The organism is Pseudomonas sp. Irchel s3a12, from assembly GCF_900187485.1.
GTDB classification, from domain to species: Bacteria; Pseudomonadota; Gammaproteobacteria; order Pseudomonadales; family Pseudomonadaceae; genus Aquipseudomonas; species Aquipseudomonas neuropathica.
Map to the genome: position 1 here is coordinate 1 of NZ_FYDN01000016.1, position 193,577 is coordinate 193,577.

Annotated in this window: 161 protein-coding genes and 3 pseudogenes; 66 read left to right on the plus strand and 98 right to left on the minus strand. The window is 59.4% G+C overall.

Annotated elements, in window-relative coordinates; translation table 11 throughout:
• From CKW14_RS30580 to ccoN, 3 genes are all read right to left on the minus strand, one after another.
• Positions 1–129 (minus strand): transposase (locus CKW14_RS30580; protein WP_371857757.1); only part of this gene is annotated, 129 nt, incomplete at its 3' end.
• A 331-nt stretch (positions 130–460) separates the two neighbouring features.
• Positions 461–679, minus strand: a complete 219-nt coding sequence (locus CKW14_RS24170) for a CcoQ/FixQ family Cbb3-type cytochrome c oxidase assembly chaperone (protein ID WP_095050707.1) — start codon at positions 677–679, stop codon at positions 461–463.
• Between the two features lie 18 nt (positions 680–697).
• On the minus strand, positions 698–2,125 hold the full coding sequence (gene ccoN / locus CKW14_RS24175) for a cytochrome-c oxidase, cbb3-type subunit I (RefSeq protein ID WP_095050758.1): 1,428 nt from the start codon (positions 2,123–2,125) through the stop codon (positions 698–700).
• A gap of 339 nt (positions 2,126–2,464) precedes the next feature.
• Here ccoN and CKW14_RS24185 point away from each other — a divergent pair, with 339 nt between their 5' ends.
• The 4 genes from CKW14_RS24185 to CKW14_RS24200 all read left to right on the plus strand — a co-directional run bounded on the left by CKW14_RS24185 (position 2,465) and on the right by CKW14_RS24200 (position 7,115).
• Positions 2,465–4,135 (plus strand): nitrite/sulfite reductase, encoded by a 1,671-nt coding sequence (locus CKW14_RS24185; protein ID WP_095126248.1) that lies wholly within the window; start codon positions 2,465–2,467, stop codon positions 4,133–4,135.
• Entirely contained in the window at positions 4,132–4,611 is a 480-nt protein-coding gene (locus tag CKW14_RS24190) for a DUF934 domain-containing protein (protein ID WP_095126249.1), read from the plus strand. The genes CKW14_RS24185 and CKW14_RS24190 overlap by 4 nt, the downstream gene beginning before the upstream one ends.
• Before the next feature lie 219 nt (positions 4,612–4,830).
• Positions 4,831–5,805 (plus strand): hypothetical protein, encoded by a 975-nt coding sequence (locus tag CKW14_RS24195; protein WP_095126250.1) that lies wholly within the window; start codon positions 4,831–4,833, stop codon positions 5,803–5,805.
• Positions 5,806–6,440: 635 nt separating this feature from the next.
• Positions 6,441–7,115 (plus strand): DUF3313 domain-containing protein, encoded by a 675-nt coding sequence (locus CKW14_RS24200; protein WP_093433003.1) that lies wholly within the window; start codon positions 6,441–6,443, stop codon positions 7,113–7,115.
• A 49-nt stretch (positions 7,116–7,164) separates the two neighbouring features.
• Here CKW14_RS24200 and CKW14_RS24205 read toward each other — a convergent pair whose 3' ends face one another.
• Positions 7,165–8,160, minus strand: a complete 996-nt coding sequence (locus CKW14_RS24205; protein ID WP_095126251.1) for a DUF3829 domain-containing protein — start codon at positions 8,158–8,160, stop codon at positions 7,165–7,167.
• Positions 8,157–9,785, minus strand: a complete 1,629-nt coding sequence (locus CKW14_RS24210) for a J domain-containing protein (protein ID WP_095126252.1) — start codon at positions 9,783–9,785, stop codon at positions 8,157–8,159. The genes CKW14_RS24205 and CKW14_RS24210 overlap by 4 nt, the downstream gene beginning before the upstream one ends.
• A gap of 641 nt (positions 9,786–10,426) precedes the next feature.
• Between CKW14_RS24210 and CKW14_RS24215 the strand changes: the two genes are divergently transcribed.
• Complete coding sequence (locus CKW14_RS24215; RefSeq protein ID WP_095050713.1) at positions 10,427–10,795, plus strand: DUF6124 family protein; 369 nt, start codon at positions 10,427–10,429, stop codon at positions 10,793–10,795.
• Positions 10,796–11,236: 441 nt separating this feature from the next.
• Here CKW14_RS24215 and CKW14_RS24220 read toward each other — a convergent pair whose 3' ends face one another.
• On the minus strand, positions 11,237–11,662 hold the full coding sequence (locus tag CKW14_RS24220) for a YciI family protein (protein WP_095126253.1): 426 nt from the start codon (positions 11,660–11,662) through the stop codon (positions 11,237–11,239).
• 343 nt (positions 11,663–12,005) lie between these two features.
• On the opposite strand from CKW14_RS24220, the gene tpx reads away from it, so the two are divergent.
• The 7 genes from tpx to CKW14_RS24255 all read left to right on the plus strand — a co-directional run bounded on the left by tpx (position 12,006) and on the right by CKW14_RS24255 (position 25,158).
• The gene (gene tpx / locus CKW14_RS24225; RefSeq protein WP_007914372.1) at positions 12,006–12,506 is read left to right on the plus strand and encodes a thiol peroxidase; all 501 of its coding nucleotides are present in this window, start codon (positions 12,006–12,008) and stop codon (positions 12,504–12,506) included.
• A 175-nt stretch (positions 12,507–12,681) separates the two neighbouring features.
• Entirely contained in the window at positions 12,682–13,989 is a 1,308-nt protein-coding gene (locus CKW14_RS24230) for an MdtA/MuxA family multidrug efflux RND transporter periplasmic adaptor subunit (RefSeq protein ID WP_095126254.1), read from the plus strand.
• Positions 13,986–17,087, plus strand: coding sequence for an MdtB/MuxB family multidrug efflux RND transporter permease subunit (locus CKW14_RS24235; protein ID WP_095050716.1), 3,102 nt, complete (start codon positions 13,986–13,988; stop codon positions 17,085–17,087). The genes CKW14_RS24230 and CKW14_RS24235 overlap by 4 nt, the downstream gene beginning before the upstream one ends.
• 142 nt (positions 17,088–17,229) lie before the next feature.
• Positions 17,230–20,337: an efflux RND transporter permease subunit gene (locus CKW14_RS24240; RefSeq protein ID WP_095050717.1), complete on the plus strand. Its 3,108-nt coding sequence runs from the start codon at positions 17,230–17,232 to the stop codon at positions 20,335–20,337.
• A complete protein-coding gene (locus tag CKW14_RS24245; RefSeq protein ID WP_095126255.1) occupies positions 20,334–21,806 on the plus strand; it encodes an efflux transporter outer membrane subunit in 1,473 nt (490 codons plus the stop codon). Before CKW14_RS24240 ends, CKW14_RS24245 begins: the two co-directional genes overlap by 4 nt.
• Positions 21,807–22,149: 343 nt before the next feature.
• Positions 22,150–24,231 (plus strand): bifunctional diguanylate cyclase/phosphodiesterase, encoded by a 2,082-nt coding sequence (locus CKW14_RS24250; RefSeq protein WP_095050719.1) that lies wholly within the window; start codon positions 22,150–22,152, stop codon positions 24,229–24,231.
• Between the two features lie 180 nt (positions 24,232–24,411).
• Positions 24,412–25,158, plus strand: coding sequence for an SDR family oxidoreductase (locus CKW14_RS24255; protein ID WP_064587387.1), 747 nt, complete (start codon positions 24,412–24,414; stop codon positions 25,156–25,158).
• 149 nt (positions 25,159–25,307) lie between these two features.
• On the opposite strand, the gene mapR is transcribed toward CKW14_RS24255, so the two are convergent.
• From mapR to CKW14_RS24270, 3 genes are all read right to left on the minus strand, one after another.
• Positions 25,308–26,717: a GntR family transcriptional regulator MpaR gene (gene mapR / locus CKW14_RS24260; protein ID WP_007919188.1), complete on the minus strand. Its 1,410-nt coding sequence runs from the start codon at positions 26,715–26,717 to the stop codon at positions 25,308–25,310.
• 314 nt (positions 26,718–27,031) lie between these two features.
• Positions 27,032–28,462, minus strand: coding sequence for a cytochrome c oxidase accessory protein CcoG (gene ccoG, locus CKW14_RS24265; RefSeq protein ID WP_095050720.1), 1,431 nt, complete (start codon positions 28,460–28,462; stop codon positions 27,032–27,034).
• Positions 28,463–28,657: 195 nt separating this feature from the next.
• Positions 28,658–28,906 (minus strand): DUF3203 family protein, encoded by a 249-nt coding sequence (locus CKW14_RS24270; RefSeq protein WP_095126256.1) that lies wholly within the window; start codon positions 28,904–28,906, stop codon positions 28,658–28,660.
• 124 nt (positions 28,907–29,030) lie between these two features.
• Here CKW14_RS24270 and CKW14_RS24275 point away from each other — a divergent pair, with 124 nt between their 5' ends.
• Entirely contained in the window at positions 29,031–29,543 is a 513-nt protein-coding gene (locus tag CKW14_RS24275) for an MgtC/SapB family protein (protein ID WP_095050722.1), read from the plus strand.
• 125 nt (positions 29,544–29,668) lie between these two features.
• Here the strand turns inward: CKW14_RS24275 and CKW14_RS30030 are convergent, their stop codons facing one another.
• A complete protein-coding gene (locus tag CKW14_RS30030) occupies positions 29,669–29,827 on the minus strand; it encodes a hypothetical protein (RefSeq protein WP_003224520.1) in 159 nt (52 codons plus the stop codon).
• 217 nt (positions 29,828–30,044) lie between these two features.
• Here CKW14_RS30030 and CKW14_RS24280 point away from each other — a divergent pair, with 217 nt between their 5' ends.
• The 3 genes from CKW14_RS24280 (at position 30,045) to glgB (ending at position 37,765) form a co-directional block, all read left to right on the plus strand.
• Positions 30,045–32,042 (plus strand): alpha-1,4-glucan--maltose-1-phosphate maltosyltransferase, encoded by a 1,998-nt coding sequence (locus tag CKW14_RS24280; RefSeq protein ID WP_095050723.1) that lies wholly within the window; start codon positions 30,045–30,047, stop codon positions 32,040–32,042.
• A gap of 147 nt (positions 32,043–32,189) precedes the next feature.
• Positions 32,190–35,531 (plus strand): maltose alpha-D-glucosyltransferase, encoded by a 3,342-nt coding sequence (gene treS / locus CKW14_RS24285; protein ID WP_095126257.1) that lies wholly within the window; start codon positions 32,190–32,192, stop codon positions 35,529–35,531.
• Positions 35,532–35,533: 2 nt separating this feature from the next.
• Positions 35,534–37,765 carry a 1,4-alpha-glucan branching protein GlgB gene (gene glgB, locus CKW14_RS24290; protein WP_095050725.1) on the plus strand — a complete coding sequence of 744 codons (2,232 nt, stop codon included), beginning with the start codon at positions 35,534–35,536 and terminating at the stop codon, positions 37,763–37,765.
• Between the two features lie 124 nt (positions 37,766–37,889).
• Here glgB and CKW14_RS24295 read toward each other — a convergent pair whose 3' ends face one another.
• The 4 genes and pseudogenes from CKW14_RS24295 to CKW14_RS24310 all read right to left on the minus strand — a co-directional run bounded on the left by CKW14_RS24295 (position 37,890) and on the right by CKW14_RS24310 (position 43,716).
• Positions 37,890–38,957: an autotransporter outer membrane beta-barrel domain-containing protein gene (locus tag CKW14_RS24295; protein ID WP_095126258.1), complete on the minus strand. Its 1,068-nt coding sequence runs from the start codon at positions 38,955–38,957 to the stop codon at positions 37,890–37,892.
• 321 nt (positions 38,958–39,278) lie between these two features.
• Positions 39,279–41,787 (minus strand): annotated as a pseudogene (locus CKW14_RS24300) (autotransporter outer membrane beta-barrel domain-containing protein).
• Between the two features lie 193 nt (positions 41,788–41,980).
• On the minus strand, positions 41,981–42,763 hold the full coding sequence (locus CKW14_RS24305; protein WP_095126259.1) for an endonuclease/exonuclease/phosphatase family protein: 783 nt from the start codon (positions 42,761–42,763) through the stop codon (positions 41,981–41,983).
• Positions 42,764–42,957: 194 nt separating this feature from the next.
• Positions 42,958–43,716 (minus strand): PIG-L deacetylase family protein, encoded by a 759-nt coding sequence (locus CKW14_RS24310; protein WP_095050759.1) that lies wholly within the window; start codon positions 43,714–43,716, stop codon positions 42,958–42,960.
• Between the two features lie 3 nt (positions 43,717–43,719).
• Here CKW14_RS24310 and CKW14_RS30035 point away from each other — a divergent pair, with 3 nt between their 5' ends.
• Complete coding sequence (locus CKW14_RS30035) at positions 43,720–43,863, plus strand: hypothetical protein (protein ID WP_156685515.1); 144 nt, start codon at positions 43,720–43,722, stop codon at positions 43,861–43,863.
• Between the two features lie 9 nt (positions 43,864–43,872).
• Here the strand turns inward: CKW14_RS30035 and CKW14_RS24315 are convergent, their stop codons facing one another.
• From CKW14_RS24315 to CKW14_RS30590, 16 genes and pseudogenes are all read right to left on the minus strand, one after another.
• Positions 43,873–44,559, minus strand: a complete 687-nt coding sequence (locus tag CKW14_RS24315) for a glycosyltransferase family 2 protein (RefSeq protein ID WP_095126260.1) — start codon at positions 44,557–44,559, stop codon at positions 43,873–43,875.
• Entirely contained in the window at positions 44,556–45,155 is a 600-nt protein-coding gene (locus CKW14_RS24320; protein WP_095050729.1) for an SAM-dependent methyltransferase, read from the minus strand. The genes CKW14_RS24315 and CKW14_RS24320 overlap by 4 nt, the downstream gene beginning before the upstream one ends.
• Positions 45,152–45,910: a PIG-L deacetylase family protein gene (locus tag CKW14_RS24325; RefSeq protein ID WP_095050730.1), complete on the minus strand. Its 759-nt coding sequence runs from the start codon at positions 45,908–45,910 to the stop codon at positions 45,152–45,154. Before CKW14_RS24325 ends, CKW14_RS24320 begins: the two co-directional genes overlap by 4 nt.
• Complete coding sequence (locus CKW14_RS24330) at positions 45,907–46,905, minus strand: acyl-CoA dehydrogenase family protein (RefSeq protein WP_095050731.1); 999 nt, start codon at positions 46,903–46,905, stop codon at positions 45,907–45,909. Before CKW14_RS24330 ends, CKW14_RS24325 begins: the two co-directional genes overlap by 4 nt.
• Before the next feature lies 1 nt (position 46,906).
• On the minus strand, positions 46,907–49,066 hold the full coding sequence (gene glgX, locus CKW14_RS24335) for a glycogen debranching protein GlgX (RefSeq protein WP_095126261.1): 2,160 nt from the start codon (positions 49,064–49,066) through the stop codon (positions 46,907–46,909).
• 224 nt (positions 49,067–49,290) lie between these two features.
• The gene (locus CKW14_RS24340; protein WP_095126262.1) at positions 49,291–49,605 is read right to left on the minus strand and encodes a DUF2934 domain-containing protein; all 315 of its coding nucleotides are present in this window, start codon (positions 49,603–49,605) and stop codon (positions 49,291–49,293) included.
• Between the two features lie 27 nt (positions 49,606–49,632).
• On the minus strand, positions 49,633–52,401 hold the full coding sequence (locus tag CKW14_RS24345; protein ID WP_095126263.1) for a malto-oligosyltrehalose synthase: 2,769 nt from the start codon (positions 52,399–52,401) through the stop codon (positions 49,633–49,635).
• Positions 52,398–54,476 carry a 4-alpha-glucanotransferase gene (gene malQ, locus CKW14_RS24350; RefSeq protein ID WP_095050735.1) on the minus strand — a complete coding sequence of 693 codons (2,079 nt, stop codon included), beginning with the start codon at positions 54,474–54,476 and terminating at the stop codon, positions 52,398–52,400. The genes CKW14_RS24345 and malQ overlap by 4 nt, the downstream gene beginning before the upstream one ends.
• Positions 54,473–56,275, minus strand: a complete 1,803-nt coding sequence (gene treZ / locus CKW14_RS24355; RefSeq protein ID WP_095126264.1) for a malto-oligosyltrehalose trehalohydrolase — start codon at positions 56,273–56,275, stop codon at positions 54,473–54,475. The genes malQ and treZ overlap by 4 nt, the downstream gene beginning before the upstream one ends.
• A gap of 18 nt (positions 56,276–56,293) precedes the next feature.
• On the minus strand, positions 56,294–57,880 hold the full coding sequence (gene glgA, locus CKW14_RS24360) for a glycogen synthase GlgA (protein ID WP_095050737.1): 1,587 nt from the start codon (positions 57,878–57,880) through the stop codon (positions 56,294–56,296).
• Between the two features lie 583 nt (positions 57,881–58,463).
• Positions 58,464–59,417 carry a D-2-hydroxyacid dehydrogenase family protein gene (locus tag CKW14_RS24365; protein WP_095050738.1) on the minus strand — a complete coding sequence of 318 codons (954 nt, stop codon included), beginning with the start codon at positions 59,415–59,417 and terminating at the stop codon, positions 58,464–58,466.
• Positions 59,418–59,430: 13 nt separating this feature from the next.
• On the minus strand, positions 59,431–60,480 hold the full coding sequence (locus CKW14_RS24370; RefSeq protein ID WP_095050739.1) for an alpha/beta fold hydrolase: 1,050 nt from the start codon (positions 60,478–60,480) through the stop codon (positions 59,431–59,433).
• An 87-nt stretch (positions 60,481–60,567) separates the two neighbouring features.
• On the minus strand, positions 60,568–61,002 hold the full coding sequence (locus tag CKW14_RS24375) for a YqaA family protein (protein WP_095050760.1): 435 nt from the start codon (positions 61,000–61,002) through the stop codon (positions 60,568–60,570).
• Complete coding sequence (locus CKW14_RS24380) at positions 61,002–61,448, minus strand: DUF411 domain-containing protein (RefSeq protein ID WP_095050740.1); 447 nt, start codon at positions 61,446–61,448, stop codon at positions 61,002–61,004. Before CKW14_RS24380 ends, CKW14_RS24375 begins: the two co-directional genes overlap by 1 nt.
• A gap of 237 nt (positions 61,449–61,685) precedes the next feature.
• Positions 61,686–62,213: pseudogene (locus tag CKW14_RS30585) on the minus strand (methyl-accepting chemotaxis protein); the annotation flags it as partial.
• A 333-nt stretch (positions 62,214–62,546) separates the two neighbouring features.
• Positions 62,547–63,677, minus strand: a pseudogene (locus CKW14_RS30590) (cache domain-containing protein); the annotation flags it as partial.
• 383 nt (positions 63,678–64,060) lie between these two features.
• Between CKW14_RS30590 and CKW14_RS24390 the strand changes: the two are divergent.
• The gene (locus CKW14_RS24390) at positions 64,061–64,588 is read left to right on the plus strand and encodes a hypothetical protein (RefSeq protein ID WP_007918129.1); all 528 of its coding nucleotides are present in this window, start codon (positions 64,061–64,063) and stop codon (positions 64,586–64,588) included.
• Between the two features lie 70 nt (positions 64,589–64,658).
• Here the strand turns inward: CKW14_RS24390 and CKW14_RS24395 are convergent, their stop codons facing one another.
• From CKW14_RS24395 to CKW14_RS30040, 6 genes are all read right to left on the minus strand, one after another.
• Entirely contained in the window at positions 64,659–65,573 is a 915-nt protein-coding gene (locus CKW14_RS24395) for a GNAT family N-acetyltransferase (RefSeq protein WP_095126265.1), read from the minus strand.
• Positions 65,561–66,862, minus strand: a complete 1,302-nt coding sequence (locus CKW14_RS24400; RefSeq protein ID WP_095126266.1) for a phenylacetate--CoA ligase family protein — start codon at positions 66,860–66,862, stop codon at positions 65,561–65,563. The genes CKW14_RS24395 and CKW14_RS24400 overlap by 13 nt, the downstream gene beginning before the upstream one ends.
• Before the next feature lie 42 nt (positions 66,863–66,904).
• A complete protein-coding gene (locus CKW14_RS24405) occupies positions 66,905–69,301 on the minus strand; it encodes an acyl-CoA reductase (protein WP_095126267.1) in 2,397 nt (798 codons plus the stop codon).
• A 1-nt stretch (position 69,302) separates the two neighbouring features.
• Entirely contained in the window at positions 69,303–70,433 is a 1,131-nt protein-coding gene (locus CKW14_RS24410; RefSeq protein ID WP_095126268.1) for an acyl-protein synthase, read from the minus strand.
• 11 nt (positions 70,434–70,444) lie between these two features.
• Positions 70,445–71,692, minus strand: coding sequence for an MdfA family multidrug efflux MFS transporter (locus tag CKW14_RS24415; protein ID WP_095050746.1), 1,248 nt, complete (start codon positions 71,690–71,692; stop codon positions 70,445–70,447).
• A gap of 274 nt (positions 71,693–71,966) precedes the next feature.
• Complete coding sequence (locus tag CKW14_RS30040) at positions 71,967–72,107, minus strand: hypothetical protein (protein WP_176471331.1); 141 nt, start codon at positions 72,105–72,107, stop codon at positions 71,967–71,969.
• 158 nt (positions 72,108–72,265) lie between these two features.
• Here CKW14_RS30040 and CKW14_RS24420 point away from each other — a divergent pair, with 158 nt between their 5' ends.
• On the plus strand, positions 72,266–72,454 hold the full coding sequence (locus CKW14_RS24420; RefSeq protein WP_038363103.1) for a hypothetical protein: 189 nt from the start codon (positions 72,266–72,268) through the stop codon (positions 72,452–72,454).
• Between the two features lie 18 nt (positions 72,455–72,472).
• On the opposite strand, the gene CKW14_RS24425 is transcribed toward CKW14_RS24420, so the two are convergent.
• The gene (locus CKW14_RS24425) at positions 72,473–72,850 is read right to left on the minus strand and encodes a fe2+ zn2+ uptake regulation protein (protein WP_095126269.1); all 378 of its coding nucleotides are present in this window, start codon (positions 72,848–72,850) and stop codon (positions 72,473–72,475) included.
• A gap of 958 nt (positions 72,851–73,808) precedes the next feature.
• Between CKW14_RS24425 and CKW14_RS24430 the strand changes: the two genes are divergently transcribed.
• A complete protein-coding gene (locus tag CKW14_RS24430; protein WP_095126270.1) occupies positions 73,809–76,154 on the plus strand; it encodes an acylase in 2,346 nt (781 codons plus the stop codon).
• Positions 76,155–76,210: 56 nt separating this feature from the next.
• Here CKW14_RS24430 and CKW14_RS24435 read toward each other — a convergent pair whose 3' ends face one another.
• Positions 76,211–77,212 carry a FecR family protein gene (locus CKW14_RS24435; RefSeq protein WP_095126271.1) on the minus strand — a complete coding sequence of 334 codons (1,002 nt, stop codon included), beginning with the start codon at positions 77,210–77,212 and terminating at the stop codon, positions 76,211–76,213.
• A 152-nt stretch (positions 77,213–77,364) separates the two neighbouring features.
• On the opposite strand from CKW14_RS24435, the gene CKW14_RS24440 reads away from it, so the two are divergent.
• Positions 77,365–77,634: a PepSY domain-containing protein gene (locus CKW14_RS24440; RefSeq protein ID WP_093432877.1), complete on the plus strand. Its 270-nt coding sequence runs from the start codon at positions 77,365–77,367 to the stop codon at positions 77,632–77,634.
• A gap of 74 nt (positions 77,635–77,708) precedes the next feature.
• Here CKW14_RS24440 and CKW14_RS24445 read toward each other — a convergent pair whose 3' ends face one another.
• Complete coding sequence (locus tag CKW14_RS24445; protein ID WP_095126315.1) at positions 77,709–82,574, minus strand: dermonecrotic toxin domain-containing protein; 4,866 nt, start codon at positions 82,572–82,574, stop codon at positions 77,709–77,711.
• Between the two features lie 228 nt (positions 82,575–82,802).
• Between CKW14_RS24445 and CKW14_RS24450 the strand changes: the two genes are divergently transcribed.
• Positions 82,803–83,843, plus strand: coding sequence for an Ldh family oxidoreductase (locus tag CKW14_RS24450; RefSeq protein ID WP_095126272.1), 1,041 nt, complete (start codon positions 82,803–82,805; stop codon positions 83,841–83,843).
• A 198-nt stretch (positions 83,844–84,041) separates the two neighbouring features.
• On the opposite strand, the gene CKW14_RS24455 is transcribed toward CKW14_RS24450, so the two are convergent.
• A complete protein-coding gene (locus CKW14_RS24455; RefSeq protein WP_007917413.1) occupies positions 84,042–84,359 on the minus strand; it encodes a YqjD family protein in 318 nt (105 codons plus the stop codon).
• Between the two features lie 154 nt (positions 84,360–84,513).
• Between CKW14_RS24455 and CKW14_RS24460 the strand changes: the two genes are divergently transcribed.
• A complete protein-coding gene (locus tag CKW14_RS24460; RefSeq protein ID WP_007917411.1) occupies positions 84,514–84,768 on the plus strand; it encodes a hypothetical protein in 255 nt (84 codons plus the stop codon).
• 4 nt (positions 84,769–84,772) lie between these two features.
• Here the strand turns inward: CKW14_RS24460 and CKW14_RS24465 are convergent, their stop codons facing one another.
• Positions 84,773–85,681 carry a LysR family transcriptional regulator gene (locus CKW14_RS24465; protein ID WP_095126273.1) on the minus strand — a complete coding sequence of 303 codons (909 nt, stop codon included), beginning with the start codon at positions 85,679–85,681 and terminating at the stop codon, positions 84,773–84,775.
• 84 nt (positions 85,682–85,765) lie between these two features.
• Here CKW14_RS24465 and CKW14_RS24470 point away from each other — a divergent pair, with 84 nt between their 5' ends.
• Positions 85,766–86,689, plus strand: a complete 924-nt coding sequence (locus tag CKW14_RS24470; protein WP_095050752.1) for a carbon-nitrogen hydrolase family protein — start codon at positions 85,766–85,768, stop codon at positions 86,687–86,689.
• A 136-nt stretch (positions 86,690–86,825) separates the two neighbouring features.
• Here the strand turns inward: CKW14_RS24470 and CKW14_RS24475 are convergent, their stop codons facing one another.
• From CKW14_RS24475 to CKW14_RS24490, 4 genes are all read right to left on the minus strand, one after another.
• Complete coding sequence (locus tag CKW14_RS24475) at positions 86,826–87,371, minus strand: GNAT family N-acetyltransferase (RefSeq protein ID WP_095126274.1); 546 nt, start codon at positions 87,369–87,371, stop codon at positions 86,826–86,828.
• Positions 87,372–87,424: 53 nt separating this feature from the next.
• The gene (locus tag CKW14_RS24480) at positions 87,425–87,898 is read right to left on the minus strand and encodes an LEA type 2 family protein (protein ID WP_093432857.1); all 474 of its coding nucleotides are present in this window, start codon (positions 87,896–87,898) and stop codon (positions 87,425–87,427) included.
• A gap of 67 nt (positions 87,899–87,965) precedes the next feature.
• Complete coding sequence (locus CKW14_RS24485) at positions 87,966–89,432, minus strand: nucleobase:cation symporter-2 family protein (protein ID WP_034156004.1); 1,467 nt, start codon at positions 89,430–89,432, stop codon at positions 87,966–87,968.
• 216 nt (positions 89,433–89,648) lie between these two features.
• The gene (locus CKW14_RS24490; RefSeq protein ID WP_095126275.1) at positions 89,649–90,548 is read right to left on the minus strand and encodes a LysR family transcriptional regulator; all 900 of its coding nucleotides are present in this window, start codon (positions 90,546–90,548) and stop codon (positions 89,649–89,651) included.
• 99 nt (positions 90,549–90,647) lie between these two features.
• Here CKW14_RS24490 and CKW14_RS24495 point away from each other — a divergent pair, with 99 nt between their 5' ends.
• From CKW14_RS24495 to CKW14_RS24525, 7 genes are all read left to right on the plus strand, one after another.
• Entirely contained in the window at positions 90,648–91,739 is a 1,092-nt protein-coding gene (locus tag CKW14_RS24495) for a polyamine ABC transporter substrate-binding protein (RefSeq protein WP_095126276.1), read from the plus strand.
• A 16-nt stretch (positions 91,740–91,755) separates the two neighbouring features.
• A complete protein-coding gene (gene speB / locus CKW14_RS24500; RefSeq protein ID WP_095126277.1) occupies positions 91,756–92,715 on the plus strand; it encodes an agmatinase in 960 nt (319 codons plus the stop codon).
• Between the two features lie 250 nt (positions 92,716–92,965).
• The gene (locus tag CKW14_RS24505) at positions 92,966–93,682 is read left to right on the plus strand and encodes a YafY family protein (protein WP_095126278.1); all 717 of its coding nucleotides are present in this window, start codon (positions 92,966–92,968) and stop codon (positions 93,680–93,682) included.
• A gap of 52 nt (positions 93,683–93,734) precedes the next feature.
• Positions 93,735–94,076 (plus strand): nuclear transport factor 2 family protein, encoded by a 342-nt coding sequence (locus CKW14_RS24510; protein WP_095126279.1) that lies wholly within the window; start codon positions 93,735–93,737, stop codon positions 94,074–94,076.
• A 22-nt stretch (positions 94,077–94,098) separates the two neighbouring features.
• Positions 94,099–95,214: a cell division protein ZapE gene (zapE, locus tag CKW14_RS24515; protein ID WP_095048850.1), complete on the plus strand. Its 1,116-nt coding sequence runs from the start codon at positions 94,099–94,101 to the stop codon at positions 95,212–95,214.
• Positions 95,215–95,232: 18 nt separating this feature from the next.
• Positions 95,233–95,814 carry a DinB family protein gene (locus tag CKW14_RS24520; protein ID WP_095049087.1) on the plus strand — a complete coding sequence of 194 codons (582 nt, stop codon included), beginning with the start codon at positions 95,233–95,235 and terminating at the stop codon, positions 95,812–95,814.
• 124 nt (positions 95,815–95,938) lie between these two features.
• Positions 95,939–96,436: a GNAT family N-acetyltransferase gene (locus CKW14_RS24525; RefSeq protein ID WP_093432839.1), complete on the plus strand. Its 498-nt coding sequence runs from the start codon at positions 95,939–95,941 to the stop codon at positions 96,434–96,436.
• A gap of 333 nt (positions 96,437–96,769) precedes the next feature.
• Here the strand turns inward: CKW14_RS24525 and CKW14_RS24530 are convergent, their stop codons facing one another.
• From CKW14_RS24530 to CKW14_RS24540, 3 genes are all read right to left on the minus strand, one after another.
• On the minus strand, positions 96,770–96,979 hold the full coding sequence (locus CKW14_RS24530; protein WP_093432836.1) for a hypothetical protein: 210 nt from the start codon (positions 96,977–96,979) through the stop codon (positions 96,770–96,772).
• Between the two features lie 273 nt (positions 96,980–97,252).
• Complete coding sequence (locus CKW14_RS24535) at positions 97,253–99,001, minus strand: phosphoethanolamine transferase CptA (protein ID WP_095048852.1); 1,749 nt, start codon at positions 98,999–99,001, stop codon at positions 97,253–97,255.
• Between the two features lie 209 nt (positions 99,002–99,210).
• Positions 99,211–99,393: a DUF6026 family protein gene (locus CKW14_RS24540; protein ID WP_007914840.1), complete on the minus strand. Its 183-nt coding sequence runs from the start codon at positions 99,391–99,393 to the stop codon at positions 99,211–99,213.
• A gap of 273 nt (positions 99,394–99,666) precedes the next feature.
• On the opposite strand from CKW14_RS24540, the gene gnd reads away from it, so the two are divergent.
• From gnd to CKW14_RS24555, 3 genes are read left to right on the plus strand one after another with little or no spacing between them, the layout of a single operon-like run.
• Complete coding sequence (gnd, locus tag CKW14_RS24545; protein ID WP_095048853.1) at positions 99,667–100,647, plus strand: phosphogluconate dehydrogenase (NAD(+)-dependent, decarboxylating); 981 nt, start codon at positions 99,667–99,669, stop codon at positions 100,645–100,647.
• The gene (gene zwf / locus CKW14_RS24550) at positions 100,644–102,167 is read left to right on the plus strand and encodes a glucose-6-phosphate dehydrogenase (protein WP_093432830.1); all 1,524 of its coding nucleotides are present in this window, start codon (positions 100,644–100,646) and stop codon (positions 102,165–102,167) included. Before gnd ends, zwf begins: the two co-directional genes overlap by 4 nt.
• Complete coding sequence (locus CKW14_RS24555; RefSeq protein WP_095126280.1) at positions 102,164–102,985, plus strand: HAD family hydrolase; 822 nt, start codon at positions 102,164–102,166, stop codon at positions 102,983–102,985. The genes zwf and CKW14_RS24555 overlap by 4 nt, the downstream gene beginning before the upstream one ends.
• Before the next feature lie 124 nt (positions 102,986–103,109).
• Here CKW14_RS24555 and nhaB read toward each other — a convergent pair whose 3' ends face one another.
• From nhaB to CKW14_RS24570, 3 genes are all read right to left on the minus strand, one after another.
• The gene (gene nhaB, locus CKW14_RS24560) at positions 103,110–104,612 is read right to left on the minus strand and encodes a sodium/proton antiporter NhaB (RefSeq protein WP_093432826.1); all 1,503 of its coding nucleotides are present in this window, start codon (positions 104,610–104,612) and stop codon (positions 103,110–103,112) included.
• A 73-nt stretch (positions 104,613–104,685) separates the two neighbouring features.
• Positions 104,686–105,987, minus strand: a complete 1,302-nt coding sequence (locus CKW14_RS24565; protein WP_095126281.1) for a hypothetical protein — start codon at positions 105,985–105,987, stop codon at positions 104,686–104,688.
• A 280-nt stretch (positions 105,988–106,267) separates the two neighbouring features.
• On the minus strand, positions 106,268–106,534 hold the full coding sequence (locus tag CKW14_RS24570; protein WP_095048857.1) for a hypothetical protein: 267 nt from the start codon (positions 106,532–106,534) through the stop codon (positions 106,268–106,270).
• A 355-nt stretch (positions 106,535–106,889) separates the two neighbouring features.
• On the opposite strand from CKW14_RS24570, the gene CKW14_RS24575 reads away from it, so the two are divergent.
• Positions 106,890–108,215 carry a sigma-54 dependent transcriptional regulator gene (locus CKW14_RS24575; protein ID WP_016983762.1) on the plus strand — a complete coding sequence of 442 codons (1,326 nt, stop codon included), beginning with the start codon at positions 106,890–106,892 and terminating at the stop codon, positions 108,213–108,215.
• Between the two features lie 99 nt (positions 108,216–108,314).
• Here CKW14_RS24575 and CKW14_RS24580 read toward each other — a convergent pair whose 3' ends face one another.
• From CKW14_RS24580 to CKW14_RS24620, 9 genes are all read right to left on the minus strand, one after another.
• Entirely contained in the window at positions 108,315–109,619 is a 1,305-nt protein-coding gene (locus CKW14_RS24580) for a hypothetical protein (RefSeq protein ID WP_095048858.1), read from the minus strand.
• Between the two features lie 45 nt (positions 109,620–109,664).
• The gene (locus tag CKW14_RS24585; protein WP_095048859.1) at positions 109,665–110,411 is read right to left on the minus strand and encodes a hypothetical protein; all 747 of its coding nucleotides are present in this window, start codon (positions 110,409–110,411) and stop codon (positions 109,665–109,667) included.
• A 44-nt stretch (positions 110,412–110,455) separates the two neighbouring features.
• Positions 110,456–111,136: a C39 family peptidase gene (locus CKW14_RS24590; protein ID WP_095048860.1), complete on the minus strand. Its 681-nt coding sequence runs from the start codon at positions 111,134–111,136 to the stop codon at positions 110,456–110,458.
• A gap of 63 nt (positions 111,137–111,199) precedes the next feature.
• A complete protein-coding gene (locus CKW14_RS24595) occupies positions 111,200–112,192 on the minus strand; it encodes a heme utilization protein (RefSeq protein ID WP_095048861.1) in 993 nt (330 codons plus the stop codon).
• A 73-nt stretch (positions 112,193–112,265) separates the two neighbouring features.
• On the minus strand, positions 112,266–112,841 hold the full coding sequence (locus CKW14_RS24600) for an adhesin (RefSeq protein ID WP_095048862.1): 576 nt from the start codon (positions 112,839–112,841) through the stop codon (positions 112,266–112,268).
• A gap of 1 nt (position 112,842) precedes the next feature.
• Complete coding sequence (locus CKW14_RS24605; RefSeq protein WP_038361181.1) at positions 112,843–113,295, minus strand: hypothetical protein; 453 nt, start codon at positions 113,293–113,295, stop codon at positions 112,843–112,845.
• 357 nt (positions 113,296–113,652) lie between these two features.
• On the minus strand, positions 113,653–114,177 hold the full coding sequence (locus tag CKW14_RS24610; RefSeq protein ID WP_095048864.1) for an AAA family ATPase: 525 nt from the start codon (positions 114,175–114,177) through the stop codon (positions 113,653–113,655).
• Entirely contained in the window at positions 114,174–114,737 is a 564-nt protein-coding gene (pnuC, locus tag CKW14_RS24615) for a nicotinamide riboside transporter PnuC (protein WP_095048865.1), read from the minus strand. The genes CKW14_RS24610 and pnuC overlap by 4 nt, the downstream gene beginning before the upstream one ends.
• Before the next feature lie 296 nt (positions 114,738–115,033).
• Positions 115,034–116,668, minus strand: coding sequence for a methyl-accepting chemotaxis protein (locus CKW14_RS24620; protein ID WP_095048866.1), 1,635 nt, complete (start codon positions 116,666–116,668; stop codon positions 115,034–115,036).
• Between the two features lie 305 nt (positions 116,669–116,973).
• Here CKW14_RS24620 and CKW14_RS24625 point away from each other — a divergent pair, with 305 nt between their 5' ends.
• Entirely contained in the window at positions 116,974–117,804 is an 831-nt protein-coding gene (locus CKW14_RS24625; protein ID WP_095048867.1) for an undecaprenyl-diphosphate phosphatase, read from the plus strand.
• On the plus strand, positions 117,801–118,232 hold the full coding sequence (locus CKW14_RS24630; protein ID WP_095126282.1) for a DUF1294 domain-containing protein: 432 nt from the start codon (positions 117,801–117,803) through the stop codon (positions 118,230–118,232). Before CKW14_RS24625 ends, CKW14_RS24630 begins: the two co-directional genes overlap by 4 nt.
• Before the next feature lie 119 nt (positions 118,233–118,351).
• Here the strand turns inward: CKW14_RS24630 and CKW14_RS24635 are convergent, their stop codons facing one another.
• Together CKW14_RS24635 and CKW14_RS24640 are read right to left on the minus strand one after the other, a co-directional pair.
• Positions 118,352–118,711, minus strand: coding sequence for an MmcQ/YjbR family DNA-binding protein (locus tag CKW14_RS24635; protein WP_095048869.1), 360 nt, complete (start codon positions 118,709–118,711; stop codon positions 118,352–118,354).
• Positions 118,708–119,616 (minus strand): LysR substrate-binding domain-containing protein, encoded by a 909-nt coding sequence (locus CKW14_RS24640; protein ID WP_093432790.1) that lies wholly within the window; start codon positions 119,614–119,616, stop codon positions 118,708–118,710. The genes CKW14_RS24635 and CKW14_RS24640 overlap by 4 nt, the downstream gene beginning before the upstream one ends.
• Positions 119,617–119,744: 128 nt before the next feature.
• Here CKW14_RS24640 and CKW14_RS24645 point away from each other — a divergent pair, with 128 nt between their 5' ends.
• Together CKW14_RS24645 and CKW14_RS24650 are read left to right on the plus strand one after the other, a co-directional pair.
• A complete protein-coding gene (locus CKW14_RS24645; protein WP_095048870.1) occupies positions 119,745–120,356 on the plus strand; it encodes an FMN-dependent NADH-azoreductase in 612 nt (203 codons plus the stop codon).
• Positions 120,357–120,592: 236 nt separating this feature from the next.
• On the plus strand, positions 120,593–121,630 hold the full coding sequence (locus tag CKW14_RS24650) for a dienelactone hydrolase (RefSeq protein ID WP_095048871.1): 1,038 nt from the start codon (positions 120,593–120,595) through the stop codon (positions 121,628–121,630).
• Between the two features lie 123 nt (positions 121,631–121,753).
• Here CKW14_RS24650 and CKW14_RS24655 read toward each other — a convergent pair whose 3' ends face one another.
• Positions 121,754–122,950 (minus strand): MFS transporter, encoded by a 1,197-nt coding sequence (locus CKW14_RS24655; protein WP_095126283.1) that lies wholly within the window; start codon positions 122,948–122,950, stop codon positions 121,754–121,756.
• A gap of 258 nt (positions 122,951–123,208) precedes the next feature.
• A complete protein-coding gene (locus tag CKW14_RS24660; RefSeq protein ID WP_095048873.1) occupies positions 123,209–124,795 on the minus strand; it encodes an ABC-F family ATPase in 1,587 nt (528 codons plus the stop codon).
• Between the two features lie 222 nt (positions 124,796–125,017).
• Here CKW14_RS24660 and CKW14_RS24665 point away from each other — a divergent pair, with 222 nt between their 5' ends.
• The 3 genes from CKW14_RS24665 to lpxO all read left to right on the plus strand — a co-directional run bounded on the left by CKW14_RS24665 (position 125,018) and on the right by lpxO (position 128,571).
• Entirely contained in the window at positions 125,018–125,560 is a 543-nt protein-coding gene (locus CKW14_RS24665) for a hypothetical protein (RefSeq protein ID WP_095048874.1), read from the plus strand.
• Between the two features lie 34 nt (positions 125,561–125,594).
• On the plus strand, positions 125,595–127,346 hold the full coding sequence (locus CKW14_RS24670; protein WP_095126284.1) for a hypothetical protein: 1,752 nt from the start codon (positions 125,595–125,597) through the stop codon (positions 127,344–127,346).
• A gap of 325 nt (positions 127,347–127,671) precedes the next feature.
• Positions 127,672–128,571, plus strand: coding sequence for a lipid A hydroxylase LpxO (gene lpxO / locus CKW14_RS24675; RefSeq protein WP_095049089.1), 900 nt, complete (start codon positions 127,672–127,674; stop codon positions 128,569–128,571).
• Positions 128,572–128,688: 117 nt separating this feature from the next.
• On the opposite strand, the gene CKW14_RS24680 is transcribed toward lpxO, so the two are convergent.
• The gene (locus tag CKW14_RS24680) at positions 128,689–129,555 is read right to left on the minus strand and encodes a Ku protein (protein ID WP_095048876.1); all 867 of its coding nucleotides are present in this window, start codon (positions 129,553–129,555) and stop codon (positions 128,689–128,691) included.
• A gap of 189 nt (positions 129,556–129,744) precedes the next feature.
• Here CKW14_RS24680 and CKW14_RS24685 point away from each other — a divergent pair, with 189 nt between their 5' ends.
• Both CKW14_RS24685 and CKW14_RS24690 read left to right on the plus strand, forming a co-directional pair.
• On the plus strand, positions 129,745–130,065 hold the full coding sequence (locus CKW14_RS24685) for a hypothetical protein (protein WP_095048877.1): 321 nt from the start codon (positions 129,745–129,747) through the stop codon (positions 130,063–130,065).
• A 51-nt stretch (positions 130,066–130,116) separates the two neighbouring features.
• Complete coding sequence (locus CKW14_RS24690) at positions 130,117–131,271, plus strand: PQQ-dependent sugar dehydrogenase (RefSeq protein WP_095126285.1); 1,155 nt, start codon at positions 130,117–130,119, stop codon at positions 131,269–131,271.
• 106 nt (positions 131,272–131,377) lie between these two features.
• On the opposite strand, the gene CKW14_RS24695 is transcribed toward CKW14_RS24690, so the two are convergent.
• Complete coding sequence (locus tag CKW14_RS24695; protein ID WP_095048879.1) at positions 131,378–132,478, minus strand: GNAT family N-acetyltransferase/peptidase C39 family protein; 1,101 nt, start codon at positions 132,476–132,478, stop codon at positions 131,378–131,380.
• Positions 132,479–132,570: 92 nt separating this feature from the next.
• Between CKW14_RS24695 and CKW14_RS24700 the strand changes: the two genes are divergently transcribed.
• From CKW14_RS24700 to nudC, 4 genes are all read left to right on the plus strand, one after another.
• Entirely contained in the window at positions 132,571–134,145 is a 1,575-nt protein-coding gene (locus CKW14_RS24700) for a RimK family protein (protein WP_095048880.1), read from the plus strand.
• Between the two features lie 7 nt (positions 134,146–134,152).
• Positions 134,153–135,076 (plus strand): magnesium transporter CorA family protein, encoded by a 924-nt coding sequence (locus CKW14_RS24705; protein WP_095048881.1) that lies wholly within the window; start codon positions 134,153–134,155, stop codon positions 135,074–135,076.
• Positions 135,077–135,271: 195 nt separating this feature from the next.
• A complete protein-coding gene (locus CKW14_RS24710; RefSeq protein ID WP_095048882.1) occupies positions 135,272–136,084 on the plus strand; it encodes a crotonase/enoyl-CoA hydratase family protein in 813 nt (270 codons plus the stop codon).
• Between the two features lie 6 nt (positions 136,085–136,090).
• Entirely contained in the window at positions 136,091–136,921 is an 831-nt protein-coding gene (nudC, locus tag CKW14_RS24715; protein ID WP_095048883.1) for an NAD(+) diphosphatase, read from the plus strand.
• Here nudC and CKW14_RS24720 read toward each other — a convergent pair.
• A complete protein-coding gene (locus CKW14_RS24720) occupies positions 136,889–137,668 on the minus strand; it encodes a TSUP family transporter (RefSeq protein ID WP_095048884.1) in 780 nt (259 codons plus the stop codon). The two genes, nudC and CKW14_RS24720, sit on opposite strands and share 33 nt — an antisense overlap.
• Before the next feature lie 359 nt (positions 137,669–138,027).
• On the opposite strand from CKW14_RS24720, the gene sfnG reads away from it, so the two are divergent.
• Positions 138,028–139,110, plus strand: coding sequence for a dimethylsulfone monooxygenase SfnG (gene sfnG, locus CKW14_RS24725; RefSeq protein ID WP_093432753.1), 1,083 nt, complete (start codon positions 138,028–138,030; stop codon positions 139,108–139,110).
• A gap of 110 nt (positions 139,111–139,220) precedes the next feature.
• On the opposite strand, the gene CKW14_RS24730 is transcribed toward sfnG, so the two are convergent.
• Both CKW14_RS24730 and CKW14_RS24735 read right to left on the minus strand, forming a co-directional pair.
• A complete protein-coding gene (locus tag CKW14_RS24730) occupies positions 139,221–139,700 on the minus strand; it encodes a nuclear transport factor 2 family protein (protein WP_095048885.1) in 480 nt (159 codons plus the stop codon).
• Positions 139,701–139,754: 54 nt separating this feature from the next.
• Positions 139,755–140,318, minus strand: coding sequence for a TetR/AcrR family transcriptional regulator (locus tag CKW14_RS24735; RefSeq protein WP_095126286.1), 564 nt, complete (start codon positions 140,316–140,318; stop codon positions 139,755–139,757).
• 204 nt (positions 140,319–140,522) lie between these two features.
• Between CKW14_RS24735 and pssA the strand changes: the two genes are divergently transcribed.
• Positions 140,523–141,866: a CDP-diacylglycerol--serine O-phosphatidyltransferase gene (gene pssA, locus CKW14_RS24740; RefSeq protein ID WP_095048886.1), complete on the plus strand. Its 1,344-nt coding sequence runs from the start codon at positions 140,523–140,525 to the stop codon at positions 141,864–141,866.
• 131 nt (positions 141,867–141,997) lie between these two features.
• Here pssA and efeO (CKW14_RS24745) read toward each other — a convergent pair whose 3' ends face one another.
• From efeO (CKW14_RS24745) to efeU, 4 genes are read right to left on the minus strand one after another with little or no spacing between them, the layout of a single operon-like run.
• On the minus strand, positions 141,998–142,822 hold the full coding sequence (efeO, locus tag CKW14_RS24745) for an iron uptake system protein EfeO (RefSeq protein ID WP_095126287.1): 825 nt from the start codon (positions 142,820–142,822) through the stop codon (positions 141,998–142,000).
• A gap of 28 nt (positions 142,823–142,850) precedes the next feature.
• Positions 142,851–144,149, minus strand: a complete 1,299-nt coding sequence (gene efeB, locus CKW14_RS24750) for an iron uptake transporter deferrochelatase/peroxidase subunit (RefSeq protein WP_093432742.1) — start codon at positions 144,147–144,149, stop codon at positions 142,851–142,853.
• Positions 144,150–144,167: 18 nt separating this feature from the next.
• Positions 144,168–145,367: an iron uptake system protein EfeO gene (efeO, locus tag CKW14_RS24755; RefSeq protein ID WP_095126288.1), complete on the minus strand. Its 1,200-nt coding sequence runs from the start codon at positions 145,365–145,367 to the stop codon at positions 144,168–144,170.
• Positions 145,368–145,375: 8 nt separating this feature from the next.
• Positions 145,376–146,215 carry an iron uptake transporter permease EfeU gene (gene efeU / locus CKW14_RS24760; RefSeq protein ID WP_095048889.1) on the minus strand — a complete coding sequence of 280 codons (840 nt, stop codon included), beginning with the start codon at positions 146,213–146,215 and terminating at the stop codon, positions 145,376–145,378.
• A gap of 286 nt (positions 146,216–146,501) precedes the next feature.
• Between efeU and CKW14_RS24765 the strand changes: the two genes are divergently transcribed.
• The 6 genes from CKW14_RS24765 to CKW14_RS24790 all read left to right on the plus strand — a co-directional run bounded on the left by CKW14_RS24765 (position 146,502) and on the right by CKW14_RS24790 (position 153,494).
• Positions 146,502–147,518, plus strand: a complete 1,017-nt coding sequence (locus CKW14_RS24765; protein ID WP_095048890.1) for an AraC family transcriptional regulator — start codon at positions 146,502–146,504, stop codon at positions 147,516–147,518.
• Positions 147,519–147,785: 267 nt separating this feature from the next.
• On the plus strand, positions 147,786–149,450 hold the full coding sequence (locus CKW14_RS24770; RefSeq protein WP_095126289.1) for an AMP-binding protein: 1,665 nt from the start codon (positions 147,786–147,788) through the stop codon (positions 149,448–149,450).
• A gap of 16 nt (positions 149,451–149,466) precedes the next feature.
• A complete protein-coding gene (locus CKW14_RS24775; protein ID WP_095126290.1) occupies positions 149,467–150,228 on the plus strand; it encodes an SDR family NAD(P)-dependent oxidoreductase in 762 nt (253 codons plus the stop codon).
• 12 nt (positions 150,229–150,240) lie between these two features.
• Positions 150,241–151,434, plus strand: a complete 1,194-nt coding sequence (locus tag CKW14_RS24780; RefSeq protein WP_095126291.1) for an acetyl-CoA C-acyltransferase — start codon at positions 150,241–150,243, stop codon at positions 151,432–151,434.
• A 142-nt stretch (positions 151,435–151,576) separates the two neighbouring features.
• Positions 151,577–152,704 carry an acyl-CoA dehydrogenase gene (locus tag CKW14_RS24785; protein WP_095126292.1) on the plus strand — a complete coding sequence of 376 codons (1,128 nt, stop codon included), beginning with the start codon at positions 151,577–151,579 and terminating at the stop codon, positions 152,702–152,704.
• Between the two features lie 16 nt (positions 152,705–152,720).
• Positions 152,721–153,494 (plus strand): enoyl-CoA hydratase, encoded by a 774-nt coding sequence (locus tag CKW14_RS24790; protein WP_095126293.1) that lies wholly within the window; start codon positions 152,721–152,723, stop codon positions 153,492–153,494.
• 197 nt (positions 153,495–153,691) lie between these two features.
• Here CKW14_RS24790 and CKW14_RS24795 read toward each other — a convergent pair whose 3' ends face one another.
• The 14 genes from CKW14_RS24795 to arnB all read right to left on the minus strand — a co-directional run bounded on the left by CKW14_RS24795 (position 153,692) and on the right by arnB (position 169,375).
• Positions 153,692–154,843: an acyl-CoA dehydrogenase family protein gene (locus CKW14_RS24795; RefSeq protein ID WP_095048896.1), complete on the minus strand. Its 1,152-nt coding sequence runs from the start codon at positions 154,841–154,843 to the stop codon at positions 153,692–153,694.
• Positions 154,844–154,846: 3 nt separating this feature from the next.
• A complete protein-coding gene (locus tag CKW14_RS24800; RefSeq protein ID WP_095126294.1) occupies positions 154,847–155,953 on the minus strand; it encodes an enoyl-CoA hydratase/isomerase family protein in 1,107 nt (368 codons plus the stop codon).
• A 245-nt stretch (positions 155,954–156,198) separates the two neighbouring features.
• Positions 156,199–156,885, minus strand: coding sequence for an HPP family protein (locus CKW14_RS24805; protein ID WP_095048898.1), 687 nt, complete (start codon positions 156,883–156,885; stop codon positions 156,199–156,201).
• 157 nt (positions 156,886–157,042) lie between these two features.
• Positions 157,043–158,221 carry an MFS transporter gene (locus tag CKW14_RS24810; RefSeq protein WP_095126295.1) on the minus strand — a complete coding sequence of 393 codons (1,179 nt, stop codon included), beginning with the start codon at positions 158,219–158,221 and terminating at the stop codon, positions 157,043–157,045.
• A gap of 200 nt (positions 158,222–158,421) precedes the next feature.
• The gene (locus CKW14_RS24815) at positions 158,422–158,940 is read right to left on the minus strand and encodes a GNAT family N-acetyltransferase (RefSeq protein ID WP_095126296.1); all 519 of its coding nucleotides are present in this window, start codon (positions 158,938–158,940) and stop codon (positions 158,422–158,424) included.
• A gap of 36 nt (positions 158,941–158,976) precedes the next feature.
• On the minus strand, positions 158,977–160,596 hold the full coding sequence (locus CKW14_RS24820) for a glycosyltransferase family 39 protein (RefSeq protein ID WP_176471332.1): 1,620 nt from the start codon (positions 160,594–160,596) through the stop codon (positions 158,977–158,979).
• Positions 160,569–161,948, minus strand: coding sequence for a UDP-glucose/GDP-mannose dehydrogenase family protein (locus CKW14_RS24825; protein ID WP_095048908.1), 1,380 nt, complete (start codon positions 161,946–161,948; stop codon positions 160,569–160,571). The genes CKW14_RS24820 and CKW14_RS24825 overlap by 28 nt, the downstream gene beginning before the upstream one ends.
• Positions 161,945–162,349 (minus strand): 4-amino-4-deoxy-L-arabinose-phosphoundecaprenol flippase subunit ArnF, encoded by a 405-nt coding sequence (arnF, locus tag CKW14_RS24830; protein ID WP_095126298.1) that lies wholly within the window; start codon positions 162,347–162,349, stop codon positions 161,945–161,947. Before arnF ends, CKW14_RS24825 begins: the two co-directional genes overlap by 4 nt.
• Positions 162,346–162,690: a 4-amino-4-deoxy-L-arabinose-phosphoundecaprenol flippase subunit ArnE gene (arnE, locus tag CKW14_RS24835; RefSeq protein ID WP_095126299.1), complete on the minus strand. Its 345-nt coding sequence runs from the start codon at positions 162,688–162,690 to the stop codon at positions 162,346–162,348. The genes arnF and arnE overlap by 4 nt, the downstream gene beginning before the upstream one ends.
• Positions 162,687–164,339 carry a lipid IV(A) 4-amino-4-deoxy-L-arabinosyltransferase gene (arnT, locus tag CKW14_RS24840; protein WP_095126300.1) on the minus strand — a complete coding sequence of 551 codons (1,653 nt, stop codon included), beginning with the start codon at positions 164,337–164,339 and terminating at the stop codon, positions 162,687–162,689. The genes arnE and arnT overlap by 4 nt, the downstream gene beginning before the upstream one ends.
• Positions 164,336–165,220: a 4-deoxy-4-formamido-L-arabinose-phosphoundecaprenol deformylase gene (arnD, locus tag CKW14_RS24845; RefSeq protein WP_095126301.1), complete on the minus strand. Its 885-nt coding sequence runs from the start codon at positions 165,218–165,220 to the stop codon at positions 164,336–164,338. The genes arnT and arnD overlap by 4 nt, the downstream gene beginning before the upstream one ends.
• Complete coding sequence (gene arnA, locus CKW14_RS24850; protein ID WP_095126302.1) at positions 165,220–167,211, minus strand: bifunctional UDP-4-amino-4-deoxy-L-arabinose formyltransferase/UDP-glucuronic acid oxidase ArnA; 1,992 nt, start codon at positions 167,209–167,211, stop codon at positions 165,220–165,222. Before arnA ends, arnD begins: the two co-directional genes overlap by 1 nt.
• Entirely contained in the window at positions 167,208–168,230 is a 1,023-nt protein-coding gene (gene arnC, locus CKW14_RS24855; protein WP_095048914.1) for an undecaprenyl-phosphate 4-deoxy-4-formamido-L-arabinose transferase, read from the minus strand. Before arnC ends, arnA begins: the two co-directional genes overlap by 4 nt.
• Positions 168,227–169,375, minus strand: a complete 1,149-nt coding sequence (gene arnB, locus CKW14_RS24860; protein WP_095048915.1) for a UDP-4-amino-4-deoxy-L-arabinose aminotransferase — start codon at positions 169,373–169,375, stop codon at positions 168,227–168,229. Before arnB ends, arnC begins: the two co-directional genes overlap by 4 nt.
• Before the next feature lie 447 nt (positions 169,376–169,822).
• Here arnB and xerC point away from each other — a divergent pair, with 447 nt between their 5' ends.
• Positions 169,823–170,668 (plus strand): tyrosine recombinase XerC, encoded by an 846-nt coding sequence (gene xerC, locus CKW14_RS24865; protein WP_245398056.1) that lies wholly within the window; start codon positions 169,823–169,825, stop codon positions 170,666–170,668.
• A 5-nt stretch (positions 170,669–170,673) separates the two neighbouring features.
• Here xerC and CKW14_RS24870 read toward each other — a convergent pair whose 3' ends face one another.
• The 5 genes from CKW14_RS24870 to CKW14_RS24890 all read right to left on the minus strand — a co-directional run bounded on the left by CKW14_RS24870 (position 170,674) and on the right by CKW14_RS24890 (position 177,036).
• Positions 170,674–171,228: a membrane integrity-associated transporter subunit PqiC gene (locus tag CKW14_RS24870; RefSeq protein WP_095048916.1), complete on the minus strand. Its 555-nt coding sequence runs from the start codon at positions 171,226–171,228 to the stop codon at positions 170,674–170,676.
• 17 nt (positions 171,229–171,245) lie between these two features.
• Positions 171,246–172,901 (minus strand): intermembrane transport protein PqiB, encoded by a 1,656-nt coding sequence (locus tag CKW14_RS24875; protein WP_095048917.1) that lies wholly within the window; start codon positions 172,899–172,901, stop codon positions 171,246–171,248.
• 232 nt (positions 172,902–173,133) lie between these two features.
• Entirely contained in the window at positions 173,134–174,435 is a 1,302-nt protein-coding gene (locus tag CKW14_RS24880; protein WP_095126303.1) for an FAD-binding oxidoreductase, read from the minus strand.
• Entirely contained in the window at positions 174,432–175,520 is a 1,089-nt protein-coding gene (locus CKW14_RS24885) for a polyamine ABC transporter substrate-binding protein (protein WP_095048919.1), read from the minus strand. Before CKW14_RS24885 ends, CKW14_RS24880 begins: the two co-directional genes overlap by 4 nt.
• 157 nt (positions 175,521–175,677) lie before the next feature.
• Complete coding sequence (locus CKW14_RS24890; RefSeq protein WP_095048920.1) at positions 175,678–177,036, minus strand: glutamine synthetase family protein; 1,359 nt, start codon at positions 177,034–177,036, stop codon at positions 175,678–175,680.
• Positions 177,037–177,198: 162 nt separating this feature from the next.
• Between CKW14_RS24890 and CKW14_RS24895 the strand changes: the two genes are divergently transcribed.
• From CKW14_RS24895 to CKW14_RS24910, 4 genes are all read left to right on the plus strand, one after another.
• Entirely contained in the window at positions 177,199–178,098 is a 900-nt protein-coding gene (locus CKW14_RS24895) for a helix-turn-helix domain-containing protein (protein ID WP_095126304.1), read from the plus strand.
• Between the two features lie 90 nt (positions 178,099–178,188).
• A complete protein-coding gene (locus CKW14_RS24900; RefSeq protein WP_095126305.1) occupies positions 178,189–178,698 on the plus strand; it encodes a sigma-70 family RNA polymerase sigma factor in 510 nt (169 codons plus the stop codon).
• The gene (locus CKW14_RS24905) at positions 178,698–179,645 is read left to right on the plus strand and encodes a FecR domain-containing protein (RefSeq protein ID WP_095126306.1); all 948 of its coding nucleotides are present in this window, start codon (positions 178,698–178,700) and stop codon (positions 179,643–179,645) included. The genes CKW14_RS24900 and CKW14_RS24905 overlap by 1 nt, the downstream gene beginning before the upstream one ends.
• A gap of 67 nt (positions 179,646–179,712) precedes the next feature.
• Complete coding sequence (locus CKW14_RS24910) at positions 179,713–182,115, plus strand: TonB-dependent siderophore receptor (protein ID WP_095126307.1); 2,403 nt, start codon at positions 179,713–179,715, stop codon at positions 182,113–182,115.
• 47 nt (positions 182,116–182,162) lie between these two features.
• Here CKW14_RS24910 and CKW14_RS24915 read toward each other — a convergent pair whose 3' ends face one another.
• The 6 genes from CKW14_RS24915 to CKW14_RS24940 form a co-directional block, all read right to left on the minus strand.
• A complete protein-coding gene (locus tag CKW14_RS24915) occupies positions 182,163–183,155 on the minus strand; it encodes a LacI family DNA-binding transcriptional regulator (RefSeq protein ID WP_095126308.1) in 993 nt (330 codons plus the stop codon).
• 75 nt (positions 183,156–183,230) lie between these two features.
• A complete protein-coding gene (locus tag CKW14_RS24920; protein WP_095126309.1) occupies positions 183,231–184,700 on the minus strand; it encodes a glycoside hydrolase family 32 protein in 1,470 nt (489 codons plus the stop codon).
• Positions 184,701–184,729: 29 nt separating this feature from the next.
• Positions 184,730–185,875: an ABC transporter ATP-binding protein gene (locus CKW14_RS24925; protein ID WP_256587290.1), complete on the minus strand. Its 1,146-nt coding sequence runs from the start codon at positions 185,873–185,875 to the stop codon at positions 184,730–184,732.
• Between the two features lie 27 nt (positions 185,876–185,902).
• On the minus strand, positions 185,903–186,745 hold the full coding sequence (locus CKW14_RS24930; RefSeq protein ID WP_095048928.1) for a carbohydrate ABC transporter permease: 843 nt from the start codon (positions 186,743–186,745) through the stop codon (positions 185,903–185,905).
• Positions 186,742–187,704: a carbohydrate ABC transporter permease gene (locus tag CKW14_RS24935; RefSeq protein ID WP_095048929.1), complete on the minus strand. Its 963-nt coding sequence runs from the start codon at positions 187,702–187,704 to the stop codon at positions 186,742–186,744. The genes CKW14_RS24930 and CKW14_RS24935 overlap by 4 nt, the downstream gene beginning before the upstream one ends.
• Before the next feature lie 21 nt (positions 187,705–187,725).
• Entirely contained in the window at positions 187,726–189,000 is a 1,275-nt protein-coding gene (locus CKW14_RS24940) for an ABC transporter substrate-binding protein (protein WP_095126311.1), read from the minus strand.
• 166 nt (positions 189,001–189,166) lie between these two features.
• On the opposite strand from CKW14_RS24940, the gene CKW14_RS24945 reads away from it, so the two are divergent.
• The 5 genes from CKW14_RS24945 (at position 189,167) to CKW14_RS24965 (ending at position 193,453) form a co-directional block, all read left to right on the plus strand.
• Positions 189,167–190,732 carry a carbohydrate porin gene (locus CKW14_RS24945; RefSeq protein ID WP_095126312.1) on the plus strand — a complete coding sequence of 522 codons (1,566 nt, stop codon included), beginning with the start codon at positions 189,167–189,169 and terminating at the stop codon, positions 190,730–190,732.
• 93 nt (positions 190,733–190,825) lie between these two features.
• The gene (locus tag CKW14_RS24950; protein WP_095126317.1) at positions 190,826–191,575 is read left to right on the plus strand and encodes a hydroxypyruvate isomerase family protein; all 750 of its coding nucleotides are present in this window, start codon (positions 190,826–190,828) and stop codon (positions 191,573–191,575) included.
• Positions 191,576–191,703: 128 nt separating this feature from the next.
• Positions 191,704–192,108 (plus strand): thioesterase family protein, encoded by a 405-nt coding sequence (locus CKW14_RS24955; protein ID WP_095126313.1) that lies wholly within the window; start codon positions 191,704–191,706, stop codon positions 192,106–192,108.
• A gap of 371 nt (positions 192,109–192,479) precedes the next feature.
• Positions 192,480–192,788 (plus strand): hypothetical protein, encoded by a 309-nt coding sequence (locus CKW14_RS29780; protein ID WP_141231826.1) that lies wholly within the window; start codon positions 192,480–192,482, stop codon positions 192,786–192,788.
• Between the two features lie 389 nt (positions 192,789–193,177).
• On the plus strand, positions 193,178–193,453 hold the full coding sequence (locus CKW14_RS24965) for a hypothetical protein (protein WP_256587291.1): 276 nt from the start codon (positions 193,178–193,180) through the stop codon (positions 193,451–193,453).
• The last annotated feature ends 124 nt before the right edge of the window (positions 193,454–193,577 follow it).

Consider the following 193,577-nt stretch of genomic DNA (forward strand, 5'->3'; position numbering starts at 1 on the left):
CAGAGCTGTAGGGCCCACGCCCATTGCTTCGCAGGCTTCACTCACCGAATAGTCTTTATCCAAAACCAGGCAAGCCGCATCCCGTTTGAAATCTGTCGAAAAATATCGTCTGGTCAAATCACACCTCATCGTTGGGCGTAGATTAACGCCCTTTAGGGGTGTCCAGAATCATTAAGCCAGATCAGTCAGTTCCCTCTACCTCAGGGGGTGAGGGGGAAAGGGAGCCGATCTTCGTTGTTTTTGAGATTGCATTCACCTTAGATATTTCAAGTCGGCGTAACCCGAACAAACAACTCGGTCAGTTCCCTCTCCCCCAGGGGGAGAGGGAGCCGATCTTCATTGTTTGTGAGATTGCATTCACCTTAGATATTGCAGGTCGACGTGCCCTGAACAAACAACTCGGTCAGTTCCCTCTCCCTCTGGGAGAGGGCTAGGGTGAGGGCTGCCCGACTGACACCCCTCACATATCAAGATTCACCCACCCCGGCTTCGCCACCTCCGGCGCCACCGCTTTCACGGTTTTCCCGGTAGCCAGCTCCACCCGCCGCGCCACCTCCGGATCATCGGCAAACGGCACCATACTCGCTTCATCCAGGCTGTCCGCCGTCTCCCGTCGCAAGCAGTACTCAACCGCCAGCCAAAGAAACATCACGCCCAACACATCAAAGAAAATCTCCATCACGAGCGGCTCCCAGCCTCAGGCGATCTGCGCTTCACTGCGCGCCAGTGCAACGTCGGCCACCCGCACCGTACGCCACACGTTGTAGGCCATCAGCAACATCCCGGTAAGGAAGAACACCCCGCCAGCAAAGCGCACGATGAACCCCGGATGACTGGCCTGCAGCGCCTCGACGAATGAATAGGTCAGCGTGCCGTCCTCGTTGATCGCCCGCCACATCAGGCCCTGGGTGATGCCGTTGACCCACATCGAGGCGATGTACAACACCGTGCCGATGGTCGCCAGCCAGAAGTGCAGGTTGATCAGCGGCGTGCTGTACATCTGCTCGCGGCCAAACACTTTGGGCACCATGTGATAAGTCGCACCGAAGGTGATCATCGCCACCCAGCCCAACGCGCCGGCGTGAACGTGGCCGATTGTCCAGTCGGTGTAGTGGGAGAGGGCGTTGACGGTTTTGATCGCCATCATCGGCCCTTCGAAGGTCGACATGCCGTAGAACGCCAGCGACAGCACGAGGAAGCGCAGGATCGGGTCGGTGCGCAACTTATGCCAGGCGCCGGACAAGGTCATCATGCCGTTGATCATCCCGCCCCAGCTCGGCGCCAGCAGGATCAGTGACATGGCCATGCCCAGCGACTGCGCCCAGTCCGGCAGCGCGGTGTAATGCAAATGGTGCGGCCCGGCCCAGATGTACAGGGTGATCAGCGCCCAGAAATGCACAATCGACAACCGGTACGAATACACCGGCCGATTGACCTGTTTCGGCACGAAGTAATACATCATGCCGAGGAACCCGGTGGTCAGGAAGAAACCCACCGCGTTGTGCCCGTACCACCACTGCACCATCGCATCGGTGGCGCCGGAATACACCGGATACGACTTGAACCAGTCCACCGGAATCGACAGGTGATTGACCACGTGCAACATGGCGATCACCAGGATGAACGCACCAAAAAACCAGTTGCCGACGTAGATGTGTTTGGTCTTGCGCTGCACCACGGTGGTGAAAAACACAATGGCGTAAGCGACCCAGACGACAGCCATCCACACCGCGCCGGAGAATTCGATCTCGGCGTATTCCTTGGTGGTGGTGTAGCCCAGCGGCAGGGTGATCAGCATGACCACAATCACCGATTGCCAGCCCCAGAAGGTGAACGCGGCGAGTTTGTCTGAATACAGCCGCACCTGGCAGGTGCGCTGCACTGCGTAGTAGCTGGCGGCGAATTGCGCGCTGCCGGCGAAACCGAAAATCACCAGGCTGGTGTGCAGCGGTCGCAGTCGGCCGAAGGTGGTCCACGGCAGGTCCAGATTCATCTCTGGCCACACCAGTTGCGAGGCGATCAACACGCCCATCGCCATGCCCACCACACCCCAGAAAATTGTGGCAATGACGAATTGGCGGACGACCTTGTAGTTATAAGCCTGTCCGATTGTTGCTGTGCTCATGGTCAGTTCATCCACGGTTGCAAAGTCTTGCCAGGCCACCCGGTCTGGCATGAGTTGCACTGTAGAAACCCCGTCAGAAACAAAACAGGCTCAGGAATCTTTGATTTATGCGGATCAGATTAAAGGGCTGACTGCGGCGTTCTGCCGCGCCCTGATATGGTTTTTATGAGTTCAGGTGAATCTGTAACGCGCTGCGCTGCTTCGTCATAGTGCTCTGAAGAAAACTGTGGGAGCGAGCCTGCTCGCGAATGCGGTGTGTCAGCCAACAATGCAGTTGCCTGACACACCGCATTCGCGAGCAGGCTCGCTCCCACAGGAATAACTGATGAGGTGGCAGGCATGTATCAATACGATGATTACGACCGGGCGCTGGTGTTCGAGCGTGTTGCGCAGTTTCGCGATCAGGTCGAGCGCTTCATGGCCGGGGAATTGAGCGAAGAGGAGTTTTTGCCGCTGCGTCTGCAGAACGGCCTGTACATGCAGAAGCACGCCTACATGCTGCGCGTGGCGATTCCCTACGGCACCTTGAGCGCCGAACAGATGCGCACGCTGGCCAGCATCGCCAGCGATTACGATCGTGGTTACGGTCACTTCACTACGCGGCAGAACATGCAGTTCAACTGGATCGAACTGAGCGACGTGCCGGACATCCTCGAACGTCTGGCGCAGGTCAACATGCATGCGATCCAGACCTCCGGCAACTGCGTGCGCAACATCACCACCGAGGCGTTCGCCGGGGTCGCGGCGGACGAGTTGATCGACCCGCGCCCATTGGCCGAGATTCTGCGGCAGTGGTCGACGATCAACCCGGAATTCCTGTTTCTGCCACGCAAATTCAAGATCGCCATTTGCTCGGCGAAGCAGGATCGCGCGGCAATCATGATGCACGACATCGGTCTGTACCTTTACCCCGGCCGCGATGGGCAGATGCTTCTGCGAGTGATCGTCGGCGGTGGTCTGGGGCGCACGCCGATTCTCGGTTTGCAGATCCGCGAAGGCTTGCCGTGGCAGCATTTGCTGTCTTACGTCGAAGCGGTTTTGCGCGTGTACAACCGTCACGGTCGGCGCGATAACAAGTACAAGGCGCGGATCAAGATTCTGGTCAAGGCGCTAGGCATCGAGGCGTTCGCCAAGGAAGTCGAAGAGGAATGGCAACACCTCAAGGACGGCCCGGCGCAGTTGACCGAAGCCGAATATCAGCGGGTCGCCAGCGCCTTCGTGCCGCCGGTTTATCACACCCTGGCCGACACCGATCTGGACTTCGGCACGCGCTTGGCCGAAAGCCCGGCGTTTGCCCGTTGGGTCGCGCGCAACGTGCAGCCGCACAAGGTGCCGGGCTACACCAGCGTGGTGCTGTCGACCAAACCGGGCATGGCGGCGCCGCCGGGGGATGTCACCGCTGTGCAGATGCTGGCGGTGGCCGACTGGTCGCAGCGTTTCGGTTTTGGCGAGATTCGCATCGCCCATGAGCAGAACATCGTCTTGCCCGATGTGCCGAAAACCGACCTCTATGCGTTGTGGCAACTGGCGTGCAAACACGACCTGGGCAGCGCCAACGTCGGCCTGCTCACCGACATCATTGCCTGCCCCGGTGGCGATTTCTGTGCGTTGGCCAACGCCAAATCGATCCCGATTGCCCAGGCGATTCAGGCACGCTTCGACAACCTCGATTACCTGCATGATCTGGGCGATATCAGCCTGAACATCTCTGGCTGCATGAACGCCTGCGGTCACCACCACATCGGCAATATCGGCATCCTCGGCGTCGATAAGAACGGCAGCGAGTGGTATCAGATCACCCTCGGCGGCGCCCAGGGCAAAAACAGCGCATTGGGCAAAGTCATCGGCCCGTCGTTCAGTGCTGCGGAAGTGCCGCAGGTGATCGAGCGGATCATCGGTACGTTTGTGCGCTATCGCGAGCACGAGGAACTGTTTGTCGACACCGTCGCGCGGATTGGCCTGGAGCCGTTCAAAGAGCGGGTTTATCCGAAAACGCTGGAGGCGGTATGAATAATTTGTTGCGGCTGGAGCAGGGCGTAGCGCGAATAGTGACGGACGATCCGTGGACGCTAGTGCGTGAGCCATCGACGCCAAGGCCTGCAGGTTTGCTGATGTTGCCGCTGACGCACTGGTTGGAATCACCGTCGACTCATGCGGTGTGGCTTGGCCCGGATGATGAGGTTGAAAGTCTGGTGCCGTGGCTGGCCTCGTTACCGCTGATTGCACTGGATTTTCCGAGTTTTCGCGACGGGCGTGCTTACAGCCAGGCTTATCTGCTGCGCAGCCGGTTCGGCTGGGCAGGGGAGTTGCGCGCGATTGGCGATGTCTTGCGTGATCAGCTCAGCCATATGCGCCAGTGCGGGTTCGACAGTTTCGCGGTGCGTGAGGACAAATCGGCTGAGGATGCGCTGAAAGGATTGGCCGGAATGAGCGTGCTCTACGGCCGCTCAGTCATCGAACCACGCCCGCTGTTCCGGCGGCGCTGACGCTTGAAAAGATCGCAGCCTGCGGCAGCCCCTACAGTGGATCCCGTGTAGGAGCTGCCGCAGGCTGCGATCTTTTGTTCTTCGAAGTACACCGGGGAAACCCCTAGAAACCTCCTGAATCGGGCATTTTCCCTTGGGTGAGTGGTGGCCTTTTGGTAGAGTCGCCGTCGCCAGCGGGTTTTCGGCTGGACGATGGAACCGAAGAAGGGAGTCTGATCAGTGAGTCCGGGCAAAAAAATCCTCGGCCTCACAGCGTTGCTGTTAATGGTGACGCTGTGGGCCAGTTACTTTTATGTATTCAAGGAAAACCGCGACGGCCAACTCGGCGGTGTCGGCGAAAGCACCGCGTGGTGCGGCACGCCGCCATCCACGGAAGCGGCGTTGCTGGGCAAGGACCAACTGACCTTGCGCGTCACCAACAACCTGCGCGGCGAGTTCATGCTCAGCGGTTCCCTGGTGGTTTCGGAACGCACCTTCAACCGTTACGACCTCAGCCGCAACGAACTGCGTCTGCGTCTGGAACCGTTGCAATGGTCCTACGGCGTCACGCCGATCTTCCTTGAGCAGGTCAAGGTGCAGCCGCTGAGCCGCAACCTTTCCGCCACCAATAAAAGTGCCTACGCCGAACTTGAACCACGGCCGATCGGTGTCCAGGGTCAGGTCACCGAATTCCCTTTCGACAGCTATCGCTACGGCTATAAGCCGGTGCTTTATTACCTCAAGGGTAGCGAGCGCATCGACCTGCGCTTCAAGAACATCACCACGTTGATGGAGATGTCCAACACCTTCACGCCGATCCAGAAGTACAACCGCATCGACTACATCAACGAGAAAACCTCGATGATCCGCGACGAGGATTACAAGGCGTACGGGCCGCACGAATGTGCCTTCAGCGTCGAGCGCAAAGGTTCGTTCAAGGTGGTGGTGTTGTTGCTGCTGTTGGTGTTGTGCCTGCCGTTACTGCTGGTGTTTTACCGCAATGAACCGGGGATCGACTTCCTTGCCACGCTGTTGGGCGCCGCGATCGTGCGGGTGCTGCTGATCGGGCCGGTGCAGGACTTCCAGCTGTACAACATCGACTTCCTGTTGGGGGCGGCGATTTTGCTGGTGGGCACGGTGTCCTTGATCAAGGCGATGCACATCAACAGTCGGCGGGAGATGGCGTTGCGCAGTGGTGAGACTTCGTCCTGGTAACGGGGTGAACCCCTGAAAAGCCCCTCACCCTAACCCTCTCCCGGAGGGAGAGGGGACTGACCGAGGTGTCTGGCGTCCTGCACCGACGTGGAAGACCGAGTCGATTATGGATTCAAAGCCAACCGGTCACGTCGGTGTATCTCTCGAATCATCCCGAATCGGTCCCCTCTATTTACCTCTGAAAGAGGGGACTGACCGAGTTGTCTGGCGTCCTGCACCGACGTGAAAGACCGAGTCGATTATGGATTCAAAGGCACTCGCTCAAGTCGGCGGAACTCTTGAATATCCCCCAATCGGTCCCCTCTCCCTCTGGGAGAGGGCTAGGGTGAGGGAAGACAATTTCCAGCCCGTCACTTAAGCGCCGGATCGCCCATGTTCATCTTCTTCCACCCCTGCAACAGCACTTGCGGGCGTTCTAGCTCAGCTTGTTCCAGTGCAGCGGATTCTTGAAGCTCACCAATGGCCAAGAGCTCGATGCAGCGCTGCCGGATGCTCGACGTCTTTCAAATGACGCTTGTGATCCTCCGCGCAGCCTTGCGTGAATATTGTGCTGTGCAATCGCAATTACTGAAGTTTTAGCTATACCTGTAATTCCCCCGGGCAAAGTTTTTCGGCCTTCTGACAGGAGTTACAGCATGAAGCTAGCAGTGATGATGGGCACTCTGTGCATTGCCACCGTCGCAATGGTGGGTTGTTCCAGCAAAACCGTCGACCCGAAAGAGTACTCAGGATTCCTCAAAGACTACAGCCAGCTCAAGGAGGCCAAATCCCCGTCCGGTGCCGAGGTGATGCGCTGGATCGATCCGAAGGTCGACGTCAGGAAATTCACCAGTGTGTACATCGAGCCGACTCAGCTCTACCCGAAACCGCAACCGACCGCGAAAATCTCCCAGCAAACCCTCAATGGCATCACTTCCTACTACGATCAGGCGCTCAAGCGTGAGATCGGCAAAGACTTGCCGTTGGCCACCGGTCCTGGCCCGGGCGTGATTGTGGTGCGTGCGGCAATCACCGCCGTGAGCAGCTCCACCGAAGGCCTGCATGCTTACGAGGTAATTCCGATTGCGTTGGTCGCCGCTGCGGTCAGCACCGCCAGCGGTATTCGTGATCAGGAAACTACGTTGGCCACCGAAGCGGTGTTCCTCGATGGCGCGAATAATAAGGTCGTCGCGCAAGTGGTGCGCAAAGGCACCGGCAAGCCACTGGAAAATGATTCGCAGGCAATGAGCACCAATGACGTCAAACCCGTCATTGATGGCTGGGCCTCGGACCTGCGTCAGTCGTATCTTAAGCTCAAGAAAGCCAAGTAAGCGTACGAGGCCGGATTGTCCGCGAGGACCGTCCGGCCTGTGCACACCCTCAGAAATTGGCGCGTGCCTGGCGGTTGTATTGGCTGAGTAGGGCGTCGTAGCCATGGGTGACGGCGTAGTAATCGTCGCTCAAGCGTTGCGGTTCGGCGTGGTTCTGCCAGTCCTTATGCAGGGTGTTCAGCGCGTCGAGATAGCTTTGCGCTGGCGCACTGATGTGCCGCCACAGCTCCCGCGCGTCATCGTCCTTGTTTCGAAATCCACCCTCGCGAAGAGCGATGAAGGGCGCGCGACGATTCCACGCCTGTTGCAGATCGGCGGTGGTATCGGCCACGGCTTGCGGGGTCAGGGTGCGGTGTTTCATCCCGTCTTCGAGCAGCTCCAATGTCTCCCGGGCTTGCATCATGTACGCCAGCAGAGACCAATGAATCTCCCTGCCCACCCGCGCTTCCAGCAGCTTGAGCTGCTCGGAGCGCTGTGCCACATCAAGTGGCAGCAGTTCCTCTCGCAAGGCTGTCGATGCGTTGATGTAGGCATTGCTGGCGGCCTGGATTTGCCCCGAGCCCTGTGACAACCGGGCGAGCGGCGTGGCATAAAAGTTCGCACTTCTGTCGAGTCGCTCCGGCGTAAAGATCACCGCCGCGCCCTGCAGTGCTTGCGCGTAGTCACGGACTTTTTGCGAAAGCACTGGCTGATAGGCCAAGAGTTCGAGTTTTTCGTTGATATGACTGAGGCAGAGATCCTTTTGGATGTCATGCACGGTGTACGCATCCGTGTTGTCGAAATCCCGAGCCTCAGCAAGATAACTATCGAATGCATTACCTGCTGGTCGCGGACGCTCGAATTTGTCGTAGGCGTTGCGCCAGTGCACATCGACACGGTTGACGCATGCAATGATCGGACTCAACGCATTGGCCTGTGCGGTCACCACTGAGTCGCGCTGATCAAGCCACAGATCGAGCTTCAGGAACGGCCGGGTCGCGCTCGACAGCCCCATCACCACCAGAACGACCACTACGCCGCTGACAAACATGAATCTCGACGTCATGGCCGTGCCTCCGCGGGATACCACTGTTCACGGGTGGCGGGAGCGCCGCAATCGAAAGAACTCGCCGGCAACCGGCTACACAAACGCTCCGCCCAGGGTTGCAGGCCCTGATTGCGATTGACCGTGCCTTGACTGGCGGCCACTTTGAACACGCCCAGCACCAGCACCAGGGCGACAACCCCAAGTAGCGTCAGGCCGATTTTCACCGGCAGGTTGGTCTTTTCCCAGGACGTGTGTGGTTTGACCTGACGGCGACGGATCAAACCCACGCAGGCCAGTGTCGCGGCATAGACGACGCCAGCGATGGGGCCGAAAAACCAGGTGAGCCCGGCCACCATCAATGCGCAGGGAATCAGATCGCGCAGTACGCCGAACGGCGCAGCGTCCTTGGCAAAACCCGGCCACAACCGCGCGCTGAGGCGGTCATCCAGCAGCCAATGGGTGTGCGCCAGTTCGTGCGTCAGCCAGTTGATGCCCGCAGCGATCACGCCAAACACGATTGTTGAGGTCATGACGATATTGATCAGCCCGGTGACGCGCAGCCCCAGCGGGATGAAATGAGTAAATGCACCGATCAGGCAGGCCAGCACCACGCCAACGTAGGTCGGCCATTCGCCGCGTTTCAGTTCCCAGTCGCGCCAGAAAAACGCGGTGCCACCGGGCAATTCCGCGCAGACCTTCGGATGATTGGCATACAGCGCCGAACTCAAATGTCGGCAATGCTCCCAATCTTTCTCACGCAGGCGCCGGGCCAATGCTCGACGCTGGCTGAACGGGCCAGTACCGAGCAGCAGGCGGGCGGCGCGGTGTTCGGCGGTGGCGGGCGGCTCTTCGGCGAGTTGACGCTGTTGCGCGATAAAAATCGGAGCTTCATGGCGCGCGACCAGACGTTTCCATTCATCTTTCGGGCAACGGTTGGCCGGGCCAGAATGCCAGCCCTGGCCCGCACAAACCTGCTCGAAAATAGCGGAAGACCAGTATTCGCAGTCCAGTAGCAATCGACTGAGGAACAGGTTGAACCACTGCCGGTGCACTTCAGCGTCGAGCCAGAGGTATTGCGCGCACTGTGCATAGGCCTGCAAAAAGGCCGCACTGTCCTCACGTTCGAGGGCATCACGCAGCGGTCGAGTCATGCGTTCCCGCTGGTGATCGAGCAAATGTTCGATGGATTCCTCGTCCAGTTCCAGCCGCTGCCAGGCACTGAACCAGTGATACGTCTGCACCGCCCAATCGACCATCGGCGCCGATGTATCCGGGTGCTCGATGCAATGCTGCAGCAGGGTCTCTTCGAGGATATGCGCGCAACCCTGCTCAACGGCGAGGGCATGGCGCTGTTGCAATTGTGCAAGGCTGGTGTCGGCCAGCGAGCGCGTCGCCTGCTGCAAGGCATCGACTTCGACTACGGTCAGACCGGTCAAATCCCAGGCGTCTTCATCAGCCCCGTGGTCCTCGCTGGCCTGCGCCCATTCCTTGTAATTCAGGGCTTGCTCATAGGCGTCACGCAGGCGCTGGAAGCCCTCGGCGTCTTCGTCCGGGCGGGTCTGTTTGAGCAGGGCAGCGTATTGGCGTTTGATACTGCGCGTATCGGCGTCGGCCGTAAGGCCAAGGACGGTCCAGCAACTCATTGCGTGTACAACTCCATGAAAACCTGCGACGCGGCCCAGTGATGGCACTTTGATTTTGCGCACCCTACCTGTTTCGCGTGAAAAAGTCCTCAGCTGTTGCTTATTGGCCGACAAACCAGCGGCAGTACGGGTTGCCGCCGTTGCCGGGCATCACCCGCCAACTACCCTGCAAGCGGACGGCGCACTGGCAACAAGAGCTGGCGAGTGACACGAGGTTGCGATCTTTTGATCGTGTTTTTTAAATGCAAAATCAAAGGTTCGTCCGATCGCGGCTCTAGCCTTCGGCTGCTCCTACATATGCGTATTTCAATTCGGGATGTTTAAACGTTGTTTGGAATTTGCGGAACGTTCCCACAAGGTTTTCAGGTTGTCCGTCGGACGTCGGGTCTCTAGCCTGTGTTCGTCGCTGCCAAATCAGCGACCGGGACTGGAAACCCCGACGGGTATTAGTGGCGCGTACACGCCTTTCATAACGTATCCTTGCGCACTTCGAATGTGTGCACTCCGTTATGGCGGCTGTGCGCGGGGGACCTTCGGGTCGTCCGGGTCGCCGCTGCCCGGGTTTCCAACCTGCGTACAGCTGCCACCTCTTCGTCCGGAAACCGAATGGGGCAGCTCCAATTTTCCAGTGGAGTTACACCATGAAAAAGCCAACACCCAATCCCCCAGAATCAGACGCCGACACCACATCCCCCTACGCCTCAGTCGACAGTAAAAAACTCCACGAAGCCGCCGACCGCGCGCTCGATTTCTACCTCAACCCCAGCGCCCATATCATGTCCAGCGCCAACGAGCCGGAACCCATGTACCTCGCCAATCCCAGGTACAACACTGAATCCCTGCTCGCCAACGCCAGCGAAACCCTCGGCTCGGCCAGCGAAATGCTGATGAACTTCGCCGCCTCGCTGGAAACCTCGCAGCGCAAGACTGCATTGGGGATCGCACAGGTCGTCATGTTGGGGGAACTCGCGGTGAATCAAGCCTTGGATCACGTCGAACTCAAGAACTGATCTCCCTTGAATGATCGTTCCCACGCTCTGTACTGGAATGCAGCCCTTGACGCCCTGCGTCAAATTCGCAAGCTGGAACGCAGAGCGTCCCTTGAGGCATTCCCACTGCACTGGGTATCGCACAGGTCGTCATGCTGGGTGAACTCGCGGTGAATCAAGCCCAGGATCACGTCGAGCTCAATAACTGATCTCTGTTGAATGATCGTTCCCACGCTCTGCGTGGGAATGCAGCCCTTGACGCTCTGCGTCAAATTCGCAAGCTGGAACGCAGAGCGTCCCTTGAGGCATTCCCACGCAGAGCGTGGGAACCATCAAGATCCGCTCTATGCCCGAGTGATCGATTCTGTAGCTGTCGAATGAAATGAGGCTGTGATCTTTTGACTTTGCTTTTTGAGGTCAAAAGATCGCAGCCTTCGGCAGCTCCTACATAGGATCTCCGGTTTAGCCGTTTTTCTTGGCCTGTTCGCGAACGCGTTCTTCTTGCTCACGCGCTTCAGGGGTGAACTCAGCGCCGAAGTCTTCTGCAGAAAATATCTGGCGGATTTCAATATCAGAATCGCCTGACATTGGGTTGGGGCAGCGCTTGACCCATTCGATGGCTTCTTCTTTTGATTTCACTTCCCAGATCCAGTAGCCGGCCACCAGTTCTTTGGTTTCGATGAACGGCCCGTCGATGACCGTGCGTTTGTCACCGGAGAAATGCACGCGAGCACCTTTGCTACTCGGGTGCAGGCCATCGCAATCGATCAGGATGCCGGCCTTGACCAGTTCTTCGTTGAAGTTGCCCATCGCGGTGATCAGCTCTTCGCTGGGCATGATGCCGGCTTCCGAATCGGCGCTGGCTTTGACAAGGATCATGAAGCGCATGGCGGTTACTCCGTGAGTTTGGTGGGATTCATTGCTTAGTCGAACGGGCCACACTTGAATCGACAGGGTCTCTGGTAAAAGTGCGGAGAATTTTTCACACCGCAGATCTAATTGTAGGAGTGAGCCTGCTCGCGATAGCGATGTGTCATTCAACATTTGCGTATATGACACACCGCTATCGCGAGCAGGCTCACTCCTACAGGGGGATGGTTGTGGTTTTGTATACAATTTTTCGCGCAGGCACCCAACAATTTCCAAACAGGGCATAGGTCGTCGGACCATTTCGTGGTTAACTTCGGCCTCTTGCATGCTTTCCAATCAAAACATCAGAAGGACTCAAGTCATGGCTCAAGTCACCCTTAAAGGCAATCCGGTTCAAGTCAACGGCCAGTTGCCACAAGCCGGTTCCAAGGCGCCAGCCTTTTCTCTGGTTGCCGGCAATCTGTCCGACGTCACCCTGAAAGACTTCGCCGGCAAGCGCAAAGTGCTGAACATCTTCCCAAGCGTCGACACCCCGACCTGCGCCACTTCCGTGCGCAAGTTCAACGCTCAGGCCAACGACATCGCCAACACCGTGGTGCTGTGCATCTCGGCTGACCTGCCGTTCGCCCAAGCGCGTTTCTGCGGCGCCGAAGGTCTGGAAAACGTCCAAAACCTGTCGACCCTGCGCGGTGCCGAGTTCATCGAGAACTACGGCGTAGCCATCGCCGACGGCCCGCTGAAAGGCCTGACCGCTCGCGCCGTTGTGGTGCTGGACGAAAACGACAACGTCCTGCACAGCGAACTGGTCAAGGAAATCGCTGAAGAGCCTAACTACGAAGCGGCACTGTCCGTTCTCAAGTAAGCGCTTTTACAATTGTTAACGGCCTGGCCCTGTCCAGGCCGTTTTCATTTGTGTATCAGTGTTTTGCCTCACACCTTGAAACGTAAGGTGTAAGTAAATTGCCGGTAAAGCTGCTTTGCTAATTCCCCACCAGTGCTTATCGTTCAGCCTCCCGTAAAAGAAGCCCACGCGCCCAATGGTTAATGACTCCATGCAATCGTCCCCTCGTAACTCCCGTCGCTGGCTGATCAGCCTGCTGGTCTTGTTGGTGATCGCCGTCCTGTGCTGGAAATTCTGGCCCGCCGGTTCAGCCCACAAAGAGGGCGCTGACAAGGCGGCGGCCGGGCACACCGGGCGTTCGGGGATGATGCGGCCGGGCTTCGGAGGCGGCACCGGGCCGATTCCGGTGCGCGTGGCGCCGGCGGTTACTGGCGACTTCCCGCTGTACTACAAGGCGCTGGGCACGGTGACCGCGCTCAACACCATCAATGTGCGCAGCCGGGTGGGCGGCGAGCTGGTCAAGATCAATTTCGAAGAAGGGCAGATGGTCAAGGCCGGTGACCTGTTGGCCGAGATCGACCCACGCCCGTACCAGAACGCCTTGCTGCAAGCCGAAGGCACTCTGCTGCAGAATCAGGCACAACTGAAAAACGCTCAGGTCGACGTCGAGCGTTATCGCGGTTTGTACAAAGAGGACAGCATCGCCAAACAGACGCTGGACACCGCCGAAGCGCTGGTCGGTCAGTATCTGGGCACGGTCAAGACCAACCAGGCCGCAGTCAACGACGCCAAGCTCAATCTCGAATTCACCAAGATCCGCGCGCCGATTGCCGGTCGTGTCGGCCTGCGCCAGGTCGACGTCGGCAACCTGGTGACCGCCAACGACACCACGTCCCTCGCGGTGATCACCCAGACGCAACCGATCAGTGTGGCTTTCACCTTGCCGGAAAACAGCCTGGAAACCGTGCTCGCCCGCTATCGCAGCGGCGCCAAGCTGCCGGCGGAGGCGTGGGACCGCGGCGACAGCAAACTGCAAGCCACCGGCGTTCTGCAAAGCCTCGACAACCAGATCGACGTTGCCACCGGCACCTTGAAGTTCAAGGCCCGCTACGATAACCGTGATCAGGCGCTGTTCCCCAACCAGTTCGTCAACGTTCACTTGCTCGCTGACACGCTGAAAGGCGTGGTGCTGGCACCGTCGGCGGCCATCCAGTTCGGCACCAACGGCACCTTCGTCTATGCACTGGATGGCGACAAGAAAGTCACCATTCGCCAATTGAAGATCGGCGCCAGTGATGGCGAAAACACCGTGGTCACCGAAGGCCTGGCTGCCGGCGACCGCGTGGTGCTGGAAGGTACTGACCGTCTGAAGGAGGGCAGTGAAGTGGAAGTGGTCAACGACAGCAATCAAGTGCCGACCACCCCGACCGAACACCTGCAAGGCAAATCTGCCGCCACCCCGACTGACGCTGCTGTCACCGACAAGGCCAAGAAGGGCGCATGAACATTTCGCGGCTGTTCATCCTCCGACCGGTAGCCACCACCCTGAGCATGCTGGCCATTGTTCTGGCCGGCCTGATCGCTTATCGCTTGCTGCCGGTATCGGCGCTGCCACAGGTTGATTACCCGACCATCCGTGTCATGACCTTGTATCCCGGCGCCAGCCCGGACGTGATGACCAGTGCCGTGACTGCACCGCTCGAGCGGCAGTTCGGGCAGATGCCGGGCTTGACGCAAATGGCCTCGACCAGTTCCGGCGGTGCGTCGGTGCTGACCCTGCGTTTCAGCCTCGACATCAACATGGACGTCGCCGAACAGCAGGTGCAAGCCGCGATCAACGCCGCGACAAATCTGCTGCCCACCGATTTGCCGGCACCGCCGGTGTACAACAAGGTCAACCCGGCGGACACCCCGGTCCTGACCCTGGCGATTACCTCGAAAACCATGCTGCTGCCCAAGCTCAATGACCTGGTCGATACGCGCATGGCGCAGAAAATCGCCCAGATCAGCGGCGTCGGCATGGTCAGCATTGCCGGCGGCCAGCGTCAGGCCGTGCGCATCAAGGTCAACCCGGAAGCGTTGGCGGCCAACAGCTTGAACCTGGCGGACGTGCGCACCTTGATCAGTGCTTCCAACGTCAACCAGCCGAAGGGCAACTTTGACGGCCCGACGCGGGTGTCGATGCTCGACGCCAACGACCAACTGACCTCGCCCAAGGATTACGCCAACCTGATCCTCGCCTACAAGAACGGCGCGCCGTTGCGGCTCAAGGACGTGGCGGAAATTGTCGATGGCGCCGAGAACGAACGTCTCGCTGCGTGGGCCAACCAGAATCAGGCGGTATTGCTGAACATCCAGCGTCAGCCGGGTGCCAACGTCATTGAAGTGGTCGACCGCATCAAGGCGCTGCTGCCGAGCATCACCGACAACCTGCCGGCCGGCCTCGAAGTGACGGTGCTGACGGATCGCACGCAGACCATCCGCGCCTCGGTCACTGACGTGCAACACGAATTGCTGATCGCCATCGCCCTGGTGGTGATGGTGACGTTTCTGTTCCTGCGGCGCGCCAGTGCCACGATCATTCCGTCGGTGGCCGTGCCTCTGTCGCTGATCGGCACTTTCGGCGTGATGTATCTGGCCGGCTTCTCGGTCAACAACCTGACCTTGATGGCGCTGACCATTGCCACCGGTTTTGTGGTCGACGACGCCATCGTCATGCTCGAGAACATTGCGCGTTTCATCGAAGAGGGCGACAGCCCGATGCAGGCCGCGCTCAAAGGTGCCAAGCAAATTGGTTTCACCCTGATTTCCCTGACCCTATCGCTGATCGCAGTATTGATTCCGCTGTTGTTCATGGCCGACGTGGTCGGGCGGCTGTTCCGCGAGTTCGCCATCACCCTGGCCGTGGCGATCCTGATTTCGCTGGTGGTCTCGCTGACCCTGACGCCGATGATGTGCGCGCGTCTGCTCAAGCGTGAACCTGAAGAACACGAGCAAGGCCGTTTCTACCGTGCCAGCGGCGCTGTCATCGACTGGATGATCGCCGAGTACGGTCGGATGCTGCGCTGGGTGCTCAAGCATCAGCCGCTGACCTTGCTGGTGGCTATCGGCACACTGGCGTTGACCGTGTTTCTTTACATGGTGGTGCCGAAGGGCTTCTTCCCGGTGCAGGACACCGGGGTGATTCAGGGCATTTCCGAAGCGCCGCAATCGATTTCCTTCGCGGCGATGGGCGAGCGTCAGCAGCAACTGGCGAAAATCATTCTTGAAGATCCGGCGGTGCAGAGCCTGTCGTCCTACATCGGTGTCGACGGCGATAACGCCACGCTCAACAGCGGCCGCTTGCTGATCAACCTCAAGCCCCATGGCGATCGCGATCTAAGCGCCACTGAAGTGATTGCGCGCCTGCAACCGCAATTGGACAAACTGGTCGGCATCCGCCTGTTCATGCAGCCGGTGCAGGACCTGACCATCGAAGACCGTGTCAGCCGGACCCAGTATCAGTTCAGCATGTCCTCGCCGGATTCCGAACTGCTCAGCCAGTGGAGCGGGCGACTGGTCGAAGCGCTGGCACAACGTCCGGAATTGACCGACGTTGCCAGTGATTTGCAGGACAAGGGCCTGCAGGTTTATCTGGTGATCGATCGCGATGCCGCCTCACGCCTTGGTGTTTCGGTGGCGAACATCACCGATGCGCTCTATGACGCTTTCGGCCAGCGGCAGATCTCGACTATTTACACCCAGGCGAGCCAGTACCGCGTGGTGCTGCAAGCCCAGGCCGGAGAGAAGATCGGCCCGCAGGCGCTGGACCAGATTCACGTCAAGACCACCGATGACGCGCAGGTACGCCTGTCGAGTCTGGCTCATATCGAGGAGCGTCAGGCGCAACTGGCGATCACCCATATTGGCCAGTTCCCGGCGGTAATGATGTCGTTCAACCTCGCGCCCGGTGTGGCGCTGGGGCATGCGGTCGACATCATTGAACAGGTGCAGAAGGACATCGGCATGCCGGTCGGCGTGCAGACCCAGTTCCAGGGCGCGGCCGAAGCGTTCCAGGCTTCGCTGTCGAGCACCTTGCTGCTGATTCTGGCGGCGGTGGTGACCATGTACATCGTGCTGGGCGTGCTGTACGAGAGCTACATTCACCCGATCACCATTCTCTCGACCTTGCCGTCGGCGGCCGTCGGTGCTTTGCTGGCGTTGCTGCTCAGCGGCAATGATCTGGGCATGATCGCGATCATCGGCATCATCTTGCTGATCGGTATCGTCAAGAAAAACGCGATCATGATGATCGACTTCGCCCTCGATGCTGAGCGCACGCAAGGCATGGCGCCGGAACAGGCGATCTATCAGGCGGCGCTGTTGCGCTTCCGGCCGATTCTGATGACCACGCTGGCGGCGCTGTTTGGTGCGGTGCCGTTGATGCTCGCCACGGGCTCAGGTGCTGAATTGCGTCAGCCGCTGGGTCTGGTGATGGTCGGCGGTTTGCTGGTCAGCCAGGTGCTGACGCTGTTCACCACGCCAGTGATCTACCTGTATTTCGACCGCCTCGGCCGGCGCTTTGGCAAGACTAATGCGGATGCCGAAGAGGTGTCGGTATGACTGTCCGAACACATAACCCCTGTAGGAGTGAGCCTGCTCGCGATGAGGCCGGCACCTGCAACATCAATGTAAACAGACACACCGCTATCGCAAGCAGGCTCACTCCTACAGGGGATTGGTGTGACGTTGGGGATCGCGGTCAATGAACCTCTCCGGTCCTTTCATCAAGCGCCCGGTCGCGACGATGCTGCTGAGCCTGGCGATCATGCTGCTCGGCGGTGTCAGCTTCGGCCTGCTGCCGGTTTCGCCACTGCCGCAAATGGATTTCCCGGTGATCGTCGTGCAGGCGAGCCTTCCCGGCGCGAGCCCGGAGGTCATGGCGTCCACCGTGGCCACACCGCTGGAGCGTTCCTTCGGCGCAATCGCCGGCGTCAACACCATGAGCAGCCGCTCCAGTCAGGGTTCGACCCGGGTCATTCTGCAATTTGATCTCGACCGCGACATCAACGGTGCCGCGCGGGAAGTGCAGGCGGCGATCAACGCTTCGCGCAATCTGTTGCCAAGCGGCATGCGCAGTATGCCGACCTACAAGAAGGTCAACCCGTCGCAGGCACCGATCATGGTGCTGTCGCTGACCTCCGATGTGCTGGAAAAAGGCCAGCTCTACGATCTGGCCTCGACCATTCTGTCCCAGAGCCTGTCGCAAGTGCAGGGCGTCGGTGAAGTGCAGATCGGCGGCAGTTCGCTGCCGGCGGTGCGCATCGAGCTCGAACCGCAGGCGCTGAACCAGTACGGTGTAGCGCTCGACGATGTGCGCAAGACCATCGCCGATGCCAACGTACGCCGGCCGAAGGGTTCGGTCGAGGACGGTCAACGCCTGTGGCAGATCCAGGCCAATGACCAGTTGGAGAAAGCCAAGGATTACGAGTCACTGATCATCCACTACGCCGACGGCGCCGCGCTGCGCCTCAAGGACGTGGCCAAGGTCAGCGACGGCGTTGAAGACCGCTACAACAGCGGCTTCTTCAACGATGACGCGGCGGTGCTGCTGGTGATCAACCGCCAGGCTGGCGCCAACATCATCGAGACGGTCAACGAGATCAAGGCGCAACTGCCGGCCTTGCAAGCGGTGTTGCCGGCCAGCGTAAAGCTGAATCTGGCCATGGACCGCTCGCCGGTGATCAAGGCGACGCTGCATGAAGCCGAGATGACCTTGCTGATTGCCGTGGCGCTGGTGATTCTGGTGGTATTCCTGTTCCTCGGTAATTTCCGCGCCTCGCTGATTCCGACATTGGCCGTGCCGGTGTCGCTGGTTGGCACCTTTGCGGTGATGTACCTCTACGGTTTCTCGCTGAACAACCTCTCGCTCATGGCGCTGATCCTCGCTACAGGATTGGTGGTGGACGACGCCATCGTGGTGCTGGAGAACATCTCGCGGCACATCGACGAAGGCGTCAAACCGATGCAGGCCGCGTACCTCGGGGCCAAGGAAGTCGGTTTTACCTTGCTGTCGATGAACGTTTCGCTGGTCGCAGTGTTCCTCTCGATCCTGTTTATGGGCGGGATTGTCGAGAGTCTGTTTCGCGAATTTTCCATCACCCTGGCGGCGGCCATCGTCGTATCGCTGGTGGTTTCGCTGACGTTGACGCCGATGCTTTGCGCCCGTTGGCTCAAGCCGCACACGCCGGGGCAGGAAAATCGCCTGCAACGCTGGAGCCGCCGCACCAACGACTGGATGGTCGGCAAGTACGCCACCAGCCTCGATTGGGTGTTGCGTCACCGGCGCTTGACGTTGCTCAGCCTGCTGATCACCGTCGGCGTCAACGTCGCGCTGTACGTGGTGGTGCCGAAAACATTCATGCCGCAGCAGGACACCGGCCAGTTGATCGGTTTTGTGCGCGGCGACGACGGCCTGTCGTTCAGCGTGATGCAGCCGAAAATGGAAATCTTCCGCCGCGCGGTGCTCAAGGACGAAGCAGTGGAAAGCGTCGCCGGGTTCATTGGCGGCAGCAACGGCACCAACAACGCGTTCATGATTGTGCGTCTAAAACCGATCAAGGAGCGGCAACTGTCGGCACAGAAAGTCATCGAGCGTCTGCGTAAGGAAATGCCCAAAGTGCCCGGTGCGCAGTTGATGCTGATGGCCGACCAGGATCTGCAATTTGGCGGCGGTCGCGAGCAGACCAGTTCGCAATACAGCTACATCCTGCAAAGCGCCGACCTCGGCGAGTTGCGTAAATGGTTCCCGAAAGTGGTCGCGGCATTGCGAGCCCTGCCCGAACTGACCGCCATTGATGCCCGAGAAGGCGCCGGGGCGCAACAAGTGACGCTGATTGTCGACCGCGACCAGGCCAAACGCCTCGGTGTCGACATGAACATGGTCACGGCGGTGCTGAACAACGCCTACAGCCAGCGGCAGATCTCGACGATCTACGACAGCCTCAACCAGTATCAGGTGGTGATGGAGGTCAATCCGAAATACGCCCAGGATCCGGTGACGCTCAAGCAAGTGCAGGTGATCACCGCTGACGGTGCGCGGGTGCCGCTGTCGACGTTCGCTCATTACGAAAACAGCCTGGAAGACGACCGCGTCAGCCACGAAGGCCAGTTCGCCTCCGAAGACATTTCCTTCGACATGGCCGAAGGCGTGACGGTGGAGCAGGGCAGTGCCGCGATCGAGCGGGCGATTGCCAAGCTCGGCCTGCCGGAAGACGTCATCGCGAAAATGGCCGGCACTGCCGACGCCTTCGCCGCGACGCAGAAGAGCCAGCCGTTCATGATTCTCGGCGCGTTGCTGGCGGTGTATCTGGTGCTGGGCGTGCTGTATGAAAGCTACATCCATCCGCTGACGATTCTGTCGACCCTGCCGTCGGCCGGTGTCGGTGCGTTGCTGTCGATCTATGCGCTGGGCGGCGAGTTCAGCCTGATCTCGCTGCTCGGGCTGTTCCTGCTGATTGGCGTGGTGAAGAAAAACGCCATTCTGATGATCGACCTTGCGCTGCAACTGGAACGGCATCAGGGCCTTACCCCGCTGGAATCGATCCGCAGCGCCTGTCTGCAACGGCTACGACCGATCCTGATGACTACGCTGGCGGCGATTCTCGGTGCCTTGCCATTGCTGCTCGGCCGGGCCGAGGGCGCGGAAATGCGCCAGCCGCTGGGCCTCACCATCATCGGCGGGCTGATCTTCAGTCAGGTGCTGACGCTTTACACCACGCCTGTGGTTTACCTCTATCTCGACAAGCTGCGCCATCGTTTCAACAAATGGCGTGGCGTGCGTACTGACGCCGCTCTGGAAACTCCGCTATGACTGACCGTTCGCTTATCAATCTGGCCACTGTTCGGGGCTCGCGCTTGCTGAGTCTGTCACTGTGCGTGGCGATGCTCAGTGCCTGCGCCGTCGGCCCGGACTATCAACGTCCGCAAACCGCTGAAATCACCCAGTACAAGGAAGCCGCTGGCTGGACCCAGGCCAACCCGAGCGACTCGCTGGCCCGTGGTGCGTGGTGGGAGTTGTATGGCGATCAGCAGCTAAACGGGCTGATCGAAAAACTCAACAATTCCAACCAGACCGTCGCGCAGTCGGAAGCCCAGTACCGCCAGGCTCAGGCCTTGGTGCGCAGTGCCCGTGGCGCGTTTTATCCCAAAGTAGACTTGAGCCTGGGCAAGACCCGCTCCAGTCAGGGCACCGGCAGCAGCAGTTCGAGCCTGAGCAGTTCCTCCAGTGGCATCCGCGACACCTATAACGCCGAACTTGGCGTCAGTTGGGAAGCCGATGTCTGGGGCAAATTGCGCCGTGGTCTGGAAGCCGATGAGGCCAGTGCTCAGGCCAGTTTTGCCGATCTGGCCGCCATGCGCCTGAGCCAGCAGTCGGAGTTGGTGCAGAACTACCTGCAACTGCGCGTGATCGATCAGCAAAAACGCCTGCTCGAAGCCACGGTTGCCGCTTACGAACGTTCGCTGAAAATGACCCAGAATCAGTACCGCGCCGGGGTTTCCGGGCGTGATGCAGTGGCGCAGGCGCAGACGCAACTGAAAAGCACCCAGGCTGATCTGGTCGACCTGATCTGGCAGCGCGCGCAGTTCGAAAACGCCATTGCCGTGCTGACCGGGCAGGCGCCGGCGGACTTCAACATTGCCGAAGTACAGACCATTCCAAAGCTGCCGCAGGTGCCGTTGAGCCTGCCCTCGCAGTTGCTTGAGCGGCGTCCGGACATCGCTTCGGCGGAGCGTTCGGTGATTGCCGCCAACGCCAATATCGGCGTGGCCAAAGCGGCGTATTACCCGGACCTGAGCCTGAGCCTGAGCGGCGGTTACAGCAGCAGTACCTCGCAGAACCTGGTCAGCCTGCCGAACCGCTTCTGGTCGGTGGGGCCAAAACTGGCGCTGCCGCTGTTTGACGGTGGCATTCGTTCGGCAGAAGTCGACCGCACCGAAGCGGTGTACGACCAGACCGTGGCCAAGTACCGCCAGACTGTGCTCGACGGTTTCCGCGAGGTGGAAAACTACCTGGTGCAACTCAAGGTGTACGAAGACGAAGCGGCGGTGCGCCAGGAAGCCCTCGATGCGGCCCGCGACTCCCTGCGCCTGACGGAAAACCAGTATAAGGCCGGGTTGATTGCCTATATCGATGTGGTGGTGGTGCAAGCGACAGCGTTGAGCAATGAGCGCAATGTGCTGAACATTCTGCAAAGCCGCTTGATTGCCAGCGTGCAACTCATCGCAGCGCTGGGCGGCGGTTGGGATGGGCAACTGGATGTAAGTGATAACACCCGCTGAAGGCTGGCTTCACTGATCGTTCCCACGCTCTGCGTGGGAATGCCTCAACGGACGCTCCGCGTTTGGCTTTGAAGGGACGCGGAGCGTCCCGGGCTGCATTCCCACGCGGAGCGTGGGAACGATCAACGCGCCTATTCGCGAGCAGGCTCGCTCCCACAGTGAGTTGCGCAAGCTGCAGAAAGGCCCACTCCAGAGCCTTACCGAACAATCAAGCAAGCGTTTCATCGGCTTGATGGCCAATTGCTCACTTTGTCAGTGCGTTCTTCTGTGCAATCAGTACAATCGCCGCATTTGCCCGACCGAGAATGGACGCAGTCCGCGTTGGGTGGCCACGAGAAATCCCATGCTCATCGGTAGTTATTCCTCCACCCTGGTTTTTATTTCGTTGTGCGTGGCGATTCTTGCTTCCTACACTGCGCTCGACCTCACCGGTCGCATTGCCACGGCCAAGGGCCGCGCGGTGCATTTCTGGACTGCCGGCGGTGCGTTTGCCATGGGCATCGGCGTCTGGTCGATGCATTTCATTGGCATGCTTGCCTTTAAACTGCCGATCGACCTTGGCTACGACATCACCCTGACCGCGCTCTCACTGTTGATTGCCGTGTTGTCCTGCGGGTTCGCCTTGTGGCTGGTCAGCCAGCCGAAACTGCCGGTTCTGCAACTGGCCTTCGGTGCGCTGATCATGGGCGCCGGGATCAGTGCCATGCATTACACCGGCATGGCGGCGATGCGCATGACGCCGGGGATCGACTACGACCCGACGCTGTTCGGCGCTTCGTTGCTGATTGCGGTCGGCGCGTCGGCAGCGGCGCTGTGGATTGCCTTTCGCCTGCGTAAGCACTCGCCGTATGTGCGCCTGATTCGCGGCGGCGCAGCGGTCATCATGGGTATCGCCATTGTCGGTATGCACTACACCGGCATGGCCGCCGCGCAATTTCCAGACGGCAGTTTCTGCGGTGCCACCGTCAGCGGTTTGAAGGGCAACGGCCTCGACAGCCTGGTGCTGATCACCACGCTGGCGGTGCTGTCGATTGCCTTGCTCACCTCGATCCTCGACGCACGGCTTGAAGCGCGCACTGCCGATCTGGCGCATTCGTTGACCGTCGCCAACCGTGAACTCACGCAGTTGGCCTTGCACGACACCCTGACCGGCCTGCCGAATCGCATGTTGCTCGACGACCGGATCAATCAGGCGATGAAAAAGGTCAACGAGCAGGGCGGCTGCTTTGCCTTGATGTTCATCGATCTGGACGGCTTCAAACCGGTTAATGATGCGTTCGGTCATCACATGGGTGATCAGTTGTTGCGCGAAGTCGGCGTGCGTCTGCGTGAAGACTTGCGCAGCCTCGACACGCTGGCGCGGATCGGTGGCGATGAATTCGTGTTACTGGTGCGCCTCAGCGAACCCAATGATGCGCTGGGACTGGCGGCGCGTCAGGTCGGTCTGATCGCACAATCATTCCGCGTTGCCGAGCATGACTTGCAGATCTCCGCTAGCGTCGGCATCGCCCTGTACCCGGGCAATGGCCAGACCGCGCAGGAATTGCTAATGAACGCCGACGCGGCGATGTACCACGCCAAGGGCGGCGGCAAAAACGGTTACAGCTTTTTCGATGCGTCGATGAACAACAACGCGCGCAAGCAGTTGCAGTTGTTGCAGGACCTGCGCGCGGCGCTGGAACACAGCCAGTTCAGCTTGCATTACCAACCCAAGTTCGACGCCGCCAACGGCCGCCCGGTCGGGGCTGAAGCGCTGTTGCGCTGGCAACACCCGATTCACGGCATGCTGATGCCGGACAAGTTCATTGACCTGGCCGAAAAATCCGGGCTGATCATCCCGATCGGCGACTGGGTGCTCAACGAAGCCTGCCGCCAGATGCGCGAATGGTACGTGCTCGGTTACACCGATTGGCGTATCGCGGTGAATCTGTCGGCGTTGCAGTTCTGCCACACGGGACTGGTGCGCAGCGTGGCCAAGGCGTTGGCTACTCACCACTTGCCGGCCAACAGCCTGACCCTGGAAATCACCGAAACCACAGCGATGAGCGATGCCGATGCGAGCATGATGGTGTTGCAGGAACTGTCGGACATGGGCGTCGACCTGTCGATCGATGACTTCGGCACCGGTTATTCCAGCCTGATGTACCTCAAGCGGTTGCCGGCCAATGAGCTGAAGATTGATCGCGGTTTTGTGCGCGATCTGGAGCATGACAGCGATGATGCGGCGATTGTCTCGGCGATTGTCGCGTTGGGGCAGGCACTGGGTTTGCGCATTGTCGCTGAAGGTGTCGAGACCGGTGTGCAGCAGGCGTTTCTGACTGAACTGGGCTGTGATTCGTTGCAGGGTTATCTGCTCGGGCATCCGATGCCGGCGGAAAAATTCATGCAGGATATTGCGCGCAGTGAGCAGTCAGCGGCGGTCTGATCGACCGCGTTATCGTTCTTCGCGAGCAAGCTCACTCCCACATTTGGAATGCACACCCCTGTGGGAGCGAGCCTGCTCGCGAAGGCGTCCGGCCCGACACAACAGACCTCATGCAAAACCCGCCAATGGCGGTTATTCTTCCCCCCGACTGTTACGTGTGCATTTGGGGGAAAGGCCAGCATGGATAAAGTCATTGTGATCACCGGTGGCGGGCGCGGGATTGGCGCCGCTACGGCGCTGTTGGCTGCCGAGCAAGGTTATCGGATCTGCATCAACTATCAGTCGGATGAGCAAGCTGCGCAAAGCGTGCTCGAGCAAGTTCGCGCATTGGGCGCCCAGGCCATCGCCGTGCGTGCCGACGTCAGCATCGAAGACGAAGTGATCGCATTGTTCCATCGGGTCGACACCGAGTTGGGCCGGGTCACCGCGCTGGTGAACAACGCCGGCACTGTCGGACACAAATCGCGGGTCGACGAAATGTCCGAATTCCGCATCCTCAAAATCATGAAAACCAATGTCCTGGCGCCGATTCTCTGCGCCAAACACGCGATCCTGCGCATGTCGCCCAAGCACGGCGGGCAGGGTGGCAGCATCGTCAACGTGTCGTCGGTGGCCGCGCGTCTCGGTTCGCCCAACGAATACGTCGATTACGCGGCCTCCAAAGGTGCGCTCGACACCTTCACCATTGGCTTGTCCAAAGAAGTGGCGGGCGAGGGGATTCGCGTCAACGCGGTGCGCCCGGGTTACATCTATACCGATTTCCACGCCTTGAGCGGCGATCCGGATCGGGTCAGCAAGCTCGAGTCGGCGATTCCGATGGCCCGTGGCGGGCGCCCGGATGAAGTGGCGGAGGCGATTGTCTGGTTGTTGTCGGATAAGGCTTCTTATGCGACCGGGACATTTGTTGATTTGGGTGGCGGGCGCTGATCGTTGGGATTTGTGTTGCCTGATCCGGCCCCATCGCTGGCAAGCCAGCTCCCACAGGTTTCTGTGTCGTACACAACATACGCGGTGACATAGAACACTGTGGGAGCTGGCTTGCCAGCGATGGGGCCAGTGCAGTCAGCAACAATCTTTCAGAACGACCGCACAATCCGCCCCAATGTCTCCATGGCCTTTTCCGAATCCTCGGTCCAAGGGCTGCCATAGTTCAACCGAATACAATTCCTGAAGCGCTGCGTCGGCGAAAAGATCGGCCCCGGCGCAATGCTGATCCCCTGCGCCAGTGCCATCTGAAACAACTTCAGCGAATCCATTTGCGGTGGCAGTTCCAGCCACAAAAAGTAACCGCCCGCCGGTTGGCTGACCCGCGTCTGCGCCGGGAAGTAGCGGGCAATCGCCGCGAGCATCGCGCTCTGCTGTTCTTCCAGTGCGTAACGCAGTTTGCGCAGGTGCCGGTCATAACCGCCGTGTTGCAGGTAGTCGGCAATCGCCGCTTGCGCTGGCATCGACGCACACAGTGAGGTCATCAGTTTCAGTCGTTCGATCTTCTGCGCGTAGCGCCCGGCAGCGACCCAGCCGATGCGGTAGCCGGGGGCGAGGCTTTTGGCGAATGAACCGCAGTGCATCACCAGACCTTCCGTGTCGAACGCCTTGGCCGGTTTCGGTGCTTGTTGGCCGTAATAGAGTTCGGCGTACACGTCGTCTTCGATCAGCGGCACCTGATGACGGCGCAGCAGTTCGACCAGTTCCTGTTTCTTCGCCTCGGGCATGGTTGCGCCCATCGGGTTCTGGAAACTGGTCATGCACCAGCAGGCCTTGATCGGATGGCGTTCGAGGGTTTGCGCAAGTACGCCGAGGTCAATGCCATCGCGCGGGTGCACGGGAATTTCCACGGCTTTGAGTTTCAGCCGTTCGAGCACTTGCAGGCTGGCGTAGAACGCCGGGGCTTCGATGGCCACCAGATCGCCCGGTTCGGTGACGGCTTGCAGGCACAGGTTCAACGCTTCAAGGGCGCCGTTGGTGATCAGCAGCTCTTCCATCGGCAGCATCAGGCCGCCGACCATGTAGCGCAGGGCTATCTGCCGGCGCAGTTGCGGATTGCCCGGCGACATGTCGGTGACGACCATGCGCGGGTCCATCTCGCGGGCCGCGCTGGCCAGCGAACGCGACAGGCGCTGCAACGGGAACAGGGTCGGGCTGGGGAACGCCGAACCGAACGGCACGGTACTCGGGTCCTTGATCGAATCGAGGACCGAGAACACCAGTTCGCTGACGTCGACTTCGGTGGAATCGTTGACGTGGCTGCTGATCACCGGCTCCGAGAACGGGCTCGGTGCATGGGTGTTGACGAAATAGCCGGAGCGCGGCCGGGCGCGGATCAGGCCTCGACGTTCGAGCAGGTAATAGGCCTGGAACACCGTGGACGGGCTGACCCCGTAGGTCTGGCTGGCGTAACGCACCGAGGGCACGCGCTGGCCGGGGCCAAGGACGCCGGAGCGGATCAGTTCAGCGATGTCGTCGGCGAATTTTTCGTAGCGTTTCATCGAGGAGCCTTGGTGCTGGTTGTTGATGAGGTGTGTCAGGGGAACTGCCCCTCACCCTAGCCCTCTCCCAGAGGGAAAGGGGACTGATTGGGGGATGCTTGCGAACTACACCGACCTGAAAGTGCTTTGCTGAATCCACAATCGACTCAGCCTGAAAAGTGCTTTGCTAAATCCGTAATCGACTCGGCCTGAAAGTGCTTTGCTGAATCCATAGTCGATTCGGTCTGTCAGGTCGATGTATAGCGACAGACACCTCGGTCGGCTCCCTCTCCCTCCGGGAGAGGGCTGGGGTGAGGGAAAAAGATTCTAACGGCTCAGCGATTCATCGGCGCAACAAACCTGCTCTTCGCCACGCTGTAAACCTCAGGCTCATCGCTGTCGACAATCTTGAAACTCAAGGTCTGCGAGCTGCTGGCCGGGCGTTCCGTGGTCATCGCCACCGACACCGGCACATCGACAATTTCCCCCGGGGCCAGGCTCAGTTCAGTCTTGCCCTGCAACTGGAAGCCGTCGCCATCCACCAGGCTCAGGTTGTAGTCCTGGCGCTGCTGGGTCTTGTTGATGACTTTGAGGGTGTAGATGTTTTCGATCTGGCCCTGACCATTCTCGCGGAACAACCCGCGATCCTTGGTCACGTCCAGCGAGACCATTGGCCGCTCGACCAGCGCCAATGCCAATGCGCCGATCATCGCCACCAGCACCACGGTGTAACCGATCAAACGCGGCCGCAGCAGGTGGGTTTTGCCACCCTGCAGTTCGCGCTCGGAACTGTAGCGGATCAAGCCGCGCGGGTAGTTCATCTTGTCCATGATCGAGTCACAAGCGTCGATGCACGCCGCGCAGCCGATGCATTCCATCTGCAGGCCATCGCGAATGTCGATGCCGGTCGGGCAGACCTGCACGCACAACTGGCAGTCGATGCAATCACCCAAGCCAGCCTCAAGCGGTTTCACGTCGCGTTTGCGCGGGCCACGGTTTTCGCCACGGGCGACGTCATAGGAAATCGCCAGGGTGTCCTTGTCGAACATCACGCTCTGGAACCGCGCATACGGGCACATGTGCATGCACACCGCCTCACGCAGCCAACCGGCGTTGATGTAGGTGGCGGCGGTGAAAAACAGCACCCAGAACAGACTGACGCCGCCAATTTGCAGGGTCAGCAGTTCTTCGGCCAGTGGCCGGATCGGGGTGAAGTAACCGACGAAGGTCAGGCCGGTCAGCACGCTGATCGCCAGCCACAAGGTGTGCTTGGCTGCACGCCGTGCCAGTTTGTTCAGGCTCCACGGTGCGGCTTGCAATTTGATGCGCTGGTTGCGCTCGCCTTCGGTGATCTTCTCGCACCACATGAAAATCCACGTCCACGAACTCTGCGGGCAGGTGTAGCCGCACCAGACCCGGCCGGCGAACACGGTGATGGCGAACAGGCCGAATGCGGCGATGATCAACAGCGCCGAGAGCAGGATGAAATCCTGCGGCCAGAACGTCGCGCCGAAGATGTGGAATTTGCTTTCGGAAAGGTCCCAGAGCACCGCCTGACGTCCGCCCCAATTCAGCCACACGGTGCCGAAAAACAGCACGAACAGAAATCCCGCGCCACTCATGCGCAGGGTGCGGAACAGACCGGTGAAGCTGCGGGTGTGGATCTGGTTGTCGCTGGATTTGGCCGTCGCCTTCATTGGACGTGCGGGCACACTTTTGATAGTTGGAGATGCTTCTACGGTTCGGACGGGGATTTGTTCGCTCATGGTAATTCGCTCATCAGCCTCCATCAGGCCAGAGCACTATGAGCGTCGATCTGTTTGCATAACAGACTCAGGTATTTCAATAAAAAGCGGATCAGATGGCTTTTTGCGCAGCGCCTGCGACAACTTGAAGCAGCCCGCAGACAAAGGCGCAAACGCCTATCGCAGACGTTTGCGCGGGGTGTTGATCAGGGTCAGTCAAATCACCGAATCACTGTCGTCGGCTTTCAGGTGTTTGCGACCGTCCTTGGCACCGGCAACGGTCAAGGCATCGGCTTCTTTTTCGCTGATGTAAACGCGCCGGCCTTCTATTTCCACGAATGACATGGATTTTTCGCTATCCGTCATGACTTCCAGGGTGTCGCAAATGCGAATTTCCTCGCCATGTTCAACGGTGAAAAAACACACTTTCTGTTCGGGGTTGGATTGATCGACTCGAACGGGCATGAGGGCAGTCCTTTTTTCAGGGGTGTCTGAAATGTTAGGGCGCACGCTGCGCTGATCGTTCTGCGCAACTGATTAATGGTCGTCGCTGTCCATCCTCTATAGACCCAATAACAAGGACTGCACGATGAACGCGTGGTGGCATGAAGTGTGGCAAACCCTGCAGGCGGAATTCGCCGACGTCGCGGATGCGTCGCAATTGACGCGCATCACCGTGCGCCTGCTGATGGCCGCCATTCTGGGCGGCATTCTCGGTTTTGAACGCGAGCACAAGGGCAAGGCTGCCGGGGTGCGCACGCATATGTTGGTGGCGCTCGGGGCCGCGCTGTTTGTGCTGGTGCCGCAGACGTCGGGGGCGGAATCGGATGCGATGAGTCGCGTGGTGCAAGGGGTGATTGCCGGGATCGGCTTTCTCGGTGCCGGGACTATTCTGAAAAACAAGGAAGGCGATGAAGGCCATGTCAAAGGCCTGACCACCGCTGCCGGGCTGTGGATGACGGCGGCCATTGGTGTGGCGACCGGGTTGGGCCGGGAAGCGACGGCGCTGCTCAGTACCTTTTTGGCGCTGGGGATTTTCAGCGTGATGCCGCGCATCGTAAAACTCTTCGAAAAAGAAGAGGAGAAGACTGATGATCACTGACTGATCGTTGCCACGTTGATCGTTCCCACGCTCTGCGTGGGAATGCCTCAATGGACGCTCCGCGTCCGCTTTGGGACGCGGAGCGTCCGGGGCTGCATTCCCACGCGGAGCGTGGGAATGATCAGTTAGACGATGACTGGTGGCATCGTCGTTGGTGGTTCTTCTTTCGGCGGTGGCGTGGTGCCGGGTGGTTCCTGCTCGGGAATTGGCTGCGGCTCGGTCTCGGGCAGCGTGGGTTTGTCGATGTTCGGATCAGGCGTTTCGGCCGGGATCGGGATATTCATCTGATGACCTCCGTGTGGCACATGGCGTGAGAAGTGCTTAAGTGGATTGACCACCCTGCACGCAATTCGATCCGCTTTTCTGACACGGCAATTTCATCTGAACTTTTCCCGGCGCCGGTCGCTCGGAACCTAAGTGAGTTCATTTCGGGGCAGGCGCTTCGTTGTGAACACTGATCCGGCACAAGAGCGTCCTTGGGGCGTTAAGGAGAGATGCTCAATGACTGCTGAAAGACCTTCTGAACTGAGCTACAACCCGCACATGCCGCTGTCGCAGGCGTTGCTGCTGCCGCGCATTGCCATCGAAAACACCATGCCGACCCTCGATGGCGGGCAGTTCGCCGTGAAGTCGATTGCCGGCCGTGAGGTGGTGGTCACCAGCAAGGTGTTTGCCGACGGTCACGACAAACTCGCGGTGCGTATCCGCTGGCGCGAGGAAGGCGAAGACACCTGGCAAAGCGAGGTCATGACCGATCAGGGCAATAACGGCTGGCAAGGCCAGTTCCGCCCTGAACACCAAGGGCGCTTCCTCTATTGCATCGAGGCGTGGATCGACCAATTCGCCAGTTTTCAGTATGAACTGGAGAAGAAACACAATGCTGCTGTACCGGTGTCGCTGGAGTTGCAGGAAGGCCGGAGCATGGTGCAACAGGCCGCCGAGCGCAGCGAAGGTCAGCTCAGCGAACAGCTCGCCGCGTTGCACCATGAATTGTCCGGGCTGCTCGAAACCGAGCAAGTCGCGCTGTTCCTGCACTCGCGCAGTGCGCAGTTGATGGCTGAGGCCGATCACCGTGCCTACCTGAGCGTCAGTCCGGAATTCCCGGTAGACGTTGAACGCGAACTGGCCGAATTTGCCAGTTGGTACGAACTGTTTCCGCGCTCGATCACCGACGATCCCCACCGTCATGGCACTTTTAACGATGTGCACGCGCGTTTGCCAATGATTCAGGACATGGGCTTCGACGTGCTCTATTTCACGCCGATCCACCCGATTGGCCGCGCCCATCGCAAGGGGCGCAACAATTCCCTGACCGCCGGCCCCGATGATCCCGGCAGCCCTTATGCCATCGGTAGCGAGGAGGGCGGCCACGAAGCCATTCACTCGCAACTCGGCACTCGCGAGGACTTCCGTCGACTGGTCGCTGCCGCCGCCGATCACGGTCTGGAAATCGCCCTCGACTTCGCCATTCAGTGTTCCCAGGATCACCCGTGGCTCAAGCAGCATCCGGGCTGGTTCAACTGGCGCCCGGACGGCACGATCAAATACGCGGAGAATCCGCCGAAGAAATATCAGGACATCGTCAACGTCGACTTCTATGCGCCGGACGCCATTCCGAGCCTGTGGGTCGAGTTGCGCGACATCGTTATTGGCTGGGTCGAAGAGGGCGTGAAGATCTTTCGCGTCGACAATCCGCACACCAAACCACTGCCGTTCTGGCAATGGTTGATCGCCGATGTTCGCGCGTTGTACCCGGAAGTGATCTTCCTCGCCGAAGCGTTCACCACGCCGGCGATGATGGCGCGGCTGGGCAAGGTCGGTTACACGCAGAGCTACACCTATTTCACCTGGCGCAACAGCAAGGCTGAGCTGGCGACGTATTTCACTGAGCTGAATGAATCGCCGTGGCGCGAATGCTACCGGCCGAATTTCTTTGTTAACACGCCGGACATCAACCCGGCATTCCTGCACGAATCCGGGCGCGCGGGTTTTCTGATCCGTGCGGCGCTGGCGACCATGGGTTCAGGCTTGTGGGGCATGTATTCGGGGTTCGAGTTGTGCGAGTCGGCACCGGTGCCGGGCAAAGAGGAATACCTCGACTCGGAGAAGTACGAGATCCGCGTCCGCGACTTCACCGCGCCGGGCAACATCATTGCCGAGATCGCCCAGCTAAACCGCATCCGCCGGCAGAACCCGGCGCTGCACACGCATTTGGGTCTGAAGGTCTACAACGCCTGGAACGACAACATTCTGTATTTCGGCAAGCGCAGCTTTGACGGCAGCAACTTCATTCTGGTCGCGGTCAGCCTTGATCCGCACAACGTGCAGGAGGCGAATTTCGAACTGCCGCTGTGGGAAATGGGCCTGCCCGACGATGCGACGACCCATGGCGAAGACTTGATGAACGGGCATCGCTGGGACTGGCACGGCAAGTATCAGTTCATGCGCATCGACCCGGCGTACCAGCCATTCGGCATCTGGCGAATTACCGCTACGTAATGATCGTTCCCACGCTCTGCGTGGGAACGCATCCCGGGACGCTCCGCGTCCCAGAAACTGACGCAGAGCGTCCATGGCGGCATTCCCACGCGGAGCGGGGGAACGATCATCGTGGGGCGCTTTTAAAGCATTCAGCAGGAGTTTCACATGGCGAAGAAACCCAAGGCAGCCACCTTTATCAAAGACCCGCTCTGGTACAAGGACGCGGTGATCTATCAAGTTCACGTCAAATCGTTTTTCGACTCCAACAATGACGGGATCGGCGACTTTCCCGGCCTGATCGCCAAACTCGATTACATCGCTGACCTCGGCGTAAACACCATCTGGCTGTTGCCGTTCTATCCCTCGCCACGTCGCGACGATGGCTATGACATTGCCGAATACCGTGGCGTGCACAGCGATTACGGGACCATGGCCGACGCCAAGCGCTTTATCGCCGAGGCGCACAAGCGTGGCTTGCGGGTGATCACCGAACTGGTCATCAACCACACCTCCGACCAGCACCCGTGGTTCCAGCGTGCGCGCAAGGCCAAGCCCGGCTCGGCGGCGCGGGACTTTTACGTGTGGTCGGATGACGATCAGAAATACGACGGCACGCGGATCATTTTCCTCGATACGGAAAAATCCAACTGGACCTGGGACCCGGTCGCCGGCCAGTACTTCTGGCACCGTTTCTATTCGCACCAACCGGATCTGAATTTCGACAATCCGCAAGTGATGAAAGCCGTGCTCTCGGTGATGCGCTACTGGTTGGACATGGGCATCGACGGCCTGCGCCTCGACGCGATTCCGTACCTGATCGAGCGTGACGGCACCAATAACGAAAACCTGCCGGAAACCCACGACGTCCTCAAGCAGATCCGCGCCGAGATCGACGCCAATTACCCCGATCGCATGCTACTCGCCGAGGCCAACCAATGGCCTGAAGACACTCAGCTGTACTTCGGTGATACCGATGCGGCGGGCCTCAATGGCGACGAATGCCACATGGCGTTTCACTTCCCGCTGATGCCGCGCATGTACATGGCGCTGGCTCAGGAAGATCGTTTCCCGATCACCGATATTCTGCGCCAGACCCCGGAAATTCCTGCCAACTGCCAGTGGGCGATTTTCCTGCGCAACCACGATGAGCTGACCCTGGAAATGGTCACCGATAAAGAACGCGACTATCTGTGGAATTACTACGCTGCTGACCGTCGCGCGCGGATCAACCTCGGCATTCGCCGTCGCCTGGCGCCGTTGATGGAGCGTGATCGCCGCCGCATCGAATTGCTCAACAGCCTGCTGCTGTCGATGCCGGGCACGCCGACCCTGTATTACGGCGACGAGATCGGCATGGGCGACAACATCTACCTTGGCGACCGCGATGGTGTGCGTACGCCGATGCAGTGGTCGATCGACCGCAACGGCGGCTTCTCCCGTGCCGATCCGGCCAGCCTGGTGCTACCGCCGATCATGGACCCGCAATACGGCTATCTGTCGGTCAACGTCGAAACCCAGTCCGGCGATCCGCATTCGCTGCTCAACTGGACCCGACGCTTGCTCGCTGTGCGCAAACAGTCCAAGGCGTTCGGCCGTGGCACGTTGAAAATGCTCTCGCCGAACAACCGTCGCGTGTTGGCCTACACCCGTGAATTCACCGATGCCGATGGCAAACACGAAATCATTCTCTGCGTGGCCAACGTTTCGCGCAGTGCGCAAGCAGTGGAGCTGGACCTGTCGGCCTACGTCGGCATGGTGCCGGTGGAGATGCTCGGCGGTAACGCCTTCCCGCCGATCGGCCAGTTGAATTTTCTTCTGACGTTAGCGCCGTACGGTTTCTACTGGTTTGCACTGGCGGCGGAAAATCAGATGCCGAGCTGGCACGTGGAACCGGCGCAAAGCCTGCCGGACTTCACCACCCTAGTGCTGAAAAAACGCATGGAAGAACTGCTCGAAGCGCCGTCGCGCACGACGCTGGAGCAAAGCATCCTGCCGAGCTGGCTGCAGAATCGCCGCTGGTTCGCCGGCAAGGACGCGGCCATCGACAAGGTGCATCTGGCCTACGGCGTGCGTTTCGGCGATGCGCAGCATCCGGTGCTGCTCAGCGAAATCGAAGTCACCAGTGGCGGGCAGACCAGTCGTTATCAGTTGCCGTTCGGCTTTATTTCCGAAGATCAGGTCGGCCCGGCGTTGCCGCAGCAATTGGCCTTGTCCCGTGTACGCCGAGTGCGACAGGTCGGCTTGATTACTGACGCGTTCAGCCTTGAAACGTTTATTCGTGCGGTGCTGCAAGGCATGCAGAACAACGCCGTGCTGGAGTCGAGCGAAGGCGAAATCCGCTTTGCACCGACGCCGCATCTGGAAACGCTTGGCCTCAGTGCCGAGTCGGAAGTGCGTTATCTGTCTGCCGAGCAATCAAACAGTTCGGTGGTGATCGGCAATAGCCTGGTACTTAAGCTGATACGCAAAGTCGCTTCTGGCGTACACCCGGAACTGGAGATGAGCGCTTACCTGACCGAGGCCGGATTTGCCAATATCTCTCCGCTGCTCGGCTCGGTGATTCGCCGCGATGCCAAGGGCGAAGACAATCTGCTGATGATCGCCCAAGGCTATCTGAGCAATCAGGGCGACGCCTGGGAATGGACGCAGAACAACCTTGAACGGGCGCTGCGCGATGAGCTGGCCGATGCCATGTCCGAACAGGAACAGCATTACAACGCCCTCAGTGAGCTGAAGGATTTTGCTGGCATGCTCGGTCAGCGTCTGGGCGAGATGCACAAGGTGCTCGCCGCGCCCACCGACAATGCCGACTTCGCCCCACAGGTGTCGACGGCCAAGGACATGCAGGCCACCGGCAAGGATGTTGTGGCGCAGGTCGAACACGCGCTGAAACTGCTCAAGCAGCATCAGGGCGAACTCAATGCGGCGGATCAGAAACTGGTCAAACGCCTGATCGACGAGAAGAAAACCATCCTCACGCACGTGCAGGATCTGGCGAAAAAAGCTGTCGGCGGTTTGCGCATTCGCGTCCACGGCGATCTGCATTTGGGCCAGGTGCTGGTGATCAAGGGCGATGCCTACCTGATCGACTTCGAGGGTGAACCGGCGCGGCCACTGGGCGAGCGTCGTGGCAAACACAGTCCGTACAAGGATGTCAGCGGCGTGCTGCGCTCCTTCGATTATGCGGCCGCAATGACCATCAACGTGCACAACGTTGACCACAGCGCCGAGTCTGAAACGGCGCGGCGTCTAGTCGCCGAGCGCTATCTGCGTGAGGCCCGCGAGGCATTTGTTCAGGCATATCGCCGCGCGGCAGCTAGTCTTGATCATGCCTGGCAAGATCCCGAAGGTGCCGACGCCGCGCTGGCGTTGTTCGGCCTGGAGAAGGCGGCCTATGAAGTGGCCTATGAAGCCGAAAATCGCCCCACGTGGCTGCCCGTGCCGTTGCACGGTTTGTATGGGTTATTGACGGGGCTTAAACCCTTTTCCGATCTTGGTGGAGAGTAGTCATGAGTTTCTCGAACAAGGAACAGGGTGCGGTTAAAGAAACATTGCTGCCCTCGGCGAAAGATATTGATGCCTTGGTCCGCGCTGAACATCACGACCCTTTTTCCATTCTCGGCCCGCACGGCGATGGCGCTGGCGGGCAGTTCATTCGTGCTTATCTGCCCGGAGCGCTGAGTGTCGTGGTGCTGGACAAGGACAGCGGTGAAGAACGCGGTCCGCTGGAGCAAACCGAAACGCCGGGGCTGTTTGTCGGCCATTTCGATCAGGCGCGGCCGTATCAGTTGCGCACGCGCTGGGCCGGCGGCGAACAGGTTGCAGAGGATCCTTATAGCTTTGGCCAGCTACTCGGTGAAATGGATTTGTATCTGTTCGCCGAAGGCAATCACCGTGATCTCAGCGCCTGTCTCGGCGCGCAATTGAAAACCGTTGATGGCGTCGACGGTGTGCGTTTTGCCGTGTGGGCGCCGAATGCCCGGCGCGTGTCCGTAGTGGGGGATTTCAACGTCTGGGACGGCCGCCGCCATCCGATGCGCTTGCGGCATCCGTCCGGGGTCTGGGAATTGTTCATCCCGCGCCTGCAAGCAGGCGAGCTGTACAAATATGAAATTCTTGGCGCTCACGGGATCCTGCCGCTCAAGGCTGACCCGATGGCGCTGGCCACCAGTCTGCCGCCGGACACCGCCTCGAAAGTCGCTGAGCCACTGCAGATCGATTGGCAGGATCAGGAGTGGATGAGCAGCCGCCGTGACCGCCAGAAGCATTCCGCGCCGCTGTCGATTTACGAACTGCACGCCGGTTCGTGGCAGTGCGAACTGGATGATCTCGGTGAAGTCGCCCGCCAGTACACCTGGCCGGAACTCGCCGAACGCTTGATTCCCTACGTCAAGGAACTGGGTTTCACTCACATCGAACTGATGCCGATCATGGAGCACCCGTTTGGTGGGTCCTGGGGTTATCAACTGCTCTCGCAATTCGCCCCGAGTGCGCGGTACGGCTCGCCGGCGCAGTTCGCTGAATTCGTCGACGCCTGCCACCGGGCCGAGATCGGCGTGATTCTCGACTGGGTGCCGGCGCATTTCCCAACCGATACTCATGGTCTCGCCCAGTTCGACGGCACCGCGCTGTACGAATACGGCAACCCGCTGGAAGGTTTTCATCAGGATTGGGACACGCTGATCTACAACCTCGGCCGCACCGAAGTACATGGCTACATGCTCGCTTCGGGGTTGCACTGGTTGAAGCATTTCCATGTCGACGGCCTGCGCGTCGATGCGGTGGCCTCGATGCTCTATCGCGACTATTCGCGCAAGGCTGGCGAATGGGTGCCGAACCGCCATGGCGGCCGGGAAAATCTGGAGGCCATCGACTTCTTGCGGCATTTGAACGACGTGGTCGAACTGGAAGCGCCGGGCGCACTGGTGATCGCTGAAGAATCAACCGCGTGGCCGGGTGTCAGCCAAAGTACGCAGCAGGGCGGTCTCGGTTTTGCCTACAAATGGAACATGGGTTGGATGCACGATTCGCTGCATTACATTCAGCAGGATCCGGTGTACCGCGCGCATCATCACAATGAGTTGAGTTTTGGTCTGGTCTACGCCTGGTCCGAGCGTTTCATCCTGCCGATTTCCCACGATGAAGTGGTGCACGGCAAGCACTCGCTGATCGACAAGATGCCCGGCGATCGCTGGCAAAAATTCGCCAACCTGCGCGCGTATCTGAGTTTTATGTGGACGCACCCGGGCAAGAAGCTGTTGTTCATGGGCTGCGAGTTTGGCCAGTGGCGCGAGTGGAATCACGATCAGCAACTGGATTGGTATCTGCTGCAGTATTCTGAGCACAAGGGCGTGCAGAAACTGGTCGGCGATCTCAATCGGCTGTATCGCGAAGAGCCGGCGCTGCACGATCAGGACGACGCGCCGCAGGGTTTCCAGTGGTTGATCGGTGACGATGCGATCAACAGCGTTTATGCCTGGCTGCGTTGGAGCAAGGAGGGTAAACCGGTGCTGGTGGTGGCCAACTTCACGCCGGTGCCGCGTCAGGCGTATCGCGTGGGTGTGCCGTTTGCCGGGCGCTGGACTGAATTGCTCAATAGCGATGCCGACACCTATGCCGGTTCCAATTACGGCAATGGCGGCGGGGCGTTTACCGAGGAAGTGCCGAGTCATGGCCAGTCGTTGTCGCTGGAGCTGAATCTGCCGCCGTTGGCGGTGTTGATCCTCAAGCCAGAGGGCTGATCCGAGACCGCGTCGCTGCCATCGCGAGCAGGCTCGCTCCCACAGGGGAAATACATTCCAAATGTGGGAGCGAGCCTGCTCGCGAAGGCGCCAGTTCAGACACCTCCAAAATCCGGCTCAACGCTCACCAGCGCATCCGCACCCCAAGGCTGCCAATGATCCCGTTCAAATCATTGTCATCGACATCACTGCTGTAATCGGCACTGACATACAGACTCACCACAGGCGTTACCCGCGCCACCAGCCCCAGTCCCAACTCAACGGTGGATGACTTGCGGCTGCTGCTGATCTTGTCGACCTGATCCAGCGTCACCGTGCTGCCGGTATAAACGGTGTGCCACAGGTTGGTGCGCACATAGGGTTCGAGCGGCAGACCATTCAAATCGTAACTGCCTTTCAAACGGGCGCCGACGCGGCCGCTCCAGGCGGTCAGATCGGTGGAGGACGCATTGCCCGAGCCGGCGTACGGCGTGTCGAGGGTGATGCGTTGATTGATCAATTGCGCCTGCGGTTCGACCACCCAGTTGTCGCTCAAGCCAATCGGAAAACCGCCTTCGACCGAGAAGGTCATGGCGCTGCCTTCGGTGGCTTGCCGGGCGCCTTGGCCGTTGCGACTGAAACCGCTGACCCGGCCACCGCTGGCCGACAGATCAACGTGCCAGCCTTGCGCACCAGTGAGGCTGTAGTAGGCCCCGAGGCTCTGGCCTTGTAGATTGAGGGTGTCAGTGTTCGGATCGGCCAAGGCGCGACTAGTGAGCACCCCGTTGCCATTGGCTTGAATCTGATTGACGCCGCCGATCAAGCCGATGGTCTGGGTATGCCCGCCACCTTGTACGGTCAACACGGCTGGCCCTTTGAAGTCGCCGCTGCCGGGCATTGCGTAGCCTGACGACAGCACATCGGTTTGCGCCTGACGGGCGCTTCTACCGTACAACTCGTCCCAGGCCGACGGTGCGAGGTCTTCGGTAATCAAGCGTGTGCCCTGCAGATCGGGCCGTGGGCTGAAGCGTTGCGGGCCGGGGGTGATGACGGTGGCGGGCAACGTCATCACGGGCACATCCGCGCGGTACCACGGGGTCGTTTCATCCGCCGCAGGACCGGCCTGCGCCTCCATGGATGAGCACAGCAAGATAGAACTCGACACTGTGCAGAAAGTGATTTTGATCTCGTGTGGGGTGATTGAAGTTCTCATGGAGGTCTACCTTGCAGGCGCATGCGGCATCTCGATGTGGCGTCTCTCCTACCCCGAACGAGGGGCGACCGAATGGAGCGGGGCGAACCGTGGCCGCTCGATTTCGCGAGTGTCCGAAGGCTCGTCCCGGTAGTGATTCCGGGGGTAGTAAGGTAGAGATAAGAAGAGTCGCGCGCCGCCGTCAAGAAATTGAACGATGAGCGGTAGTGGCAAAACAGGCTTTGCAAGCGTTTGTTTTTCTGCACATAACTAAGTGGTTGTTTGTATGGAAGAACGCATTGAGAGCCGCAAGGTAGAGAGTTTAAATTGTCGACGGAAGGTCTACCAACTGAGGCGAATGCTAGGTTGCCCACCACGCCGCGCACGTCATTGCTGTCAATATTGCTGGTGTAATCGGTACTGGCGTACACACTGACCGCGCGATCAAGGGTCAACACTACGCCCAGGCCGATGTCCGCTGTCGAGGATTTCCGTTCGCTGGAAATCACATCGTTGTCGCCAAACGTGACCGAGTCAGTAGCGGAAAACGTATGCCACACATTGGCGCGCAGGTACGGTTCGACAGGAAGGCCGCTGACCTGATATCGACCTTTGAGGCGTGCGCCGAGGCGAGCGGTCCAGGCGCCGTCGGAATCAAACGAGACGCGTGAAATACCGTCGTTCTGGCTGTCGAGGGAGATTTTCTGATGGATGAGCTGCGCCTGCGGCTCGATCACCCAGGTGTCATTGATCGGCAACGGGTAACCGGCCTCGGTGGACAACGTCAGGGCGTGCCCGCGATTGTCCAGTTTTACCCCGCGATCGGAATGGTTGTCTCCGTCGAAGCGAGTGCCCATTACCACGGTATCGAGGTACCCGCCGGTGGGCGCCATCAGCGTCCAGTACAGGCCATAGCTGTCGCCCTCGAGTTTGATCTTGCCGGCGCTGTTGTGCTGAAAGCCTTCGTTGAAACCGTCGACATCACCTTGCAAGCGGCTGTGACCGACAAAGAAACCCAAGCGCTGATTCAGGCTGCCGGACGTCTGCGAGCTGTACAGATCGTTGCCGACCTGAAAGCCATTGAGCGAGCCATCCAGTCGCGGCGTGACCGTGCCGGCCCAGGTCTGCTCGAGTTTTTACCATAGACACGGCCCCATCCGGCGCCGAATGCACCGGTTTCCGCGAGCAGGCGTTGATCGCCCTGACGGTCATGAAAGGTGCCCAGGGCGTTAAGCGTCAGTTGCGCGGCAGCGGGCGGCAACACCGACCAAGTCGGGACTTCCTGGCGATACAAAGGGATCGGTTCGGCTCCCGCAACGGCTGCGGGCAATACCGGCAACGGCGGGCTCCCGGCCGGCGTCGCCGCCGCTACGGGGGTAGCGACCACCGGCACCAGGATGGGCGGCTGCGTTGGATCGGGGTTGGGAGCGCTCACCAGCTGCGGCGCAACGATGGCGGAGCGCAGATACCAGCTGTTTTCCGTGCCGGCAGTGACACCTCCTTTGAACAGATAGTAATCGTAAGCTCCGGCCGACACCGGGCCATTGAGGGTGAAGGCGTTATTGCTGCTCAGCGTGCTGCCTTGCGCCTGCACCAGTTGGATGCCGTTCACCTCGGTAAGGCCGCCTAGTCCGCCGAGGTTGCTGACCGTGATCACCGTGCCGCCGCTTAAGCTGCCATCGTTGACCACCAGTTTGTCACTCGGTGAATCATCGCCACCGACCACGCTTTGCAAGCGTAACTGGCCGCTGTTACCGACGTAGTTGCCCTGTACGGTCAGCGTATCGTCAGTGCGGCTGTTATTGCGGGTCAAATCGATGATCCCCGCGTTATTCAGCGTCACTGGCTGACCCGCCACCGCCGATGCCACCGTACCTTGTGTGGCAAACAATGTGCTGCGGGTATCGATGTTCAACACGCCACTGCCGGTGCCGGCGTCCCCCAGCACCAGTCCTGACGACCCCAGATCGAGTTGCGAGCCATTAACCAGGCTCACCGCTTCCCAATTGATGAAGCTCGCGGGCAGGGCCGTGCGGGTGTTATCCAGTGACAGGGTATCGCTACCGACGCCGCCATTAACGCTGGGCGTCAGCGCAAGAATATTATCGTCGAGATTGCGCAGGGTGACGGTGTCATTGCCGACGTCCATGAGGATCGTCGAACGGATAATGCCGCCGCCATCCCACAGCAAACGGTCATCACCCACGCTGGCGCGAACCTCGCCGACGATTTCCCCACCGCTCACCGTGATGCTGTCGTTGCCGCCGCTGACACTAATGTTGCCGCCGATGCGGCCACCGGAAACGATAATGGTGTCAGTGCCGAAACCGGTGACCAGATTGCCAATAATCTGCCCGCCCGACAGGTCAAAAATATTGTTATCGAGTTTCATGTCCACGCGGCCGATGGTGCCGCCCGTCATGCGCGCGACGTCGCCATCCTCAAAGGCGCCGACGATGATGCCCCCGTTCATCAAGAACGTATCGCGGCTGTCGCCTTGAGCCAACGAGCCAATTGAGCCGCCCGTCATGACAAAGTCATCGATACCGTTGCCCTGATTGACCGCGCCGGTAATCACGCCGGAGTTGATTTCGACCCGGTCGGCTCCAGCGCCGAAGGTCACGCTGCCATTGATCTGACCGCTGCCGTTAGCGGCGAATGTCAGGCTGTTGTTGCCGGCGAGATCCGTCAGCGAACCGCTGGTACCGCTGTCACAGGTGAAATTGTCATTGCCCGGCCCGGGCACGAGCGTGCAGGCCGCTGAAACGGGGTGGCTGGTCAAAATCAGCAAGGAAGCAGGCAGGAGCAAGGCGTGCGGTAATGTCAGCAAGTGCGTGGAGTAGCGCGGCATGGTCATTCCCTAGGGCAAATTCGGGGAATTCATCCCTGAGCGTGTCATGGTCTAGGCATCGTTTACAGTTGATGCCTTACATCAAGTCCATGATCTAACGGATTGAATGCGCTACTCCTTGAGCTTTTTTAGGTGTAGATGAATTTCCTCGCGGTTCAAGCATGGCTGACGGACGGTCTTGTCAGAAATGCGCTTACAGATGCACCTCTACCGCGAGCGGCAGGTGATCGGACAGATGCGTCCACGGCTTGTTGCCGAGGATCTGCGGGTCATGACTACTGGCATTGCGCAGGTAGATCCGGTCCAGTCGCAGCAATGGAAACCGCGCCGGGTAGGTCTTGGCCGGGCGCCCATGGTGGCGCTCGAACGCTTCGTGCAGGTAGTCACGACGGGCGAGGGCGGCGTTGCCCTGTAACTGCCAGTCGTTGAAGTCGCCGGCGATGATCACCGGGGCATCGTCGGGCAGCGATTCGAGCAATTGACAGAGCAGTTGCAGCTGTAATTGCCGGTGGCTTTCGAGCAGACTCAGGTGCACGCAGATTGCGTGGACCTCGGTGTGACCCGGGACGTCGAGCACACAGTGCAACAGTCCACGGCGCTCGGGGCCGGTGATCGACACGTCGAGGTTGCGGTATTCACGGATCGGGTATTTCGACAGCAGGGCATTGCCATGGTGGCCGTCGGGGTAAACGGCATTGCGCCCGTAGGCGAAATCGCTCCACATGCTGTCGGCGAGAAATTCGTATTGCGAGGTTTGTGGCCATTCGTTGTAACGGTTCGAATGCCGTTCGTGTTCACCCACCACTTCTTGCAGAAACACCAGATCGGCCGAGGTGCTGCGCACCGCTTCGCGCAGCTCCGGCAGGATGAAGCGCCTGTTAAGCGCGGTGAAGCCTTTGTGGGTGTTGACCGTCAGCACCCTAAGACGATGAATGACAGGCGCGTCGACAACATGACGCTTGGGTTCGCTGGACACGTTCACTCCTCTGGATTGCGGGCCGCTTATTCATGCGACTGATGGCGAGGGGCGGCAGTTCCTTGCAAATCATGGTTGATGACAACCCAATTCCTGTGGGAGCGAGCCTGCTCGCGAAGGCGTCGGTAAATCCAATACATAAGTTGGTAGAACCACCGCTTTCGCGAGCAGGCTCGCTCCCACCCGAAACGGCGTCAGACAAACACGATTTCGTAGGGCAGGCGCATTCTTTCGAGAATCACCGGCGGCAGCATCGGTGCAATACCAATCGCCGGTTCACCCTTGAGCTGACTGGCGTAAGCATGGGTGGCGTGGCTCTTGCGCGCGACGGTCCAGGTGTCGAGGCGCAGTTTGCGCGCGCGTTCCCAAGGGATCAGTTGCTGGTCGCGCTCGGGCCAGTGCCAGGCCCAGACTGGTACATCGTGGAAGGTCGCCCCGGCTTGTTCCGCTGCATGCGCGCTGGCCCGACCCACCGCTTCATGGTCGTCGTTGCCATCGCCGCGCCAGGTGCTGAACACCACATCGCCTGGGCGCAGGTAGCGGCTGATGAATTCGGTCACTTGCGCTTGCTGTTCGCACAGAGCGTTGTCAGTGAAACCACCGCGCACCCATTTCAGGCTGTGCATTGGCAAGCCGAGACGGCGCAGGGCCTCGACGCTTTCCTGCGGGCGGAACACGCTCAGGCGTTTTTCCGACCATTGCCGCGAACCCGGGTGGCTGGCGCTGCCATCGGTGATCGAGAGCAATTGCAACGGATGACCGAGGCTGGAGAGTAATTGCAGCAGACCGCCACAGGTGACCACTTCATCGCCCGGATGCGGCGCGATGACCACGGCGCGGGCGCCGGCGGGTACCAGACTTAAAGTATTGATGACCGGAATGTTGTCCAGTTGCGGGGCGCTGTTCCAGATTTGCGCCGACGAACTGCTGTCGCTGAGGGTTAACGGTTTCATGGTGTGACGTCCTTGTGTTGTTTCGCCCTCAGTCGTGCGTTTGGCGGTGATTGCCAGACGCCGCCGACCCGTGAAGGCTGGTTGATTGCCCAGCGACGCTCCGAACCCTGGATTGCCGCGCAGCAGAGTATTGCTCATGAAGCGTAGTTCGTCGCGTCACAGATCAATCTGATCCGCTTTTTTTTGCTCCATCTGTGCCAGGTTTCGCAGATAGTCACCAAAGCCACCGCGCGCACGGCTGTCGAACCGCGCGCTGGTGAGCACTTGCGGGCGATGGCTCCAGGCGATGTTCGCGCCGTCGAGTTCCAGCTCCCGCACCAATTGCACATCTTCGTCGCAGGCCAGCGGTTTAAAGCCCCCGGCCCAGCGATAGGCGTCGGCGCTGATGCCCAGATTGGCGCCGTGGATATGCCGATGGCCATCGCTGGCATGGTAATGCCGGTGATAGCGGATTTGCGCCGCTTCATCGAACGACTCGTGCCAGCGTTCGACCGTGACGGTACCGCATACCGCGTCCGCGCCCAACCCCAGTTGCGCTACCAGCCAGTCGTCGGCCACGCGGCTGTCGGCGTCCGAGCAAGAGATCCAGCGCGCGCCGCGCTCCAGCAATAGCTGCGCGCCGGCCGCCCGGGCCTGGCCAACATTGCGTGCGTCGATGTGCAGGCTCAGCACCGGATAGCGACTGACAATCTGCGCCGAGCGGTCGGTGCAGCTGTCGAGCACCACCAACACTTCAACCTTTTCACCGGCCAGCAAACCGTGGCGGCTGGCGCGCATGGCCGCGCTCAGGCAGTCGTCGAGCAAGTCTTCCTCATTGTGCGCCGGGATCAGAATGCCGATCATCGCAAGCCCTCCAGTGCCGCCACCGAGCGCGGTTCGCGGCTCCACACCTCAAGGATGAAGTCCGCTTCCTGATGCAAGACCAGACGGGGCAGATGCAGTTTTTCGTGAATCAGGTCGTGAACCTGCCGCGCATTCAGCGGGCAGCCGTCAATGGGCGGACGCCAGTGACAGGCGAGGAACTGGCCGTCGGCAGTCAGGCAATCACTGGCTCGACGGATCACTTCTGTCAGATCCTGACTATCCAGGTAGTAGCCGATCTCGCTAAATACGATCAGGTCGAATTTTTCCTCCGGCCAGTCGCCCGGAAGACGGTTTTGCCGCACTTCGGCGTGGTCGAACACGCTCAACCGCGTGCGCGCCAGAGTCACTGCCGCACTGGCCGTGTCACAGCACAACAACCGATCGCAACGCGCGGCCAGTTCGGCGCTCAACTCGCCGTTGGCGCAACCCGGTTCGAAGATTGCCCGGTAGTGCGGACGCGGCAGGGCGGCGAGGGTGATCGCGCGTTTGCGCTGCTCGTACCAGCGCTCACGGAACGCCCATGGGTCATCGTTGCCGGCGAACAAACCGTCGAAATAGCGATCCTCGACACTCATAGAAACACCACTTCGAAGGGCTGTAAGAGGCGATCGAGCACATACGGTGCGAGCACCGGACCGAGTCCGGCGTCAGGATCGCCTTCCAGTTGACTGGCGAAAGCGTGCACCGCGTGGCGTTTGCGCGCGACTTGCGCCGGCGTCAGAAGAATCTTGCGTGCGCGTTGCCACGGTACGAAGGCGTCTTCCGGAGTTGCCCAGTGCCAAGTCCACACCGGCAGTTCATGGCAAGTCGCACCGACGCGACGGGCAGCCTCGACACTGGCGCGGCCGACGGCTTCGTGGTCGCAATGTCCGTCCTCGCTCCACGTGGTAAAGAGCACGTCGTCGGGACGCAGATGACGTTCGATGAAATCGACCAGCTCCGCTTCCTGAGCCGCCACCTGGGTGTCGCTGAAGCCACCGCGCAGCCACTTCACGCGGTGCATCGGCAGTCCGAGACGACGCAGCGCTTCGGCCGATTCCTGCGGCCGCACCACGCTCAGACGTTCCACCGGCCAGCGACTTGAACCGGGATGACTGGCGCTGCCGTCGGTGACCGACATCAGTTGCAAAGGCCGACCGGCCTCAGCGAGCAATTGCAGCAAACCGCCACAACCGAGCACTTCGTCGTCCGGGTGCGGCGCGACAATCACCGCCCGCGCGCCCGGAGGCACCAGACTGAGGATGTCGATGCTATCCAGTTCCGCCAGATGCCGCGAAGCCTGCCATTGGTGCAGGCTGGTGCCCTGGCCGACAATCGGATTGGTTTTCATAGCGCCCATGCCTCCGCGGAGTGCCCGGCCACCATTTGCCCGAGCGCGGCCAGATCCCGTTCGGCATGACTCTGGCGCAGGAACACCGGCAGATCAGCGCTGAGCCGGGCAAAGTGGCGATCCTTGCAAAACGGCCCGGCACCGAGGGCGCGCCCGACCTCACGCATCACCTGTTCAGCCGACTGCTCGACCACCGCGCGGGCACGACGGGCGAGTAATTCGGCGTTGTCTTCCGGGTGCGCATCGATGTGCAAGGCGCTGAAGCGCAGCACATCCGCCGCGGCCTGCAAGGCGCTATCGACCGCGCCGAGATGGGCGAGGGCGTGCGGTTCCGGGCGTTGCTCACACTGGATGCGCAACGCGTCGGCGATTTGCCGTGCGGCGCCGTACCAGCACGCGGCAATTCCGATCCCGCCCTGCCAGAAACCCGGGCGTTGCAGATAGTCGCCGGGATTGCCAATGGCCTGCGCTTCGGCACCGTCGAACAGCACCTCGACGCTGCCAGTAGCCGCCATGCCCACCGCTTGCCAGCCTTGCTCGGTGACGGTGACGCCCGGTTGGTCGAGGGCGACGGCGACCAGTTGCTGCTGATCGTCGCCATCCCAGGCGGTGAGCAAGGCGTGGCTGAGCACGGCGGCGCCGGAGCACCATGCCTTGCGTCCATGCAGCGCGACCATGTGCCCGACTGGGCTGACTTTGACTCGTGCTTGCGGTGGCTCCGCTGCCCACATGCCCCAAGTGCTGCCCGGCGTAGGTGAGCCGCCGAGTTGTTCAATGATCGCCAGCGCGTCGGTGTGGCCTTCAAACAGTTTGCACAGACCCAGGTCATGTCCGCCGACTTCCGCCAACTGCTGAAAGCGCTCCAGCGTGCGGCCACTGCCCGGTAACGGCAGACGATCCAGCCCGGCCTCGACCAGCGCCCGCAGGCACCCGCCGAGGGCTGCGGTGTGCGGATAATCCGTTGGTCGTCGGCTCAGATAACGGTGCAGGTCCATATCAGTCTTCTTCATCACGTTGCAGTTCGAACAGCAGCAGCGAGCGCCCGGTGACCGAGTATTCGTGGCCGAAATCGAAGCGTTCCTGACCACGGATCGACGGCTGATTGGTGTCGATCATGCAGGTCCAGAAACTGCCTTCCGGTACTTCCGGCAGGGTGAAGTTGACGATGTCATGATGGGCGTTGACCACCAGCAGCAGCGTCGCATCCGCACCCTTGCGGCGAATCCCGGTTTCCTGCGCGCGGCCGTCGAGCAACATGCCCAGGCAGCGGTTGTGCGCATCGTGCCAATGCTCGGTGGTCATCTCGGTGGCATCCGGCGCCAGCCAGGTGATGTCCTTGACGCCGATGTCCTCGTTGTATTCGCCAACCAGGAAGCGGCCGCGACGCAGAATCGGATAAGCCAGACGCAACTTGATCAGGCGCTTGACGAATTTCAGCAACGCCTTGCCGTCCTCGCTCAGGTCCCAGTTGACCCAACCGATCTCGCTGTCCTGGCAATAGGCGTTGTTGTTGCCGTCCTGGGTACGGGCGAACTCATCACCGGCGACGATCATCGGCGTGCCTTGGGCGAGCAGCAGGGTGGCGAAGAAATTGCGCATCTGCCGATGGCGCAGGGCATTGATTTCAGGATCGTCGGTCGGGCCTTCGACGCCATGGTTCCACGACAGATTGTTGTTGCTGCCGTCCTGATTGTTTTCGTCGTTGGCTTCGTTGTGCTTGTCGTTGTAAGAGACCAGGTCGTTGAGAGTGAAACCGTCGTGGGCGGTGATGAAGTTCACCGAGGAGTACGGCCGCCGCCCGCGCTGGTTGAACATCTCACCGGAGGCAGTCATGCGGCTGGCGAAATCGGCAACCTGGCCGTCGTCGCCTTTCCAGAACGCGCGCACGGTGTCGCGGAACTTGTCGTTCCACTCGACCCAGCCCGGCGGGAAGTTGCCGACCTGATAACCACCGGGGCCACAGTCCCATGGCTCGGCGATCATCTTCACCTGACGCAGCACCGGGTCCTGACGGCAAGCAACGAGGAAGCTGTGACGCTCGTCGAAACCGTCGTGGTAGCGGCCGAGAATCGTTGCCAGGTCGAAGCGGAAACCGTCGACGTGCATCTCGCTGGCCCAGTAACGCAGCGAGTCGGTGACCATTTGCAGCACGCACGGGTGGCTCAGGTCGAGGGTGTTGCCGGTGCCGGAATCATTGATGTAGTAGCGCTTGTCGTCGGGCATCAAGCGATAGTACGAGGCGTTGTCGATGCCGCGCATCGACAGGGTCGGGCCTTGCTCGTTGCCCTCGGCGGTGTGGTTATAGACCACGTCGAGGATCACTTCGAGGTTGGCTTCGTGCAGGTGCGCGACCATCTCCTTGAATTCGGCAATCTTGCCGCTGGCCAGGTAGCGCGGGTCCGGGGCGAAGAACGCGATGCTGTTGTAACCCCAGTAATTGGTCATGCCTTTGTGCAGCAGATGCTGGTCATTGACGAAGGCATGAATCGGCAGCAACTCGACGGTAGACACGCCGAGCTTGCGAATGTGTTCGAGCACGTCGTCGACCATCAGCCCGGCAAAGGTGCCGCGTACGTTCTCCGGTACCGAAGGGTGACGCATGCTGATGCCGCGCACGTGGGTTTCATAAATGATGGTTTTGTCCCACGGCACGCTGACGCGGTGGTCGTTGCCCCAGGTGTGCGCCGGGTCGATGACTTTACATTTGGGCACGAAGGGCGCGCTGTCACGTTCATCGAAACTGAGGTCGGCGTCGGGGTGGCCGATGGTGTAGCCGAACAACGCTTCCGACCATTTCAGTTGACCGACCAGTTGCTTGGCGTACGGATCGATGAGTAATTTGTTGTGGTTGAAGCGGTGGCCGTTGGCCGGGTCATACGGGCCGTAGACGCGGTAACCGTAGATCAGCCCCGGGTGCGCATCAGGCAGGTAGCCGTGGTAGATCTCGTCGGTGTATTCCGGCAGTTCGATGCGTTCGAGTTCAACTTCGCCGGCATCGTCGAAGATGCACAGTTCGACCTTGGTGGCGTTGGCGGAAAACAGAGCAAAGTTCACCCCCAGACCATCCCAGGTCGCACCGAGCGGGAAGGGCAGGCCTTCACGGATTCTCGACGGCTCGGCGTGCGCGGTGGGTTCGGCATTCTTTGGACGGGTCATGATTGCTCCTGCAAAAATCGGGATGGTTCGGTTCACACTGTTTCCCCTGTGGGAGCGAGCCTGCTCGCGAAAGCGGTGGGTCAGCTGACACAGATGTCGGATGTGCCGACGTCTTCGCGAGCTGGCTCGCTCCCACAGGGTTTATGTGTTTCTTCAGGGCGAGTGAGCCCTCGGTGGCGAGCGAACCCGCCACACGGTCATTCAGTTCAATCGTCGTTAAAGCGTCAGATCGCCGAAGGCTTTCGCGGCGCCCGAGGCTTTTTCTCGGCAGGCTTTTCGCCCGGGGGAATCACTTTGGCGGCGCTGGCCGGTTTGGCTTTGGCCGGTGGTTTCGGCTTAGCGGCCGGGGCCTTGGCCTCGGCTGTCTTGCCAGCCGGTTTGCTGCCGGTGGCTTTCGGCGGTTTCTTCGGTGCCAGCGCTTCCGCTTCGGCGAGCTTGCGCGCCATTTCCCAGTGGCGTTCTTCATGCCCCTCGGGCTTACCTTCCGATTCCCAGATTTGATAGGCGAATTCGCGGATGCGTTTATCGTCGGTACTCATCGCAATGCTCCTGAACTGAACTCATGCTTACGTTAAGTGTTGGATAAAGAGATTGACCGGGACATCCCCCAGCGCGTCGCTGATATTCAGCTCCCTGTTTTTTGTGACTGCGCTGCTTGAAAAAAGTCCCTTCAGGTTTGTCGCAGAGGCGGCGAACGGTAAAACCACTCGCGTATCGCCCCAGCGCAGCGCATCGACCTGAGGTACAGCACCGTTTTCCAGCAGGGTCGCGCAACGGACCGGCACGATCACGATGGCCTGCTTGCCCGCGTGCTCACGGGCAAACGCGAGCACGTTGTGCGCCTGACTGCCGAGCACCTCCAGGGCCTGGTAGCTGCCCCGGCGGAACAGCTCGGCATACTCCACGCGCAGGTTCAGCACTTGGGCAATCAAGGCTTGCTTGATACGCCCGTCACGCCAGTTCGCCAGCAACTCCACAGGTGGCAATGGCTCCTGCAAAGCGTGTTCGCGAGCGGCGTAATCCACCGGCCGGCGGTTGTCCGGATCGACCAGGCTGAAGTCCCAGAACTCATTGCCCTGATACAAATCGGGCACACCCGGCACGGTCATGCGCAGCAAGGTTTGCGCCAAGCCATTGAGCGCGCCGGCGGCGGCGATGCTGTTGACGGTCTTGCTCAGCGCGGCGCGCAGCAGTTCGCCTTCCTCACCGGTGAGGAGTTTTTCGGTGAACGCATGCGCGGCGTTTTCGTAGCTTTCGCTCGGTGCGCTCCAACTGCTTTGCAGCTTGGCTTCACGCAGGGCTTTCTGTTGCCATTGCCAGATGCGCTTGGCGTAATCGGCGAAACCCGCCTGGTCGTCGTCACGCAGTTGCAGCGGCCAACTGCCCAGCAACGCTTGATAGAGAATCAGCTCATCGCCGCTCGATGGCATCTGATCATCCACCCGCACCGGACGGGCGAGGGCGCGCCACAGCTCGATCTGCTCGGCGTACCAATGGCTGCGTTCACTGAGTACGGCCAGACGTGCGCGGGTGTCTTCACCACGTTTGTGATCGTGGGTCGCGGTGGCCAGCAAGTTGTCGGGGAATTCACTCAGCCGTTGTTGATTGACCGCATGAAAGTCGCTGAGCGGAGCGCTGAACTGTTCGGTGTTGTAGCCGACGTCATTGCGCGACAGCAGCACGGCGGAACGATACAGCGCGGTGTCTTCCACGGCTTTGGCCGCTGCCGGTGAGGTCAGTTGCTGAAAGCGTACGCAGGCATGCTTGAGAATCTTGCGCGAACGCCCGCGCGGTTTACGCCGCCATGGCGTACCGCCAAGCCAGGCGGCAACGCAGTCGAGCACCGGCCAGTCGCCTTCACCGAGGCTCTGTCGCGCGCCGTCCATGGCCTGCTGGAAGAACTTTTCATCCTGCGCGGAGCGGCCCATGGCGCTGATGTACGTGCGATACACCGGGAAGTGCACGATCAACGCTTGCAGCACTCGGCGGATCGCCCCGAGGGTCAGGTCGCGGGTCATCAGGTCATCGCGGGCGACTTGCAGCAGCGCCTGGGCGACGCTTTCGCAATCGCTGGCGAGTGAGCCGTTGAGGATCTGCTGGCGCGCCAGTTGCGCTTCCTCGATGAACGCGGCCGGACGTTCGGTACGCCGTTGCCAGAGGTCACCGAGCACAAATTCGCCGTCCGGGTCGTGTTGCAGCAGCGACAGCTGATTCATGAATTCATAACCGGTGGTGCCATCCACCGCCCAGTCGCGGTGCAGGGTTTCGCCGGCGCCGAGGATCTTCTCGACGTAGATCGGCAGATGCCTGCCCGGCGCCAGCAGATCAACCCGGCGGCGCAGTTTTCGGCAGTAACCGCGCGGGTCGGCGAGACCGTCGATGTGGTCGATGCGCAAACCGTCGACCAGCCCTTCGGCAATCAACTGGAAGATCTTGCCGTGGGTGGCTTCGAACACTGCCGGGCGCTCAACGCGCAGCCCGCCGAGTTCGTTGATGTCGAAAAAGCGCCGCCAGTTGATGTCGTCAGCCGCCGTGCGCCAACTCGCCAGGCGATAGCTTTGACGTTCGAGCAACTCATGCAGTTTGTGGAAGCCGTCTTCGGTGGTCGAGTCGTAGTGCTGCAGGTTGTTCTGGATCGCTTCGAGGATCTGCGGGTCTGTCGCCTGTTGCCGCAGTTGTTCTTTCAGCGGCATCGCCAGTGAATGGGCATCGGTCTGATAGCTGAGGGCGCCGAAGCGATCGGCCAACGGCTTCAGTGCATCCGTGGATTTCAGCAGCTCAGGGTAATCATTCGGGCACACCGGGAAGTGATGGTCGTAGTGCTCGACATGGAAACTGCCGGTCTGCGCATTGAAGTGCAGTTTCAGCGTGCCTTCCTGCAAGGCTACGCCGTAATCGCTGCCGAGGAACGGCAGCAGCAACTGGCCTTCCATCAGTGGGTCCGGCGAATGCCATTGAATGTCGAAGAACTCGCCATAAGGACTCAGCCGTCCCCATTCCAGCAGATCAAGCCACCACGGGTTGTCGTTGCCACCGACCGCCATGTGGTTGGAGACGATGTCGAGGATCAGGCCCATGTTGTGTTCGCGCAACGTGCTGACCAAGCGCCGTAACGCCGGCTCGCCGCCAAGTTCCGGGTTGACCTGGGTCGGGTCCACCACGTCGTAGCCGTGCATCGAACCGGCCCGTGCTGCGAGCAGCGGCGAGGCATAAATATGGCTGATGCCGAGCCGGGCGAAGTACGGCACCAATGGCACCGCGTGTTCGAGGGTAAAACCTTTATGAAATTGCAGGCGCAATGTCGCACGCAGGGGCTGGATGAGCGTTTGATTCATTGGTCACGCTCGGCAGCCTGGAGCCTTGCGCAGGCGAGTAATTCCAGGCGTCGCGCCGCATCCGCGCCATCGAGCAGCGCCTCACTGGTGCCGGGCAAGCGCCGTGACCAGTTCGGATGGGTGTCGATCGTGCCGGGCAGATTCGCCTGTTCATTGATGCCCAGCGCATCTTCCAGCGGCAACAGCACCAACGGCGCGCGGGTGTGGCCGAGGAAACGCACAGCGGCATCGACCACTTGATCGGCCTCGTGGGATTCCTCGCGAAAGTTTTGCGGGTCCTGGCTCAACGCGTTGCGCAGGCCTTCGCGCTCACGCTGGCGGTGATGCCGCCATTCGATTTCACCGTTGGCATCGACGAAACCCAAGCGTGCGTTCCAGTCGATATCACGGCCATGCCACCAGCCGTTGAGCGTCGGCAGATCGTGGGTGCTGGTGGTTGCCAAGGCGTTGTCCGGCCAGTCGAGAATCGGTTTGAAAAAGGTGTTGTCCTGCTCGAACAGCAGCACGCGCATGCCGAGCATGGAACGGGCGATGAGCTTTTCACGCAGGCCATCGGGCACCGTGCCGAGGTCTTCACCGAGGACGATGGCCTGGTGGCGATGGGATTCGAGGGTCAGCAATCGCAGCAAGTCATCGACCGGGTAATACAGGTACGCGCCATCGGCCGGCGCCGCGCCGTTGGGGATCACCCACAAGCGTTGCAGGCCCATCACATGGTCAATGCGCAAGCCGCCGGCATGGGCGAAGTTGGCGCGCAGCATGTCGATGAAGGCACGAAAGCCATTGCGAATCAGGCCTTCCGGCGAGAATGCGGAAATGCCCCAGCCCTGGCCCGAGCGATTGAGAATGTCCGGCGGCGCACCCACGGTCAGCGACGCGAGCAATTCATCCTGGAAACTCCAGGCCTGGCTACCGGCGCCGTCGGCACCCACCGCCAGATCGGCGATCAGGCCAATGCCCATGCCGGCGCTGCGTGCAGCGGTTTGCGCGCGCTCCAGGCAACGGTGGATCAGCCATTGGCAAAAAGCGAAGTAGCCGATGCGTTCGGCATATTCCTCGGCAAACGCTTCGAGCGCTGCGCCGCGTGGGTCGTGCCAGTGTTCCGGCCATTGCCGCCAGTCGAGGTTTTCACCACGGGCGGCGCGCATTTCCTGAATCGCTTCGAAACGGCAGTGGTTTTCCAGTGCTTCGCCACCGGCATGGCGGAAACTGCCGAAGTCCGGGTGCAGTGGGTGGTCACCGGCGATGAAACCTTCGTACAACGCTTGCAAGAGTTTTTGCTTGGCGTCGGCGGCGCTTGGCCAGTCGATCAGGGTCAGGTCTTCCAGTTGCGCAAACTGCTCGGCCAGGCCGGTTGCGTCGATCGCATCGCGCAAAGCGCGCTCACCGAGAATCGCGCCGGGGGCGGCGTACAGGGGATTGAGGAACAGACGACTGGACGGCGAATAAGGACTGTAGCGCCCGGTATCGGCGCTGAACATGGCGTGCAATGGGCTGATCGCCAGCGCATCGGCGCCGCGTTCACCGGCCACGCGGACCAGATCTTCCAACGCTTGGGTGTCACCGAAACCGCCATCGCCGGGGCGGCGCAGCGAATACAGTTGCGCACTCAGACCCCAAACACGGGGAATCGGATTATCCACCGCATCGCCGACACTGAAGCAACGCTCAGGCGCCACGGCCAAGGTGAAGTATTGATCGCCGATGTGCACCTGTTGATAGCCGACCGGAATCAGTCCCGGCAGTACCGCTTCAGAGTCCAGTTTCAGGTCCAGCCGCGAGCCGTCTTCAAGGTGGATTTCGCACGGGGTTTGCGGGGCGAAATACCGACCCAGATCAAGGCCGACGCCAACATCGCTGGTCAGCAGCGGCGGCAAGTGCCGGTCTTGTTGGGCAGCTTGCAGTTCCAGCAGGCTGGCGTCGATTTCCTGCGCGGTGCTGGCGGGGTGGCCGAGTCCGATCAGAACATTGCGCAGCACCGCCGGGGCGACTTTTTGCGGGCGGCCGTTGGCGTCGATCCAGTCGACGGCAAGGCCGGCGCGGCTTGCAAGTATTTCCAGTTGCGCATCGCTCATAGGCGCTCTCCATCCAGAGGTTGCAAAGGGATTGCGGCCGTGAGGCTGACAAGCGCGCAATACGCGGGCAGTTCACCCGATTCCGATAGATCGACGCTGGATGGCTGTTGAAACAACCACACGGCCTCGGTCTGTGGAGGGTTGACCACTGGCGTGTCGCTGAGGTTCAGGTCAATTCGCAGCTCGCTGCCATTGCCCAGACGCCAGCGCGCACTGACCGCGCCATAACCGAGCATATGGGCGCCGAGCGCTTGCGTGCCGGACAGATGTGGAATGATGTATTGATGGCGAAATTGCAGCAGCTTCTGGTACAGCGTGAGGGTTTCCTGCTGTTTCACGCTGCCATTGCCGATCAACCTGGGCTGTGAGGCGTGAAAGGTTTTTTCGGCGTTCGGGTCGGGAATCTGCTCGCGTTTGTGCGGATCGGTGAAGGCACTGAACGCGGCGAATTCATTGCGGCGGCCCTCGCGCACCAACTTGGCCAGTTCACCGTGATGACTGGTGAAAAACAGGAACGGCTGCTCGGCGGCGAACTCATCGCCCATGAACATCAGCGGAATCATCGGCGACAGCAGTAACAACACGGTCGCTGCCTGCACGGCACGCGGATCGGCCAGGTGATGCAGGCGCTCGCCGAACGCACGGTTGCCGATCTGATCGTGGTTTTGCAGGAACAGCACGAACGCCGTGGAGGGCAGGTGTTCGCTGGGTTCGCCGCGTGGTTCGCCATGGCGGGTGATGTGGCCCTGGAAAACAAAACCCTGACTGAGGCAGCGCACCAATTGTTCGGTGGGTTGTGCGGCGTAGTCGGCGTAATACGCATCGGTTTCGCCAGTGAGCAGGACGTGCAGGGCGTTATGGCCGTCGTCGTTCCACTGCGCGTCGTAGTCGTATTCCAGCAGGCTCGACTGGTTGAGTTCGTTTTCCACGGTCAGCCAGACATGCCGACTGGGATCGATCTGCGCGCGGATACGTCGGGCCATTTCGCTGAGAAAATCCGGATCCTCAATGGCATGCACGGCGTCGAGGCGCAGGCCGTCGAAACGGTATTCGAGCAGCCACATCAGCGCGTTTTCGATGAAGAACTCGCGCACTTCGCTGCGACGAAAATCGATCGCCGCGCCCCACGGCGTGTGCTTGTCTTCGCGAAAAAAGCCTTTGGCGTAACGGTGCAGGTAATTGCCGTCCGGCCCGAAGTGGTTGTAGACCACGTCGAGAATTACTGCCAGACCATGGCCGTGGGCGCTGTCGATCAGGTGTTTGAGTTGTTCCGGCGTACCGTAGGAGGCTTGCGGGGCGAAGGGCAAAACACCGTCGTAGCCCCAATTGCGCTCGCCGGGAAACTGCGCCAGCGGCATCAGTTCGATGGCGGTGACGCCCAGGCCTGCAAGGCGCGCCAGATGTTGTTCGACTTCCGCGAAACCACCGAGCGCACCGACGTGCAACTCGTAGATCACTGCTTCGCTCCATGGCCGACCGTGCCAGGCCGTGTGTCGCCATTGATAAGCCAGAGGATCGACCACCACACTCTGGCGGTCGAGGTCGCCATCCTGGGCTCTGGAGGCCGGGTCAGGCACCTCCAGTTCGCCGTCGATGTTGTAGCGGTAGCGGGTGCCCGCCGGACAGCGGGCCTTGATCACAAACCAGCCCTCTGCCTGAGGCAGCATCGGCAGCGACTGGCCGTTTTCAAGTTCGACACTCACGTAAAACGCATCCGGCGCCCATAGCGCAAATTGCGTGTGTTCGGCGTCTAGCATGATCGCGCCGTGGGGCCAGGTTTCAGTAGACCGTAACGGCATCGTGGTGAACCTCCCTGGTTATTTGTGGTGAGCTTTACCCAGCGCCTTGGCGACCAGTTGTTCGTAGAGTTCGGCGTACGGTTCAACCGCTTTGCACCAGTTGAACGGCGCAGCCATTGCGCGGCAACGCATGGCGTTGAGCAGTTCGGGGAAGGCGAATACCTTGAACGCGCGGCTCAGGGCCTCTTGATAGCTTTCAGCGGTGGACTCATCGAAGAGGAAACCGGTGACGCCGTTTTCAATGGTGTCGGCCAGACCGCCGGTATTGCGCGCCACCGGCAGCGAGCCGAAGCGCTGGGCGTACATCTGACTCAAACCGCAAGGCTCGTAACGCGAAGGCATCAGCAGGAAATCGCTGCCGGCGAACATGCGCCGGGCGTCGGTTTCATTGAAGCCGATGCGCACACCGATCTGCCCAGGAAAGCGCAGCGCCAGTTCTCGCATGGCTTGTTCTTCTTCCGGTTCGCCGCGACCGATGATTGCGATCTGGCCTCCGTTCTGCACGATGTATTCGGATACCGCTATCGTCAGGTCCAGACCTTTCTGGTAGACCAGTCGCGACACCACAGCGAACAGCGGTCCGGTGGAATCGTTGAGGCCGAACAGCTCACGCACGTGCGCGGCGTTGATCGCTTTGCCTTCCCAGTCGCCAATTGCAAACGGTGCAAACAGGTGCGGATCGGTCGCAGCGTCCCAGCTCTCATCGATGCCGTTGGGGATGCCGCTGAGCAAACCTTGCTGGGTCTTGGCGGCGAGAAAGCCGTCGAGGCCACAGCCGAAATCCGGGGTGGTGATTTCCTGCGCATAAGTGGCGCTGACCGTGGTGATATGGCTTGAATACGCCATGCCGGCCTTGAGGAACGACATTTTGCCGTAGAACTCCATGCCTTCCTGTTGCAGGGCATGGGCTGGAATCCCCAGCTCCGGGCAGGAGCCGAGGCTGGTCACGCCTTGATAGGCGAGGTTGTGAATGGTGAACAGGGTGGGCGTACGCTGCCCGCGCCAGTGCATATAGGCAGGCGCGAGACCGGCCGGCCAGTCATGGGCGTGCACCAGATCCGGGCACCAGTGAATTTGCGCGAGGTTGGCGGCGATGTCGGCGGCGGCCAGACCGAGGCGGGCGAAACGAATGTGGTTATCCGGCCAGTCGCGGCCGTTGTTGGCGCCGTAGGGCGAACCTTCGCGCTCGTAGAGTTCGGGGCAGATCAGTACGTAGATGACCAGACCGTCCGGCATGTCCATGCGCCCGATCTTGCATGGTGGCAGCGCTGCGTGGCCACCCAGTTCGCCGATGATATGGATCGGGTTTTCGCTGTGCATCACCTGCGGGTAACCGGGGATCAACACGCGCACGTCGTGCAGATGGGCCATGGCCCGGGGCAGTGCAGCGGAGACGTCACCCAGACCACCGGTCTTGACCAGATCGGCGATTTCCGAGGTGACGAACAACACTTTTTTCTTGTTGGGATTCTGGCTCGCTACCGGAGTCAGCGTTTTTGTGCCGGGGATGTTGATCTGTCGGCTGCCAGGAACACTGATGGTGCTCGATTCACCAACCGCCTGCTGAGCACGCTCTCCCTGAATTTCCAATGCCGCACTGATCATATGAATCTCCCGTCTCGTTGATCTGATTCTTGTCTTGAACAAGCGATGTCCATGGCCAAGTCCTGTGGCCGGGCGCAAACGCGCCACGCATCGGTGAGCAAACGCTACCCAACACGCGCAAGCAGAATGGGTGAACGGGCCGTTGCAAGGATTGCACCAGTCGCTATGGCCCTGTCTTTCAGATGACCAGCCGCCGCGCGCAAAAGTTTCGACTTTTTTTCCGCGATGTGACCGGTCGGTTTTACCCCGCGAAAGTCAGTCTAGGCCAGATCCTAGAGCGGGGCGGAGCAAATGGGTAAATTGTTCGACAATCGGTTGGCAGGCCACGCCCACCGTGCTTTTGAGGGGGGAACGCACCGACGAAGTGCAGGTTTTTCTGCGAGGGAGGGCTAAAACGGTGACTGATCGGTCACGATTCTGTGCTAGCGGAAAGTGCGGTTGCACTGTTGTGGTGCGGGCAGTTAGTTGATCGGCTGACCACAGACAACACCTGTAGGAGCTGCCGAAGGCTGCGATCTTTTGATTTTGCATTTAAAAGCGAAGATCAAAAGATCGCAGCCTTCGGCAGCTCCTACAGTGGGGGTTAATTTAACGCACGGATTGGATGACCAGCCACCCAAGCCTGAATATCCTCGATCATCTGCGAAAAGAACTGCTCATAGTTCTGCCGGCTGACATACCCGACATGCGGCGTCGCCAGTACATTGTCCAGCGTTCGAAACGGGTGCATCGCGGGCAGCGGTTCCTGTTCGAACACGTCCAGCGCCGCCCCGGCGATCTGCTGTTTCTGCAACGCCTTGATCAGCGCCGCCTCATCGACAATCGGCCCGCGGGCGGTGTTGACCAGCAGGGCCGTCGGCTTCATCCAGCCCAGTGCCTGCGCATCGACCAGCCCGCGACTGCGCTCGCTGAGCACCAGATGCACCGATAACACATCGGACTGTTCGAACAATGCCTGTTTGCTCACGTACGTCACGCCAGCCTGTTCAGCGCGTTCGGCGGTGAGGTTTTCGCTCCAGGCAATCACCCGCATGCCGAACACCTGGCCAAACTGCGCGACGCGCTGGCCGATGCTGCCAAGACCCAAAATCCCGAGGGTCTTGCCATGCAGATCGCCGCCCAGCCCTTGCTGCCAGTGACCGTCGCGCAGGGCATTGGCTTCGTTCACCAGATTGCGCGTGGCCGCCATGATCAGCGCCCAGGTCAATTCCGGCGCGGCATGCTTGTAACTGTCGGTGCCGCAAACCTTGATCCCCAGCCTGGCGGCCGCTTGCATATCCAGCGCTGCGTTGCGCATGCCGCCGGTGACCAGCAACTTCAGATGAGGCAAACGCTTGAGCAAATCCTCATCGAAGCGCGTGCGCTCGCGCATCACGCAGATCACCTGATAGCGGCCCAGTCGCTCGGCCAGTGTGGCATTGTCCGCCGGGTAATCGTGCTCGAACGTCACCTCACCGAGGCTATCGAGCACCGACCAGTCGACCACGTCGCGGGCCACGTCCTGCCAGTCATCGATTACTGCAATCTGCACCGCCATCAGCCTTACCTCATCAACGAACGGGATTGGTTGTATTCAGCCAGCCGAGCAAGGCCTTGTGGAACTGTGCCGGTTCTTCCATTTGTGGCGCGTGGCCCATGCCGGGAAACTCCACCAGCGTCGACTGCGGGATCAGCTTGGCCACTTGTTTGCCGAGTACGTCGTAATGGCCGATTTTCGCTTTCACCTCAGGCGGCGCGAGGTCTTTGCCGATGGCCGTGGTGTCGGAGGTGCCGATCAGCAGCAGGGTCGGCATCTTCAGGTCCTTGAACTCGTAATACACCGGCTGGGTGAAAATCATGTCGTAGATCAGCGCTGAGTTCCACGCGACCTGAGTCTTGCCCGGGCCTTTGCTCAGGCCGGCGAGCATGTCTACCCAACGGTCGAATTCCGGTTTCCAGCGGCCGTCGTAGTAAGTGGTGCGTTCGTAATCACGGATGCCTTGGGCAGTGACTTTCAGCTCACGCTGATACCACTGATCCACGGTGCGATAGGGCACGCCGAGGGCTTTCCAGTCTTCCAGTCCGATCGGGTTGACCAGCGCCAGTTGCTCGACCTGCTCGGGGAACAGCAAGGCATAACGCGTGGCGAGCATGCCGCCGGTGGAATGACCGAGCAGCGTGGCTTTTTGAATGCCCAGCGCTTTGAGCAACTGCTGAGTGTTGGTCGCCAGTTGCTGAAAGCTGTATTGATAGTTGTCGGGTTTGCTGGAGGTGCAAAAGCCGATCTGGTCCGGTGCGACCACCCGGTAACCGGCCTCGCTCAAGGCCTTGATCGAACTGTCCCAGGTGGCTGCGCAAAAGTTCTTGCCGTGCATCAGCACCACAGTGCGGCCGTTGGCCTTGCCGTGAGCGGCGACGTCCATGTAACCCATCTGCAGGGATTCGCCCTGTGACTGAAAGGCAAAGTGTTTAAGGGTGTAGGGATAATCGAAGCCTTGCAGTTCCGGGCCATAGGCCGGGCCTTCCGGCGTCGCTTCGCTTGACGTCGCAGCCTGCGCCGACAGGGGCAGGGCGGCGCAGAGGAGCAGGGAGGGAAGCCAACGGGAAAACATGACAGACATAAGGTCAAACTCCGTTTGAAATCGGCCGATGCTGGAACGAGCGGATTACGCCGACGTTAAACACAGGCAATGCCCGCGCCCGAACGTTCAACCCAGCCACCCCAGCGTCAGCAGGGCCAGCACGCCGTAACGTGCACCTTTGGCCAGGGTGACGATCAACAGAAAGCGCCCGAGTGGTTCGCGCATGACACCGGCAATCAGTGTCAGGGGGTCGCCAATGATCGGCAACCAGCTCAGCAGCAACGACCAGTGACCGTAGCGCTCATAGTGTTTGCGCGCTTTGGCCATGTGCGCGGGGCTGACCGGAAACCACCGCCGATCCTGAAAGCGCTCGATCCCGCGCCCCAGCCACCAGTTGACCAGCGAGCCGAGTACATTGCCCAGTGTCGCCACCGCCAGCAGCCCCCACAGCCAGTAACGCTCGCTGACGATCAGGCCGACCAGTAACGCCTCGGATTGCAGCGGCAACAAGGTCGCCGCGCCGAAAGCGGCGAGAAACAGGCCGCCGTACGCCGCGATGATCAATGGGCCGGGTAATCCGCCACGACCACGTCAGCCCCGTCTTTCTTCAGGCCGATAATCTGATAAGCATCACTCATGCCGTCCATTTCCATGCCCGGCGAGCCCATTGGCATGCCCGGTGCGGCGACGCCGAGCAGATCGTCACGCTTGCTCAGGGCCAGAACCTGTTCCGCGGGCACATGGCCTTCGACGAATTTGCCGTTGATGATCGCGGTGTGGCACGAGGCCAGACGCGGCGGTACGCCATGTTGCTGCTTGAAGCTGCTCATGTCGTTTTCGACGTGATCTTCGACTTTGAAGCCATTGGCTTCGAGGTGGCTGATCCATTTTTTGCAGCAGCCGCAATTGGCGTCGCGGTGGACTTCGATCGGTATCAGGTCGGCGGCCTGGGCCATTGCGGAGATGAACAGGGCGCTCAGGGCGAGCAGACGCAGGTGGGTTCGCATAACGGATTCTCGGCTCGGGTGACAATCGGAAAGCACGCATTTTGACCGGTTTTTGCCGCCGGGCATCAACGCAATGTTTCCAGTTGTTGCAAAACGCAGCACCAACCTGTGGGAGCGAGCCTGCTCGCGAATGCGGTAGTTCAAACACTGAAGCGGGGACTGAGAGATCGCTTTCGCGAGCAGGCTCGCTCCCACAAGGGTTATCTGTTGGGCAGAGAACCCTTATGGGAGCTTCGATCAGCGCACTTTGAAACGCCCCATGATCGCACTCACCCGGCTGTTGGCTTCAAGCAACTGGTGAGTGTTGAGTTCGCTGGCTTTGCCACTCTGCACCAGCTCATCGACCATGTGGCGGATCTGCACCATGCTGCGGTTGATTTCTTCGGTCACGGCGCTTTGCTGCTCGGCGGCGGTGGCGATCTGGGTGCTGAGGCTGTTGATGTGGCTGACCGAACCGGCCATTTCATCCAGACCGGAGTTGACCCGTGCGGTCGCGTCGGCGGCGGACTGACAACTGGCCTGGGTGTTTTCCATGGCGCTGACCGACGAGCTCACGCCCTGAGTCAGACGCGTCAACATCTCGTTGATTTCCGAGGTGCTGGCCTGGGTGCGCGCGGCGAGGGCACGCACTTCATCGGCAACCACGGCAAAACCACGGCCCTGTTCACCGGCGCGTGCCGCTTCGATGGCCGCGTTGAGCGCCAACAGGTTGGTCTGCCCGGCAATCGCGCCGATCACCCCGAGAATTTCGGTGATGCGCTGGGCGTCCTGCTGCATGTTTTCAACTTTGTGTGTCGCACTGGCCACTTCATCGATCAACGCGACCACGCTGTTGGTCGCTTCGCCCACCACCACCCGCGAACGGTCGGCGTTTTCATTGGCGCGCTGGGTAAACGCGGCGGTTTCGGCGGCGTTCTGCGCAACGCTTTCTGCCGTCGAACTCATTTCGGTGATGGCGGTAACGGTCTGATCAGTTTCCGAAGCATGACGCAACAGAATCTGGCTGGTGTGTGCCGAGGTGCGTTGCAGGTTATCCAGGCTGGAGGCCATGGCGCCGGTAGCCTGGGTGACTTCACCGATCATGTTTTGCAGGTAGGCAATAAAGGTGTTCACCGAGTGACCGATGGCGCCAAGTTCATCTTCGGCGCGAATGGTGATGCGCCGGGTCAGGTCAGCATCGCCGCTGGACAGCAAATCGATGTTGGCTTTCAAGGCTTTCATGCGTTGCACCAACTGACGAATCGCGTAGACCTGCAACAGCACCAGCAGGATCACCAGTGGAATCTGCAACAGGCTCAAGGTGCTGAGGACGTCATCACGCTGGGCGGTGAGCATTTTCGTCGGCAGCGCCGTGGCGAGGAACCACGGCGTGCCTTCAATCGGCCGCATGAAGAACGTGCTGGCTTCGCCGTTGTTATCGAACTCGATGCGCTGCGCCTGATCGCGGCTTTGCAGCCCGGCTTTGACTTGGCTGGCGAAAGTCGACGTGCCGGCCAGTTCGCTGATGTTCTTCAGCACGATCGGGCCACTGATGCGCGAGCTGTTACTGATGATCTTGCCGTCGGCTTCAACGATCAGCATCTCGGCGTTGAGGTCTTTTTCCTTGCGCGCCACCAGATCGTTGAAGAAGCCGAGGGTGACGTCAATCGTCGACACGCCCCACGCGTTGCCGTTTTTCTGGATGGCCATGGCGCAGTTGGTGCGCGGCTCGGCGCTGGCGTCGTCTTTATACGCCGCCGCCCAGGCGCATTGACCGCGTGGTGTGGCCATGCCGCCTTTGTACCAGCTCTGGTCGTAATAGTTGGGCGCCGCGTCGCTGTTCCAGAACGTGTTGACGGCGAGTTTGCCCGAGGCATCGCGGTGCCAGAACGTACTGAATTTGTTGCGCCCGGCTTCACGTTGCCCCGGCAGAGGCCAGATCCCGCCGCCGAATACTTTGAGCTCGCCGTATTGATCGACCAGACCTGGCAGCACCGCGTCGATGGCGGTGCTGTCGAGCAGCGGGATGGTCTGGGTGATGCTGCGCTGTTGCGCCTGCACTTTGTTCAACTCGCCCTGAATCTGCTCGGCGACTTCGGCGATGCGGTTGAGTACCACCTGTTCTTCGGTGTGACGCAACTTGGGGGCGACCAGTTGGCTGATGCCGACCACGGTCAACACCGACAACAGCAGGATGAACAGAACCAGAAACAGCGTGTAGCGAGCCTGAATAGTGCGGAATGCGGGCATGGAGACCGGTCCTTGAGCAGCGTTTCTTATTAGGGGGCGGGGATAGAACAGTGCGGGTATCTACAGCGTATCGTCGTGGTGCCTGGAAGCTTTAGGTACTCGCGTCCTAAAAAATGCGCGTGCCGATGACTGGTCAGTACCATGGCTGATACATAGCGGCTGATCAGTGCCTATTAGCGCTCGAAAAAGCAAATTTCATTGCATTGCCATGACAGCTTCGGGGCAGTCGTTACGGGCTAATTGGCTTTTGTATCGAGAATGTACAAGAATTGTAAAAATGTGCATAAATAGGTTGGTGCCATCAATTCGCCCGCCGATACTCGCGTCCATTATTGCCGTTCAATACGGATACTTTTTATGTTCATTTCACAGGGAGTCTTTTCATGACGATCGGTATTGTCGGCGGCTGGGAGAGCAAGGCAGGCGTTATGGTTCGTAACACCGGCGCGAAAAAACAAGTGGCCCAGAGCATCAAAGTGCAGCAGATGCTGACCAAGGTCGGTACCAATCCCACCGCGCTGAATACCGCTGAAATGGACAAGCAGGGCATGCGCAAGGCCATCAAGGGCTTTGATCCTGCGAATGTTTCGGTAAAGCAATTGGGAAATCTGAGCGAGATGCTGCGCAGCCGCGGCCTGATCTCCGAGATCACGTCGTTTACCTTGAAGAACGCCGGTGACAAGTTCGACCGTTTTGGCGTGACCAAAGATATCGATGCCAAATTCAACGCCCTGGAGTATTTCGCGACCCAGCTCGACGCCATTCAGAATAATGGCCTCAATGGCAACGCTTACGGCCAGAGTCTGATTCCCGAGTTCAAGAAAGCGATCTATGTCCTGCAGAACCTCAAGACCTACGGTGAAGGCAACGCCGCGAAACCGGTCGATGAAGGTGTCAAAGCTAAAGCTTGAGGCTGACCGTTTAGCCCGCTCAACGCTTGAACGGGCTGGTTGATGTGCAAGAACCCGGCAACGCCTCGCTTCAGCGTGCTGCGACGCGTTGTTGAGCCTGATCATGCAGTCGTTGCAGGTGTGGGCAGCGCAGCTCCAGCGATCGCGCGCGATAGCCTCGATGAAACAAAGCCAACCATCCAGCGCCCCGTTCATTCGGGGCAATCCCGGTGAAGACGAAGCCCATTGCCGACAGGCTATCCACGGCATTGGCGAAGCCTGTTGCCAGCCTTAGCCTGATCGAGATCATCCAGTGTTCGGGCAGTCGTCGTAGCTGTTGAAGCAAGCCGGCGTCGAGTTTTTTCAGCACCACGTCATAACGTCCTGAGCATTGTTCAACCTGCATCGGCTCTCCCACCCAACGCGCTTCTTTGTCGTGTGTTCCGTATACGCCGCACAAATGCGCCATGAAATCGTGACAGCTTTGCGGCCAGGACAATGCCGGGAGCGGGCGGCGATAGCCTTCCACAAGGGTGTAGCCGATGACGATGGACTCCGGCAGTGGCTCGCCAAACGGTGAGGGTACGTAGTCAAGCAACAACCCGGTGCTGCAAAAACCGAGTCGGTCAGCCATGCGTTGGGTGTAGAGATGCTGCGTCACCTGTTTGATGGTCACGCCGTGGCAACCAAGTGCCTGGGCATGGATCAACAGCCGCATGCCCAACTGCGTCGCGATGTTCTGCCCGCGTGTTGACGGATGGACCACGCTCAACGCCAGTTCCGCCGTAGGCGATCCCGCGTTTCTGCACAACGTGGCGTGGCCGAGGATTTTTTTCCCGGATTCCGCCACCAGCGAATGCCAGCGACCCTCGCCATGGTTCTGATTGATCATCAACGGCAAATACACGTGCGGCTGCACGTAGTGGTCGCCATAGATTTCCCGAAACAGATGGCTGATCGCCCTGGCGTCGGATCGGCGATAACTGCGCAGCGTCAAGTTGTCCATGGACGTTGCTCCGGTCCGGGCGTGGCGTAGACACGCAGATCGACGACGCGTTGGCGCTTGCCGGAACGCGGATGGCGAGCGAGTTCATCGGGTGTGCAATGGGTAATCTGCAACTCGATCAAGCGCTCAGCGCAGAGTTGCATGATCAGCGGGTATTGCTCGATCAGTGCACGCTGCAAGGTCGTGTTGGCGTCAGCGGTCTCGGCCGTCAGCGTGTCGGGTAGCCATTTCAGGCATACGATATCGACGTTGGCCGATTGGCTGATGACCAGTTGCCAGTCGTCGCTGGCGGTGATGCGTGCGACGATTGCGGCAATGTCTTCGATCAACAGAGTCAGGCTGCTCACGCGCACCCGCTGACTGCTGGCGCTGCGGCCCATCAAGGCGAACTTGCGCATCGACGCGGTAGCCGGCTCTCGCCAGCAAGCGAGATCACCCACGGGGTAGCGGATCAGCGGCATCAGTCGGCGGGTGAGGTTGGTGATCAGCAGTCGCCCGGTTCGGTCGCATTCTTCGATCACTTCACCGGTGTGTTCATCGACGATTTCCAGCACGCTGTGGCTGGCCAGCATCCGATGCTCGCCGAGTGCGCAATCGCGGCTTGCGGCACCGATGAAACCGGCGTCGACACTGGCGTAACCGATCGAGGCAATCCGCGCGTTGGGAAACACCCGGTGCAACGCCTGCAATTGTCCGGTGAACAGGCTTTCTCCGCCGTAAAGGATTGTCTCGACTTCGCCCAGGGTTCGCGCCTGACGCTCCAGCACGCCGGCGAATGTCAGCAATTGTGCGGGTACGCCGGCCAGCACATTGATCCGGTGTTGGCGGATCGAGTCGGCCAGCACCGCAGGGTCGACGTCGCCGGTAAACGGGTATTCGGTAACACCCGCCGGTTCGTGCGCCAGGGCGTCGTGGATAAAAATGAAACTGGCGTACAGGTCGCCGACGAAAAACAGGTTCGCCACCCGGTCGCCGGGATTGAGTTGACCGGCGAGATGGCTGCCGAAGTCCCGCACAAGTGTCTGCCATTCTTCGCGGGTAAATACTGAAAGTTTACCGGCGCTGGTTGTTCCACCGGTCTTGAATACCAGGGCGCGTTCGACCGTTGAGGTCAGTACCGGCCATTGTTCCAGGTTTTCGCTACTTGCCCAGTATTGTTGTGGATCAATTACCGGAAGTTCATCCAGGGTGTTTGTCTGCGGCGCAACGTTTTGCAAATGTCTGGCGTAATACGCTGAATGTTCGCGGGCAAAAGCGAACAACTTGCCAAGTTCTGTTGTTGTATTCATGGTGCTCTCGTTAATTATTTTGGCCATGGCTGACGATCGCTGTTAACGGCGCGAATCGATTACTGGCGGTATCTTTCCGCTGTGTTTGTTTCTGTCGAAATGTTGCGGCTCACAGGTTTGCGCCTGCACGGTGAGAAGCCCGGTGCGCACGAGTGTCGCCAGCGTCGCGTAGCCCTCGAGTCGGCAGAGAATGTCTGCGGGTTCGCCAGGGCTGTGAATCAGCAGGCGCTCGAGGCCATCGGGGGCGTGATCGAGGTGTAACTGAAACGGCGCCTGCAAGTGCCGGGCGAGTTCGTTCAGACAGATGAAATCGCTGCCGATGCGCAGCAGCCGGCCGTGTCGTTGCAGCAATTCGAAACGCGGCGAATTCAGCCCGCACGGGCAGTCGCCGTGCAGCCAGCGGCCGGTGTCGCCGACTTCATAGCGCTGCACCTGTTGCCCTTCACGTGCTTTGGAGGTGAACAGCAAACGGCCGATTTCATCGCCAATGACCGGCTTGTCCTGCTCCAGTGCGACGATTTCCAGCTGCTGGATAGCGTCCATCAGATGAAACACGCCGTCGCCGGTGGCGGCGCAGGCATGCCCGAATGGCCCCGCATCGACACTGCCGTACACCGCCGAACGGATGCTGGCGACGCCGCAGCGATGCAGTAATTCGCGGCACTGATCGCTGATGTGCTCTCCGCCGAGGAAAACCTTTTCAATCACCCCATAACGACTCAGACGCGGCCCCTCGTTGAGGAACAATCGATGCAGGGTGCTGGGCATGCCGATCAGCACGGTCACGCGCTGCTCGATGATCACTTGCGCAATATCGCGGTAATCATCGTCGGCCGGCGCGCCCATGGGCAGGTGCGTCGCACCCAGCAATTCCAGGACTTTGGCAAAACTGAAGAAGCCGCCGTACAAGCCGCCACTGAAGAACAGGTTCATCACCTTGTCGCGGCGCGGATCAAGGCCCGCCGCGAACAACCCATCGGCCGTCGCGCGCATTTGCCGTTGAAAATCGCGGTAACTGAAGCCCGACAGCGCCGGTGTGCCGCTGCTGCCGCCGGAGCGGAAAAACAGCTGCGCCGCCGCTGTCGTCGGTTGCCCGATAAACGCTGCTTTGTCGGTGATCGGCAGACCTGTCAGTGTGAGTGCGCAAGGTGGCTGGTCGAGGTTCATATGGGTGGGCAACTGCGTTGGCGCGAGGCTGACCGACACGCGGCGGCTCAGGCGTTGCAGTGCGTAAACGCCGTCGTGGGGCTCGCCGTCGTAGCCGTCATGGATCGCATTGATCGGCGTAATTCGGCTGACGCCCGCTGCAATCAATGTGCGTGCGAGTTCATTGATCTGCGCCTCACCGCAGACCAGCGCGCAACTCTGTAACACGTTGCGCCAAGGCAGCAGCGTTTGCGTCAGTCGCGCCCGTGGCAGTGGTTTGAGCAGCAATGTGCGAAACAGCGGCGAAGGCGCAAGCAACCGATCATGGCTCCAGATCAGCCGCCAGCCCGTCGCGCTCCAGACCTGCCCGGTGCTGCCGGAAAAGCTTTGGCCCAGACGCGCCATCAGGGTATGGCTGGTGATCTCGCTGGCTTCCTGAACCGTCGGAGTCAGCGCCGGCCATTGCCCGACGCGACGCTCGAATGCCTCGGCCAGTGCGCTGCCGATGCCTTGCACAACGGCGGGATCGTCGCTGTCGACCAGCAACCATTGCGGGCTGGAGCAAGCTTGTTGGTCCAGTCGGCAGACTTCATCGACAATTGCGTCCAGTGCTGGCGGCGAGGCCGCGTCTGGCGTCAGGTAGGCGAAACTGATGCGGTGCCCCCAGTCGATCCAGCGGCATCCGGGTGGCAACTGTTGGCGGATGGCTTGCAGCGCGGTTTCGCCTCCCCACGCCGATACGCCATTGGCCATTTTGCACAAGCGGCCGATCTGCTCCGTGGCTACGGGTAACACCGCGACGTAGTGGCGGAGTTGAGCGCTGGGGTCGCATTGCACCAATGCGTGCAGCAGGCGCGCGGTCAGGCCTTGGTCGCTGCGGCTGGGGCGTAGCCAGTTGAGGTTACCGGCCAACAGGCTTTCGAGCATGGCGCAGCAGGCCAGCAGCGGCGCGTTGGCCGGGGTGATGTGAACCACCAGGCCCAAGGGGCTCCAGCGCTCAAAGCGCGATTGCTGATAATCAACACGCCGCAGTGAATCGGCCTGATCACCCAGTTCGCGTTCAAGTTTGGTTTGCAGGGCGTGAGGCTGACAGAAATCAATCAGCGCCAGGCGTTGTTCGTCATCCAGCGGCAGTTCGGCGCTGTGCAGATGCCGCGCAAAGTTGCCCGCGGCGGTCAGAACGACGGCGCTATCCAGCGGTGTGCTGAGGTGGTGCGGCAAGGTCTGATGCAGTTGCGCCAGTGCGTTGTCGAGGTCAATTTCAGCGAAAAGCTCTCCGTTGAGCAGGTACATGTCAGTGCCTCCCCAATAATTCGGAGGCGGCCATCGCGCAACTCCTGCCGGCGGTGGTGCCCGCACGGCCATGCAGTTCGAACCAGTCGCTGGCGAGGCCACAGCCGCAACTTGAGCCCGGGTGCAGCGTCGCCAGATCGCTCATCACCACCGCATGCGCCGGGCTGGACGAAATGTAGGGCGAGACGAATCCCAGCAAGCCTTGCTGGCCGTAGGGCTGGATGGAAAAATCCTGCGCATTGCGCACGTACGCCTTGGCGTAAACCGGCACATGAAAATGATGCCGGTCACATTCGATGTACGGCACGGCGTGCTCGACTGCACCGTAACCGTCGCGGCACCGCGAGATTTCGATGCCCAGTTGCCGGGCGATGCGTCCATACAATTGCTGTTTGGGGATTTCCTCGCTGGCTCGGGTTTTCCAGCCACCGCCAAAAAATGCCAGCGAACCTGCCGGCAGTTTCAGCTCAGGCACGCCGGTGGCCTGCATGTGTTGCAGGGTCTGCCAAAGGAACGCCGGGAAACCGAAAATGCGCACGGGCAGGCCTTCTGCGGCGAACGATTGCAGGGCCGTGATGACGCCGAACACATCGAATTGATGGCCGTCGCCGTTACTGCGTAACGCGTAGGCGACGCGGTTGACGGGAGCAAAGCGGCACAGGAACTGATCGGTATACGACGTTCCCAAGGTGATCGCACCTTGCGGTTCGTAGCTCAGCAGCAGGTAATTGCAAGGCGTATCTGGTGAGTACCAGCCGTAATGACTGAAGATCCGCTCGACCATGAACTGAGCGCCCGCGAGGCTGCGCGGGTCATAGCGCATACGGCTTTTCTGGCCGCTGGTGCCGGACGATGTCAGTTCTAGGGCGCGCTCTCCGGTCGGACTGAGCAGCAATTGCTGTTTGAAGAAGTTCGCCAGAATCGGCGGCAGACGGGCCCAGTCATCAAGACTGTCCAGGTCCTGTTCGTCGAGGCCGTTGGCGTTCAGCCAATGGGCGTAGCCGGGGGTGTGCCGGCAATGAAACCGACTGATCTCGGTCATGGCCTGATCGAACAGGCCCACCGGCACGGAATCCGGGCAATAGGGGTGTGGCAACGCGCAAAGCGCATCGCTGGCGGGGAAGTGATGCATTCAATATTCCTTTACTGAGCAGAGGCGGAGTCGGGAGGGGTGCGTTGCAACAAACCCTGCAACAGAGGGAGACACATCAAGCCGCTGAAAGCGGCGCAAAGCGCGAAAAGCTCGAGCCTTGCGCCACCGCCGATGGCAGCAATCAGCAAGCCGCCGAGGCCCATCACGGCAATCGAAATCATCCCGACCAGTGCCGATACCAGACCTTTGCTGTCATCACTGGCAAACAGCGCCAACCGATACAGCGCGGCATTGCTCATACCCAATCCGACTGCGTACAACGCCAGACTGGCGACCACCGGACCGAGTCCGGCGCCAGCCAGTGCGCAGACGATCAGGGCCAGAAGCCCCAGGCAAAAAGGCCAGAGCGCCAAGCGGATCAGTTGCGGCAAGGCGTGAGTGATCAGCAACCGGTCAAGGATCAGATTGCCGACAATCACCGCAGAGAAAATCGGGATTTGCCAGACGCCATATTCAAGCGGCGTCAGCCCGAGCAACTCGATCAGCAGCAATGGCGCCAGGCCGATCCAGGCGATCAGCGGCAGGCTCATCAGCCCCAGCGCCAAACTGGCGGCGAGGAATCGGCGATTGCCGAACAGGGCGCGATAACGCTTGCAAGTCTGGCGCAAGGAGAAACGCACGGCCGGTTGCTTGTGTCCGTCTCGACGGGCGACGCCGACGGTTTCCGGCATCCAGGCAAAAAGCCCCAGCCAGACCATCGACGCGGCCAGACCCAGCCCCAGAAACAATTCGCGCCAAGACAACCATTGCAGCAGCAGAATGCCCAGTAGCGGCCCCATCAAGGGTGAAAGCAGGGCGATATTGCCGAGCAGAGCCATCAAACGCACCGCATCCGCTTCACAGAACACTTCCTGAAGGGCCGGATAACTGACCGCCACAACGAAACCCAGGCCCATGCCCTGCAGCAGTCGCAGTAGATTGAAGGCTTCAATGCTTTCGGTGCTGTAGGCCCCCGCGCAGGCGACCGCAAATAACGCGCAGCCGATCAACAATACCCGCCTTCGCCCCCATTGATCGGACAGCGGCCCAATCAGCCATTGCAGGCAGACACCGCCAAGCAGATAAAGATTGAAAGCGTTCGGTACATGCCGCACATCGGCATCAAGTTCGGTGGTAACGCTTAACATCGCAGGCATGATCAAGTCGCTGGCCATATACGTCAGAAGTTCAAACGCGCTGATCACCAAACAAAATCCGAGCGCTTTTTGCGGCCGGATCTGTATAAGAGTTCTCTGCATAAACGTTCCTGTTAGTGAGTGAAAGGAAGTTGCCAGAGATTAGTTGCAGATGTGCGTCCAGCCTATTGTTTTGCTGCGACATTAGATTTCAAATGCTTGCAACTTATTTAGTGATTTGATTTAGCGCAGCGCACAAGTTAGAGCGATTTATAGAAGCATTTGGCAAAAACAGAAAAGCCCGCAACGGGGCGGGCTTTGTTTGAAGTTAATCGGACTTGTTGATTTCCTGCCACGGTCTGTTCATTGGCAAGCGGGCAGGGCGAACAATCCTGTTCTAGCGATGTTGGTAATAACCAGGGCCACCCTGGTAGTAACGGTGGTGATCGTCATGCCAGCCGCCGTGGGGGAAGATGATGCAGCCACTCAGGGTCAGCAGGGCAAGAATGGGAATCAGCCAGGTGATTCGACGCAGCATTTTGAAAATTCCTCATGGTTACGCCGTCATGAAGCCAAAACTCTTCATCGGCTGTAACATGAGACCCCGATTGCAGCGGCGCATCCCCGTAGAACGGTAAGTGCATGGCATGCAAACGGATACAAACCGGATACATTTCAAAGTTTCAGGAAGCCGCAATGACCCACAAGCAACGCTTGATTTATTCGATTCTGATCGCCGTGTCGGTCCTGGCCATCATGCTCGGCCTGTCTTGGCTGCAAAATGCCGGCATGATTTCGGAGAAGACGTTTCAGTTCGTCGCCATCGGTGTGGCGGTGATCGTGGTGGTGATCAACGGCGTGATGCGCCGCAAGGTCAAGCCTTGACGGCGATGGCTGCACGCTTCAATCGTGGTTGAGGACAGCTGCGGCCTGTGGATGCAGGCTGTAGCTCTTATCTTCATTGAAGGTGATCACGCCTTCGGCGCACAGGCGCTTGAGCACCTCACGCACACTGAGGAAGGACAGCGGAATATCCAGGTCCAGCAATTGGCTGTGGACACCGCGCACGCCGAGGCGCCGCTCGCTTTGTGCGGCGACCAGCAAGGCGTCGATGACTTTCAGACGAATCAGGCTGGTGCGCAGCCCGAAACTTTTCAGCAGCAAGCGGATGCGTTCGTTACCGTGACGCTCGACGCGTTGCCCGAAATCGCTCGCGTGAGGGCTCATGGTAACTCCTTTGGGTGCCTGGCTACCGTCCGTTGGTAGTTGCGAGTTGTACATGCGATTACTCCTTTTCAGAGTCTGATCGGGGTGGTTTTTTTGCGCTCTCTAGAACAAGACGTATCAGCACGACAAATCATGAAAGAAAAAATGTAGAAATTTTGTCGGGGATTTGTCTTTTCCTTGTGATTGCGGGTTGGCCTTGGCGGCCTTTGGGCCGACCAGGTTCTTTGGGTTTTGGGTGTATATCCGTTTTTTTGGGTGTTGCGGCTGGCGGTTTCGCTCTTACAGCGACTCACTTTTCCAGACGCCGAAAAGTAAGCAAAAGGCTGGGCCCCGGCGTTCGGCCCGCTCGCTGGGGCTCGGGGTTCCTTCGCTCCGGGATCGATCCGGGCGCAGCGCCTACGGTTTGCTTCGCTGCACCTCCTCTCGCTGTGTTTGGCTTCGCCAAACGGTCGCTGCGCTCCCACACCCGGATCAATCCCTCCACTCAGCCTGCCGAAGGGGCCAGCACGGCAAGATCAAGAGCTGCAGCCGAGCTAACGCTCATCCTGTGGAGTGGTGAGGGGCGGGGTGTGGTTGGGTTTGGTCACCTCAGATCAGTTCCTTCTCCCTCCGGGAGAGGGCCAGGGTGAGGGGCTTTTGATCTGCGTCTGAATTTCAGTCCAGCTCGGTATTTCAAGTCGGCGTAACTCTGGCAATCACCTCGGTCAGTTCCCTCTCCCTCCGGGAGAGGGCTAGGGTGAGGGGCTTTTGATCTGCTTCTGGATTTGAGTTCGGCTCGGTATTTCAAGTCGGCGTAACTCTGGCAATCACCTCGGTCAGTTCCCTCTCCCTCCGGGAGAGGGCTAGGGTGAGGGGCTTTTGATTCTGCTTCGGGGATTACGTGGAGAGCCTAAATTTTTTCCTCTGACTTCGTTTCTTGGACAGGCTCATTGCGCGTGGACGCGTGGGTGTTTCCAGAGCGGATCCGTGCCAGCGCCGGGTTCGCTCTTTGGCATGTCGATCAGGAGCGAGCGTGATAATTTCCAGACAGTTAATGGGACTGACCTTGGCCGGCGTGGCTTTCGGGCTGAGTTGTTCGGCCTATGCGTTCAGCCCGGCCACGGATGTCAGCGCCGATATTCGCCGTACCGCTTTTGGTGTGCCGCATATTCGTGCGCAGGACGAGCGAGGGCTTGGTTTCGGCATCGGGTATGCCTATGCGCAGGACAACCTCTGTCTGCTGGCCAATGAGATCGTGACGGTCAATGGTCAGCGTTCACGCTACTTCGGCCCGGACCAGTTCACCGTCGAGCAGCGTGAAAACCGTGTCAGCGATGTGTTCTTTACCTGGCTCAACACACCGGAAGCGGTCAAGGCGTTCTGGCAGGCGCAACCTGCGCAGGTGCGTGATCTGGTCGAAGGCTATGCTGCGGGCTACAACCGCTATCTGGGCGAGCGTCGTCAGCAAGGCTTGCCGCCACAGTGTCAGGGCGAGTGGGTGCGTGAGATTGCACCGCAAGATCTGGTGAAGCTGACCCGCCGTCTGCTGGTCGAGGGTGGCGTCGGGCAGTTCGCCGAGGCGCTGGCTGGGGCTACGCCGCCGCAGGCGAGCGCGGTGATCGAACACGATGTGCAGGCCTATCAGTTGGCCGATGCGCGTCAGCAGCGCTTCGCTCTGGACCGTGGCAGTAACGCTGTCGCGGTGGGTAGCGAGCGCTCGTTCAACGGGCGCGGGATGTTGCTCGCCAACCCGCATTTCCCGTGGGTCGGTGGCATGCGCTTCTATCAAATGCATCTGACCATCCCCGGCAAGCTCGACGTCATGGGCGCTGCCTTGCCAGGCTTGCCGATGATCAATATCGGCTTCAATCAGCATCTGGCGTGGACGCACACGGTCGATTCGTCGAAACACTTCACTTTGTATCGTCTGCAACTCGATCCAAAGGATTCCACACGCTATATGCTCGATGGCCAATCCTTGCCGCTGAACAAGCAGACCGTGACCGTGCAGGTCAAACAGGCCGACGGCCAGGTGGTGCCGGTTTCGCGTGATGTCTACAGCTCGCAGTTTGGCCCGATCGTGCAGTGGCCGGGCAAGCTCGACTGGGACAATCAGTTCGCCTACAGCCTGCGCGATGCCAATATCGACAATGATCGCGTGCTGAACCAGTGGTACGCGATGAATCAGGCGTCCACGCTTCAGGAACTGCAAAATTCGGTACACAAGATTCAGGGCATTCCGTGGGTCAACACCCTGGCCGTGGATGACAAAGGCCAGACGCTGTACATGAACCTGTCGGTGGTGCCGAACGTCAACGCCGAGAAACTGGCCAAGTGCAGTGATCCGCGTATCGGCACGCAGATGATCGTGCTGGATGGCTCCAACAGCGCGTGCGCATGGGACATTGATCCGCAAGCGGCGCAGCAGGGTATTTATGCTTCCAGCCAATTGCCGCAACTGCTGCGCAAGGACTTCGTTCAGCACTCCAACGACTCGGCGTGGCTGGCCAACCCGGCGCAACCGCTGACCGGTTTCTCGCCGCTGATCAGTCAGGATAGCCAACCATTGGGCTTGCGCTCCCGGTTTGCTCTGGATCGCTTAAGCACGCTGAGTAAAAAAGGCCCGCTGGCGGTGAAGGATCTGCAGCAGATGGTGATGGACGATCAGGTGTACCTGGCGACTCAGGTGGTGCCGGATCTGTTGAAGTTCTGTGCCTCTGACCTCGGTGTCGATGCGCCAGCGCTGAAGCCGGTTTGCACCAGCCTTAAAGCTTGGGATGGCCGTGCCAATCTTGATTCGGGTATGGGCCTGATGCATTTCCACAACATCATGCAGGCCTTGCAGGCTTCGCCGGATGTCTGGCGTGTCGCGTTCGATCCCAAAGATGCGCAACACACGCCGCGCGGTCTGGCGGTCGAGCAGCCAACCGTGGCCAAGGCACTGCGTGAGGCCATGTTGGCATCGGTCGAGTCGAGCACAAAAATGGGCCTCAAGCCGCAGACCCGCTGGGGGGATATCCAGGTTGTCAGCAGCGGCGGGCAACAGACGCCAATTCACGGTGGGCCGGGCACGCTAGGCATCTACAACGCTATCCAAAGCGTGCCGCGTGAAGACGGCAAACTCGAAGTGGTCAGTGGCACCAGCTACCTGCAAGTCGTGACCTTTGACGAAAAGGGCCCGCACGCCCAGGGGCTACTGGCGTTCTCGCTGTCGAGCGATCCGGCGTCGAAGTATTCGCGGGATCAGACCGAGGCGTTCTCGAAGAAACAGTGGAGTGTCCTGCCGTTCACCGAACAGCAGATTCAGGCTGACCCGCAGTATCAGGTGCAGACTGTGCGCCAGACACTGGACAAAGTGGGGAAGGTCGCCACTCAGTAAGCCCGAGCGTCAATTACGTTGAGCCAGAGGGCCGCATCCTGCAAGGGGTGCGGCCTTCAGCTTTTTGGCGGTTGTTGCGGTATCGAGTTGATCACCGGGTTACCTTCCTTGTTACGGGTCAGGTAGACCGGCAGCACTTTGGGCAGGCTGTTGGCGAGATTGTTCAGCTCTTTGATGTTGTAGATGCCACCCACGCGAATCGTACCGGTGCTGTTATCCGCCAGCTCCAATGGATTGCTCAGATAACGGTTGATCAGAGGCAGTGCTTCGCTCAGTGCCAGGTTATCAAGTACCAATTTGCCGTTGCGCCAGGCCAGCGAGGTATCACCAGGGTAGGTCTGGCTGATCTGGGGTATGTAATCGCCCTGTTTGTAGCGCGCCTGCATTGACGGGCCGAGGCGCAAACCATCGCCCGGCAATGAGCGATTGCTGGCGACCAGCACCGAACCTTCGATCAGGTTCACACGCACTTGGTCCTGATACATCCAGACATTGAAACGCGTCCCGGTGACGCGAATCCTGCCTTCGCCTGCGCGGACGACAAACGGGTGGGCCATGTCGTGGCTGACCGTAAAGAACGCTTCACCTTTTTTCAGGGTGACGCGGCGTTCGTCCTTGTAATTGCTGAAGGTCAGATCAGTGTTCAGGTTCAGTTCGAGTTGGCTACCGTCACTCAGCGTGACCTGGCGGACAGTATCGGTAGCGGCGAAATGCTGATAGCTGTTGGGCAGCCAGCCCAGATTCCAGCCGGTGTACGCCGCCAGCGGCAGGGCGAGCGCACAGACGCCGGCCGCTACAGCGAGTTGACGCCACGAGCGCGAAGTCTGACGGGCTGGCATAACCGGAACGGATTCAGGGCGCGGCAAATGTTCGGCCACCTCCCAGATTTCCAGCATGGCCTCGTACTCGAATGCATGAAGGGGATGAGCGTCGTGCCATTGCTTGAATGCACGACGTTCGGCGTCCGTGCAGTCATCGGCGTGCACCCGCATGCACCAATGCGCGGCGGCATCGGTGATCGCATCGTATTCGGCTTCCGAGAGAGTGTCTTGGGTCATTGACTCGTCCTGATTTCGCCCATTCTAACCTTGTCGGGAAGTGACCGAGAACAACCGTCATGGCATTTACCCATCAAAGTGGAACTTATTTTTCCCTCAGGCACCCAAAAAGCAGGACGACCAAGACCACTATCCACAAATGGAGAAAACAAATGATCAAGAAGACATTCGCAGCGTTGATTGCCACGGCCGGTTTGCTCAGTGCTGGCGCAGCATTGGCCGATCGGCCGGGCGCTGGCTGGGTCACCATCGAAAAAGCCATTGAGATCGTCAAGACCAAGGCCGGTTACGTCGAGGTTTACGAGATCGAAGCCGACAACGACGGCTACTGGAAAGGTGAAGGACGCAAGGCGGACGGCGTGGTTTACGAGTTCCGCATCGACGGCGCATCGGGCAATATTTTGCGCGATCAGAAGGATTGATCACGCGGTAAATACTCCGTGTGTTCTTAAAAAATGCGCCGGCCTTAGACCGGCGCATTTTTTTGTCCAGGTGGTCACGGTGACGCTTGCACTGAATCCGCCTGGCTTGAAGTCGGCGCCGGCAACGGTATCGGCGCCGTTGGCGGATCCAGTTGTCTGCCCATTTCGCTGATGAGTAAGGCGATCGAGTCAGCGTTGGCCATCACCACTTCGATGCGAGCTTCATCAGCGAGCGGATTGCGAAAGGCTTTACGTGCCTCTGCAAGGTTTCTGGTTTTGGTCAGACTGAGGACTTTTTTGTAGACATCGGCCTGCTCCGGCAACTGATCCAGATCTACCCACAGCCCTTGCTCATTCCTGTTCGCGAATAACTGTTCGGGCGCAGCGGAGCGTGACAAGGATTTACGATAACGTTCCAGACCCGTTTTGAGCTGTTGCCCGTCCGCGGTGGTGGTATCGATAAGGTCGGGGTATGGACTCATCGCCTCTACGGAGACGAAATCTTCGCTATCGTTGATCAGGTGCGACAGTTCGTGCAGCAGCGTGATCGCGCGAGCATGGGAATCAACATTGAACCTGGGCGGCAAGAAAGCGGTGTAGACATCCAGTTTCGGATTGAAAAAATGCTCGGTGAAGTGCACGACTTTTCGCCGGTCTTCCTTGAAGACAAAGGCAACCGTGTCATCGTCGTAGCGCGCATTGAGGCCAGCGAAAAAACGCTCTGTGTAAAGCAAGTCATCCTTTGGGTCCGTCAGTTCGCGGCAAATCGGCAGGATCACCTTCTCGATTTTCTTCAGCAGCATCGGCGTGACCTGTCGCACGTCGAAAAAATCTTTGAGGACCGTTTCCACACGAGTGCCCCCGAGGTTGTCGCGATGTTCGACGAAGTTATACAGGCAATACAACGCGTAGTTTCTTGCCCGGGTAACCGCTTGCTGAATCACGAAGGCTCTGGCGGGAAATCGGCGGTTGATCTCTGCCATCCCTCGCGCCTGGATCAGCATCAGAATTGAACAGTGCTGCTCCACTCTGGTTTGCAGAGCCAGGGGCCTCCTCGATCGACAGCGATGCACGGCCTGACTGGCGTGGGCAAGCACCAGTCGTGAGTTTTTCTGCTCAAGCGCCGGCCCACGGCCCCCGTCTTTTTTGCGCAAGTACCAGGCTTTTTCGGCCTGGATCACCGGATAAACCTTGCCGGCAATCGTTGCATATTTGTGCGTGCTGGATGAATCCCCGTAAACCAGCTTATTGCTATCAAGTGTGAGGCTGTCGAGTGCGGTGGTCGTTTCATAAGACTGCAAGTTCGCGCGGGAGGTGGTAATCGGTGGGACTTTTGACCAGCGAGCGGCGGTTTTTTCCGTGGTGTTCGCGCCGGTTTCGGCAACATTTGATCCAGTGGCCTGCGCCCCGGAGGCAAATTCGGCCGTTTGCGCCTCTGCCTCTGTTTCCCAGGACAGCCGACCCAGACTAAACAGGGATAACGCCCCGGCGATAAAGCCTTTCAGAGCGTTGGCCCAATGATGATCCTGAAGGTTTTCGGCGGACTCCTTGAAGTCGTTGTAGCTTTTCCAGAGAAAAAACAACGAGGCGATTTTCCCCGACAAGAGATGGGGAACCAGGCGCACACCGTGACTGAACAGGGACTTCGCGGTTTCCCAATCGGCTTGTGCGTTGATCTGCGGCTGGCAAGCGAGCAGTTGCGGTAGAAGGCTGAGCGTGTCCTTGTGCAAATGCTCCAGCAGATTGCCGGTGATGGGCATGCTGTGAAGTTTGATTTCACTGGTCTTGCCAATCGTCGTGTTCAGCAGATCCTTGAAGACGGCTTGTTGCCCGGAAGGCAAGCGCCGGATGACCAGGTCCTGAAAATGCCCCGGTGTATTTAAGGCCTCGATCAATTGCGCCTCGTCCTCGAATTCACGAAATACGAACCGCGAGTAGGGGGCGTAGAGCACGCGTGGCCCTGTATGTCCCGCCCCGGGGCCAATGACATAAAGTCCGAGGGCGTCGACGAAATCGCTACCGGTGGTCTTGATCAATGACAGCGGGCAAGCACTGGCGTGAGCGCCCTCTACGGTGGCGCGCGCTACGCCGTCGGGCATGTCCAGAACCTGGCAAACGTAGTCGAAACCGCTTTGCGACAACTGTTGTTGCAACTTCAAGGCGTGCGCGTGCTGCATCAACTGCCACGGCAACTGACGGAGGAAACGTGCTTTGCTGGTGCGTGCCGGCTCAGTGTCGGATGAGAGCGCCTCGGTGACTTTCCGGGTGTAGGCGGTGGTGATGTCGAGGGATTGCAGCAGTTGCTGAACCGCAGACTGATCGAGCGTTGCTGGCAAAGCGCTGGCGATGGTCGAGGCGACCTTGAACCCGGTGTCCTGCACGATGTTGTAGTGATGCAAGGCAAAATCGAGCAGGTTGCAGGGCGGGCCTGCCAGCGTGAGATTCGGGGTGATCTGGATCTGCTTTGGTTTGAGATCAGTGCCAGGGAATCGGGCGTCGAGCAGTGTTTTCAGCGTCTGCTCCACATGGCTGGCTAAAGCGGGGACGTCGTGGAGAAAATCCTTGCCATCGATAACGCTGCGCCGCACTTCATCCAGCAGTGCTAGTTGTGTGCGTTGTTCTGTGACCGGCGCTATGCGTAACCAGTCAGGGAAGTCCTGCTGGCGGACGAAAGCCCGGGCCAGGTCGATGGCCCGGCGCAAGTTGGTATCGATGGAGGTGTTTGTTATTTGAGTAAGGAAACTGGCGAGTACGTCCTTGTCCGTGATGCAAACGCGTAATGCCTCACAATGGGCCAGGAAGTGTTCAATGGCCGATTGCATGCGATCGTTCAACACGTTGCCTTCAATCAACTGGAACGGGTCCAGTGTGTATTGTTGATCCAGCTGATAGTGCGCCGTTGGCAGATTTTCCAGCAGTGTCTGAGACTGGTTGTTGTTGTCCAGGCGCTGTTGCAGTTGCTTCTGCGCGATGGCGATGTCGTTGAACGATTCCAGACCCATGGCCGGCGTCCACAGGATCGCACGCCCGGAATGCTCGACGTCCATGCCTCCGCGCTCGGTCAACAGTACGCAATGCGCAAGCGACAGTGCATCGGCTTTGCCTGCGCAGGTAACGCTGAGCGACCAGGCATCCGGCCGGAAGCCATTGAGTGACTGACGATCCCTGCGTGTGGCGTATTTTGCATCGAACACGGCATCGATAATCTTTCGCTCGGCCGTCTGCCAGGAACCGCTGAGGTTCCTTATGTGTGCCTCAGCGCGCACGCCATCCTCAAAGGCCTGTGCCAGTTTCCATCGAATACCTTCGAGAAACACGCGTTGTTCGGCGTTGCTCGTGGTCGGCTGATCCTTGAAGTGACTGCCGAGATTCTCCTCGGCGCGTTCAAGCTTTATCGCCAGTTGCCTGGCCTTGTCGGTCTGCACCCGTGACGAGAGCGGCGCACTTGAAAACAACGGTCGGGTACTCCAGCGCTCGTTGACGTCGAGCTTGAGCAGACGTTCATGAATCATCGAACGGATATCCAGCGCTTTGTCGAAAAGCGCATGGATGTCGGTTGTGCGTTCACTCTGGCGGAAGAGCTGCAAGACGAATTCAATGTTTTGCCGTTGTTTGGTGAGGATCGCTTCAAACAGCGTGCTGATGATGTCGCCGCCGATGTTTTCCCCGGATACTTGCGCGTGGGCAAATCCGAGATAGCGATTGCGCTCCTCCAGGTTCATCAGTCCGTACAGCTCGTCTTCATGGCCGGCGGCATTGAGTTTGGCGGTCAGCGTCTGTTTGAGATCGGCGTAGTTGGTGAGGACTTGCAAGCCTTGGGTAGGGGTGTAGAGATAAGCCTTGTCATGGTTGATCATCAGCGACCCGGCCAGTTCGATGTAGGCGGTGTCCTCGCGCAAACACACGGTTTCGAAGTTGGGCCGCCGGGACGCCACATTCGGTTCGCGGATCACGCTGTGCAAGGCGTCGAATTCAGTGGCAGACAGGATTTCCGCTTCGCGCTTGAGCATCAGATCTGCACGCATTTGATCCTTTAACGCCTGGCTGAAGTATGTGCGCCTGGGCGAGCCCTCGAATGCCGCGGCATTCCAGTAGGCCTCTAGCTGTCGAAACAGCAGCATGGTCAGTCGTCCCGATGCGGACTTGATCGCATCGCCCCAGGCGGTCTGGTCAGCCGCCTGGCTTGCGCGGGCCGGGTGGGAGAATTCCGCTGTCTGGCCGCGCGGCCAGCCCTGACGGCGAAAGTGCAGCAGCAGCGCTTCACTCAATGACAGCGAACTGACCCATTGCCTCATCTCCGCGGACATCGGGGCGCTGTCGAGGTAAAAACCGACGCGGGTGCGCGACTGCGGTAAATCGCCAAAATGCGGTTCGAGCAGTTCGCCGAGAATGTTCTCCAGCAAAGTGGCGAGCGACGGCAGACGTTTCAGCTCATCCAGCACATCGCGGGCGCAGGTGTCCTGAGACTGGCTGATCGCCGCTTTTTGATCGTCAAACACATCACCTTCGATGGTTTCGCGGGTGAGGGTGATGCCGCGTTTCTCTACCAGTTCCTTGCGCAGCAAGACACTGAGAAAGGCCAACAGATCATCGGTTTCTTCAGCGTTATCGAGGCGTGTTTGCAGCGCGTCCATCAGCGTCTGGTAATCGCTGTATTTTTTCAGACCGTCGTAAGGTGTGTACAAAAACACGCCATGGTCATCCGGCCCAGTGCCGAGAATAAAACTGCCGGGCAGGGGGATGGCGAGTTGCTTGTCGGCGTTTAGCAGAATGCGTTCGGCGAGCATGGGCGGGGTTTGTTCGCTGCGCAGGGCGTGGGTCGCCAGTTGCACATGTGCGAGCCAGCTGAAATCTTTGCTGTTGAGGCCGTGGGTCCGACCCAGGCTGGCATGCCGGCCCGGGGATTTGAGTATCTCTGGGAATAGCAGGAGGCTGGACATCATTGGAACTCTGAACGGGGCGCCGTGGGCGGGGAGTTCAAGAGTAGGTACGCAGGTCGCTGTGCAGGCGGTACATAGTTACCGCACACGTCGAGTTGAAATGTGCCATGAGCCAACGCCCGTCATCGCCAATCCAAGGGTTGACAGCCGACAGCTGTGGCATGGTTAATCGGCGGGCAAGTCGTCCGTACGCTGTTGTTCCCTCCAATAATCATTCTGGAGCTTCAGATGTCTGCGCCACACGATCATGTGTCCTCTGCTGTCTCGTCCTCGTTGTCTCTTGAAACGCTGACGCAACTGCTTGAAACGATTTTTCTGCGCCACGGCACCTCCGCCGAAGTCGCCCGAGTGCTGGCCGCCAACTGCGCCGGCGCCGAGCGCGATGGTGCCCACAGCCATGGCGTGTTCCGCATGCCCGGGTATGTCTCGACCCTGAACAGCGGCTGGGTCAACGGCCAGGCGGTGCCGCAAGTCGAAGATGTCGCTTCCGGTTTTGTGCGTGTCGATGCTGGCAACGGTTTCGCCCAACCGGCATTGGCCGCCGCCCGGTCGTTGCTGGTGGAGAAGGCGCGTAGCGCCGGGATTGCCGTGTTGGCGATTCGCAACTCGCATCATTTCGCCGCGTTGTGGCCGGACGTCGAGCCATTTGCCGACGAAGGGCTGGTGGCGCTGAGCGTGGTCAACAGCATGACCTGCGTGGTGCCGCACGGCGCCGACCGGCCGCTGTTCGGCACCAATCCGATTGCGTTCGCCGCGCCACGGGCCGGCGCCGCGCCGATTGTCTTCGACCTGGCCACCAGCGCAATCGCCCATGGCGACGTGCAGATCGCTGCGCGCAAAGGCGAGCGGTTGCCCGCCGGAATGGGCGTGGATAGCCTCGGTCAGCCGACTCAGGATCCCAAGGCGATTCTCGAGGGCGGGGCGTTGCTGCCGTTTGGTGGGCATAAAGGTTCGGCGCTGTCGATGATGGTTGAGCTGCTGGCGGCCGCATTAACGGGAGGGAATTTTTCTTTCGAGTTCGATTGGGCCAATCATCCCGGGGCGAAGACGCCGTGGACCGGGCAATTGTTGATCGTCATCGACCCGAGCAAAGCCGCCGGGCAGAGTTTTGCCGAGCGCAGTGGTGAGCTGGTGCGGCAGATGCACAGTGTCGGCCTCAAGCGGTTGCCGGGCGATCGCAGGCATTGGCAGCGCAGCAAGTCGCTGGCTGAGGGCATTGTGCTGGATGCGCAGACGCTGGCGCAGTTGCGTGAACTGGCGGGGGCGTGATCAAAGATCAAAAGCCCCTCACCCTAGCCCTCTCCCCGAGGGAGAGGGGACTGGCCGCGGTGAATGGGGGATGTGCGCCGACGTGAAAGATCGAGTTGAGCTCAGGTTCTGAAAGCCCGGAACTGGTTCAAAGCCGGCAAAAATACGCAGGCATAAAAAAGGCGAACCCAGCGGGTTCGCCTTTTTTGTGTGCCTGACTCAGCGACGGCCGAGCAGCAAGCCAACCACCAGACCGAAACCGGCGGAGATCGCCACGGTCTGCCACGGATGACCGCCGATGTAGCTTTCGGTGGCATCGACCGCCGGTTTGGTGCGATCACGTACGCTCGACACCGAATCCAGCGCCTGTTGCAGTTTCAGGGCGATTTGTCCGCGCAGCGTTTCCGCTTCCTCGCCGACCAGTGAGGCGCTGCTCTTGAGGAGTTTGTCGGACTCTTGGATCAGAGCCTGAAGTTCGCTGAAGGCCTGATCCTTGATTTGATCTTCGGCGGCTTGCACGGCGGATTTGCGGGCCATTGGGTGACTCCTTGCAGTTGAATGGACAGTGATCAATGGAGTGTGGCGCTTGCTGAAAAGTTGCACTGAATTTAGGTCAGAAATAAAAACCTGCGCGGGAGATTTCCGTCGAGCGTGTAAGATGTCGCCATTTTACGCAGCAGGATAATTCCCCATGAGTTTCAATCTGGCCGACAAGTCACTCGCAGAGCGCGCTGCGCTGGAAGACGAGAAATCCCGTCTGTTCGAACTCTGGCAGAACAATCTGGGCAAAGCCAAAGGCGAAGCCGCGCGTTTGTTCGGCGAGCGTGGCAAGCGCAAAGGCAAATGGGCCGAGTGGGTCCGCGCGGAACTGGACGGCATGTCGCCACCAGAATTCGCCAACATGGTGCGCAGTGAAGTCAATCGCCTGATGGCCGCGAACAAGTAACGCTTCAGGTGAACGTCGCGGCAATCGCTTCGCGGACTTTGACCACCACCGGATCGATCTGCGTGCTGGTACGCCAGCCCAGTTCGATCGGATAACGCGGCAGCTTCAGCGGGCAGGGCAGCAGCGCCAGGCCGCTGAGCTCAGCAATACTTTCGGCGGCATGCGTCGGAATTGTCGCCACCGCCCGACTGCCCTTAAGCAAATACGGCAGCGCGGCGAAATGCGTGGTCGACGCGCAGACCCGTCGAGTCAGGCCCAGCGTCGCCAAGCCCTCATCGGTGATCCCGATAAAGCCGCCGGACGACACCAGGATGTGCTCGCGGTCGACAAACTCCTCAAGATCGATCTGCTGCTGACCGGGCGCAAGGCTCGCCGGATCGATCAGACATGCATAACCGCCTTCGCCCAACACCTGACGGCTGAGCAAGCGCTCGGCAAAGCCTCCGGCCGTAATCGCCAGATCGATGCTGCGCTCCATCAGCGCGCGGGCGACGATCTGGCTATGAGTCTGACGAAAGATCAGGCGCAACTTCGGAGCGCTGCGGGCAATTTCCTCGATCAGGCGGCGACCGTAGGCAATTTCGAAATCATCCGACAGTCCTACGGTGACCGAGCGGCCATCGTACTGGTTGGCCGCCGGGTCGACCATCGCCAGGCTTTGCCGGCACTTGTTCAGCGCTTCGCTGACCACCGGTTTCAATTGATTGGCTTTGAGCGTTGGTGCCAGGCCGCGCCCGGTACGCACGAACAATTGATCGCCGTAGACCTCGCGCAAGCGGCGCAGCGCCGCACTGACCGCCGATTGTGTCACCCCCAGTCGCAATGCCGCGCGGCTGGCACTGGACTCTTCATGCAGGGCTTCCAAGACTTTCAGCAGGTTGAGGTCGACCGTGGCGATATTCATTTGGCTCATATCATTCAGCAGTGAATGGGGCTTTATTCATGATCGCGTGGCGCCGCAGAATCGGCAACCACTGAACCTCATGGAGTTATAGCGATGGCCAAATCAATTGTTGCTGCGCTGCAAATCGGCGCTTTGCCCGAAGGCAAAAGCGCGACCCTGGAGCAGATTCTGAGTTGGGAGGGCGCGATCATCGAGGCTGGCGCGGCATTGGTGGTGATGCCGGAAGCGCTGTTGGGTGGTTATCCGAAAGGCGAGGGCTTCGGCACGCAATTGGGTTATCGCCTGCCCGAGGGGCGCGAAGCCTATGCCCGATATTTTGCCAATGCGATCGATGTGCCGGGTGCCGAAACGCAAGCGCTCGCCGGTCTGTCGGCGCGCACCGGGGCCAATCTGGTGATTGGCGTGATTGAACGGGCTGGCAGCACGTTGTATTGCACGGCGCTGTATTTCGACCCGCAGGCTGGTCTCGTCGGCAAACATCGCAAACTGATGCCCACCGGCACCGAACGGTTGATCTGGGGCAAGGGCGACGGCTCGACCTTGCCGGTGTTCGACAGTCAGGTTGGCAAGCTCGGCGCGGTGGTGTGCTGGGAAAACATGATGCCTCTGCTGCGCACGGCGATGTACGCCAAAGGCATCGAAGTCTGGTGCGCACCGACCGTCGACGAGCGCGAGATGTGGCAGGTCAGCATGCGCCACATCGCTCATGAAGGCCGTTGCTTTGTGGTCAGCGCCTGTCAGGTGCAAGCGTCACCGAATGAACTGGGTGTGGAGATTGCCAACTGGCCGGCGGATCGCCCGTTGATTGCCGGGGGGAGCGTGATTGTCGGGCCGATGGGCGATGTGCTGGCAGGGCCGTTGCGCAGCGAGGCGGGGTTGCTCACGGCGCAAATTGACACCGATGAACTGGTGCGTGCGCGCTATGACTACGATGTGGTCGGGCACTACGCGCGGCCGGATGTGTTTGAGCTGTCAGTGGATGAACGGGCCAAACCTGGAGTGCGTTTCAACACATAACCCACTGGCTGACACAAAAACTGTAGGAGTGAGCCTGCTCGCGATAGCAATCTGTCAGTCAACGATTATGGTGTCTGGCAGCCCGCCATCGCGAGCAGGCTCACTCCCACAATGGATTTTTGTTTTGTCTGCGGGGTCAGTGGCGCTCCAGCCATTCTTTCCGGGTGATTTCCCAGATTTCCCGTGGAAAACGCCCACCGACGAAATCATCTTCATCGGTCCGGATCAAGCGCATCCCGGCGCGCTCCGAGAGTCTGCGCGAGCCGGTATTCGGCGCCGCTTTCGGCACACGCATCAGCGGGCGTTGAAGTACGTTGAACCAGTAATCGGTCACCGCTGCGCTCGCTTCGGTCATAAAGCCCTGACCTTGCCACGCCGGTGTCAGCCAGAATCCACGGTGGTTGTCAGTTTGATCCATCAGGCTGATGTTGCCGATCAACTGTTCGGGCGCGGACTTGCGGCGAATCGACCAGTGCCATTCCTTACCCGCCGCCACGGCCGGCAAGGCAACATCGCGCAAATAGGTGAGGGCGCCGTCCTCGGGATACGGCCATGGCACCGCCGCGTTCAGATAACGCACCACATCCCAGTGGGGAAACAGTTGCTGCACGGCGTCGGCATCGGCCAGTTGCAACGGGCGCAGGATCAGTCGTTCGGTGTACAGCGTCGGTGTGTCTTCCATAAACCTGCAGCCTCCCTGAATGCCTTTAATGAACGGAGCAGGCTAACGCATTTTTACCAGGTCGCGGCAGTGGCCTTGGGCAGGCTGAGCTTGCCGCTGTCGACAAAGCGCATGGTGCCAAACAGACCTCCGGCAAGCTTGCCGCGCAGCACGTAGGGCAGGTTGTCGAGGGTTTGTGTCTGGCTCAGGCCCAAGGTCTGGCGCAGTACCGAGAACGCCGAGATGCTGACCGGCACGCTGACAATGGTTTCGGAGAAGCGTGGGATCGAACCGCTCTGATCGCTGACACCCGAGGCCAGTGAATGACCGTTGACCTCCAGATCCAGCGCGATGCCGTTGTAGTCGATGGCCGTCTCATTGGGGTTCTGTACGCGAATCTTGATGGCGAAGCGCACTTCCAGATCCTGGCTTGGCAACGGTTCGAGGCCGACTACGTTGATGTTCACCGGATCACGGTTGGGGAATAGCGCACAGGCGCTGAGGGACAGCAGAAGCAGTGACAGAATGACGGCTTGAAAACGGCGCATAAACGGTCTCTCAACAAAAAAGGGCTGAACCGTCGCCGGCTCAGCCCTTTCTATTGAAGGCCAGACGTTAGCGGTTCAACTGTGCGACAGCCGCCGCTGGGGCAGGTTCACCTTTGGCCGGCATGTCCGGGTTTTCCATGACCTGAAGAATAGAAGCTTCCGGGTCGAAATCGTCTTCTTCCAGCTCAATGAATTCTTCCGGCAGGAAGATGTTCAGCACGATAGCGCACAACGCGCCGACGGTGATCGGCGATTCGAAGATGTTGCGCAGCGCTTGCGGCAGTTCGCGCAACACTTCCGGCACTGCCGCGATGCCCAGGCCCATGCCCAGCGAAATCGCCACGATCAGCATGTTGCGCCGGTGCAGGCCGGCTTCGGCGAGGATCTTGATCCCGGCCACCGCCACAGTGCCAAACATCACCAGTTCGGCGCCGCCGAGTACCGGTTTCGGCATCAGTTGCAACACCGCGCCGATCATCGGGAACAGCCCCAGCAGCACCAGCAGACCGGCAATGAAGAAGGCCACGTAACGGCTGGCCACGCCGGTGAGCTGAATCACGCCGTTGTTCTGCGCGAAGGTCACCATTGGCATGCTGTTGAACACGGCGGCCATGGCCGAGTTGAGGCCGTCTGCGAGCAGGCCGGACTTGATCCGCCGGATGTAGAGCGGGCCTTTGACCGGTTGCCGGGAAATCATCGAGTTGGCGGTCAGGTCACCCGCGGCCTCCAGCGGCGACACGAGGAAAATCACCGCCACTGGCACGAACGCCACCCAGTCGAAGTTGAAACCGTACTTGAACGGCACTGGCACGCTGACCAGTGGCACCTCTGGCATCGAGGCGAAATCCACGGTGCCCATCAGCCATGCGACTACGTAGCCAAGGGTCAGGCCGATAACGATCGCGCCCAAGCGCAGAAACGGCACGTCGACGCGGTTCAACACGACGATGGTGCCGATCACCAGCGCCGCCAGAAACACATGGCTGGCTGCGCCCAAGTCAGGCGCGCCGAAACCGCCGGCGATGTCGGTCATCGCCACTTTGATCAGCGACAGCCCCATCAGCGTGATGATGGTGCCGGTGACCACCGGGGTGATCAACATGCGCAGTTTGCCGATGAACTGGCTCAGCACCACCTCGATGAACGCGGCAAAAAAGCACACACCGAAGATCGTCGAGAGGATTTCATCGGTGCCGCCACCGCGCGCCTTGACCATGAACCCGGCGCTGAGAATCACGCTGATAAAGGAAAAACTGGTGCCTTGCAGACACAACAACCCCGAACCGACCGGGCCAAAACGCTTGGCCTGGACGAAAGTGCCGAGCCCGGAGACGAACAGCGCCATGCTGATCAGGTAAGGGATTTCACTTTGCAGACCGAGGGCGCCGCCCATGATCAGGGTTGGGGTGATGATGCCGACGAAGCTGGCCAGCACGTGTTGCAGCGCGGCAAACACTGTGGCGGTCAGGTGCGGACGATCGTTGAGGCCGTAAATCAGGTCGTTGTTGCGCGGGGCTTTTTCAGAGGCGGTCATGGTGTTTTGCGCGCCGCGAGGCGGGGCCGGGTCAGAAAATGGAGGCGCAGAATGCCGGAAGAGGGCGGTAAGGGCAACGAGCAATAACTGCCTGAAAGGTCAGGTTTTATGGGTCGCTATCAGCAAACTCCCCTGTAGGAGCTGTCGAGTGAAACGAGGCTGCGATCTTTTAAGATCAAAGGATCGTCCGATCGCGGCCCGAGCCTGCGGCAGCTCCTACACGAGATTGAATGCGCCCAGTAAATCCTCTTCAAAAGCTTTTTGCGCATCCCCCGGCACCTGCGCCCGATGCCGGGCCAGATGAAAGTCGACTTCGAAACTCAACTCGCCCTCACGAATTGGCCGCAGCAGGCCCTTTTCTTGCCAGCTCCGCGCATAGTGATCCGGCAGATAACCCACATGTTTGCCGGACAGAATAAACGTCAGCGTACCCTCAACCTGCTCCGAGCGCGCCGAGCAGACCTTGCCCTGAAACGGCTCGTCACTGCGAAAAAATCGATAGGGGTGATCGACCCGGTCGCAGGCCTGCAACGCGGCATCGCTGGGTGCGTAATCAGTGAACAATGGATGGCCAGCAGCGCAGTACAAATGCTGGGTTTCGCTGAACAACTGGCGATAGTCGAAGGCACTTTGCACCTGCGAAAAATAGCCGATCGCCAAGTCCAGCCGCTGTTGCAACAGCAGCCGTTCCATTTCGCCGGGCATGGCGCTGATCAGTTCGATGCGCACCGACTCATCACGCTCGCGAAAACGCCGGATCGCCGCCGCCACCCGTTGCAGCACCGACTGATCGACCGACTCGGAAATCCCCAGGCGCACTTCACCGATCAAGCGCCCGGCGACGCCGTTGGATTGATGGCGGAACGTTTCAATCGATTCAAACAGCGTGCGCACCGCGATCAGCAACTGCTCGCCCTTGGGCGTGACACTGAAACCGCCCTTGCCACGGCTGCACAGACGATAGCCGAGGCGAGTTTCGAGTTTAGCCATTTGCTGGCTGATGCTCGACTGGCTCAGGCCCAGATCACCCTGGGCTGCGCTGAAGCCACCGCACTCGACCACCCGCACAAACAGGCGCAACAGTTGCAAGTCCACATCGTGGAGTTGACCCAACATCACATTACTCCTGGATAAAGTCAGGATAATTATTCGACAATTTTTCTAATGTATCCGACGGCGCATCCTGCAACCACTTCCTCTGGTCAGGTGTTCGTCATGGCTCCCGTGTTCAAGCTGTGTTTCCCCGCGCTTTTGTTGTTGGTGGCTGTTCAGGCTCAGGCCGAGGACAAGACACTCAATCTCTACAGCTGGGCCGATTACGTGCCGCCGCCAACTCTGCAACGGTTTGAGCAGGAAACCGGTATTCATGTGCGTTACGACACCTTTGATACTTCCGAGGTGCTGGAGACCAAGTTGCTCACCGGCGGCAGTGGTTATGACGTGGTGGTGCCGTCGTCCAGCGTTCTGGCCCGTGGACTTGCGGCGGGTGCCTTGAAAGAAATTCCTCATGAGGGCCTCAAGGGCTACGCCAATCTTGATCCGGATTTGCTGGAGAAAATGGCCGCTGTCGACCCCGGCAATCGCTATGGCGTGCCGTACACCTGGGGCACGCTGGGTCTGGGCATGAACGTCGAGGCCGTGAAGCAGCGTCTGCCTGACGTACCGCTGAACAGCCTCGACCTGCTGTTCAAACCGGAGAACGCCAGCAAGCTCAAGGACTGCGGCATCGCGATCCTCGATTCGCCGCAGGAGGTCATCGGTCTGGCCCTGCATTATTTGGGCAAGGATCCCTACAGCACCGACAAAAACGACCTGGCCGCCGCCGAGGCGTTGTTGCAGAAACTCCAGCCGTCGGTGCTCTATGTCGCCAGCGGCCGGCAGATCAATGACTTGGCCAGCGGAAACGTGTGCCTCGCGCTGACCTACAACGGCGACGCGAGCATGGCCGCTGATCAGGCACACAAGGCTAATAAACCGTACGAAGTGGCCTACCGCATTCCCAAGGAAGGCACGCTGGTGTGGCAGGACAATCTGGCCATTCCCAAAGACGCGCCGCACCCCGAAGCCGCACGGGCGTTCATCGAATTCATGCTGCGCCCCGATTCCGTGGCCGAACTGACCAACACACTGTTTTTTGCCACCGCCAACCAAGCCGCCACGCCGTTGGTGGATGAGGCCGTGCGTAACGATCCCGACATCTATCCGCCGAGCGAAGTGCGCGCGCGGCTGTATGCCGATCGCAGCATGAGCCTCAAGGACATGCGCCAGCGCACGCGTCTGTGGACCACTTTCCGTAGCCACCAATAACCACAGGAGCCCCACGATGGATGTGCCTATGCAAAACGATCAGGCCATGACCCGCGACAGCCTCTACGGCACCGCCGCCGAAAGTACGTACGCCGGCATTACCAGTTTCATGCGTCGGCGCTACAGCCGTGACTTGCGCGGCGTCGATGTCGCGGTCAGCGGCGTGCCGTTCGACACCGCCACCAGCAACCGTCCCGGCGCCCGCTTCGGACCACGCGGGATTCGCGCCGCTTCCACCGGGATTGCCTGGGAACGCCACTGGCCGTGGACGTTTGACCCGTTCGATCATCTGGCGGTCATCGATTATGGCGACTGCGATTTCGATTTCGGCGCGCCACACAGCATTCCGCAAAGCATCGAAGCTCACGCCGAGCACATTCTGACCGCTGGCAGCGCGATGCTGACGTTTGGCGGTGACCACTTCATCAGCTACCCGTTGCTCAAGGCCCACGCGCGCAAACATGGGACGTTGTCGCTGATTCACTTCGATGCGCACAGCGACACCTGGCCGGACGAAGAGGGCAAACGGGTCGATCATGGCACCATGTTCTGGCACGCCGCTCGGGAAGGGCTGGTGGATCCGGCAAGCTCGGTGCAGATCGGCTTGCGCACGACCAATGACGATCATATGGGGTTTCAGGTACTCGATGCCCGGCAGGTGCATCGGCGTGGTTGCGACGCCATTGTCGAAGCCATCCGCGCGCGGGTTGGCGATAACCCGGTGTACCTGACGTTCGATATTGATTGCCTCGATCCGGCGTTTGCACCGGGCACCGGCACGCCGGTGTGCGGCGGCTTGAGCACCGCGCAAGCGCTGGAGATTCTTGGCGGTTTACGCGGCATCAATCTGGTCGGGATGGACGTGGTGGAAGTCGCCCCGGCTTACGACCACGCCGACGTTACCTCACTGGCCGCTGCCACACTGGCGATGGAAATGCTCTGCCTCTACGCCGCCCGCCACAAGGTTGATATTTAACCCGCGCACCATAACCCCTGTGGGAGCGAGCCTGCTCGCGAAGGCGTCAGTTCAGCCAACATCTTTGTTGACTGACCCGCCGCTTTCGCGAGCAGGCTCGCTCCCACAATGGGATTTTATTCCCTCTCGATATTCCGCTACCCCCAAAAGAGCAGGCTTGATCAACCTGCCTTCTCACATTGCTCCTGCCAGTTTCTGACACCAGCCTCTGCTAAGCTCGAACATCTTTGCCCTCCAGAGCCTGCCCAACGTGTCGCGTACCACTCGTCTTTTGACTTTGCTGCAAGTGCTGCGCGGCAAGAAGCGCCCGGTGACGGCGGCAACCCTGGCTGCCGAGCTGGAAGTGTCCGAGCGCACGCTCTATCGCGATATCGCGGAACTGACCGCCCTCGGCGCGCCGATCCATGGCGAGGCGGGGATTGGTTATGTGTTGCGCAGCGGCCTGTTTCTGCCGCCGCTGATGCTCAATGCCGACGAAACCGAAGCCATCGTCCTCGGTTTGCGTTACGTCGATCAGCGCGGTGACGAAGTCCTGGGCAAAGCCGCGGCGGATGCGCTGGCGAAAATTGCTGCCGTGCTCGATCCGCAGGCCCAGGAAACGCTGCGCAATCCTACCGTGATGGCGGGCCCGCCGGGTTATGGTTTTCCGCAAAACGCCGTGCCGTTGAACGTGTTTCGCCATGCCATCCGCGACCAGGCCAAACTGCACATCGATTACGCCGACGCGCAACAGGTGCCCAGCCAGCGGTTGATCTGGCCCTTGGCGCTGGGCTTCCTCAACGAGGTGCGAATCATCGTTGCGTGGTGCGAATTGCGCAGCGCCTATCGTACGTTTCGTACCGATCGGATCAGCGCGGCCAGCCGCCAGGGCGAGGGTTATCCGGGACGGCGCAGCGACCTGTTGCGCACATGGCGCGAGCAGATGCAACTGGATGAAAGCGGGCGTTTCACTCCTGACAAAAACTGACGCAACGCTGTTTTAGGATGGTCGCAGAACCAAACAAAAAGGAGCTGCAACCATGTCTCATCCCGTCTCTGCACTGGCCCCGGCGATTGCTGCGTATATCGATGCGGCCAACGCACGCGATACTTCCAGGGTCGCCAGTTTTTTTGCCGAGGATGCCAACGTGTTCGACGAGGGCCAACATCAGGTCGGCCCGCAAGCCATCGCGCAATGGATGCACGACACCGGGCAACGCTATCAGCCAAGGGTCGAAGTGCTGGACGTGCAGCAGCGCACCGGCAAAGTGCTGGTACACGGGCTGATTTCCGGAACCTTCCCCGGCAGTCCGGCGCAGCTGCGCTACACATTTCGCTTGAACGAGCAGGGGAAAATCGCCCGACTGGACATTTCCCTGTAACCATCGTGGCATACTGCCGCGCATGACTTTCGACTCTCCTCTCAGCGCCTGGCAACACGCCGTCCAACACAAGGGCTTCGTCCAGGATGAAGCCCAGGAACACGCGGTCTGGGCGTTGCAAAAATGCCATGAAGCGCTGCACGCCGGGGCCGGTTCGGTCAGCGGCGTTTATCTGTGGGGGCCGGTCGGGCGCGGCAAGACCTGGTTGATGGATCAGTTCTATCAGAGCCTGCGGGTGCCGGCGCGACGCCAACACTTTCATCACTTCATGGGCTGGGTGCATCAGCGTTCATTCCAGTTGACCGGGATTGCCGATCCGTTGCGCGCGCTGGCCAGGGAGCTGGCGGCCGAGGTGCGGGTGCTGTGTTTCGATGAGTTGTTCGTCAACGACATCGGGGACGCGATCATTCTCGGTCGGTTGTTTCAGGTGATGTTCGACGAAGGCGTGGTGATCGTCTGTACGTCCAATCTGCCGCCGGATGATCTTTACGCCGATGGCTTCAATCGCGACCGGTTTGTGCCGGCGATTGCCGCGATCAAGGCGCATATGCAGGTGGTTGCGGTGAATGGCGCCGAGGATCATCGCTTGCATCCGGGGACGGGCCTGCAACGCTACTTTGTCGCCACATCTGCAGTCAGTGCGCTGAACGAAGTCTTTCAGGCATTGACCGCCGGCCAAGCAGCCAGCGCCGAACCGGTGGCGGTCGGGCATCGCCAGTTGAACGTGGTGCAGGCCAGTGAAACGGTGTTGTGGTGCCGCTACGCCGATCTCTGCGAGCAACCGTTTGCCGCCATGGATTTCATCGCGCTGTGCGACCGCTACACGGCTATTCTGTTGAGCGAAGTACCCAATCTCAGTGCGCAGAAACGCGAAGGGCGGATCGCGCGTGGCACTGAAGATGGCGCGCAGCGGGTAGTTGCGGGCGACCGTGAGTTGCCGCAATTGTCGGTTCACGACGACGGCGTGCGGCGTTTCATTGCGCTGGTCGACGAGTGCTACGACCGCAAGGTGCCGCTGTACATCGAAGCGCAAGTACCCATGGATGCGCTGTACACCGAGGGTTATCTGGAATTTCCGTTCCGCCGCACCCTCAGTCGCTTGCAGGAGATGCAGCTGCAGCGTTTTGCCGAAGCTTGAATGGAAGAGGGCGCCGACATGAGCCAAGCGTTATCCCATCATTTGCTGACCATGGCATACCAGAATGCCTGGGCCAATCATCGCCTGGCCAAGGCCTGGACGCAGCTGAGTGCGACGGATCTGGCGGCGCCTCGGGTGAGTTTTTTTCCGAGCATTCGTCTGACCCTCAATCACATCCTCACCTGCGACTGGTTCTACGTCGATGCACTGGAGCGCGAGCTGCGCGGAGCTGAACCGCACCCCGATTGCTACGTGTTTTTCAACGTGGACGAGCCGTTTGCCGACGGCCCGCAACTGCGCGAAGAGCAGGCCCACGTTGATCGACGTCTGATCGCCTATTGCGAGCAACTGCGCGATGCCGATCTGACGCGCATCGTCACCATTGCCCGTGATACGCCGCAGCACGACAGCCGTTTGCGCATGCTTTCGCACCTGTTCGAACATCAGATTCATCACCGTGGACAGGTGCACGCGATGCTCAGTGATACTTCGGTGAAGCCGCCGCAACTGGATGAGTTTTTCTGTGTCGGCGAGAGTGGACTGCGCGCTGAGGATTTTGCCGAACTGGGCTGGACTGAAGAGTTGATCTGGGGCCACTGAAAAAGCAAAAGATCGTCCGATCTTTTGCATTTGTCGGTTGCCCGCCCGATCACCCCCGCGCTAATGTCAGACAGCCTTTCAGTACGCACTTTGCGCGCCGGGGCTTTTGTGTTCGGGGATGGAAATGGATTCCGCAGAAATTCTTGTACTTCAGGCCAGCTACAGTAATCCAACGCACGCCGAGGCCATCGGTATCGTGCTCAACCACTATGCAGAAGACCCAATGGGCGGCGGTCATTCGCTCGACCCTGAGCTGCTGCGCCGACTGCCCGAAGAACTGGCCCGGCGCCCGCATGCGTTCAGCGTCCTGGCCTTCGTCGGTGGTGAACCGGCGGGACTGGTGAACTGCTTTGAAGGGTTTTCCACGTTTGCCTGCAAGCCGCTGGTCAACGTCCATGACGTGGCGGTGGTGGGCCGGTTTCGCGGTCTCGGCCTGAGCCAGAAGATGCTGCAGAAAGTCGAGGAAATTTCTCGCCAGCGCGGTTGCTGCAAAATCACCCTCGAAGTGCTGGAAGGCAACGCCGTGGCGCAGAATGCCTACAGCAAGTTCGGCTTTGCGCCGGGCATGTTCGACCCGGATCACGGGCGTATGCTGTTCTGGATCAAGAATCTGCAAGCCTGAAAGCCTGAAAAGCCCCTCACCCTAACCCTCTCCCAGAGGGAGAGGGGACTGACCGAGGTGTTTGGGCGAGATACGTCGACCTGAAACATCAAGCCGAACTCAGGTTTTGAATAGCATGAAAATCGGCTCCCTTTCCCCCTCGCCCCTTTGGGGAGAGGGCTGGGGTGAGGGGGTTGGATCTTGCTGACCCAACCCCATCTGCGAACTCGCGACAGCATAAGGTCGAACACCCCGCTCATTGCCCATAAAAAAGGCGCCCCAATCAGGGCGCCAAACTGTCTTCTTCCAGGCCAGAGCGGAGCCACGGAAGGTCCATCGGTTGCTCGGTCAATCTCAGTCGCGATACGACTCGGTCACTTGCGCCGTCTGATCGGCGGGAACGCGAATTTCCTTCGCGTTGGCGTCGCTCTTCTGCTCGCTCTGGGCTTGGTGAACCGGGAAGTTGTCGTAGTAATAACGCATACGCTCAGCGCCGCCCTCGGCAAAAACGCTGGCAGAACCCAGGGCAAACAGCCCGGCAAGGATTGCGGTAGTGATTTTCATGGTGCCTCCTACTGAACAAGTGGGAGCCGTTCGTCCATGAAGCAGATCTCGGAAGAGAGTCTGGGAGGCCTGAATTAACTCGGGGTTAACGCCCGTTCAGTGGAGTTTTTGCAGCATGTTGCAGAACATTTGATAGTCGGGATCGGGGGGCACCTGTCAGAGCTGACCGTGGCGACGCATTGGACGGGGCAGAGGTAACAAGCGAAATTCGAGGCAGGCTGGATGAGTTTTCTGCGGACATGAAAAAGGGGCCGGTTTCGGCCCCTTCTGGTGTTACTTCTGCGCGACATCCGCCGGCGCGGCGTCGGTTTTCTTCGGCTTCATCAAACTGAAGTCGATCAGCGCACGCTGCTCGGTCTGGTACGGGTCGCCGATCAGCAGGGGGCGAGCCTTGAAGCTGTCGCTGACCAGGCTCTTGCTGTGGTCGAGTTCATCGAAGCTCAAACCGGCCAGGTCAGCCCAAGTGTGGATCAGATGCGAGCTGCTATACGGGCGATCGAGGTCGGCGGCGAAGTTCCAGTCGTGATTGGCTTTCCACTTTGGCGACGCCCAGGCCATGAACGGGATGGTGTACATCGGCGCTGTCGGTTTGTTTTCGTTGCGGCCCAGGGTCTTGTGGCCTACCGAGTCGAACACGTCTTCACCGTGGTCCGAGAGGTACAGCAGGAAGCCATTCGGATCGGATTTGGCGTAATCCTTGATCAGGCTCGACACCACGAAGTCGTTGTACAGCACGGCATTGTCGTAGCTGTTGTAGGTCGGGACTTGGTCGTCACGCACGCCGGCTGGTACGCCGGTGCGGTCCTGGAACTTGTCGAACGTCGGCGGATAGCGGTACTGATAGCTCATGTGCGTGCCGAGCAAATGCACAACGATCAGCTTGCGTGGCGCCGCGTCAGCCAGGGCCTTGTTGAACGGCTCGATCACATCACCATCGTACTGCGCGGCGTTCTGGTTGCGGTTGTTGTTCAGGTACACCTGCTCGTCGGCCTGTTCGGAGAACGTGGTGAGCATGGTGTTGCGCTTGGTCATGGTCTGCTGGTTGGTGATCCAGAAGGTCTTGTAGCCGGCCTGTTTCATCATGCTGACCAGCGACGGTGTCGACAGGTACAGGTCGGGGTGCTCTTCGTCAGCGAAGGTCAGCACCTGCTGCAACGCCTCAATGGTGTACGGACGCGGAGTGACGACGTTGTCGAAAACCGCCAGTTGATCCTTGAGCTTGTCCAGTTCCGGCGTGGTGTTGCGCTGATAGCCATAAAGGCTCATGCGCTGACGGTTGGTCGATTCGCCGATCACCAGCACCAGGGTCTTCGGCTGGTCGGCCGAGGCGTCCTTGAGGTTTTTCAGCGGCGGGATCTTGCTCACGTTGTGCAGCATGCCCTGCATGTCGGCGAGGGTTTCCTGGTAACGGTGATAGGCCACGACCATCTGCCATGGCACCGCCGGCTCGATGCGGGTTTCGAATTTCTCGAAGCCTTGGGCAAAGGTGCCCATGCGCATTGTCTGTTTGACCAGCGGATAACCGATCACCGCAATGAGGATTGCCATCGCCGCGACGAATGCGCGGCCACGGGGCATGTATACCGGACGCAGACGCGTCCACAGGAAGTAAGCGAAGGCGGTGTGTGCGAGGAACGCTGGCACCATCCACCAGGCAAAGTACTGGGTCATGTACTCGCCGGCTTCAGAGATGTTCGACTCGAACATGATGAAGATGACGCTCTGGGAGAACTCCTGCTCATAGATGAAAAAGTAGCCCAGGCTGGCCATCGAGCAGGCCCACAGCACCACGCCAATGATGGCAGCGAGCAGTTTGGTGCGTTTGGGGAACAGCAACATCGGTGCTAGCCAGATCGCGCTCATGACGAACGCCTGACGGAACCCGGTGAAGCCGGAGGTGCCGGTCAGCTGGATCAGCAGTTGGGTGATACCCGAGAAGTACCAGAAGAATACAAACAGCCAGAGAAATCCGGCCCAATCGAAACCTGTCGCAGTCGTTTTGCTGCGTTTGAACAATGCCATTCGGCGCTCCAGCTCACTCGTTACAACCACCGCCGGAACATCCATGAAGCCGACGAACGGAGGCCGTACACGCAGGTACGGCCAGAATGGGGCGGAGTATTACGAAGAGAATGTGAAAAGTTTGTGAGTTGCCGCTTTGCTCTATAGAGAGGAGGGCAGCGATGGATCATGTCGGGAACAGCGGCGGCCGTTCCCGAAACAGGCGGGGATCAGGCGTGGGGGTGACGCTGAACGACCGGCAAAGGTTGCGGCTGCACACCTTGGGTCAACAGGCGCAGCTGCGCCAGCTCCTGTTTCAACTGGTCGCGTTCGTCTTTCAACTGGCGCAATTCATCGCGACGGATTGTCACGTACAGGGTTTGTGGCGGCATTGCTGTGTGTACTGTGCCCATTGCTCACCTCGCAAATGGCGTGCATCAACTGTAGGTCGTCCCCGCTTTGGGGTACTGACTTACTATCGGCGCCGATTTTGATTTCTTTTGCCTGTGAATGGAACTTTTTTATTTTTCATGGTCGGTGTGTCTTCGGCAGGATTCGGGGCGTTATCAGTCTGGATCGGGCACAATGCCCGGAAACTTCATCGCAACGCTCTGGACTAACCTCCATCAGTCGCGTTGGGCTATAACCAATGACACACATTTATTTGTAGTAAGGAGCATCAGCACATGCAACTCGGGATTATTGGACTGGGCCGCATGGGCGGCAATATTGCGCGACGTCTGATGCTCAACGGTCACACCACCGTTGTTTACGACCGCAATACCGCTTTCATCGAGAACCTGGTCGCCGAGGGCTCCACCGGCGTCGCCGACTTGCCGGCAATGGTTGCCGGCCTGGCCAAACCGCGTGCGGTCTGGGTCATGTTGCCGGCCGGCGCGCCGACCGAAGACACCATCAACACCCTGAGCACTTTGCTCGAAGCCGGCGATACCATCATCGACGGCGGCAACACCAACTATAAGGATGACATCCGCCGGGCCAAAACTCTGGCCGAGAAAGGCCTGCACTACATCGACGTCGGTACCTCCGGCGGCGTCTGGGGCCTGGAACGTGGCTATTGCATGATGATCGGCGGTGACGCCGAAACCGTGCAGCGCCTCGACCCGCTGTTCGCTGCTCTGGCGCCGGGCATGGGTGATATCCCGCGCACCAAGGATCGCAAGTCCGACGACCACCGCGCCGAACACGGCTACATCCACGCCGGTCCCGCCGGTGCCGGGCACTTCGTGAAGATGATTCACAACGGTATCGAGTACGGCATGATGGCCGCGTTCGCCGAGGGCTTCGACATCCTCAAGACCAAGTCCAGTGAGCGCCTGCCGGAAGATCAGCGTTTCGACCTCAATGTGGCCGACATCGCTGAAGTGTGGCGCCGTGGCAGCGTGGTGTCGTCGTGGTTGCTCGACCTGACCGCCGATGCACTGGCCAGCGATCCGAAGCTCGACGGCTTCTCCGGTTCGGTTGCCGACAGCGGTGAAGGTCAATGGACCATCGAAGCGGCCATGGAACAAGCGGTGCCGGTACCGGTGCTGTCGAACTCGCTGTTCTCGCGCTACCGCTCGCGCGGTCAGGGCACCTTTGGCGACAAGATTCTTTCGGCCCAGCGCTTCGGCTTCGGCGGCCACGTGGAGACACCGAAGAAATGACCCATACGATCCGCAGAAAATCCAAGGCAGAACCCGCACCACCGACCACGCTGTTTTTGTTCGGTGCCCACGGCGACCTGGTCAAGCGCTTGCTGATGCCGGCGCTGTACAACCTCAGTCGCGACGGCTTGCTTGACGACAATCTGCGGATCGTCGGCGTTGACCACAACGCCATTACCGATGAAGCCTTCGCGCAGAAGCTCGAAGATTTCATCCGCACCGAAGTGGCGGCGAAGGTCGGCAAGGGCGACCAGATGCTTGATCCGGCTTTGTGGGCCAAGCTCGCCAAAGGTATCAGCTACGTCCAGGGTGATTTCCTGGACGACAGCACTTATTCCGCGCTGGCGGCGAAAATCGCCGACAGCGGCACCGGCAATGCGGTGTTCTACCTGGCCACCGCGCCGCGTTTCTTCAGTGAAGTGGTGCGCCGTCTCGGCGCGGCCAAATTGCTCGAAGAAACTCCCGAAGCGTTCAGAAGGGTGGTGATCGAGAAGCCGTTCGGCTCCGATCTGCAAACCGCCGAAGCGTTGAACGCCTGTTTGCTCAAGGTGATGTCCGAGAAGCAGATCTATCGGATCGACCATTATCTGGGCAAGGAAACCGTGCAGAATATTCTCGTCAGCCGGTTCTCCAACAGCCTGTTCGAAGCCTTCTGGAACAATCACTACATCGACCACGTGCAGATTACCGCCGCCGAAACCGTCGGCGTCGAAACCCGTGGCAGTTTTTACGAACACACCGGCGCCCTGCGTGACATGGTGCCCAATCACCTGTTCCAGTTGCTGGCCATGGTTGCCATGGAACCGCCGGCCGCGTTTGGCGCCGATGCGGTGCGCGGCGAGAAGGCCAAGGTTGTGGGGGCAATTCGTCCGTGGACCACTGAAGAGGCGCGGGCCAACTCGGTGCGCGGTCAGTACAGCGCCGGTGAGGTCGACGGCAAGCCGCTGAGCGGTTATCGCCAGGAGCCCAACGTCTCGCCTGACAGCAACACCGAAACCTACGTGGCACTGAAGGTGATGATCGACAACTGGCGCTGGGTCGGCGTGCCGTTCTACCTGCGCACCGGCAAGCGCATGAGCGTGCGCGACACCGAGATCGTCATCTGCTTCAAACCGGCGCCGTACGCGCAGTTCCGTGACACCGAAGTCGACGAATTGCAGCCGACTTACTTGCGCATCCAGATCCAGCCCAACGAAGGCATGTGGTTCGACCTGCTGGCCAAACGGCCGGGGCCGGCGTTGAACATGGCCAACATCGAGCTGGGTTTTGCTTACAAAGACTTTTTCGAGATGCAGCCGTCGACCGGGTACGAAACCCTGATCTATGACTGCCTGACCGGCGATCAGACGCTGTTCCAGCGTGCTGACAACATCGAGAACGGCTGGCGCGCGGTACAGCCGTTCCTTGATGCCTGGCAGCAGGATGCAAGTGTGCAGACCTACGCCGCTGGTGAGGACGGCCCGCAGGCTGCTGAAGACCTGCTGACTCGCGATGGCCGCGTCTGGCATGGCCTCGGATGAGTGACTTTCCGCAACAACCCATCCGTTTTCTGCTCAGTGACATGGACGGCACGCTGCTGCTGCCCGATCACACGCTGAGCCAGCGCACCATCGAAACAGTGCGTTCGCTGCGTGAGGCTGGCGTGCTGTTCAGCCTCGCCACCGGTCGACCACCGAAAGCCATGTTGCAGCAGATCGAAGCCTTGGGTGTTGATCTGCCGACGGCGGCGTTCAATGGCGGCACTATCGTCAATCCTGACGGCAGTCTTTTGGTCGCGCATTACCTGCCGGCCAGCACCGGGCTGATTGCGCTGGCCACGTTCGCCGATCAACCGGATGTGGAAATCTGGGTGTTCAGCGGCGGCGACTGGCTGCTCAAGGATCCTCACGGGCCGATGGTACCGCGCGAGCAGCATGGCCTCGGCTATCCGCCGGTGGTAGTGGAGAGTTTCGAGCCGTATCTTGAGCGCATCGACAAGATCGTCGCGACCAGTAACAACACTGAGCTGTTGATCGAACTGGAGGCGCAACTGCTGGCCAAGGTCAACGGCATGGCGCAGGTATCGCGTTCACAACCTGTTTATCTTGACGTGACCGCGCTGGAAGCCAACAAAGGCACCGCGCTGGCGACGCTGGCCGAACATCTCGGTATTCCATTAGAGCAGACAGCTGCCATCGGCGATGGCGGCAACGACCCGGCGATGTTCCATTGTGCAGGCTTTTCGATAGCCATGGCCCAGGCAGAGGACGCGGTAAAGCGCCAAGCCGACGTGGTCACTGCGCCGAACACTGAAGACGGCGTGGCGCAAGCGATCGAGAAATACATCCTCCCTCGCTGACCCCACCCCAAAACCAATGTGGGAGCGAGCCTGCTGGCGAAAGCGGAGTGTCATTCAACGAATCCGTTGTCTGACATTCCCTCTTCGCGAGCAGGCTCGCTCCCACGGGTTTATTCAGTGTTGGTTAGAGCCAGTAGCTCACCGCGTACCAGCCCAGCAGCCCCATCACAAAGGTGTAAGGCAACGCCATCCACACCATCCGCCCGTACGACAGGCGTACCAGCGGTGCAATCGCCGAGGTCAGCAGAAACAGGAATGCAGCCTGACCATTCGGCGTCGCCACGCTCGGCAGATTGGTACCGGTATTGATCGCGATCGCCAATGTCTCGAAATGCTCGCGGCTCATGTGGCCGGCGAGGAACGCCTGTTTCACTTCGGTGATGTAGATCGTGGCGACAAACACGTTGTCACTGATCGCCGACAGCAGACCGTTGGCAATGAACAGCATGCCCGGTTGTTGCTCGACCGGCAGGGCCAGTACCCACTCGATCAACGGCGCAAACAGCTGTTGATCGTGAATCACCGCAACCACCGCAAAAAACACCACCAGCAACGCCGTGAACGGCATGGCGTCCTTGAATGCGCTGCCCAGACGATGTTCGTCGGTGATGCCGGTAAACGCGGTGATCAACACAATCACCATCAAGCCGATCAGGCCGACTTCAGCGATATGAAAGGCCAGGCAGCCGATCAGGATCAGTGCCGCCGCGCCTTGCACCAGCAGGGCTGCGCGTTGGCGCGCCGTGCGCTCGGCGTTGTCTTCGGCGGCGTAATTGGCCAGCACGGCGCGAACATTGTCCGGCAGCAGGGTGCCGTAGCCGAACCAGCGCAGTTTCTCCAGCAACACGCAGGTGACCAGACCCGCGGCCAGCACCGGTATCGACACCGGCGCGACTTTCAGGAAGAACTCGGCGAAGTGCCAGCCCATTTCGTGGCCGATCAGCAGGTTTTGTGGTTCGCCCACCAGTGTGCAGACACCGCCAAGCGCCGTACCGACCGCGCCGTGCATCAACAGGCTGCGCAAGAACGCGCGGAATTGTTCCAGATCGTCATGGTGAAGTTTTGGCAGGTTCCGGTCGTCAGCAAACTCACTGTCCTGGCGCGGATCGTTGCCCGACGCGACACGGTGATAAACGGAATAGAAACCGACCGCCGCACTGATGATCACTGCGGTCACCGTCAAGGCATCGAGAAACGCCGACAGAAACGCGGAAAGAAAGCAGAACAGCAAGGCCAGTATCGCTTTTGAACGCACGCCCAACAGCAGGCGCGAGAACAGAAACAGCAACAGATCTTTCATGAAGTAGATACCGGCCACCATGAACATCAGCAGCAGGATCACCGGGAAGTTGTGCACCAGTTCATCGTAAAGCGCTTGCGGGGTGGTCATCTTCAGCAGCAGCGCTTCGATCAACAACAAACCGCCGGGCATCAGCGGATAGCACTTGAGCGCCATCGCCAGGGTGAAGATGAATTCGATCACCAGCAACCAGCCGGCCGCGACCGGGCCGACGCTGAACAGCACGACGGCGTTGAGGATGAGGAAACCGACGATGGTCGCCTTGTACCAGCGTGGCGAGTGCCCGAGAAAATTTTGCGCGAACGCCTGGGCCATTGAACCGGACATCGGCTGCTCCTTGTCTTTAGAAGCGCGCAAGTTGCCGGATGCGTTGCGGAAGATCAAGTACAGTGCGTGTTTTTCAATGGTTCAGGTAACGCGCCACCATGGCTCGGTAGTTGCCATCCAATGAATAACCGCCGACGAGGATGGCATTGTCCGCTTGCACCGCCAGCGAGTTGGCCGTGTCTAGACTGCGCCCCAGACGTGTGCGCAGCCAGCCTTTGCCGTCACCGAAGCTGTGATCCAGGCCGCCGTCCCTCTGGTAACGAGCAACAATAAAATCTGCTTCGAATCCGCCAATGGTTGCACCGACCGCGATGATGCGGCCGTCCGCCATGCGCTGGGCGGCGCTCCATTGGCAGCCGCTCGGGCCGATTTCCAGCAACTGTGGTTGCACGCCGTGATGGTGCAGGTTCGGTCGACCGTTGGTGTGCAGGCTGTACGCCATGCACCGGATCGGGTCGCGACTGCTGCCGAAACAATGCAGTGCATCGGCCGATTCCAGGACCTGACTGACCTGCGCGCTTTGCCCGTGAGCCTTGAACGCCATGAATCCGTCCACGGCAAAACGCTCGTCGAGGCGACCATCGGGCAGGTAGCGCGCCAACAGACCCTCCTGTGGAAAGTCGATGGAGCCGGCCACTACAATTCGCCCATCCTCTTGCAACAGCAGGCTGCTGAGCCAGGTGTTGAGCAGCAAGTGGCGAATCATCACGAAGCCGCGGCCGTTGAAGGTTTCATCGAGGCTGCCGTCGGGCTTGAGGCGAATCAGCATGCCGGCATGGTCGGCGAGTTCGAAATGGTGATTGGCGATCAGCAGAATATGGCCGTCGTCCTGGACTACAAAGTCGCAGGCTTCAGCACCCGGGACGCCCGGCGGTAGCCAGGCATCACGGCTGCCCATGGACAAGTCGCCGGGCAGGCGCACTACCTGACGACCGTTGTCACCGAAGCGCAGATCCGGCTTGCCCTGTGCGTCAAACATGGCCAGAGCCGGCAAGGTGCGATGAGCGTTTTCATAATGCAGGCCGGCGAGCAGGATGCGTCCGTCGGGGAGTACCCGGACTTTACCAGCCGTGGCTTCAAAGCCCGGGGCAAAGGTTTCGATCACGCTGCCTTGATCGCCAAAGGTCAGATCGGCCGAGCCATCGGCAAGCATCCGTGCCAGGCCGAATCGGCTACCGGTGGCGACGCCGACCTTAGCTGCGACCAGCACCCGCCCGTGCGAATCGAGGGCGATGTCCTCGGTCAGGCTGGACACACTGCCCGCGAAATACACTTGAGCGACGCCGGTAGCGGCAAATGTTCTGTCGAGTTGACCGGCTCGACTCAATAACGAAGTCGATAGCGCCGGCAGCGCAAAAGTGTTCAGAGTGGACATGCACGCATCTCCTTGCGAGTTGACCTGGTACCGGGAACCGGGCGGGTAACTGCATGAGCGAAACATTCAATCCCTGAACCGGGAGAAGTACAACTGTAAGAACTAACAGGTGGACGGTCGCACTGTGCCAGAACAGTGTCTTTTTGAACCAATAGCAAGCCGGCCAAGCAGTTACGCCTGAATAAGTTGCAAATAGTTGTGTAAAAGTACGGAGAGTTAAAAAGATTAGAACTAACAGAGTAGGGCGGATGACCTGAGCGTCATCCGCATCGCCCGGCTGTTAGTGTGGCATCGACCAGGATTGCAGGCTGTAACCTTCTTCGCTGAGTTCAGCGCGAGCCTGCTCCAACAGTTGCTCGAGTTGCGCCGGATCAGAGTAGGCGCTGCTCGGGATCTGTTTGCGACCGATGTGCGAGTTGGTCCGGTCGATCACGGTCAGGCTGAGCTCGCCATTGCCGTCTTGTGGCGCCCAGGCCACGCACTGGAAAGGTTTGAACGCGTGGTTGGCAATCAAAAGAGCTTCGTTGATACGGAGCGGGGCGGTCATGGGGGTTTTCTCTCTGTCGTGCCCAATCAAATGTTGTGCCGTCGGTTGGGCTTACCGTTCGGCTGGTACTTGTACTGATGCACCGAACCGGTAGGCAGGTCACACATGAAACAAAGAAATTTCAACTTTCTTTCATGGTGTTGCTTTGTGGGCAGCTTTTGAAAGCTCACTGAAAGGTTGAAACAGCAATTTAGTCGATAGCTAACTAACAACCTGGTTTCTTATAACGCGTTTGCTTGTACACCTATAAGCAATCGATACAAGGCGCTGTCAAAATCTTGCTAATGTTACAGTCGGGTCTGCCAAATGACTGTTTTTACAATCATTTCTAATAATTTGGCGCCAAGGAACAGTCATGAGCGAAGCGCCAGCGTTACGACGTTTATTGGTAGTCGATCCGTGCGACGACTGCCACCGCTTATTGCCCGGATTACGCGCCGTAGGTTGGGATGTTGACAGTTGCACCCTGGAAAATGCCGCCGACCGCAGTTGTGATGTCGGCTTGTTGCGATTACAGCCGTTTCATCTCGAACGCCCCGAGGCGGTCAAGGAGCTGATCAGTCGCAGCGGCACTGAATGGATCGCCGTGCTCAATCAGGAAGTCCTGCGTTTACAGAACGTCGGTGACTTCGTCTGTGAATGGTTTTTCGATTTCCACACCTTGCCGTTCGACGTGTCGCGGGTGCAGGTCACCCTTGGCCGGGCATTCGGCATGGCGCGCTTGCGCGGGCAGGGCACGATTCACGTCGATCAACCCGAACATGAACTGCTCGGTGACAGCAAGCCGATCCGCGAATTGCGCAAATTGCTCAGCAAACTGGCACCGACCGAATCGCCGGTGCTGATCCGCGGCGAAAGCGGTACCGGCAAAGAACTGGTCGCGCGCACGCTGCATCGGCAATCCCAGCGTCACAGCAAACCATTTGTGGCGATCAATTGCGGGGCGATTCCCGAGCATTTGATTCAGTCCGAGCTGTTCGGCCACGAGAAAGGCGCGTTTACCGGCGCGCATCAGCGCAAGGTCGGGCGTATTGAGGCGGCCAATGGCGGTACGCTGTTTCTCGATGAGATTGGTGATTTGCCCCTTGAACTGCAGGCCAATCTGCTGCGCTTCTTGCAGGAAAAACACATCGAACGCGTCGGCGGCAGCCAGCCGATCCCGGTGGATGTGCGTGTGCTGGCGGCGACTCACGTCGACCTTGAAGCGGCCATCGAGAAGAAACGTTTTCGCGAAGACCTGTATTACCGGCTCAACGTGCTGCAGGTGGTCACCGCGCCGTTGCGTGAACGCCATGGTGATCTCTCGATGCTGGCCAACCACTTTTCCCACTTCTACAGTCATGAAACCGGCCGCCGTCCACGCAGCTTTAGCGAAGACGCGCTGATTGCCATGGGCAAACATGACTGGCCGGGCAACGTCCGTGAGTTGGCCAACCGTGTGCGTCGTGGTTTGGTGTTGGCTGAAGGGCGGCAGATCGAGGCCCGGGACCTGGGCTTGATCAGTCAGCACTCGATCGCCACACCGATGGGCACGCTGGAAGATTACAAGACCCGCGCCGAACGCCAGGCGTTGTGTGACGTGTTGAACCGGCACAGCGATAATCTCAGTGTGGCGGCCAAAGTGCTCGGCGTGTCACGGCCGACGTTCTACCGTTTGCTGCACAAACATCAGATTCGTTAGATCACTGAAGATCAAAAGATCGCAGCCTGCGGCAGCTCCTACATTGGGTTTGTGTAATCCCTGTAGGAGCTGCCGCAGGCTGCGATCTTTTGCGTTTGCTTAAAAGTAGTACGGGAATTTCAGGCTGAAGGAAAAGTCCGGGGCATCATCCGTCATGCCGATGGACAGGTTGGGTACGATGGTCAGGTTGTCAGTGGCAGCAATGGTCATGCCGACGTTGAAGTAACCGGCGTTGGCGTCGCTGGACACCACCGATTCCCAATCTCCGCCATCCTGTTTCAGCTTGCTCTTGCGTTGCACCAGATCAGACACCGAGAACGACATACTCATCTTCTCGTTCAGCGCAAAGGCAATACCGGCGCCGATCTGGAAGCTGTCGCCGATCTTTACCTTGCCCGGGTTTTTCTGGTTGACCGTAGAGCTGATGTCGTCAAACGACTCCTCCAGGTTGTGGGTGTAGGACAAGCTGCCGAACAGCACCGCCGGGTCGAACGTCTTGACCAGCGAGATGCCCGGCGTGATCGACCAGACGCCGTTGCCGGTGGGCAGGGTGTCAGGTACAAACAGATTGGAGTTGGCATCGGTCTGGCGAAGTTTGATGCCGAACGGATCCTTGCCCGTTGGCGCCTTGACCCGCAGGGTGACCACCGCGTCCGGTGTATTGACCGACTCGTCGAGGAACTTGTAAGCAATGCCGAAGTTGACGTCGCCAATGGTTGGATCCTTGGTGACGGTTTCTTCTGTGGTGACTCCCGCCGCGCCCTCATTGCCGCCGCCCGACTGATAAGTCGATTCGCGATACACCACGGGCACGTTCAGGTCGAACTGCCAGCGATTATCGAAGTTGTAGCGGCCCGTCAGGTCGAGAGTCCAGGTGTCGGCCTTGATCCGGTCGAGGTTGATGTTGCCGAGAAAAATCGAATCCAGCGCGAGGAAGCCGTTGAGAATCAACTGGCGCGTGTCATAGCGCGAATAGGTGATGCCGGTTTCGACGCTGAACTTGCCGCCGCCGAAGAAGCCACTGGCCTCGTCGTACAGGTTGGAAACGCTCTGCGCCGGTTGCGAATCGTCCGCCAGCGATTGCCCGTAAGAAGCGCCACTGCCCCCGGCGGCGCCTCCTGATGCGGCTGCCGCACCGGTACCGGTGGCGACGCGGTTGCCTTTCATGTCCGATGGTGATTTGGCCAAACGTTTTGGCGGTGGGGCGGCGGGTTGCTCTTCAACCTGGCGGACTCGTTGTTCGAGGACCGCCAGGGCCTTTTGTTGTACTTCGTATCTTTGCTTCAGCTCCAGAAGCTCTTGTTTCAGGGTTTCTACATCGGCGTCCGGTGCCGCTTGCAGCATCGCGGCCGGGAGAAGAGTGCTCAAACACACTGCGGCACGCAGTGATACTGATCGATACATGAATAAGCCGTCCCTTTAAGCCCAATGATCGAGACTCAGCGTAGTTCAATATCCAATAGTGCGTAGTGCCCTGAGTTGACTCAGGTTGCAATCCAGTGCGCCGGCACTCATGCCGTTATTGTTCAATACGACGTTGAGTTGAGTCATGTTATTGACCACGTTGGCACTGCCCAGCAGACGGGTATTCTGCAGCAAGCCACCTTGGGCGACTTGTTGCAGGGCTGTGCCCTGATTGCCGGCGGCTTGAATGGCCATCTGTACGCCGCCACCGTTGGCCGAAACGGCCACGCTGCCCGCGGCATTGCTGCCGCCAATGGTTTGTCCGGCCATCAGTGCCTGCCCTTGAGTGGGCACCAGCGCGGGGGCCTGATTGGCTTCCGAAACGTTGATGGCTACATTGTTGTAGGCGGTATTGCTGTCGCCAGCGGCACGCACGCTCTGCGTCACGCCCTGGCTGCTGTTGAGGCCGGCGCCACCAGTGATCGTGCCGGTACCCGCAGGAAGGGGGCTGCCGTTGCCGTGCTCCTTGATCGTTTGCACATAAAATTCGGGTCTAACCGTTGCTGCCTGAAGTTGCATCGAGGTGGCTGCCCCGATCAAATCTCCGCTGGCATTGCGCCAGGTACTGCTCATGACAATGCCGAAGCTGATAATCCGCCCCGGCATGACATAACGACCACGCAGCTCGGCGAGCTCCTGGTCCTTGATCTCTATGGGTTTGAATCCTGCATTGGCGTAGCCCGATGCGCTCGCTGCCAGGCAGGCGGCGGCCAGCCAGTATGAGGTTTTCATCTGCTGCTCCCGGGACATCCAGTCCCATTTTCTATAATCGGCGATTAAAAGAAGTCGCTCTGAATGAACCCAAAATCCATCAATTCAGCATCTTTGACCGGGTTGAAACCGTCGAGCTTGTTCTTGGCCGTCAATGGCACCGGAGGGCTGCGCAAGGCGTTGGCCTTGTCATATCCGGGACCGACGATGGCGAAGACAATGCCGTTCCAGCCTTTGACAAAGTCATCATGTTTGTAGCGTTTATGGCCGAGAACCGGGTCTCCGATGTAAACCCAATCCTTGTCCGAACGCTGCAACACGACGAAATGCTTGTAGCCGCGAATTTCCATCAGTACCACCACCGGGATCGTTACCGCTTCGAGCTTTTCCGGTGGAATCTTGTAACCCCTGGCGCGCATGCCGATGCTTTCTATGTAGCGCTTCATGTCGAGCATGGAAAACCCTTGAGTACGAACAAGGTCCTGGTCAGCGTTGACCAGCATGCCTTTGATGATGTGCTCCTCATCGACGTCGAGCCAATAGGCTTGGCGTAATACCGTGGCCAGTGCAGCAGCGCCGCAGCTGAAATCGGTTTTCTGTTCGACGATGTCGGCAAACTTGCGCTCACGGATGCTCTGCACGTTTTTGTAGACGAGCGTGCCACCCGGCAGGGCAGCGACGGGCATCTGACCGGCCTGAGTCAGGCCACAGACGAAAAGCAGAGCGAGGAGAGCAGGCTTACGCATGATCGATACGCCTTTGCGGACTGAGGAAAAGCCCCGTTTCCGGGGCTTTCGTTTCGATCGCAGTTACAGGCAGGCTCTGCAGCCAGCAGCGATGGACAGCGAGTTGCTTTGTTGGTTGCCCACACCCGCCGAGACGTTGGCTCCGCCGTTGCCGGAGAAGTTGTTCATCGAGTTGGTCATGTTGGCGTTGTTGACCACTGGCGCTTTCCAGCCGTCTTTGGTCATGACTTGCTGAGTGGTTACGCCAGCGAGGCCAAAGGTACCCACGGCTTCGAACTTGGCTTTCTGGTCATCGTTGCCACCGTGACCGCCGCCACGATTGCCCCAACCGCCGTGATCATTATCGTCTTCGATGGTTGCAGTGCCTTTTGCCTTGAACACGCCGGCAGCGGCATAAGTGCCGGTGAGGGTGTCGGTTTTGTAGGTCTGCACGCCTTTGTTTTCTACAACCAGGCCAGTGGAAGACTGGTTGGCAGAAGCAGCAGCCTGAGCTACGCGGCCACCGGATACGGCGATCGCCAGGTTGTTTTTCTGCTGGTTGAAGTTGCCGGCAGTGACGTTGATACCGATGTTGCCGGAACCATTGTTGCCTGCGTTGTTGAGCGTAGCGTTATTGAAGGTGGACGAGTTTTTCACATAGTTGTTGGTGTTGACTTGAGTGGCACTCGAAGCAGCAACAGCGTTACCGAAGATGAAGCTTTCGTCAGCGGTGGCCAGCGCAGCAGCGTTGTCCTGCTGGTTGCCGTCGCCGGCTGCAACGTTGGCGCCCATGTTGCCGTTGGAACCGTTGAGCGAATCACTGGCATTAGCGTTGTTCAAAGTGCCCTGGTTTTTCACCACGTTGCCGTCGCTGTCTTGCACGTCAAGCACAGCGGCACCGGCGCCTGCGGTGATTTGCAGCAGTTGTTCCAGGGTTGGGCCTTTAGGCTGGTTATTACCATGCCCGTTGCCGTGCCCATTACCATGATCGTCATCACGACCGCCTGCCTGTGCTGCGATTGCCATCACTGCTGCAAGTGCGAAAACCAGTGGTTTGAGAGCCATTGTAGGTTTCATGGTGTTTCTCCATCGTGCTTATTAGTTGGTTAAGTGTTGGTACTTTCTAATTGCACTGCTTTTGTTGTTTGGGTCAGTCAGCGACCCGGATGCTCAGGGTGTTAGCCATTCGGTTCCCCACCCCGGCACTCTGGTTCACCTGGATTACCCCGCGGCTGCCGGTGAAGGCCTGATCACTTGTCGTGACCTGGCGACTGCCGGGTGAGGTCCCAGTTGCTCCTGAGCTTGGTAAAAGCGCCACGTTCTGTTGTGAAAGGGCACTGTCGTCAACGCTCTGCGGGGCAGCACTGATGCTGACGCGCGTGACGTTGGCCATCTGGTTGTTGGCGCCGGCACCCTGGTTCACACCGAGGATCCCGTTGCCATTACTGAAAGAGGTGCCGCCAATGGATGCGCTGGCGTCGATGGAGCGCGAGGCCGGTGTGTCGATTTTCTGCATGACGCTGGTACTGGCGTGGGATTCGGTGCCGATTGCCACTGCCTTGACGTTGGTCTGCTGCATTTGATCGCCAGCCGCCTGGTTGACGTTGAAGTTGCCGCGATAATGGACGCCGGAGTCTTGAATATTGGCGTTGTTCACTGAAACGGGATCAGCAGCCATAACTGTGGTGCAACCGAGCAGGGCGAGCAGAAGGAGTGAACGATTCATCTCATTGGCCTCCGGCCATGCGGGTCAGGGGGGCAAGGCCGGAACTCATGGCGCGGTTGATCGTGCCGGAAATCGCACCACCGGAACCGCCGCCGTGTCCTGCGCTCATGCCGGGCATGCCGTTGGGATTGGTGACGGTATTGAGGCCTGGCAGGTTGCTGCCGGCCTGGACATTGTTGACGGTGCGGAACGCGCTGCCGCTGGCGACACCGGCGAAGTCGCCATCGCTCAATTCGGTGCTGTTCATGGTGGAATTGATGCGCGCGGACGGGTTGGCATTGACGGTGGTCGGGTAGGGGTCTTTGCCACCATTGCGACCGATAGGAATAGGCTGAACATCGCGGTTGAGGACGATGACGCCGTTGCCTTCCGCCTGCACGTTGAAGCTGATCAGCGTACTGGCTGCTGATCCGATCAGCAGAAGGCAGGTCAAACCTTTTTGGATATTCCCCACGGCTGCAATTCCTTCTTCAGTGGGCTGGCCCGAGTCAGCGTTGTGAAGGAGAGAGCGAAAGCTGTGCCGCTTTTTAAAAGTTTTTGAATTTCAATGAGTTGGTAAATAAACACGCGCAGCTGAAACACAAGCTGTTTCAGCGTTGAAACACCCACGGCCGCGCCGAGCTGTCTATTGGCTGAGCAAAGCTCTGGAACAAGGGTTTGCGACGATGTGTTTCAACTACGTAACAACTCGGATGACAAAGCCATGAACAGCGCTGAAACGGGCACTCTGCACGTCAACGAGTGTTTCAGAATCGGACACTTTGTCCCCAAAACAGGGGAAAGTGCCGGGGAAGGTGACCCGTTGACCGGGTCATTCGACCAGTAATTGCTCGACGGCGGCAAAGGCCTGCACTTGGCGCTCGGCCCAATTGCCCTGGATGACCTGAAAGTGCTGGTGGTGGTTTTCCAGCCAGTTCTGCGTGGCTTGGTAAAACGCCAGACGCTCGTCCAGATCCGGTTGGCAGCGCTGACCGTCATCGGTCCAGTCGATCTGTTCCGGGGACAAAAGAAGGTGCAGGTCGTAATGCCGTGCCAACAGCTCGGTTTCCAGCCAGTCCGGACAGTCAGCAAACAGCGTCTGGCTCCACAGCATGTTGCTCAGCAGATGGGTGTCGAGAATCAGCAGTGACGGCTGTTGCGCCCGAGCCTCATCCTCCCATTGCAACTGGCCCCGAGCGATATCAGGGATGTCGGCCAGGCATGTATCGCGGGGATTGAGTTCGATAAACCGACGCACGTATTCATCCACCCGCAAGCCGCCAAAGCGTTGTTGCAGGCCCGCCGCCAGCCAGCTCTTGCCAGTGGATTCGGGGCCGGTCAGGACCACAACCTTCATGGGCGCAACGCCGGGTCGGCGCGCCATTCGCGATAGCCTTGCACCGCCAGCAGGGTGAATAGCCCGTACAGCGCAGCGGTCAGGTACAGCCCTTTGTAGATGAACAACCCGACAAAAATCACATCGAGTACGAACCATAGCGCCCAGCATTGCAGGCGTTTCTGTGCCATCCACAGTTGCGCCACCAGGCTGAAACCGGTCAGCGCCGCATCCAGCCACGGTTGCGCGGCGTCGGTCCAATGCGCCATGGCCGCGCCGAGCAAGACACTGCCGACCGCGCCAACGCTGAGGCCGAGCAACAGAGTGCGGCGATCGAGGCGAGTGACCTCGCGGCCGTCATGCATCGTCCCGGCGCGGGTCCATTGCCACCAGCCATAGACTTGCAGCGCGGCGTAAATCACTTGCAGCAACATGTCCGAGTACAGCTTCACTTCAAAGAAGATCCAGCTATAGAGCAACACCATGACCAGACCGATCGGCCAGCACCACGGATTCTGTTTGACCGTCAGCCACACGGCGATCACCCCGAGGGCGGCGGCAAACAGTTCAAGCCCGGACATGGGGGTTCCTTGGGGGAGTGAAAGAAGGGGGCGGATTGTACTGCATTGGGCTAGGTACTGATGATCGCTGTAGATCAAAAGCCCCTCACCCTAACCCTCCCGAAACGTCGGACCGCCCGTAGGGAGAGGGGACTGAGCGAGTTGGATGTTCGAGATACGCCGACCTGATCTTTCTGCGTTGAATCCATAATCGACTCGATTTTTCAGGTCGACGTATAGCTTGAGACACCTCGGTCGGCCCCCTCTCCTTGGGGAGAGGGGTGGGGTGAGGGGTGGGCTGACCACAGTTACACGGGTCAGACGCGGAACTGGCGCAGGAGGGCGTTGAGTTGTTCGCTCAACTGGCCAAGTTTCAGGCTGGCCGCACTCGATTGTTCGGCAGCGATCGCCGTGCTGTGCGAGAGGCCGGCCGCCTGAGTGACGTTCTGATTGATGTCCTCGACCACATGCGCCTGCTGCAACGTGGCGCTGGCAATCGACGCGTTCAGGCCATTGAGATTACGCAGTGCCTGGCCAATGGCATTCAGGCTCGCACCGGCCAACCCGGCTTGTTCGATGGTCAGTTGCGACGCCTTGCTGCTGTCGCCGATCACTTTTACGGCGGCTTCGGAGTGGTTCTGCAGGCGCTCGATCATCGACTGGATTTCCGCCGTCGACTTCTGCGTACGTTGCGCCAACAAGCGTACTTCATCCGCCACCACGGCAAACCCGCGACCTTGCTCCCCGGCCCGCGCCGCTTCAATCGCGGCATTAAGCGCGAGCAGGTTGGTCTGTTCGGCAATCGAACGGATCACCTCCAATACGCTGCCGATCTGCGTGCTTTCGGCAGCCAGGGTGCGAATCACTTCCACCGCTTGATCAATGGTGCCGGACAGCTTGTCTATCTGCTGCAAGCTGCCGTCGATATTGATCTGGCCCTGTTGCGCCTGCGCTTCGGCATCGCGCATTTCGGCGGCGGCGTGCTCGGCGTTCTTTGCCACGTCCTGCACGCCATAGGTCACTTCGTTGATCGCCGTGGCCACCAGTTCCATCTGCTGCGATTGCTGCTGGCTGCGTTGCTGAGCCTGCGAGGCGTCGTTGCCCAGTTCGCTGGACGACTGGCCCAAGGCGCTGGCCGACACCTGCAAATCACCGATCACCCGGCGCAGCTTGGCGGTGAAGGCGTTGAAGTGATGCGCCAGTTCAGTGACTTCATCTTTGCCATGGGTATCGAGGCTGCGGGTCAGGTCGCTTTCACCGCTGGCAATGTTGGCCATGGCGTTCACGGTTTCCTGCAATGGGCGGACGATGCTGCGCGCGATGAGGATCACCAACAGCGCCATGATCACGGCGATCACCAGGCCGATGACCGTAGCCTTGATCACTTGGCCCTGGAATTCCGCCTGCACATCGTCGACGTAAACCCCGGAGCCGAGCACCCAGCCCCACGGTTCGAAAAGTTTGACGTAGGACGTCTTGGCCACCGGCTCACTGGCGCCCGGTTTTGGCCAGCGGTAGTCGACCATGCCCGCGCCTTTCGATCGGGCGATGGCGACCATTTCGTTGAACACCGCAAAGCCGTCCGGGTCACGGATCGCTGAGAGGTTCTGGCCTTCGAGTTTCGGGTTGGTCGGGTGCATGACCATCACGGGCGTGAGGTCGTTGATCCAGAAGTAATCGCTCTGGTCGTAACGCAGGCCGCGAATTGCCGTCAGCGCCTGTTTCTGTGCAGCCTCTTTGCTCAGGGTGCCGGCGGTTTCGAGGTCGTGGTAATAGGTCAGCAGGCCGCTGGCGGTCTGCACGACGTGCTGGGTTTTCTGGGCTTTGGCATGGTAGAGATCGTCGTGGATCTGCTTGAGCATCAACACGCCCAAGGTCAGCAACATGACCACCGCCACAATCAAGATGAGCCACAAGCGTCGGCTGATCGACACACTGCGCAAGCTGTTCATAACGCTGTCACTCCGGATTCTTTTTCTTGTAATAAACGACCGCCAGCATCCAACCACGATTTCGTGAGCGGGCATACGCGACCCAAGTCGTATAACGCGGCAGCGCTAATAAGGCTTGTCTGTTAGGATTTCGGCCCCGCGCGTGAAAACCTGAATCCAAATTGATATTTCACGGAATTTTGACCGTTTCGTGTGGATCCTGTGCGTGCGGAATCGGTACAGCCATAAACAGCTACGCTGATCGCAGTGAACGCTAGAAAAATACTATCGGGGCATGCCGGCGCGCATCGCTCTTTGGGGGATTGATGGATCTTTGGACGGCCTTGCAGGCACTGATACTAGGAGTTGTAGAAGGGCTGACGGAGTTTTTGCCCATTTCCAGTACCGGACACCAGATCATTGTTGCCGACTTGCTCGATTTCGGCGGCGAACGGGCCATGGCGTTCAATATCATCATCCAGCTCGGCGCGATCCTCGCGGTGGTCTGGGAGTTTCGCCGCAAGATTTTCGATGTGGTCATCGGTTTGCCGACGCAGCCCAGCGCCCGTCGTTTCACCGCCAACCTGCTGATCGCATTTCTGCCCGCTGTGGTGCTGGGCGTGATCTTTGCCGACCTGATCCACGAATACCTGTTCAACCCGATTACCGTTGCGACCGCGTTGGTGGTGGGCGGCATCATCATGTTGTGGGCGGAAAAGCGTCAGCATGAAGTGCACGCCGAAACGGTCGACGAGATCACCTGGAAAGATGCCCTGAAAGTCGGCTTCGCCCAGTGTCTGGCGATGATTCCCGGCACTTCGCGTTCCGGCTCGACGATCATTGGCGGCTTGCTGTTCGGCCTGTCGCGAAAGACCGCTACCGAGTTTTCCTTCTTCCTTGCGATGCCGACCATGGTCGGTGCGGCGGTTTACTCGGGCTACAAGTACCGTGACTTGTTTGTGCCAGCGGACTTCCCGGTGTTCGCCATCGGTTTCGTCACCGCATTCATCTTCGCCATGATCGCCGTGCGCGGTTTGCTCAAGTTTATCGCCAGCCACAGCTATGCGGCATTTGCCTGGTATCGGATCGTATTTGGTCTGGTCATTCTGGCGACGTGGCAGTTTGGCTGGATTGATTGGGCGGCGGCCAAGCCATGAGTGATTCCCGCGCACGCCGGCCCGAAGGGCGACCTTCGGGCGGCAACAACATCCAGCATCTGAAGCTGAAACTGCTGGTTCTGCTGATCGTCTGCGCGCTGCCGTTGTTCGGCTCGGTGTCGATGTGGTTGCGCGGGATCTCGTTGGTGCCGCTGACGGCTTACGGTGTTGTGAGTGTGTTGGCGTTCTTCATGTACTGGGCCGACAAGCGCAAGGCGCGCGCCGATGCCTGGCGCACACCCGAGAACATCCTTCATGCCGTGGAACTGGCGGGCGGCTGGCCGGGCGCATTGATCGCCCAGCAGGTGTTCCGGCACAAGACGCGCAAGGTGTCGTTTCAGATTCTGTTCTGGGTGATTGTCGTGTTGCACCAAGTGTTCTGGATCGACCAGCTGTTTCTCGGCTCGAACTTGCTGACGCTGTTCTGAATACACCGCAATTCCCTATGTAGGAGCTGCCGAAGGCTGCGATCTTTTTGATCTTGCTTTTAAAAGATCAAAGTCAAAAGATCGCAGCCTTCGGCAGCTCCTACACTGGGGGATCGGGTTTACAGCAACAAACCGATTTGGGTCTTTTTCGGCAACTTGCTCACCACCAGTTGATGCGAGCGCTGCAACAACCCGCACAATTCCTCGGCACCTAGCGGGTAGGGCGGATGCATGATGATCCACTGCGCCCGCGCCAGATACGGCGCCGGGTGAATGCCCGGGCGGTCGCAATGGCCAAGAAACAAATCCTTGTCGACCTTGAACGCCAGGGAATCCCCACGCAGCCCCTGCAAGGCAAACATCTTGTTGCCGGCAATCGAAAACACTCGCACGCCGCCCCATTTGTAATCTTCCCGAGCGCCCGGCAATGCCAGGCAGAACGCGGCCACGTCGGCTTCGCTCATCTTTCCCTTGCTCATAACAACCGCTCCCCACAGGCATTGAACGACTCGACCAGATGATCGATCCACGCGCGCACCGCCGGCATCACCCCGCGCCGATGCGGATACACCGCTTGCAGCCAGCCGCCGGGCAGTGACCACTCCGGCAACATCTGCACCAGCGTGCCGTTTTCCAGCTCCGCCTCGCAATACATCATCGGTAACAGGGTAAATCCCTGACCGGCGAGGACGCAGGCCTTGCGTACGACAAAATCATCGATGCCCAGGCGAGCCTCCATGTTCAGTTCGAAACTGTGGCCCTGTTGATCGAGCAGGCGCACATGCACCATGCGATCGGCCTCCAGCGCACCCAGTACGGGCAGATGCTTCAAGTCTTGCGGATGGTTGATCGTCTTGCCCTGTAAAAACGCCGGGCTGGCCACCACGACCATCTGCGCCTGACGCAGGCGTCGGGTCACCAGCAGCGGATCCTCGTCACCATGCTCACGCACGCGCAACGCGACATCAAAGCCTTCACCGACCAGATCGACCCGGCGATTGAGCAGTACGACTTCCAGTTGCACCTGGGGGAATTTGCCGAGGAAATCGCTGATCACCCACGGCAACATTTCCCGGGCCAGACCTGTAGGGCAGGAAACGCGCAGTCGTCCGCGCGGCTCGCTGGACATGCTCGCCACCGCCTCATCGGCCATTTCTGCTTCGAGAAGCATCGCCTGACAGTGGCGCAAGTAACGTTCGCCAACCGCGGTGAGATTGAGTTGCCGGGTGGTGCGTTGCAGCAAACGTGCGCCAAGGCGTTCTTCCAGTTCGGCAATGCGCCGCGATAACCGTGATTTGGGAATCCCGAGCAATCGCCCGGCCGCAGCAAAACCGCCGGCCTCGACGACTTTGGCGAAATAGTAGAGATCGTTGAGGTCTTGCATCAGGGACATCCGACTGTTCTATCAGTGGGACAAACTATCGCATTTCAGGCGGCTAATCATCCATTGGTTTCTTGCGTAGGATTGTCTCCATTCCGTCGCCACCGGCGATTCCTTCCAGGAGATTCCACATGAAACTGCTGCATATCGATTCGAGCATTCTGGGCGACAACTCGGCTTCCCGTCAGTTGAGCAGCGAAGTTGTCAAAGCCTGGCAAGTTGCCGAGCCAAGCGCCGTGGTGACCTACCGCGACCTGGCCGCCGACGCCATCAGCCACTTCTCGTCGACCACCCTGGTCGCCGCTGGCACCACCGCTGAGCTGCGTAACGCCGCACAACAGCACGAAGCCGAACTGAGTGCTTCGACCCTGGCCGAGTTCATCGCCGCCGACGCGGTTGTGATCGCGGCTCCGATGTACAACTTCACCGTACCGACCCAACTCAAGGCGTGGATCGACCGCGTTGCAGTCGCCGGTCAAACCTTCCGTTACACCGAAGCCGGCCCTGAAGGTCTGTGCGGTGGCAAGAAAGTGGTGATCGTATCGACTTCCGGCGGCATTCATGCCGGTCAGGCCAGCGGCATCGCTCACGAAGAATATCTGAAGCTGGTACTGGGCTTCCTCGGCATCACCGACATCGAAATCGTCCGCGCCGAAGGCCTGGCGTATGGCGACGAAGTGCGTAACAACGCCATGACCGCTGCACAAGCGAAGATCAGCGAGCAACTGTTCGCCGCCGCGTAAGGCTTGCGTAAAGAACAGCTGATGTTCAGGTAACACCCAAAAAACTCTGTATTCTGGTTCCGCAAGGGGCGAATACGGAGTTTTTTGTTTCTGACTGTTACATAATCTGGCCCGGGTTATGCAGTCACACAATCAGCGTCTGAGTGCATTGTCGTACCGGAACACCGAATCCCCGGGGTTTCAGGCCCGCAACGCAACGGAACTTTCGATTGAGTAACAACAGGGTGGGGCATCCCATGATGCGTCTTTGTGCAACGTTACTGATTTGCCTGCTCGGCAGCCTTAACACAGTGCATGCCGCGCCTGGGCGACACCCGGTCTGGAGCGTCGGTTATCACGAGATGACCTTCCTCGATCCGCTCGACCTGCAACCGATGCGCGCCATCGCCTTTTATCCCTCCAGCGATCGTGAACACCTGAGTCTGCTTGAGGGCTATTCGGTCGAAGCCGGCGAAGACACCAAAGTCGCCATCGGCCGCTTTCCGATGCTGATGCTGTCCCACGGCAACACCGGCACGCCGCTGGCGTTGCACGACCTGGCGACCTCGCTGGCGCGCAAAGGCTTTGTGGTGGTGGCGGTGATTCATCCCGGCGACAATTCCAAAGACCACAGCCGACTCGGCACCCTGAGCAACCTCTACGGGCGGCCGATCCAGATTTCCGAAGCCATCACCGCGACCTTGGGCGATCGCATGCTTGCGCCGTACGTCAACGCCGATCAAGTCGGGGTGATCGGTTATTCCGCAGGCGGCGAGACCGCGTTGATCCTGTCCGGGGCGCAACCGGATCTCGATCGCCTGCGTCGGTATTGCCAAGAGCGCCCGGACGATCGTGATGCCTGTAATACGCAAGGTGAGTTGATCGTTGATCGGGATGATCTGCAACCGGTGGCCGATCCGCGCGTTCATGCGCTGTTGCTGATGGCGCCGCTGAGCCTGAAGTTTGGCCGTCACACCCTGGCCGATGTGCATGTGCCGGTGCTGCTCTACAGCGGTGATGGTGACAAACTGGTGGCCTTCGACAAGAATGCGGCCGCGCTGGCGCGCAAACTGCCGACGGCACCGGATTTCAAATTACTCGCAGGGGCTGGGCACTTCGTATTTATGGCGCCGTGTAACGAAGAGCAGATTCGCGCGATGCCGGCGCTGTGCACCGATGCTGATGGTGTGGATCGCGAAGATATCCATCGCAACCTGATCTCGGAGGCCGGGCGATTCTTCTCGCACACCTTGGGTAAACCGACCCGGGCCGGCATGCAAACCGCGGATCAATAGTCAGGTGCAGAACCCTTGTGGGAGCGAGCCTGCTCGCGATAGCGTCATACCATTCAACATATTAGGTGACTGACACACCGCTATCGCGAGCAGGCTCACACCTACAGGGGATCGCGGCGAACTTCAGGACATCGCCCGGCGCTGCAGCAGTAGGGTCAGCCCCAATCCGATCACCGACAACAGCGCCGCACTGAAGAAAATCCACGAATACCCCAGATTCAAAGCCACCGCGCCCATCAACGGCCCGGCAATCGCCAGTGCCAGATCGAAGAACACTGCATAAGCCCCCAACCCGGAACCACGACTGGAGCTGGGCACCTGTTTGATCGCCTCGACACCCAGCGCCGGGTACACCAGCGACAGGCCAAACCCCGCGAGTCCTGCGCCGATCAGGGCAAACGCGGTGGACGGTGCCACCCACAACAGCACCAGCCCCACGGTTTCGATGCTCATGCAGGCAATGGCTGAGCTGAAGCCGCCGAAACGACTGATCGCTGAAATAAACATCAGCCGTGACAGGATGAAGCACACGCCAAACACCGTCAGACAGTACGCCGCGCCGGACCAGCCACGGTTGAGGTAATACAGCGTGATGAAAGTGGTCAGGGTGCCGTAACCGATCGAGGCCAGGGTCAGACTGGCGCCATACGGGGCGATTCGCCCGAACACCGCCCAAAACGGCAGGCGTTCGCCACGGATCACCGGCACCGACGGTTTGTTGCGGATCAGCAGCAGTGCACCGGCCGCCAGTACGGCCAGCGCGATGCCGAGGCTGGTGAAACCGTAATCAGCGACCATCACCACGCCTAAGGGCGCACCAATGGCAATCGCCCCATAGGAGGCAATGCCGTTCCAGCCGATGGATTTTGCCGTGTGTTCAACGCCGACCTGGCCCATGCACCAACTGATCGTACCGACACCGATCAAGCCCTGCGCGATGCCGAGCAGCAAGCGGCCGATGATCAGAATGATCAGAATGATCAGGCTTGTCAGCGGCCAAGTCTGCAGCAGGGTGGAGAGCAGCGTCAGCAAGCCACTGAGGACAATTCCCCACAAGCCATAAATGATCGCCCGTTTCGTGCCGACCGTGTCCGACATGCGCCCGGCCATTGGCCGGCTGAGCAGGGTGGCCAGGTATTGCGAGCCAATCACCAGCCCGGCGATGACCGCGCTGAAACCCAGTTGCTCATGCACATAACCCGGCAACACCGCGATCGGCAGGCCGATGCAGAGGAACGCAATAAAGGTGTAGAACACGATGGAAACGATCTGCAGGGTGATCGCCATGGAGCTTTGCGGTGGCAGTTGCTGCGCAGACATGAGGACTCGTTCGCGGGCGGCGGTGGGAGAGTTCGCATCATGGCTTGGGCTTGAGATAAAAGAAAGCAGGCTAACTATCTTTCCAGATTGATCGTTCCCACGCTCTGCGTGGTAACGCCGCCACGGACGCTCCGCGCCCCGCTCGTGTGACGCGGAGCGTCACGGGATGCATTCCCACGCAGAGTGTGGGAACGATCAGCGCGCTGAATGCAAAAAGCCCCGTCACATGGACAGGGCTTTTCAGTTTTCAGCTGCTTTTTAGAACACCACACCCTGACTACGCAGGTAGTCATCGTAAGTGCCGCTGAAGTCGGTCACGCCATTCGGGCTCAGCTCGATGATGCGCGTGGCCAGGGACGATACGAACTCACGGTCGTGGCTGACGAAGATCAGCGTGCCCGGGTAGTTTTCCAGCGCCAGGTTCAGCGCCTCGATCGATTCCATGTCCAAGTGGTTGGTTGGTTCGTCCATGATCAGCACGTTCGGCTTTTGCAGGATCAGCTTGCCGAACAGCATGCGACCTTGCTCACCACCGGAGATGACCTTGACCGACTTGAGGATTTCGTCGTTGGAGAACAGCATGCGCCCCAAAGTACCGCGAATCATCTGCTCGCCCTGAGTCCACTGACCCATCCAGTCGAACAGGGTGACGTCGTCTTCGAAATCGTGCGCGTGATCCTGAGCGTAGTAGCCCAGTTCTGCCGCGTCGGTCCACTTGATGCTGCCGGCGTCCGGGGTCAGTTCGTTGACCAGAGTGCGCAGCAGGGTGGTTTTGCCGATACCGTTCGGGCCGATGATCGCCACGCGCTCGCCGGCTTCAACCTGGAAGCTGAAGTCTTTGAACAGTGGTTTGCCGTCGAAGCCTTTGGCCATTTTTTCGACGATGACCGCCTGGCGGTGCAGCTTCTTGTTCTGATCGAAGCGAATGAACGGGCTCACGCGGCTCGAAGGCTTGACCTCGGCCAGCTGGATCTTGTCGATCGCCTTGGCGCGGGAAGTAGCCTGCTTGGCTTTCGAGGCGTTGGCCGAGAAGCGGCTGACGAACGATTGCAACTCGGAAATCTGCGCTTTCTTCTTGGCGTTGTCCGACAGCAGTTGTTCGCGGGACTGGGTCGCCACGGTCATGTACTCGTCGTAGTTGCCCGGGAACAGACGCAGCTCGCCGTAATCCAGGTCAGCCATGTGCGTGCACACGCTGTTCAGGAAGTGACGGTCGTGAGAGATGATGATCATCAGGCTGTTGCGCTGGGTCAGCACGTTTTCCAGCCAGCGAATGGTGTTGATGTCCAGGTGGTTGGTCGGTTCGTCGAGCAACAGCACTTCCGGATCGGAGAACAGCGCCTGCGCCAGCAATACACGCAGTTTCCAGCCTGGCGAGACTTCGCTCATCGGGCCGAAGTGCTGCTCGATGCCGATGCCCAGGCCCAGCAACAGTTCACCCGCGCGGGATTCGGCGGTGTAGCCGTCCATCTCGGCGAATTCGGTTTCCAGCTCGGCCACGGCCATGCCGTCTTCTTCCGACATTTCCGCCAGCGAGTAGATGCGGTCGCGCTCGGCCTTGACCTTCCACAGCTCTTCGTGACCCATGATCACGGTGTCGATCACGGTGAATTCTTCGTAGGCGAACTGGTCCTGGCGCAATTTACCCAGACGCACGTTCGGCTCGAGCATGACCTGACCGCCGGACGGGTCGAGGTCGCCGCCGAGGATTTTCATGAAGGTCGACTTGCCGCAACCGTTGGCGCCGATCAGGCCGTAGCGATTGCCAGCACCGAATTTGACCGAAACGTTTTCGAAGAGCGGCTTGGCGCCGAACTGCATCGTGATGTTAGCTGTGGAGATCAATTACCTTACCTATCAATGGGTTAGAGCTGGTGTTTTGTGTGTCTGATACCGCTTCGATACCAATCCGGAGCTTGTCCAGCTCCACCCAGTCTGAGCTTGAGTTAAGTCAACGCGCATACGTCGCCAGCAGCATTGACCGGTGTGGCCACGCTGCTGAACGACGAATACGGGGTCTGTGTTTGGACATTGCGCGCATTGTCGCATAAGTAGGACGGCAGTTGTATGACGGGCGATAACGAACGTCTAGCGCGAACAGGGCTTCTACGCAGCGCCGGTTTCGGTGGTCGCCTTCTGGCTATGGGCGAAAGTGCTGCTATTTTTACGGGGTTGTGGCACGGTGCCATGACTTGCGCGAGCTTCGGTAATGAAAGCAATCATTCGCTCGCCAGCGACTTCAAAACGCCCCGACCATCTGGACTTGAACCGATGCTCATGATTCGGCATGAACAGCTGCATGCATTTCAAACTGATTCGACGGTTAAGTTCGCCGAAAAAATTCTGCCTGAAATGAAAGCGGCTTACCCGGACGCGGTCGCTGGGGTCAGCGACGACGCATTCAGGCAGCGATTGATTACCTATATAGACAGGGCCCAATCCTATGGCCTGGAAGAATCGCGAGACATCGTGGCCTACATAAAGCTGACGCTTTGCATGGGCTGCGAATTCATGCAGCGGTCAGCGATAAGTCAGGTTTTGATGGATGTAAATATTCCGCCGCATCAACGGATGGGGATCCTGTTGAACTCGCTGATGTCGGTTCGTTAAAAATAGTTACTCGCGTCTATGGAGCAGCAATGCGATGGAATGCAAAAAATGTGTGAGTGTCGCCGACATTAAAAAGGCTCATGCCGAAGACCAGTCGGGCGAAAGTGTCGGAGTGAAAACGGTATGCCCCAAGGATAGCGCAAGCGCCAGTTCTTCCGTTGTCGAGTCATCGTTGTCTATGCCGGTCATGGTTTCTGTTCCTGTGGAACCATACAAAACCATGGCAGAGTGCAAGACTGCTAAAAAATACATTGAGAGTCAGCGCGCCTATCAGAATTCGTTCATTGGCCATTGTTTTCGAAGTGTGATGACCGAACACTCGAGTGTGGGATTCGAGTTTGAGTTTACCGGACACTCAATATTTGCCCTGGATTCGCACGTTGCGCTGGGGAGTTCCGGGGCGTTATCGGCTTTGTTTGGTATTTGTTTCGAGCTGGAAAGCGATTCTGGGCAAATTATCGAAATAGGCATGCCGCCGTTTTTGATCCCTAGAATCGAAGGTAAACATAACAAGGAGGAAATCGCTGCGGTCTTCGCCTGTATGAAAGATGCGATGCTGAGCATTAAAAGGGTTGCGGTAAACGATAAGCACAGCCTTGATAAATTGCTTTGCCTTGTTGAGCAGGAAGGCATCGGAGATAAATGGTCAAAGAAAACCCAGCGCATTCTTGAGGTCTGCGAGCCCACTTCTGATAAGGCTAAAGGCGATAAAATCTATTCTCAAATGAATATTTCCATGAGCGCCATTGAAAGTGCGGATTTGATTACGGCGTCGAGAGAATGGTTTGCCGAAGAAAAAGACTGGAACGAATGTGAAAAATCGTTCATCGGTGATACTTACCGTACCCTGGAAAATTTGCACAACGGCAAGCAAGCGGCAGTCATTCACATCAACAAAGCCTTGGTGAATACACTGGCTATTCCTTCTCTAGTCTATCCACGACGCAACGGAAATCCGGTACCGGAGAACATGGATTACTCATCGATGGTCAAGGAAATGGCCAGTGTCTGGGTGAAGGATTCTCCAGCCAATATTTTGGCGACGTTGGCAGGGCCTGGCGATCGTGAAGAGTTGAAGCAGCATGCGGAGTTTGCATTTGAAACAGTTATCAAGCCGAAGCTCAACACGCTGATCGGTTATATGAGGGTTGATGAGGAGGGGGCTGTTGGCAGGCCATTCGCGTACGAGAAAGAACAGTGGGCAAAAATCAATACGGTTTTTCAAGGGGAACCGGAGTGGATCTGTGAGGACACTCGTAGCAAGTTATTGGTTTTAGGTAAAACTGTAGCCACTTCTTTTGAGCCTGTCCTAACTAGACTCGATGAGTGGGGAAAGCTAATCAAAAATGATGATTACAGGGAGTTTGATGATCTTGTTAAAGAGGGCTTTTTGGCAGTTGAGGTGGGTGATGAAAGCGTCGATCGTGAGTCGACGCGTGCTTCTTTCTATGCTGACCGTTATAGGCAAATAAAAGAGGCGATTGACACGGCGTGTCAAAAAGCAGTTGCGGAAGCGAGCACTCAGACTGTCTACAACGATATTGAGAAAGAAGTCACTCATATGATCGGCCGCTTAGGGGGCGGTGCCGTTGATTTTGGCGCGCACTCGTTTGGCAACGAAACATTTGGCGAAGGATTTGGCGTGAGAAAAGATACCTTCGTCAAATATTTCAAATCTGAGTGTCCGAGTTGGGCTTCGGGGATGCCAGAGCTTGTATATAACGTCGTCGAGATTCGCAGCGATCTTGCTGTTAAAAAGTACCTGGGTATCGCAGTTGTCGTATAGCGCATCTGAAGCCTTTTACCGCTGATCTTCCGTAGCCCTCTAGAGGATGATGCAAAGGGGAGGCGTCTGAAAAAGCGGCGGGACTGCTGTTGTGAAAGGGCTGCCAAGGACGCCGGGACAGCATTTGGCGCAATCGCAGGACAGATTTTCACAGATGAAGGCTCACCCTCAGTTACAAACTGTGGCTAAAATGCCACCTTTCACCGAGCGTCCGGTTACGGCGCGGGCCAAGGACGTGCCATGTGTATTCAGACCACTGCATAAGACGCTGGGCCTCAGGCCGCCAGGCGCGCAGTTTGTTCACTTTTGACGTGTGACGATTTCCGTGAAACTCATCATTGCTGCTATTTATGTCATTTCCATTGCGTACGTTCACCTGCGTGGGCGTGTGCGACACAAACTCGGTCGACAACTGAGCGACCATTCGACGTTTCTCGCGCCGATCAACTGCTTCCTTTATCTGTTTTCGAAAAAACCGAACAAGCCGTACCTGGACCCTAGCGAGTTTCCTGACTTGAGCCCGTTGCAGGCGCACTGGGAAGAAATCCGTGAAGAGGGGCAGAACCTGCTGCGTGCCGGCGAGATCAAGCGCTCCAACCAGTACGACGATGTCGGTTTCAACTCGTTCTTCAAAAGCGGCTGGAAGCGGTTTTACCTGAAGTGGTACGGCGAGAGCCATCCGTCGGCCATGAAGCTGTGCCCGCGCACCACCGAACTGGTGCAGAGCATTGGTTCGATCAAGGCCGCGATGTTTGCCGAGTTGCCCCCGGGTTCGAAACTGGTGCGTCACCGTGACCCGTATGCCGGTTCCTATCGCTATCACCTGGGCCTGGACACGCCGAACGATGCCGGCTGCTACATCAACGTCGACGGTGAAAATTACCATTGGCGCGATGGCGAAGCGGTGATGTTCGACGAGACGTTTATTCATTACGCCGAAAACACCACCGACAAGAACCGTATCATCCTGTTCTGCGATATTGAACGGCCGCTGAAGTACCGCTGGGCCGCCGCCTTCAACGCCTGGTTCAGCCGCACGGTGATGTCGGCGGCGGGCGCACCGAACGATGCTGGCGACCGTACTGGCGGGATCAACCGCTTGTTTACCCGGATCTACAAGATTCGTCTGCGTGGCAAAGAGCTGAAAAAGCGCAATCGCAAGCGCTACTACATGGAAAAGTGGGCGATCTTCGGTGGTTTGCTGGCGATCTTCATTATGATCTGAATTCAAGGTAAACGCTGCTGACGCCATCGCGAGCAGGCTCACTCCTACATTTGAAATGCGTTCCCCTGTAGGAGTGAGCCTGCTCGCGATGACGGTCTCAAGGGCAACCAATCACTATCAGGAAGCCTTCTTGGTCTTCTTCGCCGGCGCAGATTTCGCCGTTTTCTCTGCTTTCGCTTTCGGCTTCGCCACCGCTTTCCCGCCCAGACTGCGTTTGAGCAGCTCGGTCAAGTCGATCACATCAGCGGTTTTACGCTCTTCCTCGCCGCCCACCGTCTCAACATCCTCGATCTTGCCTTCATGGGCCTTTTTCTCGACTAGCGCCATGATCTTGTCTTCGAACTCATCCTTGTAATCCTCGGGCTTCCAGTCTGCGCTCATGTCCTGCACCAGCCGTTTGGCCATGTCCAGCTCACCCTTGGCTAACTGCGGCTTGGTCACTTCGCTGCCTAGTTCCAGCTCATCGAGACCACGTACCTCCTGCGGCCAGCGCAACTTCACCAACACCAGCGCCGATTCCAGCGGCATTAACGCTGCGAGGTATTGGCGCGTATGCAAGACAACGCGGGCGAGGGCGACCTTGTTGGTTTTGCTCAGGGTTTCACGCAGTAACGCGTAGACCTTGCCACCGCGTTTGTCCGGCGCCAGATAGTAGGGCGTGTCGATGTTTTGCAGGGGAATCTGATCGGCGTCGACAAACGAGAATATGTCGATGGTCTGCGTTGAAACAGGGTGTGCCGAGCGGATCTCTTCTTCGCTGAGCACCACATATCGGCCTTTTTCGTAGGCCACGCCTTTGACAATGTGTTCCTTGGTAACTTCTTTGCCGGTGACCTTGTTTACCCGTTTATAACCAACGGGATCCATGCTGCGGCTGTCGAGCCAATCGAAATCCACGCCCTGCGACGAGGTCGCCGAGACCAGTGCGACAGGGATGTGCACCAGTCCAAAACTGATTGCGCCTTTCCAGATTGCCCGAGCCATGGTGAGTTCTCCGAGTGATGATCGGATGACCTGCGGCCACGACTGAAAGTTTCCCCGGGATGCGCGGGTTACCAGCCACTTGGTCAAGCCGTGTTACATGTTGTTTGAGCCTGACGGGTTAACAAATCCGAACCCTCGGCGTAGCGTGGACTCGAAGGCTCTATCCCACGCCCATCGAGAGGCAGCGTCATGAACCGAATTCTGCTTGGCATCGTCGTCCTTGCCCTCAGTGGTGGGCTGGTTCATGCCGACGTGCTGTTGGCGCAAAGCCCCACTGGTAACAGCAATAACCCCTACAACAGCCCGATCCGCCGGGCCAATCCGAACAGCATGCAGGGCACTCAGCCCAGCGCTCCCCCCATTCGGGGGCCGAACACCGTACCAACGCCGCGCAAGCCTACGGTCGAGAACCGGGGCATTGGCAACGGCCAGCCGATCCGTTCGGTGCCGAGCACTCCCCCCACGTTCATTCCCAACCCACCTTCGCGCGGCGGAGACAGCAATCGTTGAGCGCCAGGACTGAAGTTCTGTCGGCCCTTCAAACGAAAAAAGGAATCGTGCATGTTGCGTAAAACCCTTCTAGCCACACTGTGTGCCGGTGCGCTGATCAGTGCTCCGGCCTTTGCAGCCGCGCCCAAAGAGCTGCAAAGCGAACAGGGCACCCTCGAAGTCACGACCATCACCGCAGGCCTTGAGCATCCATGGGCGCTGGCGTTTCTGCCGGATCGCCAAGGCATGCTGGTCACTGAGCGTCCGGGCAATCTGCGCGTGGTGGCGGCAGACGGCACGCTGTCAGCACCAATCTCCGGTGTACCGCAGGTCTGGGCCAAGGGGCAGGGCGGGTTGCTGGATGTCGCGCTGTCGCCGGACTTCAAACAGGATCGTCTGGTCTATCTGTCCTATGCCGAAGGCGGCGGAGCCGGCGACAAGGCTGGCACCGCCGTAGGGCGCGGGCGGCTTGCGGATGACCTGAAGACGTTGAAGGACTTCAAAGTGATCTTTCGCCAGGAGCCGAAGCTTTCGGTCGGCAATCACTTTGGCTCGCGGCTGGTGTTTGATCGCGACGGTTATCTGTTCATTACCTTGGGCGAGAACAACGACCGGCCGACTGCGCAGGATCTCGACAAGCTGCAAGGCAAGGTCGTGCGCATCTACCCCGACGGCAAGGTGCCGGACGACAACCCCTTTGTCGGCCAGTCCGGCGTTCGCCCGGAAATCTGGGCCTACGGCGTGCGCAATCCGCAGGGCGCGGCGCTCAATCCATGGACTGGCACGGTATGGGAGAATGAGCACGGCCCGCGCGGTGGCGACGAAGTGAACATCATCGAACGCGGCAAGAACTATGGCTGGCCACTGGCGACCCACGGCATCAATTACTCGATGCAGCCGATTCCGGAAGCCCAGGGTAAAACGGCCGAAGGCACCGTCGCGCCGCATCATGTGTGGGAGAAATCGCCGGGCGTTACCGGCATGACGTTTTACGATGCCGATCGTTTTAAACCGTGGCAACACAATGCGTTTATCGGCGCACTGGTGACTCAGGAACTGATCCGCCTGCAGTTCGATGGCGACAAGGTCGTGCATGAGGAGCGTTTGCTCGGCGAACTCAAGCAGCGGATTCGTGATGTGCGGCAAGGGCCGGATGGTTATTTGTATGTGCTGACCGATGAAGAGAAGGGTTCGCTGTACAAAGTTGGCCTGAAGCCGACACCTTGACGGGTAGGCCCCTGTAGGAGCTGCCGCAGGCTGCGATTTTTTTGATCTTGATCTTCACAACAAAATCAAAAGATCGCAGCCTTCGGCAGCTCCTACATGTGGAGGCTTACGTTTCGCGAGAATACAACACCACCGCCGCACGCAATTTACCCCGGCCAAACCGGCACATTTTCTCGAACTCGCCATGACTCACCGGCACATGCTGGCAATCCATGGGTTGTCGATGCTGGCTATGATCGACATCCGGATCATGCAGGTAAACGAAATCTTCGTCGCAATCGGTCACGACCACCCAGTGCGGAGATTTGGAGCGCGTCAGTCGATAGCTGCTGATCAACACCAGTGGCTGCCCTCCGGCATCCAGCAAACGCGGCAGATCCAGCGACGCACCGATCACACACTCGACATCGGTCTCCTGCAATTGCGCCGTGAACTCTTCGTGTACCAGGCGCATGACGTCTTTTTTATGCGCATCCCGCACACCGTCGAGAAACAATGGCCCGGCAAGGCTTAGTTGCAAACCTACCTTGTAGCCTCGACGCCACGCCGCCAATGCCAACCCCTGAGGGCTGCACCCGCCGTGGCCGGAGGTCATGAACACCGTGGTCGCTTCCCGCCAGATCTGCAACTCTTCGCGCCGCTCCAATAAACGTTCCGATTGCAGTGCACCCATGGCCATCAACAGGCACGCCGGGCCACAGGTGAAATCGGTGGTTTGCGGGTAGTAAGGCACCTTGATGCTGCGCGAGTCGCGGTGCTGGAGAATGCGTTTCTCCAAGCGCAGCGCGTCGGCGTGGTCTTCGTAGTAATCATGGATCAGCGCAAAGCGCCGGTAGCCATTGCGTTCATACAGGGCGATGGCCGCAGGGTTGTCGATGCGCACCTCCAGGCGCAAGTACGCACAATCGTGCTCCAGCGCCATCGCTTCGATGCGTTGCAGCAGTTGCTTGCTCAGACCGGTCCCTCGCGCTTCAACGGCCAGTGCAATGGAATACAGCCGGGCGAGCGAAGTGCCGCGATGAAACAACACCAACGCATAACCCAATAATTGACCGTCGCACTCCGCCACCAGCAACTGCCCGTGAGCACGGGTGATCATCCACTGAAAGCTGCGACTGGTGAGCCGGTCTGTGGTGAAACATTGCATTTCCAGTGCCAGCAGTGCCGGCAAGTCTTCAACTACCGCCAAACGAAAAACAGCCTTCATATGACCACCGTAAAAGTTGCGTAACGAAACGAGACTTTCAAAAAACTTCGTGCTTAATAGAAAAGGTCTTGTTCTCCAACGGATCAATCTCTATGTCAGCGGTACAGGGTCATTGGCGCGAAGTATCCGAGCAAAGTTTGCCGGCGGCAACTTATTTAAGTTCGGCGATTAAGGCATCCAGCCAAGTGTTGATTATTGTCGAGCGCAAGGAAGATTGGGCTTCATACTTCCCCAGTGAAGACATCCTAACGGCGCAGGAATACCTCGAGCACAGCTGTGACAGCGAGCCGGGCAAGCGTGTGCAGGTGATCAATCTGTGCCGCAGCTACAAGTATCTCGGTCATGGCTACTACTGCTCGCTGCTGGCCGAAGCGCGGGGGCACAAGGTGATTCCCTCTGTGCGCACCATCAGCGAACTGACGAAAAAATCACTGTATGGCCTGGCGCTGGATGATCTCGATAAAACGCTCGAGAAAGCCCTCAGTCATCATCTCTACAGTGATACCGAAGGGTTTACCCTGACCCTGTATTTCGGCCGGACACATATCGAACCCTTGCAGGATCTGGCGCGGCAATTGTTTGAAGTGTTTCCCTGCCCGATTCTCTTAGTTGAGTTCCGCCGAACTAACGGCTGGCACATTGAAGGCATAAAATCCGGTGCTCTGCACAAGTTGCGCGATGATCAGGAAGATCAGTTCGCCAACGCGCTGGACGGGTTCAGCCGTAAAGTCTGGCGGGTGCCGCGCTCGCCGCAAGTGGCACGCTACGACCTGGCGATATTGCACGATCCGCAGGAGGCGTTGCCGCCATCCAACGCCAAGGCACTGGCGAATTTCGTCCGGGTCGGCAAAGGCATGGGCATCGACGTCGAGTTGATTGAGCGCAAGGATTACGCGCGTCTGGCCGAGTACGACGGCTTGCTGATCCGCGAGACCACCAGCGTTGACAACCACACTTATCGCTTCGCCAAGAAGGCCGAAAGTGAAGGATTGGTGGTGATGGATGATCCGACGTCGATTCTGCGCTGCACCAACAAGGTCTACCTGACTGACTTGCTCAACAGCCATCAACTGGGCATGCCCGCCACCGAAATCCTCTACAAGGAGCGACCCGAAGACTTCGAGCGTGTGGGCGAGCGCCTCGGCTTTCCGCTGGTATTGAAAATCCCCGACGGCTGTTTTTCCCGTGGCGTGATCAAGGTCGAAAGCCAGCAGGCTTTGCTTGAGGCGACCGCCGAACTGTTCGAACACTCGGTGTTGCTGCTGGCGCAGGAGTTTTTCTACACCGAATACGACTGGCGCATTGGCGTGCTCAATCGCAAACCGATCTTCGCCTGCCAGTACTTTATGTCCAAGGGCCACTGGCAAATCTACAATCACAAAGCCAAGGGTCAGGACGTCAACGGCGAATGCCGGACCATGGCGATCCACGAGGCGCCGCGGGCGGTGGTGGAACTCGCGGTGAAGACCGCTAACCTCATCGGCGACGGCCTCTACGGCGTCGATCTAAAACAGGCCGGCGACAAGGTGGTGGTGATCGAAGTCAACGACAACCCCAACCTCGACGCCGGCATCGAAGACGCCTATTTGCACGACGATCTGTACGCACTGGTGCTGGAGGAGTTCGTGCGCCGCCTGGAGCTGAAGCGTCGCGGTCAGGCGTGGTGAGGCGCCGATGATCAACAGCTTTGCACTGAGCCACGGCGCCCTGCAGCGGGTCGAGCGACTGGATGCCGAGGTGATGCTGTTCAGCAATCCCGATGCTGCCGAACGCGACTTGCTGCACAGTCATTTCAAGGTCGATGAGCATGCACTGGCGTCAGCGCTGGACCCGGACGAGGTGTCGCGCATCGAGTTCCATCCCGACCATTTGTTCCTGATCTGGAAACGCCCGGAAAACTATTCGGGTGGTGGCAGCCTGGCGTTTGAAGTGTCGTCCTGCGGATTGCTGTTTGCGCCCGGGCAACTGCTGGTGATCGCCACCGACGACACGCCGCTGCACGGCCTCGGCACCCGCCAACCGTTGAACACGCCGCTGGATGTATTGCTCGACTTGCTGTTCAACAACATCCATCACTACCTCGGGCACTTGAAGGTGATCAAACTGGTCGCCCGCGAACTGCAGCAGAAATTCAACGCCTCGATGCAAAACCAGCATCTGGTGCAGATGTTCAACCTCAGCGAAAGCCTGATCTATTACATCAACGCGTTGCACAGCAACGGCGCGGTCCTCACGCGCCTGCGCAACCATGCCGAGAAGCAGCATTTCGGCAGTGAAGCGCTTGGCCTGATCGACGACCTGATCATCGAGAACAACCAGTGCTACAAGCAGGCGGAAATCTACTCGACGGTGTTTTCCGGGCTGATCGATGCGCGTGGCAACCTGATGAACAACAGCATGAACAACCTGCTGCGCAAGCTGACGTTGATCAACGTGGTGTTTCTGCCGTTGAACCTGATTGCGAGTATTGGCGGCATGTCGGAATTCAGCATGATGACGGCAGGGACGCCGTGGTGGATTTCCTATCCGGCATTTCTGGCGGTGATGTTGCTGGGCGCGGGCGGGATGTTGTTTGGGCTACGGCGTTTGGCCAAATAATCGGCGTGTGCAAACAACCTATGTAGGAGCTGCCGAAGGCTGCGATCTTTTGATTTTGTTTTTAAGGGCCGGGATCGCAGCCTTCGGCAGCTCCTACAGAGAACGCGCTCTGCAGTCCCGCATTTGGCCGAACCGCCACTGTGATGCCTTGTTATAGTTCGGGCCTCATTTTCTGCCCGGTAAAGGATCACTGCCATGACTCAATACTCCGCTTTCAGCGTCGAACTGGCCGATAACATCGCGCATGTGCAGATCAATCGCCCGGAAAAGATCAACGCGATGAACGCGGCGTTCTGGAGCGAGATCGTCGAGATCTTCCAGTGGATCGACGACACCGACGAAGTGCGCGTGGTGGTCCTCAGTGGAAACGGTAAACACTTTTCCTCCGGCATTGATCTGATGATGCTCGCCGGCGTCGCCAATGAACTGGGCAAGGACGTCGGCCGCAACGCGCGCCTGCTGCGCCGCAAGATCCTCACCCTGCAAGCCTCGTTCAACGCCGTCGACAACTGCCGCAAACCAGTACTGGCGGCTATTCAGGGGTATTGCCTCGGTGGTGCGATTGACCTGATCGCGGCCTGCGACATGCGCTACGCCGCTGAAGACGCGCAATTCTCGATCAAGGAAATCGATATCGGCATGGCCGCCGATGTTGGCACTTTGCAACGGTTGCCACGGATCATCGGTGACGGCATGCTGCGTGAACTGGCTTACACCGGTCGCACGTTCGGCGCTGACGAGGCGCGCAGCATTGGCCTGGTCAATCGCGTCTACAGCGACAAAGACGCGCTGCTCGAAGGCGTGCTGGACATCGCTCGCGAGATCGCTTCGAAATCGCCGATCGCGGTTACCGGTACCAAGGAAATGATCAGCTACATGCGCGACCATCGTATCGACGACGGTCTCGAATACGTTGCCACCTGGAACGCCGCCATGTTGCAATCCACCGACTTGCGCGTGGCCATGGCCGCCCATATGAGCAAACAGAAACCCGAATTTCTGGACTGAGAAACCATGACATCTCGCTGGACCACTGCAGTACTGGACACCGATCAACCCGGCGGCTGGGCCGTGGCGCGCAGCCCGGAAGGCTTTTTGTTCGACGACAACGGCGCGCTGTTCCCACGTGAATGGCTCAAGCGTCAGGACTTGTCGATCCTCACCGAACACGGCATTGGCCATCTCGACGGTGAGCCGGTGTACTTGCTGGAACTGCACAACGCCAGCGAAGTGCCGGGTTGTAACTGGAAAGGCCTGCGGGCGTTCATGCTCGATGGCGAGCACACGATCTACAAAGTCCTCGGTTACGCCGCACAGATCGGTACGTGGGCGCGCGAGCATCGTTTCTGCGGCAATTGCGGGCAGGCAATGACCCAGGTCCCGCGCGAGCGGGCGATGTATTGCCAGCCGTGCGATCTGCGCAGTTATCCGCGGATTTCGCCGAGCATGATCGTGCTGATCACCCGTGGCGACGAGATTCTGTTGGCGCGCTCACCGCGTTTCGTCACCGGGGTCTATAGCACGCTGGCCGGATTCGCTGAACCTGGCGAGTCGGCTGAGGATTGCCTGATTCGGGAAGTGCGCGAAGAAGTGCAGATCGAGGTGCAGAACATTCAGTACATGGGCAGCCAGTGCTGGCCGTTCCCGCATTCGATGATGCTCGGCTTCCATGCCGAGTACGCCGGTGGCGAGATTGTCTGTCAGGAAGACGAGATCGAAGACGCTCAGTGGTTCAACGTGCACGACCTGCCGCCGTTGCCGGCGTCAAAGTCGATTGCCCGTTACCTGATCGACGTCTACGTGGCGCGACGCTTAGGCCACGCTGAACCAGTGCTGCCAGGCTAGGCGCACGGTCAAACCCAGCACCACGGTGATGAACACCGGGCGAATGAACTTGGCGCCGCCGCTGATCGCGGTGCGCGCGCCAAAGAACGCGCCGACCATCACCGACAGGCCCATGCTCAGGCCGATGACCCAGTCCACCTGCCCGGAAAACACGAACACCGACAGCGCCGCAATGTTGCTGACGAAGTTCATGCTGCGCGCCACGCCGCTGGCTTTGACCAGATCGATCGGGTAGAGCAGCAGGCTGCTGACTGTCCAGAAGGCGCCAGTGCCAGGGCCGGCCACGCCGTCATAGAAACCGAGGCTGAAGCCTTGGCTCGATTGCCATTTCTTTTTGATCGGCGCGTCGCTGTCCAGCGGCGCTTTCGGTGTGCCGCCGAACAACAGGTACAGGCCGCAGGCAAACACAATCACCGGGAGCATCTTGTTCAGCCACTCCGCGGGCAGGTAATGCGCGACGATGGCGCCGGCCAGGGCGCCGACCAGTGTGCCGACGATGGCGTGGGTCCACTGACGCGGGTGGAACAATTTGCGTTTGTAGAAGGTGAAACTGGCGGTGGCCGAACCGAACGTCGAGCTGAGTTTGTTCGTGCCGAGCACCAGATGCGGCGGCAGGCCAGCGGTCAGCAGGGCGGGCGTGGTCAGCAGGCCGCCACCGCCGGCGATGGCATCGATGAAACCGGCAATGAAAGCGACAAAGGCCAGAATGGCGAGGGTGGTGAGGTCAACGCTGAGTTCGAAAGGCATGGAATCGGCTTATTCGGCAGGGCGCAGAACGTGAGCTGCGGGGAGGGCGGTCATGTTACTCATTTCCAAGTGTTGCGGCGACCCATCTGACGCCATCGCTGGCAAGCCAGCTCCCACAGGTTTTTGCGTTGTACCCAAGATCATTGTTCACCCTGATCCTTGTGGGAGCTGGCTTGCCAGCGATGAGGACAGTCGAGCCAACAAGTAAACCAACTGTTGCCCACACAACAACCTGCCAACAAATCCCCCTCTACAAAACATCAATCTCACGCCGAACATCAATAAAGCCGGGCATTCCAGCCCTGGCACGCTTGCTGCTCTACCACTCCCATCTCCGCAAATGTCCCGAGGACACGCCAATGAGTCAGCAAGCCGTAAAATTTGCCTACTGGGTGCCGAACGTCAGCGGTGGGCTGGTGGTCAGCAAGATCGAACAGCGCACCGATTGGGGCATCGACTACAACCGTAAACTGGCGCAACTCGCCGAGGCCGCCGGGTTCGAATACGCGTTGACGCAGATCCGCTTCACCGCCGGGTATGGTGCGGAGTTCCAGCATGAATCCGTGGCGTTCAGCCACGCATTGCTCGCGGCCACCAGCAAACTCAAAGTGATCGCCGCGATATTGCCCGGCCCGTGGCAGCCGGCGCTGGCGGCCAAGCAACTGGCGACCATCGACCAACTCACCAACGGCCGCATCGCGGTGAACATCGTCAGTGGCTGGTTCAAAGGTGAGTTCCAGGCCATCGGCGAGCATTGGCTGGAGCACGACGAGCGTTATCGTCGCTCCGAAGAGTTCATTCGCTCACTGCGAGGCGTGTGGAGCCAGGACAACTTCACCTTTCGCGGCGATTTCTACCGCTTCGATAATTACAGCCTGAAACCGAAACCATTGGGTCGTCCGGAAATTTTCCAGGGCGGCAGTTCCCGTGCCGCGCGGGACATGGCCGCACGGGTTTCGGACTGGTATTTCACCAACGGCAACAGCGTTGAGGGGATCAAGGCGCAGGTCGACGATATTCGTGCCAAGGCAGCGGCGAACAATCATTCGGTGAAGATCGGCGTGAATGCCTTTGTCATCGCCCGTGAGACTGAAGAAGAGGCGCGGGCGGTACTTGCGCAGATCATCGATCAGGCCGATCCGGAAGCGGTAAACGCTTTTGGCGATGCGGCGAAACAGGCAGGCCGTGCATCGCCGGAAGGTGAAGGCAACTGGGCGAAATCAACGTTTGAGGATCTGGTGCAGTACAACGATGGTTTCAAGACCAATCTGATTGGTACGCCGTTGCAGATTGCCGAGCGGATTGTCGCGCTGAAAGCGGTGGGTGTGGATCTGGTGCTGGCGGGGTTTCTGCATTTTCAGGAAGAGGTCGAATATTTCGGGCGGCGGGTGTTGCCGCTGGTGCGCGAACTGGAGGCCGAGAAGACCGCGGCCGTCGCCTGAACACCACAAATCCCCTGTAGGAGCTGCCGAAGGCTGCGATCTTTTGATTTTGTTTTTTAGGATCAAGATCAAAAGATCGCAGCCTTCGGCAGCTCCTACAGGGTCGATTGTTACAGACCGAGGTCAGACAGGCTTGGGTGATCATCCGGGCGACGGCCCAGCGGCCAGTGGAACTTGCGTTCGCTTTCCTTGATCGGCATGTCGTTGATGCATGCATAGCGCTGGAACATCAGGCCATGCTCATCGAATTCCCAGTTTTCATTGCCGTAGGAACGGAACCAGTTACCCGAATCATCGTGCCATTCATAGGCGTAACGCACGGCGATACGGGTATCCGAGTAAGCCCAGAGTTCCTTGATCAAACGGTAATCCAGTTCCTTCGCCCATTTACGGGTCAGGAAGGCCTTGGCTTCTTCGCGGCTGTTGGCGAATTCGGCGCGGTTGCGCCATTTGGTGTCGAGGGTGTAAGCCAGCGATACCCGTTCCGGGTCGCGGGAGTTCCAGCCATCCTCGGCCAGGCGAACTTTCTCGATGGCTGATTCACGGTTGAAGGGCGGCAATGGCGGACGTACCTGGGCTGCAGTAGACATATCAGTCTCCCGATCTAATTAATAATTGAACAACAAGTCCGGCTTATTAAGGCGTTACAGGTCCAATAACTTTCGCGCCATGCATTGCGCATTATCGGCGGCACTGTGATCACCCATCACAAGCGCTACGGTAATGGCACCATCAATCAGGATCAGCAGCTGTTTGGCCAGCAGTTGCGGATCCTCGGCGCCATGTTCGGTACACAGCTCGCACACGTAGTCGAGCAGCTTCTGTTTGTGTTCTTTCGCCACCAGCCGCACCGGGTCCTGCGGGTCGCCGGTCTCGCCGCTGGTGTTGATGAACGCGCAGCCGCGAAAGCCTTCGGAGGCAAACCAGCTCTTGAGCACGGTAAACAGGTTGAGCAGGCGATCGGCCGGGGTTTCGGCCTGATCGACAGCGCTTCTGTACCAGTGCATCCAGCGCACGTTACGGCGTTGCAGGGCGGCAACGGTCAGTGCGTCCTTGTCGGCAAAGTAGCGGTAAATGCTTTTTCTGGAGACGCCTGCGGTTTTCACCAGAAGATCCATGCTGGTGGCAGCGATGCCACTTTTGTAGATCAACTTTTCGGTGACATCCAGAATGATGTCGCGTGTGTCGTTGCTAGTGATTTCGTTCATGTGGCGAATAGTAGAACGATTGTTCTCCTTTGGCAATGGTTTTTTAAAATCAAAAGATCGCAGCCTTCGGCAGCTCCTACATTGGCCCGTGTAGGAGCGGCCGAAGGCTGCGATCTTTTGATCTCTTTACGGGCACTAACAAGACCCGAAGGATGCGATGGTGTAAGCTCTCGGGTTCTTCGGATTCGACCCATTGCGAGCCCTATGCCGTTGCTTTTCAAACGTTCCTTGCTGCCCAAATTGCGCAGCTTTCCGCTGACCGCCGAGGCCGTGACCATTCTGTCCGGCGCCGCCGAGTTTCGTCGTTGCCTGCTGGAGAAAATCGCCACGGCGACCCAGCGCATCTACATCGTTGCGCTGTATCTGCAGCAAGACGAAGCCGGTCAGGAAATCCTCGATGCCTTGCACGCCGCCAAGCTCAAGCGCCCCGAGCTGGAGATCGCCGTGGTCGTCGATTGGTTGCGTGCCCAGCGCGGGCTGATCGGCGCTGGCAAGCAGCCGGGTAACTCGGCGTGGTATCAGGAAATGACCCGCACGCACCAGAGCGAAGTGCCGGTGTACGGCGTGCCGGTGCAGACCCGCGAGTTGTTCGGTGTGCTGCATTTGAAAGGCTTCGTGATCGACGACTGCGTGGTCTACAGCGGCGCGAGCCTGAACAACGTTTACCTGCACAAATTCGACAAGTACCGCTTCGACCGTTACCACGTGCTGCAAAGCCACGAACTGGCTGATTCGATGCATCACCTGGTCAAGCACGGCCTGATCGAATCCAAAGCCGTGCATCGTCTCGATCTGCCGAACCTGCCGACCACGCGCAGCCTGCGCAACGACATCGGCGATCTGCGCAGCCGTCTCAAGTACGCGACGTACGACACCGCCAATGGCAGCGTCGCCAGAGACGGCCTGTCGGTCAGCCCGTTGCTCGGCGTCGGCAAGAACAACCCGTTGAACCGGGCGATTCTCGAACTGATCGCCAGCGCGCAAAAACAGCTGACCATCTGCACGCCGTACTTCAACCTGCCGCTGGGTGTGATTCGTGAGATCAACCGAGCGCTGGCCCGTGGCGTGAAGATCGATATCGTGGTCGGCGACAAGACGGCCAACGACTTTTATATCCCGCCGAGCGAGCCGTTCAAGGTTATCGCGGCGTTGCCGTATCTGTACGAAATCAGCCTGCGCCGCTTTGCCAAGCGCCATCAGCGCAACATCGACAGCGGGCAGTTGAACCTGCACCTGTGGCGTGACGGCGACAACACCTATCACCTCAAGGGCATGTGGATTGATCAGCGTTATACGTTGCTGACCGGCAACAACCTCAATCCACGGGCGTTCCGCCTGGATCTGGAAAACGCCTTGTTGATCGATGACCCGAAAGGGGAATGGCTGGAGCCGCGGGCGAAAGAGCTTGAAGAGATTTTCCGCCATACCACGCGGATTGACAGCTTTCAGAGCCTGGAGACGCTGCCGGAATACCCGGCCGGGGTGGCCAAGTTTCTCAAGCGCGTGAGTCGGGTGCGGATTGAGCGGTTGCTTTACCGGATTTTGTAGGCTGCTGAAAATGCCATCGCTGGCAAGCCAGCTCCCACAGGTTCTATGGTGTACACAATATTTGTGAATGACCGAGAACACTGTGGGAGCTGGCTTGCCAGCGATGGGGCCCGCTTAGACGCTACAAAAAATCAATTCAGACCCAACTTGCCACGCAACGTGGACAGGTCTTCCGCCAGCGTATTCACAGGCCCAACCAACGCTTTACGGTCGTTGTCCTTCACCTTGTCATACGTCTCGAAACCACCATCCTTAGTCTTGTACTTGGCCAGAATCTTGTCGACCGTGGCAAAGTTCTTGTCCACCTTCGCAGCAAAAGCCTTGTCCTGCTGCTCGATCTGCGGACGGAACAGATCAACGATTTTCTTCGCGCCGTCGATGTTGCCCTGGAAGTCATACAGGTCGGTGTGGCTGTAGCGATCCTCTTCGCCGGAGATCTTGGTCGCGGCGACTTCTTCCAGCAGCGCGGCGGCACCGCCGACGACTTTTTCCGGCGGGAAAGTCAGGCCGGCGACGCGGGTTTGCAGATCTTTTACGTCGCTGTTGAGCTTGTCCGCCAACTCGTTAAGGCCCTGGGTGCTTTTTTCCGAGAACAGCGAGTATTCGATGCGGTGGAAGCCGGTGAAGTCGTCAGCCTTCACGCCTTTCTCGTGGTCGTCGACGCGGGAGTCGATGGACGCATCGAGGTCACTGAACAGCTCGGCAATCGGCTCGATCGACTCGTAGTAAACGCGGGTCGGTGCGTAGAGCTTTTGCGCGGTGGCCAAATCGCCTTTCTTCACGGCATCGGTGAATTGTTGGGTGTGGCTGCCCAGCTCATCCAATTGCTCGGTAACGTAAATCTTGTAGTCCGAAACCGGCCCCACCAGATCCAGCGGTGCAGTGGCGGCGAATGCCGACAGCGGGGTGTTGAGCAAACCAAGGGTCAGCAATAACGCGAGTGGCGTCTTTTTCATCGGGGGCGGCTCCAGTGTCGAGATTATTTTATGCGGCTGTTTTCGGTTGTGTGGCGTTGAGCAGCGAGCGACCGATAAAGTCCTTGTCGCCCGTGACACCCGGCAGGGTGAAGAAATAGCCGCCGCCGACCGGTTTGAGGTATTCCTCCAGCGGCTCGCCGTTGAGGCGGGTCTGCACGGTGATAAAGCCTTTTTCCAGGTCGGCCTGGTAGCAGATGAACAGCAGGCCCATGTCGAGCTGGCCGTTCTTGTTCACGCCATTCGAATAGTTGAACGGCCGGCGCAGGATCAGGTTGGCTTGGCTCGCGGCGGTGCGCGGGTTGGCCAGGCGAATGTGCGCGTCGAGCTTGGTCAGCTTGCCGGCCGGGTCTTTGCTGTAGTCCGGGACTTCAGTCTCATGCTGCGCACCCATCGGCGCGCCGGTAGTTTTGACCCGGCCGATGATGCTTTCCTGTTCCTGCAATGGCGTACGGTCCCAGCGCTCGACAAAGTTGCGGATGATCCGCACCGCTTGATAGCTGCCGTGAGCAGCCCAGGCCGGTTCGTCACTGCCCGGTTGCACCCAGACCAGGCGATCCATGGCTTTAGCGTCGTTGGAATCGGGGTTGGCCGAGCCATCGCGGAACCCCAGGAAGTTACGCGCCGATTGCGCCGGCACACCTGCTTTTGCCGGGGCTTGCGGCGGCACGCTGCCTTCCTGCTTCCAGCGCACCAGCAGCAGGTCGGGAAGGTTTTTGACGATATCGCGCAGGGCGTGAATGTTGGTGTCGGCGGTGTTCGAGCAGAACTGCAGGCTCAGGTCGCCGTGGCAGCAATCGGCGTCCAGCGCATCGTTGGGAAACCCGACCATGCGCATCAGACGCTTGGGCTTGGCGTCGGCCAGACCGAAGCGCTCGTCGAACAGCGACTCGCCGACCGAAACGGTGATGGTCAGGTTGTCCGGGGTTACATTCGGGCCAAGGATGCCGGAGTCCGGCGGCGGCAGTTTCGGATCGATCTGCGCCACCGGGCCGCCCTTCATCAGGAACGCGATGCGCTCGTTGAGGGTGCGGAACAGCCGCTCCAGATCTTCACGATCACTGGCCAACACGTCGAACGATACGAGCATGCCCGACGCCGGGCGCGGGGTGACGATGCCGGTCTGGTGGATGCCGTGGAAATCGTGACGGTCTTCGGTCTTGTCACTGCTCGGTGCTTCGGTGACTTGTGCCGGCGCGGCGGCCATGGCCGGACAGCTCAGGGCCGAGCCGGCGAGGGCGACACCGGCGGCGCCCATGCCCATCAGGACACGGCGACGTTGCAGGTTGAGTGGTTCGCTATCTTTCATCGTCAAAGGGTCTTCTGCTTACAGGCCGGAGAGGCCGAGGGCGGGATCGATGCCATCCAGAGCGTCGGCCAGAGCCTGGGCCTTGTCGGCAATCTGCTTGCGTTGTTCGCCGCTGATGGCGTCGTAACTGGCGTAGCCGTCCTTGATCTTGTAGGTGTCGAGTTCGCTGTCGAAGTCCGCCAGTGCCTGGTCGATTTTCGGCAACAGCTCGGCCGCCGACTTGGTCAACATTGGCCGCAACAGATCGACGACTTTGTGTGCGGTTTGCGCGTTGGCAGCGAAACCGTTGAGGTCGCTGTGGCTGTAGCGTTCTTCTTCACCGCTGGCAGCACGGACGTCGGCCAAGGTGTTGAGGTTGCGCACGATGATGCTGACCAGTTGCTCCGGTGGCAGGCTCTGCGCGAGCAATTGCTGTTTGAGCGTGGTGACATCGCTGAGCAGGCGCTGGGCAACGGGCGTCAGTTGGTCGAGATTGCGTTGCTGGAACAGTGCGTATTCGATGCGGTGGAATCCGACGAAGGCCGGATCCTGTTCGCGCTTTTCGAAATAATCGGCGCGGGCGTTGATGCTGTTGTCCAGCTCCGCCAGGCGTTGCGCGGCAGGGGCCAGACGCTGATAAGCCGCGCGGGCCGGTAAGTACAGCGCTTGAGCCTGACTCAAGTCGCCGCTTTCAATCGCTTGATCGAGCGCGGTCACGGCTTTGATCAATGCGTTGCTCTGGCTGGCCAGGTACACGCGAAATTCCGACAGCGGCCCGACGAAGGCGACCATCGATGGCTTGGCTTTGGCCGCAGCATCAGAGGCGGCAGTTGGCGTCACGTGCAGGGTGCCGCGCGGGTTGCTCAGCAGGCCGCAGGTGATCGCGTAATCGCCCGGTTGCAGGTTGGCGTTGATCACTTGGCTGAGGCCCGGCGCAATGTTTTCCCGCTCCTCGACGACGAGCACGCCGTCGAGGATTTCCCATTCCACCGCGCGGTCGGAGCGGTTGACGATGCGGAAACTGGCGCGGCCGGCCGGCACCGTCAGTGCGTTGGGTTCGCAACTGCCCGGATGAATGTTCACCACCACTTCATCGTGGTTGTGCTGACGCTTGGCCGCAGCCATTTTCGAGGCGTAATAAAACAGACCACCGGCGGCGATCATCACCACCACCGAACCGGCCACCGCCCAACGCAAGGCGCGAGGAGGGGAGGCCTGAGGAGTATTAGGCTTTGACATGAATGCCCTTATTGGCTGGAAACGGAAGACGATTGCGCGGAAGGCTTGGGCGCGGGGAGAAAGAACATCACCAGTGCCACCAGCAGATAAAGCAGATAGGCACCGAGGGTGCTGACGGTCGGCGCATCCTGATAACCGAACATACCGGCCAGCACCGAGCCCAACGGGCCATCCATCGGCAGCGTCGCGCTGAAGTCGAAGAGTACGGTTTGCAGGTGATTCCACAGCCCGGCTTCATGCAGGGCTTGCACCGAGTTGGCGAGAATCCCGGCGGCCACCACCAGAATGAACAGGCCGGTCCACTTGAAGAACGCCGAAAGATTGAGGCGCATGCTGCCGCTGTAGATCAGGAAACCGACGATGATCGCCAGAATCAGCCCGAGCAGGGCACCGATGGGCGCGCCCGGGCCTTCGCTTTGCTGGAATACCGCGAGCAGGAAGAACACCGTTTCCAGGCCTTCGCGAGCGACCGCGAAGAACACCATGGCGATCAGTGCGATCACTTGGTGTTTCGAGGACGTTAGCGCCTCGTCCAGCGAAGCTTGCAGCGAATGTTTGATCGAACGCGCCACTTTGCGCATCCAGAACACCATCGAACTGAGAATACCCACGGCCACCAGCCCGACGATGCCTTCGAACAGTTCCTGCTGCTTTTGCGGGAATTCAGCGCTGACCAATTCAAGACCACCGCCCACCAGCAGGGCGAGGGCAGCGGCGAGAAATACGCCGATCCACACGGCAGGCATCCATTGACCACGGCCAGTCTGTTGCAGGTAGCTGGCGATAATGCCAACGATCAGCGCGGCTTCAATGCCTTCGCGCAGCATGATCAGGAAGGGAACAAGCATTCGGTATCCAACAAGTCATTCGAAGAGGTTACAAGTTGTAACATAATGAAAGTCATTCTCACATGACATTGATTGACATAAACCTGAACACAAGCTGAACAAAGTAAAGAACAACCATTCTCATGCGGGTGACACCGGAACCCTGTAGGAGCTGCCGAAGGCTGCGATCTTTTGATTTATAGAATCAAGATCAAAAGATCGCAGCCTTCGGCAGCTCCTACATGGGTATTTGTGTTAGCTGCGGTAATATGCCTGCCACCCAAAACAACAAGGTTCACCGCGCTCCATGTCGGAAAAAGACACCATCGCCGTGCAACTGGTGCGTGAAGCGCTGCTGCAAAGTTGTGCCCCGGGCGCAGCCACCGAAGAGGTGTTGAACAAGGTCGGGATTGCTCCGGCGTTGCTGCAAACCGAACACGGCCGGGTGCCCGCCTCGCAGTACGCCAGACTCTGGCGCTTGTTGGCCCGACGCGGGGATGACGAGTTCTTTGGCATGGACCCGCGCAAGCTCAAGTCTGGCAGCCTCGAATTCCTCTGCCGCAGCACCATGGCGCAATCGACGCTGGCGGCGGGTTTGAATACGGGCCTGAGCTTTCTGTCACTGATGCTCGAACGCCTGCCCGCACAACTGGTGCACCAGCAAAGTCTGGCGGAAATCGTTTTGCTCGAGGACGATCCCGAGCCACGCCGCGCTTTCACCTATTTCACCTACTGGATGATCGTCCACGGCGTGGCCTGTTGGCTGGCGGGGCGGCGGATTCCGATTCTGGCGATCGAACTGCGCTGTGCGGCGCCGGAGTTCACCGATGACTATCGAGTGATGTTCTCGGAAAACCTGCGTTTCGAGCGTCCACGCACACGGATGATCTTCTCTGCCGATTGTCTCGATCTACCGATCAAGCGCACCGCCGAAGAACTGAAACGCTTTCTCGCCCACGCCCCGGCCAACATCCTGGTCAAGTACCGCGACCCGGAGAGCCTAGCCAGTCGGATCAAGCACGATCTGCGGGAGTTGCCGGCCGAGCAGTGGCCGGAAACCGAGGCCCTGGCCCAACAGTTGTGCATGTCGGCTTCGACACTGCGCCGGCGTTTGGCCGAGGAAGGGCAGACCTACCAAGGGCTCAAGGACAGCGTGCGTAAAGAGCTGGCGATTATCTGGCTGGCGGAGCCGTCGATCAGTTTTGTCGAGATTGCCAGCCGCTTGGGATTTGCCGATGCGAGTTCGTTCTACAAGGCGTTTCGCAAATGGTCGGGGTCGAATCCGGGCCACTATCGCCAACTGATCCTGAATGAGGTTGTCTGACCCAACACATTCCGCCGCTTGATCGTTCCCACGCTCCGCGTGGGAATGCCTCAAGGGACGCTCCGCGTTCCAGCTCTGGAGCGGACGCAGAGCGTCCGAGGCTGCATTCCCACGCAGAGCGTGGGAACGATCAGTGTGGTAGCGGTCTTGGCCAAACCAGTCAGCCACATTGATGGCTTTGACCATTGCCGCCGCCGCCCCACAGCGCGACTATCCCCCTGTTGTTTACGCTTCCCAGCCTAATAAAAAAACAGAGGGATTCTGGCAATGCGCGATTACTTGTCTGCCACTGAACAGTTCAACTATCAGCACACCGTGGATGCCGCGCTCAGCGGTACGCTGGCGGCGCTCAACGCCTGCGTCGAATGTTGCGACCGTCATGCCTTGCCCGGGCGCATTGCGCTGTTCTGGGAAGGCCGCGACGGCGCGAGTGCGACGTACACCTTCAGCGAGCTCCAGGACAAAGCCGCGCGTTTCGCCAACTTCCTCCTCGCCCAAGGCGTGCAGAAGGGTGACAAGGTCGCCGGCCTGCTGCCGCGCAACATCGAATTGCTCATCACCGTGCTCGCCACCTGGCGCATCGGCGCGGTGTATCAACCGCTGTTCACCGCCTTCGGCCCCAAAGCCCTCGAACATCGCCTGAACAGCTCCGGCGCCAAAGTCGTGGTCACCGATGCGGTCAACCGGCCGAAACTCGCCGAAGTCGCTGACTGCCCGACCCTCGTTACCGTTGGCGGCGCGAAAGGCCAGGGCATCGTCCGTGGCGACTTCAGCTTCTGGGCCGAACTGGCCAATTATTCCAATGTCTGCGAACCGGTATTGCTGACTGGCGAAGATCCGTTTCTGTTGATGTTCACGTCCGGCACCACCGGCCCTTCGAAAGCGCTGTCGGTACCGCTCAAAGCCATCGTCGCGTTCCAGAGTTACACCCGCGATGCCGTAGACCTGCGTCCCGAAGACGCCTTCTGGAACGTCGCCGATCCGGGTTGGGCCTACGGCATCTACTTCGGCGTCACCGGGCCGTTGTCGATGGGCCATCCAATCACTTTCTACGATGGGCCGTTCACCCTCGAAAGCACCTGCCGGATGATCAACAAATACGGCATCACCAACCTCACCGGTTCGCCCACCGCTTATCGCTTGCTGATCGCCGGTGGCGACGAATTCGCCAAGTCGATCAAGGGCAAGCTGCGCATCGTCAGCAGCGCCGGCGAGCCGCTGAACCCGGAAGTCATCCGCTGGTTCGCCGACAACCTCGGCGTGGTCATCCACGACCATTACGGCCAGACCGAACTGGGCATGGTCCTGTGCAATCACCACGGCCTTGATCACACGGTGCACGTTGGTGCCGCCGGTTTCGCCTCGCCGGGCCATCGCATCGTGGTGCTTGACGATCAGTACAACGAACTCGGCGTCGGCCAGCCGGGCATTCTCGCCATCGACCGTGCGCAATCGCCGATGTGCTGGTTCGGCGGTTACGAAGGCGCGCCGACCAAGGCGTTCGTCGGCGATTACTACCTCAGCGGCGACACCGTGGAATGGAACCCGGACGGCAGCATCAGTTTTGTCGGCCGCAGCGATGACGTCATCACCACATCGGGCTACCGCGTAGGCCCGTTCGATGTCGAAAGTGCGCTGATTGAGCACCCGGCGGTGGTCGAAGCAGCGGTCGTCGGCAAACCTGATCCGGAGCGCACCGAACTGGTCAAAGCCTTCGTCGTGCTGAGCGCGCAATACCGTGCCGCGCCCGAGCTGGCCGAAGAACTGCGCCAACACGTGCGCAAGCGTCTGGCCGCGCACTCATACCCACGTGAAATCGAATTTGTCAGCGAATTGCCCAAGACCCCGAGTGGCAAATTGCAGCGCTTTATCTTGCGCAACCAGGAAATCGCCAAGGCTCAAGAGGCCGCGGCGCATAACGTTTCAGCTTGAATCAGGAAATACAGTCATGCAGATCGAGAACAAGGTTTTTATCGTCACCGGCGGCGCCTCTGGCCTGGGTGCTGCCACCGCTGAATTGCTGGTCAGTGCCGGCGCCAAAGTGATGCTGGTGGACATGAATGCCGAAGCTGTCGCCGCACAGGCTCAGCGTTTGGGCGCGCAAAGCGTGGTTGCCGATATCAGCAACGAAGCCGCCGCTGAAGCTGCCGTGCAGGCCACCGTTAAAGCCTTTGGCAGCCTCAACGGTCTGGTCAACTGTGCCGGTATCGTCCGTGGCGAGAAGATCCTCGGCAAGAACGGCCCGCATGCACTGAGCAGTTTCGCCCAAGTGATCAACGTCAACCTGATCGGCAGCTTCAATATGCTGCGCCTGGCCGCTGCGGCCATCGCCGAAGCCGAGGCCAATGCCGACGGCGAACGCGGCGTGATCATCAACACCGCCTCGGTCGCAGCGTTTGACGGCCAGATCGGCCAAGCGGCGTATTCCGCTTCGAAAGGCGCGATCGCCAGCCTGACCCTGCCGGCCGCCCGTGAGCTGGCACGCTTCGGCATCCGCGTGATGACCATCGCACCGGGCATTTTCGAAACGCCGATGATGGCCGGCATGACCCCGGAAGTCCGCGATTCGCTGGCCGCCGGCGTACCGTTCCCGCCGCGTCTGGGCAAGCCTGCCGAGTACGCCGCGCTGGTTCGGCATATCATCGAAAACAGCATGCTCAACGGCGAGGTGATCCGTCTCGACGGTGCCTTGCGCATGGCCGCCAAGTAAGGAGGATTTGTCATGACTATTTCCAACGATCCGATTGTCATCGTCAGCGCTGTGCGCACGCCGATGGGCGGTTTTCAGGGCGAACTGAAAAGCCTCACCGCGCCGCAACTCGGTGCTGCTGCGATCAAGGCTGCGGTTGAACGTGCCGGTGTTGCTAGTGACACGGTTGATGAAGTGCTGTTCGGTTGCGTACTGCCTGCGGGCCTCGGCCAGGCACCTGCACGTCAAGCGGCACTGGGCGCCGGGCTGGATAAATCGACCCGTTGCACCACGGTCAACAAGATGTGCGGTTCGGGCATGGAAACCACCATTCTCGCTCACGACATGCTGGTGGCTGGCAGTGCTGATGTGGTGATCGCCGGTGGCATGGAAAGCATGTCCAACTCGCCGTACCTGCTGGATCGGGCTCGCGCCGGTTATCGCATGGGCCATGGCCGCGTGCTCGACTCGATGTTCCTCGACGGCCTCGAAGACGCCTATGACAAGGGCCGCCTGATGGGCACCTTCGCCGAAGACTGCGCCGAGACCAACCACTTCAGCCGTGAAGCTCAGGATGCATTTGCCATTGCCTCGACCACCCGCGCGCAGCAGGCGATCAAGGATGGCAGCTTCAAGGACGAAATCGTCCCGCTGACCGTAACCGTCGGCAAAGAACAGGTGCTGATCAGCAATGACGAACAGCCGCCAAAAGCCAAACTGGACAAGATTGCCTCGCTGAAACCGGCGTTCCGCGAAGGCGGCACGGTGACGGCGGCGAACTCCAGTTCGATCTCTGACGGCGCGGCGGCTCTGGTGCTGATGCGTCAGTCGCAGGCACAGAAACTCGGGCTGAAACCGCTGGCGGTGATTCATGGTCATGCCGCGTTTGCTGATACCCCGGGCCTGTTCCCGGTGGCGCCGATTGGTGCAATCAAGAAACTGATCAAGAAGACCGGTTGGTCGCTGGGTGATGTCGATCTGTTCGAGGTCAACGAAGCGTTTGCCGTGGTTGGCATGGCGGCGATGACGCACCTGGAAATCCCCCATGACAAGTTGAATGTGCATGGTGGCGCCTGTGCGCTGGGCCATCCGATCGGCGCGTCGGGGGCGCGGATTCTGGTGACGTTGCTCTCGGCCTTGCGCCAGCGCAACCTCAAACGCGGTGTGGCAGCCATCTGCATCGGCGGCGGCGAAGCGACGGCCATGGCCGTGGAATGCGTTTACTAACGTTGACACTGGACCCTGTGGGAGCGGGCTTGCCCGCGATGGCGGTGGGTCAGACAGCCAATATGTTCAATGACACGGCCCCATCGCTGGCAAGCCAGCTCCCACAGGGTTCTGTGTGGTAACCCGGATTTAAGGATTCACCATGATTCCCAACGAAGACCAAACCCAGATCCGCGACATGGCCCGGCAGTTTGCCGAGGAACGCCTGAAACCGTTCGCCGCCGAGTGGGATCGCGAGCACCGTTTCCCCAAGGAAGCCATCGGCCAGATGGCTGAGCTGGGCTTCTTCGGCATGCTCGTGCCGGAGCAGTGGGGCGGCTGCGACACTGGTTATCTGGCCTACGCCATGGCCCTGGAAGAAATCGCCGCTGGCGACGGCGCCTGCTCGACGATCATGAGCGTGCACAACTCGGTCGGCTGCGTGCCGATCCTCAAGTTCGGCAACGACGATCAGCGTGAACGCTTTCTCAAACCGCTGGCCAGCGGCTCCATGCTCGGCGCTTTTGCATTGACCGAACCGCAGGCCGGTTCCGATGCCAGCAGCCTGAAAACCCGCGCACGGCTGGAAGGCGATCACTACGTGCTGAACGGTTGCAAACAGTTCATCACCTCCGGGCAAAACGCCGGGATCGTGATTGTGTTTGCGGTGACCGATCCGAGTGCCGGCAAACGCGGTATCAGCGCGTTTATCGTGCCGACCGATTCACCGGGCTATAAAGTCGCTCGCGTCGAAGACAAGCTCGGCCAACACGCTTCCGACACCTGCCAGATCCTCTTCGAAGACGTCAAAGTACCGGTAGCCAATCGCTTGGGCGAAGAGGGCGAGGGCTACAAGATCGCCCTGGCCAACCTTGAAGGCGGTCGCGTCGGCATCGCTTCGCAAGCGGTGGGCATGGCCCGCGCGGCGTTTGAAGCGGCACGTGATTACGCCCGTGAACGCGACACCTTCGGCAAGCCGATCATCGAACATCAGGCCGTAGCTTTCCGCCTCGCCGACATGGCCACGCAGATCGCCGTCGCCCGGCAAATGGTGCATTACGCGGCGGCCCTGCGTGACAGCGGACAACCGGCGCTGGTCGAGGCGTCGATGGCCAAACTGTTCGCCTCGGAGATGGCCGAAAAGGTCTGTTCGATGGCGTTGCAAACTCTGGGCGGTTACGGTTATCTCAACGATTTCCCGCTGGAGCGCATCTATCGCGACGTGCGCGTCTGCCAGATCTACGAAGGCACCAGCGATATTCAGCGCATGGTCATTTCGCGCAATCTTTAAGAAGGAATTTTGATTCATGACTTACGAAACCATTCTGCTGGAAACCCACGGCCGCGTTGGCCTGATCACCCTCAACCGCCCGCAGGCGCTGAATGCCCTGAATGCGCAACTGGTCAGCGAAGTGAACCAGGCCCTCGATGCGCTGGAAGCGGATGCGAATATCGGTTGCATCGTCCTCACAGGTTCGAAAAAGGCTTTTGCCGCCGGTGCCGACATCAAGGAAATGGCCGAGCTGACTTACCCGCAGATCTACATGGACGATCTGTTCAGCGACAGCGATCGTGTGGCCAACCGGCGCAAGCCGATCATTGCCGCCGTCAACGGTTTTGCCCTTGGCGGTGGTTGTGAACTGGCGTTGATGTGCGACTTCATTCTGGCCGGTGACAACGCCAGATTCGGTCAACCGGAAATCAACCTTGGCGTGTTGCCGGGCATGGGCGGCACTCAGCGCCTGACCCGCGCAGTAGGTAAGGCGAAAGCCATGGAAATGTGCCTGAGCGGACGTTTGATCGATGCAGTGGAGGCCGAGCGTTGCGGCATTGTTGCGCGGATCGTGCCGAGCGATGAACTGCTCGACGAAGCGCTGAAGGTTGCTGCGGTGATTGCCAGCAAATCGCTGCCGATTGCGATGATGATCAAGGAAAGTGTGAATCGTGCCTTTGAAGTGAACCTGACTGAGGGCGTGCGCTTCGAGCGTCGGGTGTTCCATGCGGCGTTTGCCACGCAGGATCAGAAGGAAGGGATGGCGGCGTTTATTGCCAAGCGTGAGGCTGAGTTCAAGGGCAAGTAACGCGTCCCCTCACCCTAACCCTCTCCCGGAGGGAGAGGGGACTGATTGGGGGATGCTTGGGAGGTACGCCGACCTGAAAGTGCTTTATTGAATCCGTAATCGACCCGGTCTTTCAGGTCGACGTATAACGCCAGACACCTCGGTCGGCTCCCTCTCCCTCTGGGAGAGGGCTGGGGTGAGGGAAGGGGCCAACACCATCACAACTGATAGTTCTTCAACTCCCGCGCAATCACCATCCGCTGAATCTCGCTCGAGCCTTCATAGATCTGGGTAATCCGCGCATCACGGTAATACTTCTCGACCGGATAATCCTCCAGATACCCATACCCGCCATGAATCTGAATCGCTGACGAACAGACCTTCTCGGCCATTTCCGACGCAAACAGTTTGGCCTGTGACGCCTCCGACAAACACGGTTTGCCCGCCGTGCGCAGTCGCGCCGCATGCAGGATCATCAGGCGCGCCGCGTTGATTTGCATGTGCATGTCGGCCAACAGATTGGCGATGCTCTGGTGCTCGTTGATCGGTTTGCCGAACTGGATGCGATCGCGCGAATACACCAGCGCCGCTTCAAACGCGGCACGGGCGATGCCCAATGCTTGCGCGGCGATGCCGATGCGTCCTCCTTCAAGGTTGGACAGGGCGATCGCCAGGCCTTTACCGCGTTCACCGAGCAGATTGGCCTCGGGAATGCTGCAGTCGTTCAGCGTCACCGCGCAGGTGTCGGAGGCGCGGATGCCCATCTTGTGTTCGGTGCGATCGACGATGAAGCCCGGGGTATCGGTCGGCACCAGAAACGCCGAAATGCCTTTCTTGCCCAGATCCGGATCGGTCACGGCAAAGACGATCGCCAGTTTCGCCCGTTTGCCGTTGCTGACAAATTGCTTGGCGCCGTTGATCACCCACTGGCCGTCACGCAGCTCGGCGCGGGTGCGCAGGTTGTGCGCCTCGGAACCGGCCTGCGGTTCGGTCAGGCAGAAGCAGCCGATGGTTTGCCCACTGGCCAGATCCGCCAGCCAGGTCTGTTTTTGCGCTTCGCTGCCGTAATTGAGCACCGGACCGCAGCCGACCGAGTTATGGATACTCATAAAGGCGCCGGTTGCGCCATCACCGGCAGAGATCTCTTCCACGGCCAAGGCATAGGCGACGTAATCGACGTAGGTGCCGCCCCATTCCTCGGGTACCACCATGCCGAGCAAACCGAGTTCGCCCATCTTCGCGACGAGCGCGTCATCGATCCAGCCAGCCTTTTCCCAGGCCTGCGCATGGGGCGCGATTTCGCCACGGGCAAAGTCCCGGGCCATGTCGCGGATCATCACTTGTTCTTCAGTCAGTTCGAGATCGTGCATGGCTCAGCTCCCGCTCTCAGCAAAACCGTGGAAGAAACTCGCGACATGCTCTGCGTCCAGCGCAGCGAGGGTCGGCGGGTTCCAGCGAGGTGTCTTGTCTTTATCGATCAGCAGGGCGCGGACGCCTTCGATCAGGTCGCCACGGGAGAACCACTGGCGATCCAGATGCAGTTCCAGCGCGAAGCACTGTTCCAGGCTCAAGTGGCGGCCGCGACGCAGCATCTCCAGGGTCACCGCCATGGCCAACGGCGAGCGGGTTTCCAGCAGGTCAGCCGTTGTGGTCGCCCATTCGTGGCTGTTGGCAACCGTCACTGCGCGTAACTGCTCGACCATGCTCGGTACGTCCGGCAGGGCGAAGAAATGGTCGATGGCCGGTCGCAAAGCCTCAAGTGGCGCATCGGGCAAGGTTTGCACGGCGTGTTTGGCGAACAGGTTTTGCAGGGCCTTGAGCGGCGTGTCCTGCCATTCCATCTGATCGAGTCTTTCGTCGAGCAGCGCCAGTTTGCTGCTGTCCAGATACCAGTCGGCCAAGCCGCAATACAGCGCGTCGGCGGCACGGATCTGCACGCCGCTGACCCCCAGATAGATGCCCAGCTCACCGGGAATGCGCGGCAGGAAATAACTGCCACCGACATCGGGGAAATAACCGATGGCCACTTCTGGCATGGCCAGACGGCTCTTCTCGGTGACCACGCGCAGATCGGCGCCTTGCACCAGGCCCATGCCGCCGCCGAGGACGAAACCGTCCATCAGCGCCAATACCGGTTTGCGGTAATGATGAATCGTCAGGTCGAGGGCGTATTCCTCGACGAAGAAATCTTCGTGCAGCGTATCGCCGCTTTTGAAACTGTCGTACAGGGAACGAATGTCGCCACCGGCACAGAAGGCTTTTTCACCGGCACCGCGCAGGACCACGGCGTGAACATCGATGTCAGTCGCCCAGGCGTCGAGCTGCTGCTGCAGCAAGCGCACCATGTCGAGGGTAATGGCATTGAGACCGGCGGGGCGGTTGAGGATCAGGTGACCGATATGATTGCGAACCTCGGCCAGCACTTCGTTTTGCGTGGCATCCAAGGACGGGGTCCGCGGGGATGAAGCCTGAGCTGTCATCAGTAACTCCCTGCTTTTATTGTCTTTATTCGAGAAGCTCGCGCGCGAGCGTTACCGGATCGTAACAGTGCAAATTTGCCCTGTACAACCGGGATATTCGCAGGGGGAGTTTGCGTTTTTACCTTGGTCGAAAATGTGCGCGCTCATGTAGGAGCTGCCGAAGGCTGCGATCTGTTGACCTTTAAAACACAAGATCAAAAGATCGTCCGATCGCGGCCCGAGCCTTCGGCAGCTCCTACACGGGGTCAGCGGAATGTTTCGGTAATGCTGCGGCGCTTGGCGTGCAGTTCGCTGGAGTGAATCAGTTGCTCGAGATCTTCAGGGGTGACGTCGATAAACGCTTCCATCTCGGCCAAGGCAAGTTTCAGGTCTTCGGCGGTGATCGCCTGACTGTCGACCGGCCCAAGCACCGGCGCCGGTTCTGCCGGGCGTTTCGGGTAGCGGATGCGGGTCAGGTTGTTGTAGGCGAGCGCACTGAGCAGCATGCACGCGGCGCCGAGCATCACCGGTTCCATGGCTTTCCAGTCCATGGCGATGGTCGCCGGATCGGCCAGCACCAGCGTCAGCGCCAACGCGCCAGCGGGCGGATGCAGGCAGCGCAGCCAGCACATCAGGATCAGCGCCACACCCGCCGCCAGACAGGCGCTGCCAAGGGTTCGGCCAAGCACATGCGCCACCAGCAACGCGACCACGCCAGCACATAAATAGCCGCCGAGAATCGACCATGGCTGGGCGAGGGCGCCGGAGGACACGGCGAACAGCAACACCGCCGACGCGCCCAGCGGACCGATCAGGTGGTAGGCCACTTCATGGCCGAACACCTGCGCGCACAGCCACACACTGAACAATGTGCCCAGCGCCATGCCGATGGCGGCGCGGCTCCATTCGGTCGGGCGGGTATTGATGGCGGCGGGCAACCAGCGAGCGAGCATGTGAATCCAATCCTTGCAGCAAATTCGAGGCAAAAAAAAGGACTTGTCCGGCATATCCGGAAAGCCCTCGAAGTGTTCCAACATTGGGGGAGGAACGCGCACAGTGTGCCGGGCAAACTCGATGCTGACAAATTCATATTAATGAAGATTTAGTGCATTAATGTTGAATTGAATCCGCGCGACGGCCACTGACGAAACACAAATAGCCGCCCACAGCCGCCAGTGCACTCAAGGCATAGAACATGCTCGGTGCCGGCGTGTGCATCAGCAGAAAGCCGCACATGACCGGACTGAACGCACCGCCAAGCGCGGCCAGGTTCTGCGCGCCGTAATAGCTACCGCGCAATTCTTCCGGGGCGAGGGTGTCGACAAACAGAAAGTCGGCCGGGTAAATGATCATCTCGCCCAAGGTGAAGATGAACATCGCCACGCACCAGCCGACCAGGCTGTCAGCCAGACTGAAGCCGATCAGCCCGACGATGAACAACGCGGTGCCGCCGGCAATCCAGTGGCGCAGGTGCTCGCGGGTGAGTAATCGGCCGATCTGGTACTGCAACACAATCACTGTGATCGCGTTGCAGGCAAGGAGGGCGGCCATGGTATCCAGCGTCTGTTGCTGGGTGTGGGTGACCAGCAGGTATTGCGACAGGTACAGGGTGAAACGCCCGTGCACCAGCGTGCTGAGCAGGCAGCCCAAGGTAAACAGGATCATCGTGCGGTCGTTCTTCAGGATGATCAGGGTTTTCAGAAAGCTGGGTGGCGCAGCGATTGCCGAGACGGGATTCACTTCACGCGTGGCACCGAGCAGCAGAAAGATGCTCCCGATGGCAATCGCGCCCGCGACGATAAACGGCGCTGACGGCTGAACGCCGGCAATCACCACGCCGATCATCGGGCCGACGGCGTAACCGATGTTGGTCAGCGTGTAGTTCAGGGAAAACGCCTTGACTCGCTGGCCCACTGGCAGGTTTTCACTAAGGATGGCTTTGGAGCAGATCAGGAACAGTGCTGACGCCGTTTCGCTGATGATCAGCACCAGGGTGACCAGGTACAGATTCTGCGCGAAGGTCAGCAGGATCAGACCGATACCGCTGGAAAGCATGGTCAGGATCAGCAACTGGCGCTTGTCCAGCCGATCAATGATGTAGCCGCCGTAGAGCGACAACAACGTGGCGCTGAACACCGCGATCCCCAGCAGCAGGCCGACGTCTTGCGGGTTGAGGTCGAGCTTGTTGCTGAGGAACAGCGTCAGTAGCGGGCTGATCAGCGCGCGGCTGATGACGACGGTTAGCGAACTGATCATCAACCGGCGGATGAGGCGCGAGTAGGTAGCCACGAAGGGTCAATGTCCTTATTTCAAATGCCTGGCGGGCGTGCGTCATCCTCACCGGGCAATCATCACCGGTCAAGCTGCCATAACGCATTTCCTTTGTAGGAGTGAGCCTGCTCGCGATAGCGGAGTGTCAGGCAACATTGATTTCTCTGACCCAACTCAATCGCGAGCAGGCTCACTCCTACAGGGGATTTGTGTGGTCTTCAGGAAACGGGCAGGCGCATGGCGCAGCGGCGCTCTGCGGGAAAGCCGAATAGAACTTCGGCTTGCAGCGCATCGCGCAAATGGCGGTCGGTGTGTGCATGCGCCAACTCGACAAATCCCATCCGTTGATAAAACGGTGCATTCCACGGCAGATCGCGGAAGGTGGTCAGCGTCACTGAGTTCAACTGCATCACGCGCGCTTGTTCAATGACTGCCGCAACCAGTGCGCGACCCATGCCTTGTCCTTGAAAAGCCTGACTGACGGATAGCTCCTCAATGTGCATGTGCTGATCAATGTCTACAGCACGAACAAATCCAGTCAGTTGCCCATCGCTATTTTCAGCAACCCACACGTACGCCTGTTCGATGGCCTGCACATGTTGGCCAGCATCGGGCACCTCGGCATTAGCCAGCCACGCCAACGGCGGTTCAAGACGAAACAATTGCGCTGCCGAACGCTCGATCGCGGGTAGGGCAACCGCGTCAGCAGGGCTGGCGCGGCGTACGTCGAAGGTCATGTTGAGGCGAATCCTACCGATCAAGAGGTCGACAGGTTACGGTTTCAGCCACAGCAATACATAGTCGTTTTTATCGAAACGCCCGCTCAACACCGGCTGCGCGCTTTCCAGCGGCGTGCCCTTGAGAGATGGCAGATCACTGCGATCCATCATCAGCCACGCCGGACCTTTGAGCGCCTCCAGTTGCTGGATCGAGTCGCTGAACTGCGGTTGCAGATCCTGCTCGATATTGACCATGAACTTAATCGCCTTCGCATCCTTGCCCATGCCATGCAACACCAGCGGCGCCGGGTTTTGTTGAACCTGGGCAAACACCGCGTGACTGAATCCCTGGGTGTCGTACAAACGCCGCTCCACCGGCTCGAACACTGCCGCGTACACCGTCCACAGCGCCAACACCGCAGACAACGCCAATACCTCGACACGCCAACGCGGGATCAACAATCGCGACAACGCCAAGAGTTGCAGCAGGCCCAGCACGATCAACACCAAAGACACTTCACTCAATTGCTCGGGAAAGCGCCGTCGAGCGACCAGTAACACAACCATCAACAATCCCGGCGTAACCAGCCAAACACCCAGCATCAACCCGCGCAACCAACGAAACACCCGCCCATGCGCGACCTGAAACGGATACGCCGCAATGATCGCCGCCATGGGCAGCATCGGCAGCAAATACCGCGCCTTCTTCGCCTGGGGAATCGACAGCCCGACCATCACAATCAGTCCCGCCGCCGCGCAGTACTGCACCAGACGCAGCGCCGGGCCACGTTGCTGCGGTTTGCCCAGCCAGGCCGCCACCAGTACCAGTAATGCCAGCGGATAGGCCAGCGCATAGTTGCCGAACGAACTGGTGAAGTAATACAGCGAACCGCTGACGCCTTCGCTGCCGTCCATGCGCCCCATGAACTGCATGCGGATCACGTCCTGCAAGAAGACCGGGCCACCGCTGAGTTTCGCCAGCCACAACAGCAGGCCGACACAGACTGCGAGCAACAGCGAAGCCAGTACGCCGAACACCAGCAGACGCGTCCACTCACGGTTGAGCAGGTAATAGCTGCACAGCATGCCGGTCGGCACCACCAGACCAATCGGTCCGCGAATGCCGAAGCCGAGCAGCAGCAACGCGAAGATCAGCGGCCAGTGACGCTTGCCGGCAAAATGCTCATGGGCATAACCCAGATAGAACACCGTGAAGGCCACCGCTGCGAGCATCAAGTCCTGCGACACCGCGCGCACTTCAGTGACGAAACCGCTGGTGAGCATCAGCAACGCAATACTGATCAGCGCCCAACGCCGCGAGTACGGTGCCAGCAGTCGATACATCAGCGTCACGATCAGCGCGCCGGCGCCGGCACTTGGCGCCCACGCCGTAAACGCATTCACCGCGCCGAACGGCAGCGACAGCAGCCAGATGAACAGCGTCGAAACCGCTGAATAATCCGCATACGGTTGATCATAGGTGGTCGGAAACACCGTCGGCCCATGCCGCAGCATTTCTTGCGCGAACAACACGAACCGCGAATCGAAACCGATCGGCGCCTGCCCGTAGACCCCGGCGATGAACACTAAAAACGCCAGCAGCCCTGCGATCAGGGACTGCCGGCGAATCTCAGGCGATAAGCTGATCAAGCGACATCGGACGCGTGTGGCCATTGTTGCAGCGGGATCGGCAACTTACGCGATTCGCCACGGCCCATCGGGAAGTACTGGAAGCCATTGCGCGCCAGTCGCTCGGCGTCGTACAGGTTGCGGCCGTCGAAAATCACCGGGGTGTTGAGGCGCTGTTTGATCAGATCGAAATCCGGCGCCTTGAACTGCTGCCATTCGGTGCAGATGATCAGTGCGTCGGCGCCGGGCAGTACCGATTCCGGCGTGCCCATCAACATCAGCTTCGACTCGTCCGGGTAAAGGTTCTGGGTTTCCTGCATGGCTTCCGGGTCGAAGGCGCGCACGCTGGCACCGGCGGCCCACAGCTCCTCCAGCAGGACACGGCTTGGCGCATCGCGCATGTCATCGGTGTTGGGTTTGAACGCAAGCCCCCACAGGGCGAAAGTCTTGCCGCGCAGATCACCCTTGTAGAACGCGTTGATGCGCTCGAACAGCTTGTGTTTCTGCCGCTGGTTGATCGCCTCGACCGCTTGCAGCAAGTCGCTGAAGCAGTGCGCTTCTTCGGCGCTGTGAATCAATGCGCGCATGTCTTTGGGGAAGCACGAGCCGCCATAACCGCAGCCGGGGTAGATGAAGTGGTAACCGATGCGCGTGTCGGCACCGATGCCCTGGCGTACCGATTCGATGTCGGCGCCCAGGTGCTCGGCCAGTTCGGCGATCTGGTTGATGAAGCTGATCTTGGTCGCCAGCATGCAGTTGGCGGCGTACTTGGTCAGCTCAGCGCTGCGCAGATCCATGAACATGATGCGGTCATGGTTGCGGTTGAATGGCGAGTACAGATCGCGCATTACGTCGCGCACCTCATCACCTTCGCAGCCGATGACGATACGGTCCGGGCGGCGGCAGTCAGCGACTGCCGAGCCTTCCTTGAGAAATTCCGGGTTGGAGACGATATCGAACTGCAGCAGGCGGCCGACCTTGATCAAGGCTTTTTCGATGTGCGTGCGCAGGGTGTCGCCCGTGCCTACCGGCACCGTGGATTTCTCGACGATGATCACCGGCTGTTCGCGATGGCGAGCAATGGCATCGCCGACCGATAGCACGTAGCGCAGATCGGCCGAACCGTCCTCACGCGACGGCGTACCCACGGCAATGAACGCTACCCGACCGTGCTGCACGGCGAGTTTTTCATCGGTGGTGAATTGCAGGCGTTTCGAATCCAGACCTTCGCGCACCAGGCTGGCCAGCCCCGGCTCAAAAATGCTCACGTGACCCTGGCGCAACAGGTCGACCTTCTTCTGGTCGACGTCCATGCACACGACATCATGGCCGACTTCGGCCAACACAGCCGCTTGCACCAGACCGACGTAACCGCTGCCAAATACTGTGATTTTCATGGAGCACTCCTGAATTCGGGCGCACGAGCCGGACGAGTGTTGATGGTGATGACCCCGAGCATGACCAGCGCCACGCCCAGTGATTTGGTGAAACTGAAGGACTCGTTGAACAGCGGCAGACTGGCCGCCAGCAGATACACCAGCGCATAGCTGATGCTCAGCAGCGAGTAAGCGCGGCCCAGCGGCAGATCGCGCAGGGCGGCGAGCCAGCAGAGCATCGACAGCGCGTAGGCAAAAATCGCCGCGATGACCACGGCCAGCGCGCGCCAATCGAGGCTGTCGATGTGCAGCCATTGTTCCGGTGCGGGCAGACAGGTCATGCTCCAGCGCATGCCCAATTGCGCAGCGCTGACGAGAAACACGCTGCCCAACGCGAAGGTGATGCCACGGCGCGGGTTCATGACTGTTGCCCCAGCAAAACCACGCCGCCGATCACCAACGCCACGCCAAACCAATGCCGGCGGTCGATGGGTTCACGGAAGACGAAACGGGCAATCAGAGTGATCAGGACAAAGTTGAGGCTGAGCATCGGGTAGGCGATGCCGACTTCCAGACGCTGCAGCACCAGCAGCCAGACCAACAGGCCCGAGCCGAGGGCGAGCAGGGCCAGCCACAACCACGGCGAGCGCAGTTTGGCGGTCAGCGAAGAGTCGACCCCGCGCCAACTCTCCACGGCGTACTTTTGCGCGACCTGTCCCAAACAGGTCAGCAGGCATGCGGCCAACAGCAGCAACAGGCTCATGACGCCTCCTTGGGCAGGATCATGATGACCAGGTTGCCCTGCTCATAACGGACGCCGTCCTTAGGCAATCTATCGATTTCGTCCAGTTCGTCCTGCCCCTTGACGCGCATCACCACGCCGACTGAACCGCTGCGGCGCGCCTCACGCATCCACTGTTGTACGTGTTCGGGATCGACCCGCTGTTGAATGCCGTCAGGATAGGCAAGGCCATATTTCAATTCGCCTATCGTGTTGTACAACGCGACTTGCGGGGTTTTCAGGCGCCAGGCCAGTGCGGACGCGGCACCGAGGTCGTTACTCAGCAGGTGGGTGGTTTGCGCCAGTTCGGTGACGTGATGCTTGATGAACTGGTCCGGCATCTTGTTGGCGACCACCGATTTGGGCAGCGCCGCCGGCAACACCGCGATCAGCAACAGGCTGCCCAGCGCCGGAGCCGCCCAGCATTGCAGCGGCAGAAAGGCTTGCAGCAGGTTGGCGATGATCCAGCCGATCAGGGCAATGAACACCAGCACCAGGCTGTGCAGTTCGTGGTCGTAGACCGGTTTGGTCAGTTGCAGATAGACCAGCGCGATCAACGTGACGATGCCCAGCAACAGATTCAGCACACCGTTGATGCTCAGCGCCCGACCTTGTTCCAGACGCAAACGATCGGCCAGCGCATTGCCCAGCAGCAACGCCATCGGCAGCAGGCACGGCAGGATGTAGGTCGGCAATTTGCCGTTGCTTAGGCTGAAAAACAGCAGCGGCATCAGCAGCCACAGCAGCAAAAACACGACTTTGGGCTGAGCGCGGCTTTGCCAGGCTTGCTTGAACGCGGTCGGCAACAACCCGATCCACGGTAGACTGAACGCGACCAGCAGCGGCAAGTAAAACCACCACGGCGCATCGTGTTGTGCGTCATCACCGGCAAAGCGACGAATGTGTTCGTGCCAGAAGAAGAACCGCCAGTAGTCCGGTTCCTGCGCATGCACCGAAAGCACCCACGGCAGGCTGACGAGGATCGCCACGGCAATCGCCACCGGGCCGAACATCAGCAGTTCACGCCAGCGTTTTTGCCAGAGCATCCACGGCAGGGCGATCAGCACCGGCAGCAACCAGGCGAGAAAGCCTTTGGTCATGAAACCCATGCCACACGCCAGCCCCAGAACAGCCCAGGCCGCTATGCGCTTGCCGTTGGTGTGGCTGTCGACGGCAAACCACAGCGCCACCAGACTCAGATTGACCCAGCAGGTGAACTGCGGATCGAGGTTGGCGTAACCGGCCTGACCGGCAACAATCGTGAAGCTCATGTAGAGCAGGGCGCAGACGAAGCTTTTACGCGGCTCGTCCCACAAGCGCCGGGCGAGCAGATAGCACAGCAGCACACTCAACCCGGTGCTCAGCGCCGATGCAAAGCGCACGCCGAACAGGTTCTGCCCGAACAACGCCTGACCCAGCGCGATCATCCAGTAGCCGGCAATTGGCTTCTCGAAATAACGCAGGCTCATGAAGTGCGGCGACACCCAGTTGCCACTGAGCAGCATGTCCTGGCTGATCTGTGCGTAACGAGTCTCATCAGGAATCCACAAACCGTGCGTGCCCAGCGGCAGCAGGTAAGCCAATAAGCAAATACCCAGCAACAGCAGTGGCAGCGTCCAGCGTTTAATCATGCGCCTTGTACTCCCAGCCAGCCTTCACGGCCGTCGAGGGTGCCGCGTTGCACGCGCCCCACGGGCAAGGTGTTGAAGAACTCGGGCAGCAAGTCGCCCAGTGGTTTGAAGTCGATTTGGCGCTGACGCGCATCGGCGAGTAATTGACGAAAACCCTCAGCCATCAGAATCCCTTCTACTTCGGCGTGAATGGTGTAGACGTTGAGTTGTTGCGGGCGGAAGTGATCAAGGATGAAACCGTTGAAGTCCCGCGCCGCGACGATGGGGCCGACGACTTCATCGAAGGTCGGCAGGTCCACCGGAATCTGCGGCGTGCCCGGCGTGCCATCGGCCAACAGCGGACGAAACAGACGCCGCCCACGGCAATCGCTGTTGTAGCGAAAACCGAAGGCTTGCTTGGCCTCGATTACGCGCTCGTCGGCACGCCAACCGGCGGCGGCCGAGCACTGGATTTTCTCGCCGAGAATGTCGCTCAAGGTGTCGACGCCCTGACGGATCTGCTCGATCAGTTGCGTGTCGCTCCAGCGCCCGGCATTGGCCTGCCAGCCGTGGTGATCCCACGCATGCAAACCCACTTCATGACCGGCATCACGGGCCTGACGCATCAGGTGCCTGAGATCGCGGCCAATCGGCTTGCCCGGCCACGCGGTGCCGGCGAGCAGAATGTCCCAGCCATACAGGCCGGCGGCATTGGAGCGGAGCATCTTCCAGAGAAACTGCGGGCGGATCAGGCGCCACAGATGCCGGCCCATGTTGTCAGGGCCGACACTGAAGAAGAACGTTGCCTTGATCTGCGCCTCGTCGAGCATTTCCAGCAAGCGCGGCACACCTTCACGGGTGCCGCGAAAGGTGTCGACGTCGATGCGTAGACCGGCCTGCATTAGCGCTTGTCCGCTTGTTCGAGCATGGCTTCACGCAAGAAGAAGTCGAGCGTGTTGCCAATGGTCTCGCGCATTTCCACGGTCGGCGTCCAGTCGAGCAGACGTTTGGCGTTGGCGATGCTGGGTTTACGGTGTTCGACGTCCTGGTAACCGGCACCGTAGAACGCCTTGCTCTCGACATCGCGGAAACCGGCGAACGGCGGGAAGTTGTCGCGCAGCGGATGCGCTTCGAACTGACGCAGCAGCTCTTCACCCAACTGACGAATGCTGGCTTCGTTATCCGGGTTGCCGATGTTGATGATCTGGCCGTTGCAGACGTCGTTGTCGTTATCGATGATCCGTGCAAGTGCCTCGACGCCGTCAGCGATGTCGGTGAAGCAGCGTTTTTGCTCGCCACCGTCGAACAGGCGAATCGGCGTGCCTTCGACCAGGTTGAGGATCAACTGGGTGATGGCGCGGGAGCTGCCGATGCGTGCCGAGTCCAGGCGATCGAGACGCGGGCCCATCCAGTTGAACGGGCGGAACAGGGTGAAATTCAGACCCTTGGCGCCGTAGGCCCAGATCACCCGGTCCAGCAGTTGCTTGGACACGGAGTAGATCCAGCGCTGCTTGTTGATCGGGCCGACCACCAGGTTGGAAGTGTCTTCATCGAAGTGTTTGTCCTGGCACATGCCATAGACTTCCGAGGTCGACGGGAAGATCACGCGCTTGTTGTACTTGACGCAGTAGCGCACCAGTTTCAGGTTTTCTTCGAAGTCGAGTTCGAACACACGCAGCGGGTTGCGGGTGTATTCGATCGGCGTGGCGATGGCCACCAGCGGCAGGACCACGTCGCACTTCTTGATGTGGTACTCGATCCACTCGGAGTGAATGCTGATGTCGCCTTCGACGTAGTGGAAGTGCGGATGGCTGCGCAGACGGTCGATCGCGTCGGAACCGATGTCCAGACCATAGATTTCGTAGCGGTCATCACGCAGCAGGCGCTCAGACAAGTGATTGCCGATAAAACCGTTGACGCCGAGGATCAGCACGCGAGTACGGCGTGGCGCACGGCCGGACTCGGCACCGCGCAACAGCGAGCCGTCGACCAGACCCAGTTCACTGGCCAGTTGCGGGCCGCTGAGGAACAGACCGTTGTCGTTGCGCTGACCGGAGAGGATCACCAGCGAATCTTCGCCGCAGGCAATGCGCAGCGGATTGACGCTGATTACTCGGCCCGGTGCCTGGCCGTCGTTGCCCTTGGCAACTTCAGCGCTCCAGACGATCAGTTTGTGCTCGCCCACAGCGCAGAACGCGCCCGGGTAAGGTTGGGTCACGGCACGCACGAGATTGAACAGTTGCTCGGCCGGTTTCGCCCAGACCAGTTTGCCGTCCGCGGCGGTGCGACGACCGAACACCGTGGCTTTCGATTCGTCTTGTGGGGTTTCGCTGATCTTGCCTTGCAGCATGGCCGGCAAGGTGTCGCGCAGCAGATCCGTCGCGGCGATGCGCAATTTGCCGTGCAGGCTCAACGCGGTGTCGCTGCGTTCAATGGCGATACGCTGTTGGGCAACAATGGCGCCGGCATCGGCACGTTTGACCATGCGGTGCAAAGTGACGCCGGTTTCGCTTTCGCCGTTGACCAGTACCCAGTTGGCCGGGGCGCGGCCACGGTAGCTTGGCAGCAGCGAACCGTGCAGGTTGAACGCACCTTTTTTCGCCAGTGCCAGCAGCGGCTCGCTTAGCAGGTTGCGATAGTAGAACGAGAAAATATATTCAGGATCGAGCTTGGCGATGCGCTCGATCCACAGCGGGTGGTTGACGTCTTCCGGCGCATGCACCGGGATGCCTTTGGTGGCGCACAGTTGTGCGACCGAGCTGTAAAACGCGTTCTCTTTCGGGTCATCGGCGTGAGTGAACACCGCCGCAATGTCATAGCCGCTGTCGAGCAGGGCTTGAATGCCGGCGCAGCCAATATCGTGGTAAGCGAAGACAACAGTTTTTGCACTCATGAGTGAACCTGACCGGTAGTAGAAGTAGAAGAGAGACCGTCAACCGTGACGGCAGGCGCTGGCTCGGCGGCGTGGCTGCGCAAGACTTTTTCGATGAAGAAACGCGGGCGGGCGCGCACGTCGCTGTACATGCGCCCCAGGTATTCGCCGAGCAGGCCCATGCCGATGAACTGGCCACCGGTGAACACAAACAGCACCGCGAACAGCACGAACATGCCGTCACCGGCCCAGCCGGAACCGAAAGCCAGACGCATAACGATCAGTGCGAAAGCAAACAGCAACCCAAACCCGGCCATGGTGAAACCGACGATGCTCAGCAGGCGCAAAGGTGTAGTGGTCATGCAGGTGATCAGGTCGAACATCAGGTTGATCAGGCGCATCGGGCTGTACTTCGAATCGCCGTGCTCACGTTCGGCGTGGGCGACGACGATTTCGGTGGTGTGGCGGGCGAAGCTGTTGGCCAGAATCGGGATGAAGGTGCTGCGTTCACGGCAGGCGAGCATTGCGTCGATGATCGTCCGGCGGTAAGCGCGGAGCATGCAGCCGTAGTCGCTCATGGCGACGCCGGTGGAGCGTTGCACGGCGAGGTTGATCAGCTTCGATGGATAGCGGCGCAGGGCCGAGTCCTGTCGGTTGCCGCGCACGGTGCCGACCACGTCGTAACCCTTTTCCGCTTCGGCAACCAGCCGGGGGATTTCTTCCGGCGGGTTCTGCAGGTCGGCGTCGAGGGTGATCACCACATCGCCTTTGCATTGTTCGAAACCGGCCATGATTGCTGCGTGCTGGCCGTAGTTACGGTTGAGGATGACCGCCACGAACGGGCTGTCTTCACGGGTCGCGGCTTCTTCCAGAAGGTTGGCGGACTCGTCACGGCTGCCGTCGTCGACGAGGACAATTTCAAAGTCGTGACGCAGCATCTTGCAGGCGGCTTCAGTACGGCGCAGCAGTTCCGGCAGGCTGTCCTGTTCGTTGTAGACCGGGATGACGATCGACACACAGCGGATCGGATAGGTTTTCACGGGCGTTTGTCCATAAGGGTGGCGATGGCGCCGACCACGCGATCAAGGTCCTGATCGCTCATGTCGGGGAACAACGGAATCGAGCACAGCCGCGCCGAGTTCCACTCGGTGTCGGGCAGGTAAAGGTCGGGGTCACGCTGGCGATACCAGGTGTGCAAGTGGGTGGCGATGAAATGGATGCCGGAGCCAATGCCTTGGTCCTGCAAGCCTTTCATGAAGGCTTCGCGGTCCATGCCGCAGCGCTCGCTGTCGATGCGCAGGATGAACAGGTGCCAGGCGTGGGTTTGTGCGTAGGCGGGCAGGGCCAGCGTTTGCACCGGCAGGCCTTCGAGTTTTTGCCGGTAGGCGGCGGCCAGTTCGGTGCGGCGCGCATTGATTGCGTCGAGACGCTCCAGTTGCACCAGGGCAATCGCGGCATTGATGTCGGCGAGGTTGTATTTGAACCCCGGTTCCATCACTTGCGCCTGCGGCTTGCGGCCACCGGTCAGACGATCGTAGGCGTCGACGCCGAGACCGTGGAACTTGAGCATGCGCACGCGGCTGGCCAGCGCTTCGTCGTCGGTGACGAACATCGCGCCTTCGGCGCAGGTCATGTTCTTGATCGCGTGGAAGGAGAAAATCGCCGTGCCTTGCACACCGACGTGCCGGCCCTTGTAACGGGTGCCAGCAGCGTGGGCGGCGTCTTCGATAATGGCGATGCCGTGTTTGTCGGCCAGCGCGTACAGCGGATCAAGATCAAACGCGGCGCCGGCGTAATGCACAGGAATGATTGCTTTGGTGCGTGGGGTGATGGCGGCTTCGATGCGCGCGGCATCGGTCATCAGGGTGTCGCGATCAACGTCGACGAACACCGGTGTGGCGCCGAGCAGGGAGATCATGTTGGCGGTCGAGACCCAGGTCTGCGACGGGGTGATGACCTCGTCACCCGGGCCAATGCCCAAGGCCAGCAAAGTGATGTGCATGCCGCCGGTGGCCGAGGAAAGTGCCACGGCGTGTTTGCAACCGACATAGTTGGCGAAGTGTTCTTCCAGTGCCTGGTTTTTAGGGCCGGTGGTAATCCACCCTGACCGCAATACTTGTTCAACGGCGGCTATTTCTTCATCGCCGATACTCGGGCGGGAAAACGGCAGAAACGCTTGACTCATAAGAACCTCGAGGCGATAGCCATCCTTCAGCCGATTGTCTGAAAAACACGGAATTTCAAAGGGTTGAGATACCGATCGGGGGATACCTGATTGACTTTTCAGTCCGCGGTCGGCAGGGTTGCAGGCCTTTCGGGGCAACCTGTTGTAACTAAGGTTATGCGCGTTTTTGTGAAAGGAACATGAAAAAACGGTCGGCGATTCGTCTATCTGTAAGCCATACAGCCACCGTTCAGACTTCTTCCGTTTATCGGCTGTTTTAGTAGAAAAGTTTTACGGAAGAGTCGCTCTTTATATAAGTTTCTTTGCACTTTTAAGTTGTTTTGTTGAACTGTTTTCTATTCAAGGCCGTTTCGTTTGATTGACTTGTCGAGTACTGAATCCACCCCGTCCAACACTAATCCGCTGACGCTTTATCTGGCCCGCCTGGCGCCGTCCAGCCAACTGACCATGCGTTATGTCTTGCAGGACGCCGCTGACCGTCTTGGTTTTGAAGACGTGGACATCGAGGAAATCCCCTGGCACCGGCTGCAACCGGAAGACGTCGTGGCGCTGGTCGCCGCATTGCGCTCCGACGGTTATGCGCCGAATACCTCGTCGCTGTACGTGAATGCCGTGCGCGGTGTGATGAATGAAGCCTGGCGCATGAGCCTGATCAGCCAGGATCATCTGCTGAAAATGCGTTCGGTCAAAGGCATCGCCGGCACGCGGTTATCTCAGGGGCGCAACTTGAAGCGCACCTTGATTCACGAATTGATGGAAGTCTGCGCCGCTGATCCGCGTCCGCAAGGGCTGCGCGACGCAGCGGTGATTGCGTTGTTGTACGGCACCGGCATGCGTAAATCAGAGTCGGTGGACCTGGACTTGAATCAGGTCGATTTCACGGAGCGCAGCCTGACCGTCACCGGCAAAGGCAATAAGCAACTGATCAAGTACGCACCGGCCTGGGCGTTCGCCAAACTCGATGCATGGCTGGAACTGCGGCGTTCAGAGCTGAAGGAGGGCGAGAGTGACGATGCCTTTCTGTTCAACCGCATCCGTCGCGGCAGCCATATCACTCGCGAGCGCATCACCAAACACGCGATCTATTACATCGCCCGCCAGCGTGGCACCCAGGTCGGGGTGAAGATCATGCCGCACGATTTCCGCCGTTCGTTTATCACGCGGGTGATCGAGGAGCATGATTTGTCGATTGCGCAGAAACTGGCGCACCACAGCAATATCCAGACCACCGCCAATTACGATGTGCGGGACGACAACGAGCGGCGGCGCGCGGTGGATCGCTTCGATCTGTAGGTCCGTCAGGACGGGGAAGGGCAGGTGCGCGCGTTGCCGGTTGCCGCCCGACTGATCTGCTCGGCCAGCCGTTTGACGTTGTGCTGCTGGGCCCCCACCAGATCATCGATGGTCGGGCCGGACGGTGTTTGCAGGGTCGAACGGCAGGTCAGCGAGCCATTGTCAGTGGCGCCGACAGGACGCAAGCGCCATTTGGCGTCGATCAGGCCGTACTGACCGGGGATCGAGTCGAAGCGTTGCACTTCGATGCGCACCGAAACGTTGCCTTGCCCACCGGTATTGCTCAATTGATCGGCCAACGCACCGCGCAACTCATCCGCCAGTGTCGCGCCCCACCAATCAGTTTCAAGAATCGCCAGGCCGCTGTTGCCCTGGCGGATAACGATTTGCGCACGGTCGACCTGCGGCGGCACGCTCAGCGCTTCAATCGGAATCTGCGCGCCGGTCCGTGTGTTGGCGATCTGCACCGGCGTCAGGGTGTGAAAGCTGATCGGGTCGCTGCGACAGGCGCTCAGCAGCATGAACGCAGCGAGCACGGTGATCTTTAGCGGTAAAGCCATTGTGTTAGCTCCTGTGCTCAATTGCGTGGCGGTCCTTTCAGATCGATAGGTGCTGCGTTATCGGGGCGACCACGAATCAGCGATTCCGGATGACGACCGAGGTAATCCGACAGCTCACGCAGCGAACGCGACATGCGCCCGAGTTCGTCGAGGGTTTCCGTGAGTTTCTCGCGTTGTGGCGAATCTTCGGCCAGGGTTGAACTGGCGGACTGCAAGGTCTTGCTGACGTCGGCGAGCGTGCTCTGCACGCCCGGCAGGGTCTTGGCGTTGAACTGAGTCAGACCTTTGCGCAGCTCGATCAGATTGCTGTCGAGGTTGTTGGCGATGCGATCCACTGGCAACTTGTTGAGCTTGTCGACCACCGCTTCGAGTTTTTCCTGCAACTGTTCGAGGCTGCCGGGCACGGTCGGTAGAACGACCGGGCGAGCGCTCGGGTCGAACGCGACTTTCTCCGCTTTCGGGAAGAAGTCCAACGCGACGTACAACTGGCCGGTCAGCAGGTTGCCACTGCGCGCCTGGGCACGCAGGCCATTATCGACGAAGGTGCCCAGCAAGCGGATGCCAGCGGCTTCGTCGTTGGGGTCGTGCTTGAATTCGGTGAGCATCTTTTTGTAGGCCTGACCGAGACGCTGCGGGTAAATGACGATGCCGACGTTAAGCGGGAAGGTGCGTTTTTTCGCATCGAAATCCAGGTTGATGCCCACGACCCGGCCGATTTCCATACCGAGGAACTCGACCGGCGCATCGACCTTGAGTCCGCGCAGTGACTGTTCGAAACGCAGCACCATGTATTGCGCCTTGCCATTCGGTGGGGCGAGGGCGCTCTGCTGGTCGGCGAACAGTTCGAAATCTTTGTCGTCTGCGGCGGCCACATCGTTGGGACTGTAATCCGGAGCACGGAACGCAATCCCGCCCACCAGCATGGTCGACAGCGATTCGGTCTTCACGGCAAAGCCGTTGGCACCGACATTGATGTCGATGCCGCTGGCATTCCAGAAACGGGTGTTTTCAGTGACGAACGCGTCGTTCGGCGCGTGAATGAACACCTCGATATCCACCCCTTTGCCTTCGGGGTTGAGGGCGTAGGTGACGACCTGGCCGACCGGAATCTTGCGGTAATAAACCGGTGAACCGATATCCAGTGAACCGAGGTCCGGCGCATGCAGCATGAAGCGCTTGCCCGGTTCGCCGTAGGTGATCGGCGGCGGATTTTCCAGGCCTTTGAAGTGTTTGGCGCGGTTGTCGGCCTGACCGATGTCGGCACCGATGTAGTCACCGGAAAGCAGGGTGTCGATACCCGAAACGCCGCCGGCGCCAATGCGCGGGCGCACCACCCAGAACTGTGAGTCTTCGCGCGTGAAGGTTTCCGCCTGTTTTGACAGTTTAATGGTGGCGTCGACACTTTTCTGGTCGTTACTCAACTCGACGTCCGTCACCTGACCGATGACCACGTTGCGGTATTTGACCTCGGTCTTGTTGGCCGTCAGGCCGCTGCCGGTCTTGAAGTTGACGATGATCGTCGGCCCTTCCTGCATCACGTTGTGCACCACCAGCGAGATGCCCACCAGCACCGCCACAATCGGCACGATCCAGACGAGTGAAATGCTGAAACGGCGGGTTTTGACTGGGGCTTGGCCTGGTGCTCGCGGCTCGTCGGTGGCTGACGACTTCATCCATGTCCTCCTCGATTGATTGGGCACTGAGCGTCAGGAACGCCAAAGCACCTCATCAATATAGAAGTGCTTGGCGATAGAGCAAATGTGAATAGCGCATGTGCCGCGACCTGATTGATGATCGTTCCCACGCTCTGCGTGGGAATGCCTCAAGGGACGCTCTGCGTCCAGTGACGCGGAGCGTCACCGGCTGCATTCCCACGCAGAGCGTGGGAACGATCAAACCGCGCTGTCAGCCGAGCATTTCCCGCAGGCGATACCAGAACATGCCCAGTGCCAGCAGTGGCGAACGCAAGGCCGGACCGCCCGGGAAGGTCATGTGCGGCACGCCGCTGAACACGTCCATGCCTTGGCTGTGACCAGCATGAATCGCCTCGCCGAGCAGTTTCGCGCACCAGTGCGTGACGTTCAGGCCATGGCCGGAATAGCCCTGCGCATAGAACACGTTCGGGTGCTGCTTGAGCCGGCCGACCTGTGGAAAACGGTTGGCGGTGATGCCAATCTTGCCGCCCCACTGGTAATCGATGCGCACGTCGGCCAGTTGCGGGAAGACCTTGAGCATCTTCGGGCGCATGTAAGCGGCGATGTCCGCCGGATCACGCCCGGAATAGTGGCAGGCACCGCCGAACAGCAAGCGTCGGTCCGCCGAGAGCCGGTAGTAATCGAGGCCGACTTTCTGGTCGCACACCGCCAGATTGTGCGGGATCAGTTGCGCGGCGCGCGCCTCGGACAACGGTTCGGTGGCGATGATGTAACTGCCGGCCGGCAGCACCTTGCCACTGAGTTGCTGTTCGAGGTCGTCCAGATGCGCATTGCAGCCGAGCACCAGACTGCCAGCCCGCACCGTGCCGCTTGCGCAGCGCACCTGCACGGTCGGGCCATGGATGATTTCCAGCACTTCACTCTGCTCGAAAATCCTTACGCCCAACGATGCTGCAAGTCGCGCTTCGCCTTGCACCAAATCCAGCGGATGCAGATGACCGGACCCCATGTCGACCAGGCCACCGGCATAGATGTCGGAGTTGACCACCTGCTGGCGCACCTGCTCGGGGCCGATCAGGCGGGTTTCATGGGCATAGCCGAGTTCGGCGAGGTCGACCAATTCATCCTTGAAGGCAGCGAACTGCGCCGGGGTGTTGGCCAGATCGCAGAAGCCCCAGCGCAGATCACATTCGATGCCGTTGTCGCCGATGCGCTGACGCACCAGTTCGACCGAATCGATGCCGGCGCGCTGCAAGTAACGCACGCCTTCCTGACCGACATACTTGGCGAACCCCGTGACCTCATGACCGATCCCGCGAATCAACTGGCCGCCATTGCGCCCACTGGCGCCCCAGCCGATGCGCCGGGCTTCGATCAACACCACCGACAACCCGCGTTGCGCCAGTTCGATGGCCGTGTTGACCCCGGTGAATCCGCCGCCGATCACGCAGACATCGGCAGTCAAGTCACCGTCCAGCAGCGGATAAGGTGTGCTCGCCCGGGCCGAAGCGGCGTAGTAAGAGCGAGCGTGTTCTTGGGTGTACTGATTCATTTGTTCGACTTCACTTTGCTCCAGGATCGGGTCATCAGTCGCATGATCGCCTGGGGCGGGGTAGATGAGATGTAGAGCTTGTCGAGCACTGCCTGGGATGGGTAAACCTCAGGGTTGTTGACCAGCTCTTGATCCATGTATTGCTTGGCGGCCGGGTTCGGGTTGGCGTAACCGACCGAAGCGCTGACTTTGGCGATCACTTGCGGATCAAGCAGGTAATTGATGAAAGCGTGCGCTTCTTTGGTGTTGCTCGCATCGGCGGGGATGGCCAACAGATCAAACCAGAGATTGGCGCCTTCTTTCGGAATGGCGTAAGCGATGTTCACGCCGTTCTTGGCTTCCTTGGCGCGGTTGGCGGCCTGGAACACGTCGCCGGAGTAACCGAAGGCTACGCAAATATCGCCGTTGGCCAGATCCGACACGTATTTCGAAGAATGGAAATAGGTGATGTATGGACGGATGCTCAGCAGTTTCGCTTCAGCCTTTTTATAGTCTTCCGGGTTTTCGCTGCGCGGGTCCATGCCCATGTAATTGAGTACCGCCGGGAAGACTTCGTCGGCGGAGTCCATCATCGACACCCCGCACTGGCTGAGTTTCTTCAGGTTCTCAGGCTCGAACAGCACGGCCCAGGAATCGATGTGGTCGACGCCCAGCACTTGCTTGACCTTGTCGACGTTGTAGCCGATGCCGTTAGTGCCCCACAGGTACGGCACCGAGTGCTCGTTGCCCGGGTCGTTTTTCTCCAGCAGTTCGAGCAGTTTCGGGTCGAGGTTCTTGAAGTTCGGCAGTTGCGCACGGTCAAGTTTGAGGAAGGCGCCTGCCTTCACCTGACGCGCGAGGAAGTGGTTGGACGGCACGACCACGTCATACCCGGTGCGACCGGCGAGCAGTTTGCCTTCGAGGGTTTCGTTGGAGTCGAAAACGTCGTAGATCACCTTGATCCCGCTTTGGCTCTGGAAATCGGCGAGGGTGGTTTCGCCGATGTAGTCGGTCCAGTTGTAGACGCTGACCTGGGGTTGGGCATGGGCTACCGCGCTGAACAGCACGCTCAGGGCGACCGGGAGTACGGATTTCAACAGACGCATTTCGACACCTCTTTTTCGAATGATCGTTCCCACGCTCTGCGTGGGAATGCCTCAACGGACGCTCCGCGTTCGGCTTTGGATGGGACGCGGAGCGTCCCGGGCTGCATTCCCACGCAGAGCGTGGGAACGATCGACACAGGGGATCTTTTGGCTTTGCTCAGACGCTCAGCATCAGGAACTCACGCTCCCACGAACTGATCACGCGTTTGAAGTTTTCATGCTCGGCACGCTTCACCGCGACGTAGCCACGGACAAACTTGTCGCCCAGGTACTGCGCAACGGCCTCGCACTCTTCCATTTGCGTCAGCGCTTCTTCGATGGTGATCGGCAGGCGCAGGTTACGGCGCTCATAAGCACGGCCCTGGACCGCAGCGCTCGGCGCGATGGCTTCGACCATGCCGATATAACCGCAGAGCAGGCTCGCGGCGATTGCCAGGTACGGGTTGGCATCGGCGCCCGGCAGACGGTTTTCCACACGCATGGCTTCCGGGCTGGACGTTGGCACACGCAGGCCGACGGTGCGGTTTTCTTCGCCCCATTCGACGTTGACCGGCGCCGAGGTGTCCGGCAGGAAGCGGCGGAACGAGTTGACGTTTGGGGCGAACATCGGCAGCACTTTCGGGATGTACTTCTGCAAACCACCGATGTAATGCAGGAACAGTTCGCTCATCTGCCCGTCAGCGTTAGCAAAGATCGGTTTGCCCGTGGCGATGTCCACCACGCTCTGGTGAATGTGCATGGCGCTGCCCGGCTCGTCGCCGATCGGCTTGGCCATGAATGTCGCCGCAACGTTGTGCTTGAGTGCGGCCTCACGCATGGTGCGCTTGAACACAGTGATCTGGTCCGCCAGATCGAGGGCGTCGCCGTGACGGAAGTTGATTTCCATCTGCGCCGGGCCGTCTTCGTGGATCAGCGTGTCGAGGTCCAGGCCTTGCAGTTCGCACCAGTCGTAGACGTCTTCGAACAACGGATCGAATTCGTTGGCGGCATCGATGGAGAACGACTGCCGACCGCTTTCAGCACGGCCCGAGCGGCCCAGCGGTGCCTTCAGCGGCAGATCCGGGTCTTCGCAGCGTTGGGTCAGGTAGAACTCCATTTCCGGCGCCACAATCGGCTTCCAGCCTTTGTCGGTGTACAGCTGCAAGACTTTCTTCAACACGTTGCGCGGCGACAGTTCGATCGGGTTGCCGAACTTATCGAAGGTGTCGTGGATGACGATGGCGGTCGGCTCGATCGCCCACGGAATCACGTAGACCGCGTCAGCTACGGGCTTGCAGACCATGTCGATATCGGCAGGATCGAGCAGGTCGTAGTAGATGTCGTCGTCGACAAAATCCCCGGTTACCGTTTGCAGCAGGACACTTTCCGGCAGGCGCATGCCTCGCTCATGCAGGAACTTGTTGGTCGGTGCGATCTTGCCGCGGGCAATGCCGGTCAGGTCGCTGACCACACATTCGACTTCGGTAATCTTGTGATCTTTCAGCCACGTGAACAGCTGATCGAAAGGGGCATTCATAAAGACCTCGTTATTGGTTTTATAGACGCCGGGGAGGGCGGGTTTCATCTTCCGCCCCTTCCCCTGTGGCGCGTTGACGACTATCTTGGGCGAGCCTTGCAGTTCCATCTATCCACTTTAAGCAGCACCAAAGCGCACCAAAAGAGTGCGCAAGGTCACCCCATGACAACGTGCAATTCGCTCCAGGTTCAAGCGTTCAACACCGCCGATGTGGCCGAACAAGTCCGCGCCACACCGGGCTGGGTCCAGCATTACCAACAGATGTCGCCGGGCCATTTCGCCGGGCAGATCCGCTATCTGGATCTGCAGGGTGTCGAGGTCTACGAAGAGCAGATGAACACCCGCGTCGAGCAGAACTTCAGCGCGCCGTCGGGTGCTTTGGCGTTCTGTTTCGATCGCAGTGACAACGCGCTGTATCTGCTCAATGAAGACAGCCGCAACATCTGGATCACCCCGGAGAACTACCAGGAAATCGCCGTGGTGTTCGGTCCGGAATTTGTTCGCCAGCACGGTCTGAATGTGGCGAAACTCGAAGGGTTGTTCATGACCCAACTCAACTGCGGGCAGAACGCCTTGTTCAGTCGCTGGTTAAGCTCGACTCTCACGAAGATGTCGCAAGCTGTTGATCTGCTTGATAAAGATGCGCTGACAAAACAACTGCTCGAAGACTGTCTGTTCATTCTCGACAACGCTCACACCAGTCTTGATCGCGGCGGATTACAGCGGCGTACTGAAGAGCGGATGATCATGAAACGGGTAGGGGAGTGGGCGGCCGATTCGCCGGAAGACACGGTCAATCTGCTGGAGCTTTCGCAAGTGGCCGGGGTGCCGTTGCGCCAATTGCAGCAGGCGTTCAAGGCCTACACCGGGATGACCCCGAGTCACTGGCTGCGCCTGCGCCGGTTGAACAGCGCACACCGTGAATTGCTCAAGCGCCGACCCACGGAAACCACCGTGGCGGAGGTGGCGATGCACTGGTCGTTCTGGCATTTGGGAAGGTTTTCCAGCAGTTACCGGGCGTTGTTCAAGGAGTTGCCGAGCGAGACCTTGAAGCGCTCATGAAAGCTGTCGCGGTTAAAAAGGCTTTGTGTCGGCGCTCAAGTTAAATAGAATCACTCTCATTTGAAACTGACTTCGCGCAGGACTCTTGAGATGACTGAAGCAGCGACGCCATCGCCGCAGCACCTGCACGAACTGTATCGCGACCATCGAGGCTGGCTGGAAACCTGGCTGCGGCGGCGCATGGGCAACGCGTGGGATGCGGCGGACCTGAGCCAGGATACCTTCTTGCGCGTGCTGTGCAGCGCTCAGCCGATTGCAGATATGCGCGAGCCGCGCGCGTATCTGCTGACCGTGGGCAAACGCCTGCTGAGCAATTTCTACACCCGCCGCAGCCTGGAAAAGGCCTATCTCGAAGCACTCGCGCAGTTGCCCGAGGAATGCGTGCCGTCGCCCGAGCAACGTTGGCTGCTGCTGGAAACCCTGCAAGCGCTGGATGAGCTGCTCGATGGTTTGCCGCGAGCGGTGCGTCGGGCCTTTCTCCTGAGTCAGCTCGAAGGCCTCGCTTACCGTGAAATTGCCGAACGGCTGCAGGTTTCTGAACGCAGTATAAAACGTTACATGGCAATGGCTTACGAACATTGCTTGATGTTGGATCTATGATGCGTGTTGCGCCCAGCACCGAAGCGCGCGAAGTTGCCCGTGCCGCCGCACAGTGGTTGGCATTGCTCGAATCCGGCGAGGCCAGTGAAGCCGATCACGTGCGACTCAAGCACTGGCGCGACAGCGATAGCCGCCATGAAAACACCTGGCAGAAGATTCAATTACTGCGCCAGCGCTTTTCCAGTCTGCCAGCAGAATTGGCCATGGCCACACTCGATCGCCCGGATCTGGCGCGGCGTGCAGCTCTGAAAAGGGCGCTGGGTCTGGCGGCGCTGGTGCCGACGGCGTGGTTGATCAGTCGCCAGTTGCCGCTCGACGTCTGGCGCGCGGATTTGCAGACTTCCACCGGCGAACACACGCGAACACGGCTGGCCGACGGCAGCACCTTGCAACTGAACACCGCCAGTGCGGTGAACGTCGATCTGGCCAGCCGTCAGTTGACGTTGGTGCGCGGCGAAATGGCGCTCAACGTTCCGGGTAGCACGGCGTTGACGGTCAACGCGCCGTACGGTCGGATCATTGTCAGCCGCAGCGAAGTCTGCGTGCGCCTCAACCAGCGTGATTGCACCGTGTCGGTGGTCAGCGGTTCGGTGCAATTGCAGCCGTTGCACGGGCCGGCGCTGCAGTTGAACGCCGGGCAACAGGTCAATCTGCAGGCTTCCGGCGCCGGGTCGGTCGCGCTGTTCGACGCCAAAATGCCGGGCTGGCGTGACGGTGTGTTGATGGCGCAAAACCAGCCGTTGGGGGACTTTCTTCGCGAGTTGAGCCGTTATCGCTCGGGGCTTCTGCGCTGGGAGCCGGCACTTGAACGTCTGCGTGTCACCGGCAGTTTCCGCCTCGACGACACCGATAAAGTGCTGACGCTGCTGGCGGCGAGCCTGCCGTTGGAGGTGCATTCGCGCACGCGTTTCTGGGTAACGCTGACGCCGCGAAAAAATATCGTCTGAAGCCTGTCCCTTTTTTTCGCCTCACCGGTCATTGCAGGTAAGTGAACAAAATCGAGAGCTTCTTCCAATGCCCGCAGTATTCCCAAGTCGTTTGCGTCCGTTGTTGCAGTTGAGCCTCCTGCTGAGCCTGAGTGCCAGCCCTGTGTTGATCCAGTCCAGTTGGGCCGAAGACGCCGCTCGGCGCAGTTACCAGGTGCCGGCCGGTAGTTTGAGCGCCGCACTGACCCGCTTTGCCGGGTTGGCCGGGGTCAATCTGTCGGTGGATCCGGCGCTGGTCAGCGGGCGCAACAGTAATGGTTTGTCCGGCGAATTTGGCGTGGAGGAGGGGTTCGCTCGCTTGTTGCTGGGTTCCGGTCTGCAACTGCAACCGCTGGGTGAGCAGGCCTACACACTGATTCCAGCCGCCGAGGGCAGCAGCCTGCAACTGGCGCCGACGTCGATTCTCGGTGCCACCGGTTCCAGCGATGCCGATGTGTTTGCCGGCGGCCAAGTCGCGCGGCGTGGCTCGCAGGGTTTGCTGGGGTCGAAAGACTTCATGGAAACCCCGTTCAGCATGACCACCTACACCAGCGAGGCGGTGAAGAATCAGCAGGCGCGCACCTTGGGCGATCTGATTTCCAGCGATCCATCGGTGCGCGCGACCAATCCGGCCGGTGGACGTTACGAGCAATTCACCATCCGTGGTTTCAGTCTGTTCAACAGCGACGTGGCCTATAACGGCCTCTATGGTGTTTTGCCGACTTACACGATCGACATGGAAATGGCCGATCGCGTCGACATTCTCAAAGGCCCGAGCCAGCTCATCAACGGCATCTCGCCGAGAGGCAGCGTGGGCGGGGGGATCAACGTCGTGCCCAAGCGCGCTACCGATCAGCCGATCACTTCGCTGACGGCCAATTACGCGTCGAACAATCAGGTCGGCGGTGCGGTGGATGTCGGCCGGCGGTTCGGTGAGGACAATCAGTTCGGCCTGCGCTTCAACGGCGTCAAACAGTCCGGTGATACCGAGTGGGATGATCAAAGTGTCGACCGCGACATGGCCGTGCTCGGCCTGGATTTTCGCGGTGAGCGCTTGCGACTTTCGACCGATATCGGTCACACCGAACGCGACACCGACGCGCCGCAGGAGCGCGTGCAGGTCGCGGCCAATGCCAAGGTTCCGAGCGCGAACAAGGTGCATCGCAACTACGCGCAACCGTGGACTCAGGCGAAAACCGAGGACACCTTCGGCACGCTCAACGCTGAGTTCGACGTCAATGATTCGGTGATGCTGTACGGCGGCGTCGGCGCGCGCAAAAGTAATCATGACTTCTTGCGCCACGCCGTTTCCGTCACCAACGATGCCGGTGATTTCAGCGTTCAACCGCGTGATTTCACCCGCGACGAGAATGTCCGTACCGCAACGGCCGGCGTGCGCAACTGGTTCCATACCGGGCCGGTGAGCCATGAGGTCAATCTGGTGGCCAGCTACTTTTATATGGATTTCGAGAATGGCGGCGCGCGTTATGCGGCCGGGCGCAGCAATCTGTATGACCCGGTGGAAACCGCCAAACCCGGTACGCCGACGCGCTACGACGCCAAGGTGTACACCGAAAACCGCTTCAGCGGCGTGGCGTTGTCCGACACCTTGGGCTTCTTTGATGATCGGCTTCTGTTGACCCTCGGTGCGCGCTGGCAACGAGTGAAAGTCGATGACTGGAGCGATGACGTCAAAGGCGACACGGCTTACGACGAGGAAAAGGTTTCGCCCTCGGGCGGCATACTGTTCAAGGCGACTGACAAGCTGTCGCTCTACGCCAACTACATGGAAGGCCTGAGCCAAGGCAAGATTGCGCCGTCAACGTCAGTGAACGAAGACGAAATCTTCCCGCCGTTTATCAGCCGTCAGGTCGAGATCGGAGCCAAGTACGACGCCGGTTCGTATGCTTTAACGGCAGCAGTATTCAGGATCAAGCAACCCGCCTATGAAACCAACGCCACGACCCGGGTCTTCGGCCCGAACGGCAAACGACAGAACAACGGCGTGGAGCTGAGCATGTTTGGCGAACCGCTCAAAGGCGTCCGGTTGCTCGGCGGTGTGATGTACATCGACAGCGAGCTGACCCACACCACCAATGGCGCTTTCGACGGCAACCGTGCGCCGGCGACTCCGAAATACAACGTCAATCTGGGCGCAGAGTGGGACGTGCCGAGTGTGCAGGGGCTGACGCTGACAACCCGTGGCATCTATTCCAGTTCGCAGTATCTGGATCAGTCGAACGAGAAGGAGATCGACGCTTGGGAGCGCTTCGACGTGGGTACGCGGTACGCCTTCAAAGTCGATGAAAAAACCATCACCCTGCGCGCCAATGTCGAGAACGTTCTGGATAAAAGCTACTGGAGTTCAGCAGGCGCTTCGGATGACAGTGAACCGGGGTTGACGTTGTCGACACCGAGAACTTATCTGCTTTCAGCGACAGTGGATTTCTGATTCCACTCGGAAAATCAAAAGCGTGCTATCAGCGAGCTGACCCACTCTTACAGTGATGTCCTGACCACCAATGGACAGTCAACTCGCTGAGTGCCCGAAAGCTCCAGGGTCTCGATCAGATGCCGTGCAGCCTGGCGCCCAATTTCGTAGTACGGCAGTTGCACGGTGGTCAGCGGAGGGATGAACAACTCGGCAATGCCGATCATGTTGTCGTAGCCGAGGACGGCGACATCGTCGGGAATTTTCAGGCCGCGCCCCAACAACAGTTGATAGGCACAGAAGGCAATGCGGTCGTTGCCACAGATCAGAATATCGAATTGGGGACGACCATCAATGACATGCCGGTCGAGGATAGCGGCTGTTTCACCATAGGCATCATGATCGGAAAGGTCGTATTGCAGGAGCGTGTCCGGCGCCAGTCCGAATGCCTGACAGGCACGCTGCAGGCCTTTTTGTCGCAGCCCCCATGCCAGACTCTGTTTCGGCAGATTGATACACAGAGGACGCTGGTAGCCGAGGCTCAACGCGTGGTGTACGGCGCGATACTGGCCCATTTCGTCGTCGGGTACATAGCTGACGAGGCTGCTGTCATCTGCCAGACAATTGGCAAGCACTAAAGGCTTGCTCTTCAAGCGCTCGGGAATGCTGACCTGGCGAAACCCCATGGCGCTGAAGATCAAGCCATCCGGACGGTGCGACAGCATCAGGTCGATGTTCTGGTCGGTGGGCGGGTTGCTTAGCAGGTTGAGGATAAAGACATTCCAGCCGGCCTGTTGCGCGGTCTGCTCAATGGACAGCAGCAGCTCGACCGCGAAAGGTGTGGTCGCAGTGTCCAGCGCGAACACACCGATGGTGCGCGACTGGAGGTTGTCACCGCGCATCTTGCGCGCTGACAGGCTGGGTACGAATTGCAGTTCATCAATGGCACGACGCACCCGTAGAAGGGTTTCGGGGCTCAGTTTTTCCGGAGTATTGAGCGCTCGAGACACCGTCATCAGGGACACGCCGGCCAGTTGTGCAACGTCTTTCACTGAAGTCATGCGAGGTGCGGCCGGTCTGGTTGACGCAGAATCATGACACAGGGCCCGGGCTTCTCGCGACCCGAATGACGCCGCTCATGACCATGCAGAACCGAGCGGCCATGCCTTGGCAATCGAGACGCGTCCGCCACTCCCGCTTGCCACCAGCTTCACGCCCAGACTGTCGGAACGCGGATAGAGGCGACTGCTGAGGCTGAAGCGGCCGTTTTCGTCGAATACCTCGATGGATGAGCGATCAAGAAACACGCGCAGTTCCAAGCGCTCTTGTGTCGGGTCTATCGCCACGCTGCGCTGGCCTGTGACTTGCGCACCCGAGCGGCTGCGATCAAGCACCAGACGCTGCAGTGATGCATCGTAATAGAGCAGGGTTTCTTCACGGCCATCGTCGCTGCAACGCAAAGCGACTCCCAAGTGGCCGTCAGTGCAGCCGAGCAGATCCAGATGCACATGGATTTCGAGCATGTCGCCGTTTACTTGCGGTACCCAGCGAGTTCCCGAATCTCCCCACCACGGCGTACCCGGCAATAGCGTCATTCGCAGCGCGCTGAGCTCGCGTGCCGGATACACGCAAAGGCGATCGGCGCGCAGCTCAAGTTCGCGGGGCAATCCGAGCATGCCGCACCAGTGATGGGCCTGGCTCGGCATCGGGCTTTCCCACATGTCCAGCCATGCCCATAGGAGGCGCCGACCATCGGCGGCCAACAGCGTTTGCGCTGCATAGAAATCGTGGCCGTTATCCAGCTCGATAAAAGGCCCGCCCGTGAAGTGCCACTGGTTATCGAGCTGGCCCACTCGATAACCGGTCTGATACTTGTTGAGCCGATCGTAACCGTCGGCTTGCATGCCTTGCGGAGAGTACAGCAGCACATCGCGTCCATTCAGGCGAAACAGGTCCGGGCATTCCCACATATAGCCATCGTCTTCGCTGCCGGCGGACACATAGTCGAGGAATTCCCAGACGCGCAGATCCGTGGACCGGTACAACGGCAGCAGCGGCCTGTCGCCCAAACGTGCGCCGGCAATCAGGTACCAATAGCCATCCGCCTGCCAGACCTTGGGGTCACGAAAGTGCATGATGGCGTCTTGCGGCGCGCTGTCGATGACGGCCCCGTGTTTGACGAAGCGGATGCCATCGGTACTGGTTGCCAGGCACTGCACTTGACGGATCAAGCGTTCGTCACCCACTTCGCCCAGCCAGGTGTGCCCGGTGTAGATCAGGGCCAGGGTATCGCCACAGACCACGGCGCTCCCGGAAAAACAGCCGTCGCGGTCGCAGTCATCGCCGGGTGCCAGCGCAATGGGCAGGTGTTGCCAATGCACCAGATCGGCACTCTTGGCGTGGCCCCAATACATCGGCCCCCATTTCGCGTCGAAGGGGTGATGCTGATAGAAAACGTGATATTCGCCACGGAAGTACACGACCCCGTTCGGGTCGTTCATCCAGCCTGCCGGCGGGGCAATATGATAACCGGGTCGATAATCCTCGATGACGCGAGACTGGCTGTCAGCCAGGGCGCGCTGCGCAAGGTCAAGGGTCGAAGACATGGGATCGCTCGGAGTATTCAAAGACAAGGTCATAGGGCGCCTGCTCGGACTGAGCGCAAAGAGAGGTCATCCTGCGCGGATTCAATGGCGTGCGGGTGGCGCTTCAATGCCGTGCCGTCGCTGTCGAACAGATGGATCTTGTTGATGTCCAGCTGCAGTTCGACCCGATCGCCCGCCTGCCATCCGGCGTTGACTTCACAACGACAGATAAGTGGCTCGTCCTGCCCGGTATCCAGGTGCACATAGGTTTCACTGCCCAGGTATTCGACCCCGGTCACGACGACGCCTGCCGTGCCCTGCGCCGCTTTGAGCGACAGGTGTTCCGGACGAACGCCCAGGCTCAGCGAGGCGTCTGCCGCCAGGTCCGAGCTGTCGAAGGGCAGGGTGGTCATCCCCAAAACAGTTGCATCGACCAGGCTGGTTTCGCCCGGCGCATGCAAGCGTGCCGGCAGGAAATTCATTCTCGGCGAACCGAGAAAACCGGCGACAAAGCGGCTGGCAGGGCGCTCGTAGAGTTCGCGCGGTGAGCCGACCTGCTCGACGTGACCGCCATTGAGCACGACAATTTTGTCGGCCAGGGTCATCGCTTCGACCTGATCGTGGGTGACGTAGATCATGGTTGAGCGCAGTCGCGCATGCAGCCGGGCGATTTCGTTGCGCATCTGCACCCGCAAGGAAGCATCCAGGTTGGAGAGCGGCTCATCGAACAACAAAATGTCCGGTTCCCGCGCCATGGCTCTGCCCATTGCTACACGCTGACGCTGCCCTCCAGACAACTCTTTTGGCTTGCGTTGCAGCAGTTTGTCCAATTGCAGGATTTGCGCAGTTTTCAGTACGCGCTCGCGCAGGCTGCTCTTTTCAGTCTTGGCCAGTTTGAGGCCAAAACTGATGTTGTCGTAGACGCTCATGTGTGGGTACAGCGCATAGGACTGAAACACCATGCCGACGCCACGCTCGCGCGGCTCCAGGTCGTTGACCCGGCGCCCGTCGATCAGCAGGTCGCCGGCACAGATCGAATCCAGTCCGGCGATCAGCCGCAGCAGCGTCGACTTTCCGCAGCCCGAAGGGCCGACGAATACCACGAATTCACCCGCAGCGATCTCCAGGTTGATGTCGCGAAGAATCCGCGCGCCGCCCAATTGTTTGTTCACGTTGTCCAGTTTCAATTTCATCACGATGCGGTTCCTTGTCTTTATTGGGCATCAACCCTTTAACGCGCCGGCAGTGAGACCGGAAACGATTCGGCGCTGGAAGATCAGCACCAGAATCACCAGTGGGACGGTGACCAGCACCGAGGCAGCCATCAACAAGCCCCAAGGCAACTCATGGGGGCTGCCGCCGGAAATCAAGGCGATGGCCACCGGCACCGTGCGTTGGCTGTCGGTGAGGGTGAACGTCAGGGCAAACAGGAACTCGTTCCACGCCGCGATGAAGGCCAACAAGCCAGTGGTGATCAGGGCGGGCCAGAGTAGCGGCAACAGCACGCGGGTCAGCGTCACCCAGGGCGACGCACCATCCATGATTGCCGCTTCCTCCAGTTCATGGGGCAGTTGTCCCATGAACGTGGTCAGCACCCAGACGGTGAAGGGCAGGGTGAAAATCGTGTAACTCAGGATCAACGCCCACGACGTGTTGTACAGGCCCAAGGCGCGGATCACTTCGAACAGTCCCGACAGCACCGCGACCTGGGGAAACATCGACACGCCAAGCACCATCATCAACACCGTGCCACGCCCACGGAATTTCACCCGGCCCAAGGCATAAGCAGCGGTCAGGCTGAGGAAAAGCGCCAGGGTGACCACGCACAGCGCAACCACCAGTGAATTACCGATTGCTCGCAGGAACGAGGCCTGGTGGAGGACCGCAGCGTAATTGGAGAAGTCAGGATTTTCGATCCAGTAGCTCACCTCGAACAAGGCGCTGGAGGGCTTCAGCGACGTCACGATGGCGTAGTAGAACGGGAAAACCGCATACAGCAGCAAAACCCCGATCAGGCACCAGAATCCGAGGCGCAACAGCGCTTTTTTCAGCAGGCGCGGGCTCATGCGCGGACCTCCAGTTGACGGCGTCCGAGGTAGAGGTAAAGCATGGCGATCACCGCGACCACGAGAAACAACAGCGTCGACGCCGCGCTGCCGTAACCGACATCCTGGAACTCCACCAAGTGCTGGCGGGCATACACCGACATGCTCATGGTGCTCGAGGAGTTCGAGGTCAGCACATAGATGACGTCGAATACCCGCAGCGAATCAAGGATGCGAAAGATCGCCGCCACCAGCAGTGCAGGCATCAACAGTGGCAGGGTGACGCGCCAGAACACCTTCAGCGGATGAATGCCATCGACCCTGGCCGCTTCGTAGCAATCGCTCGGCAACATCTGCAAGGCCGCCAGCATCAGCAGCGTGACGAAGGGCACGGTCTTCCAGACATCAACGATGATCACCGCCCACATCGACAGGTCGGCATCTGCCGTCCAGGCCAGGGGAGCATCAATCAGGCCGAGGCTGAGCATCAGGTGATTGATGATGCCGAACTGGTCGTTGAGCATCCATGACCAGATCTTCGCCGAGACAATCGTCGGAATCGCCCACGGAATCAGAATCAACGCCCGCACCAGAGAACGGCCGGTGAATTTGATGTTCAGCAGCAACGCCACCAACAACCCCAGCACGACCTCCAGTCCCACCGAGACCACCGTGAAATACAACGTGTTGCGCACTGCATTCCACCACTGTGGATCGACGAGGATGCCCGACCAGCCGGAACCGCTGAACAACAGATAATTGCTCAAGCCTATGAAGGTTGCGCCACCGGTGTCCGCCAGGCTGGCGTCGGTCAGACTGAACCAGAATGTGCGCAGCAGCGGCCAGGCGGCGACCAGGGCCAGGCAGACCAGCATTGGCGTCAGAAACAGCCAGGCAGCGCGCACCCGGCGACGTTGTACAGGCGTTTCCCTCGTGAGCAGCAGCTCGTCAAAGGGGGCATGGGTCGTAGAGACAGACATGGTGATTTCCTTCCTTGTGGCTTACCAGTTCCGGCGTTTGATGCGCGTAAGTTCGCTTTCCAGTTCGGCAAGAGCCTTATCGACGGGCAACTCGCCCGCCAGCACGCCATGCACCCGATCGAAGAACGCATTGGAGACCCGTGGATAACGATCGGCGGTGATGGCGGCGGGGCGCATGACCCCAGCGTTGAGAATGCTGTGCAGCTGAGCGTAATAAGGCATGGCCGCGAGCAACTCGGGATCTTGATACAGCGACTCGATTACCGGGTTATAGCCGCCTTTCAGCGCTCGACGTTTTTGCTCTTGGGCACTACTCAGGTAGCTCACCAGCTCAGCGGCAAGTTTGGGATGCGCGCTGTAACGCGATACCGCCAGGCCCCAGCCACCGAGGGTGGAGGCATGCTCGCCGGTTTCGCCGCCGCGGGGCAGGGGAGCGACGCCGACCTTGTCTTTTACGGCACTGTCCTGGCTTTGCACCAGGGCCCAGACATAAGGCCAGTTACGCATGAATAGCGCATTGCCCGACTGGAATACACCACGTCCTTCTTCCTCGGTGTAATTGAGCACGCCACGCGGAGAGATGTCTCCGACCCAGCTTTTCGCCAGGGTCAACGCCGCTCTCGAGGCCTGACTGTTGACCACTATGTCGCCGCGTTGATTGATCAGGCCGCCTTGCGGTTGGCTGCTGATCCACTCCAGCGCATTGCACGTCAGCCCCTCGTAGGCACGTCCCTGAAAGATGTAACCCCAGGCATTGGCGTTCCCGGCGTTGCGTTCAGCCTGTTGCACATCCCTGGCGGTAGCGGTCATTTCCTCCCACGTCTGAGGAACCTGTTTGTTGTATTTCTCAAGCAGGTCTTTGCGGTAATACAGCAGCCCCGAGTCGGTGAACCACGGCATCGTCACCAGCCGCCCGTTGACCGTGGCGTTATCGACCTGGGCCTGGAAGTAGCCTTGGGTCGCGTTGGCGGGAAGCACCTCACGCAGATCCATCAGGTGTTTTGCCAGCATCCCCGGCCACACCATATCGATTTGAATGATGTCGATGTCGGTGGACTGCGCACTGAGGATCTGCTGGTAGAACGACAACCTCTCGGTCGCCGAGTTAGGCGTGGAGACCACCTCGACGTTGTTGCCGGTCTGTTTCGACCATGTCTCGACGGCCTCTTTGCACAGCTGCAACTCCGCACCCACCGCACCGCAAGAGATCGTCAGATCGGTTGCGTTCGACACGGATGGCAGTGCGGCAGACAGGGTGATCAATGCAACGGGCAGGAGCGATTTCAGGTGTTTCATCGAGCGTCCTTTATTTTTGTTTTTAGAAAAGTTAACGTTAACATCGCCAAATGTAGCAGCGTATTTGCGAGGAGGCATCCTTTTTTTGTCGTTTGTGACAACTCGCGATTCACGCAAAAAAGGCAACTGCGGCAACCAAAAAATAAAAACAAAACAGGGAATCAACATGCAGAAAGGATCAAGCTGGCTACTGGTCGGCGTGCTCGGCACATCGGCGGCGGCTTCTCAGGGCGCGACACTGGAAGAGCGCATGGCCGCACTTGAAGCGCGTGCCAGCGCAGCGGAAAAGCGTGCAGCCATGGCCGAACAGCAGACCCAGGCACTTGCCCGGGAATTGCAGCAGGTCAAACGCGCGGCGCCGCCCTTGCAACCCGTCGCCTCTAACGTAACAGCCATTTCGGCGCCTGCTCTGGACACCCGACTGGCAAAACTCGAAGCCCGTCAGCAAAGCCTGGAGAAGGAGGGCGGTGCCAGAAACCTCACCGATGGGTTCAGCTTCAACGGCTATGCGCGCTCCGGATTGTTGGTCGACGAGGGGCTGGGTGGCGGGCGTGGCGGCCCTTATACAACGCCGGCCGGTTCGGTGGGCGGGGCAGTCGGGCGACTCGGTAACGAGGACGACACCTACATGCGTATCGACCTGTCGAAAGAGATCTATGCGCAAAACGGCACTCGTTCCAAGTTCACGGTCTCCATCGCCGACGGTGTGGAAAGCTCCAATGACTGGACGGCCGACGAAAGCAACCTCAACGTGCGCCAGGTGTTCGCCACGCTCGACCATGTCGCTGCATTCAAAGGCAATTCAGTCTTCGAGAACGCTACGTTGTGGGCGGGCAAGCGCTTCGATAGAGATAATTTCGATATCCACTGGCTGGACTCCGACGTCGTTTACCTGGCCGGCACCGGCGGTGGAATTTACGATGTGCAGATGAACAAGCATTGGCGCTCGAATTACTCGTTGATTGGGCGTAGCTACGGAGATTTCAGCCAAGGCGGGATTAATGCCGATGTGGAAAGTTACATCCTGACCTCCAACCAGTTCTTCGAGGATGGCCAGTGGCAGTGGATGTACAACGCCATCGGCGCCAAGAAAAACGATTTCGGCACCCACACCAACAAGGCCGGTTTGACGCCTGCGGATAGCGGTTTGCACAGCATGCTGGCCAATCACCAGAAAACCTTTTTCGGCAGGGAAGGGTTCTTCAAAACGGCGCTGCTCTATGGGCAAGGCCTGGGGGCAGAGGTCAAGAACGTTGGCTCGGATGGTGAACTGATCGACGACGCCCGCGCGCTGCGTCTGGCGCTTTACGGTGAGACGCCGCTGACCTCTGACTGGCGCATCGGGCCCAGCTTGCTGGCCGAACAGAGCAAGGATCGATACGTCAAAGGTGACGACTACCGCTGGCTGACCCTCAACGTGCGATTGGCCAACAAAATCAACAGCAACTTCGAAATGGCCTACGAAATGAGCTGGCAAACCATGAACCTCGACCCCAAGGGCTATCTACAACGTAATGCGGTCGACGGTAACTTCTGGAAATTCACGGTCGCCCCGACATTCAAGCTTGACGTTGGCGATCTACTCACGCGTCCGGAGCTGCGAGTGTTCGCCAGCTACATGAACTGGTCTTCGGATCTGGACAGGTTCAGCACTGCAGACTCCTTTGGCATGTCCGACTTCCAGGCGGGAGGGGTATGGCAATACGGTATTCAGATGGAAACCTGGTTTTAATCGTTGAACGCACTTGCGATAGTGCAGTGCTGGAGCGGTGAAGGATGCTCCAGGCTAATGATGTCGTTTCTTCCCAGGATGGATGATTACCCAATGCTCAAGTTCAATGCTCATCTCGGTTTCCAATTCAATGAATTGCCTTTTCTGCAACGCATCGAAGCCGCCGCAGCCGCCGGTTTCCGGGCAGTGGAGTTCCCGTCGCCGTATGAATTCGACGCCAGTCTGCTTGCCGACCATCTCGCCCAATACAGTTTGCCGTTGATTCAGTTCGCCGCCCCGGCCGGCGTGACCAAAGGCATCGCCGCGTTACAGGGCAGGGGAGAGGAGTTTCGTGACGGGTTGCTCCAGGCCGCCCGCTACGCAAAGACCTTGGCGTGTGCGGATGTCCACATCATGTCGGGCGTTACCACGCAGAATGACGCTGAGCGAACCTACGCGGGCAACCTGGAATATGCGGTCAAGTACTTGGAAGACCAGGGGCTGCGGCCGCTTATCGAAGTGATCAGCGCGGAGGCGATGCCGGGCTATTACATGTCCGACTTCAGCAAGGCGCAACAGGTACTGGAGACCTTCCCGAGTGTCGGGCTGATTCTTGATCTTTACCATGCCCAGCTTTTGACTGGAGACGCAGCGGATGTGCTGGCGCGGTTTTATGACAGAACCGTCCATGTGCAAATTGCCGATTGCCCGGGGCGTCACGAGCCGGGAACGGGGAGTATCGACTTTGCTGCCTTGTTCGAGGCGCTGGAGCAGCGCGGCTACGCAGGATGGATCGGATGTGAATACCGTCCTTCTGGGACTACCGTTGAGAGCCTTGACTGGTTCAAGCAACTGAGTGCTTAGGTTCCAGGCGAAAATCTTTGAGTCGCTGATGTGGGGACAATCGCCGCCATCAAAGGCAGAAGCCCTTGATGGCCGAGCGAGAAGAACTCATCGATATCGGCCTGACGTTGGCGAGTAGGGGGGAGTAAATGCCTGATGCGGTTTTTGTAAGCAGAACTATCTTGTTCGGAGATTGTGATCCGGCAGGGGTGGTTTACACCCCGCGATTCTCATATTTTGCTGTAGAGGCCATTGGTGTAGCACTCGACAGATGGGTAGGGGGGCCGGGGCTTAGAGCGGTGATGAGTTTTAATGTATTGCCGCCGGTGCGTGCGATGTCGATCGAGTTGCTGGCTCCGCTGACGTGGGATGACGAAATGATTATTAAAGTTGGCGTGGCCAGGTTGGGGAAGCACTCTTTTACTTTTTTGGTTGAGGGGTTTATAGGCGAAGGCGTGCTGGCATTTACAGCGAATGTCACACACGTTTGTGTCTCACCGGAAAGTAAGGAAGTTGTATCCATTCCAGCTCCGTTGCGAGCGCTTCTTTCATAGACGATCAGATGGACTCAACAAACGTTTGGGGGGCTGTCGAGTGCCCGGTTGTGGTCAAAATCTACCGTTCCTCACCGGGAGCTATGGGCGATTGCGGCCTTGGTGACCGGCAGCAATCGGCCAAAAGCTGTCATTCGTACGCCACCGTTTTCGACCCGAAGCGGCCTCTCATCGTTAGCACAGACGGGCAGAAGTGGGCTCTCGATCCGCTACGGCTAACGACTTAAAGCAGCCCTTGATGGAGAACAACCGCAATAGGGATATTTAGACAAGTCCATGAACACGGCAATGCGCGATTTATGACTTACGTATCAGTAATGACCTGAGTTATTCTCACAGACGCATTTATTCCCAATGAGCAAGGAGCGTTCATGAATCAGCAGATACGCCACTACGGTGTGCAATCGTTTGTCCATTCCAACTTTTACGTCAGGGTAGAGCCTCGCCCCGAAATTCGAATTGGATTAGACGGAAAAAGATGGTGTGCCTACCGGATGTTGCCTCAAGAGGACGTGCGCCTCAACAGCCCCTCTTCAAATATGCGTGCCGACTACATATTTGTTGATCCAGCTGACAAAGTAGATGCGCGGGGCCTCGTCGATGTGTATCTCGTATCCAAAGAGCAGGAACGCGTCAAGCATTTGATTGCGGCTTGCCGTTTTGAGGCATTTCCTTCCTGAGTGAGCCTGCTCTTTCTTAGGTAAATGGATTTGGCTTTGGCCGTGTGTCGTTTTGAGGAACGATTGCTTTGGGTCGATAGCGGTCATCTTCGACCAGCAGCTATCGACCCAAAGTTGCCGTTGGCCAAAAGCAGCCAATCGGATGCGCCTAGGAAACTAGGTGGAATGGGGACAGATTTATTTATCAGGCAGACCGGTCGCTTCTGGCCGAAAACGGACATCTGTGAGCGGCCACTATCGGCCAGAAGCGGACGTAATAGCGTTTGTGTAGTATCTGCCTCTCTTCCCACCTATATGAGATGCCGATGTCTAGCCGACACTCCCCATCCCCTACAAGAGCTGTCCTAGAGCTGCAAAACGCACGTTCGCTTTTGGGAAAACGGCTGAGCTTGCTGCTGCACGACCAGTACTATTTCAACGACGAGAAAGATCTGGGAGACATAGGTTCTCTAGAGTGGCGTTTTGGCGAAGGAGAAGTTCTATCCATGTATCTCTTGAGTGATGGCGAGAGAGTAGGTGCGGACTTGTTTCCTTCTGATACGCCGGCTCCCTTCGAGATAGAGCCAAACGTGACCTGCTCCTGGAAGAGGGAAAACCTGCTTGCGGATCTGTCAGCAACCCACCTTGAGAACACAAAAATTTGCGCAGTTGAGGGAATTCTTTGATCTGGTCAAACGATACTGGACACGGTTATAGGGTTTTACCCTTTTTCATGCCGCCAGGGCCTCCATGTCCACCGGAGTTCGGTAGCCATTGTGACTGTGCAGCCTGATCCGATTGTAATAATGG

What these genes read in the sequence shown, in the direction of transcription:
- CKW14_RS24170 (WP_095050707.1), bottom strand. Translation starts at nt 679, where the DNA reads ATGGAGATTTTCTTTGATGTGTTGGGCGTGATGTTTCTTTGGCTGGCG.
- ccoN (WP_095050758.1), bottom strand. Translation starts at nt 2,125, where the DNA reads ATGAGCACAGCAACAATCGGACAGGCTTATAACTACAAGGTCGTCCGC.
- CKW14_RS24185 (WP_095126248.1), top strand. Translation starts at nt 2,465, where the DNA reads ATGTATCAATACGATGATTACGACCGGGCGCTGGTGTTCGAGCGTGTT.
- CKW14_RS24190 (WP_095126249.1), top strand. Translation starts at nt 4,132, where the DNA reads ATGAATAATTTGTTGCGGCTGGAGCAGGGCGTAGCGCGAATAGTGACG.
- CKW14_RS24200 (WP_093433003.1), top strand. Translation starts at nt 6,441, where the DNA reads ATGAAGCTAGCAGTGATGATGGGCACTCTGTGCATTGCCACCGTCGCA.
- CKW14_RS24205 (WP_095126251.1), bottom strand. Translation starts at nt 8,160, where the DNA reads ATGACGTCGAGATTCATGTTTGTCAGCGGCGTAGTGGTCGTTCTGGTG.
- CKW14_RS24210 (WP_095126252.1), bottom strand. Translation starts at nt 9,785, where the DNA reads ATGAGTTGCTGGACCGTCCTTGGCCTTACGGCCGACGCCGATACGCGC.
- CKW14_RS24215 (WP_095050713.1), top strand. Translation starts at nt 10,427, where the DNA reads ATGAAAAAGCCAACACCCAATCCCCCAGAATCAGACGCCGACACCACA.
- CKW14_RS24220 (WP_095126253.1), bottom strand. Translation starts at nt 11,662, where the DNA reads ATGCGCTTCATGATCCTTGTCAAAGCCAGCGCCGATTCGGAAGCCGGC.
- tpx (WP_007914372.1), top strand. Translation starts at nt 12,006, where the DNA reads ATGGCTCAAGTCACCCTTAAAGGCAATCCGGTTCAAGTCAACGGCCAG.
- CKW14_RS24230 (WP_095126254.1), top strand. Translation starts at nt 12,682, where the DNA reads ATGGTTAATGACTCCATGCAATCGTCCCCTCGTAACTCCCGTCGCTGG.
- CKW14_RS24235 (WP_095050716.1), top strand. Translation starts at nt 13,986, where the DNA reads ATGAACATTTCGCGGCTGTTCATCCTCCGACCGGTAGCCACCACCCTG.
- CKW14_RS24240 (WP_095050717.1), top strand. Translation starts at nt 17,230, where the DNA reads ATGAACCTCTCCGGTCCTTTCATCAAGCGCCCGGTCGCGACGATGCTG.
- CKW14_RS24245 (WP_095126255.1), top strand. Translation starts at nt 20,334, where the DNA reads ATGACTGACCGTTCGCTTATCAATCTGGCCACTGTTCGGGGCTCGCGC.
- CKW14_RS24250 (WP_095050719.1), top strand. Translation starts at nt 22,150, where the DNA reads ATGCTCATCGGTAGTTATTCCTCCACCCTGGTTTTTATTTCGTTGTGC.
- CKW14_RS24255 (WP_064587387.1), top strand. Translation starts at nt 24,412, where the DNA reads ATGGATAAAGTCATTGTGATCACCGGTGGCGGGCGCGGGATTGGCGCC.
- mapR (WP_007919188.1), bottom strand. Translation starts at nt 26,717, where the DNA reads ATGAAACGCTACGAAAAATTCGCCGACGACATCGCTGAACTGATCCGC.
- ccoG (WP_095050720.1), bottom strand. Translation starts at nt 28,462, where the DNA reads ATGAGCGAACAAATCCCCGTCCGAACCGTAGAAGCATCTCCAACTATC.
- CKW14_RS24270 (WP_095126256.1), bottom strand. Translation starts at nt 28,906, where the DNA reads ATGCCCGTTCGAGTCGATCAATCCAACCCCGAACAGAAAGTGTGTTTT.
- CKW14_RS24275 (WP_095050722.1), top strand. Translation starts at nt 29,031, where the DNA reads ATGAACGCGTGGTGGCATGAAGTGTGGCAAACCCTGCAGGCGGAATTC.
- CKW14_RS30030 (WP_003224520.1), bottom strand. Translation starts at nt 29,827, where the DNA reads ATGAATATCCCGATCCCGGCCGAAACGCCTGATCCGAACATCGACAAA.
- CKW14_RS24280 (WP_095050723.1), top strand. Translation starts at nt 30,045, where the DNA reads ATGACTGCTGAAAGACCTTCTGAACTGAGCTACAACCCGCACATGCCG.
- treS (WP_095126257.1), top strand. Translation starts at nt 32,190, where the DNA reads ATGGCGAAGAAACCCAAGGCAGCCACCTTTATCAAAGACCCGCTCTGG.
- glgB (WP_095050725.1), top strand. Translation starts at nt 35,534, where the DNA reads ATGAGTTTCTCGAACAAGGAACAGGGTGCGGTTAAAGAAACATTGCTG.
- CKW14_RS24295 (WP_095126258.1), bottom strand. Translation starts at nt 38,957, where the DNA reads ATGAGAACTTCAATCACCCCACACGAGATCAAAATCACTTTCTGCACA.
- CKW14_RS24310 (WP_095050759.1), bottom strand. Translation starts at nt 43,716, where the DNA reads ATGAAACCGTTAACCCTCAGCGACAGCAGTTCGTCGGCGCAAATCTGG.
- CKW14_RS24315 (WP_095126260.1), bottom strand. Translation starts at nt 44,559, where the DNA reads ATGATCGGCATTCTGATCCCGGCGCACAATGAGGAAGACTTGCTCGAC.
- CKW14_RS24320 (WP_095050729.1), bottom strand. Translation starts at nt 45,155, where the DNA reads ATGAGTGTCGAGGATCGCTATTTCGACGGTTTGTTCGCCGGCAACGAT.
- CKW14_RS24325 (WP_095050730.1), bottom strand. Translation starts at nt 45,910, where the DNA reads ATGAAAACCAATCCGATTGTCGGCCAGGGCACCAGCCTGCACCAATGG.
- CKW14_RS24330 (WP_095050731.1), bottom strand. Translation starts at nt 46,905, where the DNA reads ATGGACCTGCACCGTTATCTGAGCCGACGACCAACGGATTATCCGCAC.
- glgX (WP_095126261.1), bottom strand. Translation starts at nt 49,066, where the DNA reads ATGACCCGTCCAAAGAATGCCGAACCCACCGCGCACGCCGAGCCGTCG.
- CKW14_RS24340 (WP_095126262.1), bottom strand. Translation starts at nt 49,605, where the DNA reads ATGAGTACCGACGATAAACGCATCCGCGAATTCGCCTATCAAATCTGG.
- CKW14_RS24345 (WP_095126263.1), bottom strand. Translation starts at nt 52,401, where the DNA reads ATGAATCAAACGCTCATCCAGCCCCTGCGTGCGACATTGCGCCTGCAA.
- malQ (WP_095050735.1), bottom strand. Translation starts at nt 54,476, where the DNA reads ATGAGCGATGCGCAACTGGAAATACTTGCAAGCCGCGCCGGCCTTGCC.
- treZ (WP_095126264.1), bottom strand. Translation starts at nt 56,275, where the DNA reads ATGCCGTTACGGTCTACTGAAACCTGGCCCCACGGCGCGATCATGCTA.
- glgA (WP_095050737.1), bottom strand. Translation starts at nt 57,880, where the DNA reads ATGATCAGTGCGGCATTGGAAATTCAGGGAGAGCGTGCTCAGCAGGCG.
- CKW14_RS24365 (WP_095050738.1), bottom strand. Translation starts at nt 59,417, where the DNA reads ATGGCGGTGCAGATTGCAGTAATCGATGACTGGCAGGACGTGGCCCGC.
- CKW14_RS24370 (WP_095050739.1), bottom strand. Translation starts at nt 60,480, where the DNA reads ATGTCTGTCATGTTTTCCCGTTGGCTTCCCTCCCTGCTCCTCTGCGCC.
- CKW14_RS24380 (WP_095050740.1), bottom strand. Translation starts at nt 61,448, where the DNA reads ATGCGAACCCACCTGCGTCTGCTCGCCCTGAGCGCCCTGTTCATCTCC.
- CKW14_RS24390 (WP_007918129.1), top strand. Translation starts at nt 64,061, where the DNA reads ATGACGATCGGTATTGTCGGCGGCTGGGAGAGCAAGGCAGGCGTTATG.
- CKW14_RS24395 (WP_095126265.1), bottom strand. Translation starts at nt 65,573, where the DNA reads ATGGACAACTTGACGCTGCGCAGTTATCGCCGATCCGACGCCAGGGCG.
- CKW14_RS24400 (WP_095126266.1), bottom strand. Translation starts at nt 66,862, where the DNA reads ATGAATACAACAACAGAACTTGGCAAGTTGTTCGCTTTTGCCCGCGAA.
- CKW14_RS24405 (WP_095126267.1), bottom strand. Translation starts at nt 69,301, where the DNA reads ATGTACCTGCTCAACGGAGAGCTTTTCGCTGAAATTGACCTCGACAAC.
- CKW14_RS24410 (WP_095126268.1), bottom strand. Translation starts at nt 70,433, where the DNA reads ATGCATCACTTCCCCGCCAGCGATGCGCTTTGCGCGTTGCCACACCCC.
- CKW14_RS24415 (WP_095050746.1), bottom strand. Translation starts at nt 71,692, where the DNA reads ATGCAGAGAACTCTTATACAGATCCGGCCGCAAAAAGCGCTCGGATTT.
- CKW14_RS30040 (WP_176471331.1), bottom strand. Translation starts at nt 72,107, where the DNA reads ATGCTGCGTCGAATCACCTGGCTGATTCCCATTCTTGCCCTGCTGACC.
- CKW14_RS24420 (WP_038363103.1), top strand. Translation starts at nt 72,266, where the DNA reads ATGACCCACAAGCAACGCTTGATTTATTCGATTCTGATCGCCGTGTCG.
- CKW14_RS24425 (WP_095126269.1), bottom strand. Translation starts at nt 72,850, where the DNA reads ATGTACAACTCGCAACTACCAACGGACGGTAGCCAGGCACCCAAAGGA.
- CKW14_RS24435 (WP_095126271.1), bottom strand. Translation starts at nt 77,212, where the DNA reads ATGACCCAAGACACTCTCTCGGAAGCCGAATACGATGCGATCACCGAT.
- CKW14_RS24440 (WP_093432877.1), top strand. Translation starts at nt 77,365, where the DNA reads ATGATCAAGAAGACATTCGCAGCGTTGATTGCCACGGCCGGTTTGCTC.
- CKW14_RS24445 (WP_095126315.1), bottom strand. Translation starts at nt 82,574, where the DNA reads ATGTCCAGCCTCCTGCTATTCCCAGAGATACTCAAATCCCCGGGCCGG.
- CKW14_RS24450 (WP_095126272.1), top strand. Translation starts at nt 82,803, where the DNA reads ATGTCTGCGCCACACGATCATGTGTCCTCTGCTGTCTCGTCCTCGTTG.
- CKW14_RS24455 (WP_007917413.1), bottom strand. Translation starts at nt 84,359, where the DNA reads ATGGCCCGCAAATCCGCCGTGCAAGCCGCCGAAGATCAAATCAAGGAT.
- CKW14_RS24460 (WP_007917411.1), top strand. Translation starts at nt 84,514, where the DNA reads ATGAGTTTCAATCTGGCCGACAAGTCACTCGCAGAGCGCGCTGCGCTG.
- CKW14_RS24465 (WP_095126273.1), bottom strand. Translation starts at nt 85,681, where the DNA reads ATGAGCCAAATGAATATCGCCACGGTCGACCTCAACCTGCTGAAAGTC.
- CKW14_RS24470 (WP_095050752.1), top strand. Translation starts at nt 85,766, where the DNA reads ATGGCCAAATCAATTGTTGCTGCGCTGCAAATCGGCGCTTTGCCCGAA.
- CKW14_RS24475 (WP_095126274.1), bottom strand. Translation starts at nt 87,371, where the DNA reads ATGGAAGACACACCGACGCTGTACACCGAACGACTGATCCTGCGCCCG.
- CKW14_RS24480 (WP_093432857.1), bottom strand. Translation starts at nt 87,898, where the DNA reads ATGCGCCGTTTTCAAGCCGTCATTCTGTCACTGCTTCTGCTGTCCCTC.
- CKW14_RS24485 (WP_034156004.1), bottom strand. Translation starts at nt 89,432, where the DNA reads ATGACCGCCTCTGAAAAAGCCCCGCGCAACAACGACCTGATTTACGGC.
- CKW14_RS24490 (WP_095126275.1), bottom strand. Translation starts at nt 90,548, where the DNA reads ATGTTGGGTCAACTCCACGATGTGGACTTGCAACTGTTGCGCCTGTTT.
- CKW14_RS24495 (WP_095126276.1), top strand. Translation starts at nt 90,648, where the DNA reads ATGGCTCCCGTGTTCAAGCTGTGTTTCCCCGCGCTTTTGTTGTTGGTG.
- speB (WP_095126277.1), top strand. Translation starts at nt 91,756, where the DNA reads ATGGATGTGCCTATGCAAAACGATCAGGCCATGACCCGCGACAGCCTC.
- CKW14_RS24510 (WP_095126279.1), top strand. Translation starts at nt 93,735, where the DNA reads ATGTCTCATCCCGTCTCTGCACTGGCCCCGGCGATTGCTGCGTATATC.
- zapE (WP_095048850.1), top strand. Translation starts at nt 94,099, where the DNA reads ATGACTTTCGACTCTCCTCTCAGCGCCTGGCAACACGCCGTCCAACAC.
- CKW14_RS24520 (WP_095049087.1), top strand. Translation starts at nt 95,233, where the DNA reads ATGAGCCAAGCGTTATCCCATCATTTGCTGACCATGGCATACCAGAAT.
- CKW14_RS24525 (WP_093432839.1), top strand. Translation starts at nt 95,939, where the DNA reads ATGGATTCCGCAGAAATTCTTGTACTTCAGGCCAGCTACAGTAATCCA.
- CKW14_RS24530 (WP_093432836.1), bottom strand. Translation starts at nt 96,979, where the DNA reads ATGAAAATCACTACCGCAATCCTTGCCGGGCTGTTTGCCCTGGGTTCT.
- CKW14_RS24535 (WP_095048852.1), bottom strand. Translation starts at nt 99,001, where the DNA reads ATGGCATTGTTCAAACGCAGCAAAACGACTGCGACAGGTTTCGATTGG.
- CKW14_RS24540 (WP_007914840.1), bottom strand. Translation starts at nt 99,393, where the DNA reads ATGGGCACAGTACACACAGCAATGCCGCCACAAACCCTGTACGTGACA.
- gnd (WP_095048853.1), top strand. Translation starts at nt 99,667, where the DNA reads ATGCAACTCGGGATTATTGGACTGGGCCGCATGGGCGGCAATATTGCG.
- zwf (WP_093432830.1), top strand. Translation starts at nt 100,644, where the DNA reads ATGACCCATACGATCCGCAGAAAATCCAAGGCAGAACCCGCACCACCG.
- CKW14_RS24555 (WP_095126280.1), top strand. Translation starts at nt 102,164, where the DNA reads ATGAGTGACTTTCCGCAACAACCCATCCGTTTTCTGCTCAGTGACATG.
- nhaB (WP_093432826.1), bottom strand. Translation starts at nt 104,612, where the DNA reads ATGTCCGGTTCAATGGCCCAGGCGTTCGCGCAAAATTTTCTCGGGCAC.
- CKW14_RS24565 (WP_095126281.1), bottom strand. Translation starts at nt 105,987, where the DNA reads ATGTCCACTCTGAACACTTTTGCGCTGCCGGCGCTATCGACTTCGTTA.
- CKW14_RS24570 (WP_095048857.1), bottom strand. Translation starts at nt 106,534, where the DNA reads ATGACCGCCCCGCTCCGTATCAACGAAGCTCTTTTGATTGCCAACCAC.
- CKW14_RS24575 (WP_016983762.1), top strand. Translation starts at nt 106,890, where the DNA reads ATGAGCGAAGCGCCAGCGTTACGACGTTTATTGGTAGTCGATCCGTGC.
- CKW14_RS24580 (WP_095048858.1), bottom strand. Translation starts at nt 109,619, where the DNA reads ATGTATCGATCAGTATCACTGCGTGCCGCAGTGTGTTTGAGCACTCTT.
- CKW14_RS24585 (WP_095048859.1), bottom strand. Translation starts at nt 110,411, where the DNA reads ATGAAAACCTCATACTGGCTGGCCGCCGCCTGCCTGGCAGCGAGCGCA.
- CKW14_RS24590 (WP_095048860.1), bottom strand. Translation starts at nt 111,136, where the DNA reads ATGCGTAAGCCTGCTCTCCTCGCTCTGCTTTTCGTCTGTGGCCTGACT.
- CKW14_RS24595 (WP_095048861.1), bottom strand. Translation starts at nt 112,192, where the DNA reads ATGAAACCTACAATGGCTCTCAAACCACTGGTTTTCGCACTTGCAGCA.
- CKW14_RS24600 (WP_095048862.1), bottom strand. Translation starts at nt 112,841, where the DNA reads ATGAATCGTTCACTCCTTCTGCTCGCCCTGCTCGGTTGCACCACAGTT.
- CKW14_RS24610 (WP_095048864.1), bottom strand. Translation starts at nt 114,177, where the DNA reads ATGAAGGTTGTGGTCCTGACCGGCCCCGAATCCACTGGCAAGAGCTGG.
- pnuC (WP_095048865.1), bottom strand. Translation starts at nt 114,737, where the DNA reads ATGTCCGGGCTTGAACTGTTTGCCGCCGCCCTCGGGGTGATCGCCGTG.
- CKW14_RS24620 (WP_095048866.1), bottom strand. Translation starts at nt 116,668, where the DNA reads ATGAACAGCTTGCGCAGTGTGTCGATCAGCCGACGCTTGTGGCTCATC.
- CKW14_RS24625 (WP_095048867.1), top strand. Translation starts at nt 116,974, where the DNA reads ATGGATCTTTGGACGGCCTTGCAGGCACTGATACTAGGAGTTGTAGAA.
- CKW14_RS24630 (WP_095126282.1), top strand. Translation starts at nt 117,801, where the DNA reads ATGAGTGATTCCCGCGCACGCCGGCCCGAAGGGCGACCTTCGGGCGGC.
- CKW14_RS24635 (WP_095048869.1), bottom strand. Translation starts at nt 118,711, where the DNA reads ATGAGCAAGGGAAAGATGAGCGAAGCCGACGTGGCCGCGTTCTGCCTG.
- CKW14_RS24640 (WP_093432790.1), bottom strand. Translation starts at nt 119,616, where the DNA reads ATGCAAGACCTCAACGATCTCTACTATTTCGCCAAAGTCGTCGAGGCC.
- CKW14_RS24645 (WP_095048870.1), top strand. Translation starts at nt 119,745, where the DNA reads ATGAAACTGCTGCATATCGATTCGAGCATTCTGGGCGACAACTCGGCT.
- CKW14_RS24650 (WP_095048871.1), top strand. Translation starts at nt 120,593, where the DNA reads ATGATGCGTCTTTGTGCAACGTTACTGATTTGCCTGCTCGGCAGCCTT.
- CKW14_RS24655 (WP_095126283.1), bottom strand. Translation starts at nt 122,950, where the DNA reads ATGTCTGCGCAGCAACTGCCACCGCAAAGCTCCATGGCGATCACCCTG.
- CKW14_RS24665 (WP_095048874.1), top strand. Translation starts at nt 125,018, where the DNA reads ATGACGGGCGATAACGAACGTCTAGCGCGAACAGGGCTTCTACGCAGC.
- CKW14_RS24670 (WP_095126284.1), top strand. Translation starts at nt 125,595, where the DNA reads ATGGAATGCAAAAAATGTGTGAGTGTCGCCGACATTAAAAAGGCTCAT.
- CKW14_RS24680 (WP_095048876.1), bottom strand. Translation starts at nt 129,555, where the DNA reads ATGGCTCGGGCAATCTGGAAAGGCGCAATCAGTTTTGGACTGGTGCAC.
- CKW14_RS24685 (WP_095048877.1), top strand. Translation starts at nt 129,745, where the DNA reads ATGAACCGAATTCTGCTTGGCATCGTCGTCCTTGCCCTCAGTGGTGGG.
- CKW14_RS24690 (WP_095126285.1), top strand. Translation starts at nt 130,117, where the DNA reads ATGTTGCGTAAAACCCTTCTAGCCACACTGTGTGCCGGTGCGCTGATC.
- CKW14_RS24695 (WP_095048879.1), bottom strand. Translation starts at nt 132,478, where the DNA reads ATGAAGGCTGTTTTTCGTTTGGCGGTAGTTGAAGACTTGCCGGCACTG.
- CKW14_RS24700 (WP_095048880.1), top strand. Translation starts at nt 132,571, where the DNA reads ATGTCAGCGGTACAGGGTCATTGGCGCGAAGTATCCGAGCAAAGTTTG.
- CKW14_RS24705 (WP_095048881.1), top strand. Translation starts at nt 134,153, where the DNA reads ATGATCAACAGCTTTGCACTGAGCCACGGCGCCCTGCAGCGGGTCGAG.
- CKW14_RS24710 (WP_095048882.1), top strand. Translation starts at nt 135,272, where the DNA reads ATGACTCAATACTCCGCTTTCAGCGTCGAACTGGCCGATAACATCGCG.
- nudC (WP_095048883.1), top strand. Translation starts at nt 136,091, where the DNA reads ATGACATCTCGCTGGACCACTGCAGTACTGGACACCGATCAACCCGGC.
- CKW14_RS24720 (WP_095048884.1), bottom strand. Translation starts at nt 137,668, where the DNA reads ATGCCTTTCGAACTCAGCGTTGACCTCACCACCCTCGCCATTCTGGCC.
- sfnG (WP_093432753.1), top strand. Translation starts at nt 138,028, where the DNA reads ATGAGTCAGCAAGCCGTAAAATTTGCCTACTGGGTGCCGAACGTCAGC.
- CKW14_RS24730 (WP_095048885.1), bottom strand. Translation starts at nt 139,700, where the DNA reads ATGTCTACTGCAGCCCAGGTACGTCCGCCATTGCCGCCCTTCAACCGT.
- CKW14_RS24735 (WP_095126286.1), bottom strand. Translation starts at nt 140,318, where the DNA reads ATGAACGAAATCACTAGCAACGACACACGCGACATCATTCTGGATGTC.
- pssA (WP_095048886.1), top strand. Translation starts at nt 140,523, where the DNA reads ATGCCGTTGCTTTTCAAACGTTCCTTGCTGCCCAAATTGCGCAGCTTT.
- efeO (WP_095126287.1), bottom strand. Translation starts at nt 142,822, where the DNA reads ATGAAAAAGACGCCACTCGCGTTATTGCTGACCCTTGGTTTGCTCAAC.
- efeB (WP_093432742.1), bottom strand. Translation starts at nt 144,149, where the DNA reads ATGAAAGATAGCGAACCACTCAACCTGCAACGTCGCCGTGTCCTGATG.
- efeO (WP_095126288.1), bottom strand. Translation starts at nt 145,367, where the DNA reads ATGTCAAAGCCTAATACTCCTCAGGCCTCCCCTCCTCGCGCCTTGCGT.
- efeU (WP_095048889.1), bottom strand. Translation starts at nt 146,215, where the DNA reads ATGCTTGTTCCCTTCCTGATCATGCTGCGCGAAGGCATTGAAGCCGCG.
- CKW14_RS24765 (WP_095048890.1), top strand. Translation starts at nt 146,502, where the DNA reads ATGTCGGAAAAAGACACCATCGCCGTGCAACTGGTGCGTGAAGCGCTG.
- CKW14_RS24770 (WP_095126289.1), top strand. Translation starts at nt 147,786, where the DNA reads ATGCGCGATTACTTGTCTGCCACTGAACAGTTCAACTATCAGCACACC.
- CKW14_RS24775 (WP_095126290.1), top strand. Translation starts at nt 149,467, where the DNA reads ATGCAGATCGAGAACAAGGTTTTTATCGTCACCGGCGGCGCCTCTGGC.
- CKW14_RS24780 (WP_095126291.1), top strand. Translation starts at nt 150,241, where the DNA reads ATGACTATTTCCAACGATCCGATTGTCATCGTCAGCGCTGTGCGCACG.
- CKW14_RS24785 (WP_095126292.1), top strand. Translation starts at nt 151,577, where the DNA reads ATGATTCCCAACGAAGACCAAACCCAGATCCGCGACATGGCCCGGCAG.
- CKW14_RS24790 (WP_095126293.1), top strand. Translation starts at nt 152,721, where the DNA reads ATGACTTACGAAACCATTCTGCTGGAAACCCACGGCCGCGTTGGCCTG.
- CKW14_RS24795 (WP_095048896.1), bottom strand. Translation starts at nt 154,843, where the DNA reads ATGCACGATCTCGAACTGACTGAAGAACAAGTGATGATCCGCGACATG.
- CKW14_RS24800 (WP_095126294.1), bottom strand. Translation starts at nt 155,953, where the DNA reads ATGACAGCTCAGGCTTCATCCCCGCGGACCCCGTCCTTGGATGCCACG.
- CKW14_RS24805 (WP_095048898.1), bottom strand. Translation starts at nt 156,885, where the DNA reads ATGCTCGCTCGCTGGTTGCCCGCCGCCATCAATACCCGCCCGACCGAA.
- CKW14_RS24815 (WP_095126296.1), bottom strand. Translation starts at nt 158,940, where the DNA reads ATGACCTTCGACGTACGCCGCGCCAGCCCTGCTGACGCGGTTGCCCTA.
- CKW14_RS24820 (WP_176471332.1), bottom strand. Translation starts at nt 160,596, where the DNA reads ATGGCCACACGCGTCCGATGTCGCTTGATCAGCTTATCGCCTGAGATT.
- CKW14_RS24825 (WP_095048908.1), bottom strand. Translation starts at nt 161,948, where the DNA reads ATGAAAATCACAGTATTTGGCAGCGGTTACGTCGGTCTGGTGCAAGCG.
- arnF (WP_095126298.1), bottom strand. Translation starts at nt 162,349, where the DNA reads ATGAACCCGCGCCGTGGCATCACCTTCGCGTTGGGCAGCGTGTTTCTC.
- arnE (WP_095126299.1), bottom strand. Translation starts at nt 162,690, where the DNA reads ATGAGCCTGTTGCTGCTGTTGGCCGCATGCCTGCTGACCTGTTTGGGA.
- arnT (WP_095126300.1), bottom strand. Translation starts at nt 164,339, where the DNA reads ATGATTAAACGCTGGACGCTGCCACTGCTGTTGCTGGGTATTTGCTTA.
- arnD (WP_095126301.1), bottom strand. Translation starts at nt 165,220, where the DNA reads ATGCAGGCCGGTCTACGCATCGACGTCGACACCTTTCGCGGCACCCGT.
- arnA (WP_095126302.1), bottom strand. Translation starts at nt 167,211, where the DNA reads ATGAGTGCAAAAACTGTTGTCTTCGCTTACCACGATATTGGCTGCGCC.
- arnB (WP_095048915.1), bottom strand. Translation starts at nt 169,375, where the DNA reads ATGAGTCAAGCGTTTCTGCCGTTTTCCCGCCCGAGTATCGGCGATGAA.
- xerC (WP_245398056.1), top strand. Translation starts at nt 169,823, where the DNA reads ATGCGTTATGTCTTGCAGGACGCCGCTGACCGTCTTGGTTTTGAAGAC.
- CKW14_RS24870 (WP_095048916.1), bottom strand. Translation starts at nt 171,228, where the DNA reads ATGGCTTTACCGCTAAAGATCACCGTGCTCGCTGCGTTCATGCTGCTG.
- CKW14_RS24875 (WP_095048917.1), bottom strand. Translation starts at nt 172,901, where the DNA reads ATGAAGTCGTCAGCCACCGACGAGCCGCGAGCACCAGGCCAAGCCCCA.
- CKW14_RS24880 (WP_095126303.1), bottom strand. Translation starts at nt 174,435, where the DNA reads ATGAATCAGTACACCCAAGAACACGCTCGCTCTTACTACGCCGCTTCG.
- CKW14_RS24885 (WP_095048919.1), bottom strand. Translation starts at nt 175,520, where the DNA reads ATGCGTCTGTTGAAATCCGTACTCCCGGTCGCCCTGAGCGTGCTGTTC.
- CKW14_RS24890 (WP_095048920.1), bottom strand. Translation starts at nt 177,036, where the DNA reads ATGAATGCCCCTTTCGATCAGCTGTTCACGTGGCTGAAAGATCACAAG.
- CKW14_RS24895 (WP_095126304.1), top strand. Translation starts at nt 177,199, where the DNA reads ATGACAACGTGCAATTCGCTCCAGGTTCAAGCGTTCAACACCGCCGAT.
- CKW14_RS24900 (WP_095126305.1), top strand. Translation starts at nt 178,189, where the DNA reads ATGACTGAAGCAGCGACGCCATCGCCGCAGCACCTGCACGAACTGTAT.
- CKW14_RS24905 (WP_095126306.1), top strand. Translation starts at nt 178,698, where the DNA reads ATGCGTGTTGCGCCCAGCACCGAAGCGCGCGAAGTTGCCCGTGCCGCC.
- CKW14_RS24910 (WP_095126307.1), top strand. Translation starts at nt 179,713, where the DNA reads ATGCCCGCAGTATTCCCAAGTCGTTTGCGTCCGTTGTTGCAGTTGAGC.
- CKW14_RS24915 (WP_095126308.1), bottom strand. Translation starts at nt 183,155, where the DNA reads ATGACTTCAGTGAAAGACGTTGCACAACTGGCCGGCGTGTCCCTGATG.
- CKW14_RS24920 (WP_095126309.1), bottom strand. Translation starts at nt 184,700, where the DNA reads ATGTCTTCGACCCTTGACCTTGCGCAGCGCGCCCTGGCTGACAGCCAG.
- CKW14_RS24930 (WP_095048928.1), bottom strand. Translation starts at nt 186,745, where the DNA reads ATGAGCCCGCGCCTGCTGAAAAAAGCGCTGTTGCGCCTCGGATTCTGG.
- CKW14_RS24935 (WP_095048929.1), bottom strand. Translation starts at nt 187,704, where the DNA reads ATGTCTGTCTCTACGACCCATGCCCCCTTTGACGAGCTGCTGCTCACG.
- CKW14_RS24940 (WP_095126311.1), bottom strand. Translation starts at nt 189,000, where the DNA reads ATGAAACACCTGAAATCGCTCCTGCCCGTTGCATTGATCACCCTGTCT.
- CKW14_RS24945 (WP_095126312.1), top strand. Translation starts at nt 189,167, where the DNA reads ATGCAGAAAGGATCAAGCTGGCTACTGGTCGGCGTGCTCGGCACATCG.
- CKW14_RS24950 (WP_095126317.1), top strand. Translation starts at nt 190,826, where the DNA reads ATGCTCAAGTTCAATGCTCATCTCGGTTTCCAATTCAATGAATTGCCT.
- CKW14_RS24955 (WP_095126313.1), top strand. Translation starts at nt 191,704, where the DNA reads ATGCCTGATGCGGTTTTTGTAAGCAGAACTATCTTGTTCGGAGATTGT.
- CKW14_RS29780 (WP_141231826.1), top strand. Translation starts at nt 192,480, where the DNA reads ATGAATCAGCAGATACGCCACTACGGTGTGCAATCGTTTGTCCATTCC.